This is a genomic window from Ruegeria sp. BG7 (genome assembly GCF_056535685.1).
On sequence record NZ_JBQFIU010000001.1, the window covers coordinates 110,033 to 338,411 of the forward strand.

General features: G+C 56.3%; 216 protein-coding genes and 6 tRNA genes (2 of these 222 cut by a window edge). 93 read left to right on the top strand and 129 right to left on the bottom strand.

Annotated features, from left to right (window positions below; translation table 11 throughout):
• On the top strand, positions 1-256 hold the 3' end of the coding sequence (locus ACR3EH_RS00605; RefSeq protein ID WP_171183214.1) for an acyl-CoA thioesterase. Its footprint begins 614 nt before the window's first position; only the last 256 of its 870 coding nucleotides appear in the window; its start codon lies off the left edge, out of view; its stop codon occupies positions 254-256.
• On the opposite strand, the gene ACR3EH_RS00610 is transcribed toward ACR3EH_RS00605, so the two are convergent.
• The 11 genes from ACR3EH_RS00610 to ACR3EH_RS00660 form a co-directional block, all read right to left on the bottom strand.
• Positions 253-1,020 carry an SDR family oxidoreductase gene (locus ACR3EH_RS00610; protein ID WP_171183212.1) on the bottom strand — a complete coding sequence of 256 codons (768 nt, stop codon included), beginning with the start codon at positions 1,018-1,020 and terminating at the stop codon, positions 253-255. The two genes, ACR3EH_RS00605 and ACR3EH_RS00610, sit on opposite strands and share 4 nt — an antisense overlap.
• A gap of 238 nt (positions 1,021-1,258) precedes the next feature.
• Positions 1,259-1,948 (bottom strand): phosphate regulon transcriptional regulator PhoB, encoded by a 690-nt coding sequence (phoB, locus tag ACR3EH_RS00615; RefSeq protein WP_171090046.1) that lies wholly within the window; start codon positions 1,946-1,948, stop codon positions 1,259-1,261.
• 12 nt (positions 1,949-1,960) lie between these two features.
• Positions 1,961-2,662, bottom strand: a complete 702-nt coding sequence (gene phoU, locus ACR3EH_RS00620; RefSeq protein WP_171183636.1) for a phosphate signaling complex protein PhoU — start codon at positions 2,660-2,662, stop codon at positions 1,961-1,963.
• A gap of 25 nt (positions 2,663-2,687) precedes the next feature.
• A complete protein-coding gene (gene pstB / locus ACR3EH_RS00625) occupies positions 2,688-3,485 on the bottom strand; it encodes a phosphate ABC transporter ATP-binding protein PstB (protein ID WP_171090042.1) in 798 nt (265 codons plus the stop codon).
• Positions 3,486-3,497: 12 nt separating this feature from the next.
• The gene (gene pstA, locus ACR3EH_RS00630; protein WP_171646943.1) at positions 3,498-4,829 is read right to left on the bottom strand and encodes a phosphate ABC transporter permease PstA; all 1,332 of its coding nucleotides are present in this window, start codon (positions 4,827-4,829) and stop codon (positions 3,498-3,500) included.
• On the bottom strand, positions 4,826-6,298 hold the full coding sequence (pstC, locus tag ACR3EH_RS00635) for a phosphate ABC transporter permease subunit PstC (RefSeq protein WP_171183209.1): 1,473 nt from the start codon (positions 6,296-6,298) through the stop codon (positions 4,826-4,828). The genes pstA and pstC overlap by 4 nt, the downstream gene beginning before the upstream one ends.
• A 93-nt stretch (positions 6,299-6,391) precedes the next feature.
• Positions 6,392-7,432, bottom strand: coding sequence for a substrate-binding domain-containing protein (locus ACR3EH_RS00640; RefSeq protein WP_171090036.1), 1,041 nt, complete (start codon positions 7,430-7,432; stop codon positions 6,392-6,394).
• Between the two features lie 193 nt (positions 7,433-7,625).
• Entirely contained in the window at positions 7,626-8,672 is a 1,047-nt protein-coding gene (locus tag ACR3EH_RS00645; RefSeq protein WP_171183207.1) for a sensor histidine kinase, read from the bottom strand.
• Positions 8,673-8,700: 28 nt separating this feature from the next.
• Positions 8,701-9,225 (bottom strand): gamma carbonic anhydrase family protein, encoded by a 525-nt coding sequence (locus ACR3EH_RS00650; protein WP_171183206.1) that lies wholly within the window; start codon positions 9,223-9,225, stop codon positions 8,701-8,703.
• Positions 9,222-9,863, bottom strand: coding sequence for a guanylate kinase (gmk, locus tag ACR3EH_RS00655; RefSeq protein ID WP_171090030.1), 642 nt, complete (start codon positions 9,861-9,863; stop codon positions 9,222-9,224). Before gmk ends, ACR3EH_RS00650 begins: the two co-directional genes overlap by 4 nt.
• Before the next feature lie 17 nt (positions 9,864-9,880).
• A complete protein-coding gene (locus ACR3EH_RS00660; protein ID WP_171646942.1) occupies positions 9,881-10,771 on the bottom strand; it encodes a YicC/YloC family endoribonuclease in 891 nt (296 codons plus the stop codon).
• Positions 10,772-11,015: 244 nt separating this feature from the next.
• On the opposite strand from ACR3EH_RS00660, the gene ACR3EH_RS00665 reads away from it, so the two are divergent.
• Positions 11,016-11,690: a PAS domain-containing protein gene (locus tag ACR3EH_RS00665; protein WP_171646941.1), complete on the top strand. Its 675-nt coding sequence runs from the start codon at positions 11,016-11,018 to the stop codon at positions 11,688-11,690.
• 61 nt (positions 11,691-11,751) lie between these two features.
• Here the strand turns inward: ACR3EH_RS00665 and ACR3EH_RS00670 are convergent, their stop codons facing one another.
• A complete protein-coding gene (locus ACR3EH_RS00670) occupies positions 11,752-13,122 on the bottom strand; it encodes a class II 3-deoxy-7-phosphoheptulonate synthase (protein WP_171183200.1) in 1,371 nt (456 codons plus the stop codon).
• A gap of 169 nt (positions 13,123-13,291) precedes the next feature.
• Here ACR3EH_RS00670 and ACR3EH_RS00675 point away from each other — a divergent pair, with 169 nt between their 5' ends.
• The gene (locus ACR3EH_RS00675; RefSeq protein ID WP_171105248.1) at positions 13,292-14,296 is read left to right on the top strand and encodes a GlxA family transcriptional regulator; all 1,005 of its coding nucleotides are present in this window, start codon (positions 13,292-13,294) and stop codon (positions 14,294-14,296) included.
• Positions 14,297-14,298: 2 nt separating this feature from the next.
• Here ACR3EH_RS00675 and ACR3EH_RS00680 read toward each other — a convergent pair whose 3' ends face one another.
• The gene (locus ACR3EH_RS00680) at positions 14,299-15,393 is read right to left on the bottom strand and encodes a PQQ-dependent sugar dehydrogenase (protein WP_171675559.1); all 1,095 of its coding nucleotides are present in this window, start codon (positions 15,391-15,393) and stop codon (positions 14,299-14,301) included.
• A 155-nt stretch (positions 15,394-15,548) separates the two neighbouring features.
• On the opposite strand from ACR3EH_RS00680, the gene ACR3EH_RS00685 reads away from it, so the two are divergent.
• From ACR3EH_RS00685 to ACR3EH_RS00715, 7 genes are all read left to right on the top strand, one after another.
• Entirely contained in the window at positions 15,549-16,730 is a 1,182-nt protein-coding gene (locus tag ACR3EH_RS00685) for an ABC transporter substrate-binding protein (protein WP_171090017.1), read from the top strand.
• A 106-nt stretch (positions 16,731-16,836) separates the two neighbouring features.
• The gene (locus tag ACR3EH_RS00690; protein WP_171174031.1) at positions 16,837-17,625 is read left to right on the top strand and encodes an ABC transporter ATP-binding protein; all 789 of its coding nucleotides are present in this window, start codon (positions 16,837-16,839) and stop codon (positions 17,623-17,625) included.
• Entirely contained in the window at positions 17,622-18,455 is an 834-nt protein-coding gene (locus tag ACR3EH_RS00695; RefSeq protein WP_171090013.1) for an ABC transporter ATP-binding protein, read from the top strand. The genes ACR3EH_RS00690 and ACR3EH_RS00695 overlap by 4 nt, the downstream gene beginning before the upstream one ends.
• 2 nt (positions 18,456-18,457) lie before the next feature.
• Positions 18,458-18,841: a hypothetical protein gene (locus ACR3EH_RS00700; RefSeq protein ID WP_171183196.1), complete on the top strand. Its 384-nt coding sequence runs from the start codon at positions 18,458-18,460 to the stop codon at positions 18,839-18,841.
• The gene (locus tag ACR3EH_RS00705; RefSeq protein ID WP_171183195.1) at positions 18,841-19,851 is read left to right on the top strand and encodes a branched-chain amino acid ABC transporter permease; all 1,011 of its coding nucleotides are present in this window, start codon (positions 18,841-18,843) and stop codon (positions 19,849-19,851) included. Before ACR3EH_RS00700 ends, ACR3EH_RS00705 begins: the two co-directional genes overlap by 1 nt.
• Positions 19,848-21,161 (top strand): branched-chain amino acid ABC transporter permease, encoded by a 1,314-nt coding sequence (locus ACR3EH_RS00710; RefSeq protein WP_171183193.1) that lies wholly within the window; start codon positions 19,848-19,850, stop codon positions 21,159-21,161. Before ACR3EH_RS00705 ends, ACR3EH_RS00710 begins: the two co-directional genes overlap by 4 nt.
• 180 nt (positions 21,162-21,341) lie before the next feature.
• On the top strand, positions 21,342-21,596 hold the full coding sequence (locus ACR3EH_RS00715) for a hypothetical protein (RefSeq protein ID WP_171183191.1): 255 nt from the start codon (positions 21,342-21,344) through the stop codon (positions 21,594-21,596).
• Between the two features lie 32 nt (positions 21,597-21,628).
• On the opposite strand, the gene ACR3EH_RS00720 is transcribed toward ACR3EH_RS00715, so the two are convergent.
• Positions 21,629-23,176: a helicase HerA-like domain-containing protein gene (locus ACR3EH_RS00720; protein WP_171183189.1), complete on the bottom strand. Its 1,548-nt coding sequence runs from the start codon at positions 23,174-23,176 to the stop codon at positions 21,629-21,631.
• A 450-nt stretch (positions 23,177-23,626) separates the two neighbouring features.
• Here ACR3EH_RS00720 and ACR3EH_RS00725 point away from each other — a divergent pair, with 450 nt between their 5' ends.
• Entirely contained in the window at positions 23,627-24,235 is a 609-nt protein-coding gene (locus ACR3EH_RS00725) for an invasion associated locus B family protein (protein ID WP_171090001.1), read from the top strand.
• Between the two features lie 63 nt (positions 24,236-24,298).
• On the opposite strand, the gene ACR3EH_RS00730 is transcribed toward ACR3EH_RS00725, so the two are convergent.
• Genes ACR3EH_RS00730 through ACR3EH_RS00745 form a run of 4 tightly spaced genes read right to left on the bottom strand, consistent with a single transcriptional unit; the run spans position 24,299 to position 28,540 of the window.
• Complete coding sequence (locus ACR3EH_RS00730; RefSeq protein WP_171183187.1) at positions 24,299-25,507, bottom strand: beta-ketoacyl-[acyl-carrier-protein] synthase family protein; 1,209 nt, start codon at positions 25,505-25,507, stop codon at positions 24,299-24,301.
• Positions 25,508-25,516: 9 nt separating this feature from the next.
• Complete coding sequence (locus ACR3EH_RS00735; RefSeq protein WP_171089997.1) at positions 25,517-25,774, bottom strand: acyl carrier protein; 258 nt, start codon at positions 25,772-25,774, stop codon at positions 25,517-25,519.
• Positions 25,775-25,806: 32 nt separating this feature from the next.
• Positions 25,807-26,898, bottom strand: coding sequence for a UDP-3-O-(3-hydroxymyristoyl)glucosamine N-acyltransferase (lpxD, locus tag ACR3EH_RS00740; RefSeq protein WP_171183185.1), 1,092 nt, complete (start codon positions 26,896-26,898; stop codon positions 25,807-25,809).
• Positions 26,899-26,932: 34 nt separating this feature from the next.
• Positions 26,933-28,540, bottom strand: coding sequence for a L,D-transpeptidase family protein (locus ACR3EH_RS00745; RefSeq protein ID WP_171675557.1), 1,608 nt, complete (start codon positions 28,538-28,540; stop codon positions 26,933-26,935).
• Positions 28,541-28,895: 355 nt separating this feature from the next.
• Here ACR3EH_RS00745 and mepK point away from each other — a divergent pair, with 355 nt between their 5' ends.
• The gene (gene mepK, locus ACR3EH_RS00750) at positions 28,896-29,465 is read left to right on the top strand and encodes a peptidoglycan L,D-endopeptidase MepK (RefSeq protein ID WP_171675555.1); all 570 of its coding nucleotides are present in this window, start codon (positions 28,896-28,898) and stop codon (positions 29,463-29,465) included.
• Positions 29,466-29,529: 64 nt separating this feature from the next.
• On the opposite strand, the gene ACR3EH_RS00755 is transcribed toward mepK, so the two are convergent.
• The 11 genes from ACR3EH_RS00755 to iscR all read right to left on the bottom strand — a co-directional run bounded on the left by ACR3EH_RS00755 (position 29,530) and on the right by iscR (position 38,413).
• Complete coding sequence (locus ACR3EH_RS00755) at positions 29,530-29,862, bottom strand: hypothetical protein (protein WP_171183181.1); 333 nt, start codon at positions 29,860-29,862, stop codon at positions 29,530-29,532.
• Between the two features lie 168 nt (positions 29,863-30,030).
• Positions 30,031-30,107: transfer RNA gene (locus tag ACR3EH_RS00760), tRNA-Arg, on the bottom strand.
• Positions 30,108-30,184: 77 nt separating this feature from the next.
• Positions 30,185-31,405 carry a cysteine desulfurase gene (locus ACR3EH_RS00765; RefSeq protein ID WP_171675553.1) on the bottom strand — a complete coding sequence of 407 codons (1,221 nt, stop codon included), beginning with the start codon at positions 31,403-31,405 and terminating at the stop codon, positions 30,185-30,187.
• An 11-nt stretch (positions 31,406-31,416) separates the two neighbouring features.
• Positions 31,417-31,983, bottom strand: a complete 567-nt coding sequence (locus ACR3EH_RS00770; protein ID WP_171183178.1) for a YIP1 family protein — start codon at positions 31,981-31,983, stop codon at positions 31,417-31,419.
• Positions 31,980-32,465: a YIP1 family protein gene (locus ACR3EH_RS00775; RefSeq protein WP_171089983.1), complete on the bottom strand. Its 486-nt coding sequence runs from the start codon at positions 32,463-32,465 to the stop codon at positions 31,980-31,982. The genes ACR3EH_RS00770 and ACR3EH_RS00775 overlap by 4 nt, the downstream gene beginning before the upstream one ends.
• Positions 32,465-33,745 (bottom strand): Fe-S cluster assembly protein SufD, encoded by a 1,281-nt coding sequence (gene sufD / locus ACR3EH_RS00780; protein ID WP_171183177.1) that lies wholly within the window; start codon positions 33,743-33,745, stop codon positions 32,465-32,467. Before sufD ends, ACR3EH_RS00775 begins: the two co-directional genes overlap by 1 nt.
• Complete coding sequence (sufC, locus tag ACR3EH_RS00785) at positions 33,745-34,500, bottom strand: Fe-S cluster assembly ATPase SufC (RefSeq protein WP_171089980.1); 756 nt, start codon at positions 34,498-34,500, stop codon at positions 33,745-33,747. Before sufC ends, sufD begins: the two co-directional genes overlap by 1 nt.
• Before the next feature lie 47 nt (positions 34,501-34,547).
• Positions 34,548-35,318 (bottom strand): FkbM family methyltransferase, encoded by a 771-nt coding sequence (locus tag ACR3EH_RS00790; protein WP_171183174.1) that lies wholly within the window; start codon positions 35,316-35,318, stop codon positions 34,548-34,550.
• Positions 35,319-35,320: 2 nt separating this feature from the next.
• The gene (sufB, locus tag ACR3EH_RS00795) at positions 35,321-36,841 is read right to left on the bottom strand and encodes a Fe-S cluster assembly protein SufB (RefSeq protein ID WP_171089979.1); all 1,521 of its coding nucleotides are present in this window, start codon (positions 36,839-36,841) and stop codon (positions 35,321-35,323) included.
• Positions 36,842-36,859: 18 nt separating this feature from the next.
• On the bottom strand, positions 36,860-37,903 hold the full coding sequence (locus ACR3EH_RS00800) for a cysteine desulfurase family protein (RefSeq protein WP_171183171.1): 1,044 nt from the start codon (positions 37,901-37,903) through the stop codon (positions 36,860-36,862).
• A gap of 51 nt (positions 37,904-37,954) precedes the next feature.
• Complete coding sequence (iscR, locus tag ACR3EH_RS00805; RefSeq protein WP_171089975.1) at positions 37,955-38,413, bottom strand: Fe-S cluster assembly transcriptional regulator IscR; 459 nt, start codon at positions 38,411-38,413, stop codon at positions 37,955-37,957.
• A gap of 179 nt (positions 38,414-38,592) precedes the next feature.
• Between iscR and ACR3EH_RS00810 the strand changes: the two genes are divergently transcribed.
• The 6 genes from ACR3EH_RS00810 (at position 38,593) to ACR3EH_RS00835 (ending at position 44,135) form a co-directional block, all read left to right on the top strand.
• Positions 38,593-39,246 carry an alpha/beta hydrolase gene (locus ACR3EH_RS00810; RefSeq protein ID WP_170324952.1) on the top strand — a complete coding sequence of 218 codons (654 nt, stop codon included), beginning with the start codon at positions 38,593-38,595 and terminating at the stop codon, positions 39,244-39,246.
• Complete coding sequence (locus ACR3EH_RS00815) at positions 39,246-39,491, top strand: hypothetical protein (RefSeq protein ID WP_171089973.1); 246 nt, start codon at positions 39,246-39,248, stop codon at positions 39,489-39,491. The genes ACR3EH_RS00810 and ACR3EH_RS00815 overlap by 1 nt, the downstream gene beginning before the upstream one ends.
• A complete protein-coding gene (locus tag ACR3EH_RS00820; protein ID WP_171183169.1) occupies positions 39,488-40,657 on the top strand; it encodes an HD domain-containing protein in 1,170 nt (389 codons plus the stop codon). Before ACR3EH_RS00815 ends, ACR3EH_RS00820 begins: the two co-directional genes overlap by 4 nt.
• A gap of 363 nt (positions 40,658-41,020) precedes the next feature.
• On the top strand, positions 41,021-41,356 hold the full coding sequence (locus tag ACR3EH_RS00825; RefSeq protein ID WP_171183167.1) for a DMT family transporter: 336 nt from the start codon (positions 41,021-41,023) through the stop codon (positions 41,354-41,356).
• A gap of 76 nt (positions 41,357-41,432) precedes the next feature.
• Positions 41,433-43,250 carry a translational GTPase TypA gene (gene typA, locus ACR3EH_RS00830; RefSeq protein ID WP_171183165.1) on the top strand — a complete coding sequence of 606 codons (1,818 nt, stop codon included), beginning with the start codon at positions 41,433-41,435 and terminating at the stop codon, positions 43,248-43,250.
• Between the two features lie 465 nt (positions 43,251-43,715).
• Positions 43,716-44,135: a hypothetical protein gene (locus ACR3EH_RS00835; RefSeq protein WP_171675551.1), complete on the top strand. Its 420-nt coding sequence runs from the start codon at positions 43,716-43,718 to the stop codon at positions 44,133-44,135.
• Positions 44,136-44,297: 162 nt separating this feature from the next.
• On the opposite strand, the gene ACR3EH_RS00840 is transcribed toward ACR3EH_RS00835, so the two are convergent.
• The 4 genes from ACR3EH_RS00840 to recA form a co-directional block, all read right to left on the bottom strand.
• Positions 44,298-44,921 (bottom strand): transglutaminase-like cysteine peptidase, encoded by a 624-nt coding sequence (locus tag ACR3EH_RS00840; RefSeq protein WP_253746394.1) that lies wholly within the window; start codon positions 44,919-44,921, stop codon positions 44,298-44,300.
• Positions 44,922-45,265: 344 nt separating this feature from the next.
• The gene (locus ACR3EH_RS00845) at positions 45,266-45,553 is read right to left on the bottom strand and encodes a DUF1330 domain-containing protein (RefSeq protein ID WP_171089965.1); all 288 of its coding nucleotides are present in this window, start codon (positions 45,551-45,553) and stop codon (positions 45,266-45,268) included.
• A 1-nt stretch (position 45,554) separates the two neighbouring features.
• Positions 45,555-48,227, bottom strand: a complete 2,673-nt coding sequence (gene alaS, locus ACR3EH_RS00850; RefSeq protein ID WP_171675549.1) for an alanine--tRNA ligase — start codon at positions 48,225-48,227, stop codon at positions 45,555-45,557.
• 177 nt (positions 48,228-48,404) lie between these two features.
• Positions 48,405-49,472: a recombinase RecA gene (gene recA, locus ACR3EH_RS00855; RefSeq protein WP_171183159.1), complete on the bottom strand. Its 1,068-nt coding sequence runs from the start codon at positions 49,470-49,472 to the stop codon at positions 48,405-48,407.
• A gap of 192 nt (positions 49,473-49,664) precedes the next feature.
• On the opposite strand from recA, the gene ACR3EH_RS00860 reads away from it, so the two are divergent.
• Positions 49,665-50,258 (top strand): sulfotransferase family 2 domain-containing protein, encoded by a 594-nt coding sequence (locus ACR3EH_RS00860; protein WP_171646934.1) that lies wholly within the window; start codon positions 49,665-49,667, stop codon positions 50,256-50,258.
• Here ACR3EH_RS00860 and ACR3EH_RS00865 read toward each other — a convergent pair whose 3' ends face one another.
• The 3 genes from ACR3EH_RS00865 to guaB all read right to left on the bottom strand — a co-directional run bounded on the left by ACR3EH_RS00865 (position 50,259) and on the right by guaB (position 55,341).
• Positions 50,259-52,550, bottom strand: coding sequence for an ATP-binding protein (locus ACR3EH_RS00865; protein ID WP_171646933.1), 2,292 nt, complete (start codon positions 52,548-52,550; stop codon positions 50,259-50,261). It lies immediately after the preceding gene.
• A 110-nt stretch (positions 52,551-52,660) separates the two neighbouring features.
• Positions 52,661-53,818 (bottom strand): RsmB/NOP family class I SAM-dependent RNA methyltransferase, encoded by a 1,158-nt coding sequence (locus ACR3EH_RS00870; RefSeq protein ID WP_171646932.1) that lies wholly within the window; start codon positions 53,816-53,818, stop codon positions 52,661-52,663.
• Positions 53,819-53,892: 74 nt separating this feature from the next.
• Positions 53,893-55,341, bottom strand: coding sequence for an IMP dehydrogenase (gene guaB / locus ACR3EH_RS00875; RefSeq protein WP_171183152.1), 1,449 nt, complete (start codon positions 55,339-55,341; stop codon positions 53,893-53,895).
• Between the two features lie 206 nt (positions 55,342-55,547).
• On the opposite strand from guaB, the gene ACR3EH_RS00880 reads away from it, so the two are divergent.
• On the top strand, positions 55,548-57,596 hold the full coding sequence (locus tag ACR3EH_RS00880; RefSeq protein ID WP_171183631.1) for an ASKHA domain-containing protein: 2,049 nt from the start codon (positions 55,548-55,550) through the stop codon (positions 57,594-57,596).
• A gap of 81 nt (positions 57,597-57,677) precedes the next feature.
• On the opposite strand, the gene ACR3EH_RS00885 is transcribed toward ACR3EH_RS00880, so the two are convergent.
• From ACR3EH_RS00885 to ACR3EH_RS00920, 8 genes are all read right to left on the bottom strand, one after another.
• Positions 57,678-58,091, bottom strand: a complete 414-nt coding sequence (locus ACR3EH_RS00885; protein ID WP_171646931.1) for a universal stress protein — start codon at positions 58,089-58,091, stop codon at positions 57,678-57,680.
• A gap of 23 nt (positions 58,092-58,114) precedes the next feature.
• Complete coding sequence (locus ACR3EH_RS00890; protein ID WP_171183148.1) at positions 58,115-59,095, bottom strand: zinc-dependent alcohol dehydrogenase; 981 nt, start codon at positions 59,093-59,095, stop codon at positions 58,115-58,117.
• Complete coding sequence (locus tag ACR3EH_RS00895) at positions 59,092-59,853, bottom strand: SDR family NAD(P)-dependent oxidoreductase (RefSeq protein WP_171183146.1); 762 nt, start codon at positions 59,851-59,853, stop codon at positions 59,092-59,094. Before ACR3EH_RS00895 ends, ACR3EH_RS00890 begins: the two co-directional genes overlap by 4 nt.
• Entirely contained in the window at positions 59,846-61,153 is a 1,308-nt protein-coding gene (gene hisD / locus ACR3EH_RS00900) for a histidinol dehydrogenase (protein WP_171183144.1), read from the bottom strand. Before hisD ends, ACR3EH_RS00895 begins: the two co-directional genes overlap by 8 nt.
• 12 nt (positions 61,154-61,165) lie before the next feature.
• The gene (locus ACR3EH_RS00905; protein WP_171089942.1) at positions 61,166-62,494 is read right to left on the bottom strand and encodes a TRAP transporter large permease; all 1,329 of its coding nucleotides are present in this window, start codon (positions 62,492-62,494) and stop codon (positions 61,166-61,168) included.
• Positions 62,495-62,505: 11 nt separating this feature from the next.
• Positions 62,506-63,018 carry a TRAP transporter small permease gene (locus tag ACR3EH_RS00910; RefSeq protein ID WP_171089940.1) on the bottom strand — a complete coding sequence of 171 codons (513 nt, stop codon included), beginning with the start codon at positions 63,016-63,018 and terminating at the stop codon, positions 62,506-62,508.
• 111 nt (positions 63,019-63,129) lie between these two features.
• Positions 63,130-64,275, bottom strand: a complete 1,146-nt coding sequence (locus ACR3EH_RS00915) for a TRAP transporter substrate-binding protein (RefSeq protein WP_171183142.1) — start codon at positions 64,273-64,275, stop codon at positions 63,130-63,132.
• 23 nt (positions 64,276-64,298) lie between these two features.
• Complete coding sequence (locus ACR3EH_RS00920) at positions 64,299-64,484, bottom strand: hypothetical protein (RefSeq protein WP_050602530.1); 186 nt, start codon at positions 64,482-64,484, stop codon at positions 64,299-64,301.
• A gap of 135 nt (positions 64,485-64,619) precedes the next feature.
• Here ACR3EH_RS00920 and ACR3EH_RS00925 point away from each other — a divergent pair, with 135 nt between their 5' ends.
• Positions 64,620-65,642, top strand: coding sequence for a LacI family DNA-binding transcriptional regulator (locus tag ACR3EH_RS00925; protein ID WP_171183139.1), 1,023 nt, complete (start codon positions 64,620-64,622; stop codon positions 65,640-65,642).
• 26 nt (positions 65,643-65,668) lie between these two features.
• Here the strand turns inward: ACR3EH_RS00925 and ACR3EH_RS00930 are convergent.
• The 6 genes from ACR3EH_RS00930 to ACR3EH_RS00955 form a co-directional block, all read right to left on the bottom strand.
• Positions 65,669-65,742 (bottom strand) — tRNA-Gly (locus tag ACR3EH_RS00930).
• Positions 65,743-65,812: 70 nt separating this feature from the next.
• A complete protein-coding gene (locus ACR3EH_RS00935; RefSeq protein WP_171183109.1) occupies positions 65,813-66,640 on the bottom strand; it encodes a polyphosphate kinase 2 family protein in 828 nt (275 codons plus the stop codon).
• A gap of 121 nt (positions 66,641-66,761) precedes the next feature.
• The gene (locus tag ACR3EH_RS00940) at positions 66,762-67,823 is read right to left on the bottom strand and encodes a methyltetrahydrofolate cobalamin methyltransferase (protein WP_171089932.1); all 1,062 of its coding nucleotides are present in this window, start codon (positions 67,821-67,823) and stop codon (positions 66,762-66,764) included.
• 9 nt (positions 67,824-67,832) lie between these two features.
• Positions 67,833-68,759: a methylenetetrahydrofolate reductase gene (locus ACR3EH_RS00945; protein WP_171646930.1), complete on the bottom strand. Its 927-nt coding sequence runs from the start codon at positions 68,757-68,759 to the stop codon at positions 67,833-67,835.
• A gap of 24 nt (positions 68,760-68,783) precedes the next feature.
• Entirely contained in the window at positions 68,784-69,080 is a 297-nt protein-coding gene (locus ACR3EH_RS00950) for a virulence factor (protein WP_171089927.1), read from the bottom strand.
• A 246-nt stretch (positions 69,081-69,326) separates the two neighbouring features.
• Positions 69,327-71,213: a PhoX family protein gene (locus ACR3EH_RS00955; protein WP_171183106.1), complete on the bottom strand. Its 1,887-nt coding sequence runs from the start codon at positions 71,211-71,213 to the stop codon at positions 69,327-69,329.
• Positions 71,214-71,394: 181 nt separating this feature from the next.
• On the opposite strand from ACR3EH_RS00955, the gene ACR3EH_RS00960 reads away from it, so the two are divergent.
• Together ACR3EH_RS00960 and ACR3EH_RS00965 are read left to right on the top strand one after the other, a co-directional pair.
• A complete protein-coding gene (locus ACR3EH_RS00960; protein WP_171183104.1) occupies positions 71,395-72,507 on the top strand; it encodes a Ppx/GppA phosphatase family protein in 1,113 nt (370 codons plus the stop codon).
• Entirely contained in the window at positions 72,507-73,229 is a 723-nt protein-coding gene (locus ACR3EH_RS00965; RefSeq protein WP_171183101.1) for an RlmE family RNA methyltransferase, read from the top strand. Before ACR3EH_RS00960 ends, ACR3EH_RS00965 begins: the two co-directional genes overlap by 1 nt.
• On the opposite strand, the gene ACR3EH_RS00970 is transcribed toward ACR3EH_RS00965, so the two are convergent.
• The 3 genes from ACR3EH_RS00970 to ACR3EH_RS00980 all read right to left on the bottom strand — a co-directional run bounded on the left by ACR3EH_RS00970 (position 73,226) and on the right by ACR3EH_RS00980 (position 76,263).
• Positions 73,226-73,417: a hypothetical protein gene (locus ACR3EH_RS00970; RefSeq protein WP_171183099.1), complete on the bottom strand. Its 192-nt coding sequence runs from the start codon at positions 73,415-73,417 to the stop codon at positions 73,226-73,228. The genes ACR3EH_RS00965 and ACR3EH_RS00970 overlap by 4 nt on opposite strands.
• Positions 73,418-73,504: 87 nt before the next feature.
• Positions 73,505-75,400 carry a cytochrome c3 family protein gene (locus ACR3EH_RS00975; protein ID WP_171646929.1) on the bottom strand — a complete coding sequence of 632 codons (1,896 nt, stop codon included), beginning with the start codon at positions 75,398-75,400 and terminating at the stop codon, positions 73,505-73,507.
• Positions 75,397-76,263, bottom strand: a complete 867-nt coding sequence (locus ACR3EH_RS00980) for a YihY/virulence factor BrkB family protein (protein WP_171183096.1) — start codon at positions 76,261-76,263, stop codon at positions 75,397-75,399. The genes ACR3EH_RS00975 and ACR3EH_RS00980 overlap by 4 nt, the downstream gene beginning before the upstream one ends.
• Positions 76,264-76,433: 170 nt before the next feature.
• Between ACR3EH_RS00980 and ACR3EH_RS00985 the strand changes: the two genes are divergently transcribed.
• The 8 genes from ACR3EH_RS00985 (at position 76,434) to ACR3EH_RS01020 (ending at position 84,870) form a co-directional block, all read left to right on the top strand.
• Positions 76,434-77,519, top strand: coding sequence for an AI-2E family transporter (locus ACR3EH_RS00985; protein WP_171183094.1), 1,086 nt, complete (start codon positions 76,434-76,436; stop codon positions 77,517-77,519).
• A gap of 3 nt (positions 77,520-77,522) precedes the next feature.
• Complete coding sequence (locus ACR3EH_RS00990) at positions 77,523-78,635, top strand: acetoin utilization protein AcuC (protein WP_171675547.1); 1,113 nt, start codon at positions 77,523-77,525, stop codon at positions 78,633-78,635.
• A gap of 117 nt (positions 78,636-78,752) precedes the next feature.
• A complete protein-coding gene (locus ACR3EH_RS00995) occupies positions 78,753-79,730 on the top strand; it encodes an AAA family ATPase (protein ID WP_171183091.1) in 978 nt (325 codons plus the stop codon).
• 17 nt (positions 79,731-79,747) lie between these two features.
• Entirely contained in the window at positions 79,748-80,695 is a 948-nt protein-coding gene (locus tag ACR3EH_RS01000; protein WP_171183089.1) for a DUF58 domain-containing protein, read from the top strand.
• Positions 80,692-81,165 (top strand): DUF4381 domain-containing protein, encoded by a 474-nt coding sequence (locus ACR3EH_RS01005; RefSeq protein WP_171183087.1) that lies wholly within the window; start codon positions 80,692-80,694, stop codon positions 81,163-81,165. The genes ACR3EH_RS01000 and ACR3EH_RS01005 overlap by 4 nt, the downstream gene beginning before the upstream one ends.
• The gene (locus ACR3EH_RS01010; RefSeq protein WP_171675545.1) at positions 81,165-82,148 is read left to right on the top strand and encodes a vWA domain-containing protein; all 984 of its coding nucleotides are present in this window, start codon (positions 81,165-81,167) and stop codon (positions 82,146-82,148) included. The genes ACR3EH_RS01005 and ACR3EH_RS01010 overlap by 1 nt, the downstream gene beginning before the upstream one ends.
• 113 nt (positions 82,149-82,261) lie before the next feature.
• Positions 82,262-83,650, top strand: a complete 1,389-nt coding sequence (locus tag ACR3EH_RS01015) for a VWA domain-containing protein (protein ID WP_253762017.1) — start codon at positions 82,262-82,264, stop codon at positions 83,648-83,650.
• Positions 83,647-84,870, top strand: coding sequence for a BatD family protein (locus tag ACR3EH_RS01020; RefSeq protein ID WP_171183082.1), 1,224 nt, complete (start codon positions 83,647-83,649; stop codon positions 84,868-84,870). Before ACR3EH_RS01015 ends, ACR3EH_RS01020 begins: the two co-directional genes overlap by 4 nt.
• A gap of 2 nt (positions 84,871-84,872) precedes the next feature.
• On the opposite strand, the gene ACR3EH_RS01025 is transcribed toward ACR3EH_RS01020, so the two are convergent.
• Positions 84,873-85,553 (bottom strand): Crp/Fnr family transcriptional regulator, encoded by a 681-nt coding sequence (locus tag ACR3EH_RS01025; RefSeq protein ID WP_171183081.1) that lies wholly within the window; start codon positions 85,551-85,553, stop codon positions 84,873-84,875.
• 199 nt (positions 85,554-85,752) lie between these two features.
• On the opposite strand from ACR3EH_RS01025, the gene ACR3EH_RS01030 reads away from it, so the two are divergent.
• The 3 genes from ACR3EH_RS01030 to cls all read left to right on the top strand — a co-directional run bounded on the left by ACR3EH_RS01030 (position 85,753) and on the right by cls (position 89,846).
• Positions 85,753-87,363 (top strand): arylsulfatase, encoded by a 1,611-nt coding sequence (locus tag ACR3EH_RS01030; protein ID WP_171183079.1) that lies wholly within the window; start codon positions 85,753-85,755, stop codon positions 87,361-87,363.
• Between the two features lie 73 nt (positions 87,364-87,436).
• Positions 87,437-88,411, top strand: a complete 975-nt coding sequence (locus ACR3EH_RS01035; RefSeq protein ID WP_171183077.1) for an HAD family hydrolase — start codon at positions 87,437-87,439, stop codon at positions 88,409-88,411.
• Between the two features lie 22 nt (positions 88,412-88,433).
• On the top strand, positions 88,434-89,846 hold the full coding sequence (cls, locus tag ACR3EH_RS01040) for a cardiolipin synthase (protein WP_171646917.1): 1,413 nt from the start codon (positions 88,434-88,436) through the stop codon (positions 89,844-89,846).
• Here cls and ACR3EH_RS01045 read toward each other — a convergent pair.
• Positions 89,843-90,277, bottom strand: a complete 435-nt coding sequence (locus ACR3EH_RS01045) for an ion channel (protein WP_171183073.1) — start codon at positions 90,275-90,277, stop codon at positions 89,843-89,845. The two genes, cls and ACR3EH_RS01045, sit on opposite strands and share 4 nt — an antisense overlap.
• Positions 90,278-90,450: 173 nt before the next feature.
• On the opposite strand from ACR3EH_RS01045, the gene ACR3EH_RS01050 reads away from it, so the two are divergent.
• Genes ACR3EH_RS01050 through ACR3EH_RS01060 form a run of 3 tightly spaced genes read left to right on the top strand, consistent with a single transcriptional unit; the run spans position 90,451 to position 94,539 of the window.
• On the top strand, positions 90,451-91,098 hold the full coding sequence (locus ACR3EH_RS01050) for an ABC transporter ATP-binding protein (RefSeq protein ID WP_171183071.1): 648 nt from the start codon (positions 90,451-90,453) through the stop codon (positions 91,096-91,098).
• A complete protein-coding gene (locus ACR3EH_RS01055) occupies positions 91,095-93,509 on the top strand; it encodes an ABC transporter permease (protein WP_171646914.1) in 2,415 nt (804 codons plus the stop codon). The genes ACR3EH_RS01050 and ACR3EH_RS01055 overlap by 4 nt, the downstream gene beginning before the upstream one ends.
• Entirely contained in the window at positions 93,499-94,539 is a 1,041-nt protein-coding gene (locus ACR3EH_RS01060; protein ID WP_171646911.1) for a lipocalin-like domain-containing protein, read from the top strand. Before ACR3EH_RS01055 ends, ACR3EH_RS01060 begins: the two co-directional genes overlap by 11 nt.
• Before the next feature lie 14 nt (positions 94,540-94,553).
• Here ACR3EH_RS01060 and ACR3EH_RS01065 read toward each other — a convergent pair whose 3' ends face one another.
• The 3 genes from ACR3EH_RS01065 to ACR3EH_RS01075 all read right to left on the bottom strand — a co-directional run bounded on the left by ACR3EH_RS01065 (position 94,554) and on the right by ACR3EH_RS01075 (position 98,658).
• The gene (locus tag ACR3EH_RS01065; RefSeq protein ID WP_171183065.1) at positions 94,554-94,985 is read right to left on the bottom strand and encodes a universal stress protein; all 432 of its coding nucleotides are present in this window, start codon (positions 94,983-94,985) and stop codon (positions 94,554-94,556) included.
• A complete protein-coding gene (locus ACR3EH_RS01070) occupies positions 94,982-97,591 on the bottom strand; it encodes a TRAP transporter permease (protein WP_171183062.1) in 2,610 nt (869 codons plus the stop codon). The genes ACR3EH_RS01065 and ACR3EH_RS01070 overlap by 4 nt, the downstream gene beginning before the upstream one ends.
• A gap of 98 nt (positions 97,592-97,689) precedes the next feature.
• A complete protein-coding gene (locus tag ACR3EH_RS01075; protein ID WP_171089876.1) occupies positions 97,690-98,658 on the bottom strand; it encodes a TAXI family TRAP transporter solute-binding subunit in 969 nt (322 codons plus the stop codon).
• A gap of 397 nt (positions 98,659-99,055) precedes the next feature.
• Between ACR3EH_RS01075 and ACR3EH_RS01080 the strand changes: the two genes are divergently transcribed.
• On the top strand, positions 99,056-99,403 hold the full coding sequence (locus ACR3EH_RS01080; RefSeq protein ID WP_171183061.1) for a hypothetical protein: 348 nt from the start codon (positions 99,056-99,058) through the stop codon (positions 99,401-99,403).
• Between the two features lie 160 nt (positions 99,404-99,563).
• On the opposite strand, the gene ACR3EH_RS01085 is transcribed toward ACR3EH_RS01080, so the two are convergent.
• From ACR3EH_RS01085 to ACR3EH_RS01100, 4 genes are all read right to left on the bottom strand, one after another.
• On the bottom strand, positions 99,564-100,445 hold the full coding sequence (locus tag ACR3EH_RS01085; RefSeq protein ID WP_171183059.1) for a fructose bisphosphate aldolase: 882 nt from the start codon (positions 100,443-100,445) through the stop codon (positions 99,564-99,566).
• Positions 100,446-100,518: 73 nt separating this feature from the next.
• Positions 100,519-101,868 (bottom strand): cytochrome P450, encoded by a 1,350-nt coding sequence (locus ACR3EH_RS01090; RefSeq protein ID WP_171183057.1) that lies wholly within the window; start codon positions 101,866-101,868, stop codon positions 100,519-100,521.
• Positions 101,865-103,079, bottom strand: coding sequence for a hypothetical protein (locus ACR3EH_RS01095; protein ID WP_171183054.1), 1,215 nt, complete (start codon positions 103,077-103,079; stop codon positions 101,865-101,867). The genes ACR3EH_RS01090 and ACR3EH_RS01095 overlap by 4 nt, the downstream gene beginning before the upstream one ends.
• Positions 103,080-103,141: 62 nt before the next feature.
• Positions 103,142-103,894 carry a cytochrome c biogenesis CcdA family protein gene (locus ACR3EH_RS01100; RefSeq protein ID WP_171089861.1) on the bottom strand — a complete coding sequence of 251 codons (753 nt, stop codon included), beginning with the start codon at positions 103,892-103,894 and terminating at the stop codon, positions 103,142-103,144.
• Between the two features lie 106 nt (positions 103,895-104,000).
• Between ACR3EH_RS01100 and ACR3EH_RS01105 the strand changes: the two genes are divergently transcribed.
• Positions 104,001-104,234, top strand: a complete 234-nt coding sequence (locus ACR3EH_RS01105) for a sulfurtransferase TusA family protein (RefSeq protein ID WP_171089859.1) — start codon at positions 104,001-104,003, stop codon at positions 104,232-104,234.
• Positions 104,235-104,282: 48 nt separating this feature from the next.
• On the opposite strand, the gene ACR3EH_RS01110 is transcribed toward ACR3EH_RS01105, so the two are convergent.
• The 7 genes from ACR3EH_RS01110 to purC form a co-directional block, all read right to left on the bottom strand.
• Positions 104,283-107,189, bottom strand: coding sequence for an Rne/Rng family ribonuclease (locus ACR3EH_RS01110; protein ID WP_171675543.1), 2,907 nt, complete (start codon positions 107,187-107,189; stop codon positions 104,283-104,285).
• A gap of 497 nt (positions 107,190-107,686) precedes the next feature.
• A complete protein-coding gene (locus tag ACR3EH_RS01115) occupies positions 107,687-109,021 on the bottom strand; it encodes a sigma-54-dependent transcriptional regulator (protein ID WP_171183050.1) in 1,335 nt (444 codons plus the stop codon).
• A gap of 12 nt (positions 109,022-109,033) precedes the next feature.
• The gene (locus ACR3EH_RS01120) at positions 109,034-110,779 is read right to left on the bottom strand and encodes a sensor histidine kinase (RefSeq protein ID WP_171183049.1); all 1,746 of its coding nucleotides are present in this window, start codon (positions 110,777-110,779) and stop codon (positions 109,034-109,036) included.
• Positions 110,780-110,848: 69 nt separating this feature from the next.
• A complete protein-coding gene (purQ, locus tag ACR3EH_RS01125) occupies positions 110,849-111,517 on the bottom strand; it encodes a phosphoribosylformylglycinamidine synthase subunit PurQ (RefSeq protein ID WP_171183047.1) in 669 nt (222 codons plus the stop codon).
• An 11-nt stretch (positions 111,518-111,528) separates the two neighbouring features.
• Entirely contained in the window at positions 111,529-112,572 is a 1,044-nt protein-coding gene (locus ACR3EH_RS01130) for a zinc-dependent alcohol dehydrogenase family protein (RefSeq protein WP_171183045.1), read from the bottom strand.
• 4 nt (positions 112,573-112,576) lie between these two features.
• Positions 112,577-112,807: a phosphoribosylformylglycinamidine synthase subunit PurS gene (gene purS / locus ACR3EH_RS01135; protein WP_117872765.1), complete on the bottom strand. Its 231-nt coding sequence runs from the start codon at positions 112,805-112,807 to the stop codon at positions 112,577-112,579.
• Between the two features lie 237 nt (positions 112,808-113,044).
• Positions 113,045-113,800: a phosphoribosylaminoimidazolesuccinocarboxamide synthase gene (gene purC / locus ACR3EH_RS01140; RefSeq protein WP_171089849.1), complete on the bottom strand. Its 756-nt coding sequence runs from the start codon at positions 113,798-113,800 to the stop codon at positions 113,045-113,047.
• A 187-nt stretch (positions 113,801-113,987) separates the two neighbouring features.
• On the opposite strand from purC, the gene ACR3EH_RS01145 reads away from it, so the two are divergent.
• Together ACR3EH_RS01145 and bmt are read left to right on the top strand one after the other, a co-directional pair.
• Positions 113,988-114,305, top strand: coding sequence for a DUF1476 domain-containing protein (locus ACR3EH_RS01145; RefSeq protein ID WP_171089847.1), 318 nt, complete (start codon positions 113,988-113,990; stop codon positions 114,303-114,305).
• Positions 114,306-114,426: 121 nt separating this feature from the next.
• The gene (bmt, locus tag ACR3EH_RS01150; RefSeq protein WP_171183043.1) at positions 114,427-115,440 is read left to right on the top strand and encodes a betaine--homocysteine S-methyltransferase; all 1,014 of its coding nucleotides are present in this window, start codon (positions 114,427-114,429) and stop codon (positions 115,438-115,440) included.
• A 6-nt stretch (positions 115,441-115,446) separates the two neighbouring features.
• Here bmt and ACR3EH_RS01155 read toward each other — a convergent pair whose 3' ends face one another.
• The 10 genes from ACR3EH_RS01155 to ACR3EH_RS01200 all read right to left on the bottom strand — a co-directional run bounded on the left by ACR3EH_RS01155 (position 115,447) and on the right by ACR3EH_RS01200 (position 126,892).
• On the bottom strand, positions 115,447-116,223 hold the full coding sequence (locus ACR3EH_RS01155; RefSeq protein WP_171089843.1) for an enoyl-CoA hydratase-related protein: 777 nt from the start codon (positions 116,221-116,223) through the stop codon (positions 115,447-115,449).
• 75 nt (positions 116,224-116,298) lie between these two features.
• The gene (locus ACR3EH_RS01160; RefSeq protein ID WP_171183042.1) at positions 116,299-116,754 is read right to left on the bottom strand and encodes a cytochrome c-type biogenesis protein; all 456 of its coding nucleotides are present in this window, start codon (positions 116,752-116,754) and stop codon (positions 116,299-116,301) included.
• On the bottom strand, positions 116,751-118,715 hold the full coding sequence (locus tag ACR3EH_RS01165; RefSeq protein ID WP_171183040.1) for a heme lyase CcmF/NrfE family subunit: 1,965 nt from the start codon (positions 118,713-118,715) through the stop codon (positions 116,751-116,753). The genes ACR3EH_RS01160 and ACR3EH_RS01165 overlap by 4 nt, the downstream gene beginning before the upstream one ends.
• Before the next feature lie 75 nt (positions 118,716-118,790).
• Positions 118,791-119,369, bottom strand: coding sequence for a holin family protein (locus tag ACR3EH_RS01170; protein ID WP_171183039.1), 579 nt, complete (start codon positions 119,367-119,369; stop codon positions 118,791-118,793).
• Complete coding sequence (locus ACR3EH_RS01175; RefSeq protein ID WP_171183629.1) at positions 119,360-119,971, bottom strand: holin-associated N-acetylmuramidase; 612 nt, start codon at positions 119,969-119,971, stop codon at positions 119,360-119,362. The genes ACR3EH_RS01170 and ACR3EH_RS01175 overlap by 10 nt, the downstream gene beginning before the upstream one ends.
• 149 nt (positions 119,972-120,120) lie before the next feature.
• Positions 120,121-120,567: a cytochrome c maturation protein CcmE gene (gene ccmE / locus ACR3EH_RS01180; protein ID WP_171183037.1), complete on the bottom strand. Its 447-nt coding sequence runs from the start codon at positions 120,565-120,567 to the stop codon at positions 120,121-120,123.
• Positions 120,568-120,574: 7 nt separating this feature from the next.
• Positions 120,575-121,603, bottom strand: a complete 1,029-nt coding sequence (argC, locus tag ACR3EH_RS01185) for an N-acetyl-gamma-glutamyl-phosphate reductase (RefSeq protein ID WP_171089832.1) — start codon at positions 121,601-121,603, stop codon at positions 120,575-120,577.
• A 94-nt stretch (positions 121,604-121,697) separates the two neighbouring features.
• Positions 121,698-122,507 (bottom strand): glutamate racemase, encoded by an 810-nt coding sequence (locus ACR3EH_RS01190; RefSeq protein ID WP_171183034.1) that lies wholly within the window; start codon positions 122,505-122,507, stop codon positions 121,698-121,700.
• Between the two features lie 8 nt (positions 122,508-122,515).
• Positions 122,516-123,394, bottom strand: coding sequence for a lysophospholipid acyltransferase family protein (locus ACR3EH_RS01195; RefSeq protein WP_171183032.1), 879 nt, complete (start codon positions 123,392-123,394; stop codon positions 122,516-122,518).
• Between the two features lie 78 nt (positions 123,395-123,472).
• The gene (locus ACR3EH_RS01200; protein ID WP_171183031.1) at positions 123,473-126,892 is read right to left on the bottom strand and encodes an indolepyruvate ferredoxin oxidoreductase family protein; all 3,420 of its coding nucleotides are present in this window, start codon (positions 126,890-126,892) and stop codon (positions 123,473-123,475) included.
• A gap of 169 nt (positions 126,893-127,061) precedes the next feature.
• On the opposite strand from ACR3EH_RS01200, the gene ACR3EH_RS01205 reads away from it, so the two are divergent.
• From ACR3EH_RS01205 to grxD, 5 genes are all read left to right on the top strand, one after another.
• The gene (locus ACR3EH_RS01205; protein WP_171089824.1) at positions 127,062-127,970 is read left to right on the top strand and encodes a LysR family transcriptional regulator; all 909 of its coding nucleotides are present in this window, start codon (positions 127,062-127,064) and stop codon (positions 127,968-127,970) included.
• A 281-nt stretch (positions 127,971-128,251) separates the two neighbouring features.
• Entirely contained in the window at positions 128,252-130,507 is a 2,256-nt protein-coding gene (locus ACR3EH_RS01210; RefSeq protein ID WP_171646895.1) for a mechanosensitive ion channel family protein, read from the top strand.
• 179 nt (positions 130,508-130,686) lie between these two features.
• A complete protein-coding gene (gene purL / locus ACR3EH_RS01215; RefSeq protein ID WP_171089819.1) occupies positions 130,687-132,846 on the top strand; it encodes a phosphoribosylformylglycinamidine synthase subunit PurL in 2,160 nt (719 codons plus the stop codon).
• A gap of 145 nt (positions 132,847-132,991) precedes the next feature.
• The gene (locus ACR3EH_RS01220) at positions 132,992-133,228 is read left to right on the top strand and encodes a BolA/IbaG family iron-sulfur metabolism protein (RefSeq protein ID WP_039530494.1); all 237 of its coding nucleotides are present in this window, start codon (positions 132,992-132,994) and stop codon (positions 133,226-133,228) included.
• A 249-nt stretch (positions 133,229-133,477) separates the two neighbouring features.
• Positions 133,478-133,840 carry a Grx4 family monothiol glutaredoxin gene (gene grxD / locus ACR3EH_RS01225; protein WP_171089818.1) on the top strand — a complete coding sequence of 121 codons (363 nt, stop codon included), beginning with the start codon at positions 133,478-133,480 and terminating at the stop codon, positions 133,838-133,840.
• 6 nt (positions 133,841-133,846) lie between these two features.
• Here grxD and ACR3EH_RS01230 read toward each other — a convergent pair whose 3' ends face one another.
• Genes ACR3EH_RS01230 through ACR3EH_RS01240 form a run of 3 tightly spaced genes read right to left on the bottom strand, consistent with a single transcriptional unit; the run spans position 133,847 to position 135,440 of the window.
• Complete coding sequence (locus ACR3EH_RS01230) at positions 133,847-134,194, bottom strand: MliC family protein (RefSeq protein WP_171675541.1); 348 nt, start codon at positions 134,192-134,194, stop codon at positions 133,847-133,849.
• Positions 134,194-134,586, bottom strand: a complete 393-nt coding sequence (locus tag ACR3EH_RS01235) for a cell division protein ZapA (protein WP_171089813.1) — start codon at positions 134,584-134,586, stop codon at positions 134,194-134,196. The genes ACR3EH_RS01230 and ACR3EH_RS01235 overlap by 1 nt, the downstream gene beginning before the upstream one ends.
• Positions 134,586-135,440, bottom strand: coding sequence for a hypothetical protein (locus tag ACR3EH_RS01240; protein ID WP_171183024.1), 855 nt, complete (start codon positions 135,438-135,440; stop codon positions 134,586-134,588). The genes ACR3EH_RS01235 and ACR3EH_RS01240 overlap by 1 nt, the downstream gene beginning before the upstream one ends.
• Positions 135,441-135,677: 237 nt before the next feature.
• Here ACR3EH_RS01240 and tkt point away from each other — a divergent pair, with 237 nt between their 5' ends.
• Complete coding sequence (tkt, locus tag ACR3EH_RS01245) at positions 135,678-137,699, top strand: transketolase (RefSeq protein WP_171183022.1); 2,022 nt, start codon at positions 135,678-135,680, stop codon at positions 137,697-137,699.
• 49 nt (positions 137,700-137,748) lie between these two features.
• Here the strand turns inward: tkt and ACR3EH_RS01250 are convergent, their stop codons facing one another.
• Positions 137,749-138,549: a thioesterase family protein gene (locus tag ACR3EH_RS01250; RefSeq protein ID WP_171183021.1), complete on the bottom strand. Its 801-nt coding sequence runs from the start codon at positions 138,547-138,549 to the stop codon at positions 137,749-137,751.
• Positions 138,550-138,638: 89 nt separating this feature from the next.
• Positions 138,639-139,610, bottom strand: coding sequence for a DUF808 domain-containing protein (locus tag ACR3EH_RS01255; protein ID WP_171089805.1), 972 nt, complete (start codon positions 139,608-139,610; stop codon positions 138,639-138,641).
• A gap of 181 nt (positions 139,611-139,791) precedes the next feature.
• On the opposite strand from ACR3EH_RS01255, the gene gap (ACR3EH_RS01260) reads away from it, so the two are divergent.
• The 3 genes from gap (ACR3EH_RS01260) to gap (ACR3EH_RS01270) all read left to right on the top strand — a co-directional run bounded on the left by gap (ACR3EH_RS01260) (position 139,792) and on the right by gap (ACR3EH_RS01270) (position 142,095).
• The gene (gap, locus tag ACR3EH_RS01260) at positions 139,792-140,793 is read left to right on the top strand and encodes a type I glyceraldehyde-3-phosphate dehydrogenase (RefSeq protein WP_171089803.1); all 1,002 of its coding nucleotides are present in this window, start codon (positions 139,792-139,794) and stop codon (positions 140,791-140,793) included.
• A gap of 71 nt (positions 140,794-140,864) precedes the next feature.
• A complete protein-coding gene (locus tag ACR3EH_RS01265; RefSeq protein ID WP_171089800.1) occupies positions 140,865-141,008 on the top strand; it encodes a hypothetical protein in 144 nt (47 codons plus the stop codon).
• 82 nt (positions 141,009-141,090) lie between these two features.
• Positions 141,091-142,095, top strand: a complete 1,005-nt coding sequence (gap, locus tag ACR3EH_RS01270; protein ID WP_171183019.1) for a type I glyceraldehyde-3-phosphate dehydrogenase — start codon at positions 141,091-141,093, stop codon at positions 142,093-142,095.
• On the opposite strand, the gene coaD is transcribed toward gap (ACR3EH_RS01270), so the two are convergent.
• The 3 genes from coaD to ACR3EH_RS01285 form a co-directional block, all read right to left on the bottom strand.
• Positions 142,087-142,578 carry a pantetheine-phosphate adenylyltransferase gene (coaD, locus tag ACR3EH_RS01275; RefSeq protein ID WP_171183017.1) on the bottom strand — a complete coding sequence of 164 codons (492 nt, stop codon included), beginning with the start codon at positions 142,576-142,578 and terminating at the stop codon, positions 142,087-142,089. The genes gap (ACR3EH_RS01270) and coaD overlap by 9 nt on opposite strands.
• 85 nt (positions 142,579-142,663) lie before the next feature.
• Positions 142,664-143,101: a CBS domain-containing protein gene (locus ACR3EH_RS01280; protein WP_171089793.1), complete on the bottom strand. Its 438-nt coding sequence runs from the start codon at positions 143,099-143,101 to the stop codon at positions 142,664-142,666.
• Between the two features lie 61 nt (positions 143,102-143,162).
• The gene (locus ACR3EH_RS01285; protein WP_171183016.1) at positions 143,163-144,065 is read right to left on the bottom strand and encodes a LysR family transcriptional regulator; all 903 of its coding nucleotides are present in this window, start codon (positions 144,063-144,065) and stop codon (positions 143,163-143,165) included.
• 104 nt (positions 144,066-144,169) lie between these two features.
• Here ACR3EH_RS01285 and ACR3EH_RS01290 point away from each other — a divergent pair, with 104 nt between their 5' ends.
• Positions 144,170-145,669, top strand: a complete 1,500-nt coding sequence (locus ACR3EH_RS01290; protein WP_171183014.1) for a CoA-acylating methylmalonate-semialdehyde dehydrogenase — start codon at positions 144,170-144,172, stop codon at positions 145,667-145,669.
• 204 nt (positions 145,670-145,873) lie between these two features.
• Positions 145,874-146,458 carry a L,D-transpeptidase gene (locus tag ACR3EH_RS01295; protein ID WP_171089788.1) on the top strand — a complete coding sequence of 195 codons (585 nt, stop codon included), beginning with the start codon at positions 145,874-145,876 and terminating at the stop codon, positions 146,456-146,458.
• A gap of 66 nt (positions 146,459-146,524) precedes the next feature.
• On the opposite strand, the gene ACR3EH_RS01300 is transcribed toward ACR3EH_RS01295, so the two are convergent.
• Positions 146,525-147,001: a fasciclin domain-containing protein gene (locus ACR3EH_RS01300; protein ID WP_171105223.1), complete on the bottom strand. Its 477-nt coding sequence runs from the start codon at positions 146,999-147,001 to the stop codon at positions 146,525-146,527.
• Between the two features lie 71 nt (positions 147,002-147,072).
• Positions 147,073-147,924 carry a class I SAM-dependent methyltransferase gene (locus ACR3EH_RS01305; protein ID WP_171675539.1) on the bottom strand — a complete coding sequence of 284 codons (852 nt, stop codon included), beginning with the start codon at positions 147,922-147,924 and terminating at the stop codon, positions 147,073-147,075.
• A 137-nt stretch (positions 147,925-148,061) separates the two neighbouring features.
• Between ACR3EH_RS01305 and ACR3EH_RS01310 the strand changes: the two genes are divergently transcribed.
• From ACR3EH_RS01310 to ACR3EH_RS01330, 5 genes are all read left to right on the top strand, one after another.
• Positions 148,062-149,177: a carboxylate-amine ligase gene (locus tag ACR3EH_RS01310; protein WP_171183627.1), complete on the top strand. Its 1,116-nt coding sequence runs from the start codon at positions 148,062-148,064 to the stop codon at positions 149,175-149,177.
• 102 nt (positions 149,178-149,279) lie between these two features.
• Positions 149,280-150,422, top strand: a complete 1,143-nt coding sequence (locus ACR3EH_RS01315; protein WP_171183010.1) for an acyl-CoA dehydrogenase family protein — start codon at positions 149,280-149,282, stop codon at positions 150,420-150,422.
• A gap of 7 nt (positions 150,423-150,429) precedes the next feature.
• Positions 150,430-151,470, top strand: coding sequence for an enoyl-CoA hydratase/isomerase family protein (locus tag ACR3EH_RS01320; RefSeq protein ID WP_171183008.1), 1,041 nt, complete (start codon positions 150,430-150,432; stop codon positions 151,468-151,470).
• Positions 151,471-151,473: 3 nt separating this feature from the next.
• Positions 151,474-152,349 carry a 3-hydroxyisobutyrate dehydrogenase gene (gene mmsB / locus ACR3EH_RS01325; protein ID WP_171183006.1) on the top strand — a complete coding sequence of 292 codons (876 nt, stop codon included), beginning with the start codon at positions 151,474-151,476 and terminating at the stop codon, positions 152,347-152,349.
• 102 nt (positions 152,350-152,451) lie between these two features.
• On the top strand, positions 152,452-152,775 hold the full coding sequence (locus ACR3EH_RS01330) for a hypothetical protein (protein WP_171183004.1): 324 nt from the start codon (positions 152,452-152,454) through the stop codon (positions 152,773-152,775).
• A gap of 16 nt (positions 152,776-152,791) precedes the next feature.
• Here the strand turns inward: ACR3EH_RS01330 and uvrA are convergent, their stop codons facing one another.
• From uvrA to ACR3EH_RS01345, 3 genes are all read right to left on the bottom strand, one after another.
• Positions 152,792-155,650 (bottom strand): excinuclease ABC subunit UvrA, encoded by a 2,859-nt coding sequence (gene uvrA / locus ACR3EH_RS01335; protein ID WP_171183003.1) that lies wholly within the window; start codon positions 155,648-155,650, stop codon positions 152,792-152,794.
• Between the two features lie 178 nt (positions 155,651-155,828).
• A tRNA-Asp gene (locus tag ACR3EH_RS01340) sits at positions 155,829-155,905 on the bottom strand.
• A gap of 45 nt (positions 155,906-155,950) precedes the next feature.
• Positions 155,951-156,027: transfer RNA gene (locus ACR3EH_RS01345), tRNA-Asp, on the bottom strand.
• Between the two features lie 180 nt (positions 156,028-156,207).
• On the opposite strand from ACR3EH_RS01345, the gene ACR3EH_RS01350 reads away from it, so the two are divergent.
• A tRNA-Val gene (locus tag ACR3EH_RS01350) sits at positions 156,208-156,282 on the top strand.
• 63 nt (positions 156,283-156,345) lie between these two features.
• On the top strand, positions 156,346-157,980 hold the full coding sequence (locus ACR3EH_RS01355) for an APC family permease (protein WP_371810724.1): 1,635 nt from the start codon (positions 156,346-156,348) through the stop codon (positions 157,978-157,980).
• A 48-nt stretch (positions 157,981-158,028) separates the two neighbouring features.
• On the opposite strand, the gene lon is transcribed toward ACR3EH_RS01355, so the two are convergent.
• From lon to ACR3EH_RS01375, 4 genes are all read right to left on the bottom strand, one after another.
• Positions 158,029-160,437, bottom strand: a complete 2,409-nt coding sequence (lon, locus tag ACR3EH_RS01360) for an endopeptidase La (protein WP_171089769.1) — start codon at positions 160,435-160,437, stop codon at positions 158,029-158,031.
• A 223-nt stretch (positions 160,438-160,660) separates the two neighbouring features.
• Positions 160,661-161,068, bottom strand: a complete 408-nt coding sequence (locus ACR3EH_RS01365; protein WP_171675537.1) for a DUF6636 domain-containing protein — start codon at positions 161,066-161,068, stop codon at positions 160,661-160,663.
• Positions 161,069-161,161: 93 nt separating this feature from the next.
• Positions 161,162-162,292 carry a tRNA guanosine(34) transglycosylase Tgt gene (gene tgt / locus ACR3EH_RS01370; RefSeq protein WP_171182997.1) on the bottom strand — a complete coding sequence of 377 codons (1,131 nt, stop codon included), beginning with the start codon at positions 162,290-162,292 and terminating at the stop codon, positions 161,162-161,164.
• A gap of 63 nt (positions 162,293-162,355) precedes the next feature.
• Positions 162,356-163,267 (bottom strand): nucleoside hydrolase, encoded by a 912-nt coding sequence (locus ACR3EH_RS01375; RefSeq protein ID WP_171182995.1) that lies wholly within the window; start codon positions 163,265-163,267, stop codon positions 162,356-162,358.
• Positions 163,268-163,442: 175 nt separating this feature from the next.
• On the opposite strand from ACR3EH_RS01375, the gene ACR3EH_RS01380 reads away from it, so the two are divergent.
• The 3 genes from ACR3EH_RS01380 to ACR3EH_RS01390 all read left to right on the top strand — a co-directional run bounded on the left by ACR3EH_RS01380 (position 163,443) and on the right by ACR3EH_RS01390 (position 165,068).
• Positions 163,443-164,333: an SPFH domain-containing protein gene (locus ACR3EH_RS01380; protein ID WP_171089763.1), complete on the top strand. Its 891-nt coding sequence runs from the start codon at positions 163,443-163,445 to the stop codon at positions 164,331-164,333.
• Complete coding sequence (locus ACR3EH_RS01385) at positions 164,333-164,611, top strand: NfeD family protein (protein ID WP_171089761.1); 279 nt, start codon at positions 164,333-164,335, stop codon at positions 164,609-164,611. Before ACR3EH_RS01380 ends, ACR3EH_RS01385 begins: the two co-directional genes overlap by 1 nt.
• 94 nt (positions 164,612-164,705) lie before the next feature.
• A complete protein-coding gene (locus ACR3EH_RS01390; RefSeq protein ID WP_171174302.1) occupies positions 164,706-165,068 on the top strand; it encodes an SUF system Fe-S cluster assembly protein in 363 nt (120 codons plus the stop codon).
• A 40-nt stretch (positions 165,069-165,108) separates the two neighbouring features.
• Here the strand turns inward: ACR3EH_RS01390 and ACR3EH_RS01395 are convergent, their stop codons facing one another.
• The gene (locus ACR3EH_RS01395) at positions 165,109-165,450 is read right to left on the bottom strand and encodes a hypothetical protein (protein ID WP_171675535.1); all 342 of its coding nucleotides are present in this window, start codon (positions 165,448-165,450) and stop codon (positions 165,109-165,111) included.
• A 216-nt stretch (positions 165,451-165,666) separates the two neighbouring features.
• Here ACR3EH_RS01395 and ACR3EH_RS01400 point away from each other — a divergent pair, with 216 nt between their 5' ends.
• Both ACR3EH_RS01400 and tpiA read left to right on the top strand, forming a co-directional pair.
• Positions 165,667-166,032, top strand: coding sequence for a HesB/IscA family protein (locus ACR3EH_RS01400; RefSeq protein ID WP_171089755.1), 366 nt, complete (start codon positions 165,667-165,669; stop codon positions 166,030-166,032).
• A 110-nt stretch (positions 166,033-166,142) separates the two neighbouring features.
• Positions 166,143-166,892: a triose-phosphate isomerase gene (gene tpiA / locus ACR3EH_RS01405; RefSeq protein ID WP_171182992.1), complete on the top strand. Its 750-nt coding sequence runs from the start codon at positions 166,143-166,145 to the stop codon at positions 166,890-166,892.
• Positions 166,893-166,901: 9 nt separating this feature from the next.
• Here the strand turns inward: tpiA and ACR3EH_RS01410 are convergent, their stop codons facing one another.
• The 7 genes from ACR3EH_RS01410 to ACR3EH_RS01440 form a co-directional block, all read right to left on the bottom strand.
• Positions 166,902-167,348, bottom strand: coding sequence for a nucleoside deaminase (locus tag ACR3EH_RS01410; protein ID WP_171182990.1), 447 nt, complete (start codon positions 167,346-167,348; stop codon positions 166,902-166,904).
• Between the two features lie 65 nt (positions 167,349-167,413).
• Positions 167,414-167,725, bottom strand: a complete 312-nt coding sequence (locus ACR3EH_RS01415) for a DMT family transporter (RefSeq protein WP_171182988.1) — start codon at positions 167,723-167,725, stop codon at positions 167,414-167,416.
• A 151-nt stretch (positions 167,726-167,876) separates the two neighbouring features.
• Complete coding sequence (locus ACR3EH_RS01420) at positions 167,877-169,253, bottom strand: TRAP transporter large permease (protein WP_171182986.1); 1,377 nt, start codon at positions 169,251-169,253, stop codon at positions 167,877-167,879.
• On the bottom strand, positions 169,253-169,930 hold the full coding sequence (locus ACR3EH_RS01425) for a TRAP transporter small permease (RefSeq protein ID WP_171089745.1): 678 nt from the start codon (positions 169,928-169,930) through the stop codon (positions 169,253-169,255). The genes ACR3EH_RS01420 and ACR3EH_RS01425 overlap by 1 nt, the downstream gene beginning before the upstream one ends.
• 116 nt (positions 169,931-170,046) lie before the next feature.
• Positions 170,047-171,048, bottom strand: a complete 1,002-nt coding sequence (locus ACR3EH_RS01430) for a DctP family TRAP transporter solute-binding subunit (protein WP_171089743.1) — start codon at positions 171,046-171,048, stop codon at positions 170,047-170,049.
• A 292-nt stretch (positions 171,049-171,340) separates the two neighbouring features.
• Positions 171,341-172,570, bottom strand: a complete 1,230-nt coding sequence (locus ACR3EH_RS01435) for a sigma-54-dependent transcriptional regulator (RefSeq protein ID WP_171182984.1) — start codon at positions 172,568-172,570, stop codon at positions 171,341-171,343.
• Positions 172,567-174,348 carry a sensor histidine kinase gene (locus ACR3EH_RS01440; protein WP_171182983.1) on the bottom strand — a complete coding sequence of 594 codons (1,782 nt, stop codon included), beginning with the start codon at positions 174,346-174,348 and terminating at the stop codon, positions 172,567-172,569. Before ACR3EH_RS01440 ends, ACR3EH_RS01435 begins: the two co-directional genes overlap by 4 nt.
• Here ACR3EH_RS01440 and ACR3EH_RS01445 point away from each other — a divergent pair.
• A complete protein-coding gene (locus ACR3EH_RS01445) occupies positions 174,347-175,528 on the top strand; it encodes a cytochrome P450 (protein WP_171646884.1) in 1,182 nt (393 codons plus the stop codon). The genes ACR3EH_RS01440 and ACR3EH_RS01445 overlap by 2 nt on opposite strands.
• A 34-nt stretch (positions 175,529-175,562) precedes the next feature.
• Here ACR3EH_RS01445 and ACR3EH_RS01450 read toward each other — a convergent pair whose 3' ends face one another.
• Positions 175,563-176,045 (bottom strand): Lrp/AsnC family transcriptional regulator, encoded by a 483-nt coding sequence (locus tag ACR3EH_RS01450; protein WP_171089735.1) that lies wholly within the window; start codon positions 176,043-176,045, stop codon positions 175,563-175,565.
• Positions 176,046-176,189: 144 nt separating this feature from the next.
• Between ACR3EH_RS01450 and cobA the strand changes: the two genes are divergently transcribed.
• The 7 genes from cobA to infC all read left to right on the top strand — a co-directional run bounded on the left by cobA (position 176,190) and on the right by infC (position 181,812).
• Positions 176,190-176,966: a uroporphyrinogen-III C-methyltransferase gene (gene cobA / locus ACR3EH_RS01455; RefSeq protein WP_171182979.1), complete on the top strand. Its 777-nt coding sequence runs from the start codon at positions 176,190-176,192 to the stop codon at positions 176,964-176,966.
• Positions 176,966-177,280, top strand: coding sequence for a DUF2849 domain-containing protein (locus ACR3EH_RS01460; protein WP_171182977.1), 315 nt, complete (start codon positions 176,966-176,968; stop codon positions 177,278-177,280). Before cobA ends, ACR3EH_RS01460 begins: the two co-directional genes overlap by 1 nt.
• A 66-nt stretch (positions 177,281-177,346) precedes the next feature.
• A complete protein-coding gene (locus ACR3EH_RS01465; RefSeq protein WP_171182975.1) occupies positions 177,347-179,011 on the top strand; it encodes a nitrite/sulfite reductase in 1,665 nt (554 codons plus the stop codon).
• Complete coding sequence (locus tag ACR3EH_RS01470; protein WP_171675533.1) at positions 179,001-179,762, top strand: phosphoadenylyl-sulfate reductase; 762 nt, start codon at positions 179,001-179,003, stop codon at positions 179,760-179,762. Before ACR3EH_RS01465 ends, ACR3EH_RS01470 begins: the two co-directional genes overlap by 11 nt.
• Positions 179,759-180,166: a DUF934 domain-containing protein gene (locus tag ACR3EH_RS01475; RefSeq protein WP_171182971.1), complete on the top strand. Its 408-nt coding sequence runs from the start codon at positions 179,759-179,761 to the stop codon at positions 180,164-180,166. The genes ACR3EH_RS01470 and ACR3EH_RS01475 overlap by 4 nt, the downstream gene beginning before the upstream one ends.
• 106 nt (positions 180,167-180,272) lie before the next feature.
• A complete protein-coding gene (locus tag ACR3EH_RS01480; protein WP_171182969.1) occupies positions 180,273-181,106 on the top strand; it encodes a ferredoxin--NADP reductase in 834 nt (277 codons plus the stop codon).
• A gap of 244 nt (positions 181,107-181,350) precedes the next feature.
• Positions 181,351-181,812, top strand: coding sequence for a translation initiation factor IF-3 (gene infC / locus ACR3EH_RS01485; RefSeq protein ID WP_475198545.1), 462 nt, complete (start codon positions 181,351-181,353; stop codon positions 181,810-181,812).
• A gap of 68 nt (positions 181,813-181,880) precedes the next feature.
• Here infC and ACR3EH_RS01490 read toward each other — a convergent pair whose 3' ends face one another.
• Together ACR3EH_RS01490 and ACR3EH_RS01495 are read right to left on the bottom strand one after the other, a co-directional pair.
• The gene (locus tag ACR3EH_RS01490; protein WP_171182968.1) at positions 181,881-183,197 is read right to left on the bottom strand and encodes an aspartate aminotransferase family protein; all 1,317 of its coding nucleotides are present in this window, start codon (positions 183,195-183,197) and stop codon (positions 181,881-181,883) included.
• Entirely contained in the window at positions 183,194-183,967 is a 774-nt protein-coding gene (locus ACR3EH_RS01495) for a beta-keto acid cleavage family enzyme (RefSeq protein ID WP_171646880.1), read from the bottom strand. The genes ACR3EH_RS01490 and ACR3EH_RS01495 overlap by 4 nt, the downstream gene beginning before the upstream one ends.
• Before the next feature lie 104 nt (positions 183,968-184,071).
• On the opposite strand from ACR3EH_RS01495, the gene ACR3EH_RS01500 reads away from it, so the two are divergent.
• Entirely contained in the window at positions 184,072-184,956 is an 885-nt protein-coding gene (locus ACR3EH_RS01500; RefSeq protein ID WP_253758526.1) for a MurR/RpiR family transcriptional regulator, read from the top strand.
• Positions 184,957-184,994: 38 nt separating this feature from the next.
• Here ACR3EH_RS01500 and ACR3EH_RS01505 read toward each other — a convergent pair whose 3' ends face one another.
• A complete protein-coding gene (locus ACR3EH_RS01505) occupies positions 184,995-185,996 on the bottom strand; it encodes a molybdopterin-binding protein (protein ID WP_171182962.1) in 1,002 nt (333 codons plus the stop codon).
• Positions 185,993-186,961, bottom strand: a complete 969-nt coding sequence (locus ACR3EH_RS01510; protein WP_171646878.1) for an XdhC family protein — start codon at positions 186,959-186,961, stop codon at positions 185,993-185,995. The genes ACR3EH_RS01505 and ACR3EH_RS01510 overlap by 4 nt, the downstream gene beginning before the upstream one ends.
• A 228-nt stretch (positions 186,962-187,189) precedes the next feature.
• Between ACR3EH_RS01510 and ACR3EH_RS01515 the strand changes: the two genes are divergently transcribed.
• Complete coding sequence (locus ACR3EH_RS01515; RefSeq protein WP_171089709.1) at positions 187,190-187,690, top strand: hypothetical protein; 501 nt, start codon at positions 187,190-187,192, stop codon at positions 187,688-187,690.
• Between the two features lie 4 nt (positions 187,691-187,694).
• Here the strand turns inward: ACR3EH_RS01515 and ACR3EH_RS01520 are convergent, their stop codons facing one another.
• Together ACR3EH_RS01520 and ACR3EH_RS01525 are read right to left on the bottom strand one after the other, a co-directional pair.
• Positions 187,695-188,954: a vWA domain-containing protein gene (locus ACR3EH_RS01520; RefSeq protein ID WP_171646876.1), complete on the bottom strand. Its 1,260-nt coding sequence runs from the start codon at positions 188,952-188,954 to the stop codon at positions 187,695-187,697.
• Positions 188,955-189,012: 58 nt separating this feature from the next.
• Positions 189,013-189,921: an AAA family ATPase gene (locus tag ACR3EH_RS01525; protein ID WP_171182956.1), complete on the bottom strand. Its 909-nt coding sequence runs from the start codon at positions 189,919-189,921 to the stop codon at positions 189,013-189,015.
• 160 nt (positions 189,922-190,081) lie between these two features.
• Between ACR3EH_RS01525 and pyrC the strand changes: the two genes are divergently transcribed.
• Positions 190,082-191,119: a dihydroorotase gene (pyrC, locus tag ACR3EH_RS01530; protein ID WP_171182954.1), complete on the top strand. Its 1,038-nt coding sequence runs from the start codon at positions 190,082-190,084 to the stop codon at positions 191,117-191,119.
• On the opposite strand, the gene ACR3EH_RS01535 is transcribed toward pyrC, so the two are convergent.
• Together ACR3EH_RS01535 and ACR3EH_RS01540 are read right to left on the bottom strand one after the other, a co-directional pair.
• A complete protein-coding gene (locus tag ACR3EH_RS01535; RefSeq protein WP_171182952.1) occupies positions 191,116-192,408 on the bottom strand; it encodes an MmgE/PrpD family protein in 1,293 nt (430 codons plus the stop codon). The two genes, pyrC and ACR3EH_RS01535, sit on opposite strands and share 4 nt — an antisense overlap.
• Before the next feature lie 37 nt (positions 192,409-192,445).
• Positions 192,446-192,892 carry a type II toxin-antitoxin system RatA family toxin gene (locus ACR3EH_RS01540; protein WP_171183625.1) on the bottom strand — a complete coding sequence of 149 codons (447 nt, stop codon included), beginning with the start codon at positions 192,890-192,892 and terminating at the stop codon, positions 192,446-192,448.
• Positions 192,893-192,964: 72 nt separating this feature from the next.
• On the opposite strand from ACR3EH_RS01540, the gene hpt reads away from it, so the two are divergent.
• On the top strand, positions 192,965-193,507 hold the full coding sequence (gene hpt / locus ACR3EH_RS01545; RefSeq protein ID WP_171089696.1) for a hypoxanthine phosphoribosyltransferase: 543 nt from the start codon (positions 192,965-192,967) through the stop codon (positions 193,505-193,507).
• A 120-nt stretch (positions 193,508-193,627) separates the two neighbouring features.
• Entirely contained in the window at positions 193,628-193,984 is a 357-nt protein-coding gene (locus tag ACR3EH_RS01550) for a hypothetical protein (RefSeq protein WP_171675531.1), read from the top strand.
• A 6-nt stretch (positions 193,985-193,990) separates the two neighbouring features.
• On the opposite strand, the gene ACR3EH_RS01555 is transcribed toward ACR3EH_RS01550, so the two are convergent.
• Entirely contained in the window at positions 193,991-195,148 is a 1,158-nt protein-coding gene (locus tag ACR3EH_RS01555) for an amidohydrolase (RefSeq protein ID WP_171182949.1), read from the bottom strand.
• Positions 195,145-196,095: a lipoyl synthase gene (gene lipA / locus ACR3EH_RS01560; protein ID WP_171675529.1), complete on the bottom strand. Its 951-nt coding sequence runs from the start codon at positions 196,093-196,095 to the stop codon at positions 195,145-195,147. Before lipA ends, ACR3EH_RS01555 begins: the two co-directional genes overlap by 4 nt.
• A gap of 259 nt (positions 196,096-196,354) precedes the next feature.
• On the opposite strand from lipA, the gene ACR3EH_RS01565 reads away from it, so the two are divergent.
• Complete coding sequence (locus ACR3EH_RS01565) at positions 196,355-196,903, top strand: peroxiredoxin (protein ID WP_171182945.1); 549 nt, start codon at positions 196,355-196,357, stop codon at positions 196,901-196,903.
• Between the two features lie 61 nt (positions 196,904-196,964).
• Here the strand turns inward: ACR3EH_RS01565 and ACR3EH_RS01570 are convergent, their stop codons facing one another.
• Positions 196,965-198,047 (bottom strand): DUF6456 domain-containing protein, encoded by a 1,083-nt coding sequence (locus tag ACR3EH_RS01570; protein WP_171675605.1) that lies wholly within the window; start codon positions 198,045-198,047, stop codon positions 196,965-196,967.
• Between the two features lie 240 nt (positions 198,048-198,287).
• Between ACR3EH_RS01570 and ACR3EH_RS01575 the strand changes: the two genes are divergently transcribed.
• Positions 198,288-198,587, top strand: a complete 300-nt coding sequence (locus ACR3EH_RS01575) for a DUF6477 family protein (protein WP_171182943.1) — start codon at positions 198,288-198,290, stop codon at positions 198,585-198,587.
• Here the strand turns inward: ACR3EH_RS01575 and ACR3EH_RS01580 are convergent, their stop codons facing one another.
• A complete protein-coding gene (locus ACR3EH_RS01580) occupies positions 198,588-200,132 on the bottom strand; it encodes a trimethylamine methyltransferase family protein (protein ID WP_171182941.1) in 1,545 nt (514 codons plus the stop codon).
• A gap of 137 nt (positions 200,133-200,269) precedes the next feature.
• Positions 200,270-200,965, bottom strand: coding sequence for an MgtC/SapB family protein (locus tag ACR3EH_RS01585; protein WP_171089683.1), 696 nt, complete (start codon positions 200,963-200,965; stop codon positions 200,270-200,272).
• Positions 200,966-201,124: 159 nt separating this feature from the next.
• Here ACR3EH_RS01585 and guaA point away from each other — a divergent pair, with 159 nt between their 5' ends.
• The 9 genes from guaA to ACR3EH_RS01630 all read left to right on the top strand — a co-directional run bounded on the left by guaA (position 201,125) and on the right by ACR3EH_RS01630 (position 210,542).
• The gene (guaA, locus tag ACR3EH_RS01590) at positions 201,125-202,684 is read left to right on the top strand and encodes a glutamine-hydrolyzing GMP synthase (protein WP_171182939.1); all 1,560 of its coding nucleotides are present in this window, start codon (positions 201,125-201,127) and stop codon (positions 202,682-202,684) included.
• A 208-nt stretch (positions 202,685-202,892) separates the two neighbouring features.
• Entirely contained in the window at positions 202,893-203,798 is a 906-nt protein-coding gene (locus ACR3EH_RS01595) for a DMT family transporter (RefSeq protein WP_171182936.1), read from the top strand.
• A gap of 127 nt (positions 203,799-203,925) precedes the next feature.
• Entirely contained in the window at positions 203,926-205,089 is a 1,164-nt protein-coding gene (locus ACR3EH_RS01600; protein WP_171182934.1) for an OmpP1/FadL family transporter, read from the top strand.
• A 100-nt stretch (positions 205,090-205,189) separates the two neighbouring features.
• The gene (locus ACR3EH_RS01605; protein WP_171182932.1) at positions 205,190-206,086 is read left to right on the top strand and encodes a DMT family transporter; all 897 of its coding nucleotides are present in this window, start codon (positions 205,190-205,192) and stop codon (positions 206,084-206,086) included.
• Positions 206,087-206,134: 48 nt separating this feature from the next.
• Positions 206,135-207,007 (top strand): ATPase, encoded by an 873-nt coding sequence (locus ACR3EH_RS01610; RefSeq protein WP_171182930.1) that lies wholly within the window; start codon positions 206,135-206,137, stop codon positions 207,005-207,007.
• Positions 207,008-207,043: 36 nt separating this feature from the next.
• Positions 207,044-207,961: a homoserine O-acetyltransferase MetA gene (metA, locus tag ACR3EH_RS01615; protein WP_171182928.1), complete on the top strand. Its 918-nt coding sequence runs from the start codon at positions 207,044-207,046 to the stop codon at positions 207,959-207,961.
• Positions 207,951-208,904, top strand: coding sequence for an alpha/beta fold hydrolase (locus ACR3EH_RS01620; protein ID WP_171182926.1), 954 nt, complete (start codon positions 207,951-207,953; stop codon positions 208,902-208,904). The genes metA and ACR3EH_RS01620 overlap by 11 nt, the downstream gene beginning before the upstream one ends.
• Before the next feature lie 49 nt (positions 208,905-208,953).
• Positions 208,954-209,823, top strand: coding sequence for a polyphosphate kinase 2 (gene ppk2, locus ACR3EH_RS01625; protein ID WP_171182924.1), 870 nt, complete (start codon positions 208,954-208,956; stop codon positions 209,821-209,823).
• A 104-nt stretch (positions 209,824-209,927) separates the two neighbouring features.
• Positions 209,928-210,542 (top strand): TetR/AcrR family transcriptional regulator, encoded by a 615-nt coding sequence (locus ACR3EH_RS01630; RefSeq protein ID WP_171089665.1) that lies wholly within the window; start codon positions 209,928-209,930, stop codon positions 210,540-210,542.
• Between the two features lie 6 nt (positions 210,543-210,548).
• On the opposite strand, the gene ACR3EH_RS01635 is transcribed toward ACR3EH_RS01630, so the two are convergent.
• The 11 genes from ACR3EH_RS01635 to pyrH form a co-directional block, all read right to left on the bottom strand.
• Positions 210,549-211,607 carry an adenylate/guanylate cyclase domain-containing protein gene (locus ACR3EH_RS01635; protein WP_171646858.1) on the bottom strand — a complete coding sequence of 353 codons (1,059 nt, stop codon included), beginning with the start codon at positions 211,605-211,607 and terminating at the stop codon, positions 210,549-210,551.
• Positions 211,604-211,972, bottom strand: a complete 369-nt coding sequence (locus ACR3EH_RS01640) for a group I truncated hemoglobin (protein WP_171089661.1) — start codon at positions 211,970-211,972, stop codon at positions 211,604-211,606. Before ACR3EH_RS01640 ends, ACR3EH_RS01635 begins: the two co-directional genes overlap by 4 nt.
• A 306-nt stretch (positions 211,973-212,278) precedes the next feature.
• A tRNA-Ser gene (locus ACR3EH_RS01645) sits at positions 212,279-212,368 on the bottom strand.
• 146 nt (positions 212,369-212,514) lie between these two features.
• Positions 212,515-214,941, bottom strand: coding sequence for a DUF3772 domain-containing protein (locus ACR3EH_RS01650; protein WP_171182920.1), 2,427 nt, complete (start codon positions 214,939-214,941; stop codon positions 212,515-212,517).
• Positions 214,941-215,975, bottom strand: a complete 1,035-nt coding sequence (locus ACR3EH_RS01655; RefSeq protein WP_171182918.1) for a cysteine synthase A — start codon at positions 215,973-215,975, stop codon at positions 214,941-214,943. Before ACR3EH_RS01655 ends, ACR3EH_RS01650 begins: the two co-directional genes overlap by 1 nt.
• 68 nt (positions 215,976-216,043) lie before the next feature.
• Complete coding sequence (locus ACR3EH_RS01660; protein ID WP_171182916.1) at positions 216,044-217,159, bottom strand: NUDIX domain-containing protein; 1,116 nt, start codon at positions 217,157-217,159, stop codon at positions 216,044-216,046.
• A 27-nt stretch (positions 217,160-217,186) separates the two neighbouring features.
• The gene (locus ACR3EH_RS01665; protein ID WP_171182914.1) at positions 217,187-217,627 is read right to left on the bottom strand and encodes a TrgA family protein; all 441 of its coding nucleotides are present in this window, start codon (positions 217,625-217,627) and stop codon (positions 217,187-217,189) included.
• A 15-nt stretch (positions 217,628-217,642) separates the two neighbouring features.
• A complete protein-coding gene (locus ACR3EH_RS01670) occupies positions 217,643-218,851 on the bottom strand; it encodes an SAM-dependent methyltransferase (RefSeq protein WP_171675527.1) in 1,209 nt (402 codons plus the stop codon).
• Between the two features lie 69 nt (positions 218,852-218,920).
• Positions 218,921-220,345 (bottom strand): cryptochrome/photolyase family protein, encoded by a 1,425-nt coding sequence (locus ACR3EH_RS01675; protein ID WP_171675525.1) that lies wholly within the window; start codon positions 220,343-220,345, stop codon positions 218,921-218,923.
• 48 nt (positions 220,346-220,393) lie between these two features.
• Entirely contained in the window at positions 220,394-221,620 is a 1,227-nt protein-coding gene (locus tag ACR3EH_RS01680) for an aminotransferase class V-fold PLP-dependent enzyme (protein ID WP_171182909.1), read from the bottom strand.
• A 249-nt stretch (positions 221,621-221,869) separates the two neighbouring features.
• Positions 221,870-222,622, bottom strand: coding sequence for a UMP kinase (pyrH, locus tag ACR3EH_RS01685; protein ID WP_171089645.1), 753 nt, complete (start codon positions 222,620-222,622; stop codon positions 221,870-221,872).
• A 97-nt stretch (positions 222,623-222,719) separates the two neighbouring features.
• On the opposite strand from pyrH, the gene miaA reads away from it, so the two are divergent.
• The 5 genes from miaA to ACR3EH_RS01710 form a co-directional block, all read left to right on the top strand.
• Positions 222,720-223,625: a tRNA (adenosine(37)-N6)-dimethylallyltransferase MiaA gene (gene miaA / locus ACR3EH_RS01690; protein WP_171646856.1), complete on the top strand. Its 906-nt coding sequence runs from the start codon at positions 222,720-222,722 to the stop codon at positions 223,623-223,625.
• 330 nt (positions 223,626-223,955) lie between these two features.
• The gene (locus ACR3EH_RS01695; protein WP_171182906.1) at positions 223,956-225,626 is read left to right on the top strand and encodes an ABC transporter substrate-binding protein; all 1,671 of its coding nucleotides are present in this window, start codon (positions 223,956-223,958) and stop codon (positions 225,624-225,626) included.
• Positions 225,627-225,762: 136 nt separating this feature from the next.
• Positions 225,763-226,809, top strand: a complete 1,047-nt coding sequence (locus tag ACR3EH_RS01700; RefSeq protein ID WP_171089639.1) for an ABC transporter permease — start codon at positions 225,763-225,765, stop codon at positions 226,807-226,809.
• Between the two features lie 13 nt (positions 226,810-226,822).
• A complete protein-coding gene (locus tag ACR3EH_RS01705; RefSeq protein WP_171668101.1) occupies positions 226,823-228,286 on the top strand; it encodes an ABC transporter permease in 1,464 nt (487 codons plus the stop codon).
• A gap of 91 nt (positions 228,287-228,377) precedes the next feature.
• Positions 228,378-228,379: a 2-nt sliver of a dipeptide ABC transporter ATP-binding protein gene (locus ACR3EH_RS01710; RefSeq protein WP_171089636.1), read on the top strand. The gene runs 2,086 nt beyond the window's last position; a 2-nt sliver of its 2,088-nt coding sequence is all that appears in the window; the start codon is cut by the window's right edge — 2 of its three bases fall inside, at positions 228,378-228,379; its stop codon lies beyond the right edge, outside the window.

Consider the following 228,379-nt stretch of genomic DNA (forward strand, 5'->3'; position numbering starts at 1 on the left):
GAACCTCATGTCTTCAGGCTTGCGCCCCCATGGCCTGAGCTGGTTTAGCGGCGAATTCAATGGCGCGAGTCTTGACCACACGCTTTGGTTCCATGCACCTGTTCAGTTTCAGAATTGGCACCTCTATGTGATGGACTCGCCTTGGACAGGGCAGGGACGTAGCTTTAATCGAGGCTCAATCTACTCTGAAGATGGGACTTTGGTGGCATCTGTCGCTCAGGAAGGGTTGATGCGCAAGGCTCATCCCAAACGCTAAGATTGGCTATTAAACTTCTGATGTAACTTAGACATTCCGGATAGCCACCTGTCATAGTCCGCAGTTTTGAGCTGCATGTAATCCAGAACTTGTGGATGCGGCAGTACAAGAAACTGTTCGGCTTGTATGGCTTTGACGCAGGCTTCGGCAACGTCAGTCGGTTCCAGCATTCCGTCGATGGACGCCACCGAGACTTCATGTCCTTCGGTCATCTTCGAACGGACCGCTTGCGGGCACAAAACCGAGACTTTTAAACCTTGTGATCCGTATGTCAGCGCAAGCCATTCGGCAAATCCAACAGCTGCGTGTTTACTGACAGCGTATGGAGCCGCGCCTGGTTGATTTAGCAAACCGGCAGCCGAGGCGGTCGTCAGTATATATCCGCCGCCGCGCGCAATCATACGGGGAACCAGATGTCGCGCTGTCCAAACATGTGACATCACATTGATTTTCCAGATGCGGTCCCAGTCTTCATCCGCAGTTTCGATTCCACCTAGCGTCAAAATTCCGGCATTTGCGCAGAACAAATCGATTGGGCCGACAGTGTCTTCGGTAAAGTCGATCAACGCCTTGATTTGGTCCTCGCTGGAAACATCACAGGGAAACGCATGTCCATTTAACTGAGCTGCCAGAGATTGTGCACCGTCTTGGTTGATGTCCGAACACACAACACGCGCGCCTTCATGCGCAAACCGTTCGGCCAATCCACGACCAATGCCATGCGCGGCACCTGTTACAACAACTGTTTTATCTTTGAAGTTCATTTACGTTCCTGAACGCTTAAAGCCAGTACAGAAACAGTGTACGTGTGCGTAACGTTAGACAAGCTACTTCTGTTATATTACCATAATACCAATTACACGATATATTGATCTTATCTGAGGAACCACAACTGAGTGTTTCAACTAACAGGTTTATAACGGTAAAACACAGTGCACGTGGAATTTCATACGACGTGCTTTGGATAACTTTAATTCGGAAAACTTCAGTTCTGCCCCAACTTCAGCCGAGTGCGTATCCAGCGCCGCGTACCGTGCGAACGGGATCTTCTCCACCGTGTTGCGTCAAGGCTTTGCGCAAACGTCCAATGTGAACATCAACCGTTCTTGTGTCGACATAGATGTCGCGGCCCCAGACACGGTCCAGAAGTTGCTCACGGCTCCAGACCCTGCCCGGCTTTTCCATGAAGGTGCTGAGCAGCCGGAACTCGGTTGGACCAAGTTTCAGAGGCTTGCTGTCGCGGCTCACTTTGTGCGTCTCAGAATCCAGAACGATATCGTCGAACTCCAGCCGAATGCCAACGGTAGCTGGACGAACCCGGCGAAGTTGTGTGCGAACGCGCGCCATCAGTTCGACAACAGAATAAGGTTTGACCACATAGTCATCCGCACCGGTTTCCAAACCACGCACCTTGTCGACTTCTTCAGTGCGCGCCGACAGCATGATGATCGGAATTGAACGCGTCTCGGGCCGGCTTTTTAGGCGGCGGCAAACTTCGATGCCGCTGAGGTTCGGCATCATCCAATCCAGAACGATGATGTCGGGGCAATCTTCATCCACCAGCAACATGGCCTCGTCGCCGCTGGCGGCTTTCGAGACGCGAAACCCTTCTGCTTCGAGGTTGTAGGCCAGCACTTCGCGTTGGGCCAGTTCATCCTCAACCACCAGAACTGTCGGTTGATCTGCGGACATTTCGGTCGTCTCCTACACGGTTTGCGACGTGGTGTCGGCCTTGGGTCGAGCCTCGGTTGGGCGTTCCCCGGTAACCAGATAGACCACTTGCTCGGCAATCGAAGTGACGTGATCGCCCATGCGCTCGATATTTTTTGCGATGAAATGCAGGTGCATACAGGAGGAGATATTGCGCGGATCCTCGGCCATGAAGGTCAGGAACTCACGGAACAGCCCATTGTACATCTGATCCACTTCTTCATCGCGATTGATGACATCAGTCGCCAGTTCTGCGTCACGCTGAATATAGGCGTCCAGCGCATCGCGCAGCATCCGTTCGACCTCGCGCGCCATACGACGCAGGGCTGCAGCACTTCCGTTGATCTCGCCCGCATCGACCAGCACCGTGGTACGTTTGGCGATGTTCTTGGCATAATCACCGATCCGCTCAAGATTGCCCGAGACTTTCAGGACAGACAGAACCAACCGCAAGTCGCTGGCTGTGGGCGCACGTAGTGCGATCAGGCGCGCGGTTTCCTCGTCGATGATATCTTCCAGCGCATCGATGGCTTTGTCGCCCTGTCGCACTTCTTGCGCCAGTTCCACATCGCGGGTCTCTAGCGAGCGCGCGGCGCTCATGATGGCGGCTTCGACAAGGCCGCCCATCTTCATGATATGCGCTTGGATCGCCTCGAGATCGCGATCGAATACGGATGCAATATGTTGTTCGCTCAAATCGGACATTTCTGAATACCTGTGCTCAGCCGATGCGGCCGGTGATGTAGCTTTCCGTGCGCGGATCTACGGGGTTGGTGAAGATCTGGCCGGTTTCCCCGAACTCGACCAGGTTTCCCAGATGGAAGAAGGCAGTTTTCTGGCTGACACGTGCGGCCTGCTGCATCGAGTGGGTCACAATCACCACCGAATAGCGCGAGCGCAGCTCGTCAATCAGTTCTTCAACTTGCGCGGTTGCAATCGGGTCCAAGGCGGAACACGGTTCGTCCATCAGCAGAACTTCCGGTTCAGTCGCCACGGCACGGGCGATGCAAAGACGCTGTTGCTGACCACCTGACAGACCTGTGCCAGGCGCATCCAGACGGTCCTTGACCTCATCCCAGATAGCGCCACGACGCAGGGATTTTTCAACGATTTCATCCAGTTCTGCCTTGTTCTTTGCAAGGCCGTGAATGCGTGGGCCATAGGCCACGTTGTCATAGATCGACTTGGGGAACGGGTTCGGCTTTTGGAACACCATTCCCACCTTGGCGCGCAACTGAACCGGGTCGACGCGCTTGTCATAGATGTCTTCGCCATCCAGTAGGATATCGCCTTCGACCCGGCAGATGTCGATGGTGTCGTTCATCCGGTTCAGACAGCGCAGAAACGTGGATTTGCCGCAGCCCGACGGGCCGATAAAGGCGGTCACAGTCTTGTCTTCAATCGCAACATCCACGTCTTTGATGGCGTGAGTGTCGCCGTAATAGACCTGAACCTTTTTGGCGTTGATCTTGATGTCTTTGGAGTCCACGGCTCTCTCCACTCGTGTCATGTCGTTCATTGTTGCCCCCTCTTACCAGCGGCGTTCAAAGCGGCGGCGCAGGATGATTGCGATGATATTCATGGTCAGCAGGAACATCAAAAGGATGATAATGCCGCCCCAGGCTTTCTCGTAAAACCCAACATCGGCGCGCGCGGCCCAGGTGTAGATCTGCGCTGGCATGGCCGAGTTCGGCTCGGTAAAGCCAGCGACGAAGCCATCGGGATATCCGCGCGCCACAAAGCCCACCATGCCGATCAGAAGCAATGGTGCGGTCTCGCCCAGGGCTTGCGCCAGACCAATGATGGTGCCGGTCAGAATACCCGGTGCGGCCAGCGGCAGAACGTGGTGGAACACGGCCTGCATTTTCGAGGCCCCTACCCCCAACGCTGCGTCACGGATCGACGGGGGAACCGCCTTCAGCGAAGCGCGGGTCGAGATGATGATTGTCGGCAACGTCATCAGGGTCAGCACCAGACCACCGACCAAGGGCGCCGATTGCGGCAGGTGCATAAACTGGATGAACACGGCCAGACCCAGAATACCGAACACAATCGACGGAACGGCTGCGAGGTTAGAGATATTCACCTCAATCAGGTCCGTAAATCGGTTCTGCGGTGCGAATTCCTCAAGGTAAATCGAAGCCGCGACACCGATGGGCAATGACAGCGCCAAAACCACCAGCATCATGAAGAACGAACCAACAACCGAAGCGCCGATGCCCGCCCCTCCGGGGTTGTCCACGCCCGAGTCTGCACCTGTAATGAAGGGCCAGTTAAATGCCTGTTTGATGATACCTGCCTCTTTCAGGGCATCGACCAGATCAAGGTCGCTGAGTTGCAGGAAGCGGCTGTCTTGCAGGGTGTCACGCGAAACGCGACCCTTGAAGTATCCGTCAACCCGGCTTGAGGCGGCCAGATCGAACTGTACCGGTTCCCCCAGTTTTTCTGGGTTGTCCGCGTAAAAGGTGCGGATCGTGCCACCCACTTTACCCAAAAGACGCTCAATCGCGTCCTGATCGAAATCGACGGTGACACCGCTTTCGGTCAACTGATCGTTCAGCGCACCGATAAACAGGTCGGAATAGGCTTTGGTCTTGAAAAGAGTGCCTTCCGCTTCGTCGCGTTGTGCCGGCGACAGAGTGAACTCGACGCTCACGACGGTACGCTGAAAGGCCGGGATGCCCTGCGACAGGATCGAAGCGAACAGCACGATCAAAAAGAAAAGCCCTGTCGCGATTGCAACGATGCCGTAGGCGCGGAAACGCTTCTCTGCATTCGCACGCTTCTTTGTCCGTGGGTCCGTGGCCATCAACGAAGTCGCGTGACGGCCTGCGTTCGGGGTGTCCATGCTTGCGTCGGTCATTCGTACTGCTCCCGATACTTACGCACGATGTAGAGGGCAAAAACGTTGAGCCCCAGCGTGAGGATGAAAAGGGTCATGCCAAGGGCAAAGGCGACAAGCGCCTCGGGCGAGGCGAAGTCCGCGTCACCAGTCAACTGGCTGACGATTTTGGCGGTGACGGTTGTCATCGCTTCAAAAGGATTGAGGCTTAGCCGGGCGGCGGCCCCTGCCCCCAAAACCACAATCATGGTTTCACCGATCGCCCGCGATGCCGCCAGCAGGATCGCACCCACGATACCGGGCAATGCGGCTGGCAGAACAACTTGGCGAATGGTCTCGGATTGGGTCGCACCCAAACCGTAGGACCCGTCGCGCATCGCCTGAGGTACCGCGTTGATGATGTCGTCAGACAGAGACGAAACAAATGGGATCAGCATGATGCCCATGACAATACCAGCGGTCATTACGGCTGTACCTGCCTTCATCCAGCCCAAACCGTTATCGCCGAACACGTCCAGCAAAAGCGGGCCGACAGTCAGCAGGGCAAACAGACCGTAAACGATGGTCGGGATTCCGGCCAGAACCTCAAGCAGCGGCTTAGCGACAGAGCGTACGCGGGATGAGGCGTATTCGCTGAGGTAAATCGCGGCAAACAGTCCGATGGGCACAGCCACCAGCAGAGCCACCAACGAGATATAGAACGTGCCCCACAGCAGAGGGATGATCCCCAGATCCGATGCGCCGCCGCGGCCCGAGAAGCTGGGCGCCCAGGTTGTACCAAAGAAGAAGTCAGACGCGGGATAGAGCTTGAAAAACTCCCACGTGTTGAAGACCAGCGACAGAACAATTCCGATGGTCGTCAGAATTGCGATAGAAGCCGCAGCCAGAAGCAGAAAGCGGACCCCCTGCTCGACCACGTTGCGGGCACGGTAGTCGGAATGTGTCTGAAACCAGCTGATTGCGGCTCCAATCAGAGCCACCAGAATGACCGCACCCGTCATGATCGCGTAACCGGTGGAATTCATGGCGCGGTAGCTTTGTGCAGCCCGCAGAACCGGTTGAGTGATCTCGGACGTCACCACCTGCCCGGCATCTTTCAGGCGCTGCGTCACGTCGGTTACGTCCGCGCGCGCGTTGCGGGCCTGATCTTCCGACAGCACGCCGGCGGCCACAGCGTTGTTCAGCCCGTCCGCCGTGCGGCGTACTTCAGCCATAACCAGGCTCAGTGACGAGCCTTCTTTGACGGAAGTCTCCGGGATCATTTCGGAAACCTGAGACGACACGTATAGCGGCTGGGCCAGCAGCCAAATGATCAGCAGACCAAAGGCGGGTACAATCGCTTTAAGGGCTACATTTGCGCCGTAGTAAGTTGGCAGCGAGTGCAGGTTCCTGCTGTCTCCGCCTGCGCTTTGCAAGGCGCGTGCGCGTCCTGACACATAACCGACTGCGGCGATCGCAAGCACGATCAGAAAGAGCCATAGTATCGGCATGACACCCCCGTAAGGTCTTGGCTGGGAATTTCGGAAAACACAGTTGGGGGCGGCATAAGCTGCCGCCCCCGGTCATTCAAGCCAAAGGCGGGATTAGCTGCCCGAACCCATGGTAACTTCGTTTGCGATGGCGTCCTGGGTCTTGGCCAGCTCAGGATCTGCAACCAGGCCATAGTTGGCCAGAGGGCCGGAACCGCCTGCGATTTCGTCAGCAGTAAAGAACTGTGCGTATTCTTTCAGGCCAGGGATCACGCCGATATGCGCTTTCTTGACGTAGAAGAACAGCGGACGCGACACAGGGTATTCACCCGACGCGATGGTCTCGGTCGACGGTGCGATACCGCCCATGGTGGCCACTTTCAGCTTGTCGGTGTTGTTCTCATAGAACGCCAGACCAAACACGCCGATGCCGTTGGGGTTGGTGTCGATGCGCGCCAGAGTTTCTGTGTAGTCACCGTCGATGTCGACCGACTTACCGTCGGTGCGGACGTCCAGGCATGCGTCTTCGGCGTCATCTTCGCTCATGCCGCCTGCAACCATGGCTTCCATGGCGCCAGTGGCTTCGCAGCCTTCCAGCAGAACCTTGTCTTCGAACACTTCACGGGTGCCGTGCTTGGTGCCCGGGATGAACATTGCGATTTCAACGTCCGGCAGATCGGCATTGAATTCGGCCCAGCTGTTGAAGCTGTTGTCGACCAGCGCGCCGTCTTTCATGACTTTCGAACCGATGGCGTTGTAGATGTCGGCAGGCTCAAATGCAGTGAAGGCAGGGCCCGACTGCTGGCTTGCAAAGACGATACCGTCATAGCCGATGCGGACTTCCATGATGTCGGTCACGCCGTTTTCGGCACAGGCTTTGATTTCTTTTTCGCGGATTTTACGCGATGCGTTTGCAACGTCGATGGTGTTTTCGCCAACACCCTCACAGAAACGCTTCAGACCGGCCGAAGAGCCGCCGGATTCTACAACCGGGGTCGGGAAGTCGGTGTTTTCACCGAACAGTTCAGCAACAATCGAAGCATAAGGCAGAACGGTCGACGAACCGGCAACCTGTACGTTGTCACGGGCAGCAGCAGTGGTTGCCGAGACGGCAGCAATCGCCAGCGCAGAAGCCGACAGTTTGACAAAGGACATTTCAGTCTCCCTGAAAAGGTATGTTTGATCACCCCCATGATGATCCTGCGCGAACCCCTAGGCCGCGTGCGTAAGCCTTTTGTGACAAGTGTGTAACGGTTTTATGACAACCTGCGTTTTGTAACGCTTTACTTGTCGTAAAGTGACCCGGCTTTGCAAACGTAAGCTGCGCGAGGTTCAGCCCGACGAGGGGCTAACGTGGTAAAATCACCGTAAAAACAGAGCCTTTACCCAGCTCGCTTTCAACACGCAGCCGGCCCCGGTGCCGGTTGACGATATGTTTGACGATGGCAAGCCCAAGTCCGGTTCCGCCCAATTGTCGGGATCTGTGGCTGTCTGCGCGATAGAATCGCTCGGTCAATCGTGGAAGGTGAATCGGATCAATACCGGGGCCCCGGTCGATGACTTGTACGCGCACTGACGGGCCCCGCATCGCTGTGTCCCGGTCCATAGACAAAACGCGAACCAAAACATTTCCGCCGCTGCCGCCATATTTTATGCCGTTCTCGATCAGGTTGGTGAAAACCTGACGCAGCTGGTCACTGTCGCCGGTCACTGAGACCGGACCGTCCTGAGCCTCAAGCGTCAGGTCTACGCCTGCATCCTCGGCAAGCGGACGAACCGAATTCAGAATGGATTGTAGCAACCCGGTAAGTTCTAGTTGCTCACTGGGTCGCACGCGTTCTTCGCTTTCGACGCGGTTGAGCGACAACAAATCACCGACCAAACGGTTCATCCGGTTGGCTTCATCTGTCATGATCTGGAGAAACCTGTCGCGTGCGCCGGGATCATCACGCGCCGGTCCGCGCAGGGTTTCGATAAAGCCCATCAACGCAGTCAGTGGAGTACGCAGCTCGTGACTGACATTGGCCACGAAATCCCGACGCATTTGACTGGCATGTTCCAGATGAGTGATGTCCTGAAACGTGGCCAGGATGGCACCGCCGGACACAGCACCAATCCCGTTCATATAGCGGCACTCAACTTCGAATGTCGTGTCCTGCGCGCCGTCATTGGACAGGTGACGCGTCTTTTTCGTGCTCTTGGACTGAAGGCTTTGTTCGATGGCTTCCAATACCTGAGGTTGCCGCAGGATCGTGGCGAAATGCCGACCGACTATATTCAGGCCAAGCAGGGTCGTTGCATCGGTATTGGCGGCTATTATCCGTTCTGTCTGATCCACCATCAGCGCAGGCATCGGAATAGCTCGGACAAATTCGTCTAACAGGTCGGTGGACATAACTTACATCTCAATTGGCCCGGACGCCTTACGAGACGGGTTTTAAAGTTTTGCGAAACTTGCGCATGTTTTCCTGATAATGCAGCGCGCTGAGCGTGATGCGTTGCGCCGCCGCCTCGTCCAATTGACGCACGACTTTGCCCGGCGCACCCATGACCAGCGAATTATCTGGAATTTCCTTGCCCTCGGTGATCAGGGCCCCTGCCCCAATCAGGCAATTCCGCCCGATCTTGGCACCGTTCAGAACAATTGCGCCCATGCCGATCAAAGAGTTGTCGCCAATGGTGCACCCATGCAGCATCACCTTGTGCCCGATCGTGCAATTTGCACCGATGGTCAAAGGAAAGCCCGCATCGATATGCATGACGCAGTTTTCCTGAACATTGCTGCCTGCGCCGACACGGATTTCCTCGTGATCGGCGCGGATCGTGCAGCCAAACCAAACCGAGGCACCCTGCTCTAACACCACTTTGCCGATCAGGTTGGCATCAGGTGCGACCCATGTGTCTTCGTGAATCTCGGGCGTATGATCCCCCAGCGCGTAAATGGTCATGACAGGCCCTCGAACTCATTTTGCAGTTTACGCACATGCTGTTGCAGCTTTGGTTGCTGGATGCGGCGCATTCGCTCGGCGCTGACAATGGTCTTAAGCTTTTCTTCGGTTGCCTCAAGATCGTCATTGATCAGGACATAGTCGTAATAGCCCCAGTGGCTGATCTCATCCCAGCTTTTGAGCATCCGCTTGCCAATCACATCATCGCTGTCCTGACCACGTGTCTCAAGACGGCGGCGCAGTTCGGGGATCGACGGTGGCAGAATAAAGATCGACAGGGCATGTTTGCCGAGGTCAGAGTTTCTGATCTGCACCTCACCTTGCCAGTCCACGTCAAACAGAACGTCCTTGCCGGTGTTGATCGAATTGCGCACGGGTTCTGCCGGTGAACCGTAGAAGTTTCCGAAAACATGGGCGTGCTCCAGCATCTGCCCTTCGGCAACCTGCTGCTTGAACTCGTCCTCTGACAGAAAGAAATACTCGCGCCCATGTTCTTCACCGGGGCGCGGTGCGCGGGTCGTGGCCGAGATCGAAAATTCCAGATCCGTATCCCAGGCCATCAACCGTTTGGCCAATGTGGATTTGCCCGCCCCGGACGGAGAAGACAGGATGATTAAAAGGCCGCGGCGATCCGCCATGTCAGTTGTTCCCATACTCATTCTACGTTCTGCACTTGCTCGCGCATTTGATCTATTACCGCCTTAAGCTCAAGTCCAACCGCCGTCAGGTCCGAGCTTTGGGCCTTTGAACACAGCGTGTTGGCCTCACGGTTGAACTCCTGCATCAGAAAATCCAGTTTGCGGCCCACGGCACCGTTCTGCCCCAACAGATCGCGCGCGGCTGTAACATGTGCCGCCAACCTGTCGATCTCTTCCGTGATATCGGCTTTGACGGCGATCATAGCGAGTTCTTGTGCTACGCGCTCGGGATCCGCACCCTGAGAATTGTCCAGAACCCGTGCCAGGTTTTCCCGTAGGGCTTCTGCCATCTTGTCCTTGCGCTTTTCCGCCAGCTCAGCTGCCTTCGCGGTCAAAGTGGCGACCTGATCCAGTTGCGTGTTCAGGACAGTAGTCAATGCGTCGCCTTCAGCCCGGCGCATGTCGAGGAAGGCGCTTACGAGCGTGTCAAATTCCGCAGCAAGATGCGCAACCAATGGGCCTGGATCATCTGAGTCCGAACCTGCATCCAGCATCCCCTTTAAGGCCAACAGGTCTGATGCCCGCGTTGGTGCCAAAGAAATTCCGCGCGACGACGCCATCTGCTCTGTCTGCTCAAGCGCGGTTAGGGCCGCAGTCATGGCGGTTTCATTCAGGACTAGGTCCGGGGCCGAGTCTTCGCGGCTCAGACGCATCGACAGAGTAACATTTCCGCGGCTGAGGGATTTGGACAGTTTTGCCCTCAATGCGGCTTCTAAACCTGTCAACCAATCCGGCACGCGCAGGCGCATATCAAGGCCCTTGCCGTTAACGCTGCGCAGTTCCCACGTCCAGCTATGTGGCCCGTGCTGCCCCTTTCCCGAGGCAAACCCGGTCATGGATCTGATCATTCCTGCCCTTTCTTGCGGTTCTGCAACCTCAAACATCTGCTGCACCTAATGCTATAGGCCGGTGCAGAGCAAGTATTTGCTGACGTGGCAATTGTTTGGTGCGGGTTAACCATTCGTTAAAGAATTGCTCCAAAATTGAATTAACCCGAGTCAAACTGCCCAAAGCAATGGGTTGCAGGCCGCGGATGCTCCCGATGTGTTGCATTTTAGGAAAATGGCGTCCTTTTGGCGCAAGGGTAAGAAGATGAAAACCTTTTTCGGGATTGGTTCCGGGTCAGAATTTGGAAAGATCGTCGCAATGGATCGCTTTGACAATGGGCGCAGCCTTTCGCCGATCCGCCAGGCCGAGGCGTATTGGACCGCGTTGCTGGGCGGTGACAGCGTTCCCATGCGCTCTCAGATCGATCCGCGCGGTTTGGAAAAAATCCTGGAATACACGTTTATACTAGAGCGCATCGCGCCCGGTCTTGCCCGGTTTCGTCTGGCCGGTAGCCATTTGAACGCGCTTGCGGGGATGGAAGTGCGGGGCATGCCCTTGACCGCGTTCTTCCAGCCCGACGATCGCGCGGGGGTCAAGGATGCGCTTGAGCAGGTGTTTGCTGCGCCCGCTGCAGCAGAGTTGGGGCTGATCTCGGGCGGAATAATGGGTCGCGCACGGATGCAGGCTCGAATGATTTTGCTGCCGTTGAAAAGTGATCTTGGCGATGTCAGCCGCGTTTTGGGTGTGATGGTCGCTGACGGAACTATTGGTAAAACACCTCGACGGTTCTCAATCTCGGACACGCGGGTCAAGCCCGTTGCTGATTTTCAGACCCCAAGCCCTGTCGCACCACAACCTGTTCAAGGGTTCGCGGAAGACGAAGGCGAATTCAAACGCCCTGCCAATCACTTGCGATTGGTGGTGTCACGCGACGACTGACGTTTCACAAAACGAAAAACAGCGGACCAATGGCCCGCTGTTTCAATTGATTTACGACCGTTTAGCTGGCGGCGCGTTTGCTGCCGTTACGGCGTAGGTTTGTCAGTTCTTCGGCCACTAGGAAGGCCAGTTCCAGCGACTGGGACGCGTTCAGACGCGGATCGCAGGCGGTGTGGTAGCGATCCGACAGATCTTCTTCGGTCACCGCGCGCACGCCGCCGGTGCATTCGGTTACATCCAGACCAGTCATCTCGAAATGCACGCCACCGGGGATGGTGCCTTCGGCCTGATGTACGCCAAAGAAGTCACGCACCTCGCGCAGGACAGAATCGAACGGACGGGTCTTGTAACCCGTGGCCGACTTGATCGTGTTGCCGTGCATCGGGTCGCAGACCCAGGTAACCTTGGCCCCTTCTTCCTTCACGGCTTTGACCAGACGCGGCAGGTGCTCACCTGCTTTACCCGCACCAAAGCGCGCGATCAGGGTCAGGCGACCTTCTTCGTTTTCGGGGTTCAGTTTGGACATCAGAACCTTGAGATCTTCGGCAGTCGTCGTCGGGCCGCATTTCAGGCCGATTGGGTTCAGAACGCCACGGCAGAATTCCACATGAGCACCGTCCGGCTGACGCGTGCGGTCGCCGATCCAGATCATGTGGCCAGACCCTGCCAGCCAGTTGCCCGAGGTCGAATCCAGACGCGTCAGCGCCTCTTCATACTCCAGCAGCAGCCCTTCGTGGCTGGTGTAGAATTCGACGGTCGAGAACTCGTGTGTGGTGTCCGCCGTGATCCCGGCCGCTTCCATGAAGTCGATGGTGTCCTGAATGCGATCGGCAATCTCGGAATACTTCTGCACGTCCTGTTCATCGGTGAACCCAAGGGTCCAAGAATGAACCATGCTCATATCTGCGAAACCACCGGTCGAAAATGCCCGCAGCAGGTTCAGAGTGGCAGCAGCCTGTGTATAGGCTTGCAGCATTTTCTGAGGATTCGGGATGCGCGCTTCGGGCGTGAAGGCCAGTTCGTTGATGATGTCACCACGATAGCTGGGCAGTTCCACACCATCCAACACCTCGGTTGGTGCACTGCGCGGCTTGGCAAACTGCCCCGCCATACGGCCAACTTTGACCACCGGCACTTTTGCGCCATAGGTCAGAACCATTGCCATCTGCAGCATCACCTTAAAGGTGTCACGGATCGCATCCGCGCTGAATTGTTCAAAGCTTTCAGCACAATCCCCGCCTTGCAGCAGGAAGGCCTCGCCGCGACCGGCGGCACCCAGGTGTTGTTTGAGACGCCGCGCCTCACCGGCAAAGACCAGCGGGGGATACTGTGAAAGCTGAGCCTCGACTTTGGCCAGAGCGGCCGCGTCGGTATAGTCTGGCATCTGAACCCGGGGCTTGTTGCGCCAGTTCGTTTTTTGCCATTCGGTCATAGCTTTGATCTCCGCTGAAGTGTTCAGGTGGCCTCTATACAAAAAGCTTTGAAGAGTGACCATATCCCATTTGCGCCTCTTGACGGCGCAAACAAGCTTTGATCATGGTGAGTTCTAAATCTGTCGCTGGATACGGCCGTATTCAGCGCCGAAGTAAGGACAACCCGCCATGCAAGTGCAACGCCAGGCAGTCACAGTGGAAGACGCTGAGGCCATCCCGCGCCATTATGTTTTTGTTCTTCTGGACAAGTTCTCGTTGCTGTCTTTTGCCTCGGCCCTTGATAGTTTGCGGATCGCAAACCGTATGGCGAACCAGGAATTGTATACTTGGACGCTGTCGGGCGAAGGCGGTGAAACCGTTACATGCTCAGCGGGAACCGAGTTCAAGCTGGATACGGATCTGGAAGAACTGCAACGCGATGATGTGGTTCTGATTTGCGGTGGCGTGGACGTTCAGACAGCGACCACCAAACGCGTTCTGAACTGGCTTCGGCGCGAAGCGCGCCGAGGGCTGCGAATCGGTGGGCTGTGCACCGCAGCCTACACGTTGGCCAAAGCCGGTTTGCTCGACAACAAGAAGGCAACGATTCATTGGGAAAACTCGGACAGCTTTGTCGAAGAGTTTGACGAGGTCGAGCTGACGAAATCGGTGTTCCAGATTGACGGTAGCCGCATGACAACGGCGGGCGGAACATCTTCGATCGATTTGATGCTGAAACTGATTGCGGATGATTTTGGGGAAGATTTGGCAAATGCGGTGGCGGACCAGATGATCTATTCGTCGATCCGGACGGATCAGGACACGCAGCGCCTTTCGACACCGACCCGGATTGGTGTGCGCCATCCCAAACTCAGCCAGGTTATCCTGATGATGGAAAAGAATATCGAAGAACCGATTTCACCTTCGATTCTGGCCAAGGATGTAGGAATGTCGACCAGACAGCTGGAGCGTCTTTTCCGCCGTTACCTTAGCCGTTCGCCAAAGCGCTATTATATGGAGCTTCGACTGCACAAAGCACGGAACCTTTTGATGCAGACGGACATGAGTGTGATCAACGTAGCGCTTGCCTGCGGGTTTGCCTCGCCCAGCCATTTCTCAAAGTGCTACCGCGCGCATTACAACACCACGCCCTACCGTGAGCGTGGGGCGCAAAGCGGTCGGTTGTCAGTTTAACCCTAGGGTGCCATTCGGTACACGGCACCCTTCCCAACCGAAATGAACCAGATCGATCCATCCGGGGCCTCGACGATATCGCGCACGCGCTCGGTCTCGGGACCCTTGATTTGCTCGACTTCGCGCAGCGGATTACCTGCAAGTCGGGCGATATAATCGAACTTCAACGAGCCAACAAAAATGTCGCCCTTCCATTGCGGCAAGAGTTTACCGGAATAGACCAGCAGACCAGAGGGTGCGATGGATGGGTCCCAAAACAGTTTCGGCTGTTCCAATCCGGCCTTCGCGGTGCCCTCGCCAATCTTTTGACCTGAATAATGCGTGCCGTAAGAAATGACGGGCCAGCCGTAGTTTCGGCCTGCGCGCGGTTGATTAACTTCATCCCCGCCACGTGCCCCATGTTCTGAAACCCATAGCCGCCCCCGCGCATCCAGCGCGGCCCCCTGAGGGTTGCGATGCCCAAAAGACCAGATTTCGGGTTTGACGTTCGATTGCCCGACGAATGGGTTATCAGCTGGGATAGATCCGTTCCGATTGATCCGAATGACCGAACCCATCGGAGATGACCTGTCCTGTGCGCTGTCAGGCTCTCCACGATCGCCGATCGTTACAAACAACGTTCCGTCCCGTGCCTCAACAACGCGGCTGCCAAAATGCCTGCCACCTGATCCGCCGGGCGTGGCTTCGTAGATCACGCGCACATTGGTCAGGCGTTTTCCGTTCTCGGATAAGCGAGCCACAGCGACCGCCGTTCCAGCCCCTTGGTTTTGAGGTTTTGAGAAGGTCAGAAAGACCTCGCGACTTTGCGCGAAATCGCGGGGGATCGTCACGTCGAGCAGTCCGCCCTGCCCTGTGGCAGCGACTTTGGGAACACCGCGCACCGTGTTGGTCTTGCCGTTCCGGACGAACAGCAAATCACCGTCCCGCTCGGTTACCAGGAACGTCCCGTCCGGTAGGATGCCCACCGCCCAAGGTGTATCCAGGCCACCGACCATTTTGGTCACTTCAATGTTCCCGGCGGATGTCGGCAGGGTCTGTGCCGTAGCTGAAACAGCGCTGAGCGAGAGAAACAGAATCATCATAAAGACACGAAACATGCTGGTCCCTTTCGGTGACGGTCACAGAAGAATTTCTAGCAAAACAGTTAGTTTCCCGATCAGCAAAAACACGTTTGCGTTAGGACTTTTCTTTTTCGGGCAGCTTGCCTAGGGTCAGGGCCAGAACAAAGTTGTTCATAACAGGGAGTAACCGTATGAAAAAGCTGCTTACTGCAACTGCAGCAACTGCACTTCTGGCCGGCGCGGCCATGGCAGACGATGTGAAACTGGGTATTCTGATCGGCTTTACCGGCCCGATTGAATCTCTCGCACCAGCAATGGGGTCCGGTGCCGAGTTGGCAATTGCCGAGGTCAACGAGTCCGGCAAGTTCATGGATGGCGCCACCGTCTCCGGTATGCGTGCCGACACGGGTTGTATCGACAACGGCCTTTCCACCTCGAACGGTGAACGCATGATCGCGGACGGTGTTGCCGGTATCATTGGCGGCGATTGCTCGGGCGTGACCGGTGCGATTTTGCAGAACGTTGCAATTCCAAACGGCATGGTCATGATTTCGCCTTCGGCAACATCTCCGGGCCTGTCGACAATGGAAGACAATGGTCTGTTCTTCCGCACCGCCCCGTCGGATGCGCGTGAAGGCCAGGTGATGGCAGACATCCTCAAAGATCGCGGCATCGAATCCATCGCCCTGACCTATACCAACAATGACTATGGCAAGGGTCTGGCGGATGCGATCCAGTCGTCGTTCGAGGCCGCAGGTGGCGAAGTGACCATCGTGGCCGCGCATGAAGACGGCAAGGCGGACTATTCCGCTGAAGTTGGCGCACTGGCGTCGGCAGGTGGCGACATTCTGGTTGTCGCAGGCTATCTGGACCAAGGTGGTCTTGGCATCATCCAATCGGCGCTGGACAGCGGTGCATATGACACATTCGGTCTGCCGGGCGGCATGATCGGTGACTCGCTGCCGGCCAATGTCGGCCCCGACCTGAACGGTTCTTTCGGTCAGATCGCGGGTGCGGGTGGCGAAGGTCCTGAAAAGTACTTTGCTCTGGCCGAAGCTGCCGGTTTTGACGGCTCTTCGCCGTACTCGCCGGAATCCTATGACGCTGCTGCGCTGTTCATGTTCGCCATGCAGGCTGCGGGATCGACCAATCCGGCCGATTACGCAGGCAAGGTCATGGAAGTTGCCAACGCACCGGGTGAAAAGATTTATCCGGGTGAGCTGGCCAAGGGGCTGGAGCTTTTGGCCAACGGTCAGGACATCGACTATGTCGGTGCGTCTGGTGTTGAGCTGATCGGCCCCGGTGAAAGTGCCGGTTCCTATCGCGAGATCGAAGTGACCGACGGCGAAAACAAGACCGTAAACTTCCGTTGATCAAACGTAAAATACCATAAAAACAAGCAGCCCGGGCCTTGTGTCCGGGCTGTTTCAATGACAAAAGGCTGCACCTCGCGACGCGAGGCAAAGGCAAGGGGATAACATGATCGTCGTCGAAGACGTGCACAAGCATTTCGGCGGATTTCACGCGGTGGACGGGGCATCGCTGGAAATCCAAAAAGGGTCGATCACCGGCCTGATCGGGCCGAACGGTGCAGGAAAAACCACTCTGTTCAATGTGATCGCGGGCGTTCTGCCACCTACCAGCGGCAAGGTGTTCATGGATGGTGAGGATATCACCGGCCTGCCCCCGCATGAGCTGTTTCACAAGGGATTGCTGCGCACCTTCCAGATCGCGCACGAGTTTTCCTCGATGAGCTGCCGTGAAAACCTAATGATGGTGCCCGGTGCGCAATCGGGTGAATCGCTGTGGAACACCTGGTTTGGCCGCAAGCGCATCGCGGATGAAGAACGCGCGCTGCGGGCCAAGGCCGATGAGGTGCTTGAGTTTCTGACCATCGAACACCTGGCCGACCACAAGGCGGGTCAGGTCTCGGGCGGGCAGAAAAAGCTGCTGGAACTTGGCCGCACCATGATGGTCGACGCCAAGATCGTGTTTCTCGACGAGGTCGGTGCCGGTGTGAACCGTACCCTGCTGATGACCATTGCCGACACCATCCTGCGCCTGAACAAGGAACGCGGCTACACCTTCGTAGTCATCGAGCACGACATGGATTTCATCGGCAAGATCTGTGACCCGGTCATCTGTATGGCCGAGGGCAAGGTTCTGGCCGAGGGCACTCTGGACGAGATCAAAGCGAATGAGCATGTGATCGAGGCTTATCTGGGCACCGGCCTGAAGAACAAAGACAAGCTGGAGGCAGGCGCGTGAGCGACAATCCTTACCACGACGACAAAGGGAACAAGGACGCCTCGATCACCAACACGCACGGCGTTGGCACGATGACGCCTGCGCATCCCAAAAGTGGTGAAGCGCAATACGTTGGTGGCGGCGGCCCCTTCCTGATTGGCGACACGATGACCGGCGGCTATGGCAAGGGGCCGGACATTCTGCATGATTGCACCATTGCGGTCGACAAGGGTGAGATCGCGGTGATCGTTGGCCCCAACGGCGCGGGCAAGTCCACCGCGATGAAAGCCGTTTTCGGCATGCTGGACGTACGTGCCGGTTCGGTTCGGCTGGACGGCGAAGACATCACCAAGCTGTCACCGCAGGACCGCGTGATCAAAGGCATGGGCTTTGTGCCGCAGACCTCGAACATCTTCACGTCCATGACGGTGGAAGAGAACCTGGAAATGGGCGCCTTCATCCGACGTGACGATATCACCGAGACGATGGAGCAGGTCTATGACCTCTTCCCCATCCTGCGCGACAAGCGCAATCAGGCCGCCGGAGAGCTGTCAGGCGGTCAACGCCAACAGGTCGCCGTGGGCCGCGCGTTGATGACTCAGCCCAAGGTTCTGATGCTGGACGAACCCACTGCCGGTGTGTCTCCCATCGTGATGGATGAGCTGTTTGATCGGATTATCGAGGTTTCGCGTACTGGCTTGCCGATCCTGATGGTCGAACAGAACGCCCGTCAGGCACTGGAGATCGCGGACAAGGGATATGTGCTGGTTCAGGGGCGGAATGCCTATACCGGCACAGGCAAAGAACTGCTGGCCGATCCTGAGGTTCGTAAGAGTTTCTTGGGGGGGTGAGGATGAAAGTTTTGGCCCTCATGGCAGTTCTTTCTGCCAATACCGGTGCGGCCACCGCACAAGACGTCACGAGATGTAAGCTGGAATACACGTGTGTTAATGTAGATGCATGTCAGACAACCAAAACGGGTCTCGGAGTTGATTTCGACTTTGTAACCTTGCCAGACAACCAGCTTCGTTTTGACCTTGGAGATGACAGTTTGCCGTTGCTAAAGGTCCAGCAAGTGACCGATGACTTGATGACCGCACATGGCTGGGATTCTGATCGATCAGCATCTTACACCTTCAGCTTGTTCGCTGATGGGATTGTCGCGTACACGACCCACGTCTTTGTAGGCAAAGGTATAAGCCTGACCGGCCTTGGCCGCTGCGAGGTAAATAGCTAATGGACTTCCTTAACGCCCTTGTGGCGCTCTCCAACTTCGTCCTTGTTCCCGCAATCGCCTATGGCAGCCAGTTGGCGCTGGGGGCTTTGGGGGTGACGCTGATCTATGGCATCCTGCGGTTTTCGAACTTTGCCCACGGCGATACGATGGCTTTTGGCGCAATGATCGCTGTTCTGGTCACGTGGGGCCTGCAAGCTGCCGGGGTCAGTTTCGGGCCGCTGCCAACCGCTCTGCTGGCCCTGCCCTTTGCCATTCTGGGCTGTATCATTCTGGTGCTGATCACCGACCGGCTGGTTTACAGGTTCTACCGGGAACAAAAGGCCAAACCGGTGATCCTTGTGATCGTCTCGATGGGCGTGATGTTCATCATGAACGGCATCGTGCGCTTTATCATCGGGCCGGATGATCAAAGGTTCTCGGACGGTGCGCGGTTCATTATCTCGGCGCGCGACTTCAAAGCATTGACCGGGCTGCGCGAGGGATTGGCGATCAAAACCTCGCAAGGCATCACCGTGATCGTGGCGGTTGTCGCAGTGGCGTTGCTGTTCTGGTTCCTCAACAAAACCCGCACCGGCAAGTCCATGCGTGCTTATTCGGATAATGAAGATCTGGCGCTGCTGTCCGGCATCAACCCCGAGCGTGTGGTGATGATCACATGGATCATCGTCGCCGCACTGGCGACCACGGCTGGGGTTCTTTACGGTCTCGACAAGAGCTTTAAGCCGTTCGTCTATTTCCAACTTCTGCTGCCAATCTTTGCGTCGGCCATTGTGGGCGGGCTTGGCAATCCGCTGGGTGCCATCGCAGGTGGGTTCATCATCGCGTTTTCCGAGGTGACCATCACCTATGCGTGGAAAAAGGTGCTGACCTATCTGGCTCCGGAAAGTCTGGAACCCTCAGGCTTGGTCCAGTTCCTGTCCACCGACTACAAATTCGCCGTCAGCTTCGTGATCCTGCTGATCGTGCTTCTGTTTAAGCCCACGGGCCTGTTCAAGGGGAAAGCGGTATGACGGAGTCTGTCAAAAACACGCTGCTTTTTGCTGTTGTCGCCAGTTTGATCCTGCTGACAGGTTTCACTCAAAGCTGGAATACCGCCATTCTGATCCTGAACATGGGGTTGATCTCGGCCATCATGGCGATTGGGGTCAACCTGCAATGGGGCTTTGCGGGCCTGTTCAACGTAGGTGTGATGGGCTTCGTCGCGCTTGGCGGTCTGGCCGTGGTGCTGGTGTCAACACCGCCTACGCCGGGGGCCTGGGTTGCGGGCGGTTACGGGATTGTATTGTCACTGCTGTTGGGGGCTGCGACCGTTGTTGCCGCTGTTCTGGTGGCGACCAAGATGCGGAAAGGTCGGGCTCAGACCCTGACCATCATCGCAGTTCTGGTTGTAGGGTTCTTCATTTACCGCGCTGTGTTTGACCCTAATGTTGCTGCAGTCGAAGCTATCGACCCAGCGATTGCAGGTAATATCGGCGGTCTGAACCTCCCGGTTCTGCTGGCCTGGCCCGCCGGTGGATTGCTTGCGGCGGGCGCTGCCTGGCTGATCGGTAAAACGGCTTTGGGTCTGCGGTCGGATTATCTAGCGATTGCCACGCTGGGTATTGCCGAGATCATCATTGCCGTCATGAAGAACGAAGACTGGCTGGCCCGGGGCGTTAAAAATGTCTACGGCATTCCGCGCCCGTCCCCTGTTGTCGGTTACGAAGTTGAACTGCAACAAGATCCGGCGTTTCTGGCGCGCGCGGAATGGTTCGGGCTTGATCCGGTCACAGCCTCTACCCTTTCGGTCAAACTTGGTTATTCGCTGTTGTTCTTGATCGTCCTGCTGGCGTTGCTGTGGATGGCCCAGATGGCATTGAAAAGCCCGTGGGGCCGCATGATGCGCGCGATCCGTGACAATGAGGTCGCGGCCGAGGCGATGGGCAAAGACGTGACCCGCCGCCACTTGCAGATCTTTGTTCTGGGGTCGGCCATCTGCGGGATCGCGGGGGCTATGATGACCACGCTGGACGGTCAGCTGACACCAAGCGCCTACCAGCCCTTACGTTTTACCTTTCTGGTCTGGGTGATGGTGATCGTTGGCGGTTCGGGCAACAATTTCGGGTCCGTTCTTGGAGCATTTCTGATCTGGTTCCTGTGGGTTCAGGTGGAGCCAATCGGCCTGTGGCTGATGAACCTGATCACATCGGGCATGCCGGATGGCAGTTGGCTAAAAGCGCATCTGATCGAAAGCGCTGCCCATATGCGCCTGTTCACTATGGGTCTTATCCTGTTGATTGTTCTCAGATTTAGCCCAAGGGGCCTGATACCTGAGAAATAGGGTCAAACGATAACCAATTCGTGAAACCGCGCCTCCAAAGGGCGCGGTTTCTTGATTCTAAAGCGGTTTCTGAATACACGAACCCACCGCAGTGTTTTTCTTTTGCGGTCTGTTGCTGGCACTCACACCCGCCCAAGCCGATCTGAAACGATCATTCAAACGTGTTGATAAGAGTAAAAAATGAAAGCACCACGCTTCGGAACTGTTTTCCTGCTTTCGGTTGTTGCCGTTACAACAGCCGCCTGTATTCCCAGACCAGAAGATCTTGAGACAGCACCTGTCAAGGTTCAGACCCCCGAGGGCGTTGTGACCTGTCAGTTGTACCGTCAGGACCGGGTCACATGGGATCGCGCCATCGATTTCCCTGCAACCAAAATGTCAGTCCCACAGGCAGATGCCTATTGCCGCCAGGAAGGTCAGCGCCGATTGAAATAATTACGTCGGCGCCCTTCATGGGCGCCGCGCCGCTATCTGTTTTTGAACAGACCGCCCAGAATACCGCGCACAATGCGACGCCCGGTTGTTCCCTTCAGCTCTTTGATCACAGCGTCTGTCATTGCGGTTGCGAACGTGTCTTTTCTGCGCTGCACACGTGAAGACGACCGCCGGACCCGACTGCCAGAATATCTGCGAGCTGCGGAAAACTCGCGTTCCATTGGCGATTGAGCTTCCAGCACATCATCCAATTCCGCTTGCTCCGCAGCTTTTGCTGCCGCCTCGGCCCGCGTCTGCAGAATCTCAAAGGCAGATTTGCGATCTATACCCTTGTCATATTTTCCTGCCATCGGGGACGTCGCCAAAATCGCTTTGCGATCACCGCCAGAAATCGGCCCCAGCTGAGATCCCGGAGGACGAATCAAGGTGCGTTCGACAATGCCGGGAACCCCTTTCTTTTGAAGCATCGAGGTCACGGCCTCACCAACGCCAACTTCTCGGATCGCAGCTTCGGTGTCGAAAGCCGGGTTCTCTCGGTACGTTTCAGCGGCCATGCGCAGGTTCTTACGGTCGCGCGCTGTAAAGGCCCGTAAGGCGTGTTGGACGCGATTGCCCAATTGGCCCAGAATGTCTTCGGGAATATCCGCGGGGTTTTGAGTGATGAAATAGACCCCAACGCCTTTTGATCGGATCAGTCGCGCCACCTGTTCAACCTTGTCCACCAAAACCTTTGGGGCGTCGTCGAACAGCAGGTGCGCTTCGTCGAAGAAAAAGACCAGCTTTGGTTTCTCGGGGTCGCCAACTTCGGGCAGTTCTTCGAACAACTCACTCAACAGCCAGAGCAGGAAGGTGGCATAGAGCCGGGGTGAGGCCATTAACTTGTCCGACGCGAGGATGTTCACCATCCCCTGCCCGTTTTCGTCAACACGCATCAGATCAGCCAGATCCAGCGCCGGTTCGCCAAACAATTTGGTGCCACCCTGATTTTCAAGCACCAGCAATCGTCTTTGAATTGCGCCGATCGAAGAGGTCGACACGTTGCCATAGCGCAGGGACAGCTGCGCGCGATTTTCTCCGATCCAGACCAGCAATGCCTGAAGGTCTTTCAGATCCAGCAGCGGCATCCCTTCTTCGTCAGCCACCCGGAAGGCGATGTTCAGAATGCCTTCCTGCGCTTCGCTCAGTTCCAGTAAGCGCGACAACAGAAGCGGCCCCATCTCTGTAACGGTTGTGCGCACCGGGTGGCCTTGTTCACCAAAAAGATCCCAGAACGTCACGGGGCAAGCAGCATAGTTGAACGTCGAAAACCCGATACGTTCAACGCGGTCCATAAAGGCCTGATGCAGTTTGTGCGACGCGCTGCCAGCCACGGCCAGACCGGACAGGTCGCCTTTTACGTCGGACAGAAACACCGGGACGCCCGCTTGTGAAAACCCTTCGGCAAGTATCTGCAGTGTCACGGTTTTACCCGTTCCTGTCGCACCTGCGATCAATCCGTGGCGATTTGCAAAGTTCAACGCCAATTCCTGCGGTGTGCCATACCCTTCACCACCGCCGCCCAAAAAAATAGTCTTGCCCATTAACACTGCCTTATAGCTCACCGATCCGTGACCAGCATACAAAGTTAACCTTTGACTGCGATAGTCCTTTTGCCTTGCGGTGGTTTTTTGATCTCGCGGGGCAGACTTCCTCCCTGTCGACTGGCCGTGCCTTCGGGCACGGCTTTTTTTGCCTGCGCCAACACATGTTCAAGTGCTGAGGGTTGGATTAAAATTTCAGGATAGCTGTTGACCCACCGGCACCGCTCTCGTAGGGTTTGCGCATAAATAAGTCGGCCAGTCCGACGGGGAGAACCTTTTGAGGAAGGGAGCTGATAAAACGGCTCCCTTTTTCTATGTGTGGAAGGGCCTTTTCTAAAGCGTCGGGCAAGAATCTGTTCACGTTCCTCCGGGCTGCTCTGTTAGTGCCTGACACCGGTTCGGAAGAATGCTAAACGAGGCCAAAAGCTCAATCATCAAATCGAGGCATTCATGATCAAGAAACTTCTCTCCGCGAATGTACTGGCAGCCGCCTTTGTAAGCAGCGCGGCATTTGCCCAGGAAACCACTGACGACACACAAGCGCAGACAGAGGTACCCCAGACCCAAGCTACACAGGAATTGGATCTGGGTGAAAGCGGCCCCCGCGTTGGCGACCAATACGTCAAAGAAGAAAGCGGTGACTGGAACATCACGTGCTTAAAGACCGAAGGAGACAATGATCCTTGCCTGCTGCGTCAAATTCTGTCTGGTGCCGAGGGACAACCGGTTGCGGAAATCTCAGTCAACAAACTGCCCGAAGGTGCTACAGCCGTTGCTGCCGCCAGCCTGATTGTACCGCTTGAGACATTGCTGCAGGCCCAAATCGCCATATCCATCGATGGTGCACCCAGCAAAAGGTACAACTATCATCACTGCAACCCCGTGGGCTGCGTGGCGCAGTTGGGCTTTACCCAAGGCGACATCGACGCAATGAAGGGGGGCAGCACGGCCACTATTTCTATGGTGTCCATCCTAGCCCCCAATCAGCTCTTGCAAATCGAAATGTCGCTGGCCGGTTTCACCAGTGGTTACGACAAGCTGGACGTCTTGCAAAACTAAGTGCACGCCACAAAAAGGCCGCCCGTTCCGTGGCGGCCTTTTCTATTTGAGCGTCGTTTTTTCTTAAACTCGCTTCAGCGCCAAGACAGCATTCAGCCCGCCAAAGGCAAACGCATTGCTCAGGGCCACGTCAACTTTCGCTTCACGGGCGACATTCGGCACCACATCCAGCGCACATTCCGGGTCCGGCTCTTCATATCCGATGGTTGGTGCAATCACCCCGTCCCGCAGGGCCATGATACAAGCCAGCAATTCCACAGCTCCGGTCCCACCGATCAGGTGGCCGTGCATGGATTTTGTAGACGATATCATCAGATCATCTGCATGCGGTCCAAATACACCTGCAACGGCTGCGCACTCGGTTTTGTCATTGGCTGCCGTGCCTGTGCCGTGGGCGTTGATATAACAGACATCGCTGGCGTTCAGCCTGGCATCAGACAGAGCGCCCGCCATGGCCCGCGCGGCCCCCTGTTTACTGGGCATCACAATGTCGGCCGCATCCGAAGACATCGCAAAGCCGACAACTTCACACAGAACTTCAGCCCCGCGTGCGCGCGCATGTTCGTATTCTTCGAACACAAATATGCCAGCCCCTTCGCCCTGAACCATTCCGTTGCGGTTGGCGCTGAACGGGCGGCACGCGTCCTTGGACATCACGCGCAAGCCTTCCCACGCTTTGATCCCGCCGAAACACAACATGGATTCTGACCCGCCTGTGATCATCGCCGGAGCCGCCCCGCTGCGCACCATCTGAAAGGCTTGTGCCATGGCGTGATTGGAAGAGGCACAAGCGGTCGAGACGGTAAAGCTGGGCCCTTTGAGGTTATGCTCCATCGACACGTGGCTCGCCGCGGCATTGTTCATCAGTTTGGGAACAACAAACGGGTGCACACGGTTCTTACCATCCTCGTAGACCGAACGATAATTGTCATCCCAGGTCGAAACACCGCCACCTGCGGTTCCAAGCACGACGCCTGATCTGGCCGCCAATTCACCGTGAAACTCGATGCCTGACTGTTCAATAGCCTCTTTGGCAGCCGTCAGGGTGAACTGAGTGAACCGGTCGTACAAGGACATCTGTTGACGATTAAACCGCCCTTCCGCTTCGAACCCCCGGACCTGACCGCCGATCTTGATGGCCAGACGATCGACATCGCGAAATTCCAGTTCCGAGATGCCACAACGACCTTCGCGCATGGCCTCCAAAGTGTCAGGAACCGAATGGCCCAGTGAGTTGATCGTACCTGCGCCGGTAATAACAACACGTTTCATGAGAGCAGGTCAGACCTTTTCCGACACAAGCTGTTCGATCCCGGCAATGATGGCGGCCACATTGGAGATATCGAAATCATTGGCTTCAGGTTCGTTGGCATTGAACGGAACCGAAATGTCGAACTCTTCTTCGATTGCAAAGATGCTTTCTACCAGACCCAGGCTGTCGATACCCAAGTCCTCAAGCGTGCTTTCGGGCGTCACATCCGATGGCTCCAGCACGGCCTGCTCTGCAATGATTGCGATGACGCGGTCGCTGATGCTCATGTCGGTCCCCTGACTTTCGTTCTGAGGATGATTTAATCGCTCGGCGACTGTTTGAAAACAGCCTTTTTAAGTGCCTCAACGTCGCGGGCCATGCGCGGTAAACGGCGTTGGGCTTTGTAGATGTCCGTATGAGTATCCATTTTGATGCCCGGATAACCCATTATGACGCGGCCTGCCGGAACGTTGGACAGAATTTTTGTGCCTCCACCGGCAATCACACCGTCACCAATAAAGATGTTATCAACAACGCCAGTCTGACCACCCAGAACAACGTTACTGCCGATCTCGACAGATCCCGACACGCCGGTCTGACCACACAAAAGGCAATCGCGTCCCACACGCGTGTTGTGCCCCACATGTACCAGATTATCCAGTTTCGAGCCGTCTCCGATCCGGGTATTGCGGATCGTGCCGTTGTCGACGGTGCAGTTGGATCCAACCTCGACGTCATCGCCTATCTCGACCGCTCCCAAAGAGTGGATGCGAAGCCAGCTTTGTGCTTTGGCGTCACCTTGATCACCCATAGTCTTGCGGGCGTTCTCAGCGCCAGAGACTTCGGGGGTGACAAAGCTAAAGCCATCGCCTCCGATCCGGGCGCCTGGTTGCGCGACAAAGCGGTCTCCGATTTGCGCGCGGGCACCGATACTGACCATCTCGCGCAGCAACGCACGCTCTCCCAGCGTGGCATCGATGCCGATCGTGCAATGCGCGCCAATCACAGATCCCGCCCCGATCCGGGCGCGGGCACCGACAACTGTAAGAGGCCCGATAGAGACGTCTGCAGCAATCTCTGCCGTCGGATCAATCACGGCCGACGGGTGAATTCCCGGCTCTACCCCTTGTCCACGATCCAGCATGGCAGTGATGCCCGCCATGGCCATACGAGGACGTTTGACAAAGATCGCCGCACGCAGCCCCATAGCCTGCCAATCCGCGCCCTCCCACAAAACTGCAGCGCGCGCCTCTCCAACTGAAAGCGCGTCAGCATATTTCGGAGACATCGCCATCGCCAGATCTGTCGGACCAGCATCACTGGGTTCGGCAGCCCGCACAATCGTCAGGCCTGTATCGCCCTGGCATTCTGCGCTCAGAGCGTCGGCGATTTGTTGAACGGTAAACTGCATGACGGGTTTCCTTTTGGCAGGATTTGCCCCGTGCTTACCCCTGAACGTCCGACAGGGCTACCCCTGCCTTTTGAAGTGCGTCCCAAATCTTGGCATCGCGGTTATAGACGTCGCGGCGATACTGCACCTCGCCCTTCGGCCCGATATAGGCGGTGCGATAGATCAGATGCACTGGCACATGCTGGTCCAGTTCAACTTTGGTTTCCTTGCCGGTCTTGAGAACACGGTGAAAGAACGCCTTGGGGTCTTCCTCTTGTTTTGCCAGCAGCGCATAGGCGAATTCGAAAGGTTGCGCCAAACGTATACACCCGTGCGAGAACGCCCGCACCTCACGTGCGAACAGGTTTTTCTGTGGTGTATCATGCAGATAGATGTTGTACTTGTTGGGGAACATGAACTTCACCAAACCCAGCGCATTGCTTTTGCTGGGGGGCTGGCGCATCGCAAACGGGAAGTTTCGCGCCGTGAACTGAGTGAAATCCACAGCCCCACGATTAACCTGCCGCCCGCTGCGGTCAGTGATTTGAATATGCCCCACGGCGTTAGGATTGGACTGCAGTTTAGGCAGGTATTCCTTGGTGATGATCGAGCGCGGCACATACCAGCTGGGGTTGATCACCATATGCTCCATCACATCCGAAAACTCGGGGCTGCGGCGATCATGTGTGTTCTTGCCAATCACCGCGCGGGTTTCAAACGTAACCTGCCCGTCATCGACGATCTTGGCCGAGAAATCAGCCTGATTCACCAGAATATGACGCGCACCACGCTCTCGCGGCAGCCAGCGCTCCCTTTCCAGCGCGACATAGACTGCCTTTAGGCGGTCCGAGGCCGGACGGTTCAACTCGGTAATTGTGCCTTGGCCAGCGACACCGTCAGGTTCCAGCCCATGCGCCGTTTGAAAAGCCTGAACGCCAGCCAGCAGCGCATCGTCAAAAGACGGGCTGGCCGACGGTCTCATGTACCCCATTGCCACAAGACGATTGCGCAGTTTGACGACATTCGGCCCGGTGTCACCATACTCTAGTTTCGCGACCGGTACCGTCGCCCCCCAACCACCTTGATCCACCAAAGCTTGCAACAGCAGCTTTTGTTTCATCAGCGCGCGGTACTGTGGGGTTTGCGGCGACAGTTGTTCCAGATATTGCGCGCCTTGCTCCGCCAACCCTGACAAATGCTCGGCTGCACTTCGGTGCTCCACTCCCCGAACCAGTCCGTCGTCTACACGCCCAGGTTCAAGTGTGCCGGAATACAGCGCATCAGCGTATTCTACATACACCCGGCTGAGTTCGGCCTCGACCGCGCCAAGGTCACGAACAGACCGGGCCTGTTCCATCTGATCAATCAATGCCGAGACGGCAGCATCTGCATGGGGCAAACCGTGAAGATGTGCGTTGGACAATGCTTCAATCAACGCGGTCCTGCGTTGCATATGCTCAGGGGTTTCACCTACCCAAATTGGAGCGAACCCGTTCGTCCGGTAAAACTCGGCAATTGTCGATGCCTGCGGCGTGTGTTCCGCAATCGCCATTTGAAACGCTGTTTTCGGTTCGGGCGCAGACGCTGTGTTCGCAAAACCAGCGGTTGCTGCAAAACAAGCGGTGACAAGGATACTGGTACTGGTGCGGAAAACAGAAAGCATTACGGGGCCTTGAATATTCAAAAGATTGAACTTGGGATATGTGCGTCAGGCAACTATGGATTTGCCATCGATTACTTGTCTATTCACAAATCCCTTACCAAATCGCTTCTGATGATGTCTGATGCGTGTTTGCATCGGCCGGTTGGCAAAAACCTCACAGCTGCACAAATTCTAAGTGACACTGTGTCATTTGCGCAAAAAACTGCCGAAATTTCCCCCTTGAAAAGGTGAATCCGAAACACTTCTTGGCCGCTGATTCCGATTGTGTCATAAAAACCGCATCTGGGATGGGAAAAAATTAATACCGCGCGCGTAACATCGTGCGCAGGCAGGAACAGTACGGGACGAACCAAAAATGACCAAGAGCAGTTCCTCGGGCATGACCCGGCGTGCCCTATTGGGTGCATTTGCAGCTACCGCAGTTGCGGCAGCCCCCACATATTCCAATGCAGCAGGCTTTTTGCGCGGTGGCGGCGCTATTCGTCGCATTCGTATGTATTCCGGTCGCACGGGCGAACGGTTGGATATGATTTATTGGGTCGATGGTAAGTATATCAAAGACGCTGTCAAAGAAGTGAACCATTTCATGCGCGATTGGCGCACGGATCAGGTTAAATCCATTGATTTGCGCACGATTGATATCATGGCGGCATCACACAACCTTCTGGATGTGAATGAACCGTATATGTTGCTGTCCGGTTATCGTTCTCCTCAGACCAACGCGATGTTGCGTTCAAGGTCGCGTCGCGTTGCGCGCAAGTCGCTTCATATGGAAGGTCAGGCTGCTGACCTGCGTCTGGCGTCTCGCTCAGTCTCGCAGATGGCCAAAGCCGCGATGTCGTGCCGTGCAGGTGGCGTCGGCCAGTATTATGGATCGAACTTCGTTCACATGGATTGCGGAGTTGTCCGTTCTTGGCGCGGTTAAAACGCAAACCAAAACGGGTCTCGCATATCTGAAACGCTTGTAGCAGGAATACTGGTTTCACCTGCTATATCCCTGCATCTCCTCCTCCACCGCCTGCGTCACCACCTCCGGAGTCGCTGGTTGATGGAGCTTCGGCAGTCGAGCTGCCAGTCTCACGCGTCTTTTCTTTGTCGACATCCGATTCAACATTAGACGCAGATACATTGCTGCTCTCGGCTTCATCGTCGCTGTCTGAATCGTCGTCGGTCAGCTTGCCAAGGATGAATGCTAGCACGACACCGACTATAACCCAGCTTGCAACGCTGGGGAGTGAATAGCCCGAAATAACAGTACAGCCCAAAACCGCAACTATTACGACCACAACGATAAACATTTTTTTTGAAGAGATGACTTGCACGTTCTTTCCTCCATCAAAGGTGACGCGAACCAACCCCATCGGGAAAGTGTATCGCAAAACGTGCCGCTAGAAAAATTTACGCTTAAATGAGAGCGCCTGTGGTCGTTCTTAAAACCTGGCGAAACCGAAATTTGGTTCCATGAAAATGGTTCAGAACATGTAAGAAAATGGCGCACCTGAGAGGATTCGAACCTCTGGCCTCTGCCTTCGGAGGGCAGCGCTCTATCCAGCTGAGCTACAGGTGCCTTGGTCGTTAGCTAACCTTGATCCGGTTTGGGTGCAACTGGAAATCGTGCTTGTCGCACCCAGTTTCAGATCAAAGTCAGGCGAAAAGATCATGTGCCAATTCAAGGGCATCGATCAGAATGTCGACCTCTTCCGTGGTGTTATAAAGACCAAAGCTGGCGCGGCATGTTGCTGTCACGCCAAGATGGTCCATCAGCGGCCCGGCACAGTGATGGCCTGCGCGAACAGCCACGCCTTTTTTGTCCAAGATGGTAGACACATCATGCGCATGGCCTGCTCCGTCCAGTGTAAAACTGAAAATGGCCGCCTTGTCGGGACGTGTGCCCTGAACCTGCAACCAGTTGAGACCGTTCAAGCGTTGCTTGGCATAGTCGCGCAGGCTTGATTCATGGGCCGCGATGTTCGCCATACCCAGATCCATCATATAATCCAGTGCCACACCCAATCCGATCGTCTGAACGATACCGGGTGTACCGGCCTCGAACTTCATTGGCGGGTCGTTGTAGATGACCTGTTCCTTGCTGACCTCTTTGATCATGTCACCGCCGCCGATAAAGGGGCGCATTTCGGCCATACGTTCGGATTTGATGTAAATCGCGCCTGACCCGGACGGGCCATACAGCTTGTGACCGGTGATCGCGTAAAAATCACAGCCGATCTCTTCCACATTCACCGGCATATGGACCGCGCCCTGGCTGCCGTCCACCAGAACCGGAACACCTTTGGCATGGGCACCTTCGGTGATGGCTTTGACATCTACGACCGTACCCAGCACATTCGAACACTGGGTTACGGCAACCAGCTTGGTCTTTGGGCCAATCGCATCAATCACGGCCTGAGGGTCCAGCCCGCCGTCAGAATCCACATCCACCCATTTAAGAACAACGCCCTGCCGTTCGCGCAGAAAATGCCAGGGTACGATATTGGCGTGATGCTCCATGACGCTCAGAACGATCTCGTCCCCGGCTTCAAGTCGCGGCATTGCCCAGCCGTAAGCAACAAGGTTGATCCCTTCGGTCGTGCCCGAGTTCAGGACGATTTCGTCCTCATTCGAAGCACCAAGAAAGCGGGCAATGGTGCCGCGCACGGATTCGTACTTCTCGGTTGCAAGGTTGGACAGGTAATGCAAGCCGCGATGGACGTTCGAATATTCCTCGGCATAAGCACGCGTCACAGCGTCAATAACGACCTGCGGTTTTTGAGCCGAGGCGCCATTGTCCAGATAGGTCAAAGGCTTGCCATTGACCCGACGCGACAGGATCGGAAAGTCAGAGCGGATTTTCTGTACATCGTACATAGGCGTGTTTCCTAGACGGGTCCGGTTGGATTGAACATCAGAACAATGGGAAGGGCGACAATAGCGGCCAAAAGAATTACGGCAAATGCCTTGCCAAGCGAGCCGAATTGATGCGCCTCATTCAGAAAATGCAGCGTTATGTAAAGGCTCCATCCCAAGGTCGCCAGCAGCAAGAGAAGCGTTAGAGCAGGCAAAGCCACGCTGGCAAGAACCATGGCCAGCAACGCGCCGCTTTGCAAAAAACTCAGCCAGATCATCAGGATCAACAAGCCGGAAAGCGTTGCACTGCCGCCAAGAACCCGTCCGACCAAAAGAAAGGCGACAACGCTCAGAAGCATCGCACCAGCGGATCGGATTAGAATGAACGGGATGCTTTCGGCCTCGGCGTTCACTGGGGCTTCGGGCGCCATAAAGATCAGGTCCGTGCTGAGTTGGATTAGGCAGTTAAAAACCACCACCAGAAAAAAGCTCAGCCAGACCGCTTCCCGCCCCAGATTCAATGCTAATATCTGACGGGCTGCTTCGGCAGGTTTCTTGAGCGTCAGAACCACCAGTGGGCCCAATTGTGGAATAGTCATTCAGCCGACCTTTGCACTTGTCTGAGACCGGATAACCAGAACCACACAAAAACAGCAACCCAGAGGATGCCCACAATTGACAAAGCAGGTCCGGGTCCGATGAACCCAGCCACCAGACCATTCAGCAAAACCAGCGGAGCGGACGAAAGCAGCGCCCAGAACAAGGCCAGCCTTGCCCCATAGGCCGAGCCCTTGCCGCCAACCAATCGCGCGGCCCAGTGCGAGACCAAAGCCAGAGTGTAGAAGAACAACGGCAAAATGAACACGGTGCCCAGCAGCGCACCGCCCAGCAGCATGTTCAGCTCAACACCTTCCAGATGCGCCTGGCGCGCGAGGCCGGGCATCTGCGCAATAAACGCGACGATGCAAAAGCCCATCACAAACACCAATGCCCGGTCTTCGCGTGGCCCCAAATCCAGAAGCCGGCGCACAACACGCCCCGGCCCCCGGTAAGTTGCCAAAATGTCTGACGAAAGAGCCATCAGCTGCGGCGGGCGAGCCACCCCTCCAGACGGCTGACAATCGCTTCGGCCAACGCGCTGTCTTCGATTTCGTCCACCGCTTCGGCCAGGAATGCAAGTGTCAGCATATTGGTCGCGTCCTTGGTCGGAACCCCGCGCGAGCGCAGATAGAACAGTGCGGTTTCGTCAATCGCGCCCGAAGTCGAGCCATGCGAACACGCCACATCGTCGGCGTAAATCTCAAGCTCGGGCTTGGCAAGGAACTGGCTGTCGTCATCCAGAAGCAGCGATTGGCTGATCTGGTAGCCGTCAGTTTTCTGGGCCCCTTCCTTTACAAGGATTTTGCCTTGAAACACACCAGTTGCTCCGTTGCGCAGAACCTTCTTGAACACCTGACGGCTTTCGCAATTCACTGCGTCATGGGTGATGAAGACCGTGTCGTCGTGATGAAAATCGCCATCTCCAACGCAGGCACCGGCCACATGGGCCACAGCGTCATCACCTGTCAGTTCAACGACTTGTTCGTTGCGGGTCAGGACGCCGTTTACGGTCAGCGTGAATGACTTATAGACCGATTCCGTTCCAAGACGGGTGAACATATGGGTCGCGGCGCGACGTTCATGGTCCCTGCCCTGCGCACGGACGTGGTGCAACGTACCGTTGTCCGCAATGTCGATCTCCATGCACTTGTTAAAGCGCGAAGCTGCTGGACCGGTTTCCAGAATGGTGGCCTCGGCCCCGCTTTCCACACGAACCACGTGATGCAGGATCGCGTCTGACGTCGGCGACGCATGGCGATAGATCAGGTTGATCGGTTTAGACGGTTTGCCTGTCACATGGATGGCAACACCATCCGACGCAAAAGCTGTGTTCAAAGCAGCCAACGGACGCTGAACCGGAGATTGGCCGCGGGCTTCCAAAACGCCATACAGATCTTTGGCCCAATGGATGTCTTTGCAGCAAATGTCTTCGAGGCGATCGATGCTTACGCCTTCCATCGACAGATCGTCCGACTCTTCGGCACTGAACACACCATCCACGAAGACGATGTTGAGCCGATCAAATTCACTGAACACCAGAGGCTCATCATCGGCAAACACTGCAGCGGGGATCGCGTCGGGCGCGACAAGTGTGTCGGGCTGAGTGTATTTCCAGTATTCATCGCGCCGCCCCGGAAGACCGATTTCCAGAACACGTGCCAAAGCGTCTTCACGCGCGGCACGGGTGCAGCCAGCGTCGGGCATCGTCAGCGCAGACAGCCGCGCCTCGGTTGCGGATTGTTTGACTTCGGGCAAGGCCATCAGTTCACCTCGGCAAGAATGTCGGCATAACCGTTGTTTTCAACCTCAAGCGCCAGATCCGGGCCACCGGTTTTGACGATGCGGCCATCGGCCATGATGTGCACGACATCCGGTTTGATGTGATCCAGCAAGCGCTGGTAGTGCGTGATCACCAGGAAACCACGGCCTTCATCGCGCAAGGCGTTCACACCTTCGGCCACCAGTTTCATCGCATCCACGTCAAGGCCCGAGTCGGTCTCGTCCATGATGCACATCTTGGGTTCCAGCATAGCCATCTGCAGGATCTCGTTGCGCTTTTTCTCACCGCCCGAGAAGCCCACATTGACCGGGCGCTTCAGCATATCAGCGTCGATCTTCAGGGTTTTCGCCTTTGCGCGTACTTCTTTCAGGAAGTCGGCTGCCGACAGTTCTTCTTCTCCGCGTGCCTTGCGTTGCGCATTCACAGCGGTCCGCAGGAAAGTCATGTTGCCAACGCCGGGGATCTCAACGGGATACTGGAACGCCAGGAATACACCTGCTGCGGCACGCTCTTCCGGTTCCATTTCCAACAGGTCTTCGCCGTCCAGGGTGGCCGAACCTTCGGTGACTTCATATCCATCACGACCAGACAAAACATAGCTGAGCGTCGATTTTCCCGACCCGTTAGGACCCATAATCGCATGTACCTTGCCGGCTTCAACCGTCAGGTCCACACCTTTGAGAATTTGCTTGTCTTCTTCTTCAAGCTGAACGTGCAGGTTCTTGATTTCCAGCATTTTTTCCTCGGCTCTTATCTCTATTCGCGCGTCATCTTGCGCGGGTGTCAATTCGATTTGAACGTTTCGGCTTTTTCGGCCGGAACGATCAGGAAGTTTTCATTGTCGCGGTCTTGCCCAAAGCTCCGAAGAGTTTCGTAGTTTTGCTCTGACATCCATTTCTGAAAGAACGCGCGGTTTTTGTGATCGACCTCGACAAATATGATGGGGCGCGTTGCGGCCACCGTGCGGGACAACCCGGCCAACACGTCCAGTTCCATACCCTCAACGTCGATCTTGATCAGATCCGGTGACATACCTTCCAACAGCGTATCCCCGGCCTCTACCCGCAGATTTCCAGATCCCGGTGTCAATTGCGTGCCGCCTAGATTGCCCGCCTCTGGCTTGAGATCAAAGCCAGAAGCAGCCTCGCGCCCTGCTCCTACACCCAGTCTCGAGCTGTCAACAACGTCTTCCAGGCTGTTAAGCTTGATGTTGCGTTTCAAGATGGCGATAGCGTCTGGGTTAACTTCGATTACGCGGACGATCTTGGTTGCGCAAACGCGCCCCCAATACACCGCATGGTTACCGATATTTGCTCCAATATCAGCGATTTGCGCGTTTTTCGGCAGGTAACGCGATATGTCTTGGAGCAGGCCCAGCTCGTACACGTCACCCCAAAAATGGCGTCCTTGGATCACGTCACGTGGATTGGACACTTCAAACAGCAGAAATTGACCGCCGGCATCGCAATACCGCACGAAAGGGCCACATAGGCTGACAAATACTTTGGCAACCGTGCGGTCAACAAACCGTTTGATCTTGGAACGCGGGCGCATAGTTAGCCGACGCTCCCCTCAAGCGAGATTGCCACCAGTTGTTGCGCTTCCATGGCAAATTCCATCGGCAGCGCTTGCAGTACGTCCTTGCAGAACCCGTTCACAACCAGCGCCACGGCCTCTTCCTCGTCCATGCCGCGCTGACGGCAGTAGAACAGTTGATCGTCATCCACTTTAGATGTCGTCGCCTCGTGCTCAACACGGGACGAATTGTTCTTGACCTCGATATACGGAACCGTATGTGCCCCGCATTTGTCTCCGATCAACAGAGAGTCACACTGCGTATAGTTCCGGCTGTCTTTGGCTTTCGGATGCATCGAAACCAGACCACGATAAGTGTTCTGCGCCTTACCTGCGCTGATGCCTTTGGACACGATGCGGGATTTGGTGTTTTTGCCCAGATGAACCATCTTGGTGCCGGTATCGGCCTGCTGATAGTTGTTGGCAATCGCAATCGAGTAGAACTCGCCCTGACTTTCGTTGCCGCGCAGGATGCAGGACGGGTACTTCCAGGTTACGGCCGAGCCGGTTTCTACCTGCGTCCACATCACTTTGGACCGATCACCTCGGCAATCGGCGCGTTTGGTCACAAAGTTATAGATGCCGCCCTTGCCGTTCTCATCCCCAGGGAACCAGTTCTGAACGGTCGAATACTTCACCTCGGCGTCTTCTTCGACGATGATCTCGACAACAGCCGCGTGCAGCTGGGCCGTATCACGCTGAGGTGCGGTGCAGCCTTCCAGATAAGAGACGTACGAGCCCTTGTCGGCGATGATCAGCGTGCGTTCGAACTGGCCGGTGTTTTCGGCGTTGATGCGGAAATAGGTGCTCAGCTCCATTGGGCAACGAACACCCGGCGGGATGTACACAAACGACCCGTCCGAGAAGACGGCTGAGTTCAGCGTCGCATAGAAGTTGTCCGAAACAGGAACAACAGTGCCAAGGTATTTCTTGACCAGTTCAGGGTGTTCTTTGATCGCTTCTGAAATCGAACAGAAGATCACGCCAGCCTTTTTCAACTCGGCTTGAAAGGTTGTACCCACGGAAACCGAGTCGAACACAGCGTCCACAGCAACTTTACGGCCTTCGGCTGGTGCATCTTCAGCGCCCTCTACTCCAGCCAGAATCATCTGTTCTTTCAGTGGGATACCCAGCTTCTCGTAGGTAGCAAGCAGCTTGGGATCGACCTCATCCAGCGACTTTGGCTTTTCTTCCATCGATTTCGGACGCGCATAGTAATACTGGTCCTGGAAATCGATTTCAGGGTAGTTGACCATCGCCCATTTGGGCTCTTCCATCTTGGTCCAGCGTTCAAATGCGGCCAGACGCCATTCGGTCATCCATTCCGGCTCATCATTCTTATCCGAGATCAGACGGACGATATCCGGGTTCACGCCTTTTGGCGCGTACTCCATCTCAATGTCCGTGTCCCAGCCGTACTTATAGGTGCCGACCTCGCGTACCGCATCCACGGTTTCCTGATCGACACCCTCTTTCACCTGGGTCTGGTCCAAAGCGGCCATAACTTACCCTCCGTCAGATCACGCAGCCCGCGCGCGATGCTTTTTCTCTTTCTCAAGCCACGTTTCGGCGAAACGCAGCACATCTTCTTTCGTTGTCCGAGGGCCCAGCGAAACGCGAATTGCGCTGCTGGCTGTCACCTCGTCGTATCCCATTGCGGTGAGCACCGCGCTGGCACGAACCTTGCCGCTGGAACAGGCAGAGCCCGCACTGACCGCAAAACCCGACAGATCCATCTGCATGACCTGGGTCTCACCTTTCCAACCGGGGGCGGCAAAACACAGGGTGTTGGGCAGGCGTTGCCGCCCTTTCCCGACAAAAATAGGTGATTTTACAGCAGCCTCAAGAGCGTTTTCTAGAATATTTCTAAATTCTTCAACCTGCTCCCAAACACCACTGGCCAGGTCCCGTGCTGCCGCCTCAGCTGCGGCACCGAAACCCACGATTCCAATGACATTTTCCGTTCCAGATCGACGACCCATTTCCTGACCACCGCCCTTGATCTGAGCTGGCAGATCAGTTCCGCGTTTCATAACAACCGCGCCAACACCCTTGGGGCCGCCCAGTTTATGCGCCGACACCAGGGCCATCTGGGCATACATCCAGTTGAACGCAATCGGAAGCTTCCCAAAGGCCTGTGTGGCATCTGTCACGGCCAATCCGGGCGGCAAGGACTGAACGATTCCGGTCTCGGAATTTGCCAGTTGAAGGGTCGAGGCTTCGGGTTCTGTTACCAATACCTCGCCAGCTTCAGAAACGCAGAGGTCTTCTTTGATCCAAGCCCTTACGGCATCATGTTCGACTGCGGCACCATGCAGGTGACGCCCAGCCAAAGTAAGAGATGCGCCTTCGGTGGAGCCAGAGGTGAAAACGATGTCCGCGCCATCCGCACCAAAGGCGGCTGCAACCTGTGCCCGTGCTCGTTCGACAAGTGCCTTTGCGGCACGGCCCTCGGCATGGACAGAAGACGGATTTCCGCAGACTTCCATCGCGGCAATCATCGCCTCTCGTGCCTCAGGGCGCAGAGGTGTCGTTGCGTTATGATCCAGATAAACACGATTCATGGATGCATCTTTTTGCCAACAAATTTCATATGCCTGTGTCGCCTCTTTGGATTACTCGTCCACCACCGAGAACAAGCTCGGCACTGCGGGGCATGGGGCCAAGTCGTTTTTAATTACGTCAGACAGGCGCGTCTGATGCAAAAACACATAGACATGCGCACTTAGACTTTCCCAAAGACGGTTGGTCAGCGATTGCGCGCGGCTGCCGGAAGACGCACCCGAAGCTCCGGCCCCTTTTTGCAAGGCATCAACAGTCTCATCCACGGCGGCCAGAATTTCGACCACGCGAATTTCAGACGCCGGGCGCGCAAGGCGATATCCGCCACCCGGTCCGCGCACCGATGAAACCAGCTCGGCCCGGCGCAGCTTTACAAAAAGCTGCTCCAGATACGGTAGCGACACATCTTGGCGTTCTGAGATTTCTCCAAGCGTCACAAGCCGGTCGCTTGGTTGCAGCGCAATATCCGCCAAGGCAACCATCGCGTATCGCCCTTTGGTCGACAGCTTCATCTTTTGCCCCCTCTTTGCAGGAATTGCGCGAAATCATTGACGGCGACGCTGCCAGTGCGTATCTCCGACTGACAGCGCTGACGCGCAGTGAAATGTAATTAGAACCGTTCTAAGGTGTCCGACGATTATCGTCAAGTATATCCGGGCACCCGCACGAAAAAGACAGGACCAAAGCACACATGCCCGAGGTGATTTTTCCCGGACCCGAAGGCCGCCTGGAAGGCCGCTACCACCCGCAAAAGGAAAAAGACGCACCGATCGCAATCGTGCTTCACCCGCATCCTCAATTTGGCGGGACCATGAACAACAAGGTGGTCTATAACCTGCACTATGCCTTCTACAACATGGGCTTCACCGTGTTGCGCTTTAACTTCCGCGGCGTTGGCCGCAGTCAGGGCGAGTATGATCAGGGTGTAGGTGAGCTGAGCGATGCGGCTTCGGCACTGGATTATCTGCAATCCATGAACAACAATTCGAAACACTGCTGGGTTGCAGGGTTTTCATTTGGGGCATGGATCGGAATGCAGTTGCTGATGCGCCGGCCTGAAATCACCGGGTTCATCAGCGTGTCGCCACCGGCCAATATGTACGACTTTTCATTCCTGGCGCCCTGCCCCTCATCCGGCCTGATCATCAACGGATCCGCCGACCGTGTGGCTCCTCCGGCAGACACCACGTCACTGGTGAATAAACTACATGAGCAAAAGGGCATCACGATCACTCATAACGAGGTTGAAGGCGCAGATCACTTCTTCCAGGATCGCCACATGGACACGTTGATTACCGATGTCAGCGACTATGTGAAACGCCGCCTGACTGAGAACACCCGCTGATGTCCGACACCATCACAACTCTTGCGGCCAAACTGGCCGAAGATACGATGAAGGTTATGGACGAAACCGGGGAAGACCGTTTCTTTGTCGAAGTCGGCGAAGTGCTGGGGGCGGCCTCGCAGTCTTTGGAAGAGGCATTTCTGACCGAAATCCGCGTGCGCCTGGCCGAGCGTAAGGCCAGACAGTTTGTCATCAGACGTCTGGCTGCACACCGCTCCAAACAAAAAGCGATAGAAAAGCAATGAATGATCGTTTGTCGGCCCAGATCGAGTTTCTGAAACGGGCCGACATGTTGAAGACGGTCGAGCGCGCAAACGTCCTGCTCGACCAGTCCCGACCCGAAAACTCTGCCGAACACAGCTGGCATCTGGCATTGTGGGCCATGGTGATGGCCCCTCTGGCCGGGCCAGATGTGTCGATTGATCGGGTTATCCGAATGTTGCTGTTGCATGATTTGGTTGAGATCGTCGTAGGCGACCATCCAATCCATTTGGAAACCGACTGGGATGAGCTGGCGAACGCAGAACAAAATGCAGCGTCACATCTGTTTGGTCTGCTACCGGAAGATCAGGCGCAGTTCTTTTTGTCCTTGTGGCAAGAGTTCGAAGCAGACCAGACACCAGATGCGCAGTTTGCAAAAGTTCTGGATCGCTGCCAGCCGCTGTTTCAGGTGCTGTGCGCGTCTGATCCCAGGCCAGACCATGTGGATATCGCCCGTGCCAATCTGGATGGGGGCCGAGCGGCCTATCTGTCGCAGGTCTTTCCACTGGCCTTCCGCCACGCAAGCGACCTGCTGAACAGGTCTGCGCCTCAGGACAATGCCTTTACAAGGCGGCTCGACTTTCTGACCGAAGCAGATCAGTTGAAATCGGTGATACGCGCCTCGCGCCTAATGGCTTCGGATCGGTTAGAGAACTCGGCAGAGCATTCCTGGCATATCATGCTTTACGCCTGGGTTTTGTCAGAACACGCGCACTCCGAAATTCGTGTGGATCGGGTGCTTCAGATGCTTCTTCTGCACGATATCGTCGAAATCGATGCCGGAGATCACCCTATTCACGGTCAGGTCAACCACGCCGAGCAGGAGGCAAAGGAACAAGCGGCAGCTCAAAGGTTGTTTGGTCTTTTGCCAGATGCGCAGCAGGTATTTTTCGCGGACTTGTGGCGGGAGTTTGAAGCTTGCGAGAGTGCAGACGCTCGATTTGCAAAATCAGTCGACCGGTTTCAGACACCGATTGCCAACCTGGAAAACGGTGGCGGTTCATGGATCGAATACAACGTAACTTTTGCCCAACTCGAAGCACGTGTGGGACCGGCGATCAGAAATGGGGCACCAGATCTTTGGAAATGGCTGCACCCCATGCTCGTCGGATTTTTCGATAACCGCGAAACTACGCTACTGGACGCGTGACAGAAAAAAAGGAGCCCAAAGGCTCCTTTTTCCCTTTCAAGTTCCGAGTGGCTTTAAAACACACGACTACTATCGAACTGTTGAACCACAATGGCTGCCTCATTTTCGACGGACCCCCCGTCAGCAAGCCACCCAACTGCCACTATCAGACCAGAAACCAAAATGACCGACTTTGCGAATGTCGTCATCGAACAATACTCTTTAACAAATCATAAAATATGAGCCAAACCTTACACTTATTCTAACCTGAGAATAGTCAGGTATACCTGACCTAACGGAAATTTTAGTTTGAGACTTGTCTTGCTTATCGCGCGTGTTCCGTGTTCAAGGCGCACAAACCCTATAGCTCTGCGAGAGACCATAATGCCTCAAGCCTATCTGTTTCTGTTACTCGCCGTGATGGCGGAAACCATCGGCACAACCGCATTGCAGGCCAGCCAGCAATTCACCCGGTTTTGGCCGTCCGTTCTTGTTATTTTGGGGTACGGGGTCGCCTTCTATCTTCTGGCGCTGACCCTCAAAACCATGCCTGTGGGCATCGTTTATGCAATTTGGTCTGGGCTGGGAATCTTTCTGATCGCGATCATCGGGTTCTTGGTGTTTGGTCAAAAGCTGGACTGGCCTGCGGTGCTTGGGCTGAGCATGATTCTGGCTGGAATTCTGATCATTCACCTGTTTTCGAAGACTGCAGGCCACTGATCCACGGTTAGGGCTGGTATATTTTGCCGCGCCGCGTTATGCGCGCGGCAACTTCCCGTTCAAAGGCTGACCTCTCATGGACCTGCGCAATATCGCAATCATCGCTCACGTGGACCACGGTAAAACGACCCTGGTGGATGAGCTGCTCAAACAATCCGGTGCGTTCCGGGAAAATCAGGCTGTGGCGGAACGTGCCATGGACAGCAATGATCTGGAACGTGAACGCGGCATTACCATTCTGGCCAAAGCCACCTCGGTCGAATGGAAAGACACCCGCATTAACATCGTCGACACCCCCGGCCACGCCGATTTCGGTGGCGAGGTTGAGCGGATCCTCAGCATGGTTGACGGTGTTGTCTTGCTGGTCGACGCCGCAGAAGGTCCTATGCCGCAGACCAAGTTTGTGACCTCCAAAGCGTTGGCACTTGGCTTGCGTCCAATCGTGGTTCTGAACAAGGTCGACAAACCCGATGCTGAACCTGATCGTGCGCTGGACGAGTGTTTTGATCTGTTCGCCAACCTTGGGGCTGATGATGATCAGCTGGATTTCCCAGCTATGTACGCCTCAGGCCGTTCTGGTTGGGCGGACATGGAGCTGGACGGCCCTCGCAAGGACCTAAGCGCCCTGTTCGATCTGATCGTCGATCACGTCCCTGCCCCCAAGCAGACCGGCCACAAGGAAGAGCCCTTCCGCATGTTGGCCACCACGCTCGGCAGCGATCCGTTTATCGGTCGTATTCTGACGGGTCGCGTGGAAAGCGGCACATTGAAAGCAGGCGATAGCCTGAAAGCGCTCAGCCGTGATGGCACGCTGATCGAGAACTTCCGCGCCTCGAAAATCCTGGCGTTCCGTGGCCTGGCGCAACAACCCATCGATGTCGCCGAAGCCGGGGACATTGTGACCATCGCTGGAATGAGCAAGGCTACTGTGGCAGATTCCCTGGTCTCGCCACAGGTTGAAGAGGCCCTGCCCGCGCAGCCCATCGACCCGCCAACCATCACCGTGACTTTCGGCATCAACGATTCTCCCCTGGCGGGTCGCGACGGCAAAAAGGTTCAGTCCCGCGTCATCCGAGATCGCCTGATGAAAGAAGCCGAATCGAACGTTGCGATCCGCATCACCGACACCCCTGGCGGCGAAGCTTTCGAAGTCGCTGGCCGTGGCGAATTGCAGATGGGTGTTCTGATCGAGAACATGCGCCGCGAAGGTTTCGAGCTCAGCATCTCCCGACCGCAGGTTCTGTTCCGCGAGGAAAACGGTCAACGGTTGGAGCCCGTGGAAGAAGTCACCATCGACGTGGATGACGAATATTCTGGCGCAGTGATCGAGAAGATTACCGGCGCGCGTAAAGGCGAGTTGGTCGAGATGCGCCCGGCTGGCGCTGGCAAGACCCGCATCATCGCTCACGTCCCTTCACGTGGCCTGATCGGCTATCATGGTGAGTTCTTGACGGATACACGCGGCACTGGTGTTCTGAACCGCGTGTTCCACGACTGGGCGCCTCACAAAGGCCAGATCCCCGGCCGTCGCGCGGGCGTTTTGATCTCGATGGAGAACGGACAAGCCGTTGCTTATGCGCTGTGGAACCTGGAAGAGCGCGGCCGCATGTTTGTCGGTCCGCAAACCGATGTCTATCAGGGCATGGTGATCGGAGAGCATTCACGCGACAACGATCTGGAGGTCAATCCGCTGAAAGGCAAGAAACTGACCAACGTGCGTGCAAGTGGTTCAGACGATGCGGTTCGTCTTACACCCCACGTTCAGTTCTCGTTGGAAGAGGCCATTGCCTATATCGACGACGACGAACTTGTCGAAGTGACACCTAACGCAGTTCGTCTGCGCAAGCGTTATCTGGACCCACATGAACGCAAGCGGATGGCAAAATCGGCCTGAACAACCTGCACTTGTGACCGGTTCAATGGGAAACAATGGCATAACTGTGGCATTTTTGCTTCCACTTGATCAAAAAACGATTTTCGAAAGGCCGGGCATAACGCCCGGCTTTTTCTTGAAAAGATAGAATATTCTTCCAGGGGTTGTATTAATTTTGAACCTTTCGCCCTGCCCACATCTTGCGATTAAGTCGAACAAAAGGTGTAAATGTGCCCGAAGTGTGACGTCGTTCACTCACACAAAAGTTTAAATGGTGCATAGAGATGCACGTGTAAGGTACCGAGTTCCGAGGAGTTAATGATGGTTTTTCGTTCCCTTAAGTTACCAGTCTTTTTTGCCGTAACGGCAGTTTTCGTTTTGCCTGTGACCGATGCGTTTGCAAGCGGAACGTGTACCGTGAAAACAGCCCGTCAATCCGCGGGGTCGCCGTCAGTCTTGTGCGAATGTGATGCTGTGACCACTGGAATGTTGCGGTATATTCAGCGCCGTGCGGACTTCGATGAGATCGTGGCCCGTCTGGGCGCCGAATGCTCTCCGCTTGCGGATCTGCTGACAGACCTTCCAACGGCATCAGTTGGATCGTCGGACACACGAGCGGGCGATGGACCGGCAAATGAAGGCTCCGGAACCGACGGCTTTGGCGGATTTGGTGACACACCCGACAGTGATGGCCCACAAGGTGATCCCGGTCCGCAGGGTAATCCTGGTCCACAAGGTGATCCAGGCCCACAAAGTGATCCCGGTCCGCAAAACGATCCCGACCCACAAGGTGACCCTGATCCACAAGGAGATCCCGATCCACAGGGCGATCCGGATCCGCAGGACGATCCCGAACCACACGATCCGGATTATGATTATCCGGGTGACGGAATTGGTCTTCGGTAAATCAGACGAAATAAAGTACTTTCAAAGGTCGCCGCAACACTCGGCGACCTTTCTTAAGTGAAGTTATTGTTTAACGGATTTCGATCATTTGAAACCAATTTAACTATAGACGCTGTTGCCAAAGGCCGACCAGCTTCCATGTCGGTTCCTGTAAAATTAGCTCTAACTCTTACCGTAGACACCAACCCATCTTTGCGGTTGGTTAGGATCCTGCATGCGGAGAAAAAGATACCGCGTTGCTTTCCAAGGTTTGATGCGATTGGTCAAATTGTCCAAAACTAAATCACCGTTGGCCGAACGGTATATAAGGACCGCATGAGGGGTTCGGCGTGTATCCAGAACGGTGGCAATCAGCAATTTGTTCGGATCCACCCCCGCATTTATCAAATCCCGCTTCTTGAGCAGTGCAAAGTCTTCGCAATCGCCACCTCTGGTCGTTGGCAATGCCCACAACTCTCTTGTTTTGTACTGAGACTGATCAGTAACTTCTCGGGTCGAGGCGTTCACACGTCGGTTCACCTGCTTCACAATCTGCATTTCCAACTGACTGGAAAGTGCCGCCGATCGTTTTGCTGTGCACGCCCACCGATACTGGCTGCAAAGATTTCTTGCCCCGCTTGGTGGAGGCGAGGACGCGACGGCGGGAATAAAGCGACCTTCAGATGCTTGGGCATCTGTTGTCCCAAAAGGCGATGCAAGGAACATGGCGCTTAGACCAACAGCACATACAGCAGAGGTCAAAGCCTTTGCAAGCCGGTGGTTGGTTGATTTGATCACTGATGTCATGCCCATTCCCCGAGACAGTATCGTTACAACGACTGCCGATACCCAAGGACCATATTCCACTTTTTGAAACTATCCTTTAACGATCCTCAGTCGCAATCATTGAGAACGTGCAAATGAAAAAGGGCGAAAATTCGTTCCATAATTTGACAATTTCGAGCAGGAATTGTCAAAGGGCCGCCATAGTTTAGCAGAGCCATCAACGAGAATGCGTAAAGAATTCTCCATAAGAAATTGTAATATCAACAAAAAAAAGCAGCCTGCCAAAGCAGGCTGTTTTTCTGACACGCGCGTCATGTGTAAGCTGAAAACCGCAGAACTCAGCCAAACGGTCTACGGGAACACACCTATTCGGTGATTTCCACCACAACCAACTCTCTTTCGCTGGCATTGCGGGCGTGATTCAGCGCCTGCTGATACTCATCGGAATTGTAGCATTCGACTGCTGATTCTAACGAAGGGAACCGGGCAACCACATTGCGCGGACGCTCCTTGCCTTCCAACTGAACGTATCGCGCGGCCCGAGCGATAAACTCACCACCATGTTTGGCAATGGCTGGACCGGCCAGCTCGGCGTACTTCCCATAAGCCTCGGCATCCGTGACCGTGACATGTGCAATCCAGAGTGCAGCCATCTTATCCTCCCAATACCTGCTCTGCGGCTTTGATCGCGGCATCTGCGTTCGAAGCGTCTTTGCCGCCGCCCTGGGCCATATCAGGTCGGCCTCCGCCGCCCTTGCCACCCAGCTCAACAACCGCTGCCTTGACCAGATCCACCGCCGAAACGGTTCCGGTCAGGTCGTCGGTCACACCGGCTGCGACCGCAGCCTTACCGCCCGTATCTGCGATGAGCAGTACGGCACCTGTTCCTAGACGGGCTTTATGTTCGTCGATCAGCGCCGGAAGGTCTTTACCCGACACACCGCTCAGGGCTTGTGCCAGGAACTTGACGCCGTTGACTTCGCGCGCTTCGCTTCCGCCACCCTGCCCGGCGCCACCTGCCATTGCCAAATCGCGACGCAGCTGAGCGACTTCGTTTTGCAACGATTTGCGTTCATCCAGCAGGCTCTTTACCCGCGCGACAACGTCGTCCGGTTGCGCTTTCAGTTCCAGTGCAACCTGCGCAAGTCGGTGATCCTGAGCCGAAAGGTAACGGTTCGCCTCATCCCCGGTCAACGCCTCGATCCGGCGCACACCGGCGCTGCTGGCGCTGTCGCCCAGTACCACAAACGTGCCGATATCCCCTGTCTGGCGCACATGCGTACCGCCGCACAGTTCGATCGACCAAGTTTCGCCATCCTGTCCCTTGCCAGTTGGCGCCTTACCCATCGAGACAACACGCACTTCGTCGCCGTATTTCTCGCCAAACAACGCTTGGGCTCCAAGCTCACGCGCATCGTCAGGGGTCATAATCCGGGTTTCAACGGTCGAGTTCTGGCGAATGAAGCTGTTCACCTCGCGCTCGACCTTTTGGATTTCCTCAAGGCTCAGCGCTTTGGAATGGCTGAAATCAAACCGCAGACGATCTGCTGCATTCAGCGAGCCACGCTGCGCCACGTGATCCCCCAATGCTTCCCGCAGTGCTTCGTGTAGCAGGTGCGTGGCCGAATGGTTGGCGCGAATGGCAGTACGGCGGGCGTGATCCACCTCAAGCTCGACCGCGTCGCCTTTGGACAGCTTGCCGTTTTCGACCGTTACCTTATGTGCATAGACTTTGCCGTCGGCGAGTTTCCGGGTGTCCTCCACCCGGCTGAGGTCATCGCGGTCTTCGACTCGGCGCAGTTCACCCGTATCGCCAATCTGACCACCGGCCTCGCCATAAAACGGGGTCTGGTTCACGACAACCCAACCGCTGCCCCCTGCTTCGATGGCATCGACCAAAGCGCCATCTACGACCAGCGCGGCAACTTGCGCTTCGGCCTTCTCTGTCTCATACCCAAGGAAATCCGTCGCACCGGCTGAGTCCAGCACGTCAAACCACACCGCCTGATCCGCAGCTTCGCCAGACCCGGCCCAGGCCGCCCGCGCCTTGGCTTTCTGTTCGGCCATTGCAGAATCAAACCCGTCGGTATCGACGGCACGACCCTTCTCGCGCAGCGCATCCTGCGTCAGGTCCAATGGGAAACCATAGGTGTCATAGAGTTTGAAAGCCGCCGCCCCTTGTAAAGGCGCGCCTTCGGCTAGCCCTGCAACCTCGTCATCCAACAGCTTCAAACCGCGATCCAGTGTTTGCTTGAACTTGGTTTCCTCAAGCAACAGCGTCTCTTCGATTAAGGGCTGGGCCTGGGTCAACTCCGAGTAATGCCCTCCCATGAGCTGCACCAACGACGGCACGAGGCGATGCATGACAGGATCCTTGGCCCCCAACAGGTGCGCATGGCGCATGGCGCGGCGCATGATCCGGCGCAGAACATAACCGCGCCCATCATTGCTGGGCATGACCCCATCGGCAATCAGGAACGAGGTGGAACGAAGGTGGTCAGCAATCACGCGGTGATGCACATTCTGGTCACCATAGGGATCCACGCCGGTCGCATCTGCAGACGCCTCGATCAGAGTTTTGAACAGGTCAGTGTCATAGTTGTCATGGCTGCCCTGCAGCAATGCGCCGATCCGTTCCAGTCCCATACCAGTGTCGATGGACTGCATGTCCAGTTCGACCATCGAGCCGTCTTCGAACTGCTCGTTTTGCATGAAGACGACGTTCCAGATTTCGATAAAACGGTCGCCATCTTCTTCGGCCGATCCCGGAGGGCCACCCCAGATGTGATCGCCATGGTCATAGAAGATCTCGGTGCATGGTCCGCAGGGTCCGGTCGGGCCCATCTGCCAGAAATTATCATTGGTCGCGATCCGGATGATGCGATCTTCGGGCACGCCAACCTTTTTCCAGATCTCAAACGCCTCGTCATCGGTGTGATAGACCGTGGTCAACAGGCGGTTCTTGTCGATGCCGAATTCCTTGGTAATCAGGTTCCAAGCGAACGGGATAGCGTCATGCTTAAAGTAATCCCCGAATGAAAAGTTGCCCAACATCTCGAAAAACGTGTGGTGACGCGCGGTATAGCCCACATTGTCGAGGTCGTTATGTTTGCCACCGGCCCGTACACATTTCTGTGCCGTCGTGGCACGTGTATAGTCGCGGGTTTCCAGACCGGTGAACAGGTTCTTGAACTGAACCATGCCCGAGTTCACGAACATCAGCGTTGGGTCGTTACGCGGCACCAGCGGGCTGGATGCCACAACCTCATGCCCCTGTTTTTCAAAGTAGTTCAGAAAGGTCGATCGGATGTCGTTCAGGGTTGGCATAGGGCTCTCTCGGCGCACATAAATCTTGGTCACCGCAGGTTTATCCCTCTGTCAGAAAAGTGTCCACAGCAGAGGTGCGCCAGAATGCAGCAAGGCGGCCCGATGGACCGCCTTGTTTCGTTCTTGCCTACTTTCGTTTGGAAATAACCGGACTTCCAGTTTTCCAATCAGCGATCGTCACGCTTCAAGGATATCATCATCCTCGACAGCACCCGGTGGCATATCGAAATCCAGCCCATGTGCAGCGCGGATCTTGTCTTCAATGTCCAAGGCGATCCGGCTGTTGTCACGCAAATATTGCTTGGCGTTCTCACGCCCCTGCCCGATCCGTTCGTCGCCATAGCTGAACCAAGACCCCGATTTCTCGACCACGCCAGCTTTAACACCCAGATCCAGTAGCTCACCCATTTTCGAGATACCTTCGCCGTACATGATGTCGAATTCGACCTGCTTGAACGGAGGAGCAACTTTGTTCTTCACGACCTTGACGCGTGTTTGGTTGCCGACAACCTCGTCCCGGTCCTTGATCGCACCGATGCGGCGGATATCTAGACGCACAGAGCTGTAGAACTTCAACGCGTTACCACCGGTGGTGGTTTCCGGGCTGCCGAACATCACACCGATTTTCATCCGAATCTGGTTGATAAAGATCACCATACAATTCGAACGGCTGATCGAACCGGTCAGTTTCCGCATTGCCTGACTCATCAGACGGGCCTGAACGCCAACATTGCTGTCGCCCATGTCGCCTTCAAGCTCGGATTTCGGTGTCAGCGCCGCCACCGAGTCGACAACGACCATGTTGACCGCACCCGACCGCACCAGCGTATCGGTGATTTCCAGAGCTTGTTCACCCGTGTCCGGCTGCGAAATCAGCAGCTCATCCAAATCAACGCCCAGTTTGCGGGCATATTGCGGGTCCAACGCGTGCTCAGCATCAACAAAGGCACAAACACCACCGCGTTTTTGTTGTTCGGCAATACAATGCAGTGTCAGCGTCGTTTTACCCGAACTTTCCGGGCCGTAGATTTCAACAATCCGCCCCATCGGCAGGCCGCCGATTCCCAGCGCGATGTCCAAACCCAGCGAGCCGGTTGAGCTTGCTTCGATATCCTGCGTGGCACCTTCGCCCAGCTTCATGATCGAGCCTTTACCGAATTGCCGTTCGATCTGGGCCAGTGCGCTGTCGAGCGCCTTTTGCTTGTCTGCGTTTTTCTTGTCGCTCATTGTCAGAAGATCCGCCATTGTCCTGTCGCCTTCCCTTTTGTCACACCCTTGATCGGGCGGCAATCGCTGCTTTGTTCGCCTCTTGTTCCTTATGGGACCAAAAAGAGAACATTTCAACTAAAACTTACAGAACTCACTCTTCTGCAATTGTGTTAAAGAGTCGTTTACGACAATCTGTGCAAGCAATCAGGACAAGGCGGAACGCGGTACATGCTTGTTTTCTTTGAAGAACGTCTGGCTTTTCTTGCCGTTCCCAAGACTGGCAGCACGGCTTATCATACGGCCTTGCGTGATCGAGCTGATCTTGTGGTCACTCATCCACCAGAACTGAAACACGCGCCGGTGCGCCGGTTTGACCGCTTTTTTCAAAACATGTTTTTGAAAATGTACGACACGGAAATGGAAATCATGGCTGTTGTACGTGAACCCATCGACTGGCTGGGCAGTTGGTATCGGTTTCGCAGTCGCGAAGACCTGATTGGTCACCCTCATTCCACCCGCGACATGAGTTTTGACAAGTTTGTGCAAGCCTATATGCAAAACCAACGCCCTGAGTTTGCCGATGTTGGAAGCCAAAGTCAGTTTTTCCGCACCCGAAGCAATGGGCGTGGAGCGACACATGTCTTCAAATATGAAAACCAGACTGGGATTTTGGACTTTTTGCAAACGCGGCTGAACATGGACATCGTCTTGCCACGTGAAAACGTGTCACCTGCAGGAGATCTGAGCCTTTCGCCGAGTACTGAACGACAATTCCGCAATTCACATGCAGCGGAGTTTGCCATTCATAACGCGGCGCTTTGATCAGTTCATTTGCTGAAAAACAGCCTCGGTCAACTGATTGAGTGAGAAAGGTTTGGGCAAGAACGTTGAGTTTGAAATGCCCGGCCCGGACTCGCCGAATGCGCCCTCGGTATATCCTGATACAAAGACAACGCGCGCGTCCGGGCGCGTTTCCCGCGCTTTGCGGACCCAGGTAGGCCCGTCCATTCCCGGCATGACCACATCCGTCACAAAGACATCCACGTTCAACGACGCGTCCTCGAGAAGTTTCAGCGCCTCTTCGGCCGAATCCGCTTCGAGAACGGTATAACCTTTCAATCGCAGCGCGCGGGTGGCAAAGGCGCGAACCGGTGCCTCGTCTTCGACCAGCAGCACCACCCCTTCGCCTTGCCGTGCGCTTTGCGCGTCAGGTTTTGCCGGGTTTGTGATCTCGGTTTTTTCATCAGTCGCGCACACCGGCAAAAAGACTGTGAACTCTGTACCGCGCCCGACAACACTATCGACGAAGATGAACCCGCCTGTTTGTTTCACAATGCCATAGACGGTCGAAAGACCAAGTCCAGTACCCTCACCTGTTCGTTTTGTTGTATAAAACGGCTCAAAAACCTTTTGCAGCTTGTCGGCTGGAATACCTGTCCCGCTGTCCACCACCTTGACCGTGACGTATTCGCCAGGTTGAACTGTCGCCCGATCTCGGCTGAACGGTTGGGACAATCGCATAACTTCGGTTTCGATACGAATCTCTCCGCCGTCAGGCATTGCGTCTCGGGCGTTGACGACAAGGTTCATCAGAACCTGTTCCAATTGTCGTTTGTCTGCCCGCACCGGTTTGAGAACCGGGTCATGACTGAGCGTCAATTGCACCTTTTCACCCACCAAACGGTTTAGCAGGTGAATAAGGTCCGAAATCGTGTCGCGCAGATCCAACACTTCGGGTCTGAGCGTTTGTTTTCGCGAGAACGCCAGAAGCTGACTGACCAGGGCCGCGGCACGGTTGGCGTTTTGGTTGATCTGAACAAGATCCCCAAAATCCGGATCGTTCTGGTCGTGCCGCAACAACAACAAATCGCAGTGACCGGAAATCGCTGTTAGCAGATTGTTGAAATCATGCGCGACGCCTCCGGCCAATTGCCCCACGGCTTGCATTTTCTGACCCTGAACAAATTGCGCCTCCAGCGTTTTCAGCTCAGTCGCGTCGTTCAGGACTGCAATCAGCCCCACCTTGCCGTCGATGACAACTTTGCTCAATGTGACTTGAACAAAAATTTCTTTGTCGTCTCGGCTAAGCTGCAGAAACTCTGACCGAGGTACATCATCTTCCGAAGCGACCCCTGCAAGCCAATCCCGAAGCGGAACCCGCAGCCCTCGCATGATGTCGTCGATACAGGTTCCCTTTAGGCTGTCTTTCCCCAACAACTTTATCGCCAGCCTGTTCGTGTCGAGGATTGTGCCGTCCGACGAAAGGGTCAGGATTGGAATCGGAAGATCCTCGAAAGACGCACCGGCACCTTGTGTTGTGGACGTGCCGACAGGGATCAGGCCCAAATGTTGTTTCGACCCCGTGGTCGACAAATTAGCGACGGCGGCTGAGACCAGACCGTCACGGGCGTTCACCAAATTTGTGGCCCCAATTACCGGTGCACCGTCAAGAAAGACGTCCTGAACACGTTTCACGTCAGAACCAAGCATCTTTTCGGCAGCGGAATTGGCATGCTGGATTTCGCCTTTATGCCCAACGGAAAGAACCGGGATGGCCAAGTCACGGCTGTTTGCCCCCTCGCCCTCTTCAAAGCGCCAACAAAACAACTCGGTGTCCAGCCGAGACACGGTGAGGGATAACATGTTCGCGCTGTTGGGAAACTCATCATAGGCACGGCCATGCGATTGTGCCTGAGATTGCAACCGAAGCAAAACGGCCTGAGGGTTCGAAAAGGTCGATCGCAAGCATAAACTCAGGGACTTACCAGTTTCGGCCCCAAACCGTTTTTGTGCGTGTATGTTCGCGACCAGAATATCGCCAAACCTGTCGGCCACCAGAAAGGGGGCAACCTCCAGTTCCGCAAATGCCCTCATCAGGGCTGCACTGCGCTGTGCGGATCGGATGGCCAATCGCCCCTTTATCGTGACGCAAAGCACCGCAAATAAAAGGGAAACACCGGCCACTGTAAGGCCAGAACTCCACTCCGGCGGCAACAGACCTGTGATTGGCGCTAAGGCGATCAAAAGAGCCAAGCTCAGAAGCGATCCTACGCGCGTCGCTGAAGGCAGTTGGGTGTAAGAGAGGTCGCGTACAGAAAATGCAGTGTCAGACATAAACGGCTCAAACGCAAAAAGGTGTCGGAAGTAACATCCAAAATGGTTAATGCCCGCTTAACTAAAGAATGCGGGAAATTATCTACCTTAGGTTGTTATTTGCCGGAGCCTTATCTCGTCAAGTGTGCCGTGAAAAACCCGTCTGACCCGTGTGCGACTTGCCATGATTTGCGAAATGTCTCGGCCCATTCCGGGTTTCGCGCCAAAAAGGAATCAACGATTGAGCCGTTTTCGTCAGTCAGAACCGAGCAGGTCGCATAGGCGAACACACCGCCCTTTCGAACTAAAGCGGTCGTATTCTGTAAAATTCCGGATTGGATTTGCGTGAGATCTTGCAAGCGCTCTTCGGTCAAAGCCCACTTTCCCGCAGGTGCGCGCCGCCACGACCCGCTTCCAGAACACGGAGCATCCGCAAGTACGATGTCAAAGGGCTTTTGTGCGTCTAGATCCTTTGACGTCAGAATCTTCACGCGGGCCCCGGCGCGTTTTGCGCGCGCAGGAAGATCCCGCATCCGGGCTGCATTCACGTCATGGGCAAAGACTTCAACACCTTTAAACGCAGCCAAGGCCAGCGATTTGCCACCGCCCCCTGCGCAGTAGTCAAGGACACGCATGCCCGGCTGAAGCTCTAGCGCCGAAACAACCGCCTGACTGGCAGCGTCCTGCAATTCGACCAACCCGTCCTGATAGGCGCGGCCCTGTGCAATCTTACGCGCGCCTTCGGTCACTTCCAAAGCTGTCGTGCAAAACGCGTGAGGTTGTGCAATAACACCGTCGGCCTGCAGTGCGGCTATCGCAGACGCCGCATCAGCTTTGAGCAAGTTCACCCTTAAATGCACCGGAGCGCGTGATTGCAGCGCCTCGGCCACGGCCGGAGTCTCAGATCCCAACGAAGCCGAAAACCGGGGCCAAAGCCATTCGGGAATATCAAATCGTTCGGCGTCTGACCGAAAGGCCCGTGAGGTCTCTGACGGCTGCACGGGATCAGGCGCATGTCTGTCGCCTGTGAATATGGCTGCTGTGTCCCCACCTTGCGCCCGGATCGCTCCGATCATCAATCCGCGTCCGCTGTGGCTGCTGCCAAGCGCTGCAAAGGATCGCTGGCAGCGCAGTGCATCAAACACATGATCCCGTACCGCTGCGCGATCTTTTGATCCTGCAAAGCGGCTGCGACGTGCCCATCCGGTCAACGCCTTTTCAACGGGCGCTCCGGTCAAAATCTCGTCCAAGATTTCAATCGCGGCCTGAACACGAGCTGCCGGGGTCATGTCGACCTCCCTAAGGTGTGGGTGAACGCAAAACGGCGCCCGTGTCTGGGCGCCGCATGCAACAGGTCAGCAGATCACATCACCCGGTAATTGGGGCTTTCGCGGGTGATCTGAACGTCATGCACGTGGCTTTCCTTCAGACCGGCACCGGTGATTTTAACAAAGCTGCAATTTTTGCGCATCTCTTCAACGGTCGCACATCCAGTATAGCCCATTGCGGCACGCAGGCCGCCCACAAGCTGGTGGATCACAGCACTGGCGGAGCCTTTGTAAGGTACCTGCCCTTCGATACCTTCAGGCACCAGCTTGTCATTGGCAGCGTCCTTCTGGAAATACCGGTCCGCCGATCCACGCGCCATGGCACCCAGGCTTCCCATCCCGCGATAGGATTTGAACGAGCGGCCCTGATACAGGATCACTTCGCCCGGGCTTTCATCGGTGCCTGCGATCATCGAACCGACCATGGCACAAGAGGCACCTGCAGCAATCGCCTTGGCAAAATCGCCCGAGAATTTGATGCCTCCGTCAGCGATGACGGGCACGTCACCTGCGGCTGCCGAACAATCACTGATCGCGGTCAGCTGCGGTACGCCAACGCCCGCCACCATTCGCGTGGTGCAGATCGACCCCGGACCGATACCAACCTTGATGGCGTCAGCCCCCGCATCAATCAATGCTTTGGTCGCTTCACCCGTGGCCACGTTTCCTGCGATGATCTGAACTTCATTGGATAGCGTCTTAACGCGCTTTACCGCGTCCAACACGCCTTGCGAATGGCCATGAGCAGTGTCGACCACAATGATGTCCACACCCGAATCCACCAGTTGTTCCGAGCGCTCAAACCCTGCGTCCCCGACCGACGTGGCGGCAGCCACGCGCAGACGGCCCAGCCGATCTTTGCAAGCTGTAGGGTTCAAGACGGCTTGTTCAGTGTCTTTCAAAGTTAAAAGCCCGGTCAGTTTCCCCTGAGCGTCTACCACAAGCAGCTTTTCGATGCGTCGGGCCCGCATCAGGCTTTTGGCTTCTTCCAGATCTGCGGGTTCTTGCAGCATGGCCAGATTGTCAGCCGTCATCATCGCCTTGATCGGAGTATCGTCCGAAGTGGCAAACCGCATATCCCGGTTTGTCACGATGCCCACAACGCGGCCTTCCGCATCCACGACAGGGAAACCGGTGAAGTTGTAGCGTTCCACCAGGGCCTGTGCATCTGCCAGCGTCTGGTCCGCGCGCAACGTGACAGGGTTATAAACGATACCCGATTCAAACCGCTTGACCCGGCGCACTTCGCGGGCTTGCTCTTCGACCGAAAGGTTCTTGTGAATGACCCCGATGCCACCGGCTTGAGCCATTGCAATCGCCATGCGCGCCTCGGTCACGGTGTCCATGGCCGAGCTCAGCAGCGGTATGTTCATGGTGATTTCACGCGTCACGCGTGTGGTGGTATCTGCTGTCGCCGGAAGCACTGAAGATGCGCCCGGAACCAGAAGAACGTCGTCAAAGGTGAGTGCCTCACGAATCTGCATCTGAAAACCCCATGCAAAAGCCCGTTTGACGGCGACCCTATCGCATGGATTGAACCAAAGGGAAAGCCCCCCAAAGCAACTCAGGGCAATGGCGGTACAGAAAACGCCGCAAGCTGAGCAAATCGTGCCGCTGATAGCCCTTTCCCTTTGCGCTCAACATCATATCTTGCGCCCAATACGCGCGAATATGAAAAGGTATGTCTCTGATGACCACCGACCCACTTGTCGTCTTTACGCCCTCTGGCAAACGCGGACACTTCCCTGTTGGAACTCCGATTCTAACTGCGGCCCGTCAGTTGGGCGTCGATCTGGATTCGGTCTGCGGCGGGCGTGGAATCTGCTCCAAATGTCAGATCACACCCAGCTACGGCGAGTTTCCCAAGCACGGCGTCACCGTATCCGAAAACGCGCTGAGCGAATGGAACGCGGTTGAACAGCGCTATGACGACAAGCGAGGCTTGAAACCGGGCCGTCGTCTGGGATGTCAGGCGTCCGTGCAAGGTGATGTCGTGATCGATGTCCCACCCGAAAGCCAGGTGCACCGTCAGGTCGTGCGTAAGGCGGCCGCGGCCCGCGCCATCACCATGGACCCGGCCACCCGCCTGTACTTCGTGGTCGTCGAAGAACCCGACATGCATTCGCCCACGGGCGATCTTGAGCGTCTGGAACGCGCCCTGCGCGAGCAGTGGAAGATCGAAGCTGTCACAGCCGATCTGTCGCTTTTGTCCAAGCTGCAGCCGGTTCTGCGCAAGGGCAAGTGGGAGGCCACGGTGGCCGTTCACAAGGGCCACAACGACAGCGTTGCCCGCATTGTCGAAATCTGGCCGGGCCTGCATGAAGGCGGGCTTTATGGCTTGGCAATCGACCTCGGCTCGACCACCATCGCAGCCCACCTGACCGACCTGGAAACGGGTGAGGTCAAGGCGTCCTCGGGTCTGATGAACCCGCAAATTCGCTTTGGCGAAGATCTGATGAGCCGCGTTTCATATTCAATGATGAATCCGGGTGGTGATCAGGAAATGACCAAAGCCGTGCGCGAGGCGATCAACGATCTGACCACCTCAATTGCCGAAGAGGCCAAGATCGACGCCGCACTGATCGTGGAAACCGTATTTGTTTGTAACCCGGTCATGCACCACTTGCTGTTGGGTCTGGATCCGGTTGAGCTGGGGCAAGCGCCTTTTGCGCTGGCCACATCGGAAAGCATGTCCCTGCCCGCGCGCGAGATGGATCTGACGACCATGAACCCGCGCGCACAGATCTACATCCTTCCTTGCATTGCGGGCCATGTGGGCGCGGACTGCGCAGCCGTGGCGCTGTCGGAGGAACCGGGCAAATCCGAAGATCTGGTCTTGATCGTGGACGTAGGCACCAACGCGGAAATCCTGTTGGGCAACACCAGCCGCGTTCTAGCCTGTTCTTCGCCAACCGGACCTGCGTTTGAGGGTGCTCAGATCAGCTCGGGGCAGCGCGCGGCCCCCGGCGCAATCGAGCGGATTGAGATCGACCCTGTTACCAAAGAACCACGTTTCCGCGTGATCGGGTCCGAAAAGTGGTCGGATGAGGACGGGTTTGACCAAGATATAGCAACCACTGGCATCACAGGCATCTGTGGTTCCGGCATCATCGAGGCCGTTGCTGAAATGCGTATCGCCGGCTTGCTGGATGAAAGCGGATTGATTGGTTCGGCCGAGCAGACCGGTACAGCACGCTGTGTCCCCGAAGGACGAACCCATGCCTATCTGATCCACGACGCCAGCGCCGAAGGTGGCCCGCGCATCACCGTCACCCAAGGCGACATTCGCGCCATCCAGCTGGCAAAATCGGCGCTTTATGCCGGTGCGCGCCTGTTGATGGATGAGATGGATGTCGACCGTGTCGATCGTGTGGTTCTGGCCGGTGCGTTCGGGGCGCATATCTCGACCAAGCATGCGATGGTTCTGGGGATGATCCCGGATGCGCCGCTGGACAAGGTCACTAGCGCGGGCAACGCCGCAGGAACCGGTGCACGTATTGCACTGTGCAATATCGCAGCACGGACTGAGATTGAACGCGTCGTACGCGAGATCACGAAAATTGAAACCGCTATCGAACCAAAGTTCCAGGATCACTTCGTCGCGGCCAACGCGATTCCACACAAAACTGATCCATTCCCGGAACTGGCGCAGGTTGTCACGTTGCCCCACCCAAGCTTCAACACAGGCGGTGCCGACGCCGAAGCCGGTGGCGGCCGTCGCCGTCGGCGTCGCGGATAATCATACATTGGAACGACCGGCACTTGGTTGCCGGTCGTTCCTTGCAGAAACTCCAAGTTCAATGGCCGTCAATGCCAGGAATCAAGTCAGACCGCGGTGCACATGCACGGCGCACGGCGCGTGACGAACAACGCGCGAAGCTGTCGATCCCAGGAAATAGTCGCTCAACCCCGGTTGGTGAGAACCAATGACGATACAATCGATGCTCCTGCTTGTGGCATAATCAATGATCGTCCGGGCAGTGTGGCCTTTGACGATTTCGGGTGTCACACCTTCAAGGCCCTCAACCTTTTCCAACAGTTTCAGTCGCGCACGGTCAAACCCTTCTGCGACAACGGATTTATCCAGGTAGGCACTGACAGATCCCTGTGGCATTTCGTAAACGTGCAATGCGATTATGTCGGCCCCGTTTTCCGACAATGCGCGTGCAACTTCCAGCGTGTGCTGCGATATGCCGTGATCCAATGCCATAGGGACAAGAACTTTTTTATACATCGAGGCCTCCAAATCTGGCGGGACTATGCCCAGGGTCTCAGGATAATCTTAGGGGCTGCCACAGCACCAGAGCGGATATCGCGAAATGCCTGCGCCCCTTCAGCCAGGGCGCGTTCCTCGGCCCAGTCCAACGCGCCCAGCCGTCCGTCAAAGATCGCTTCCGCCGTCTCGCGGAAGTCTTGAGCGGTATACGTGTATGTCCCGATAAAGGTTATTTCCTGCAACGTCATGCGGCGCACGTCCAGACCGCCGGTGTCTTCGCCAAGACCTACATGCGCGATCACGCCGCCGGGGTCCGCGACGGCTGATGCGACGGATCGTGTTGCCGCATAACCCACAGCGTCGATAACGAGCGGGAAGTTTCCAATCGCAGCGTCCCCGATTTTAAAGTCCTCAACCTGCTGCAGAAAAGTCCGGCGTAAGGCGTTGGGTTCTGCAATTGTGACATCTTCGACCTCCATCGCACGCAAGGCCAATGCGGCGGCAAGCCCGATCGCGCCGCCGCCAATGACCAGAGCGCGACGGGGCATCGCCGGGTGCAACGCTTCCAGCGCCAACCGCGCTGCATGCCAACTGACAGCCAGTGGTTCGGCCAACGCGGCCTTCGCAAACGAGATATGATCCGGTACGACAACCAGATTTCTGTCCGGCATCGAGACAAACTGGGCAAAGGCCCCTTCGCGTGGTGGCATTGAAATGATCTGACGATCCGGGCACAGATTTTCACGACCTGCTACGCAGGCTGGACATTGACCGCAGCTCACCAGCGGATTGATCGTCACGCGATCTCCTGCGCGAAGACCTTCGACAATCACCCCGGCGGCCTCATGCCCAAGGATCAAAGGGGCCGGTCGCCGCGCATCATGGCCGAGATACGCGTGCATGTCTGATCCACAGATGCCTACGGCTTCAATTCGGATCAGGTGTTCAGATGCAGCGGGCACTGCATTCGGCACATCGCCGAACTCCATCTGTTCCACACCTTTGTAAACCAGTGCTTTCATTTGGCTGTGAACCCCCCATCCACCATCAAAACCTGTCCGGTCACATAGTCCGAGGCCCGTGAACACAGGAAAAGAATCGGGCCGTCGATATCCTGCATCCGACCATTGCGCCCAATGCAGGTTTGCACCGCATTTCGCTCCGCACGATCTGGGTCATCAAACACGGCCTGCGTCAGCTCCGTGGGAAAGAACCCTGGTCCGATGGCATTTGCTGTAATGCCAAAGGGCGACCATGCCTCGGCCATCGCGCGGGTCAATTGCCCGATCCCCGCCTTCGTTGCGCCATAGGCGATACCACCGGGAAACGCGCGCGTTGTTTGCAGCGAAGCAAAATTGACAATGCGCCCCCACCCCTTGTCTTTCATCGCAGGCACCATGGCCTGACTTAGAAAAAACGGTGCGCTGAGGTTCACTGCCAGCGTGGCGTCCCACCCTTCTGGTGTCACATCATCGGCGGCCTCACGCGTGTTTAGCCCAGCCGCATGAACCAGAATGTCGGGCGCGCCGAACTTGGCGCTGACGGCTTCCGCCACGCGAACAATTCCGTCACGATCAGCAACGTCGGCTTCCACTGAAGCGGACCGAGATCCAATCTCGGCTTGCATCTGCGCCAACGCATCTTGGCGCCGCGCCACGCCAACAACCTGCGCACCTGCGGCTGCAAGCGCGCGTGCCACTTGCCGCCCCAGCCCCGAACTTGCGCCGGTGACACAAGCCACCTTACCCGTCAGGTCAAACAAAGCGCGCGGATCATCCATCAGCGGTCAGATCAAACTGCTCATCCGGGAAATACTTGGCCAAACGCACATCTGCGGCGCGTGCATGTCCTTCCATCCCTTCCAGCCGCGAAATCCGCGCAGTTGCAACGGCAATGGGCTTGGACCCCTCCCGCGTTGCCCGCTGCCAGGTCACGATCTTCATGTATTTGTGGACGCTCAGACCGCCGGTATAACTGGCCGCGCCAGAGGTCGGCAGTACGTGATTGGTTCCCGTGGCTTTGTCGCCGTAGGATACAGTGGTTTCCTCACCCAAAAACAGCGAACCATAACAAGTCAGCCGGTCCAACCACCAATCCAGATCCTCGGCCTGCACGGTCAGATGTTCGGGGGCGTATTCATCGGAACACGCAGCCATGTCTTCGCGATTATCGCAGACGATGACTTCGGCATAGTCCCTCCACGCGGCTGCAGCGTTTTCCTTGTTCAAATCAGGCAAGTCGTCGATCAACTGCGGCACCAGCTCCATGACTTTCTGAGCCAACGCACGATCATCCGTCACCAGCCAAACCGGAGAGTTATACCCGTGTTCGGCCTGACTGACCAAGTCGGTGGCAACCACATGTGCATCTGCGCTGCTATCGGCCAGGATCAGGGAGTCAGTTGGTCCCGCAATCATATCGATACCGACCTTGCCGTAGAGAATGCGCTTGGCCTCGGCCACGAACTGGTTGCCAGGCCCAACAAGGATGTTTGCACGCGGCAAACCAAACAGGCCGTAGGTCATCGCCGCCACACCCTGCACACCGCCCATCGCCAGAATGCTGTCCGCTCCGCAGATATGGGCCGCATAAACAATCGCAGGCGCAACCCCTTCGCCCGGACGAGGTGGAGAGCACGCTGTGATGTGGCGGCATCCGGCGACCTTGGCTGTGGTCACAGTCATGATCGCACTGGCGATATGGCTGTAGCGTCCACCGGGCACATAGCACCCTGCCGCATCGACGGGGATGGCCTTTTGCCCTGCGACAACACCGGGCACAATCTCGGTCTGAACGTCCGACACGGTGGCCTTTTGCGTTTCGGCAAAGCGACGCACATTGTCATGAGCAAAGCGGATATCAGCCTTCAACTTTTCGGGCACCAGCGCAATGGCCGCGTCGATCTCGTCCTGAGTCATCAGGACATTTCCCTCGAACTTGTCGAACTTGGCGGCGTATTCCAGGGCCTTAGCGTCACCTCCTGCCTCGATATCAGACAGGATTGTCTTGACCGTATCATGCACCTCGGTCGCATGAGACTGCGCCGTAAGGGTCGCCTTTTTCAGATAGTCACGGGGCATGTTCAAAAGGTCCTATTGGTAGATTTCAGGAAGCAAGGTGGTCGAGACAGCTGGTACGTAGGCGATCAGCAGCACCACGATCAGCATGGTCAATACGAAGGGCACAGCTCGGGCGGCAATCTTCAGAATCGACTCGCCGGTAATGCCAGATACAACGAACAGGTTCAGACCAAGCGGTGGTGTGATGAAACCAACACCCAGCGCAGTGATCATCATGATGCAGAACTGGATTTCGTTCATGCCAATGTTGTCTGCCAGCGGTTTCAGGATCGGTGCAAGAATCACGATGTTAGGCGTCGTCTCCATCACGCAGCCTGCCGCGATCAAGATGCCGATCATCAACAGGATCAGCAGATAAGGATCATCCGTCAGCGACGTCACCGAGGTCACAAAGCCCTGAGGGACACCCATAATCGCCAGCGCTTCGGCCAGCGGCGCAGAAAAAGCGATGATGGGCAGGATCACCCCGTTCACTTTCGCCGAACTGACCAGCATCGACGGGAAGTCTGCCAGCGTCAGTGTGCGCAGGATGAAGCCCATGATGATGGTGACGACAACAGCGGTCGCACCGGCTTCGGTCGGCGTCAAGCGACCCGAGAAGATGCCGTAGAAGATGATGCCCGGAACGATAAAGGCGTACCAGCCGGATTTGAGCGCCTTGCCCAGGTTGGACAGCCACTCACCCATAGTCATCATCCCGCCGCCCTCATAGGCATAAAGGCGATTCATGATGATGTTGGTGATCAGGATCGATACCAGAATGGCCAGTCCGGGGATCAGAGCGGCCAGAAACAGCGTCGAAGCTGAAATACCCAGCACAAGCCCGATGATGATATAGGCAATCGACGGCGGGATCAGAATGCCGGTACAGGCCCCGGCGGCTACCAGCGCACAGGCATAGGGGCGCGGATACCCGCTTTCAACCAGACGGTTGATGGTCATCCGACCCACAGCAGCAGCGCCCGCCGCGTCCGAGCCCGAGATCGCCGCAAACATGCCACAGACAAGCACGGTGGCCGACCCAAAGCCGCCTTTGGCAAAGCAGGTCAGCGCTTCGGCCACGTCCAGAAACTTGCGCGATAACCCTGTGCGAACCAGAACGTCCCCGGTCAGAATGAACAGGGGCACAGCGGTCAACGCAAAGGCATCGATACCGGTGAAAAGGCTTTCGCCCACCAAGCTTAGCGGCAAGTCGCCGGACATGATCAGCATGACGATAGCTGCCGACCCAATGGCGGCCCAAACGGGCACAGCCATGGCGATCAAAGCAACGAACAGGATCACGGGGACATAAAAATCCCACCCAAGTTCAACGGTTTGATTGAGGGAATTCCAAAGCATTCAATTTCTCCTCAGTCAAACAGCTTGTCGCCTTCGAAGACGGGGGTGCCGTCTCGCAGACATTTCAGATCACGCATCAGGGATTGGATCAGCCGCCAGATCATCAGCGCAAATCCAGTGGGTACAGCCATCAGGAACCAGACTTTGGAAACCCGCAACCCATCTGTTACCGAGCCGAACTTGGCCGAGACATGAACCGCCTCGTAAGACCAATAGAGCGCGATAACGGCCACGACGAACATCACCAGATCGCCGAAGATATAAAGCAACGCCTTGGGGCGCGGCCCAAGGTAATGCATGATGACGTCAATTCGGATATGCGCACGTTCCTTGACCGCAGCGGCGGCCCCGATCCAGGCGAGGTAGATGAAGGAATAGCGCACGATCTCTTCGCCCCAGATCGACGAGTAAGCGAAGATCTCACGCCGCAGCACTTCGATCGCCATGGTGATCACCAGCATCACGTAGAACACCAGCAACAGCCAACGCTCTGCGTTTCGGTCAATGTTTTGAAGAACGGTCATCTGATCCTCCGGCGATAGGACAGCCAGACCCGCGCCTACCGTGGCGGGCCGATTACAGCCTGACTGTAGAAAATAAACGTGGACGCCTGGATGGCGTCCACGCATAGCGCCTTAGGCGTCGTGAACGTAGTATTTGCCCTGCGTTCCGGCAGCTTCGACCAGCTTTTCAAAGTTTTCCATCGACCCGGCCAGTTCGGTCTTGAACGGATCCCAGTCGGCGTTCTGATAGCCGCCCGCATCCTGCCATTCGGCCAGTTGGTCTTCACTGAGCGAATGGAATTGGACGCCTGCCTTGTTCAGCTCGGCCATAGCGTATGCACGTGCCGACGGAACCTTGGACAAGTTCTGGTGCGCGGTCATTTCAGACCCCCACATGATGCCTTCTTGAACGTCAGCGGGCATCGAGTTGAACCACTCGAGGTTACAGGAATAAACTTGGCTGTCCGGAACCGCTTGTGTGAAGGTCACGTGGCTCAGTATGTCCTTGAAGCCGAAGACAAACAGCGCGCCAACCGAAGGATCAAGCGCATCTGCGACACCTTGTTTGATGGCCGAAGGTGTCTCACCCCAGGCAACAGGGGTCGGGTTGGCGCCAACCATACGGTAATATTGCTGGAGCATCTTCGAGCCGGGAACACGGAACTTGATTCCACTCATGTCGCCCGGCGTGATGACTGCATTGCCACCCTGACGAACCGCAACAACACGGGGATCGATGTTCACATAGAATAGCGCCTTGAAGCCCGCAGCTTCGACCTTGGGATGAACCTCATTCTTCCACGTGTCAGAATGGACAAGGTTGGTGAAACGCTGGTTCGAACCGCACAGATACGGCATGTTGATCAGATCAACGGTCGACGCAAATGGCGCGAAGTTCGACAGCGAATGCTGCGCCGCCTGAATGGTGCCGCCTTGCACTTTCTGCACAAGGGATCCACCGGCACCCAGCTGCCCACCCGGAGCCAGTTTGACATAGACTTTACCATTGGTGGCGTTCTGGATGTTTTCTTTAAGATCCAGCTGCATGATCGGATAGCTACGCGATGCCCCCAAAACATACGCCGTCGCGATGGTCATCACATGATCGGCCGCCTTTTCCCGCTCGCTTTCTTCCTTGGCGGTCTGCGCTGCGGCTTCAGACGACCACAACACCCCGCCTGCTCCGGCGACCAAAGCAGCCGTGAACGCACCACTTGCGCTCAGCTTTAGGAAATTGCGACGTTCGGCTGACGCCAGTTCGGTCTTGTCGTTGTTCATGAATTGCCCTCCCAAGCAAAAGTTCAGCTGCCGTCTGTTGCGTCGCGGTCAGCCTCCTTTTTCAGAATTGCGACAACGAACAAGATCGACGCCGCGAACAGAACCAACATCTCTCCTACGTCCCCAAGAAACGCACTGTTCGCATAGGCACCCAAGGCGACGTTGGCGAAATAGATCGCAAAAACGACGGCTGATGCAGCAACAAACATTTCAGGGCTCCCTACAGAATCGGCTCTCAAATTCATTTGTAAGCGCTTACATGATAAATGCAAGCGCTTACATCTCCACTTTCAAAGTCCTTAAAAAACGCATAACTTAGGGCAAACGGAATTATGAGTTTGAAAATGTCAAAACATAGATCCGCTCCGACGTTGGATGACGTCGCCAAGGCTGCGGGTGTTTCAACTGCCACGGTATCGCGGTGCCTGAACAATCCGCAGCAGGTCGTCGAAGCGACGCGGAGGCGTGTTTTATCTGCGGTCGACGCTTTGGGATATACCCCGAACTTTGCTGCGCGTGTGATGGCGGCGAAACGATCTTTTACGATCGGAGCAATCATTCCAACGATGGAAAACGCCATTTTTGCGCGGGGTTTGCAAGCTTTTCAGGAGGAAATTCACAAACGCGGATACACGCTGCTGGTATCCAGCTCTGCCTACAAACCCGAAGTTGAACAAGAACAGATCCGAACCCTTGTGGCCCGTGGCGCGGATGCGCTTTTGCTGATTGGCCATGATCGCGATGAACGAATTTATGACTATCTGGAACGTCAAAGGGTGCCAGCTTTGGTTGCCTGGTCGTTCAGTCCGAACAACCGCACGCCATCAGTTGGATTCGACAACCGGCAAGCCATGAAAACCCTGGCTCAGCAGGTCATTGGACTGGGTCATACACGTCTTGCAACGATTTCGGGCTTTAGCAAGGGAAACGATCGCGCTCGGCTGAGAATTGAAGGAATCCAGGATGCGATGACTGAAAACGGTCTGGCGACCGATGATCTGATCGTTGCGGAAACTACTTATGAAATCGAAAACGGGGCCGAGGCTTTTAGGGACCTCATGTCTCACGCGCGCGTGCCTACAGCAGTTCTTTGTGGCAACGACGTTCTGGCCGTAGGGGCCATGCGACAAGCCCAAGAGATGGGGCTGCGTGTACCTGACGATGTCTCGATCACTGGGTTTGACGACATCGAACTGGCCCGTATCGTTTCCCCCGCCCTTACGACAGTTCACGTCCCCCATCGCGAGATGGGTCAAAAAGCGGCGCTGGAGTTGATTCACATGATCGAAACAAACGCGCCCGGTCGTTCTGAGGAACTGTCTACAAGACTGATATGCCGCGCGTCCTTACAGGCAGCAACAGGATAAGCGAGGCGAAAATTTTTCCGGAAGTTTGGAGCGGGTAGCGGGAATCGAACCCGCGCGTTCAGCTTGGGAAGCTGACAGGCTACCATTACATCATACCCGCCGCGCCCTTTGAGTTACCACCAGTGCGGACAGAGGTTCAACCCGGCACGGGACAGATCAGGCGTAAATTATCACTCAGTCCGGGCGCGCAGGCTGTCGATCAACGATTGGTCAACGTCCAGCGCTTCTCCGGCGGCTTCCAAAGTTCGTTTGTCCAAGTGCTGCGGGTTCATGTCAACGCCATCAGAAAACGCATCAACAATGGCTTGCATCGCCTTGATACGCGCATGTTTCTTGTTGTTCGCAGGAATGACGTGCCAAGGGGCCAACTGGGTCGAGGTACGCGCCAGCATTTCGTCAACAGCGACCTCGGCAACATCCCATTTCTCACGATTTCGGAAGTCTTCATAGGTCAGCTTCCAGCGCTTCAAAGGGTTTGTCAGCCTTTCGGTAAACCGGCGCATCTGTTCATCCTGCGAGATATGAAAGAACAGTTTGACGATCCGCGTGCCGTCATCAACAAGCATCCTCTCGAAATCGTTGATTTCCTGATAGGCAGCGCGCCAGCGTTCTTCCGGCGTCAGTTTTTCAATCCGTTCGACCAGAACCCGACCGTACCAGCTGCGGTCAAAAGCCGAGATCGCACCCGCAGGCGGTAATCGTTCCCAAAACCGCAAGAGATAGTGCCGGTTGAGGTAGTAGTTTCGCGGGGCTCCGATGGGCCAAACCTTGAAACTGCGCGGGTCCAGCGCTTGGCTGATCCGGCGAATAGTTCCCCCTTTTCCTGCAGCATCCCATCCTTCAAAGACCAAAACACCCTTGAGGCCATGAAACAGATACGCTTGTTGAATTCTGGCAAGCTTGGCTTGTAAATCGATCAGCTGATCAAAATAATCCTTCTTATTGAGACGCTTAGTCAGGTCTGCATCCGAAAGTTTCGGGGGATGATGTTTGCTCATGGTGCCACCTGATCTTTGTGCGAATGATCCGGGTATTGTGAAACCTTCTGCGCAATCGACATTGATCAGAGTCAAAAAGGCCGGGCACTGGGCCCGGCCTTTGGTGTCAGATTAGATCCGTTCAGGCGCGACGGCGACGGCCACCACCGCGACGGCCACCGGCCGCACCTGCAGCACCGGCTTCGTCAGGCGCTTTGTTGAACCGGATCCACTCGCCGCCATGCGGGTCGTTATTGGTCAGCAGGTTGGCGGCGCGAATGGCCTCCATCTCTTTACCAGCGCGCGGCTTGGTCGAACCCAAACCGAACATCTGTACAAACGCTTCGTCATCCATGCCTTCAGGCAGAATGATGCCAGCTGCGGCTACGGCTTCTTTCTTCTCGGCGATCTTTTTCTGTGTCACCGGCAACGCGACCGGGTTCATGATGGCCGAGGTCATACCAGCGCCCATTGCCATCGGCAGGAAAGCGTTGTTGATGCCGTGACGGTTCGGCAGACCAAACGAGATGTTCGAGGCACCGCAGGTGGTGTTCACGCCGAGCTCTTCGCGCAGACGGCGGACCAGAGCAAACACCTGTTGACCGGCAGTCGCCATCGCACCAATCGGCATGACCAGCGGGTCTACGACGATGTCATGTGCCGGGATGCCGAAGTCAGCGGCACGCTCAACGATTTTCTTGGCAACGTCAAAGCGCACATCGGGATCTTCTGAGATACCGGTGTCGTCGTTCGAGATTGCCACAACCGGCACGTTGTACTTTTTGACCAGCGGCAGAACCAGTTCCAGCCGCTCTTCTTCGCCGGTGACCGAGTTCAGCAGCGGGCGGCCTTCTGCGGCCTCAAGGCCGGCTTCCAGAGCGCCCGGAACCGACGAGTCGATGCACAACGGAACTTCAACCAGACCCTGCACCAGTTCGACGATCTTGCGCATCAGCGGCGGCTCGGTCTCGTTTGGGTTGGGGTTCGAGTTGTAGACAACGCCTGCGTTGATATCCAGAACGGTTGCACCAGCCATCACCTGCGCCAGCGCGTCTTTCTCAACGGTCGAGAAATCGCCCGCTTCCAGCTCGGCCGCCAGTTTCTTGCGGCCGGTTGGGTTGATCCGCTCACCGATCACACAGAACGGTTCGTCAAAGCCCAGAACGGCGGTTTTTGTTTTTGATTCTACGACTGTACGGGTCATGTCCGTTCCTTAGGAGTTTACAGGCTTTGCCGAAGCGCCGCCGTTATTGATCGCCCAGTTGGCGTTGGTCTTGATTCCACCCAGCGGGAAGAAGTGCACGTTGGTGATATTGAAATCCGGGTTGGCTGCTTTGTGCTCCGCCAGTTCGGTGATCACGTCGGTCGGCTCATACGGCAGCAGCAGCTTGGACACGTCCATGGCGCGTTTCTGCAGAACTTTCAGCGACGGGCCAACGCCACACGCAATGGCAAACTTGATCAGCGTTTGCAGCTTGGCTGGACCCGCGATGCCGATATGGATCGGCAGATCGATACCAGCTTCTTTCAGGCTGTCAGCCCATGCGATGATCGGTTTGGCGTCAAAGGCAAACTGTGTCGCCAAAGCCATTTCCGCATCGGTGGTTTCTGAGAACTTTTGCTTCCAACGCAGCGCGTCGTCCACATTCTTGGTCGAACCGTCAGGGTCGATATCCTTGTTTCCTTCCGGGTGACCGGCAACGTGCAAGCGCTTGAAGCCCGCCTTGTCGAACAGACCAGTCTCCAACAATTGCATCGAGCTGTCGAAATCACCATGCGGGTTGGCAACGCCACCGGCCAGCAGCAACGCCTGATCAACGCCCGCTTCACCCTGGTACATGGAAATCCAGTTTTCCAGAGTCGCCGCGTCTTTGATGATCCGCGCCGGGAAATGCGGCATCACCGGATAGCCTTCGGCCGCGATGCGCTTGGCGGTCTTGACCATGTCCTCGATCGGGGTGCCCTCGATATGAGCGATATAGACGCGCGTGCCTTCGGGCAGAAGCGCGCGGAAATCGTCGACCTTTTCAGCGGTACGCGGCATTACCTCGATCGAATAGCCTTGCAAAAAGGCTTCGACGGTTGGGTTCACAGGGCCGGTTTCGACCGCATCACGTTTTTTGAAGTTCAGCAAAGCCATTTCGGCCTCCCTTAAAATCTGGGCTTACGCCCAACCGTCATTGGCGATCAGCGCTTTGATGCGGTCCTGATCGTATTCTGTTTCCAGACGCACCGCCTCGGTCTCGGCAATCTCGGCGGGATCGCCATCTACTGCAAAGGGTGCGGCTTTGCGCCATTCGGCCAGGTAAGCATCACTGTCCTTGGCGTTCACCTTCATGGCAGCCCGGTCGATGGCTTGCTCGAACCGTTCTTCCAACTGCCGCTTTGCGCCACGACGGCCTTTGCCGACGATGACCTGAGCGGGAATGTCGCGCCAGTACACGATTGTGACGTCAGGCATTGCTGTGATTCCTCCTAACCCGATGGGCCGGTTCTAAACTTCAAACTTAGCTTTGGTCGGTCGGTTTTCGACACACGACGCTTTTCCAGCGACCTTTTTGCCAAAGCTAGCCAAGGGCGCTTTTACACAAACAAACCACAGACGCGCATATCATAATTCTCAACGTCACTATGAAAGCGCTGCATAAAACGCAAAAACCCCAGACGGAGTTATCCGTCCAGGGCGGTATTTCAAAGGTCAGTCGGTTTAGCCGACCAGACCACCATCTTCGCGTGTCACCGCGATGATCGCCGAACGCGGTACTGCATCACCGCCTTCGGGCCAGTGACTGTTGCCGTCCTCGCCTGGGTGCTGGATGCCCACGAACATGGTGCGGCGATCCGGTGACCAGCTGAGGCCGGTGATCTCACACTCATTCGGGCCGACAAGGAAACGGCGGATTTCACCGGTGACCGGGTCACCTGCCAGCATCTGGTTGTTGCCCTGCCCTTCGAAGTCGCCTTCATTGCCATAGTTGCCGTCGGTCTGGATCCACAGCAGGCCATTGCTGTCGAATTTCAGACCGTCGGGCGAGTTGAACATGTTGTCGGCATTAACGTTGTCAGACCCACCGTAGGCATCCTGATGCACGCTGGGGTTGCCCGCCAGCACATACAGATCCCAAGCAAAGCCCGAAGCGGTATGATCACCACCTTCAGGACGCCAGCGCACGATCTGGCCATAGTTGTTGGCCTCACGCGGGTTCGGACCGTTGACCGAGGTGTCATCACCACCGGCATTCGGTTTGACGCCTCGGTTCTTGTTGTTGGTCAGACAGCAGTAAACCTCGGCCACGTTCGGGTTAGCAGCAACCCACTCCGGGCGGTCCATGGTGGTCGCGCCTACGGCAGAACCGGCCTGACGGGTGTGGATGCTGATTTCAGCTTGCGAAGCCAAACCAGTTGTCTCAGGCGTCAGATCCAGCCATTCGCCCGTGCCGTCGTCATTGAACTTGGCAACAGACAAGGTGCCGTTTTCCAGCAAGGCGTTGGTGTCAACGCCAGCGGCGTAAACGCCATCCGAAACAAAGCGATACAGGAACTCGCCACGTTCATCGTCGCCCATGTACACAACAACACGACCGTCATTGTTCACCACCGACTCGGCGTTTTCGTGCTTGAAACGGCCAAGGGCGGTCAGCTTGCGCGGGGTCGAGGTTGGATCGGTCGGGTCGATCTCGACCACATAGCCGGCGCGGTTTGGTTCGTTGGGGTTTTTCGACACGTCGAACCGATCATCGATCTTGGCCCAGCCATAGCCCCAATCTTTCGACGAGACGCCATAGCGTTTGAGCTCCGCACTAACCTCGTGGTTTTCGTCTTCTGTCGAGAAGTAGCCATTAAAGTTTTCTTCACAGGCCAGGTAGGTGCCCCAAGGGGTCATACCGTTGCCGCAGTTGTTCCAGGTCCCTTTCGAGGTTGTGCCCGTCGGGTCCGCGGCGGTTTTCATCAGGTCATGAGCGGCCGCAGGGCCGGTGATCGTCATATCGGTCTGCGGTGTAATACGACGGTTGTACGGGCTGTCCTTGACGATGCCCCATGTGCCGCCTGTGTTGGCAATCTCGACCACAGTCACGCCATGCGCCATCATACCCTTGGCAACATCGTCGTCCGAGGCCGCCTTGGCGTCGGGGTTGTTGCCCCAAAGGATGTCACGGTTGGTATATTCATTATTCACGACCAGCAGCACGTGGCCATCATGGAAGAACACGTCCTGACCGTCGGTGTTGTCGCCAAATGCACGCTCTTGGCTGGCAGCGGTGCCACGGGTCGCGTGATCGAACTCGGGCGCGTCAGACCACAACGGGTCGCCCCAACGCACCATAACCTCGGCTTTGTAGCCCGGAGGTACAATCACGTCGTCTGCAGTGGATACAGGGATCGCCTCGAACGAGAACCGGTCAGCTGCCGCACGTGCGCCCGAAGGAATCAGCGCACCACCAACGGCTGTGAAACTGCCCATCGCAAGAACACCGCCCAGGAATCCGCGACGTGACAAGGCGCGCTCGACCACTCGGTCAAATTCACATTCTTCAGGACGTGGGTTTACGACCTCATCATATTCATCGAAGGAAAGGGTGCGTTCGTCTTTCATGGCAATCTCCGTATCTGGCTGAAAGCTGGTAGAGAATCCCGTATCGGGGATCCCGCGTGGGGATCGCATTCCAGTATGAACGCTGTGTGACACTCACGTTAATTTCAAAATTGAAATCACTTGCGCGTCGGCGATCCCCCGCCTAGGGTCAAATTAACTCGAAAATCGGAGGGCGTGACGAATGGCGCCCAAGCGTCCCAAAGGTGCGGGCGCGTTCCCGAAGGCGGTTGAAAGCCCCGCGCCGGCAAGACCCGATCCAGATGCGCTCTATGCAGCGCTGGATCTGGGAACAAATAGTTGCCGCATGTTGATTGCCCAACCCAAGGGGAGCGGGTTCCATGTGGTCGACAGCTTCTCCAAATCCGTGCAACTGGGCTCGGGTTTGGAACGCACCGGACGGCTGTCGCGGGCGTCTATGTCGCGTACCGTGCAAGCGCTTCGGATCTGTCAGCAAAAGTTGAAGCGCAACAAGGTCAAACGCATGCGTTTGATTGCAACAGAAGCGTGCCGTCGCGCCAAGAATTCGCGTGAGTTCATCCGGCAGGTAAAGCGCGAGACCGGGCTTACTTTGGAAATTATCCAGCCCGAGGAAGAAGCGCGTCTGGCGGTGATCTCCTGCGCGCCGCTGGTTTCGACGAAGACCGAACAACTGTTGGTCGTCGACATCGGTGGCGGTTCGACCGAACTGGTATGGATCGACATCTCGTCCGTTCCGCGCCGTGATCGTCCGGCTGCAATTATGCGCTTGCACAACGGGTTCCACACCGCCGACAGCCCTTTTCCGGCTGCAAAAGTCGTGGATTGGATCAGTGTTCCCCTTGGCGTGGCCACGTTGCGCGACCAATTCCACGACGTGGAAGATGATGCCGCCCGCTTCGCCCTTATGAGCTGGTTTTTTGAAGAAAATCTGGCCGATTTTGCGCCCTACAAAGACGAACAAACCCGCGAAGGGTTTCAGATCGTTGGAACGAGCGGCACGGTGACAACCGTTGCGGCCTCGCATCTGGGGCTCAAGCGCTATGACCGGACCAAAGTGGACGGTCTGCGCATGACCAGCGATCAGATTGACAAAGTCATACGCGGGTATTTAGAACTCGGCCCTCACGGGCGACGCCGGGATCCTCGGATTGGGGACGACAGGCAGGCCCTGATCATGTCCGGCTCGGCCATTTTGCAGGCATTGCTACGCTGTTGGCCCACTGATCGCCTTTCCGTGGCGGATCGTGGGCTGCGCGAGGGTCTGCTTTATGCACAGATGAGCGCGGACGGAGTATTAGAAGACGGACCGTTCTGATGGCGAAGACACCGACTGGTAAAAACAACTCGGGCCGCGGGCAGCGCGACCTGAAGGTCAAGGTTAAAACCGCGCGCGGGCGCAAGCTCAGCTCGACCCGGTGGCTTGAACGACAGTTGAACGACCCGTATGTCAAACGCGCTCAGGCCGAAGGGTATCGCGGGCGCGCGGCTTTTAAGATACTGGAACTGGACGATAAATTCAGGTTTCTCGTACCGGGTGCGCGCGTCGTGGATTTGGGCTGTGCACCCGGAGGCTGGCTGCAAGTCGCGGTCAAACGCGTAAACGCGCTGGGCGAGAAAAGCGGTAAACGGATCGGGACCGTTTTGGGCGTCGACCTGCAAGAGGTCGAACCCGTTGCTGGAGCAACCGCCCATGTTCTGGATTTCATGGAAGACGACGCCGACGTAAAGGTCAAAGAATGGCTTGGCGGTAAAGCCGACGTTGTGATGTCAGACATGGCCGCTGCGTCTTCGGGTCACAAACAGACGGACCATTTGCGCATCATGGCCCTGTGCGAAACGGCGGCTTACTTTGCGTTTGATGTGTTGGAAGAAGGTGGCACCTTCGTAGCCAAGGTTCTGGCCGGAGGCGCCGAAGGCGATTTGCAAAAGCTGTTGAAACAGAAATTCCAGAAAGTCGCCAACGTGAAACCGCCCGCTTCACGCTCGGACAGTTCCGAAAAATTTGTTGTGGCAACAGGGTTTCGCGTCCGAGATTAATCCTCGAGACGAATACGATCTTCGGTCAGGCACTGCGCACGGAAAGAGGCGTTTGCCATGCCCTGCAACATCAACGCTTCTCCATGTGACACGTATACTGGTGCGCGTCCGCGCAGCTCTTCTATGCGTTGGGCAAGTGAAACCGAACTGACACCCACAGTTGGTCGCTTTTTCGCATCATTGGACATGTTTCACCTCTGAACAGCACACTCATCCCGTCCGTAACGTGAAATTTTGCCCTGAAAATGGAGCAATTCGGGCGGGGATGTGCCGGATCAGGGACCAAGCTGTTGCGACAATTGTTGCAGGTTCGGGTCGTTTGGTAGCAGGTCCAGCGCCTCACGCAGCACAGCGCGCGCGGCGTCGGGACCGCGATTGATATGCGCCAGTTGCACCAACATGGGCCACGCTTCGCCCCTTTGCGGGTCCAAAGTTACGACTTCGCGAAACGCCTGCTCGGCTGCTGGCGCGTTGCGCAGTGTCAAAGCCATACCTCCTAGAACAAGATGGGTTTCCGGGAAATCCAATCGGTTCGCGATCGCCTGCTGCCACTCTGACATGCCCTGCCCGGCCAGCGATTGTTGCTGAGGTGACAGAGCTTGCGGTGGTATCGTCAGGAACTCTTTCGCGGCAGCAATACGTACATTGCGCAACGGGTCTGACAACAAAGGCTCCAAACGCTGCACCTGCTCAACTGGGTTGGCCTGACGCTGCAGAGCAGCTGCATTGGCGCGGATCAAGGGGTCATCCTCTTGCAGCAATGACGAAGTCGCCGCGGCCAAGTCCGGGGAAGCGAAGGGTTGCAGCAAGTAGGCCGCTGTTGCCCGCACGATTCCGGCATTGGATGGGTCCATCGCGACGGCCAGCAAACCTTCGGGCGTGTCCAACCTGCCTTCAGCAGCGGCATTGAAATCCGTCCCAAAATGCGGACCGCGGTGAGTGGCATCCGGGAACCACCCTTCGATCTGATTGGTCGCCCAGTCCTGATCCCGATCTTCATGACAGTCGGTACAGGCATCGACGCCCAGCCCGAGATCAGGCCGTGGGATGCGGAAGCTGTGATCGCGGCGCCCATCGACGCCCATATAAACCCTTTCGATCATATGGCAGCTTTTGCACTGCGCGCCGTCACTGTTTTCAGGATGATGATGATGCGCGGGCGTATCGTATTCTTTTGCTGTAAGCGTCGGAAAGTTCGGGTTCCCTGCCGGAGAATGACACTGAGTGCAAACACCGTTTCCTTCCGCTTTCAGTTCAGCGCTGTGGGGTTCATGGCAGTTCATGCACCCAACGCCTTGCGCGTACATCTTGGATTGCAGGAACGAACCGTAGACATACACCTCATCCAATATCTGCCCGTCCGGGTGGTACGATCCGGGGCGCAACAGGGCCAGGTTATAGGCGTCGTGATAGGGCGTGCCGGGCATAGGGTTGCCATCGCCATGCGCCTCGCGCCGGGAATGGCACCCGGCACATTGCTGGATTTCCGCCTCGGTTTGTCCCTTGCCCCAATTCATCAGAAATCCTGCTGGTCCCAGGTCTTCGGAAATGTCCCGACCATTCACCCAATCGATATGCGCGGATCCCGGACCATGACAGGCCTCACACCCCACGCCGATTTCAACCTGTTGCGACGTATAGGATCGGGTTTCAGCGGAATAGTTCTTTTCAAACCCAGTGGCGTGGCACTCGGCGCAGCGACCGTTCCAATTTTTGTAAGGGCCAGTCCAATGCAACCCGTCATCCGGCGGCAAATCCTGATCGGGATAGAGATGAAACCACTCCTTGCGTTCCGTATCCCAGACCACGTCAAAGCTTTGTAAACGCCCCGGTTCGGTTTCAAACAGGTACTGCTGCAACGGCTCGATCCCGACGACAGAATGCACGTCATAGTCTGTTGCTACACCGTCCTTTTCGGTGACGCGGGCCGTATGACTGTCTGCGTCTTTTCCGAACTCGACTGTCATCCCATCAAGGTCAAATCGGGTTCCGTCAAAATCTGCAACCAGCGCGCCGTCATCCACTTTTGTCCAGGCCAGCGCATGGTGAGAGGTTGCCCAGGCTTCAGCTTCTTGCTGGTGGCAGTCGATACATTGATCTGAGCCTACATAGTCTTGGGCCTGCGCCCCACCTGCCAGCAGCAAGCAGAAAGTAAGAACAAAGGACCTCATGCCTTATCTCCGTCTGCTGCGTTGTTCAGGTCCATCAAAGCGCCGTTATATTCTGCACCAAGGATCAGCATCGCCGAACACAGATACAAAAAGATCAAAGCGGCCATCGCACCAGCCAGCCCCGCATAGGTGGCGCTGTAGGTGGCGAATTGGCTGATGTAGATCGAAAACGCCCATCCACCTGCCGTCCATAATGCCAAAGTCAGCACTACTCCGGGCAGAATTTGCGAAAGCTTATGCCGACGGGTCGGCAGGATGAGATGGGCCAGAAGAACCGTGCCAGCTGGCACCCCCACCGTGAATGTCCAGCGCAGGCGATCGACCGAAAACCATTGCGTTACGGCTACGTCAGTGTGCTCAGCCACCAGATTGGTGTAAACCGGCAAAATCACTTCTACCGCGGCGATGACCAGAATAGCTGCACCCCCAAGTATAACCAGCACCAGACACAGCAGCCGGGTTTTCCAAAACGGCCAACTGTCCTGATCGTGATAGGCTTGGTTCATGGCGGCGCGCACTGCTGCCACGCCGTTCGACGCAAAGTAGATCGCCAGTAGACCACCCAACGTAATGACACCCGTTCCCGACCCGGCCAAAACCGCGCGCAGTTCAGCCACTATTGGATCGGCGACATCCTTGGGCCACGCGCCGAAAATCAACTCGATCAACTCATCGGTCACATAGCCCTGCGAAAGTGAACCGGCCAAAGCAACGGTGAACAGCACAAATGGAAAGAGTGCCATCATCAGCGACATGGCGACATGGCTGCTCATGACGGGTCCATTTTTTCTGCCGAACCGGCGTAGCGCCAGCCACAGGGCCTGAACCAGTCGGCCGAATAGAGGATTCGCAGGTTTGGTCATCCTTCAACCCTAACCCACCGGAAAAAAACACAGAACCCGTCATCGGTATCAAATCGAAAAATGCGGTCAATCGCGTTGGTGAACGCATTGCATCCGACCTATTGGGCGTGCAGGATTACGCAGCGCAATACCGCGAAAGCGCAGGCATCGTCGAACGAACAGGAAGGCAAATGACCCCGGATCGCAAAGAGAGTTACGTTCGGCCCAGGCTACGCCTGTCAGTAGTGCGCGACACATGTATCGTCGCGACTCTAATTGTTGTGGGTCTCTATGCCGGGGCGACGTTTTTGATTCCGCTGGCCATGGCGCTGCTGATCAACGTTCTGATCCTCGCGCTCAGTGACCGGGTTTCGGCATTAACACGCGCGCCGGTCTGGCTGGCAAATATTGCCGGCGTTACCGTGGTTTTGGCCGGCTTGTTCATGATCATGTACATCCTGGGAAGCCAGGCCACACAGTTTGCGCGGTCGATCAGCACATATGAAAATCAGTTCGACGGCGCGGTGGAACGCATCACAGGACTGGTTGGAAATGACGTAACCAGGTTCATTCGGGACAATCTGGTCAATATTGACATGAATTTCATCGGTCGCCTGCTTCTAGGCAGCGCCACATCATTGCTGAACCAGTTCTTTCTCATCAGCCTCTACGTCGCCTTTCTGATGGCTGAACGTCTGGCCTTTCGCAAAAAGATCCAACTCGCCGCCGGAGATCCGAAGACCGGAGCTGAGTTTGCGACCATGCTGGATGCAATCTCGGTCAGCCTGCAGCGCTATGTTGGTGTTAAAACGCTGATCAGCCTGATTACCGCAGGCATCAGCTATACCGTGTTTCGCGCTTTAGGGCTGGAATACGCGGAAACCTGGGCGGTTTTGACCTTTGCGCTGAATTTCATCCCTTCCATTGGGTCAATCATCGCCGTGTTCTTTCCCGCCATGATCGCGTTGGTTCAGTTCGAAACCATCGGGCCGTTTTTGGTCATTGTTTTTGGCTGTGGGACACTGCAGTTTTTGATCGGCAATTTTCTGGACCCCGCCATGCTGGGACGCTCGCTAAACATGTCGACATTTCTGGTTATTCTGGCCCTGACATTCTGGACAACTGTTTGGGGGCTTATCGGTGCATTCCTGAGCGTTCCGATGACAGTGTGTATCCTGATTGTCTTTAGCCATATTCCTGCGTTGCGCCCGGTTGCCATCATGATGTCCCTGGATGGCAGATTGGGCGAGGATGATCGTCAGGCCCCTGCACGTTAAACCATGCAGAGCCCCATTTTCATCGGTTCGGAAATTTATCGCAACTCGACTTACGGATCGAAGCATCCGCTGGCCATTCCAAGGGTTTCAACAGTCATTGACCTTTGCCGTGCGCTGGGCTGGTTGACACCCAAAAACTATCGCGTCAGCCCCTGCGCCAAACCCAGCGCGTTAGAGACGTTTCATGCCCCGGATTACATCGCCGCACTGCAAAAGGCGGAACAGGAACAGTACGTGTCGGACCAAACGCGTGAACGTTACGCGCTGGGCACTTTGTCGAACCCTGTATTTCCCGAAATGTACCGACGCCCTGCCACGGCTGCAGGCGGGTCCATGCTTGCAGCGGAACTCATCCGAGACGGCGGTATCGTTTTTAACCCGGCGGGCGGAACACATCATGGGCTGGCAGATCGGGCCAACGGGTTTTGTTACCTCAATGATCCGGTCCTGGCGATCCAGACCCTGTTGAATGCGGGGCTCGACCGTGTGGTCTATGTCGACATTGATGCCCATCACTGTGACGGGGTTGAGGTTGCGTTTCATGGATCAACAAACCTGCGTATGATTTCCATGCACGAAGCGCGGCGATGGCCTTTTACCGGTAATCTAGACGATGACGCAGGCGGGGCCGCTTTCAACCTTCCGGTTGCCCGAGGCCTGAACGACAATGAATTCAGCGCGATCCTGGACGAACTGATCCTTCCTGCCACGGCAGCCTTCAAGCCGCAGGCCATCATCCTGCAATGCGGTGCGGATGCCGTGACCGAGGATCCTTTGTCGCGTTTGACCTTGTCCAACTCTTCGCACTGGAACGCGGTCGCCGCGCTGAAGGAACTCGCACCCCGATTTCTGGTGCTGGGCGGTGGCGGCTATAATCCGTGGTCCGTCGGGCGGTTGTGGACCGGAGTGTGGGCCACTCTGAACGGGTTCGATATTCCCGATAGACTAGACACGGACACCCAAACCATTCTGCGCGCGTTGATCTGGAACCGGTCGGTAGGCCGGAACCCACCCTCACACTGGTTGGACGAGCTGCGGGACATTCCTAATTTCGGGCCGATCCAAGATGAACTGAAACAGGACTTGCGCCGATTAGCCGCGCGGATTTCGTGGTAGATCGTCTGAATGAACATTGCTAACATACGGGCGTCACGACAGATTTTCTGCTCTCAGCCTTTTTTTTGAACAACCACGTTGCTAACGCCGAATGTGGACGCCGATTGGACCCGCTAAATGAATGCACTTAATCAGATAAATGATCTCAAGGCCCGCATGGGGCAATCCATCATCGGACAAACAGACGTAATCGACCGCTTGTTGATCGGGATGTTGGCCAACGGCAATTTGCTGATCGAAGGACTGCCCGGTTTGGCCAAAACCCGCGCGGTAAAGGCGATGGCCCGCAATCTGGACGCAAGTTTCAGCCGCATCCAGTTCACGCCCGACCTTTTGCCCTCGGACGTCACTGGTACTGAGGTCTTTCAGCAAACCGAAGAAGGCGGAAACTTCCGGTTCGAGCCTGGCCCGATCTTTGCCAATATCGTTCTTGCAGACGAGATCAACCGCGCACCCGCCAAGGTTCAGGCAGCGCTGCTTGAGGCAATGGAAGAGCGGCAGGTAACCGTCTCAGGTACCACACATAAAATGGAACCGTTGTTCATCGTGATGGCAACGCAGAACCCGATCGAACAAGAGGGTACCTACCCCTTGCCGGAGGCGCAGATGGACCGGTTCCTGATGCATGTCCAAATCACTTACCCCCCGGTCGAAGACGAAGTTGAAGTAATCCGACTAGTACGCAGAGAAGAGATTGCCGCAGGCCAAGGCGGGGCTAAGGATGCGCCGACGACGATCCCTCAGGACGCCGTATTTGCTGCGCGCGCCGAGATCGGGCAGATCCACGTTTCTGATGCGATGGACCGTTACATGGCCGATCTGGTGCAAGCCACTCGGACCCCCGGTGCGCTGAGCGAGGAATTGGCCAGTTGGATAGACATCGGCGCTAGCCCGCGCGCTTCGCTGGCACTGGACAAATGCGGACGCGCCCATGCCTGGATGAACCAGCGTGATTATGTAGACCCAGCCGACGTACGCGCCATCGCCCATGACGTATTCCGACATCGCATCACCCTAAGCTTCGAGGCGCAAGGCAGCGCGAAATCCGCCGATGATGTGATATCGGAAATCCTGCAGCTTGTTGCGCTGCCCTGATAGCTAAGGAACGCCGCGTGTCCCAGACCGCCGCATATCCCGACGACCCGCGCATCCATGTGGATTCGGACCACCTGCTACGGTTGGGGCCAAAGTCGCGCGCGATCAGCCTTTTGCCGCGTCAACCCGCCCGTTCTATCCTCAACGGACGGCACGCTTCGCGCTTGCGCGGGCGCGGTTTGAACTTTGAAGAGCTGCGCAACTATCTGCCCGGCGATGACATTCGCACCATCGATTGGAAAGTCACGGCTCGCACAGGAAAGCCGCACGTTAGGGTTTATACCGAAGAACGCGACCGCCCGGCCCTTTTGCTGGTCGACCAGCGCGTTTCGATGTTTTTTGGTACACAAGTGTATGTGAAGTCCGTGATCGCGGCCGAGGCTGCGGCGATTTCCGCCCACAGAGTGTTGGGCCAAGGCGACCGGGTCGGAGGGCTCGTCTTCGGCGACACTGATCTGGCGGAACATCGCCCGCAACGGCGACCTGCCGCGCTAACGCGTTTTTTGTCATCACTGGGCGCGCTGAACAGTAGTTTGCGCGCCTCGCAGCGCGACGATGCGACCGTGACTTTGAACGCCGTGCTGAAACAGGCCGCCCGCATTGCGCATACCAACACACTGATTTGCGTCTTTTCGGATTTCGACGGGTTGGACGACAGTTCCGAGATTTTGGTGCGTGAACTTTCCGCTTCTAGTGATTTAATTTTATTCAATATTTCAGACCCAAGCTCTCGCGAGTTGGTTCCCAACCTCAGGCTGACTGTTTCGGATGGAGACAACCAGATCGAATTGAACAGCGCGGACACAGGTTTGTCGGACCGTATCCGTCATGCGATGGAAGATCGGCTGTCTCAGTTGCAAACTTGGTCACGCCGCTATGGCTTCCCCATCGTGCCATTGACGACGGCGGAACCAACCCTCGACCAACTGCTGAGGCTATTTGGCCATGCCGGAGGCCGCAGATGAGTGTAGACGTCGAAGGCAAATCACTGGTCGATCTGCTGGACATGCTCGAGCCCGCTCCTGCACCGGACCCGGTTTCCATGGTGCCGCAAACTTGGGGATGGCTCGCTCTTGCCGCTCTTGTTGCAGGGCTGATCGCTTTTGGTTTTCATGCGTATTTTCGCCATCGACGGATGAATGCCTATCGGCGCGAGGCGCTGACTGAACTGGCGGTGGCAAAAGACAATCCCGCGAAGATCGCCGAGATCATGCGCCGCACAGCACTTGTTGCCTTTCCACGTAGTCAGGTTGCTTCCCTTCATGGAGACGAGTGGGTCAGATTTCTGACGCAAACTTCTGACCATACGCATTTTTCTGATGTAGAGGCTCGCGTTCTTACGGCGGCGCCCTACACCACCATGCCCGCCAGTCCCGAACTGACGAAGCTAGCACAGCAATGGATCAGGTCCCACAAACGCGAAAGGAATGCGTAATGTTTTCTTTTGCCGCGCCTTGGGTGTTCGTCCTGCTTCCGCTTCCCGCTTTGGTGTACTGGCTTGCCCCGCCTCACCGCGAGAAAAGCAGCTCGATCCGCATTCCTTTCTTCCGCCATGTTGCAAAGGCCGCTGGGGTCGAGCCCCGATCAGGGTCTGTCATCCCGCGCCGTGCGGCCTTTCAGACGGGAACCGTCGTTGTGATCTGGTGCCTTCTGATTGTTGCGATGGCCCGGCCTGAAAAGTTGGGAGAACCGGTCGTTGTTGAAAAGTCAGCTCAAGACGTGGTTCTGGCTTTGGACATCTCGGGTTCAATGGACCAGAGGGATTTCACCTCGTCAAACGGCGCGCCAACTCAACGCCTTGCTGCGGTCAAGGACGTATTGCGCCAGTTTATTGCGGAGCGACAAGGCGACCGGATGGCCTTGATCATCTTTGGCACCCGCGCCTTTGTGCAAGCCCCGTTTACCGAAGACCTCAATAGTTTGAACGGCTTTCTGGACCAAACTCAAGTAGGTATGGCCGGTCCGAACACTGCCCTTGGAGATGCCATCGGACTGGGTATCCGCACGTTTGAATCCAGCGCGGTTGACCAACGTCTGATGATCGTCCTGAGCGACGGCGCTGACACCTCAAGCCGCATGACACCGGTCAATGCGGCGGCTATCGCGGCGGAAAAAGGCGTTGTCATCTATACGGTCGGCGTAGGCGACCCAAACGCGTCGGGCGAGGATCGGGTCGACCTGGATGCGCTAAAGGATATCGCAGACAGAACAGGTGGAGCGTATTTCTTTGCCGATGATCAGGATGCGCTGACCGAAACATACGCCCGCATTGATGAGCTCAATCCAAGAATTGTGGAAACGCAAAGCTACCGACCACGTGAAAGCCTTGCGCACTATCCACTTGGACTGGTCGTACTGTTGATGCTGATGACATTGGCTGTCCAGCACGTCGCCCAAAAGCGCAGAGGTGCGGCATGATTGGCGTTTTTGCAGATTTCCATTTTTTTCGAGTGGTTTGGCTCCTGCTCCTCATACCGATTGCAGCACTGTGGTGGTTGATCCGCCCCAAGCCAAAAACCCGTGCTCAAGCAATGTCCGGTATTGCACCGCACCTTGCCGCTGCGCTTGAGTTGGGGGCTGACAATGCGAGACGCCTCTATCCAATTGACGTAGCGATGATTGCGGCGATTTTGGTCACACTGGCTGCTGCGGGGCCAACATGGTCACGGGCACCCAACCCGCTGGTTGCGGACACCGCTCCGTTGGTGATCGCCCTGAAGGTGACCGACAGCATGGAAGAACCAGACTTGGCCCCGTCTCGTCTGGATCGCGCCAAGTTCAAAGTCACCGATCTGATCAATGCGCGCGTGGGTGCCCGAACTGCCTTGATCGCATATGCCGGCACCCCGCATCGTGTCGCACCTTTGACCGAAGACGCCAATATCCTGCGCCCGCTGCTGGAGGGCCTCACCCCCGCCGTTATGCCTAAACAGGGGGATGCAGCCGCTAATGCGCTGACGCTGGCCGAGACGATCCTGAACGATAGCGAAACGCCCGGCGCTGTCCTGTTCGTGTTGGACGACCTCGACCCCTCGCAACTGTCGGATTTCGAGACCGCCACCGTGCCAGTGTTCTTTCTGACAATGCTGCCAAATGGTCAAAGCATCACGCAACTCGACGGCTTGAAAGGGACAACTGTGGTTCCGTTCTCAAGCGATGATCGGGATATCAACCGCTTACAACGTCACATTCAATCAGCATACACAGCCGCACTGGATGATGATGACCGCCTAGACTGGCAAGACAAAGGATGGTTGCTGGCCTGGCCAGCCGCCTTTCTGTCATTGCTTTGGTTTCGCAGAGGTTGGGTGATCCGGTCGCTACTGCTCACCTTTTGCATTTGGTCCCCGTCTGGCCCGGCTTATGCCGATGGCTGGCGGGATTGGTTCTTGACCCCGGACCAACAGGGCCAAATCGCGATGAACCAAAAGCGCTATGCTGAAGCGACCGAGTTGTTTCAGGACCCGTATCAGGAAGGCTATGCACGCCTAAAGGCCGGGCAATACCCTGAAGCTGCTGCGATTTTTGCCGAGCTGGATACGCCCGAAGCCGCGTTTTCCGAAGGTATGGCGCGCATACGAAACCGCGAGTATCGTCCGGCCATCGCGTCCTTTGAAGTCGCATTGGAACGCCGGCCGGATTGGCCAGAAGCTCAGCATAACCTCGAGGTCTCGAAAGCGATCCTCGACTATGTTGAAACTACGCGCGAACAGTCTGATACAGGTGAAGAAGCCGGGATCGGGGCTGATGACACGGTCTTTGACAACGACGCAGGGCGTGGTGAACAGACGACAATTCAGGCTCCGAAAGACGGATCGCAGGCCATGTCCGCTGATCAATGGATCAGCACGATTGATACCGACATGCAGGACTTTCTTCGCAACCGGTTCCTGTTAGAAAATCAGGAGCAGAAGCAATGAGATACCTCGCCCTTCTTATGCTTCTAATTCCGACTGAACTGTTCGCCCAGACCGGCGTCCAGCCACAGGTGACCGCCGAAACACCTACGGAACCCGTTATCGTTGGGCAACCCGCAATTGTGCGCATCAAGGTGCTAGTGCCAACATTCATGCCCTCGCCTCCGGTGTTCCCGTCGCTTGAGCAAGAGAACCTGTTGATGCGCCTGCCGGAACGTGCTTCGGGACCAGTGAGTGAAACCGTCGAAGGTGAAACCTGGTCCGGCGTTCAACGCAGTTATCGCCTCTATCCTCTGAGCGCCGGAGAAATTGCGTTTGGTGCGCAGGACGTCGTAGTCACCTTTGCCGACCCCGAAACAAATGCGCCGGTTCAGGTCAGCGTGCCCTTGCCGGACTTGACCTTAAACGCCGTGGTCCCAGAGGGCGCACGCGACTTGGATCCGCTTATCATCGCAACCGGTCTTACGGTAGATCAGCAGATCGACGGGGACCCAAATATGGAGAATGGTGGATCAATCACGCGCCGCCTGACCGCCAAGATCTCTGGAACAACGCCGTTTCTGGTGCCCGAATTGATCCCCGGCAACCCGGACCCGCTGCTGCGAGCCTATCCTAAAGAGCCACGCTTCACTGAAAATGAGGACCGGGGCGTTCTGTCCGGGCAGCGTGTGGACGAGGTCGTCTACCTTGCGCAGGACGGCGGCCAGACGCAGCTGCCTCCGATCTCGATTCGCTGGTACAATCTGGACAGCAACCAGGTCGAAACCATCGACATTGCCCCGGTCGACTTGACACTGGCCCGACCGCAATGGCAACCGCCGGACGCGGAAACCATACTAAGGTTCGCAGTTTGGTTGGTGGCTTTTGCGCTGTTCTTATGGCTTACCATCCGATTCCTGCGCCCGCGTGTCGACCGATTGCGCCAGCTTCGGCGGGATGCGTTCCTGGCTTCGCCCGACTATGCGTTGGGTGAACTCAAGAATTCACTGCAAGATCATGATATTGCGGCGGCTTACACAGCTTTGGAAATGTGGAAGTCCCGCAGCGGCATGGCCAGTCAAACCACCAGTTTGGACCAGCACCTCGCCCAGATTGGAGCCGCCAGATACTCGGCGCACCCCGACACCAAGACCGAGGATTGGGCCGCGGCGTTGTCGGCGCTCGCGTCACTGAAGCAATCCGCGCAATCGCCAGCGAACCCGTTGCCGCCGCTCAACCCCTGAGCTCAGCACTGACATGAGGCAATCAACTGCCGTCGGTCCTTCAGGCGCACACGCCCATACCCAAGCTCGATCAGCCCCAAATCCGCGAGACGATGCAAGTTGCGATGTAACGTCGGTTGGGAAACGGCCACCATTGCTGCCAGTTCATCCTGGGATATCACGATCCACCCATCGGATTTCGCGGTCCCCTCGTCCAAGTGCAACAGACGCAGAACAAGACGCTTTTCCGTTCCTGTCACGGCAAGATTGGCCATAATACGCAAAGCAGTTTGCATGTTTTCATGCGACAAGGCGTAAAAATCACGGATGTAGTCGGGATTATCGTCGACCAGCCTGTCCAACCGCGACGACGGGAAAAACAGCGTTCGCGTGGTTTGAGTGGCAATGACGCTCACCAGCCTGTTGGCGTCGGCAAACAGGGCCAGATCACCGATCCAGAACCCACCACCTTGCCTGTGCACTACGAATTCCTGACCGTCGTCAGCAGGAGCCGTGATCTGAACCGCGCCATCCAGGACCGCATAAACCCCATTGGCCAAATCCCCGTACAGGTAAAGCGCTTCGTCCGCCGTGAAGTTTTTTTCTGTCCCGCAGGCCAGCAGGTCCGCCTGAAACCGCGCCCCACGCGCACCAAACCAGCCACGGCCCAACAATCGCTTTCTATCACGCGGATTATCAAACATTAGTATTCTTCAATCTCATCATATGATAGGTTCCAAGACATTGTCATAGCCTAAGGTAAGGCTATTCGATTCTCGACGTAATGCGAATTTTTCCTTTCGGGAATCAATACCTTGTTGGCCGATCTGATAAAATAATGATCGCCTTCAATTACTTTTACTTCAACGGGTCATTAAGACCCGGTCAGTTCAGGAGCAAACTATGTCACCACCTCGTTCGATTACAGAAAGTTGGCGCAGCACGATACGCAAAGTCGCGGTAGCTTCGGTCGCTGTTGCACTGGCCCTGCCCGCGTGGGCGCAGGATCAAAAGCCCAACATCCTGGTTATCTGGGGTGACGATATCGGTCAGTCCAACATCTCGGCCTACACGATGGGCCTGATGGGCTACCAGACGCCGAACATCGACCGCGTTGCGAAAGAAGGCATGATCTTCACAGATTATTACGGCGAGCAGTCCTGCACCGCCGGTCGGTCGTCGTACATCATGGGTCAGTCGGTGTTCCGCACAGGTCTGTCGAAAGTTGGTTTGCCCGGTGCTGATCTGGGTATGCAAGTTGAAGATCCAACAATTGCGGGCCTGCTGAAGGACCACGGTTACGTAACCGGTCAGTTCGGTAAGAACCACCTTGGTGACAAAGATGAACATCTGCCGACAAACCATGGTTTTGATGAGTTTTTCGGGAACTTGTATCACCTGAATGCGGAAGAAGAGCCGGAAAACGAAGACTATCCCGGCGATCAGGTTCTGGCCGATGGCCGCACGTTCCGTGAAGCGTATGGTCCGCGTGGCGTGATCAAGTCCAAGGCGGACGGCACGATCGAGGACACTGGTCCGCTGACCCGCAAGCGCATGGAAACGGTGGATGATGAAACTGTTGCTGCCGCAATCGACTTCATCAAGCGTGCGCATGAACAGGGACAACCCTTCTATGTCTGGTGGAACGGAACGCGCATGCACTTCCGCACCCATGTCAAAGATGAAATGCGCCAACAGGCCAACGAAATCTTTGGTGGCGTTGCCGACGAGTACACAGCCGGCATGATCGAGCACGACATGCATGTTGGACAATTGCTTGATCTGTTGGACGAACTTGGCATTGCCGACAATACCATCGTTCACTACTCGACCGATAACGGCCCGCACATGAACACATGGCCGGATGCCGCGGCCACACCGTTTTGGGGTGAGAAAAACACAAACTGGGAAGGCGGCTGGCGCGTTCCTTCAATGGTCCGTTGGCCCGGTCAGATCGAAGCCGGATCGGTTACGAACGAGATCGTGCACCATATGGACTGGCTGCCGACCTATCTGGCGGTTGCTGGCGATCCCGACATCAAGGAAAAGCTGAAAGCAGGTTATAGCTCGTCCGGCATGGGGCGTGACTACAAAGTGCATCTGGATGGCTACAACATCCTGCCCCTGTTGACCGGTGAGACGACTGAAAGCCCGCGCGCCGAGATCTTCTATTTCTCGGATGACGGCGACCTGACAGCGCTGCGCTACGACGACTGGAAGCTGATCTTCCTTGAGCAGAAAGCTTGGGCAACGCTGCGCGCATGGATCGAACCCTGGACCGAGTTGCGCATCCCGCTGATCGTGAACCTGCGTCGTGACCCGTATGAGCGCGCTTATCGCACGTCCAACACCTATTATGACTGGCTGCTGGATCGCGCGTATTTCCTGGTACCGGCACAGCAATATGTGGGCAATTTCCTCGCAACCTTCGAGGAATTCCCACCGCGCCAGAAAGCCGCAAGCTTCAACCTGGATCAGGTTATGGAAAAGCTCGCGACACCGACAAACAACTAAGTCGCGTGTAAATCCAAACCGGGCCGCCACTTCAATGGCGGCCCTTTTTATCTTGAAATTAAACGAGCAATTCATGCGACACTTAGTTCTCAGCGCAGTTCTTGCCTACGCCCCGCTATCACTGCTTGCCGACCCGCTGCCCAGTTGGACCAACAGTCATGCCAAAGACCAGATTGTGGCCTTTGTCGACGGCGTGACCAGCCAAAACAGTCCCAACTATGTGACCCCATCGGACCGAATAGCTGTCTTCGACAATGATGGAACGCTTTGGGCGGAACAGCCCGTTTATTTCCAGTTCATATTTGCCATGGACCGCCTTGCAGAAATGGCAGAACAAGATCCGTCGATCCTGACAACACCCGTATTGGAAGCCGCCGCCAAAGGAGATTTGGCAACGGTATTAGAGGGTGGTCATGACGCGTTGATTGAAGTCGTGAACACCACGCATTCCGGTGACAGCGTTGCAGAGTTCCAGGCTGCTGTGGCCGATTGGTTGGCGACAGAGCGTCATCCCTATACCGATCTTCCTTACGATCAAATGACCTATCAACCGATGGTCGAACTGTTGCGCTATTTGCGGGATGAAGGGTTCACCACATACATTGTCTCGGGCGGTGGCCTGCATTTCATGCGTGTGTTCGCCGAAGAAGCCTATGGCATTCCGCCCAATCAGATTTTGGGAACCTATGGCAACACCAGCTATGAGGTGATTGATGGCACGCCAACGATCGTCAAGGCGCCGGGTATCGCGTTCATTGATGACAAAGAAGGCAAACCCATCAACATCGAACGCACAATCGGCAAGCGCCCGATTCTGGCCGGCGGAAACTCGGACGGTGATTTTGCGATGATGCAGTGGGTCACCGCCGGTGACGGTCCCAGATTGGGCGTACTGATTCATCACACGGATGCTGACCGCGAATGGGCCTATGACCGCGAAAGCGCCATTGGAAAGCTGGCAGACGGGCTGGACAAAGGCCCCGACATGGGTTGGGTCATTGTGGATATGGCGCAGGATTGGACTCGGGTCTACACTGGGGCGAACTGACCCATCCCGGAGCCTTAACCTTATGTGGACATTGCTTGTTTCTGCCGTCGTCTTTGCCCTCTATGCGACGGCAGCAGTGTTCGTCGTCCGCGCGGCGCAAACAGCGCGGACCCCTCAAGGCGCCGTAGGCTGGGTTGTGTTTTTGGTCTCGGCCCCTTTTTTCGCAGTGCCCGCCTACCTGTTTCTGGGCCACCATCGCTTTCGCGGATACCGCATCGCACGTCAGGAAAGCGAACGCGTTGTCGAAGGCATCAAAACCTTCGCCGACTTTTCAAAACCCGATCCCGCGCGCATGTCGATTAACCCGCGTCCGTTCGAAGTTTTGGCGCATTTGCCGGTCTCACGCGGGAACGGGGCCGAGCTACTAATCGATGGACAGGCCACATTTGACGCAATCTTCGACGCCATCGATGCGGCCAAAAGCTATATCCTGATACAATTCTACATCGTGCGCGCTGACGCGTTGGGCCTGCAGCTGCAGGAAAAGCTGATTGCTGCGGCCAAGCGAGGGGTGCGCGTCCGTTTCATGGCCGACGCGGTGGGCAGTTACGGCCTCCCCTCGGATTATCTCGAAACACTTCAGGAGGCCGGGATTGACGTGGCTAATCCGAAGGATCAGCGCGGCCCCAATTTCCGATTTCAACTCAACTATCGAAACCACCGCAAAACCGTTGTCATCGATGGGGAAACCGGGTTCATAGGCGGTCACAACGTTGGCGTGGAATACCTGGGGCAGGACAAGCATTTCGGTCATTGGCGCGACACGCACCTAAAGATGACCGGCCATATCGTGCGCCAATTGCAGTTGATTTTCACCGAAGACTGGCACTGGGCTCGGGACGAAGATCTGATCGACGAGTTGGATTGGGCGGGCTCCGAAGCCGAGCAAGACATGAACGCCTTGTTGGTTGCCACCGGTCCCGGTGACGAAACGGAAACCGGTGCGATGATGTTCTTTGCCGCCATTGCTGCAGCTAAGGAAAGGCTCTGGATTGCTTCACCTTATTTTGTACCGGATATCGACGTGATGACCGCTCTGCAACACGCGGCAATGCGCGGGGTGGATGTGCGCATTCTGGTGCCCGATATGATCGACCACCGCCTGCCCTGGCTGGCCGCATTCGCCTATTTTGACGAAGCTCGTGACTGCGGCGCGCGTATTTTTCGCTATACCGACGGCTTCATGCATCAAAAGGCTTTTGTGGTCGATGACACGCTGGCAGCGGTAGGCACCACCAATCTGGACAACCGCTCTTTCCGACTGAATTTCGAGGCGATGGCCCTGTTCTTTGATGTCAGGGCCGCGAACCGGGTCGCAGAGATGCTGCAAGCAGATTTCGAGAACAGTTATGAACTGACGCGCGCTCTGGCCCAGCAACCTGTTCATATCCGCTTTGGGTCCCCTCTGGCGCGGTTGTTTGCTCCGATCCTTTAGGAAAAGAACTTTTCCTGAAAGACCCGTGTCATCATTGCAACCAGGTAAGCCGTCGACAGACCAAAGGCCAACAGTCCAGCGACCGACGCGAAAGAGCCAAAGATACGCAACCCTTCACCCAGCACGATGTCGCCGTAGCCCAATGTCGTGAATGTCACCAATGAAAAATATATGGCCGTATTCCAATCCGGCAGCACCTCAAGCAGCACCCAAACTATGGCCCAAATCCAGACCTGTATCGTGTGCGTTGCGACGATGAACGCCAAAGATACTGCTATGGGCGCAGCGGTTCCGATATACACACCTTTGTCCGCCCATTTTTTGTCCCATTTGATAATCGTGACGGTGCACCAGGTCAGCAACAGGATTTCGATCACAAAGCAGAGCCCCAGAAAGGTACTGCCCCAAATGATCTGATGCAGCAACGTCATGTTTTTCATCCTGATTTACGGCAGTGGATCGTCAGGGCAGAATGACCTTTTGAGTTACAAGGCACAACCCCGGCCAATACCAAGTTCACCTGCGGCGAATGGAACCGGGTGATGGTCTGTACTGGACAGTTTGGATTTCCGCCGCAAATTCTTGGAAGAAAAGAAGGCAGATCATGTTGTTGACCATCGACCGTGTCCAGAAATCCTATCCCGGCGGGCGTCCGGTGCTGCGCGATGTATCTCTGGTTCTGGATCAGGGGCAAACTTTGGCCCTGACCGGTGAAAGCGGCAGCGGCAAAAGTACCCTGCTGAACCTTGTCGCAGCCCTGGACAGCTTTGACGGGGGCGAGATCACATTAGGGGATACACGTCTGTCCACGCTGGATGATGCAGGGCGGGCGGCGCTGCGCCGGAACCATGTGTCGCTGGTGTTTCAACAATTCAATTTGATCCCGTCCCTGACGGTTGCACAGAACCTGTCTTTTCATGCGCGCCTTGCCGGTGTCGAAGATACTGCTTGGAACAGCCATTTGGCGGAACGACTGGGCCTGTCAGACTTGCAGGACCGTTACCCCGAGAACCTGTCGGGCGGTCAGCAACAAAGGGTTGCCATTGGCCGCGCCATGGCAGCGCGTCCCAAGCTGCTGCTGGCTGATGAACCGACCGGCAATCTGGACGAAACCGCCAGCGCAACCGTACTGGACCTGATGTTGTCACTTGTCGCCGACACCAAAGCGGCACTGTTGCTGGTGACGCATTCCCAACAAATCGCCGCGCGACTGGACCGTCAAGTCACGCTGAGCGGCGGGCGGATTCAATGACATGGCCCGTCATTCAGGCCCTGATGTCCCATTGGCGGGTGCATCGGTTACAACTGGCGACCTTGCTGGTCGGCATCGCTTTGGCCACCGGTTTGTGGTCGGCTGTACAAGCCATCAACGCCGAAGCGCGTGCAAGCTATGCGCGGGCCAACGCTCAATTGGCCATCGGCCAATTTGACGAGCTTCGAGACCCGTCGGGACCGATTTCAGTCTCTCGTTATGTCGACCTGCGCCGTGCAGGCTGGCAGGTTGCAGCCGTTCTGGAAGGCCCATACCGTATCGGCGGACGAACCTTGCGCCTAATGGGCGTGGATATGGTTGCCTACCCTGCCCTGCCTGCCGTGACTGAAGCGGAACAGAGCGCAGCTCCGCCTGAGCCTGTGGACATGTTGACCTCTCCGGGCCGCATTCTTGTATCACCCGAATTAGAGGTGCTGCTGCGTGGTCAAGACAGCCTGCCCCCCATTCTGACCACCTCAGCCCTGCCTTCGGACGTTATTCTGACTGACATCGGCGTGGCCGAGGGCCTGTTGAACCAAACAGGCGTCATCTCGCGGCTTGTCGTGCTGCCGAACCAACCGCGCGACCTGCCCCCTCTCAATCAGGTCGCACCTGAACTGGACCGCATCAGCCCCTCAGCGCAAGTCGATACCGCTCAGTTGACCGACAGCTTTCATTTGAACTTGTCGGCGTTTGGACTTCTGTCCTTTGCCGTTGGGCTGTTCATCGTCAATGGCACCGTTGGTCTGGCCTTTGCCCAGCGACGCGGCATGATCCGCACCTTGCGTGCTTTAGGCGTGTCCATGCGTCGGCTGGTTTGGCTGGTACTGACCGAATTAACCCTGTTGGCCCTGATCGGAGGCAGTCTTGGATTGCTGTTGGGCTTCTTTCTGGCCGGAGCGTTGCTGCCTGATGTCGCCGCAACTTTGCGTGGGCTCTATGGCGCGCCTGTGACCGGACAACTGACGCTGCAACCTCAGTGGGTTGTCGCTGGAATCGCTATGGCAGTTTTCGGAACCCTGCTGGCCAGCGGTCACGCGTTGTGGCGCTTGTCCAACATGCCTTTGCTCGAAGGACCGGGCGTGCAGGCGTGGCAGAGCAATTCCCGCGCGCGCCACATCGTCGGAGCAATGGGTCTGATCCTGATTGTCGGAGGATCGCTGGCCTATGTCAGCATTGGAGGGCTTGTTGCAGGTTTCACCTTATTGGCCGGATTGCTGACAGGTGCGGCCTTGCTGTTGCCATCGCTTCTGGCCATGGCTCTGTCTGTACTGGCACGTACGGCGCGTGGTCCTGTTGCGCAATGGGTCTGGGCAGACCTACGGGCGCAATTGCCTGGCCTGTCTTTGGCCCTGATGGCGCTGTTACTGGCCTTGGCGGCAAATATTGGCGTGGGAACAATGGTTTCCAGCTTCAGGTTAACCTTTGTCGGCTGGCTGGATCAACGGCTGACGGCCGAGTTGTACGTGACTGCGCGTGACGAAGATCAGGCACGCGAGATGACCATTTGGCTGCGCCCTCAGGTCGATGCCATTTTGCCGATCCGCAGCGTAGAACTGCCCCATGAAACCGGCCCGTTATTCTTATACGGCGTGGTGGATGATCCCGTGTACCGGCAGTACTGGCCGTTGATTGCCTCAACCGCCACTGTTTGGGATGATGTGATGGCCGGAGACGCCGTGCTTATCAACGAACAACTGGCGCGACGCGCGTCTTTATGGCCCGGTGCCCAGCTACAACTTGCCCAGAACCACGTTTTGCCGATCGCAGGGGTCTATTCCGACTATGGCAATCCAACGGGTCAAGCCATCGTTTCAATGGCGCAACTGGATCGTATCGCACCGGGGGCCGAGATGCGGAGGTTTGGTATCCGCATGCCACCGGAAGACGCGACTGCAATGGCACAAACCCTGCGCGCCCAATTTGACCTGCCGCCGCTGTCTGTGGTTCAGCAAGCGGCCATGAAGGCGCAATCACTGGCGATCTTTGAGAAGACCTTTGTTGTGACATCTGCGCTGAACGTTCTGACCCTTGGCGTGGCGGGATTCGCCATCCTGACCAGCCTGTTGACGCTGTGGACACAACGCCTGCCGCAAATCGCCCCTGTTTGGGCGCTGGGGCTGAACCTGGTGCAACTGGCACGGCTGGAGCTCTTGCGAAGCGTGTTGCTGGCTGCACTGACGGCAGTCCTTGCGTTGCCGCTGGGACTGATCCTGGCATGGGTTCTGCTGGCAGTGATCAACGTACAGGCCTTCGGTTGGCGGCTTCCCATGTTCGTCTTCCCATGGGACTGGCTGTGGCTATTTTTGTTGACGCTTGTGGCGGCCATAATTGCAGCAGCCCTGCCCGCGTTGCGGATGCTGCGCCTGCCCCCTGCCGACTTGCTGAGAGTGTTCGCCAATGAACGTTAAAACCCTATTGCTCTGCTTGCTCATCACTTGTCCACTGCCGCTTTGGGCACAGGGCTATGCAGGTTTGGGCGGATCAGCCGAGGGCTTTGATGTACCGAAAGAAGGGTATGCGTTCGATTTCCCCAAGGATCATGGCCCCCATCCGGCTTACCGGATCGAATGGTGGTATCTGACGGCCAACCTCAAGGGTGAAGATGGGCGCGACTATGGTGTTCAGTGGACCCTGTTCCGATCTGCTCTGAAGCCCTTTGAAACCGCCGGTTGGCAAAGCCCGCAAATCTGGATGGGTCACGCGGCGACAACAACGCCTGACACGCATTACTTCGCTGAGCGTCTTTCGCGTGGCGGGATTGGTCAGGCAGGCGTAACCGCTGAACCCTTTGAGGCGTGGATCGACGAATGGCGCATGGCCGGTCCTGATTTCGACACCCTTACCCTGACGGCCAACGGAGAGGATTTCAGCTATGATCTGTCGCTGACCGCTCAGGGGCCATTGGTGTTTCACGGCGATGCAGGGTATTCGGTCAAATCTGCGGATGGTCAGGCCAGCTATTATTACTCGCAGCCTTTTTACGCGGTTGAAGGTGTTCTTCGACTGCCAGACGGCGATGTGCACGTCACAGGCCAGGGTTGGTTGGACCGTGAATGGTCGTCGCAGCCGCTTGCTGCGGATCAAAGTGGATGGGATTGGTTTTCCCTCAGCTTCGAGGGCGGCGACAAGATGATGGCTTTTCGATTGCGTGGGGGGCGCGGCGACTTTACCTCGGCCACTTGGATCAATGCCGACGGCAGTACCGAGGCTATCCCTAACGGAACCGTCCAAATGACGCCGCTGGCCACGGACCAAGTCGCAGGGCGCGAGGTTCCAACACACTGGCGCGTTGCCTTACCGGATCGGGGTGTTGAAGTTGACGTTTCTGCCATCACACCCGAAGCATGGATGGGAACCCGCTTTGAGTATTGGGAAGGACCTGTCACCGTAACCGGAAGCCATGAAGGCATCGGATACCTTGAGATGACAGGGTATTGATCCCTGAAGTCTGTTCAGCGCACGACGTAAACAGAAACCGAAGAATGTCGCACAACACGTGATGCGTTGGGACCCAGCAGGTAATCCTTGAAATCCGGCTTGTGCGCACCGATTACGATCAAATCGGACCCGGCGCCTTCAGCAGTTTTCAGGATTTCCTGATAGGCCGTTCCTGTCGCCACAACATGGCGGATAGTTTCATTTCTCTCTGACCCCAGTGCTTTGACACACAGCGATGTCAGAGTGGCCTGCGCCTCTTCAAAAGCCTTGTCGTGGAAGTCGGCCTCAAAGAACCCTGACACCCAACTTTCACCAAAATCCGGCAGCACGGTCACAACATCCAGCTGCGCCCCTTCCAGGTCCGCCAGAGCGGCCGCCTTTTGCAGAACCGGCACATCAATCTCACCATTGCTGATATCAATGGCGCATAGAACTGAACGTGTCATGCAAGCACCTCTCGTCTGGCGGCCCGGCCGCGTTGCAAAAGCGCGATGAGGCCAAGAAGAACCATCGCAGGGATATAGACCAACTGCTTGGGTGGCTGACTGGACGGCAAGCTGACCGAGGTCAGGCTTACGGCCTCATCCCCGTAATAATCGAAGATATCCAGATCGCCTGAAAGCGGTGTTCCTGGGAACGGTTCGTCCAGTTTAACAACGCCGTCTTCAGGGATCAGGATTAGCCCCAACGCCTCGACCCGCGCTGCGCCGCCGTCTTCCGAACCCACCGTGGCCACCACAGTTGTATCAGTCATTTCAAGCGTGTCGAAGTCTGGCCCGGACACAACAAGCCGCATCTCTGTTCCGGGTGGAACCTGACCGATTGTCTCTTCGAACGCAGCAGGTTCAACCGATTGGAACGGAGGCGAAATGCGGTCCATAAAGAAGTCCGGCCTGAACAAGGCAAAGGCCACAAAGATCAGCGCGATGCTTTCATAGATCCGGCTGTGGGTCAGGAAGTACCCCATTGTACCGGCAGTAAAGACCAGAATGGCTATGGTGGCGAATATGGCGACGATTATGCCTTCGACCCATGTCACATCGATCAACAACAGGTCGGTGTTGAAGATGAACACAAACGGCAACGCCACAGTGCGCAGGCTGTAGAAGAACGCCGTGAAACCGGTCTTGATCGCATCACCACCCGAGACAGCAGCGGCCGCGAAACTGGCCAGACCCACAGGCGGTGTCACGTCCGCCATAATACCGAAGTAAAAGACAAACAGGTGGACAGCGATCAGCGGCACGATCAGCCCGCTTTGCGCGCCCAGTTCGACAACCACACCAGCCATCAACGAGCTGACGACGATATAGTTCGCCGTGGTCGGCAGGCCCATACCTAGGATCAGGCTGAGGATACCGACCATGATCAGCATCAGGATCAGGTTGCCACCCGAGAGGAACTCGACCAGATCGGCCATCACCTGTCCTACACCGGTCAGCGTCACCGTACCCACGATCACGCCCGCCGTGGCTGTGGCCAAAGCGATCCCGATCATGTTCCGCGCGCCGTCGATCAGGCCCTGCCACAGGTCGGCCACACCGTCGATAAAGCGGTTGTACACATCGCTTTCGCCGCGGAAGACCGCCTTGAGCGGTTTTTGCGTCAGCAGGATCACGAACAGTAACGCGGTTGCCCAAAAGGCTGACAAACCAGGAGATTTCTGTTCGATCATCAGGAAATAGACAAGCACAATAATCGGCAGCAGATAGTGCAGACCTGCCTTGTAGATGTCTGCAATGACCGGCAGCGTGACCTCTTTGGCGTTTGGATCGTCGGGCTCAAGATCCGGCACCTGAGCGGCCAGATAAAGCAACACGACATAGATGGCGCAAACGATCAGGCTAAGGATCAATCCAGCCGCCGAAGGTGCCCAACTTGTCACCGCATCCACCGGGAATTGCGAGCTATAGCACAGACCGGCAAATACCACGAAGAAAGACAACATCCCAACAACGGTCCGCGCCAAATGCACATCCCGGTCGCCCAGGGTTGGCATGTTCCGCTTAACCGCTTCAAGATGGACGATATAGACCAGCGCGATGTAGGAAATCGCAGCAGGCAAGAAGGCGTGGGTGATGACCTCGACATATGAGATGCCCACATATTCCACCATCAGGAAGGCCGCAGCGCCCATAACCGGTGGCATGATCTGGCCATTTACCGAAGACGCAACCTCGACCGAGCCAGCTTGTTCGCTGGAAAAGCCCACCCGTTTCATCAACGGAATGGTGAAGGTGCCGGTGGTTACAACGTTGGCAATCGACGAACCCGAGATCAGCCCGGTCGCGGCAGAGCCCACAACGGCAGCCTTCGCAGGGCCGCCACGCAGATGGCCAAGCGCCCCGAAGGCCATTTTGATGAAATAGTTCCCTGCCCCGGCCTTATCCAACAAGGCGCCAAACAGAACGAACAGGAAGACGAATTTCGTGGAAACGCCAAGAGCGATGCCAAACACACCTTCTGACGTGATCCACATATGGCTCATGGCCTTTTTCAGGCTCGCGCCTTTCCAGCGGATAACTTCGGGCACCCATTCGGATGAACCGAAGAAGACATAAGCCAAAAAGATCGTCGCGATGATCGCCATGGCCGGGCCAAGCGCGCGGCGCGCGGCCTCGAACAACAGTAGCAGGCCGCCCAATGCGATCCACTTGTCCGTGTCATCGGCAAGCCCGCCCGCATTGACGATCTTGTCGTAGAAGAAATACCCATAAAGCGCGACAAACGCGCCCAGAATACCCATGATCCAGTCCTGAATCGGGATATAGTTCCGAGGGCTGGACTTCAGCGCCGGATAAGCCGCAAAGGCCAGAAACATCGCAAAAGCCAGATGGAACTGGCGCGAGTTGTTCACAACGCTTCCGGGAAGGACATAGTTCGAGATTGGCGAGGCCAGAACAACCTGAAAAATCGACCAGATTGCAGCCACGATGGCCAGAAAAATCCCGACGTTGCCGACCGGGTTGCGCCCGCCGGCGTCGGAAGACGCAACCAGATCCTGAAGCTCTTCTTCAGATAGCGGGCGATTGGATTGTGTGTCGGAACTCATAAAATGTCTCCCCGTCACGGCCTTTTCCGGCCTTTTGGAACCCCGTTTTACACGGGTTGTGTGCAGGGCGCCCGAAGGCACCCTGCGTCAGGTCTGGCTTACTGAATCCAGCCTTTTTCTTTGTAGTACTTTTCAGCACCCGGATGCAGCGGTGCCGACAGGCCGTCCGCGATCATCTCTTCGGGCTTCAGGTTGGCAAATGCAGGGTGCAGCTTTTTGAAGTCATCGAAGTTCTCGAAGACCGAGCTGACAACCGCATAGACCGCATCTTCCGATACGTCTGCTGACGTCACAAAGGTTGCGCCCACACCAAAGGTCGACGTGTCGCCATCAGATCCACGGTACATGCCACCGGGAATGGTTGCGGTGCGGTAGAACGAGTTGTCGTTGACCAGTTTGTCCACGGCTTCGCCGCTGACATTCACCAGAACCGAGTCACATGCGGTGGTGGCTTCCTGAATCGAACCCGAAGGGTGACCGACGGTGTAAACCATCGCATCGATCTGGTTGTCGCACAGTGCAGCCGACTGTTCAGCCGCCTTCAGTTCGGTCGCCAGTTCGAAATCGCCCGTGGTCCAGCCCATTTCACCCAGCAGAACCTCCATGGTGCCGCGCTGACCGGAACCGGGGTTGCCGATGTTGACGCGCTTGCCTTTCAGGTCCTCAAAATTGGTGATGCCGGAATCGGCGCGGGCCACAACGGTGAACGGCTCGGGGTGAACCGAGAAAACGGCGCGCAGGTTTTCGAACGGGCCAGCCTCTTCGAACTTCGAGGTGCCGTTATAGGCATGGTACTGCCAGTCTGACTGTGCCACACCAAACTCCAGTTCGCCTTCGCGAATGGTGTTGATGTTGTAGACCGAACCACCGGTCGATTCGACCGAGCAGCGCACGCCATGTTCCTTGCGGCCTTTGTTCACCAGACGGCAGATCGCGCCTCCTGTCGGGTAATACACGCCGGTTACGCCACCGGTGCCGATTGTGATGAACTCTTCCGCATACGCGGCTGGTGCCATCATGGCCGCCGTCACAAACGCGCCAAGGCTCAGTTTGCTGCTGTTTTTCATGTTTTAACTCCCAATTTTTTATCTGGCAGTTGGAACCCAAGTGGGTCGACCTGCTCAGGGAAGCGTGCCGATAATACAATCCGGCCCGTCCCGCAACAGGTACAACTCTTTGAATTTTCCAATTTCTCCCAACCCTTGTGAGGTTTCATTCAGAGACGCTGATTGTCAAGGCCGCCGCCCGGTCTGACCGCCTCAAACCGCATATATGAGCTTGAATTGCGAAGTTTCCCCATCAGCGCAATGCGCGCTGACCCGGTATTTCCAACGACACTTAAAGTTCAAACATACGCCTCATTCCTGGCGCAAATGGAAGGCACCTGCTCGTTAGGTTCGGATGTAATGATTGCCCATATTGCCGGACCCAGCGAACAGAAAACCCCCAACTTTGGACTTCAAAATGGCAAAGAAATACCTCTGCGTGCTCGCGGTTGCGGCTGCGGCAGCAACCCCTGCTTTGGCAAATAACGCTCTGAAACAAGATGATTTTTCAGTTGAATGTGTGTCAGATGTGGACGGCAGCAACGTAACTTTGAAACGGTCAGGCGGTTCGGACAAAGGCTATCTTTCCACAGGCGACCTTGAAGGCGAAGCCGCAATTTATCCTGTCGGAGAATCAATGACGTTTCTGTTGATGCAGGACGGAAAGGTCGTCACGTTTGTCGTGAACTATGACAGCTTGAAATACGACATGATGGTCAAAGGCGCGGTTCAAAAATTTGACCGGGGCACGTGTCCGGTATCCTGAGGAGCCCGACACGGGATAGCTTCCGCCAAATGGTGCTATTTCGGCGTTAAAACTGAACGCTCAGCTTTGCGGAATTTTGAAATCGAATACCTGATTTAAGCCGAGTGGTCAGAAAAAAGAAGCGGCGCATACACGCCGCTTCTTTTGTTTTATCAGTGGCTTAAGCAGAAGCTTCAAAAATCTTTTCAATGTTGCTGCCCAGGGCGGCATTGAACTCGGCATCAGATTGCTGTTTCGACAGACCTTCGGTCAGCGCACGCGAAAACGACGCGATCATCTTGCCGTTCTGGCCCAGCAAATCACACGCCTGCTCGGTCGAATACCCACCTGACAAGGCAACCACGCGCACCACGCGCGGGTGATCAGCCACTTCATCATAAAGGTTTGCCGCGCTCGGGATTGTCAGTTTCAGCATGATGTCCTGCCCCTCGGCCAACTGATCCAGGTTTTTCAGGATTTCAGCCTTCAGGATGTCTTCCGCCTCGGCCTTGGTTTCCGAGTTGATGTTAACTTCGGGCTCGACAATCGGAACCATGCCTGCGGCAACGACCTCGCGGGCTACATCGAACTGCTGCGCCACAACGGCAGCGATGCCTTCGGCGTTGGCTTCATGAATCACCGAACGTTCCTTGGTGCCAAACACACCCTCTGCCTTGGCCAGCGTTTCGGCCAGACCCGGGATCGGTTTCATCATCTGGACGCCATTCGCGGTCTCTTCCAGACCTTTGTCGATTTTCAGGAACGGAACGATGCCTTTGACCGACCATAGGTAATCCGCAACCTTGCGGCCGTCGATTTCTTCACCCAGCGTGCGTTCGAACAGGATTGCACCGATCACTTTATCCTTGGTGAAGTCGTCCGCCAGAATGATCCGCGCGCGCATGTTCTGGATTTCGCCAAACATCTCTTCTTCCGAGGCGTAATCCGATGCGTCCACCCCATACAGCGCCAGCGCCTTGGGGGTCGATCCACCACTTTGATCCAGTGCGGCGATAAAGCCTGCTCCGTTGGACATCTGTACGCGCTGTTCTGCTTTGGACATAATGATTTCCCGTTCAAGAATGATTCCGATTTCATTCCTCGCATACAGCACGGTGATGGACGATGGTAGTTTGTTAGCGCTCAACCAACCTCAACCATATCCCGTCCTTGGACCGAACGGTCAGATGCGCCACCGGAACCGGCGTTTTTCCAGGGATTGTTTCGAATTTGAATTGGCGCAACAGCATCGACAGGATCAAGGGCCCTTCAACCATCGCAAATCCCGCCCCCGTGCACACTCTTGGTCCGGCAGAGAACGGAATGTAGGCATTGCGTTGACATGTTTTGCCGTTCTCTGTCTTCCAGCGCGAGGGATCGAACCCGTCGGGATTGTCCCAAAGCCGTTCTTGCCGATGCAGGTGCCACGGGCTGACTACAATTTGTGAACCCTTCGGAACCTCTCGATCGCGAAACTGTTCAGGACATTGCGTTTCCCGAACCATCATTGGCACCGGTGGATAAAGTCGCAACGCCTCGCGAAATACATCTCGGGCGACGTTCAGCCTGGACATGGTCGTAAAGGACGGGTCCGGATTTGCCTGCGCCTCTTCCGCGACCTTCTTTTGCCAGTCGGGGTACAGCGCCAGCAGATAAAGCGTCCAGGCCAGAGCCGAGGCGCTGGTTTCATGGCCCGCCAGAAAGAAGATCGCGACCTGATCAATCATCTCGTCGGTTTCAAAACACTTCCCCGTGGCAGGATCGGGTGTTGTCATGATTTTTGTGGCCAGATCGTTTGGTGCCGTCCCATCAGCAATGGCCGAAGCGCGATCCGCTGTAAGTTTCTGGATCAAACGCCTGATATCATGCGCATTCCGCCGCGTGTCGCCGGCATGTAGACGAGGAACCCAACGTGGCAGAGGCAAAAAAGCCGCAAGGTTCAAAAGCGGTTGCCGCCTTTGATAGGAGTGGAATTTCTGGAATACTTCAGCTGCGATTTCATGTTCGATAGGCACCGAAAACAGTGTTCTGAAAATGACATCTGCGGCGACATGGCTGGTGATTTCTTCAACTTCAACCTCGGTTCCAACACTGGAGCACAGCCGATCCGCGCAGGCTTGTGACGCGTCTCGCATCGCCGGAAACGTGTCTTTTAACCGCCCGCCTTCGAACGCTGGATCAATGATACGACGTTGTCGCTTCCACACCTCACCGTTTGTCAGAAATACAGACTCACCCAAAAGCGGCCGCAAACCTTCGCTGATCCGGTTAGACTTCGGGAAATCTTCAGGCCTCTTTTTCAAAACCAGATCAACCAGTTCTGGCTGATTGACCATGTAAGATCTAAAGAACGGCGTTCGAAATTCCGCCATCCATGCGCGATAGAGCCGTTGGGGCTGCGCCGAAAGCAGGTCTTTCCGAAACAGTCTCAGATACTGCCACAGCGAAACTTTGTCTGGGCGTGGGGTCGGTTTTGGCGGGATCATGCGTGAACCGTAGTGTATTTTGAAACGGGCTGATCAATACGTGACGGTGAAGGCGCGCGCCCGGCAAATCGTGCAGCCAAGGTTTGGGGGCCCGCGGTGATCCGAAAATAATCGTATGCACCCGGACGGTCAAAGGCGCAGAGATACTGAAAATGCAGCTTGAAGAACCGCCAGCGATCCGCCTTCCAGCGCTCAGGAGACAGTGTTTGAGTAAACGCTGCCGACAAAACCAGTGGCCATTTCTTGTCAGGGCTACCCACACCGCTGACCGCAACCGGGTCGCATAGTGCAAAGGCGCAGCCATCGCCGGGGGCGGTAAAATCGACCCATGCCACAGTGGGTTGCTTGGATAGAAACTGCAAATCCGCGCGTAAACGGTGTGCGTTTGGCAGGAACGAAACCATGGGAACCACCTGCCCCAAAGTCAGAAACGACAAAACCGGTCCTTGGTCACGCACATTACAATTGCGGATCAGATCGGCCAGCACCGACACACCCAGATGCGCGCCCGAGCTGTGACCGATCACCAAAACCTCGTCCACCTCTTCAGTCAAAGCGTCTTTGATCAGGTCTTGGAATGTGTCCAATCGCGCCTGCAACTGCGGCGGAGTTTCCCCCTTTAACTGCGCGGAATATGCGTAGTCATGCATCAGGTAATAGACAAACAGCCGGTTGTCGATTGTGCGAAACCAACGCAACACCGCATAAGCCAGAACACCCGCCGGAACCAAAGCCCACAGCCCAACAATTGGGACAAGCAGTTTCGCCGTCGCCCACGCAACCAGCAGCGCGATCAGCAATTGTAAAAGCAACATACCAACCGGATATAGCGCAGCAATCACCGGCCCTTTTCTCAGCCCCATCAACCGACGCAGAGTACCCGTCGAGATGTAGGTCCAAGCGGTTCGCGCCAGTTGCAGATAGGTGGACAGGATCGATCCCGTCATGCTGTCCCGCACGATGTCCGACCAGACCAGCACATCGACATCCGTGTGCACCCGTTCACCATCCTGAAGCGATGTGACATGCCAGCCAAAGACGTCAGCTCGCGGCTTGGCTGACACGGAAATCTCATAGCCGGAAATCTCAGCCTGGGCCTGTGACTCAGACCGATACAGCTCCCGGTATCGTCTGGGCGGAAACGGATCATAACCGGGAATGTAAAACACCCGACGTTTGCGCACCTGAGGCTGATTTGTCTGACTGCACATGCCCTTACCTTCTGCCGTTCAGGTTAACGCAGGCTTGAGGTCAAGGTAAGGGGGTCAGCGGTTCATCCAAAATTTGCCAATGCCGGGAAGGTTTCCAGCAACCACCAGCTGAACCGTGTGAACAGACCGGTGATCAGCATGATGCCCACGAACAACAGCAATCCACCCATGACCTTTTCGATCGTACCCATGTAAGGCTTGATGCGGTTCATGACGGTCATCGATCGGTTCAGGAACATAGCCGCCAGAAGGAATGGAATACCCAGCCCCGCCGCGTAGACGCCCAGCAATACCGTACCACGCGCCACTGATGCCTCATTCGCCGCCAGCGAAAGGATCGCACCCAACTGAGGCCCAATGCAGGGCGTCCAGCCAAAGGCAAACGCCAAACCCAGAATATACGCCCCAAAAACCGAGCCACCGGAATCACCGGTATCGATCCGCGCTTCGCGGTCCAGAAACGGGATGCGGAATACGTTCAGGAAGTGAAGACCAAACACGATCACCACCGCACCCGAAAGCTTGGCAAAAAGCACCTGATTCTGAAGAACAAACGCCCCGAAGGCAGACGCGGTAAAGCCCAAAAGCAGAAAGACGGTCGACAGACCCATCACAAAGAACAATGCCGACATCGTTGCCTTGCGCCGCGCACGGGCCTCGTCCTGCATCTCGTTGATTGTGACGCCGCTCATATACGCCAGATAAGGCGGCACGATGGGCAGCACGCATGGTGACAGAAAGCTGATCAAGCCACCCAACAGCGCGACAAACATGGCGGGCAACAGTCCCGCGTCTATGATTTCAATTCCGAACATGCCTCTGCACATAAGTGATGAATGTCGATCCGTCACGGGGCCATTCAGTCACATCCTCGTGGTTGGAATCTGGACAATATTTCAACTTGGTCCTATCCCGAAATGCATGACCGATATAACAGATACATTGGACGCCCTTGGGCTTTTGTGTCCTCTACCCGTCCTCAAAGCCCGCAAACGGCTTAAATCCTTGCCTGCAGGGGCCGTACTGCGGGTGCTGGCCGATGATCCGGCGGCCATCGTCGATGTTCCACATTTTTGCTCCGAAGCCGGACATACGCTGCTGTCTCAGGAACTTGACGGGGCGCATCAGGTTTATCTGATCCAAAAAGCCGTCTAAAAATCCTTCGGATTACTAAAAAGGCGGGCTCCTCAGCCCGCCTTTTCATTACTTGCCCAGCGACCACCACCCGCGTCGCTTCGGCTTGGCGGGGCCTGGTTCCGGTTCTTCCGCGACTGTTTCCAGCACAGGCTCAGGTGTCTCTTCCACAGGGGCTTCTACTGCGGGCTCAACCTCATCAGCAGTGACCTCTTCAACCGCTTGCGCCGCAAGTTCTTCCACAACACCAGACGTCTCTTCTGCTGGCGCGTCCTCGACACTGGCCTCTTCGGCGTTCACCGGTTCCTCTGGTGCAACCTCAACAGTCTCAGCTTCCACCTCAACAGTTTCGCCTTGTTCCTGAGCCACCTCGGGCACCTCGGCCTCAGGGTTTTCTGCAGCGTCCTCGGCCACAGGCGCCTCAGCTACGGTCTCAGCTTCAACTCCTTCAGTTGCTTCAGCCTGTTCAACCGTTTCCTCGGCCGCAACGTCCTTTTTCCGGCGACGCGGAGCACGTTTACGCTTGGGCTTGGCAGGCTTTTCTTCCTCTGCCGCTTCCGCTTCTACGACGTCAGCCGCACCTTCTTCATCGGCGGCATCACCAGAAGCGTTCTCCTGCGCCTCTCCTTCGGAGCTTTCGTTGGATTGCTCTGCGGCATCACCATTGCCCCCACCCTTCTTGCGCCGACGACGGCGACGTTTGCGCTTGGGCTTGGCATCATCTTCGGTTGGGGTGGTTTCCTCCTCAACCTCTTCCTCGTCAGACGAGTCCACCATGTCCATCAGAGACGCATCCACAGAAACGACAGGCGCAGTGGCTTCAGGCACAATCCGGCTGGCGGTTTTAAATTTCTCCATCGAGAAATCGGGGCTCACCAAGTGGATGTCGCCTTCGATCCGCACAGACAGGCCATACCGGGCTTCGATCTGAGCAATGTGCTCACGCTTCTGGTTCATCAAGAAGTTGGCAATGCCGACTGGGCAACGCACCAAAACTTCACGCGAACGACGGCGTGTGCCTTCCTCTTCGATCTGACGCAGAATCGACAGGGCCATGTTGTCGTCCGAACGGATCAGACCTGTGCCGTGACATGCCGGACAAGGCTGAGTCGTGGCCTCGATCATTCCGGGTCGCAGTCGCTGGCGGCTCATTTCCAACAAACCGAAGCCGGAAATCCGGCCCACCTGAATGCGCGCGCGGTCAGTTTTCAGCTTGTCCTTCAGACGCTTTTCAACCGCTGCATTATTCTTGCGCTCGTCCATATCGATGAAATCGATGACGATCAGACCGGCCAAATCCCGAAGACGCAGCTGGCGCGCCACCTCTTCGGCGGCCTCCAGGTTTGTCTTCAGCGCGGTCTCTTCGATCGAGCCTTCTTTGGTCGCGCGCCCCGAGTTTACATCGATAGCAACCAGAGCTTCGGTCACGCCGATCACGATATAACCACCGGATTTCAGCTGAACCGTCGGGTTGAACATGCCCGCCAGATAGCTTTCCACCTGATAGCGCGCGAACAAAGGCAGGGCATCTTCGTACCGTTTCACGTTCTTGGCGTGGGACGGCATGATCATTTTCATGAAGTCCTTGGCGATGCGATAACCGCCTTCGCCTTCAACAAGAACCTCATCAATGTCTCGATTGTAAAGATCGCGGATCGACCGTTTGATCAGGTCGCCTTCCTCATAGATCTTTGCAGGCGCAATCGACTCCAGCGTGAGCGCGCGGATCTGTTCCCACAAACGCTGCAGGTATTCATAGTCGCGCTTGATCTCGGACTTGGTGCGTTTGGCACCCGCAGTGCGGATGATCAGACCCGCCCCGGTCGGCACATCGATGTCCGCGGCGATTTCTTTCAATTTCTTACGGTCGGCGGCGTTGGTGATTTTGCGGCTGATACCGCCACCGCGCGCGGTGTTCGGCATCAATACACAATAGCGACCGGCCAAAGACAGATAGGTTGTCAGCGCAGCACCCTTGTTGCCGCGCTCTTCCTTGACCACCTGCACCAGCAGGACCTGACGAACCTTGATGACTTCCTGAATCTTGTAACGACGCGGGCGCGGTTTGCGTGGCGGACGGATGTCTTCGCTGTCATCTTCGTCAGCTACAGATTCAATCGAGTCGTCTTTCGACGAGGCATCGGCGCTCTTGCCTTCAGCATCCTCGTCTTCCGCACCCTGATCGCCGTCTGCATCTGCAGCAGCTTCACCCGAGGTCTCAACATCGTCAGAAGCAACCGCCTCCGTCCCTGCCTCATTTGCCGATGCGCTATCAGCTTCTGCGCTTACTTCTGTCTCATCGCTTGAGGCCTCACCAGCGTCTTTACTGACTTCACCTGTGTCGTCGCCGGCTTCTTCGGGCGATGCAGACGTGTCTTCCACCTCAGAAGCAGATTCTTCTGCCGCGTTATCTGACGCAGTTTCTGCCGAAGTCGCATCGCTGTCTTCCGGCTCTTCTACCGGTGTTTCAGCCACGATCTCCATCGGAGAGGTTCCCTCGGGCACCTCTGCATCTGCATCTTCGCCATCGGCCAAATCGATGGTTTCCATACCGGTTGGCTCGGTCGAAACCTCCATTGTCTCAACCGGATCGTCCGACTTCACATCTGCCGCCTTGGAACGCGACCGAGACCGCCGCTTTTTGGGCTTGGCTTCTTCGGCTTCGTCACGCGCCTTCATCGCCTCGGCATAAGCGCGCTCTTCCTCCATCAACGCCTCACGGTCGGCGACGGGGATCTGATAGTAGTCCGGATGAATTTCCGAAAAGGCCAGGAATCCGTGACGGTTCCCACCATAGTCGACAAACGCCGCCTGCAGCGACGGCTCAACCCGTGTTACTTTTGCAAGGTAGATGTTGCCAGCAAGCTGGCGTTTGTTTTCGGATTCAAAATCGAACTCCTCGACCTTGTTTCCGTCGACCACCACGACGCGGGTTTCCTCCGCGTGGGTGGCATCGATAAGCATTTTCTTAGCCATGTTTCCTTAGTGCACCGCGCCAAACGCGTTGTCCTGACCTGTCCAGGCGGACAGGCGCTTTTGGGGAGGTGTCTTGTCAGGGCGATATCAGACGGCGCGCGGCAGGGTCTGGCGCTGTAGCCCCCTGCCCGGTCTCTCAATCGTTGCGCGCGCGTCATCGCGGTTCTTCTCCGACAGGCGCAGTTTCTGCAGCCCGCCCATTTATTCCTTTCACCCGACGTATCGGGCTCAGGTACTCCACTGCCCGCAATCGGGGCACAATCGGTCTGCTTCGCAGCGAAATTAACGTGCAGCAAAGCAGCGAAACTCAAAGATTCGGGACTTAAGAGCGCTAAAAAGGCCCGGCCCGTCCGAACACAATAAAAGCAGTCCTGTGGAAAAGACAATGGGCAAACTGCATCAAGACCGCCGACGCAGCGCGGGATCTCTTCATCTGGCCTAAAATACCTCGGGGGAGTCGCCAAAGGCGACGGGGGCAGAGCCCCCATTCGCAACGGTTAAAGATAGTCCGACCGCTGAAGTCCGTATTTGGCCATCTTCTCGTTCAACGTCCGGCGCGGCAGGCACAATTCGTCCATGACCGACGCGATCGACCCCTTGTGGCGGCGCATTGTATTGTCGATCAGCATCCGCTCGAACGCTTCGACATATTCCTTCAACGGCTTGCCTTCGGTGGTCATCACCGGCTGCATCTCTTCATGGTCGGACATCAACAATGACGCAATCGTTCCTGATCCACGGCGTGATTGTAGCACGGCACGCTCGGCAATATTGATCAGTTGACGCACATTGCCTGGCCACGGGGCCTGCAACAATTGCGCCGCTTCCTGCGCACTGACCTGAGGGGCATCGCAGCCATATTCCTCTGCAAATTGCTCGCTGAGGCGCGTGAAGAGGGTAAGAATGTCCTCACCCCGCTGACGAAGTGGCGGCATGGTGATCCGCAATGCCGCCAACCGATAGAACAGGTCGGGGCGCAGAACGTCTTCGGATGTCTTCCCCGCTTCCTGCAGGTTCGAAATCGCAACAATCCGCGTTTCAGCAGGGGTGCCCTGCTCGTTCATCACGCTCAGCAGTTTGGCCTGCAACGTATCGCTCAGCGCCTCAACATCTTCCAGCACCAGTGTCCCGCCGCGTGCTTCTTCGATGGCCGGCAGTTGCGCATCCTCGGGCATCATCGGGCCAAAAAGGCGCTTGGCCAGCGCGTCTTCCTCCAACGCGGCGCAGGACACCAGAACAAACTTCTTGCCTGCGCGGCTGCCCACCGCATGCAGCGCATGCGCCACCAGCGTCTTGCCGGTTCCCGTCTCGCCGTCGATCAATACATGACCATCGGCTTGCCCAAGATCCAGAATATCCTCACGCAGCCTTTCCATAACCGGGCTGGCACCGATCAGCTTGTTCATGATCTGCGTGCCACCCGACAGCTCACGCCGCAGCGCCCGGTTGTCCAGTGTCAGACGGCGTGCATTGCTGGCGCGTTTGGCCAGTTCGGACATGCGATCAGGGTTAAACGGCTTTTCAAGGAAATCGAACGCACCAACGCGCATCGCCTCAACCGCCATCGGAACGTCGCCATGCCCCGTGATCATTATGACTGGCAGGGTGCTGTCGGCCCCCATCAGCTTTCTCAAAAGCTGAATTCCATCCATCCCCGGCATCTTGATGTCCGAAATCACAATCCCCGGATAATCCGGTCCCAGAACCTTGAGCGCATCTTCCGCGCTGGCAAAGGTTTCAGTGTCGTATCCGGACAAAGCAAGCCACTGGCTGATCGACTGGCGCATGTCCTGTTCGTCATCCACAATGGCAATTTTCATGGCCTGTGCCATAGTCATTCCTCGTTATTCCGCGGCCTCAAGGCCGTCGCTTCCCAGTGCTGGCAACTGCATTTCAAACACCGCGCCACCATATTGGCCGTTGCGCGCAGTCAGCCGTCCCCCATGGTCGTTCACGATCCCCGACGAGATGGCAAGCCCCAGTCCAACCCCGTCGCCAGGCTGTTTGGTAGTATAGAACGGCTCGAACAGGTTCTCGATATCCTCGATACCGTGCCCGTTGTCCCGCACGGTCAGAACCGCCATGTCGCCCGCCGCCAGGATGATTTCCACATCCGGCTCTGCTACCGATTTGGTGGCATCCAGCGCGTTTCGCAAGAGGTTGACCATCACCTGCTCGATCCGCATCCGGTCCCCCATCACCATGACAGGTTCTTCCGGCAGGATCTGAGTGATCTTCACATGACGCTGACGCAGTTGCGGCTCCATCATGGACAAGGCCGAGGCCAGCGCTTCACCAAGGTTTACAGGCGAAAACGCATCCGCCCCTTTGCGGGCATAAGACTTGAGCTGGCGCGTGATCGCACCCATCCGCTCGATCAGACCGTCGATGCGTCCAAAGCTGGCAAGCGCCTCTTCCGGTCGGTTGCGCCGCAACAACAGACGCGCCCCGGCGAGATATGTTTTCATTGCAGCCAGAGGTTGATTAAGCTCGTGACTTACCGCAGCCGACATCTCGCCCAAGGCGGCCAATTTCGAACTTTGCGCAAGGGTCTGTTCCGCCAAATCCAGCGTCTTTTCAACCCGTTCCCGCTCAGCAATTTCCCGCTGTAGCCGTGCGTTCAATGCGCGAAGCTCTGCCGACTCGCGCTGAAACAGCGCCATGCGAAGGGTCGCCCGACGGCTGAGCGCATAAAACGTCAGCGCCAGAAGAATCGCAAATCCCATGATTTCCAGAGCAAGCACGCTGTTAACCTTTTCGCGGATCGACTCAAAGGTGGTGAACGACGTCATTTGCCAACCCCGGAACGGGATGCGTGTTTCCATGCGCATCACGGCCTCGCCTTGCAGGTAGGCATCCGGTGGCAAAGCCGTCCAATCGGTTGTAGCCCGAATAGCGCGTTGAATTGCACCCTGCGGCGGTTGCCGCAGCATCGCCGTGCTCTCTTCCAACCCACGCCAGCGGGGCTCGGTAGACAGGATAATGGTTCCGGTACTGTCGGTGACCATCACCGCGTCCGAAATACCGGCCCAGGCGCGTTCGAATTTCTGAAGGTCGACCTCGACAACGATGACCCCCAAAATTTCCGATCCGTTTTCCAGTCGCCGGGAATAGACGAAGCTGTATCCGCCGGAGTCCCTGGGAATGACCGAAAAGATCGTGGCATTAGACCGGATGGCATCCACATAATAAGCTGTATTTCTGTGCCCTTCACCCAGCTTGTTCCGATCCGTTGCGGCAACGGTTCGACCATCGCTGTCCAAAAGCATCAGCGAGGCCGCGCCAATTTCTTCAACGAAGGAAATCAGGCGCTGGGTCGACAACGTATAATCACTGGATTGCAGCGCTGAAATCAGGGTCGGGTCTCGTGCCAGCAACTGTGGCACGATCGAGTTTCGACGCAACTCACTCAGCAGGTTACCGGAATACAGGGCCAGTCGCAGCTCTGCCCGGTTTCGCGTTGATTCCGTGAACCTGTCGGTCAACAGGCTATTGGTAATCCAAACCGTGGTAATAGTTGCAAGCAGCAAAACAAGAACGGCAACGCGCAAACGCCAGCCCAGCGGAGCACCGCGAAGCGGTTTCAACATATTTGACCAAGCTGATCGCACGTCCGAGTTCATGGCCAGACGTTACGCGCGGGCGCGCGCGACCTCAAGTCACGCTGCTTCAAACACGCCTGACAATGCGCGGAACAGCGCCACTCCGTCCGTGCCACCATGCCCTTCATCTGCCGCACGCTCGGGATGAGGCATCATCCCCATTACTCGGCGGTTTTCGGACAGGATGCCAGCGATGTCGCCGACCGAGCCATTGGGATTCTCGGTATAGGTGAACGCGATGCGATCCTGATCCTTTAGGGCCGCAAGTGTTTCGTCATCCGCGAAGTAGTTGCCGTCATGGTGCGCGATTGGGATACCGATCACGTCGCCTGCATTATAGCCCCCGGTAAACACGCTGTCGCTTGTTTCGACCTTCAAGCCCACTGTTTTGCAGATGTATTTCAGACCGGCATTGCGCAGCAACGCGCCAGGCAGGATGCCGGTTTCCGTCAAAACCTGAAACCCGTTGCAGATACCCACGGCATAGCCGCCGCGTTCGGTATGCTCGACCACCGCCTTACAGATCGGAGATTTGGCGGCGATGGCACCGCAGCGCAGATAGTCTCCATAGGAAAAGCCACCCGGTACGCCCACGATATCAACACCGTCGGGCAAGGCCGCGTCTTTGTGCCAAACCATATCAACCTTGAAACCGGCCTGCTCAAAGGCGACGGCGAGGTCTCGGTCACAGTTGGATCCGGGGAATACGATTACGGCTGCGCGCATGGCGGGCCCTCCTACGAGACAAAATCTGTAACCACTGCAACGCCCGGAGGGGTTGGGTGGTCAAAGGCGGCAAGCTCAGCACTCACCTGGTTAAGAGTTATTTTGCGCGTGACCAGCGGGCTCAGGTCAATCCTGCCCCCTGCGATCAGCGACAACAAAGACGGATAGCGCCAGCTTGGCATGCCCCGCGTTCCGAAAATAGAAAGCTGGCCGGAATAAAGCACGTCCATCGGCAAAGCCATCTGCGTGTGATCCCCGGCCGGCATGCCGATCTGCACCATGCGGCCCATTTTGCGCAGCGACCGCATCGCCGACACAGTTGTGACTTCGATGCCCAAAGCCTCGATGGCAACATGCGCGCCGCCGCCAGTGATGTCTTTTACTGCCTGCGGCGCATCACATGTTGTGGCATTGACAACCGCATCAGCCCCCAAAGACTGTGCATAGCTCAGCTTGTCATCCGCAATGTCGACCACGACGACCCTTGCGCCAAGGGCCTTGCCTAAAAGCAGCGTGGAAATCCCAACACCGCCGCCGCCGAAGACAGCAATCCATTCCCCACCCTGAACCTGCGCCCGTCCGACCAAAGCCTGCCAGGCCGTTGTCACACGACACCCCAAGGCTGCAGCAACTTCGGGCGCAATGCTATCGGGCAATGTTGTGAGGTTCGCATCCGCATGGGCCACAGCGATATATTCCGCAAAAGCACCATCACAGGTGAACCCAGGAACAATCTGGTCGTTACAGATTGTCTGGTGCCCCTGCGCGCAGTCTGCGCAATGTCCGCAAGCCAGAATGAACGGCGCGATGACCTTGTCGCCCACCCGCCAGCGGGTGACCCGAGAACCGACCGCGACAACCTCACCACAATATTCATGACCGGGTGTCATCGGAAGGATTACGTCCGGGTCCGCGCCTGACCATGCATGCCAATCGGATCGGCACACGCCACACGCCAAAACCCGAACCACAACACCATCTTCGGCGGGTTCGGGATCGGGCACGGTCGCAACCTCAAGCGGTTGACGGTAGGTGATCAGACGCGCGGCCCGCATTCGATCAGACCAGTTCGATCTCGTAGCGTTCGATGACGGTGTTGGCCAACAGCTTTTCGCACATTTCGGTCACATCTGCCTCGGTCGCGCCATCGGCCAGTTCAAGATCAATCACTTTGCCCTGACGGACACCTTCGACCTGATCAAAGCCCATTGCGCCCAATGCGTGCCGAACTGCTTCGCCCTGCGGGTCCAGCACCCCGTTCTTGAGCATCACATGAACCCGTGCTTTCATTTTGGCAACTCCACCTTCGGGCCGCTATCCATGGCCCATTTCGTTGCGCGGGGGATAGCGTGCCTGACCGTTTTCGACAACCCTGTTTCCCAAGCAGTTTGCCGCAGTTGTCATCACGCAAAGCAACTCTTTTGGTTGATAATCAACAGATGAACCTGTCGAGACCGCAAAAACCAAAAATGCGCCGCGATTTTTGCCGCGGCGCAGTTTAGTTGAAACAAAAGTTCCCAGAACGGGTCAGTTGATCAGTGTCGGCTTGGTGACATTGGTATTCGGTAGCACACCCAAACGGCGCGCAACTTCTGAATACGCATCGGTCAGATTGCCCAGGTCACGACGGAACACGTCTTTGTCCAGCTTCTGACCGGTTTCGATGTCCCAAAGGCGGCAGCTGTCAGGGCTGATTTCGTCAGCCACGATCAAACGCTGATAATCCCCTTCGAAAATGCGTCCGATTTCGATCTTGAAGTCCACAAGGCGGATACCAACCGCCAGCATCACACCGCTCATGAAGTCGTTCACGCGCAGCGCTAGGCTGAGGATATCGTCCATGTCCTGCTGGCTGGCCCAGCCAAAGGCAGCGATATGTTCTTCGGTGACCAGAGGATCACCCAGCGCATCGTCTTTATAGCAATATTCAACGATCGGGCGCGGCAGCTGTGTCCCTTCGGCTATGCCCAGACGTTTAGACATCGATCCGGCGGCATAGTTTCGAACGATCACTTCCAACGGAACGATTTCGCAATTACGCACCAGTTGTTCGCGCATGTTCAGGCGGCGAATAAAGTGGTTCGGAATACCGATCTGGGTCAGGCCGTTCATGAAGAACTCGGACAGGCGATTGTTCAACACGCCTTTGCCGTCAATCACATCCTTCTTTTCAGCGTTGAATGCTGTGGCGTCATCCTTGAAATACTGCACGATCGTGCCCGGTTCGGGGCCTTCATACAAAATCTTGGCTTTGCCTTCGTAGATTTTCTTGCGACGCGCCATAAGCGACCTTTCCAGTCTGAGCAAAGGGAATGAGTCCCCTCTCGTTGGCGTCCTCATAGTGCAAGCACTCTTTTCCCGCAAGTTCATGTACCCGAGAGGCTTTGACGCAGCGCAAATACCTTGCGCCCGGGACGTCGTATGGTCATATCATCAGGAAAGAAGATGTAACCCAAGAGGTCCTCACCCAATGACCACGTTCGACGAACGCGAAAACGCCTTTGAAGCCAAGTTTGCCCATGATGAAGAAATGCAGTTCAAGGCACAGGCCCGCTGCAACAAACTGCTGGGCCTGTGGGCGGCAGAAAAGCTGGGCAAATCCGGCGCAGAAGCCGAAGAATATGCCAAGACCGTAGTAGTCGCCGACTTCGAAGAAGCCGGACACGAAGACGTTGTCCGCAAAGTCGCCGGTGATCTGGGTGATTTGTCTTCGGCCGAAGAAATCCGCGCCAAGATGGCCGAGATTCTGCCCGAAGCCAAAGCTCAGGTCATGAGCGAGGCCGACTAAGTTTTTCTTACACAGCTCATGATCTTCATGAGTTTTATGAATTTGATTTGACGCCCCTGTCATGTGACATGGGGCGTCTCTATTTTTAACGGCGTTTTGCGCCTTTTTCTGGAATAACCCAATGACAAACGCGCTGAGCAAGCTTCTGGAAACCAAAGATGCCATTTTGGCTGATGGTGCGACCGGAACAAATCTGTTCAACATGGGCTTGCAGTCTGGTGACGCGCCCGAACTTTGGAACGTGGACGCCCCCGACAAGATCCGGGCGCTGTATCAGGGTTCGGTGGATGCGGGCAGTGACCTGTTTCTGACCAACACCTTTGGCGGTACGTCCGCACGGCTCAAGCTGCACGAAGCTCAGAATCGCGTGGGCGAGCTAAACCGCATCGGTGCTGAACTCGGACGCGAGGTGGCAGACAAGGCCGGGCGTCCCGTCGTGGTTGCAGGATCTGTTGGACCAACTGGTGAAATCATGGAACCGGTCGGCAGCCTGACGCATTCCGACGCGGTGGAAATGTTCCACGAACAAGCAGCAGCGCTGAAAGAAGGCGGTGTTGATGTGCTCTGGGTGGAAACCATCAGCGCCCCTGAGGAGTTCCGAGCCGCGGCCGAAGCATTTGCACTGGCTGACATGCCGTGGTGTGGCACGATGAGCTTTGATACCGCTGGGCGCACAATGATGGGTGTGACCTCGGCCGATTTGGCGCAAATAGTCGAAACGCTGTCCAACCCACCCATCGCCTTTGGTGCAAACTGTGGAACCGGCGCATCAGACATTTTGCGCACAATTCTGGGCTTTGCAGCGCAAGGCACAGAGCGTCCTCTGATCTCCAAGGGTAACGCGGGCATTCCGAAATACGTGGATGGTCACATCCATTATGACGGCACGCCCGAACTTATGGGCCAGTATGCAGCTATGGCACGCGATGCCGGCGCGACAATCATTGGCGGTTGCTGCGGAACAATGCCAGATCACCTGCGCAAGATGCGTGAAGCTTTGGATACCACCTCGCGCGGCGAACGCCCGACTTTGGATCAGATCACTGATGCGTTAGGTCCGTTTACATCGGCCTCTGATGGAACGGGCGACGAGGCTGTCCCTGAACGCCGCACGCGCCGCCGCCGCCGCGCCTGAAGTGAATTAGCGCCCTTCGAATTTCGGAGGGCGTTTTCCCATGAAAGCCACCACACCTTCGGCGAAATCGCGCGAGCGACCACATTCGCCCTGCAGATGCGCTTCGGTCGCAAGCTGCTGAGGTAGTGTATTTTCATAAGTTCCACGAATGGCCTGTTTGATCGCGCCGTAGGCTGCTGTCGGACCATTGGCCAGATATTCTGCCCGTTTCCGCCAATGCGCTGCGAAATTGTCATCAGGTACAGATTCCCAGATCAAGCCCCAGTCATCCGCTTGTTGCGCGCTGATCTTGTCGGCGAACAACGCCGCACCCATCGCCTTGGCCAGCCCCATCTGGCGCGGCATGAACCAGGTTCCTCCGGCATCCGGTAACAAACCGATCCGCGCAAAGGCTTGCAGGAAATAGGCGCTTTCAGTTGCGATCACAACATCCGCGCAAAGGGCGAGGTTCGCCCCTGCCCCGGCCGCAGCACCGTTTACAGCCGCAATTGTGGGAACCGGACAGCTGTGGATCGTTTCCAGCATTGGTTCGTATTCGTCGCGCAAAGACCGCTCCAGATCAATCTTGCCGGTTGAAGAGGCATCGCCCAGATCCTGCCCGGAACAAAAAGCGGGACCAGCGCCGGTGATCACGATGCACCGGGCTCGGGTTGCCGCGTCTTTCATTGCATGGGTAATTTCAGCGCGCATCTGAGTTGTCAGAGCGTTCATTTTGTCAGGTCTGTTCAAGGTCAGAACCGCCAGACCGTCCGTAATGTCCAGAACAACTGTTTCGTAATGCATGAAAACCCTCCCGTCGCGCCAAGCGTTTTCGAACACTTACTGGCCCAAACAAGAAGGTAAAGGCAGAACCAAACGTCAGTCTTCAAGAATTCGGCGCAGACGCTCCTTTTCGTCTTCACTCAGCGCCGTGCTTTCAACTGACGCATGAGCTTTGGCACGGGTGCGTAGAAAGTTCAGCCCAACCCCAGCCGCAATCAACAGCATGATAGGGCCAGCGAGCCAAAGGAACAGGTTCGAGCCGCTGGTGGTCGGCTTAAGCAGAACGTATTCACCGTAGCGATCCACGATAAACGCGATGGCCTGTTCGTCGGTATCACCTGCAACCAGACGTTCCCGCAGCAACAAACGCAAATCACGCGCCAGATCGGCGTTGCTTTCGTCGATGCTTTCGTTCCGACAAACAAGGCAACGCAATCCGGTGCTGAGATCGCGAGCCCGTTGTTCCAGCACAGGATCATCCAAAACCTCGTCCGGCTGCACCGAGAACACGGGTGTCGCCAGCATCATCAGGATCAGTACAAGGCGTTTCATTCTGCGGGTACTCCGCCAACCGGTGTTTTTCGCGCCCCTGCAGCCACCCGGAACCGCCTGTCACACAAGCTGAGGATACCGCCAAGCGACATCAGGATGCAGCCAGCCCAGATCCAGTTCGCGAACGGTTTGATATAGGTGCGCATGACCCAGCCCCCATCTGCCTGTTGATCACCGATCACAACGTAAAGATCACCCAGGAAACGGTAATCAATCGCGGCCTCGGTCGTGGGCATGCGGGCAACCGGATAGTCCCGCTTTTCAGGGTGAAGTGTCCCAATCGGCCGTCCATTCTTTTCAACCAGAACATCAGCCGTGGTCGAGAAATAGTTCGGCCCTTCAACCAATCGCACGTCTTGCAGTGTCAGGGTAAACTGCCCTACCTCAAAGGGCTGATTGGGTTGCGCGACGCGGATATCTTCGGCCTCCCAAGCGGTCAGACCAGCCACGGCAAAGATGGTGACGCCCAGACCCGTATGCGCGACCGCTTTACCCCAATCTGCACCCGGCAGGCGGAACAGGCGTTTCAGGCTGCCGTTGCGGCCCGTGCGGCTCCACAAATCTATGGCGGCACCAAACGTAATCCATGCCCCAAGGAACAGACCCACCGGCCCCAACGCGCTGCGTCCAGTCTGCATCGCCCAAACCAGCAACGCAATCGCCAGCGCCAGCCCAAAGGCGTAACGCAGAGACCAAGCCGTCTTTCCAATCCTTCCACGTTTCCAAGGAAGCATCGAACCGATCGGCAGGATCAGCCCGAGTAGCACCATAAACGGAGAGAATGCAGCGTTGAAGAAAGGCGCTCCGACCGAAAGCTTCCGGTCGAACATCATCTCGGCCACCATGGGCCACATGGTGCCCACAAAAACAACGAAGCAACTGACGGCCAGCAAAACGTTGTTCGCCACCAAAGCGCTTTCGCGGCTGACCATGCCAAAGACGCCCTTGGCCTCCATCGCTTGGGCACGCGCGGCAAACAATGTCAGCGCCCCACCAATGAAGAACACCAGGATCATCAGGATAAACACGCCGCGCTCGGGATCGGTGGCGAAGGCATGAACCGAAGTCAGAAGACCCGAACGCACAATGAACGTGCCGATCAGTGAAAATCCGAACGCGATAATCGCCAGCAGAATAGTCCAGCTTTTCAGCGCTTCGCGCTTCTCCACAACGATGGCAGAGTGCAGCAAAGCGGCTGCCAGAAGCCAGGGCATGAACGACGCATTCTCGACTGGATCCCAGAACCAGAACCCGCCCCAGCCCAATTCGTAATAAGCCCACCACGACCCCAGCGCGATACCAATGGTCAAAAAGACCCAGGCGGCCAATGTCCAGGGCCGTACCCAACGCCCCCATGCTGCATCGACACGCCCTTCGATCAGGGCTGCGATGGCAAAGCTGAACGCCATGCTCAGCCCGACATAGCCGAGGTACAGAAAGGGCGGATGAAACGCCAAACCCGGGTCTTGCAACAGCGGATTCAGGTCGCGCCCGTCAAACGGCGCAATTGCAAGTCGGTCAAACGGGTTCGACGTGAACAGGATAAAGGCAAAAAACGCTACCGCTATAGACGATTGCACCGCCAGCACGCGGGCCTTGAGCGTCGGCGGCAACCCACCTCCAAAGAACGCGGCCAATGCGCCAAACAAGGTGACAATCAACACCCACAGCAACATGGATCCTTCGTGGTTCCCCCATGTGCCACTGATCTTGTAGATCATCGGCTTGGCCGAATGGCTGTTCTCAACCACGATCCTCAGGGAAAAATCCGACACGACAAAAGCCCAGATCAACGCACCGAAGGAAAATGCCGTCAGCAGGAACTGAACGATGGCCGAGGGTTCGGCAAATGCCATCCATCCGGCCCAACGTTTAGAAGCCCCGATCAAGGGCACGACACTTTGCACGATGGCGACAAAGAAGGCGAGGATAAGGGCGAAGTGGCCGAGTTCTGTAATCATGCCCCGGAATATACTCCGGGGCCAATCCGGGGGCCAATAACTTTCGCCCGATCCGGGGGCACATAGTGTCGCGGGTCACGCCCTGCGATGCTTGCGCCAATCATCCAGCGCCGGGTTGGCATCGGGGTGCGTAATATCCTGCGACAAAGCGGAACCTGATCCGGGACCTGCAGCGCCCGGACTATCGCTGCGCAGTTCGCGCAGCTGCTCGAGATTGTTCAGAACAGCAGGCAATTGCAGCATGGTCGCACTGATATCCTTCTGAAACTCTTGCGTTTTCAACTGATGCCGCGCCCCAAAATAGAAGGACACGATGACACCCAACAACCACCACATGGGCTCTGGCACCAAGGCCATGCCCTGCATCCTTGCAGCAAACCACAACGGGTCCACCATGGCGGCCACAAACAAACCCAATGTTCCCAAGGCCAAAGCCGGGCGCGGCAACCGGTTTACCCCATCCATGAATCGGTCAAATGATCCTTTTTGCGCAGTTTGAAACTCGCCTCCAAACTGCAACATGGCCTGCGCTTGCGCCTCAGCACCTCTCTGCGCACTTGCTTCAGTGTTCTCACGGTAAATCTCAACGGTTTCCCGAACCGCGTTCCGCCCGTTCCCGAACAAAAGCGCCAAAACACCCGAGATCAACCCCATGCCGCAACCCTTCCCTGAAACTCGGCGTCAGAAAGATGGTATCGCTCTGACAAAAACTCTTCTGCGCGTTTGATCCAGCCACCTTTGCCCCCCGACCGGCTGCGCGCATATTTCCTCGAGGCCGGTCGCCGATCAGCAAGGCGAAAATAGTAGTTCCGCCGCGCCACCCCGTAGGCATCCCGCAAAGCAATTGGCTCCGGTTGCGCTGCTTTTTCGCAAGCTGCTGCGGTCTTGGCACCAATTACTCCATCCACCGCCACGTTGAATCCCATGTCCCGCAACAACCGCTGCAGGATCTTTATCGCCTGCGCCCCGGCGTTCACATACATGTCAAAGACCGAAGCCTGCAGTAGATCAGGCAACCGCGAGATGCCTGGCTTCACAAAGTACTGACGTACGAATATCTCGACCGCCTGCCGCTGGGTCAATCCATGCACATCACGTCGGTCAACCACATCGTCGCCATTCAAATCCAATCCCAAACGCCGCATGGTGTGAATGGTTACGCCATATTTTGTGGCCCCACCGGGATCGTCCGGATCATCCACAAACCCGCCTTCCCGCGCCACGATCTCTTTCGCGATCTGCCGAACCGTTTGCATCATCTTCCCCAACTCGTTGATCAGAGCAACGGTCCTGCAAACAACTTACAACACGGTAATTGCAAAGGGCGCTGCCCGCCTATTGCGCGCAACGCCCCGCTTCTTCTGTTCAAAAATACCTCTGCCAGAGGCACGCAGCGCAGCTGCGTTCAGCTTCCCTCCGCCTCTTTATAAACGCCTTGCTCTTTCAGCGCGTCCATAACCTCTTTCGGCATGTAGGTTTCATCATGTTTGGCAAGGATTTCAGTCGCTTCGAACACGCCGTTCACATAACTTCCGGTGCCAACCATACCCTGATTCTCGGTAAACAGATCCGGCAGGACACCTGTAAACGAAACCTGGACACTCTCGCCCCCATCTGTAACCACAAAATGCACGGTTTCACCCTGCCCACGAATGATCGAGCCTTCTTCCACCAGCCCGCCAATGCGGAAAACCTCGGTCGGTTTCGGCGGCTCGGCAATCACCTCGCTGGGTGAACGGAAAAAGTTGATGCCATCCTGCAAGGCCCACCCAATCAAAGCCGTCGATGCCACCAAGGCAACGACCGCTACCAGAATGACTTGTACTCGACGACGTTTTTTGAGCGTTTTCATACCGTCCTCACGGGAATAGAGGGGCCATCATCAGGCCCAAAGTTTCATCCTCACCTAACATCAGGTTGGCGTTCTGCAAGGCTTGGCCACTGCTACCTTTTGTCAGGTTATCCAGCGCGGCAATCACGATTGCGCGACGTTCGATTCTGTCCGCGACCACTCCGATATGACAGAAGTTCGACCCTCTGACGTGATGGGTCGAAGGTGCCTCTCCCATAGGCAGCATCTGGATAAAGGGCTCGTCTGCATAAGTCTTTGCCAGCGTTTCATAGACGCTTTGCGGATCACCCTTTACATAGGTCGTTGCCAGAATTCCCCGGTTTGCCGGTATCAGATGCGGCGTGAACTGTACATGCACAGTGCGACCTGCAAGCTTCGAGAATTCCTGATCAAATTCGCCCAGATGCCGGTGCGTGCCACCGACTGCGTAAGCATTGGCACCTTCACTAAGCTCAGCGTGCAGCAAGTTTTCCTTCAGCGACCGGCCAGCGCCCGACACGGCGCATTTCAGATCCAGCACAATATCATCCAGATCAATGACACCGGCAGAGATCAACGGACGCAGCACATACTGCCCTGTCGCCGCGTTGCAGCCTGTACCAGCGACCAAGCGCGCTGACCTGATTTCATCCCGATAGAACTCGGTTAGACCATAAACGGCTTCTTCCTGCTGTTCCAAAGCGCTGTGCGGGTTGCCATACCACTTCTCATACTCATCCGGGTCCTGCAGCCGGAAATCCGCTGACAAATCAATGATCTTCAAGTCTTTCGGCAGGTCCCGGATCACCTCTTGGCTAGTTTTGTGCGGCAAAGCGCAGAAACACAGATCAACATTGGAGAAATCGATCTCGGAAATCTTGCACAGATCCGGCAAGTCCATGTGCCGCAGATGCGGAAACACCTGCGCCATGCTCATGCCCGCCTTCCGTTCGGCAGCCAAAGCAACAATGTCCATGTTCGGGTGCTCGGCGATCAGCCGCACCAGTTCAGCGCCGGTGTACCCAGAAGCGCCCAGAATTGCGATTTTGTGGGTCATGTCAGACCTCTTCTTTGCATGTGTCACATATCACGACCGCCGATGTGACGGTCTTTGAATTAGAAAATTCGGGGAAGTGCGTCCTTGACCTAAATCAGGCCGCCTCGAACGAGATTTGTCGTCGGAGGAATTGCGTTGCACGATCACTGACAAAACCCGGCTTGCCCGTGGTCAGGTAGCCACCTGCGCCATCACCCAACATATTGGGGTGGCGTTGCAGATAATCGGCCAGGCTTTCGGCCACCAGATCCCCTTGGCTAAAGACCTGAACATCTGAACCCAAGGCGGCCTGAAAGGTCTCGGCCATCAACGGATAGTGTGTGCAGCCTAAAATCGCGGCCTGCGGCTCGGGCATTTTTCGTTTCAAAGCATCCACATGGCTACGAACCAGAGCCTCCGCCAGGATCATGTCGCCATCTTCAATAGCATCGACCACGCCGCCACAGGCCTGCGCCTCGACATCCACACCGATTGCGCGGAATGCCAGTTCCCGTTGAAAGGCCCGGCTGGACACAGTGGCAGGCGTGGCGAACAACGCCACGTGCTTGACAGCCACTTCGCGTGGTGGAGAGTTGTCCCCCCATTGCCGCTCGGTCAGCGCTTCGATCAAGGGAACAAAGACGCCCAGCACCCGCTTGCCGTCGGGCACGCCTTCTTCCTGCATCCGGCGCAAGGCGGCAGCGCTTGCGGTGTTGCAGGCCAGAATCACCAGATTGCACCCGCGATCCCACAGTGCGTGCACGGCCTTACGGGTCAGCTGATAAATATCCTCGGCATCACGCACACCGTAAGGTGCATGTGCACTGTCCGCAAAATACAGGAAATCCACGTCGGGCAGCCGTTGCTGCGCGGCGTTCAGGACGGTCAGACCGCCCAAACCGGAATCAAAGATACCTACTGCCATTTGCCCCTTCAGGCGCGATGCCGTTCCTCAAATTCATAGCCGTAGTCATATGACTCCAACGGCTCTGGAGACAGCTCATACGTGGCTTTGCGCAGGAAATCCATCATCTTGCGCGTATCCTTACCCAATGGATCCAGAACGTCGCGCCCTATAGGCTCTCCGATCACCACTTTGACAGGCGTATCCACGCGCTTTTTGAATTCTTTGATCAGCAAGCCCATGCGCAGCGTGTTGTGCAAATGGCTTGCGATCTGGAACAGGCGCGACGTGTGCCCATCAAAGAAAACCGGCACCACGGTGGCATTGGACTTTGCCACCATCCGAGCGGTAAAGCCGCGCCAACCCGGATCCATAGGATGGGCAAACGGCTTGACGCCGGTGCTGACCGTGCCTCCGGGGAAAATACCAATCGCCCCGCCCTCGCCCAGATAGTTGAGAGCCGTTTTGCGCGTCTCCAAATTCAGCTTCATCGCTTCCTTCGTTTCATCAAACGAAATAGGCAGAATGATGCGGTTCAGATCCTCGGCCTTGCGGAACACCCGATGCGCCAAAATGCGGAAATCTCCGCGTGTCTCCGACAGAATGTGCCCCATCATTAGGCCATCCAGAATGCCATAGGGATGATTGGCAATCAGGATCAGGGGGCCATCTGCCGGAATGTTCGCAAGAGATCCGCCCACAACATCCAATGTCAGACCATAGCGTTCGACCATAACGGCCCAAAAGTCGCGCCCGTTGGCAACGTCTTTCTCGTATCCATCCGCGCGTTTGATCAGGCGCATTCGACCCGTGGTATTCTCCATAAGTTTGATGACCATTCGCCCGCCTTTGGTTTCAGCGGAATGGGCATAAGAGATGTCACGAACAGCATGACGACGAGAAGGCATTTGGGTCTCCGGTTTGTTGCCTGCAAAATAAGTGCAAGTAACAATTTTGCCTAGCCATCGTGACAGGGTTGTGACGAGTTACTCCGCCGCAGCCTTCAACTCAGGCCCACCGCTTCGGATCGATGCCAGCAACTCCTCGCGCCGCTTGGCTGCTTTGGCCTCGTTTTCCTGCAAAACAGGTCCGAAACCACGGATATCCAGCGGCAGTCGAGCCAACGCAGAGATCGCATCACGCGTGTCCTGCGACAATAAAGGCAGCACTTCGCGCATGTCTTTTTCGTACTGCCGGATCAAAGCACGCTCCATCTTGCGTTCGGACGAATATCCGAAAACATCGAACGGCGTGCCGCGCAGGGCCTTCAACTTGGTCAGCAGCTTCAACGGACCCATGACAGATTCGCTGAATGCGCGCTTCTTGGGCCTGCCGTTACTGCCCGATCCTCCGAAAATCGGCGGTGCCAAATGGAAGGTCATCTTAAAATCGCCATCAAACTCGGCCGCCGCCTTTTCCCGACTGGTCAGCAGAAGGCGCGCAACCTCGTATTCATCCTTGTATGACAGAAGCTTGTGATAGCCCTTTGCGACTGCTTCGCGCACCTCAGCGTCCTCAACGCTGTCAACCAACTTACGATACCGTTTCGCCAACCGGGCGCTTTGGTATTCGGTCAGGTGCTGCGCACGGAACTCGATGATCTGGTCCAGCGTTTTGGGCATCTCGGCCACGGTTGGGGACAGTATGGACTGTACCTCATCCGGATGCAGCACCGCCCAACGACCGATGTCAAACGCACGCTTGTTTCGTTCGACCGCCGTTCCGTTCAACTCGATGGCGTCAAAGATCGCCTGATGGCTAACCGGCAACAACCCTCGCTGCCATGTCGCGCCAAAGATCATCATGTTGGAGTAGATCGAATCCCCCATCACGGCACGCGCCAGATCGGTCGCGTCAAAAAGCGAGACATCTTCTTTCAGCCGCGCCTGCAAGGCCAGCTCCAGCTGATCGGCTGGAATGCGAAACTCCGTATTGCGTGTGAAGTCGCCAGTGACCGTTTCATGGCTGTTCACGACTGCACCAGTACGTCCTGTGCGCGTCAGGCCCAAGGTCTTCGCCCCGGCGGAAACCACCAAATCGCCGCCGATCAGCGCGTGGGCTTCACCGGTGGCAACGCGGATCGCGCTGATATCTTCGGGGCGGTTGGCCAGACGGCAGTGGATATGAACCGCGCCACCTTTCTGTGCCAAGCCCGCCATTTCCATCATGCCCGCGCCTTTGCCATCGATCTGCGCGGCCTGAGCAAGAATTGCACCAAGGGTGACGACGCCTGTACCACCAACACCCGTGATTACCACGTTATGCGTTCCCTTGATCGCGGGAAGCTCCGGCATCGGCAAATCCGGCAGATCGATCTCGGTCGTTGCCTCTTTACGGATTTTCGCGCCCTCAAGCGTCACGAACGAGGGACAGAACCCGTTCAGGCAGGAAAAGTCCTTGTTGCAGCTTGACTGATCAATGGCTCGCTTACGGCCCAGTTCAGTTTGTTTCGGCACGATCGATACGCAGTTCGACTGCACCCCACAATCGCCACAGCCTTCGCAAACATCGGTGTTGATGAACACACGTTTGTCCGGGTCCGGGAATGTGCCTCGCTTGCGACGGCGACGTTTTTCAGCCGCGCAGGTCTGAACGTAGACAATGACCGAGACGCCTTCGATCTCGCGGAATTTCTCCTGCACCTGCATAAGATCCGCGCGCTCATATGTCTGAACGCTTGCAGGCAGCGCCTTGAAGTTTACGTCTTCCTTTTCGTCATAGACCAAAGCGACCTCGCGGACGCCCATCGCCTTGACCTCGGCAACGATCCTTTCTGCAGTCAGGTCGCCTTCGTTGTCCTGCCCGCCGGTCATGGCGACCGCGTCGTTGAACAGGATTTTGAAGGTGATGTTCGTTCCTGCAGACAACGCCGCCCGGATCGCCTGAACGCCCGAATGGTTATAAGTGCCGTCGCCCAGGTTCTGGAACACGTGATTGGTGGTCGAAAACGGAGCTTCACCAATCCAGTTCGCGCCTTCTCCGCCCATTTGGGTGAAACCTGTCGTCTCGCGGTCCATCCACTGAACCATATAGTGACAGCCGATACCGGCATAGGCGCGGCTGCCATCGGGCACTTTGGTGGAACTGTTGTGCGGGCAGCCCGAACAAAAATACGGAAGTCGTGTCGCGATTTCCTGCGCGTTGTCGGCCCGGCGAGCTTCGGACAAGGATGCAAGCCCGGCGTTGATGCCTTCAGTTTCGCGCCCCTCTTCGATCAGGATTTCACCCAGTTTTTCGGCGATCATGATCGGATCAAGCGCGCCACGCGTGGGGAATAGTTCTTCCCGGTGCAGCGTCCCCGCCCCACCTTTGTACCAGCCATAAACTCTGCGGCCGCGCCGGTCGTCAAAGATGGCCTCCTTGACCTGAACTTCGATCAGCTTGCGCTTTTCCTCGACGATCACAATCAAGTCCAGCCCTTCGGCCCAGTCATGGAACCCGGCCATATCCAGCGGGAAGGTCTGCCCAACTTTGTAAGTGGTGATCCCCAGCCGTTCAGCTTCGGACTCGTCGATATTCAAAAGCGACAGAGCATGGGATAGGTCCAACCAATTCTTGCCCGCTGCGACGAATCCGATCTTGGCCCCCGGCTTGCCCCACATCCGCTTGTCGAGCTTATTGGCATGGGAAAACGTTTCGGCCGCGAACCTCTTGTAGTCGATGACACGCGTTTCCTGCAGATGCGGGGTATCGCCCAAACGAATATTCAACCCGCCGTCCGGCATGTCGAACTCGGGCAAAACAACCTGCATTCGGTCAGGGCTACCGTCCACAACCGATGTGACCTCGATCGTGTCTTTCATCGTTTTCAAGCCAACCCAAACGCCAGCAAAACGACTAAGAGCAAAGCCGTATATGCCGTAGTCCAGAATTTCCTGAACGCCAGCGGGGCTGACAATCGGCATATACATATCGACCAGAGACCATTCTGACTGGTGCAGAACGGTCGAGCTTTCGCCGGTGTGATCATCGCCCATGGCCATAAGGACGCCGCCGTGCTTGGCCGTACCGGCCATGTTCGCGTGACGCATAACGTCACCGGATCGATCAACCCCTGGACCTTTGCCGTACCAAAGTCCGAAAACCCCGTCGAACTTGCCGTCGCCCCGCAACCCTGCTTGCTGACTGCCCCACAGGGCGGTCGCGGCGAGATCTTCGTTTAAGCCGAACTGAAACGTCACATCGTTTTCGGCCAGCGGCTTTTGAGCGCGCATCATTTGCTGATCAACCGCGCCAAGGGGTGACCCCCGATACCCGGTTACAAGACCCGCCGTATTCAGGCCCGCCTGCCGATCTCTGGCTTTTTGCATCAGCATCAACCGAACAAGCGCCTGAGTTCCGTTCAACAGAACGGGATTTTTCTCAAGATCGAACCGGTCGTTCAATGTTATCTGTGGCTGACTCATCAGACGTCTCCCCTCGTCAGATCAGTGTGCTTTATTTCGGTGCATTTTAGGTCATAATTTCTGACCTGCATAGGATTTATCCACTGATAAGTAACGATTTCGCCCTTTGAATGTGGAACTTGTCACCTCTTTCATATAGGCGTTCAAATGGATAACGAAAGTTGCGGCGATGGATTGGGACAAGCTTAGAATATTTCACGCGGTAGCCGATGCAGGCAGCCTCACCCATGCGGGTGACAAGCTCAATCTGTCTCAATCTGCCGTGAGCCGGCAGATCCGTGCCCTGGAAGAATCGCTGGATTCTACCCTTTTCCACCGTCACGCCCGAGGGCTGATTCTCACCGAACAGGGTGAATTGCTGTTCGATGCCACGTCAGCCATGTCAAAACGTCTTGATGCAGCAGCCGCGCGTATTCGGGACAGTGAGGAAGAGGTTTTTGGCGTCCTGCGGGTCACAACGACCTTTGGTTTCGGCACACTCTGGCTGGCCCCGCGCCTGCCAAAATTGTACGAGGAGTATCCCGACCTCAATATCGATCTGATGCTGGAAGAGAGGGTTCTGGACCTGCCCATGCGCGAGGCAGATGTTGCCATTCGAATGAAAGAGCCCAGCCAGGCCGATCTGGTTCGCAAGCGCCTGATGACAGTGCAAATGATGCTGTACGCGACTCAGGACTATATCGAGACCCATGGCGGAATGCTGAAATCGCTTGAGGAAATCAAAGATCACCGCTTGATCTGCCAGACCCCTGCGGCACCGCAGGTCGGTGCAAGTGCCGCCATGGTACGTCACCTGATGACTTATAATCCCGGCTCATTGCTGACCGTGAACAACTATTTCGGTGTCCTGCAAGGGGTTCTGCACAATTTGGGCATTGGCGTTCTGCCGGACTATGTGACCCAGGACTTTCCGCATCTGGTCCCTGTCTTGTCTGACATCGAAACCGCTGATGTTCCTGTTTATCTGGCCTATCCCGAAGAACTCAGACATTCCAAACGCGTTGGTGCGTTCCGAGATTTTGTTCAGGACGAGATCATTGCACAGCGCAAGCAACTGAAACAGATGGGAAAACTCTAGCTATGCGCTCATAGCATATCGGACATGAGGTCTTTACAGAGTTAAATTCCTTGAACGTTCACAAACTGACCCCTAAATGAGCACTCGAAGGTGGTGATGCTGAAACGCTCATCATCTTCATACCTCCCTGTTGGACTACGGCCGAGCTTATAGCTCGGCCTTTTTTTTGCGCCGTCGCAATTTCCCCGTTTCATAACGCGAAATCTTCTGGGAAACCGGCTCAATTTTTCATATGATACGGAAAAACAACCAAAAATCTCGTGATCGAGGGCAACAAATCCATGCTTAATCCACTCCGCCTCTGTTTGGCGCTGGTTTCCGTTTTCTTTCTTTCTTTACCAGCTTTTGCACAGGACACCGCCTCGTCCGGTTCGGCATCCTCAGTTTCTATCCCTGAAAATCTGACCCCAGAACAAGTTGACGACCTGGTCGCACGCATGTCTGACGATCAGGTGCGCGCCATCCTGCTTGAACGTCTGGATGCCGTCGCCAAGAAACAAGCCGAAGAAAAAGAGAAACAGGAAGATCCTCTGACCGAGATCAATGAGATCTGGGCCGAAATGGTTTCATCCTGGACTCATGTTATGACGACGATGCCAAATATCGTCACAGCCCAGATAACTGCGTTCAGCAATTTTTCTGGTACATTTGGAACAACCGGGGTCTTTACCCTACTGGGGCTTATCCTTTCGGTCCTGGTAGTTGGGTATATCGCTGAAAAGCTGTTCGGCCTGTTCACCCGCCGTTGGCACAAAACAACCGAGGTGGCGGACGAAGCGGATCTTTGGGGCGCCGCGCGCTACCTTTTCAGCCGCTTTTGCCGAGAAATTGCCGGGTTGATCGTTTTCTACGTCGTCATACGCGCAGTTGGTCGCGGTCTACTGACACCTGAACAGATCACTTATGCTGCTCCATTTGTCTTCTACCTGATCTGGGTTCCGCGCCTGGGCGCGGCGGTTTCTCGGTTCGTGCTGGCCCCGCAGAAACCACAGTATCGGTTGGTCAATATCAACGACCACTGGGCAAAATACCTTCATCGCAACCTGATCGGACTTTTGGTCCTGATTGGCTTTACGTTGTTCATCCTGCGCTTCAACGCGCTGAACGGCGTTTCGGGTGACGAGACACGGATCGGGTTCTGGCTCAACGCGGCTATCCATATCTATATCGGTTGGATCGCCTGGACCGCCCGCGAAGGGTTGTCGCAGATGATGCTGGGAACAGACCCCGATTACACCAAGTTCGACGAGGAAGTGGCCCGGTACTACCCCTACTTCGCAATCGGGGTTTCGGTGGTCATTTGGCTGCTGGTCGAGTTTCTGGTTGCCCAGCGAAATCCCGCAACGCTCAGACTGCTTGTCGGCGGCGCGCATTTCGCGACGATGTTCTGGTTGCTGATCGCGCCCGCGCTCGACACGCTCATCCGCGGGTTGGTGCGTCACTTGCAACCTCCGATGTCTGGTGAAGGCCCGCTGGCCGAACGGGCCTACAGATCTGCCAAGCGCAGCTATATCCGTATCGGGCGCGTTGTGGCTGGTCTGTTTGTGGTCTTCATGATTGCAAGGGCTTGGCAGCTGGATCTACGCAATGTCGCCTCGGCCGGAGTCAGCGCCGAAGTGGGTGGCGCCGTGATCGAGTTCCTGCTGATCATCGCTGTCGGTTATATTCTGAACGAGTTCGTGTCGCTCTACATCAACAGGCGTCTGGCGCGTGAACAAACAGCGGCAGAAGCGCTGGATGAAGAAGCCGGCGGCGAAGGTGGCGGCGCTGGTGGATCGCGTCTGGCAACAGTGCTGCCGCTTCTACGGATCACCGCTCAGATCACCATTGCGGTCATCTTCGGCCTTTTGGCTTTGGGCGCTTTGGGCATCAACATCACGCCTCTGCTGGCGGGTGCCGGTGTTCTGGGTCTGGCCATCGGTTTTGGCGCGCAGAAACTTGTTGCCGACATTGTTGGCGGTATTTTCTTCCTGATCGACGACGCCTTCCGCGTGGGTGAGTATGTGGATGTTGGAGGCACGATGGGCACGGTCGAGAAAATCTCGATCCGGTCGATGCAACTGCGTCACCACCGCGGTCCCGTTCACACCATTCCCTATGGTGAGATTCAGAAACTGACCAATTTCAGCCGCGACTGGGTGATCATGAAGCTGAAGTTCACCGTGCCGTTCGACACTGACCCCAACAAGGTCAAGAAGATCTTCAAAAAGATCGGTGCCGAGATGATGGAGGACGAAACCCACAAGGATGGTTTCCTTCAGCCCTTCAAATCTCAGGGTGTCTTCGACTTTGACGATGTCGGCATGATCATCCGGGGCAAGTTCATGGCAAAGCCCGGCAAGCAGTTCACCCTGCGCAAAGAGATCTTCAACCGCGTCAAGGCCGCCTTCAAGGAAAACGGCATCGACTTTGCCCGCCGCGAGGTGCGCGTTGCGATCCCGGGTCTGGACGAGGCCGAGAACCTGTCCCCCGAGCAGAAGGCGGCTGTAGGTGCCGCAGCTGCGGCCGAGCTCAACAAAGATCAAGGTTCAGCGTAACCCGCACCGGTTACGCCAGAGATTTGCGCTTACTATTGAGCGCCTTTTACGGAACCGACCCTACTGTCGGTTCCGTTTTTCTTTGAAAGACGCACCCTGCGCCGTCTTGACCCTTTCCACACGCGCCCGCTTGCCCTAAAAGGCGCGCAATCTCGGCCCATTTGGACACAGGACAGAAGATGCAAGAGCCCGCCATCACACCCGATCTGATTGCTGCACATGGGCTCAAGCCCGAGGAATACGACATGATCCTCGAGATCATTGGGCGTGAACCGACCTTTACCGAACTGGGTATCTTCTCGGCCATGTGGAACGAGCATTGTTCCTACAAGTCGTCCAAGAAATGGCTGCGCACCCTGCCTACTTCAGGCCCTCAGGTGATCTGTGGCCCGGGTGAAAACGCTGGTGTAGTCGACATAGGCGACGGTCAGGCCGTGGTTTTCAAGATGGAAAGCCACAACCACCCGTCTTATATCGAACCTTACCAAGGTGCCGCGACCGGTGTCGGAGGTATCCTGCGCGACGTATTCACCATGGGCGCGCGTCCCATCGCCTCGATGAACGCTCTGTCCTTTGGTGAACCTGGCCACCACAAAACCCGCCAGCTGGTGAATGGCGTGGTCGAAGGCATTGGCGGTTATGGCAACTGCTTCGGCGTGCCATGCGTGGGCGGTGAAGTCCGTTTCCACCCGGCCTATAACGGCAACTGCCTTGTGAACGCATTCGCGGCAGGTCTGGCCGACAGCGACAAGATTTTCTACTCGGCCGCCTCCGGCGTGGGCATGCCGGTCGTTTATTTGGGCGCAAAAACCGGCCGTGACGGCGTCGGCGGTGCGACCATGGCGTCTGCCGAGTTTGACGACACCATCGAAGAAAAACGCCCCACCGTGCAGGTCGGCGACCCCTTCACGGAAAAGCGCCTGATGGAAGCGACGCTGGAACTGATGCAGACCGGTGCCGTGATCTCAATCCAGGATATGGGTGCCGCTGGCCTGACCTGCTCCGCTGTTGAAATGGGCGACAAGGGTGGCTTGGGCGTACGTCTTGATCTGGAAAACGTGCCTCAGCGTGAAGAGAATATGACAGCCTATGAGATGATGCTGTCGGAATCTCAGGAACGCATGCTGATGGTTCTCAAGCCCGAACTTGAGGCTGAGGCCCGCGCCGTGTTCGAGAAATGGGATCTGGACTTTGCCATAGTCGGTGAGACCATTGCCGAAGACCGCTTTCTGATCATGCACAATGGCGCGGTGAAAGCCGATCTGGTTCTGTCCAAACTGTCTTCGACCGCGCCGGAATATGACCGTCCATGGGAACCGACGCCCGAGGCCGAAGAACTGGCCGAAGTCCCTCAGATCGACCCTATTGACGGGCTGCGCGCCCTGCTCTCTTCGCCCAACTACGCGGGCAAGCAGTGGGTGTACGAACAATACGACACCATGGTCATGGCGGACAGCGCCCGCACACCGGGTCTGGGCGCAGGCATGGTGCGCGTCCATGGAACCGACAAGGTGCTGGCCTTCACCAGTGACGTGACCCCACGCTATGTGCGCGCCAACCCGGTTGAAGGCGGCAAACAAGCTGTGGCCGAAGCCTATCGCAACCTGACCGCTGTTGGGGCCAAACCGCTGGCCACCACCGATAACCTGAACTTCGGCAACCCTGAAAAACCCGAGATCATGGGCCAGTTTGTTGGCGCCATTCAGGGCATCGGTGCTGCCGTCGGCGCGTTGGATATGCCTATCGTTTCGGGCAACGTGTCGCTGTACAACGAGACCGACGGTCAAGCGATCCTTCCAACACCGACCATCGGTGCGGTTGGCCTGTTGTCCCATTCGGACGAGATCATCGGCAACGAGGTTCGCGAAGGCCACGTCGCGCTGATCATTGGTGAAACCAAAGGCCATCTTGGTCAATCCGCCCTGCTTGCAGAAGTGTTCAACCGAGAAGACGGCGATGCGCCGCATGTCGATCTGGATGCTGAAAAGCGCAACGGTGACTTCATTCGCGCCAACCGCGAGATGGTCAAAGCGTGTACCGACCTTGGCGATGGCGGTCTTGCACTGGCCGCCTTTGAATTGGCCGAAGCGGCTGGCGTTGGTGTTCACCTGGACGAGGCCCCGACCGAATTCCTGTTTGGCGAAGATCAGGCCCGCTATCTGGTCGCCTGCAACTTCGACCAGGCCGAGGCACTGATGATTGCTGCCGGTCAGGCCGGTGTTCCGCTGGTCTCGGTTGGGCGCTTCACCGGTGATAGCGTGAAAGTCGGTGGCTCCGAGGCTCCGCTTGCCGAGCTGACGGACACCTTCCGCACCAGCTTTGCCGCGGCTGTGGCCTAAAATACAGGCTTCAGCTCGTCTCAAACGCGGAAATCCTATGCGTCTAACCGCGCGTAGGATTTGCTGAGTTTGTCGACACGTGCCATCTTGCACGCCCCGCCCCATCGCTCTACATCTTGGGAAAGACTTTCAGGAGTGAACCTACATGCCGATGAGCGCCCACGAGATTGAAACCCTGCTGCGCGAGAGCTTTCCCAACGCGGAAATTCAGGTTGGCGGCAGCGATGGCGTGCACATGTCCGCCATGGTCGTGGACGAAAGCTTTCGCGGCAAGAACCGCGTTCAACAGCAACGCGCTGTCTACGCGGCCCTGAAAGGCAAAATGGACGGCCCGGATGGAGAACTGCACGCGCTGGCGCTGACCACCAAAGTGCCGGAGTGATATGGAGCACGCGATCGTTATTTTGATTGCGGTTTCCGTCTTTGTCGTGCTCATCGCACTGATAGCGTTGAACCATTCAAAGACTGGGCGCAATACAAACCGAGGATCGTCACCTGGACGTGGAAACCACCTTCTCCACTCATCTTACTCATCACATGACGGTGCAATTGGCTCGGCGCAGACCCATATCCCCAAAGACCCACAAAACTACGCCAAAGCAATAATGCCGAAGAGCAAAGGAAACGCGAAATGACCGATGTGAAGACCCAGATCGATGAAACCGTCAAAGCCAATGACGTGGTGCTGTATATGAAAGGCACCAAAGAGATGCCCCAGTGCGGCTTCTCATCCCGTGTGGCGGGCGTACTGAACTACATGGGCGTCGACTATGCCGACGTGAACGTTCTGGCAGACGAAGAAATCCGTCAGGGTATCAAGGATTATTCGGATTGGCCGACCGTGCCGCAGCTTTATGTCAAAGGCGAATTCGTTGGCGGTTGCGACATCATCACTGAAATGACCTTGTCGGGTGAACTGGACACACTGTTTGACGAAAACGGTGTCGGCTACAACAAAGATGCAGCCGACAAAATTCGTGAAGCAAACGCTTAAGCCAAATTACCGGCTGGAACAGTCCTGATAGATCGTCTGCTCATTGGCGGCGCCTGCCGCCAAATAGCTGATCGACGCGTTCCAGCCTTTAGAGCGCAGGATATAAGTGCCCTCATCGCCGGTGGATTCGTACCGGATGCCTGATCCGCTTTCCACCTGGCGCATTGCGACCAGAGTATTATCCACCATTGTTGCCGCCGCACCCGAACCATCTGGCGCGTTGAAGTAAGTCACAGGCAAAGGTATGCTGTTCTCGCAGGTGAATGTGACGGACAATATGTCAATCTCTGCCATTGCAGATGTTGCAGGCAAAGCCAGCGCAGCAGCGAACAGCGCGTTTCGCAACAAAGTCATTATGCTTTCTTCTCCTCGACGACAGCTGCAAGGGCTTCCGCCCGTGCTGCCAGCTCCGCCAGTGTGTCAGTGACAGAGGGTGGAACCACCGCCACTTCGACCCGCTCCGGCTCTGGTGGCGGAGCGTTCCTGAGGCCCTGAAGTTCAGCCTCAGCCTCGGCCAGCTTGGCCTCAAGCGATTTCACCTTGTCTTCTGTCGCCGCTGTTTTGTCAGCCAGCATGAGACCCGCCATCAGAAGCATCCGGGATTCAGGCATCCTGCCGATCTGATCGGACAAAACCTGGGCTTCATCATCCAGCATCTTGGCTGCGGAATGCAGAAAAGGTTCTTCTCCGTCCCGGCACGAAACGTCAAAGCCGCGACCGCCGATATTAATGGTCACTTCAGGCATTACTCTACCTCACCTTCTACAAGTTTCGCCTGCGACAGCAGAGGTTCCAGCCGCGCCAGAACAGCCTGCGCTTCAGCCGCGTCCGAGGCTTGCGCCGCGCGCGTGGCCTCTAGTTCGGCGACTGTTGCGCGGTTCAAGAGTTCCGCGTCTGTCAAACCCTCAGTGGCCGCTGCACGCAATTCGTCAACGGCGCTGCGCAATTGTTCATTCGCTTTGCGCATGCGCTGCAAATCGTCATCCAGACGAGACATTGCTGCCCCATGACTGGCCCGTTCAGCACGCAACATTTCCAGTTCAGCGCTCAGATCATCGACACGCACGGTATCTTCCAACTCGGTCTTTAGGCGGTTGTTTTCCGCCTCAACCGCCTTGGCCTGATCCAGCATTCCGCGCAGCTGTTCCAGTTCCGCCTTTAACGGCTCAGGATCTTCCAATGTGTCCAACTCTGCCCGCATCTTTTCGTTTTCGGCTTTTAGTGAGTCCAGCTCCGCGCTGTTGTCCAACGCTGCCTTAGCCTCGGCCAGCTCGGCACGTGCCGCTTCCACCGAAGTGATCTTGGCACGGGCTTCCTCTAGCTCGGCGCGCAGTGCGTCGGTTTCAGCGCTGTCAGACGGGGCAGCGCGTAGCTCTTCAAGATCGGCGCGCAAGCCATCAACTTGCTGTTCATGCTGTTGTTTCAGAGATTTCAGCCGTTCCTGAAGCTGCGCGTTGGCGACGCGTTCGTCCTCAAGTGCAGTTTGAAGCCCCTCGTCCGGTGCAATATCCCGGGGTGCAGCGCCCAATGCATCGACACCCGCGCCGATGCGGTCCATCGCAGCAATAATGCGGTGCTGTAAGTCTTCTATCTGGCTCATGCCCCTGTCACCTCTTTATCAAGGTTCATTCTGTTTCGATGCGATCCGAATCAAAACCGAATCCCGCCTGAGGACAGTCTAGCGGAATGCGACAGAAAATACCCACTGTTTGCTTTCAACCACTTGAGCCCCGCTCTTCATGCATCCCACCCCGATTCACCCCGGTTCCGCTTGCACTTTGGGTATTGAATGGTATTGAGCGCGCAATCTGCTTCAAAACCCAAAGGAACAACGCCCGTGGACCTGACTGCGCTGCGCAATGCCAACCCCGAACACTGGGACAAAGCTGCGGCCATCCGCACCCTGACCCTTGATGCCGTCGCTGCCGCCAATTCCGGCCATTCCGGTATGCCCATGGGCATGGCCGATGTCGCGACCGTACTGTTCGAAAAGCACCTGAAATTCGACGCATCAAACCCAAGCTGGCCCGACCGCGACCGGTTCATCCTGTCGGCTGGTCACGGCTCGATGCTGGTTTACTCGCTGCTGTATCTCACCGGCCACGCAGACGTGACACTGGAAGAGATCAAGAACTTCCGTCAGTTGGGCGCAAAAACGGCAGGCCACCCTGAAAACTTCCTGGTCGACGGTATCGAGACCACCACCGGCCCGCTGGGTCAGGGCATTTCGAACGCTGTGGGCTTTGCCATGGCCGAAGAAATCCAGCGCGCGCATTACGGCAAGAAGGTTGTTGATCACTACACCTACGTCATCGCGGGCGACGGCTGCCTGATGGAAGGCGTCAGCCAAGAAGCGATCACCCTGGCCGGTCGTCATGAACTGAGCAAACTGATCGTCTTCTGGGACAACAACAACATCACCATCGACGGCACCGTCGATATTGCCGACCGCACCGATCAGGTGCGCCGCTTCGCAGCCTCGGGCTGGCATGTGATCGAGATCGATGGCCATGATCCAAAAGCCATTGATGCGGCCATTATTGACGCGAAGAAATCCAGCAAACCGACCATGATCGCATGTGAAAGCCACATCGCGCTGGGTCATGCAGCACAGGATACGTCAAAAGGCCACGGCGCGCTGACCGATCAGGATCAGTTGAAAGCAGCCAAAGAAGCCTATGACTGGCCTCATGACGCGTTCGAAGTGCCTGCAAACGTGAAATCCGCATGGGAAGCCATTGGCGCACGTGGTGCTGCAGAACGAGCAGCCTGGGAAGAGCGTTTCGCACAACTTTCCGAACGCAAGCAGGCCGAGTTCAATCGTGCCTACGCGTTTGAAGCCCCTAAAAAGCTGGCTGGCGCCATTCGTTCTTTCAAAAAGCAAGTTTCGGAAGATCAACCAAAGCTGGCTACCCGCGCTTCGTCGGAAAAAGTTCTGAACGTCGTTAACCCGATCATGACCGAAACCGTTGGCGGTTCGGCTGACCTGACCGGCTCGAACAACACCAAATCGATCGATATGGGTGTGTTCCTGCCGGAAAACCGCAAAGGGCGCTACATCCACTACGGTATTCGCGAACACGGCATGGCCGCTGCGATGAACGGCATGGCACTGCATGGTGGCATCCGCCCCTATGGCGGCACGTTCATGGCCTTCACCGACTATGCCCGCCCGTCCATGCGTTTGGCGGCCCTGATGAAAATCCCGTCGGTCTTCGTGATGACCCATGACTCGATCGGTCTGGGCGAAGACGGCCCGACCCACCAGCCGGTCGAGCATCTGGCCATCTCACGCGCAACGCCGAACACCTATGTGTTCCGCCCCGCTGACACGGTTGAAACGGCTGAAGCGTGGGAACTGGCGCTGACCTTCAAGGACAGCCCCTCGGTTCTGTCGCTGACCCGCCAAGGTGTGCCGACAGTGCGCACCCAGCACAAGACCAAGAACCTTGTTGCACAAGGTGCTTATGTTCTGGCCGAAGCCGAGGGCAAGCGTCAGGCCATCCTGATCGCCACCGGGTCCGAAGTGTCGCTGGCCATGGAAGCCAAAGCGATGCTCGAGGCCGAAGGCATCGGCACCCGCGTCGTCTCGATGCCCTGTATGGAGCTGTTCGCGCAACAGGACGAAGCCTATCGCAAGCGCGTTCTGCCCGCTGGCCCCGTCCGTGTTGGCATCGAAGCCGCTGTTCGCGCAGGTGGCTGGGACCGTTGGTTGTTGGGCGAGCGTGGCCGCGAAGCCAAGGCCGGCTTCATCGGCATGTCGAGCTTTGGCGCATCAGCCCCGGCAGGCGAGCTTTACAAGCACTTCGGTATCACCGCAGAAGCGACCGTAGCCAAGGTCAAAGAACTGTTGGGTTAATCCCAGCACTTCAGTTAAGAAAGCCCCGGTTTTTGCCGGGGCTTTTTTGTTAGACGAAAATAATAACTGACTGCATCCCGTCCACAATCAGATCACCGTCAGTATTCCACACACGCATGACTTGCGAGCTGTAGCCATCTTGCCCAGCTGTCAGTTGATGTTCCAACAGGAACCACCCTTCACGCGTCTCAATTTCTTCTGACAACACATTGAAAATCCAGTTCATCGAAGAATTTGGGCCGGGTTTCTTGAGGGTCGGATAGATCGCAGGCGGCGGCAGATCCGCGACCGAGATCAACCCTTCCAACCGGCTCCACATCCGCGGATCTCTGTGACGCGCCCAAAGGCGCAAGTACCCTTTCTCTACTCCTGAAAACGGCAAAGCACCGTCAACAAGTCTGACATCGAAATTCTCAAGAAACGGAATGGGTGGTCGGGGTAAACCCGGCGGGAAATAGGGGCCGGTTTCTTCTGGTTTCGGGGCTGGTTGCGCAGGATGATCAAACGCGACGTGGCTGTCCTGAGGGACACCAAACGAAAACGTACCCAGCGCCGCGACCTTCCCTTCGATTTCGGCTCGAACGTTGATGATCGTCACGTTACGGCCCTGCCGCAGAATTTCGGTGCCAATCGTTGGCGGGGTGCCGATCGGGGCCGTGAAATTGATCAATGCGGACCGCAACGGCGGTAACCCGTCGTGCCGTTCGAAGATGGTAGCCAGCATCAGCGCAGAGGAAAACCCACCAAAAGTCGTGCGGCCCTGCATCCAGTTCGCCGGGACCGGAAACTTTAGCCGGTTGTCGATTGTCTCTCGCGCCTCAAGAACATCGACCAATGAATAAGCGGACATAAGGAAACCAGTTCTGTTGCACCTTCGGCGACACTAACCTTTTGGCGGCATGTCGCCATTGCAACCTAACGTCACTTGTCGGCAAGGGTTCAATGCTTTGCTTCAGAACCAGAGAACATACCCAGCGCTGGTCCGATAACCTTGGTCGCTATCGGGATTAACACCAGCCCCCATGCCAAACCGAAAATGCCATCCATTGTAGCTTTCGAAATCCACTCAACCGCCCCAACCCATTGTTCAGACGCCGAATGTCCAATGGCATATGCCCAATCGTGGATGTGATGACCCAACCAGCCAAAGCCCAGAACCTCCATCCCGTGGATGACGATCGATCCCCCCACCCACAACATCGCCGCAGTTCCGACAATAGACAGGGTTTTCATTACGCCGGGCATTGCCTTGACCAACCCTCGGCCCAGACCGCGACCGATAGGTGTCGGCGCGTTGTTCGCCAGATAAAGCCCGACATCATCCATTTTCACGATCAGCGCGACGGACCCATAAACTGCGACCGTTACCCCGATCCCGACCACGGCGAGCGTCGCGGCCTGCATCCACAGGTTAGGCGCTTCGATCGCTGCCAAAGCAATGGTCATGATCTCAGCTGACAGGATAAAGTCCGTCTTGATCGCGCCTTTTACCTTTTGTTCCTCCAAATGACCGGGGTCACGAACGTCCATGTCTTGTTCGATGGCGTGGCTGCCATGGGGGAACAGGACGTGAAATATCTTCTCGGCCCCCTCAAAACAAAGATATGACCCTCCAATCATAAGTAACGGGGTGATCAGCCAAGGCGCGAAATTGGCAAGCAACAGTGCCACCGGCAGCAACAGGATGATCTTGTTGAAAATCGACCCTCGCGCAATACGCCAAATGATCGGCAACTCGCGCGCAGGCGCAAACCCCTGAACATATTTCGGTGTGACCGCCGCGTCGTCGATGATCACCCCGGCAGTCTTGGCCCCGGCCTTACCAGCCGCGGCAACTACGTCGTCGACCGAAGCCGCCGCCACTTTGGCAATTCCCGCCACATCATCCAAAAGGGCCAACAGTCCGCTCATCGCGTGTCCTTTCCTGTCACCTGCCGCACCCGGACCCTACCTGATCTCTCAGCTAGCGCAAGCGTTAGCGCAATCGGCGCAGGTTTGCGCTAACACCTTAAAAATATGCCGTTTTTGCCCTTTTGAGATTCCCATTTCGCCGCTATATGGCCCACAAAGCAAGCGCATCTGGAGACGTCACATGACCATCAAGGTCGGTATCAATGGTTTTGGCCGCATTGGCCGCTGCACCCTGTCGCACATCGCCGCTTCGGGGCGCAACGACATCGAAGTGATAAAAGTCAACGCCACCGGCCCGTTGGAAACCTCGGCGCATCTGCTGAAATATGACAGTATCCACGGACGTTTCCCCCGCGAGGTTTCCATCGAAGGCAACACCATGGATCTGGGCCGCGGTCCGATGCAGATGTTCTCGACCTACGACATGGCCGAGCTGGACTGGGAAGGCTGCGACGTCGTTCTGGAATGCACCGGCAAGTTTAACGACGGCACCAAGGCGAAAACCCACCTTGAGCGTGGCGCTGGCAAGGTTCTGTTGTCCGCCCCTGGCAAGAATGTCGACAAGACCATCGTCTTCGGCGTGAACCACAACACGCTGACCGCAAACGATAACATGGTTTCAAATGGCTCCTGCACCACCAACTGCCTGGCCCCGCTGGCCAAGGTTCTGGACGAAGGTATCGGCATCGAAAACGGCATCATGACCACGATCCACGCCTATACTGGCGATCAGCCGACCCTGGATCGTCGCCACAGCGACCTTTACCGCGCCCGCGCCGCAGCTATGTCGATGATCCCGACCTCGACCGGAGCCGCCAAGGCGTTGGGCGAAGTTCTGCCAAACCTGAAAGGCCGTCTGGACGGGTCCGCGATCCGCGTCCCTACCCCGAATGTCTCGGCTGTTGACCTGACCTTCCGTGCCGCGCGCGATGTAACCGTCGAGGAAGTCAACGCTATCGTCGAAGAAGCCGCCAAAGGCCCGATGCAGCGCGTACTCGGTTTTGAACCCGCACCGCTGGTCTCGACCGATTTCAACCACACCGAAGAAAGCTCGATCTTCGCACCGGATCAGACCCGCGTTGTCGACAATCGCCTGGTCCGTGTTCTGGCCTGGTATGACAACGAATGGGGCTTCTCGGTTCGCATGGCCGATGTGGCCGTTGCGATGGGCCGTCTTAACTGACCCTTCGGACTTCGCTTGTACCTTAATGCCCGCTCAGGTTATCTGAGCGGGCATTTTTGTTCAGGACGGCCATGACCAATCAAATCGCCATCTGGCTCGGCATACTTCTGCTTGGGGGCGTGATGCTGGACATGACGCTGTATAGCGGCGACCACCTGCTGTTCCTTGCCAAGAAGCTCTACGAATTTCTGGACTGGCTTGCTTTCTGGCGCTGACCGAGGTTTTTCTTGACTCTTTCGTTGATCTGGAGTTGTTAGCGCTAACTAATCTGACAGAGAAATTTCGACGGAGCGGACCATGACCCTGAAACTTGCGATCAACGGATTTGGACGGATTGGGCGCGGCGTTCTGCGCGCGGTGATGGAAAGTGGCCGCACAGACGTTAAGATTGTGGCGATCAACGATTTGGGCAAGCCGGACATGAACGCGCATTTGTTTGAGTTCGACAGTGTGCATGGTCGCTATGCCAACCCGGTTACACTCAGCGATGCAGGTTTGGATGTGGGTCGTGGTCCGATCCGTCTGACCAGCGAACGCAACCCCGAAGACCTGCCGTGGTCGGATATTGATGTCGTTCTCGAATGCACCGGTGTGTTCCGCACCCGAGAGGCCGCTGAGCGTCACTTCAAGAACGGCTCGAAAAAGGTTCTGATCTCGGCCCCGGCCCGCGGTGATGGCAACGTCAAGACCGTCGTGTTTGGTGTGAACGATCACGAACTGACCGCCGAAGACTTGGTCGTATCGAACGCATCCTGCACCACCAACTGCCTGTCTCCGGTTGCCGCAGCCTTGGATGCTGGGCTTGGCATCAAGCACGGTAATATGACCACTGTTCATGCATATACGGCCAGCCAGCCGGTACATGACTTGGTCGGAAAGGACCCTTACCTCTCACGCGCCGCTGCGTTGTCGATGATCCCCACCACAACCGGCGCGGCCGCTGCTGTTGGACTGGTTCTGCCGCAACTACAAGGCAAACTGACGGGTCAGGCGATCCGTGTCCCGACCCCGAACGTTTCGGTCGTTGATCTGGTGGCCGAGGTTTCCCGCCCAACCACCGAAGAGGAAGTGAATCAGCTGTTTATTGATGCCGCCGCCAAAATCCCCGGCGTGTTGGCGGCAGAAAGCCGTCCATTGGTTTCCATTGATTTCAACCACGATCCGCACAGCTCGACCGTGTCGCTGGCCGAAACCAAAGTCACCGACGGCACACTTGTTCGCGTACTGGCCTGGTACGACAATGAATGGGGCTTCTCGAACCGGATGCTGGATACAGCCGCCGCAATGGGCGCCCTAGCCTAACCGATCTTTCAGCGCGGTGTTGACGCGGGGCGTGACGAATTTCGACACGTCCCCATCTAACCGGGCGATTTCTTTGACCAGCTTCGAGGCAATTGCCTGATGGCGCGCTTCTGCCATCAGAAAGACAGTCTCGATTGAATCGTCCAATGCACGGTTCATTCCAACCATCTGAAATTCATACTCAAAGTCGGCAACAGCGCGCAATCCACGCACAATGATCTGCGCACCGACATCCCGCGCACAATCGATCAGCAGGTTTTCAAATGGGTGGGCGACAATCTCGGTCCCGGTCTGTTCAGAGAGCTGGGCACATTCGGCTTCAATCATGGCCACACGCTCTTCCAACGAGAATAAAGGCCCTTTATCCCGGTTGATGGCAACACCAATCACCAGCTTGTCGACCAAAGCTGCCGCCCGACGAATGATATCGATGTGGCCCATTGTGATGGGATCAAAGGTTCCAGGATACAATCCAACCCGCATCGCGCCCTCCTGCGCAACAAAATTTCTGCGCAAGCAAACATAACTTTGCTGCAGGTGCAAGTGATTGCTGTGGCAACCCTTGCTGTCAGTGCCCCATTATCATGCCTTCCAAAGCATCTTTTTCCATGGCCAGTTCTGCCAGCTGTGCCTTTACGACATCGCCGAGTGTGACAATGCCGACCAGCTTGCCATCTTCCACCACCGGCATATGGCGGAACCGTCCTTCGGTCATGCGGGACATGATGTCTTCGACCGTCGCTTGACGCGTCGTCGTGACAAGATCTTGCGTCATATAGGACTGGACCGGCTGGTTCAGGCAACCACTGCCACTGGCCGCCAGTTCCCGAACGATGTCACGTTCCGACAGGATGCCAGATGCCGTTTCACCGCCGTCTTCGGAAATGATGACCGTCCCGATCCGCTTCTCCGCAAGAATCTTCGAGGCCTCCGAGACCGTCGCCGTTGGCGCAACCGTCACAACGCCGTCTGTCGCCTTGGACTTCAGGATGGCCTGTACAAGCATGAAGAATACCTCCGGAAATAATGACACTTATTCCAAAGCGTTGCGCGATTGTGGCGACCTGTCAAGCGTCGGCCTCTGCTTCCAAACGAAGCACTTCCTCGCGAATGCCGCGTGTCAGGGCATCAGCAAAGCGGTTCAACCGTTCGTTGCGCTGATCTCCTTCATGCCGAACAAGATAGAAACTGCGCGTCAAACTCACTTGATCCGTCAGGATTTTCCGCAGATCGGAGTGAAACGGCAGCGTGAAATCATGGGCCACACAAACCCCGGTTCCCAGCGTGACCTGTCGCAATTGGACCGAGACCGAGTTCGATGCAAGCGCGACACGGTCAATGCCTATGTCATTCAGGTAATCCAGCTCTCGGTCAAAGATCATGTCGGGGATGTAGCCGATCAACCTTTGCCCTTTCAGATCCGCCACAGATTGGATCGGACCATGCTTTTGAAGATAGTCGTCCGTGGCAACCATGTGCAATTTATAGTCGCTGATCTTTTTCACACGCAATTGGCCGGCTGTCGGCGCGCTCACTGTCACGGCCATATCCGCCTCGCGCCGAGACAGGTTAATCACCCGAGGCAGCGCAAGTATCTGAATGTCCAGATCAGGGTTCGCGTCGCTGATTTTTGCGCAGACCTGCGGCAACAGGTAATTGGCACTGCCATCCGGCGCGCCGATCCTGATCTGCCCGCTCAGCGATTTCGTTGACCCGGCCACCGCCCCGGCCGCTGCGCGCATCGCCTCTTCGGCGTGCAGCCCATGTTCCAAAAGTCGTTGTCCCGCCGACGTCAGAACATAACCCTGCTGTGATTTGGTGAACAAAGTGGACTCCAACGTGGATTCGAGCCGGGCCACGCGACGCCCTACAGTGGCGGGATCAATCTTCAGTATGCGGCCAGCGGATGACAGGCTTTCTTCCCGTGCCACGGCCAGAAAGATCCGCATATCGTCCCAGTTCGGTGTCATTCACAAACTCTTTGCATTTTTGCAAAACTCTTTTGGGACATTGCCTCTGTTCGCGGGATTTCTGCAAGTCTATTCTGCGCGCAAACCTATCGGAGGAGCTCTTGATGCAAGACTTGACCCATTTTTTAAACGGCGAAATGGTTGCCGGAACATCCGGTCGTTTCGACGACGTTTACAACCCGGCAACCGGCGAAGTTCAGTACAAATGCCCAATGGCCAGCGCTGCAGAAACCACCGCAGCTATTGAAGCGGCGGCAGCGGCCCAGCCCGCATGGGGCGCGACCAACCCGCAAAAGCGTGCGCGTGTCATGATGGCCATGGTTGGCCTGATGAACCGCGACATGGACAAGTTGGCAGAAGCGCTAAGCCGCGAGCATGGTAAAACCATCCCCGATGCCAAAGGCGACTTGCAGCGTGGTCTGGAAGTCATTGAATACTGCATCGGTGCGCCTCAGATGCTGAAAGGTGAATTCACTGACAGCGCAGGCCCCGGTATCGACATGTACTCGATGCGTCAGCCTCTGGGCGTTGTTGGTTCGATCATGCCGTTCAACTTCCCTGCCATGATGCCGCTGTGGCACGTAGGCCCGGCGCTTGCGTGTGGCAACGCGGTGGTTCTGAAACCGTCCGAGCGTGACCCGTCTGTTCCGCTGATGCTGGCTGAACTCTTCATCGAAGCTGGTCTGCCCAAGGGTGTGTTCCAGGTCGTGAACGGCGACAAAGAAGCTGTTGACACGATCCTCGACAGCGAAATCATTCAGGGCGTCAGCTTTGTGGGTTCGACGCCGATTGCGCAATATATCTACAGCCGCGCAACCGCCAACGGCAAACGCGCCCAGTGCTTCGGCGGCGCCAAGAACCACATGATCGTCATGCCCGACGCTGACTTGGATCAGGCAGCCGATGCGTTGGTCGGCGCCGGATTTGGCGCAGCCGGCGAACGCTGCATGGCAATCTCAGTCGCGGTTCCCGTTGGTGAAGAAACCGCTGACAAATTGATCGAAAAACTGATCCCGCGTGTCGAAAAGTTGAAAGTTGGTCCTTACACTGCTGGTGATGATGTTGACATGGGCCCGGTTGTGACCGGAGCCGCCAAAGAACGTATCCTGGGTCTAATCAACTCGGGCGTAGAGCAAGGCGCAAAGCTGGTAGTCGACAACCGCGATTTCAGCCTGCAGGGTTACGAAGACGGCTTCTTTGTTGGCCCGCATCTGTTCGACCACGTCACCCCGGACATGAATATCTACAAACAAGAGATCTTTGGCCCGGTCCTGTCCACCGTGCGTGCCGGTTCGTATGAAGAGGCTCTGAAATTGGCGATGGACCATGAATATGGCAACGGCACCGCAATCTTCACCCGTGACGGTGACACCGCGCGTGATTTTGCAAGCCGGATCAATATCGGCATGGTCGGTATCAACGTGCCGATCCCTGTTCCGCTGGCCTATCATACCTTTGGTGGCTGGAAGAAATCGATGTTTGGTGACTTGAACCAGCACGGCCCTGACAGCTTCAAATTCTATACCCGCACCAAGACCGTCACGTCCCGTTGGCCGTCGGGCATCAAGGAAGGTGGCGAGTTCAACTTCAAAGCCATGGACTGATCTGAACGTCCATTGAGTTTTCAAACCCGGCCCGATTGCGGGCCGGGTTTTTGCATCTTTCCGCCGATAAACCGCTCTGCGTTCTCGCCATCACAAGAAATTCAGACATGGCCCACTGGAAAAATGCCTCGAAGACAAATATTTTGTCCGCCAAGTGTGTACCGAGCAATAAAATTATCGGAGGCAGTTTTGTCACATTCCCGTATGACCCGTCGTTCCGCCCTGTTGGGCGCAGCATCATTGGTGGCAACCCCTGCCCTTGTTCGGGCACAAAGCACCGATGCTTTCCCAGAAACGGAAGATGCCATCAGCACGCAATTGCCGGTACGCCGCAACGTGTCTTCCTTCTCGCAACAGAACTGGCAGGATCACTTTGATGAGCTTGGTGTGGGCTGCCTGTTGGCCGATATCACCAGCCGCGCTGTGCACTACTGGAGCCCGGACGGAACTTACAAGCTTTACCCAAGTTCGGTCCCGATGAGTGAAGAGCTCACCAAACGCGGTTACACAAAAGTCGTACGCAAAACCGAATTCCCAAGCTGGACACCAACGGCGTCCATGCGTGAGCGCGATCCCTCGTTGCCTGTACGGATGGAAGGTGGCGACCCTGGCAATCCATTGGGCACTCGCGCTATGTATCTGGGCTGGCCAGCTTATCTGGTCCACGGAACCCATGACACGCGCAAGATTGGCCGGCAGAGCTCGTCTGGATGTATCGGACTCTACAATCAGCACGTGGAAGAGCTGTATCCGCTGGTTCAGATTGGGACACAGGTGCGTCTGGTCTGATTTGCTAGTCGTAAAAAGCAAAAGCCCCGGTCAATCGCCGGGGCTTTGTTGTTTTTGAACCGTGGTTTATTCCGGCAGGATAACTGCGTCGACCACGTGAATCACGCCGTTGCTTGCCTCAATATCGGCCTGCACAACCTTGGCATCATTCACTTTTACACCGTTTTTGGCGTTAACACTCAGCCGGTCACCCTGAACGGTCAGAACCTTGGCGCGCTTGCCAGCAATGTCGCCAGACATCACTTTGGCCGGCACAACGTGATAAGTCAGGATCGATACAAGCTGATCTTTGTTCTCGGGCAGCAGCAGGGATTCCACCGTACCCTCGGGCAAAGCGGCGAACGCCTCGTCAGTTGGGGCAAAAACGGTGAATGGGCCATCGCCCTTCAACGTGTCAACCAGACCAGCGGCCTGAACGGCAGCAACCAAAGTGTTGAACGATCCGGCGGCAACGGCCGTGTCGACAATATCAGCGGCCTGCGCCTTAAGCGGCATGGCAAATGCAAGTGCGGCGGCTGCGCCCATGAATGTGCGACGGAACATAGCTGTCTTCTCCTCTCCAGCGTGTTATGGAAAGGGGTACGGACCTTTTGCCGCAGCGGATCACTCTGAAATCATTTTTCTTTGAGTTGCACCCAGATGCTCTGTGCTCGTCCTTCAGTCAGAAACGGTAAGGCGGCAACGGCATCCGGGCGTTCCTGTTGAAGGTAATACCCCGGCCAAAGCATTGAATACGCACCAGATTGCAGCAACGCGTGCAACATGTACTGCTCTCCCCAACCGGGGCAATCATAGAAGAAACGTTTGGGATATTCGTAGGGTAAAAAAACATCGTGCACATGAATGACCACGCCGGGTTTCAACGCCGGAATGATGCGGCAGAACAGATGGGCGACGTCATTGCTCATCCGTACAACGTGGCTTGAATCGATGAACAGAACGTCTCCGGCTTCAAGCTCGGCAAAAAGCGACGGGTCAACTTCTTCAAGACGTTTTTGTTCGAAGTGGTCCACGACATGCGCAATGTCGGCCCGCGGGTATGGGTCAATGGCAGTGATCCTGGTGTCCAACCCGCCGTCAATAATCGCTTGCCTAGTCACGCGGGTTGAGTTCCCGCACCCCACCTCGATCACGCGCTTGGGCTGAAAGCGGCGGATCATCAGATACAACGCATCTGCATCCGGGCTGTCGTAGTAGCCATTGCCTGTGCGATAGCCAGTCTGATTGCGCGCCGGGTCTTTCAACGCCTGCAGATCCGCCTTGTGACGATCATATTCCGCCACCAGTTGTTCGACATCGAAACCTTCCATACCCGGAGATAATGCGTAGGCCGGGCGTGTCAGCCCTCCGGCAGCTTCAAAAGCCTCAAGCCGCGCGCGTTCATCCTGTTCGGTAACCTTGTCGATCAGCCTCACCCCCAACTCGTCCAGAGCGGCGTTAATCTTTGGGAATTTTCTGGGTTTCACGGCGATGGCTCCACGGTTTGTGCTGATCCGTTCCTTACAATTGCCGCCCGTACCAGTGCAAGGACAAGCCGGGCAAACCCTTGGCAAAAGGCAAATTTCCGTATTCACTGGATCGCACGACAGACAAAGGGGTCGCCATGCAGCAGGAATTCACACTGGGCATTGAAGAAGAGTACCTTCTTGTGGATCGCGACAGCCTGCAATTGTCCGAAGCGCCCGAAGCGCTGATGGAGGCCTGTCAAAACGATTTCGAAGGTCAGGTGAGCCCCGAGTTCCTGCAATGTCAGATTGAAGTCGGAACGCGCCCGCACACAACCATCGCCTCGGCGCGGGAAGACCTCAAACGCCTGAGATCTTGCGTGTCAAAACGGGCTGCTGACTACAATCTGTCCCCCATCGCTGTGTCCTGTCACCCCTTTGCCAACTGGAAGGATCAACACCACACCCGTAAGGAACGGTATGACGCGCTGCAACACGCGTTAGGAGGCGTGGCGCGTCGCATGTTGATCTGCGGGATGCATGTGCATGTGGGGGTCGAAGACCCTGCCCTGCGCGCCGATCTGATGCCGCAGCTGTCTTACTTTTTGCCGCATCTTCTGGCCCTATCCACATCGTCTCCCTTTTGGAGCGGCGAGGATACCGGCCTATCCTCATACCGCTTGACCGTGTTCGACAACCTGCCCCGAACCGGCCTGCCCCCAGTTTTTGGCAGTTGGGCCGAGTATGAGCGCACCACAGGTATACTTGTCGAACTGGGCGTAATCGAGGACACGACCAAAATCTGGTGGGACCTGCGCCCGTCGCATCGCTTCCCCACGCTCGAAACCCGGATCATGGATGTACAGCCCCGACTGGAACACACGCTGTCCTTGGCGGCCCTCGTTCAGGCACTGACCCGAATGCTGTGCCGACTAAAAGACCGTAACTTGCGCTGGCGGCAATATGATCGCTTCCTGATCGGAGAAAACCGCTGGCGCGCGCAAAGATATGGCGTGGGCGAAGGGCTGATTGACTTTGGCGACCGCTCAGTCAAACCGATGTCCGAACTGATTGGCGACCTGATGGGGTTGTTGGCCGAAGATACCGAAGCGCTTGGCACGATGACCGAACTGGCGCGTCTACGGCAGATTGCTGAAAACGGCACCTCAGCCACCCGTCAACGCCGGGTTCACGCCGAGGCTGTCGCGCGCGGAGACGACCCCGGGCAAGCCGTCGTGCGTCACCTGATCGAGGAATTTCACGCGGATCTCTAGGCTGCTCCGCCCTCTTCGCGACCCATTGTTGAGCCTGCAAAATTTCTGTAAGAATTCGGAAATAAACAACCGTTCAATTCATTGCCGACGGGAGGGAACGCCATGGATTTCGCACTCAGCGAGGAACAGACAGCCATTTTCGACATGGCCTACGCGTTTGGGCAGGAAAATATCGCACCCTTTGCGCGGCAGTGGGAATCCGATGGCACCATTCCAAAAACCTTGTGGCCACAGATCGGCGAGCTTGGCTTTGGGGCTTTGTATGTATCCGAGGACAGCGGCGGTTCGAACCTGACCCGCCTGGATGCCACCTTGGTATTCGAGGCGTTGTCGATGGCCTGCCCTTCGGTCGCAGCGTTCCTGTCGATCCACAACATGTGTGCCAAGATGTTGGACAACTTCGCGGATGATGACCTGAAGGCACGTATCATGCCCGATGTTCTCAGCCTCAATACGGTGCTGAGCTATTGCCTAACCGAACCCGGTTCCGGCTCTGATGCGGCGGCCTTGAAGACACGCGCTGAGCGTACGAACGAAGGCTATACGTTGAACGGCACCAAGGCGTTCATCTCAGGCGGCGGATATTCCGACGCCTATGTCTGCATGGTGCGTACCGGCCAAGATGGCCCCAAGGGCATTTCCACCGTTTATATTGAGGACGGCACACCCGGACTTAGTTTTGGAGCACTGGAGGAGAAAATGGGCTGGAAAAGTCAGCCCACCGCGCAGGTGCAGTTCGACGATTGCAAAATCCCGGCTGGCAACCTTGTCGGCACCGAAGGCGACGGGTTCAAATATGCTATGATGGGCCTCGACGGCGGGCGACTGAACATTGCGGCCTGTTCGCTTGGTGCCGCTCAGGCCGGTTTGGATATGACGTTGCAATACATGTCTGAACGCAAGGCGTTTGGGCAATCCATTGATCAGTTTCAGGCCCTTCAGTTCCGACTGGCGGATATGGAGATTGAATTGCAAGCAGCACGGACCTTTCTGCGTCAAGCTGCTTGGAAACTAGATAACGGCGCGCCCGACGCCACGAAATTCTGCGCCATGGCCAAGAAGTTCGTAACCGAAACTGGATCGAAAGTGGTAGATCAGTGCCTGCAACTGCATGGTGGTTACGGATATCTTGCCGATTACGGCATCGAAAAGCTTGTGCGCGATCTTCGAGTTCATCAGATACTGGAAGGCACGAATGAGATCATGCGCTTGATCGTATCACGCCAGATGCTTGCCAACCGCTGAGGCCCCAATGTCAGACATCGAAATCCGCACCACAGGACGTGCCGGACGCATCACCCTGACCCGTCCACATGCTCTGAACGCACTGAGTTACGAGATGTGCATGGCGATCGACACGGCGATGCGCAACTGGCGCGAAGACGATGCCGTTGACCTGATTATTCTGGACGCCGAAGGGGAAAAAGCCTTCTGCGCGGGCGGTGACATTGCCGAGCTTTATGACACCGGCACCAAGGGCGATTACGCCTACGGACAGACATTCTGGCGCGACGAATACCGCCTGAATGCGATGATCTTTGAATACCCCAAGCCGGTCGTCAGCTTTCTTCAGGGCTTTACCATGGGCGGCGGTGTCGGCATTGGGTGCCACGGAAGCCACCGCGTTGTCGGGGAAAGTTCAAAGATCTCCATGCCCGAATGCTCGATTGGCCTGGTGCCGGATGTGGGCGGATCGCTGATGCTGGCGCTCGCCCCCGGTCGGTTGGGCGAGTTTTTGGGAACGACTGGGTTCCGAATGGGCCCTGCGGATGCAATTCTGGCAGGGTTCGCGGACCATTACATCCCTCAATCACACTGGTCCGATTTGATTGAGATGCTTGAGGCCTCTGGCGACGCAGGGCTGATTTCGCAACATGCCGAAACACCACCCGCCGGAGAACTGGCCGGGTTGCAGGCCGACATTGATCAGTATTTCTCGGGCGAAACATTAGGCGACATCGTGACAAGCCTGCGCAACAGTGAGCAGGCGTTTTCACAGAAAACCCTGTCGACGCTGGGAAAAAACGCCCCCCTTTCCACGGCTTGTACGGTTGAAATGCTGCACCGTCTGCGCGGCCCCGCTTTGTCCATACGACGCGCCCTGGAGTTGGAATACCGTTTCACCCACCGGTCGATGGAACATGGTGACTTTCTAGAAGGTATTCGCGCGCAAATCATCGATAAAGACCGCAGCCCGAACTGGCAGTTTCCCGATATGAACGTCCCTTTGACGGCCGTTTCGAAAATGCTTCAACCACTGGGCGCGGATACCCTGACTTTTGAGGAGGACTAAAAGATGCAAATCGGTTTCATTGGGCTGGGAAATATGGGCGCGCCCATGGCGGCCAACCTGGCAAAGGCCGGGCATCAGGTTCTGGGGTTTGATACCGCAGGCGTCAATGTAGAGGGTGTCACCCACGTCGAAACGGCGTCTGACGCGGTCGTGGGTGCTGATGCGGTCATCACCATGCTGCCAAACGGTGCTATTCTAAGGGCCGTTGCGGATCAGGTCATTCCTGCCATGTCGAAAGGGGCTGTGTTAATCGACTGCTCGACAGTTGACGTGGACAGCGCGCGTGCGGTTGCGGATCAGGCTATGGGAGCCGGACTTTTGTCCGTGGATGCGCCAGTTTCCGGCGGTATCGGCGGTGCGGCGGCAGGTACGCTGACGTTCATGGCCGGCGGATCGGAAGACGCATTCTCAAAAGCTGCCCCCCTGTTCGAGATCATGGGGCAAAAAGCGGTTCACTGCGGCGAATCCGGGGCCGGACAAGCCGCCAAGATCTGCAACAACATGATCCTTGGCGTCACCATGATTGCCACCTGCGAGGCTTTTGCACTGGCAGACAAACTGGGACTGGACCGTCAAAAGATGTTCGACGTGGTCAGCACGTCGTCAGGCTATAGCTGGACGATGAACGCCTATTGCCCCGCCCCCGGCGTTGGCCCGCAAAGCCCTGCTGACAATGACTACACGCCTGGATTCGCTGCCGAGCTCATGCTGAAAGACCTCCGTCTCAGCCAGCAAGCAGCAGACAGCGCTGATGCGGATACACCGATGGGTCAAATCGCGACTGCCCTGTACGAACAATTTGTTGAAAATGAAGACGGATTGGGCCGGGATTTCAGCGCGATGCTACCACGTTTTGAAAAACGTGGGCGCGAAGAGTAACGTCGGCGGCCTTTTGCCCAGCCGTTTGACAGACAGGCGGCAGGAGGCCATCTAACCGTCATGTTCCAAGGCGTCTTCAGCCTGTTCGCAAAGGAAAGCGGCATGACACAATCCCTGGTGACAATTGCGATGCTTGCGGTCATGGCGCTTGCCCCAGTTACAGCCATGGCCAAAAACAAAAACGGACATTGCCCACCGGGTTTAGCCAAGAAATCTGTTCCTTGCGTGCCTCCTGGGCAGGCAAAAAAGATTTATAGAAACGGTGATTTCATCCGAAACGATTATCGTTGGGTCGACAATCCCTATCGCTATGGGCTGAACCGAAACTATTCCTACATCCGCGCTGGCGACTATGTGTACCGGGTCGATCCCGATACACGTAAAGTGCTGAACCTGATCGGTGCGGTCGCCGATATTCTGAACTGAGCTGGCGTCGCTGCAGCTATTCTGCCGCGACGCGCGCGTTGTCCAACATCGATTTCAGATAGCGACCGGTATGACTGCGCTCGACCATTGCGACATCTTCGGGTGTGCCTACGGCAACAATCTCACCACCGCCATCGCCACCTTCGGGACCAATGTCGATGATATGATCCGCAGTTTTCACCACGTCCAGATTGTGCTCGATCACAACAACCGTGTTCCCCTGATCGACCAGTTCATGCAGCACTTCCAACAATTTGCGCACATCTTCGAAATGCAGACCCGTGGTCGGTTCATCCAGGATATAAAGCGTCCGTCCGGTTGACCGTTTCGACAATTCTTTGGACAGCTTCACGCGTTGCGCTTCGCCACCAGACAGCGTGGTGGCTTGTTGCCCAACCTTGATATAGCCGAGCCCAACGCGGGCCAAAGCATCCATCTTATCGCGGATCGACGGCACGGCCTTGAAGAACTCCTGCGCGTCTTCCACGGTCATATCAAGCACGTCCGCGATGGATTTGCCCTTGAACTTGATTTCAAGCGTCTCGCGGTTGTAGCGCGCGCCTTTGCAAGTCTCACAAGTCACGTAGACATCGGGTAGAAAGTGCATTTCGATCTTGATGACACCGTCACCCTGACATGCCTCGCACCGACCGCCCTTAACGTTGAAACTGAACCGGCCCGGCTTGTATCCCCGCGCTTTCGCCTCGGGCAGTCCAGCAAACCAGTCGCGGATCGGGGTGAAAGCCCCGGTGTAAGTGGCTGGATTCGAACGCGGAGTCCGTCCAATCGGCCGCTGATCAATGTCGATGACCTTGTCCAGATGCTCAAGCCCCTTGATCGTCTCACACGGCGCTGGAGTTTGTCGCGCACCATTCAGGCGCATCGATGCGGTTTTGAACAGTGTCTCAATGGTCAGCGTAGACTTGCCGCCACCAGACACCCCAGTGACACACACAAACTTGCCCAAAGGAAACTCGGCCGTGACATTCTTGAGGTTGTTACCAGTGGCTTTCACCACAGTCACTTTCTGCTTTTTGCCCGCGCGCCGTTCGGCCGGAACCGCGATTTCACGCGTCCCCGCCAGATATTGCCCGGTGATCGAGGCCGCATCACCCGTGATGTCCGCAGGTGTACCATGACTGACGACCTGCCCCCCGTGAACACCCGCTCCGGGGCCAATGTCGAACACATAGTCGGCCTCGCGGATGGCCTCCTCATCATGTTCGACAACAATCACTGTGTTGCCCTGATCCCGAAGGTTCTTGAGTGTCCCCAACAACCGGTCATTGTCGCGCTGGTGAAGACCAATTGACGGCTCGTCCAACACATAAAGAACCCCAGTCAGACCCGAGCCGATTTGGCTGGCCAAACGAATACGCTGGCTTTCACCACCAGACAGCGTTCCACTTGAACGTGACAGCGTAAGGTATTCCAAACCAACGTTATTCAAAAACCCAAGGCGTTCGCGAATCTCTTTTAGAATAGCGCGTGCGATTTCATTTTTCTGGGCGCTCAGATGGTTCGGCGCGTCCTCAATCCAGGCCAGAGCTTCCCGGATTGACATCTGCACCACCTGCCCGACATGCAGACCCGCGATCTTGACCGCCAGAGCCTCGGGCCGCAGGCGATAACCCTCACACGTGCCGCATGGGCGGTTGTTCTGGTACCGTTCAAATTCCTCGCGAATCCAAGCGCTGTCCGTTTCACGATAGCGGCGCTCCATATTCGGGATCACGCCTTCGAAACTGCGCGTCACCTGATAAACGCGTCCGCCTTCGTCATAGCGGAATTGGATCTCTTCATCGCCAGAGCCGCGCAGGAAAACCTGCTGCACCTTCTGGGGCAGGTCTTTCCACGGCGTGTTCTTGTCGAACTCATAATGACGTGCGATGGCTTCGATGGTCTGAAGGAAATACGGAGACTTACCCTTGCGCCACGGCGCCAAGGCCCCGTCATAGAGTTTCAGCGACTGATCAGGCACCACAAGTCGCTCGTCAAAGAACAACTCGACCCCCAACCCATCGCAATCGGGGCAAGCCCCAAATGGCGCGTTGAAGGAAAACAGACGCGGTTCGATCTCGGGGATGGTAAACCCGCTGACCGGGCAGGCAAAGTTCTCGCTAAAGGTGATCCGCTCCGGATCGCCCTCATGCGGGGCCGTTTCCAGAATCGCAATACCGTCTGCCAGATCCAAGGCTGTGCGCAGGCTGTCGGCCAAACGGGTCTCCATACCCTCTCGCACAACCAGTCGGTCCACCACCACGTCGATGTCGTGGCGGAATTTCTTGTCCAGTGTCGGCGGTTCATCCAGTTCATAGAACTCACCATCGACCTTAACGCGCTGGAACCCTTGTTTGCGCAGTTCCTGGAACTCTTTTTTGTACTCACCTTTGCGGTCGCGCACGATGGGGGCCAGCAGGTAACCTCGCGTGCCCTCCTCCATGGTCATGATCCGATCTACCATGTCCTGTACCTGCTGCGCCTCGATCGGCTGTCCGGTTACAGGGCTATAGGGTGTTCCGGCGCGTGCAAACAGCAGGCGCAAATAGTCGTAGATTTCCGTAACCGTCCCAACAGTTGAACGCGGGTTCTTGGACGTTGTTTTCTGTTCGATGGAAATCGCCGGGCTCAGGCCGCTGATGTGATCCACATCGGGCTTTTCCATCATATCGAGGAATTGACGCGCATAAGCTGACAGGCTTTCGACATAGCGCCGCTGCCCTTCGGCATAGATGGTATCAAACGCCAGAGAGGACTTGCCCGAACCAGACAAACCGGTGATCACCACCAGCTGATCCCGCGGGATATCAACGTCGATGCTTTTGAGGTTATGCTCGCGCGCGCCGCGCACCTCGATATTCTTCAGCTCAGCCATTTCCGGCCCCCAACAAATACGTCCCTCAGAAATAGGCGAGCAGAGCTGAGTCTCCAACAGAAAAGTTAGAACAAACTGTGAACAGACGGATTATTGCCGACACTTCCTGACATCATGCACAGCTACAATGCGCCAAGCGATCTGTTTCAGTGACGCAGGATGTTTTTTGAAGGGAAAATGGCGCGGTTGACGGGGCTCGAACCCGCGACCCCCGGCGTGACAGGCCGGTACTCTAACCAACTGAGCTACAACCGCGCATCTATTTTCGTGGCCTTTACCCTGGACCAAGGAGTGCAGCGATGGCGCGGTTGACGGGGCTCGAACCCGCGACCCCCGGCGTGACAGGCCGGTACTCTAACCAACTGAGCTACAACCGCCCGCTGCACGTTCATTGCTGAACGTTGGGGTGTATTATGGCTACGCTCGGGCAGCGTCAAGCGGCGTTTTGAAGTTTTTTGTCAGAATCCAGATTTTTGTTTGCCCGCCGTTTTTTGCACGCAGAACAAAGCCAAATCCACTTGCAGCCGAACCACAGGACAGATATCAACGCGTCCCATGGGTGATTAGCTCAGTGGTAGAGCGCTTCGTTCACATCGAAGATGTCAGGAGTTCAAATCTCTTATCACCCACCATTCCCGATCTAAGATTACGCTTGAAATTGAAAGGCTTGCCAGCTCGCGACCTGGATGACTATCGTGCACTATCGGCCAAGCCTTGTGCCGACAGCAACGTCAGAGGTCATCATGGCAGAGCTTAAGCGGGACATTGGCCTGATCGGACTGACCTTCATTTCGGTTGGAGGAATCATCGGTTCGGGCTGGTTGTTCGGCCCCCTTCTGGCGGTTCAGCACGCCGGGCCTGCGGCCATCCTCTCTTGGCTGATCGGTGCGGCTGCGATGTTCATCTTGGCAATTACATTCGCGGAAATTTCGGCCATGCTGCCCATCCCCGGCGGAATTGCCCGGGTCCCGCAGTTTTCGCACGGCAATATCGTTTCGATGGCCATGGGGTGGACGGCATGGATTGGCTATAACACCACTGCCCCCATTGAGGTGGAGGCGATGCTGAAATACCTCGCGCCTTACGCCCCCTGGCTGCACGCTGCCGATACGGGCGATCTAACAGGAGCCGGAGTTTTTGTAGCCCTTGTCTTCATGCTGCTTTTCGTTGCGGTCAACGCGCTTGGGGTCAAGTTCTTCACACATGTAAATGCGGCGCTGACCTGGGCAAAGATAGCTATTCCAGTGGTCCTGTCCGCATTGCTGATTGCCAGCCGTTTCAATGCCGAAAATTTCACACAACCGGACGGCTTTGCACCATATGGGTCGCAGGGAATCATGGCTGCCGTTTCGACCGGAGGCGTCATTTTCTCGTTCATAGGTTTCCGACATGTCGTTGATATGGCGGGTGAAGTGCGCAATCCAAAGTTCGCCATCCCCGCAGCATTGGTCCTGTCGATTATCATGTGCGCCGCAATCTATCTTGGCCTCCAGGTAGCTTTCATCGGCGCGCTGGATCCATCACTGCTAACCAATGGTTGGGCACAGTTGAATTTTGGCGGCGAAGGCCCGTTAGACGCTGTAATCATGTCGGTTGGATTGGTCTGGTTCATCAGCCTGTTGAACGTCGGATCAGTCGTTGGCCCCTTTGGCAACGGATTGGTCGCGACCGGGTCGAATGCCCGTATTGCCCTTGCCCTGTCCCAAAACGGTTTTCTGCCAAAACGTTTGCAAAACCTGTCTTCGTTTGGGGTTCCGGTATGGGCCTTGGCGTTGAATTTTTTGATCGGGACCCTGTTCCTTTTGACCGTTCCCTTTACCACCGTCATTGCCCTGAACGGCGCCGCTATTGTTTTGTCATTCGCAGTTGGCCCAATCGCCGTGGTTTGCCTAAGGGATCTTCTTCCCGACCAACCCCGTTCGATCCGCATTCCAGCGGTACGTCTGGTCGCGTTGACCGCCTTCGCAATTGCAACACTAATAGTGTATTGGAGCGGTTGGGACACCGTCTGGCGCCTTGGGATCGCGCTGATCGTCGGAAAAATTCTGCTGCTTATCCGGTTCCGAGGGCGCCTTGATGAAATGGACCTGACCGAAGCCGTTTGGTTGATGCCTTATTTTGCCGGACTCGGGTTAATCTCATTCCTGGGTCAATTCGGAACCGGGGCTTTGAAACAGATCCCGTTTGGGTGGGATATTCTGCTTTGCGTCGTGTTTTCCGCCATCATCTTCGCGCTGGCCATACGTTCAGCGCTGTCGGATGAAAAATTCATGAAATACATAGCGGAAGAAGAAATACTTGATCCAAAACAGCCTGTAATCGGACTATAAAAAAGGCAGAGCACCGCTCTGCCTTTCCCCGTTTTTTGTATACGCAGCCTAGTGCGCTGTAGCAGATGCATCCGCGGATTTGGTTGAAGCAGCAGCCGCAGCTGCAGCTTCCTCTGCCGCTTCGTCCCACTCAATCGGCTCGGGTGTACGCACCAGCGCCTGTTCGAGAACTTCCGAGACATGTTTGACAGGAATGATCTCCAACCCTTCCTTCACATTGTCCGGGATATCCGCCAGATCCTTTTCGTTCTCTTCCGGGATCAGGACTGTCTTGATACCCCCGCGCAGGGCCGCCAGCAGTTTTTCTTTCAAACCACCAATCGGCATTGCGTTCCCGCGCAGTGAAACCTCACCAGTCATCGCGATATCTTTGCGCACTGGAATGCCAGTCAGCACTGAAACAATCGACGTCACCATCGCAAGACCAGCCGACGGACCATCCTTGGGCGTCGCCCCATCCGGCACGTGGACGTGAATGTCGATCTTGTCGAACTGTGGCGGCTTCACCCCGATCTTGGGCGAGATGGACCGCACATAAGACGAAGCCGCATCGATAGACTCCTTCATCACATCGCCCAGCTTACCCGTGGTTTTCATCCGCCCTTTGCCCGGCAGTTTCAGCGCCTCGATGTGCAGCAGATCGCCGCCAACCGAGGTCCAGGCCAAACCTGTTACAACACCGATCTGATCATCCTGCTCGGCCAGCCCATACCGGAACTTGGGCACACCCAAAAACTCATCCAGATTTTCCGGCGTAACTTCAACGGTTTCCGCCTCTTTCTTGATGATCTTGGTCAGCGATTTCCGCGCCACTTTGGCGATTTCACGTTCAAGGTTCCGAACGCCCGCCTCACGGGTGTAGGTGCGGATGATCGATTGCAGCGCCTCATCTGTCAGTTCAAATTCCTTGGCCTTCAGGCCATGATTTTTGACCTGCTTGCTGATCAGGTGCTGTTTTGCGATCTCGCTCTTTTCCTCTTCGGTGTAACCGGCCAGCGGGATGATCTCCATCCGGTCCAGCAGAGGCCCAGGCATGTTATAGCTGTTCGACGTGGTCAGGAACATCACGTTGGACAGGTCATATTCGACCTCCAAATAGTGGTCCATGAACGTGCTGTTCTGTTCCGGGTCCAACACTTCCAACATCGCCGAGGCCGGATCGCCACGGAAGTCCTGACCCATCTTATCGATCTCGTCGAGCAGAATGAGCGGGTTCGTGGTTTTCGCCTTTTTCAGCGCCTGAATGATCTTGCCGGGCATCGAGCCGATATAGGTCCGACGGTGACCCCGAATCTCGGATTCGTCGCGCACACCACCCAGCGAGATGCGAATGAATTCGCGCCCCGTGGCTTTTGCAACTGACTTACCCAACGAGGTCTTACCCACGCCCGGAGGGCCAACAAGGCACAGGATCGGGCCTTTCAGCTTTTTTGAACGCTGCTGAACCGCGAGGTACTCAACAATACGCTCTTTGACTTTCTCAAGCCCATAGTGATCTGCATCCAGAATGTCCTGCGCACGACCCAGATCCTTTTTGACGCGGGATTTGGTGCCCCACGGCAGCGACAGGATCCAATCCAGATAGTTGCGTACGACTGTGGCCTCAGCCGACATCGGGCTCATGTTGCGCAGCTTTTTCAGCTCGCCCTCGGCCTTTTCGCGCGCCTCTTTCGACAGCTTGGTCTCGGCGATTTTCTCTTCCAGTTCGGCAACTTCGTTGCTGCCGTCCTCGCCATCGCCAAGCTCCTTCTGAATGGCTTTCATCTGCTCATTCAGATAATATTCGCGCTGCGTCTTCTCCATCTGGGATTTGACGCGGGTTTTGATCTTTTTCTCGACCTGCAGAACCGACATCTCGCCCTGCATCAGGCCATAGACCTTCTCAAGCCGCTCACTGACGCTGAGGGTTTCCAGAAGTTCCTGCTTTTGCTCAACTTCAATGCCCAAATGACCTGACACAAGGTCAGCCAACTTGGCGGGCTCGGTGGTTTCACCCACGGCCGCCAGCGCCTCTTCGGGGATGTTCTTGCGCACTTTGGCATAGCGCTCGAACTCATCCGCGACAGTGCGCAGCAGGGCTTCGGTTGTTGTTACATCACCGGGAATTTCGGTCAAATATTCGGCACGGGCTTCGAAAAACTGTTCGTTTTCAAGAAACTCGGTAATCTGCACACGTGCCTGCCCTTCGACCAGCACCTTCACGGTGCCATCGGGCAATTTCAGCAGTTGCAGAACATTGGCCAAAACGCCCGAGCGATAGATACCGTCTACGTCGGGATCATCGACACCGGGATCGATCTGGCTGGACAAAAGAATTTGCTTGTCATCCTGCATTACCTCTTCCAGCGCGCGGACCGACTTATCACGGCCTACAAAAAGAGGCACAATCATATGCGGGAACACCACAATATCGCGCAGCGGCAGGACGGGGTATGAGGAATTCAGAGGCTCTTGCATGCTCTATCCTTATCGTTGGCAAGACGGCGCTTGTCCCTCATCGAGGCAACATTTGGCCGTCTCCTGTCTTGGACGATAAAGGTGGGGCCTCATCGCCCTTTTTCAACCTTACCGCCGTGTATCGTGTTTCAGCATGAACCGAGGTTTTCGGGACTGCAAGACGTCCAAGGAACATATCCACCGAAATTAACACGACATGCATAGGCAACATGCACTTCAAAGGTCAGAACACCCGCTGCACTGCGCGAGACAAGAAAAACCCGTGACCGTCTTGGTTGCGACATTCCAGACCTTTTGTCGAAGAGCTGCAGGTGAATCCTCCTAACTGACCAGTGACCCCATATTCCGCACGATCATAGCCATCTTTGTTACGATTCAGCGGCTGGCACAACAACTCTACCGGGCCGGTGTCGAACATCAGAAAATCATGCCCCCAGTCCGATTGACAATTCGCGGGGCGCTGCATCGCAGGAGGGCCGGATTTTTCTATGATAGTACATTGAATATCCGAGGACGACGCGCTTTCCCCGACCGAGCACTGAATGTTTTCTGATGGGGTTTCAAAAGTCCAGACATCTGACATGGCTGGCGTCGCGCAGAAAATTGCTGCGCCGAGAACAAGGCGAAACATGAAAAACTCTCCGGGGTCATTAACTAAAATGGCATTGCTTGAAGTGGCCCCAGAATACCAGGAAACCAAGCAATAGTCACCCGAAGGGAAAGGTTACAAGGGTTCAATATCGCCTTGCGCACGCTGCGCGTGAAACTCGGCCTGCCAGACGTCAAAGGTTCCCGCAGCAATCGCATCGCGCATGCCCTGCATGATCTCTTGGAAGTAATGCAGGTTGTGCCAGGTCAGCAACATGCCCGAGATCATCTCGTTTGCCCGAAATACATGGTGCAAATAGGCGCGCGAATAGTTCGAACAGGCGGGACATGTGCAGTTCTCATCCAGCGGGCGTGGGTCATCCGCATGGCGCGCGTTCTTGATGTTGACCACGCCGCGACGAGTGAACACTTGCCCCGTGCGACCCGAACGCGACGGCAACACACAGTCCATCATGTCGATCCCACGCGCGACGGCGCCAACGATATCGTCGGGCTTGCCGACACCCATCAAATAACGTGGCTTGTCTTCAGGCAGAAAGTCGGGGGCGTAGTCCAGACAGCCAAACATGGCCTCCTGCCCCTCACCCACGGCCAGCCCGCCTACTGCATAGCCTTCGAACCCAATGGATCTAAGTGCTTCGGCGCTTTCTTCACGCAAGTCCTGCTCCAGACCACCTTGCATGATGCCAAAAAGGGCGTGACCCGGACGATCCCCAAACGCGTCACGCGACCGTTCGGCCCAACGCATCGACAACCGCATGGACTCGGCGATGCGATCCCGGTCGGCGGGCAGCGCGGGGCATTCGTCAAAACACATCACAATGTCCGAGCCCAACAAGCGCTGAATCTCCATTGACCGCTCGGGTGTCAGTTCGTGTTTTGATCCGTCGATATGAGATTTAAAGGTCACGCCCTTTTCGGTCAGCTTGCGCAGCCCTGCCAAGGACATGACCTGAAACCCGCCCGAGTCGGTCAGAATGGGGCGGTCCCAGTTCATGAACTTGTGCAACCCGCCCAAACGATCAATCCGTTCCGCTGTTGGACGCAGCATCAGGTGATAGGTGTTGCCCAGCAGAATATCCGCCCCGGTGGCACGCACACTTTCGGGCATCATTGCTTTGACCGTCGCGGCTGTGCCCACAGGCATAAAGGCCGGCGTCCGCACCTCTCCGCGCGGCGTGCTGATCACACCCGTGCGTGCCTTGCCGTCTGTCGCCTTAAGCTCAAATGAGAATTTCTGCGTCATGTCATCGCCTCGGATCGCCGAACCGGGCAGGCTTTGCCCGATCCGTTCCGTCTTTGCAACCCGTCAGGGCAGCGAGGACACGCGGTCGGTGAAAAGACGAACAACACCTGCCCCGTCCACATCGCGACACACCCGGATCGCAGGTCGTTCAGGATCTGGCTGTGTCGCCCCCATTTGATCGCCTTCAGTGACAACCCGCAGCCCGGTTTCAACCATGTCGAACATAGGTTGATGGGAACACGCGATCACAGCTGTTGAGTCGTGCAGGCCGCAGCCTTCCAGCCCCCCGATCTCTTTGTAGAACTTCAGATAGAACCGAGAGATATCGCGCAGAAACGCCCCCATATCGGGTGACTTTTGCGCCAATGCTTCGAAGTCCGCCGTTTCGTACAGCGTCTTCAGGGTCACGTCCAATCCGACCAGAACAGTGTTGGGCGGTGCGGAAAAGACCTCTTCAGCGGCAAGAGCGTCGTGATAGATATTGGCTTCGGCGTGCCGGGTGATGTTGCCCGGGCAATAGACCGCGCCCCCCATGATCACCAGTTCGCGCAGGTTGCCTGCAAATTCCGGGTCCAGGCGCATCGCGTTTGCAATATTGGTCAAGGGACCCACGGCGCAGACCACCAGTTCGCCCTTGTGGGCTCGGGCCATCTCAACCAGAAACGCGGCTGCTGGCAATGCGTGGTTCTCTCCAATCTCCGGGATTTCGGTCAAATCACCAAAACCTTCGCGGCCGTGAACGTGCTCTGACGGGGCGTGTGTGTCCGCCCCAATCGGCACCGCAGCTCCTTCGGCCACATGCAAGTCCAACCCCAGCTTGTGAAGTAAAAACCGCGCGTTGCGGCTGGATTGGTGAACATACGTGTTTCCAAACACCGTGGTAAGACCGATCAGGTCAATTTCCGGTGCGGCGGCGGCATAAGCAATGGCCATGGCATCGTCGATGCCGGGATCAGTGTCGATAATCAGTTTCATCCCCGCCCGATACCGCAAACGCTGTTGGATGCAAAGCCGCCACAGCGGCAAATTTCCAGACCACTTTCGTACGTTCAGGCATTTGCATACCGGCCCGTTCCACTCATACCAGAGTTGAAATTGGGCGACTCAATCCCAATATGTATACCATAGTACACAAAACTAAGAGGACAGAATGATCGAAGATCAAATCATCGGATTGATTTCGTCAAACATTGTTTTGCTACTGGCCGCTGTGCTGGTGATTGTTGTTATTCTCAAAGGCATCAAGATTGTGCCGCAGTCTGAGAAATACGTGGTTGAGCGGTTCGGCCGCCTGCATTCGGTGCTTGGCCCCGGCATCAACTTCATCGTTCCGTTTCTGGATGTTGCACGCCACAAAATCTCGATCCTCGAGCGCCAGTTGCCCAATGCGACACAAGACGCAATCACCAAGGACAACGTTTTGGTGCAGATTGATACCTCGGTCTTCTACCGTATTCTCGAGCCGGAAAAGACGGTTTACCGCATCCGGGACGTAGACGGCGCGATTGCAACCACTGTAGCCGGGATCGTGCGCGCCGAAATCGGCAAGATGGATCTGGACGAGGTACAATCGAACCGCGCGCAGTTGATCACACGCATTCAGGAAAGCGTCGAAACCGCCGTTGACGATTGGGGTATCGAAGTCACCCGCGCTGAAATTTTGGATGTGAATCTGGATCAGGCCACGCGTGATGCCATGCTGCAGCAGTTGAACGCGGAACGTGCCCGCCGCGCGCAAGTGACCGAGGCCGAGGGTCAGAAACGCGCCGTGGAGCTGCACGCTGATGCCGAACTTTATGCCGCTGAACAAACCGCCAAGGCCCGCCGCATTCAGGCCGAAGCCGAAGCCTATGCTACGGGCGTGGTCGCCAAGGCCATTCAGGACAACGGGATCGAGGCCGCGCAATATCAGGTTGCTTTGAAACAGGTTGAAGCCCTTAATGCTTTGGGCAACGGTTCTGGCAAGCAAACCATAGTTGTGCCCGCAAACGCGCTTGAAGCATTTGGAGATGCGTTCAAAATGCTGAAGGGAGGAAAATGATGGCTGATCCCTTTTGGCTGACCTGGTGGATCTGGCTGGCCGCAGCGCTGGCGCTGGGGATTCTCGAGATTGTTCTGCCAGGGTTTATCTTTCTTGGCTTCGCCATTGGCGCAGCGATTACGGGTCTTGTTCTCGTGATTCCGGGCCTGACAATGTCACTGCATGTCCTCGCGCTGGTCTTTGCAGTGCTGTCGTTGATCGCATGGCTTGTCTTGCGCAAACTCTTTGCGCTGCCGCATGGTCAGGTCAAAACCTTCAAGCATGATATTAATGACTGAATCGCGATGGCGCTCGTCTGAGCGCCACGCCACCACTGGACGCTGTTGCGGCTATTCCCTATATAATCAGTCAGGCAACTGACCCGAGGCAAAGATGACTCACCCGAGCGAACAGTTTGAAGGCACCCCGCTGATTGCGCCGTCAACAATTGAACACCCACTGTACGACGCCGTGGTCGAAGCGTGCCGCACAGTCTACGACCCGGAAATCCCGGTCAACATCTATGACCTCGGCTTGATCTACACGATTGATATTACTGCGGATAACGCAGTTAAGGTGATCATGACCCTGACCGCGCCCGGCTGTCCCGTCGCCGGTGACATGCCCGGCTGGATCGTGGAAGCAATCGAACCGGTCGCGGGCGTCAAAGAAGTTGACGTTGAACTGACCTGGGAACCGCCCTGGGGCATGGAGATGATGTCAGACGAAGCGCGACTGGAACTGGGCTTTATGTAAACCTAAAGCCCTGCGCTTTGCCTGTTTGCCCGAATGCATATCAATTTAGATTGCAGGTTTCTTTGATTTCTGCCGCCCGGTCGCTCAGCGCTTTGACATAGTCGCCAGACAGCATTTGCAAGTGTTTTTGCTCGGTTCCCGTGACCAGACCCAGCAAAGCCCCAGCAGGAGTCAGCGAGGCAACGCTTTCCAATTGCTTGTCTTCGGCATGTTTCTTTTCGGCTTCAATCGCGCGCAGATCGCCCTCGGCTGTTGCACAGTTGACCGGATGCCTTTCAGCGTCCGTGGCGGCTGATGCATCCCCGGATGGGAAACCGGCAACCGCCAGAGCAAAGATCGATCCTTGCAGAACAGGTTTAGAAACGCTCAATAACTTATTCATAACAATATCCTTTCCATCCCAAAATGTTCTCTCCCAACACTGCAATCTGCGTGTTCAGACACAGCTAAACCCGCTTTCTGGCGCAATGCAAGGTTGCAGGGCGTCAACCTTGCATCGCAATATGAGCGTTCTTGCGTAAATCTTTAACCCGGTCGATCTTGAGCCTGCGACCATTGAGCCCTAAATTGAGTAGGACGCGCGACAACGGAGACTTACATGTTCGGCATCCCCGGCAAACAGGCTGTGACCATGACGCCTAAAGCCGCAGAGCAGATCACCCGCCTGATGAATTCAGGCGGTCACGCTGGCCTGCGCATTGGCGTCAAGAAAGGCGGCTGTGCAGGCATGGAATATACCATGGAATATGTGGATCAGGCAGATCCGCATGACGAGGTTGTCGAACAAGATGGTGCACGGGTGATGATCGCACCGATGGCGCAAATGTTCCTGTTCGGAACCGAGATCGACTACGAAGTGTCGCTGCTGGAATCAGGGTTCAAGTTCAAGAACCCGAATGTTGTTGATTCCTGTGGCTGCGGTGAATCGATCAAGTTCGACGAAACCATCGCTCAGCAAAGCTAAATCATCGATCGAGGCACCATTCCCTGTCAGGTCTGCAAGCGGAATTGTAAGATTGCGCAGACAATGCTATCCGCATCCTTAAATCATCGAATGATCAGGGAGATACGGGTATGCGGCGGAAGCTGGCGGCTGGAAACTGGAAGATGAACGGAACCGGCTCAGCGCTGAGTGAACTTGAAACGCTGTCACAAAACCATCCCGAAGCCTCAGTCGATATTCTGATCTGCCCTCCCGCCACCTTGCTCAGCCGTGCCACCGATACTGTGGCGGGCTCAGCGATAACTGTTGGTGGGCAGGATTGTCACGCGGAACATTCCGGGGCGCATACGGGCGACATCAGCGCAGATATGCTGCTGGATGCCGGTGCGACTTCGGTCATTCTGGGCCATTCAGAACGGCGCGTGGATCACGGAGAGCATGACGAGGATGTACGCGCCAAAGCCCGCGCGGCGATGGACGCGGGCCTAAAAGCGGTCATTTGCGTCGGTGAAAGTCTGGAACAGCGTGAGGCGGCCAACACGCTCGATATTATTGGCGGGCAGATGTCCGGGTCGATCCCGGATCAGTCCACCGGCGAAAACCTGATCGTCGCATACGAGCCGATCTGGGCGATCGGCACTGGAAAGGTCCCCACCTTGGAAGAGATCGGCGAGGTTCACGACTTCATGCGCGCCCGGCTGGAACGTCGTTTTGGCGAAGGCGTGGGCCGGTCAGTGCGACTGCTTTACGGCGGGTCCGTCAAACCCAGCAATGCGGCCGATATCTTTGCGGTCTCGAATGTGGATGGCGCTTTGGTCGGTGGGGCCAGTCTGAAGGCTACGGATTTCTCGGGCATTATTCAGGCGCTGGAAAGCATCTGACCCCAGTCGTTATTCGGCAATATCCTCGGCCCAAAGCTCGGGCTTTTCTTCGATAAACCGTCGCATCAACGCGATGCAGTCGGGGTCATCGGCAATTACCACTTCGACCCCGCGCTCGCGCAGGAAGTCTTCGTTGCCTCCGAAGTTCTGCGTGTCACCAATCACGACGCGCGGAATACCGAATTGAACGATGGTGCCCGAACACATCATGCAGGGCGACAGCGACGTGTAAAGCACCGTGTCGCGATAGGATTTCTGCCGCCCGGCCTTGCGTAACGCGTCCATCTCGCCATGTGCAATCGGATCACCGCCCTGAACTCTCTGATTCCGTCCGCGCGCCACAACCTCGCCCCCACGGGCCAGGACCGAACCGATGGGACAGCCGCCCTCATCATACCCGACTTTCGCCTCATCAAAGGCGATGCGCAGCAGGCGGCTGTCGGTCTCGGTCAACATAGGGATGATCCTTGGTTGGGGCGTGTACCGGCAGCCTGCCCAATGGCGCCCCGACCGTCAACGGATCAGGCCAGCTTCATGGTGATAATTCCGGCAATGATCAGCAGCGCCGCCAGAATGCGTAGCGGCGTTACCGCCTCGCCCAGCAGGGTAACCCCAACCAAAAAAGCCCCTACTGCGCCGATGCCAACCCAGATCGTATAGGCAGTGCTCAGCGGCAGCTCGCGCATCGCCAGCGCCAACAAACCGAAAGACCCGATCATGGACACTCCCATAATCGCGGTCGGCAAAAGCCGAGTGAACCCGGCGGATTGCTTCATCGCACCCGCCCAGACAACTTCAAGAATTCCGGCAATAAGCAGCATGATCCATGCCATGAGATGACCTCTTGTCAAAGCGGGTCGTCCCGCATGATCTACCCGTGTTGGGGAGGTCGTCCTCTGCCCTTCAGATAAGCACCCGCGCGGGTGTTTCAAGGCACGAAAAGGCCGGGCAGTCGCAACCGCCCGGCGATACGGGTCAGGCCCGCTAGTTGGTGATGATTTCCGGCCCCATGAAGGTGTTGGGCAGGAAGGTCGATATCCACGGTATGTACGTCACCATGATCAGGAAGACGAACAGGACCGCCAGGAACGGCAGCGCCGCCTTCACAACACTCATCATCGGCATCCCGGCCACGCCAGAGGTCACGAACAGGTTCAACCCGACCGGAGGAGTAATCATCCCGATCTCCATGTTCACTACCATGATGATGCCCAGGTGGATAGGATCGATACCCAGTTCGATGGCGATCGGGAACACCAGCGGGGCCACGATGACCAGCAGACCCGAGGGTTCCATGAACTGACCGCCGATCAGCAAGATCACGTTGACCACGATCAGGAAAGTGACCGGCCCAAGACCCGCTGACAGCATGGCACTTGCGATATGCTGGGGCACCTGCTCATCCGTCAGCACGTGTTTCAGGATCAGCGCGTTGGCAATGACGAACAGCAGCGTGACCGTCAGCTTTCCCGCCTCGAACAGCGTGTGCTTCGTGTCCGGGTGGAAGAAAGCCGTCACCAGCGCATATGGCTTCTTCAGCAATGACAGGTTGGATTGACCTTCTTCTGTGCTGAGCGGCCCCATGTCTTTGTAAACAAAGCTGGCGATCAAGAACGCGTAGACAGCGGCAACAGCAGCGGCTTCGGTCGGGGTAAAGATACCACCGTAGATACCGCCTAGAATGATGACGATCAGAAACAGACCCCAACCGGCCTCGCGAGCCGAGATAAAGACCTCTCCCCAGCCTTTCCATTCACCTTTGGGCAGGTTCTTGACCTTGGCCATGACGTAAATGGTGATCATCAGCATCAGGCCCGCCATCAGGCCCGGAATGACACCCGCCAGGAACATGCGCCCAACCGAAACCTCGACGGCAGCGGCGTACACAACCATCACGATGGATGGTGGGATCAGGATGCCAAGTGTACCCGCGTTACAGATCACACCAGCAGCAAATTCCTTGGAATAGCCCACCTGCCGCATCCCGGCGATGACGATCGAACCGATGGCCACAACGGTTGCCGGGGACGAACCCGAAAGTGCGGCAAACAGCATACAGGCAAACACGCCTGCAATCGCCAGACCACCGGGCAAGTGCCCAACACAGGCAATCGAGAACCGGATGATCCGCCGCGCCACGCCGCCCGTTGTCATGAAGGACGAGGCCAGAATGAAGAACGGGATCGCAAGAAGGGTAAAGTGCCCCTCGAACGCCTCGAACAAAGTTCCCGCGACCGAGGCCAAAGAACTGTCGGAATAGATCAGCAGGAACAAGGTCGAGCTGAGGCCAAGCGCAACCGCAATCGGAACACCGATCAGCAGCAGGCCGATGACCATCGAGAAGAGAAGAATGACGTCCATCAGTTATGCTCTCCTTGCTGAGCGCGGACTTCTTCGATCTCGTCCTCGACTTCGTGGCTGGCGACAAGGCGATCCGTCTCACCACGCCAAATTTGAACGGCGACCTGCGCAAAACGGATGACCAGCAGCAACATCGACAAAGGCAGGATGAAATACGGGACAACCTTGGGCAGTTTTTCGTAGTACTCGCCATAGTTGATCAGGTCCTCAAGGAACCTCAAAGGCGCGACCATCGGAATGTCGTCGACCTCATAAAAACTCTGGCTGCGGGCGTCGAAATTGAACCCGGTCGGGAACCAGCGCCCGGATGTGGGCGGCAAATCGGCAAAGACGGCCCAATAGTCGTAGGCCCCTTTCAGCATCAGCAAAGAAAACACCAGGCAGCAGCCCACTGCAATCAGCGCCAGAATGCGTCGTGGCGCTGGCGACAGCATGTTCAGAATAGCGTCCACACCCAAATGCGCATGTTTCTTCACCGCATAAGACGCACCCAGCAGCACCAGCCAGCCAAAGGTGAACACCGTCAGTTCAAGCGCCCAGAGGATATTGGAATTAAATACAAACCGCGCAATCACGTTGGCAAAGGTTACGACCGTCATCAGGCCCAACAGCAACGCAATCAGGGTTTCTTCGATATGGTCGACCAGCCCGCCTTGGCCGGATTTCGCACCAGACATCTATCTGTCCCCGCATTTTTTGATGATGAGAGAGTGTGTGTGGGCGGGCTTTGTCAGCCCGCCCGGCCTACGCGTCGAATACTCCCCAGTCCCCGGACGCGTGGCCTCGATCCGGTTTAGAAACCGGCGTTGATGGCCTGTGCCGCGTCGATCTTGTCCTGACCAACGTCACCTGCGAACTGATCCCAGACAGGCTTCATTGCATCAACCCACGCCTGACGCTGTTCAGGTGTCAGCTCACGAATGATACCACCCGCGTCAGTGATCGAGGCTTTGGCCGCTTCGTTCACTGCAAAGGCTTCTTTGTTCCGGGTCTCGGTCACTTCGGCCAGAATGGTTGTGAACTGATCACGCACTTCCGGGTCCAGGCTGTCCAGCCAGTCAACCGAGGTCACAACCAGATAGTCGATGATACCGTGGTTGGTCTCGGTGATGCCGTCCTGAACTTCGAAGAACTTCTTGCCATAGATGTTTGACCAGGTGTTCTCCTGCCCGTCCACAACACCCTGCTGCAGCGCACCGTAAACTTCCGAGAACGCCATTTTCTGTGGGCTGCCACCGATCGCTTCCATCTGCGCAACCAACACGTCCGAGGACTGCACGCGGAACTTCAGGCCGTTTGCGTCTGACGGATCTTCCAGCGGCTTGTTGGCCGACATCTGCTTCATGCCATTGTGCCAGAAGGCCAGACCCTGCAGGCCACGGCGCTGCATGCTGTCTTTCATTGCCTGACCATCGGCCGACGCCTGGAATGCGTCTACGGCATCAATGTTTTTGAACATGAACGGCAGGTCGAACAAGCGGAACTGCTTGGTGAATTTCTCGAACTTGGACAAGGACGGCGCGGCCAGTTGAACGTCGCCTTGCAGCATCGCCTCAAGCACCTTGTCGTCATTGTAGAGGGTCGAGTTCGGATAGACCTCCATGCACATCACGCCGTTCATCTCGTCATTGACGCGCTGTTCCAGCAGCGAGGCCGCGATGCCTTTGGGGTGTTTATCGGTGTTCGTCACATGCGCGAACTTCACAACAATCTCACCGTCGTCACATGCCGCCATCCCCGCAGTTGCGGTGACCGTCAGCGCCAGAGCCGTTGCGGCTGTTGTCAAAATCTTCATCTGTTTTCCTCCCAGACTTTCTAGAAACAAGCGTTCAGCGCCGGGTTGGCGCCGTATGGCGTGCAGTGAACCGACTCAGCCGCAACCACACAACATTTCCGTCTGACAGTCAGATGAGGGCATTTATTCATGTAATTTCATTGTGTTACATCAAACCAAACACAACGCCAAGAATCACCTTTTCTTCGACGTGCGAAAATCCGCACACATGAAAATGCCACTTGTGCGGATTTCCGCACAATTTCCGAATCATCCATGCGAATCAATATGGAGGTTGCGTTTGTCGGCTGAATTACCTGCGGTAATCCTCTGGCCGGATTTGGTAGCGCGCCAGCTTGTCATAAAAGGTCTTTCGCGGAAGCTTCAGCGCCTTTGCCGCATCAGACGCTTTTCCATTGTGCCGCCCCAACGCCGCGATCAGCAACGATCGTTCAACACGCGCCATTTGTTCACTGAGGCCCAGATCTGTGGCCTGTGCGACCTCTTCCGGCATCCCCAGAACAAAGCGCATCGCGGCGGACATGAGCGACCGCGCGTTCCCGGGCCAATCGTTGGCCATCAACGCTGCCAGATGTTCCGATGAGATTTCAGGAACCGGGATCCCTGCCTGCTCAGCTGCCTGAGCCACGTAGTGACGAAAGATAACGGGAATATCGTCTGGCCGCTCTGCCAAAGATGGAATCCGAACGCGCATCACGTCCAGCCGATAGAAAAGATCGGCATTGAAACGGCCTTCGGCACTTAAGGCAGACAGATCAGCGGTGGTGCCAGCAATGATCCGACCACCCGGCCCTTGTTCGATCAGTTCAAGCGCCGCAAATTGCGTGGCCTGCGGCATGGCCGAAACCTCGTCAAGAAACAGCGACCCACCCGCTGCATCCTCACAACTGCGGGCCAGATCTTCGGGGCTGAGCGTCGAGGCCGGTCTTTTCACAAACGGTCCCTGCCCCACAGATGACATCAGGTGCACAACCTCGGCCACTTTTGAGATGCCACTGCCAGGAGGGCCAGTCACCAGAACTTCGGCCTGTGTGAGTGCAACGGCGCGAACCCTTTCGCGCAACGCCTCGGCCTGCGGCGAAAGGCCAAACAGCAATCGTGCGGCCGGGTCACCGCGTTCCAGTTCGGATCTCATTGCCCTCTGCTCGATGACTTCGGCTCGGGCTGCGAATGCACGCTCCAGCACATCCAGCAGATCGGACGCGGCACAGGGTTTTTCCAGAAAATCGAACGCGCCCTTACCCATTGCATCAACAGCCATGGGAATATCCCCTTCACCGGTCAGAAGAATGACGGGAAGATCGGGATCGACCTCTCTTGCGTAGGTCAACAGATGAAACCCATCCCGACCCGGCATTCGGATGTCCGAAATGATGACACCGGGAAAGTCCGCTCGGATATGATCCTTGGCCGCGACAAAAGAGCCTGCCGTAGTCGGTTGAACATCCGCCAGTTCAAGCGTTTGTGCCAAAGCCTCACGTACGGCTGCATCATCGTCGACCAAAAGAACTTTTCGGGTCATGCCGCCTCGTCTTCCCGATAGTATTCCAAATCTACAGTAAACATCGCGCCAGTGGGCGCGTTGGTCCCGCGAATGTTTCCACCGAAACTCTGAACCAGCCCGTATGAAATCGAAAGCCCCAGCCCCATTCCTTCGGACGAACCTACGGCCTTGGTGGTGTAGAACGGCTCAAACAGCTTTTCCGTGTTTTCGATGCCGGGGCCTATGTCACGTACAGTGACCGAAAGCCTCTCGCCATTATTGATCACAATTTGAATGAGGCGTTCATCCTGCTGGCTCATCGCATCTGCGGCGTTGTTGATCAGGTTCACAAAGACCTGCACAAGCCTTACCTCACCACCCCAAGCGTAAACAGGCGCGTTTGGCGGTTGCCAATCCATGGCCACGTTTTCCGTGTTCAGCCTGGCTTCGGTCAGTTCAACGGCCGTATTCAGAACCTGCACCAAATCCACGCGCCCCATCGGTTCGCTTTCGTTGCGGGCAAAGGCCCTCAGGTTCTTGATGATCCGCGCCATACGCGCAGCCATCTCAGAAATGCGGCCCAAGTTCTCGCCCGCTTTCTCGGGTTTTCCACGTTCCACGAACGCTGTGCCATTATCAGCAAACTGCTGGATCGCCATCAGGGGCTGGTTCAGCTCGTGGCTGATCCCTGCTGACATCTGCCCAAGCGCGCTGAGCTTTCCGGCCTGAACCAAGTCCGCCTGTGCGCGCCGCAGCGCCGCTTCGGCTTCCTGTCGTTCCGCGACCTCTTTTTGCAAGCTGTCGTTTGCAACCGTCAGGTCGAGGGTCCGTTTGGCGACTCGACTTTCCAGAACCGCATTGGCTTCTGCCAGCGTCCGCCGCCGTTCCATCGCAAGAAAAAGCATTGCACCAAATGCCAAACAGATTGCTGCGACTGCGGCTGCCTGAAGTCGCGCAAGTTGCAGGGCTGGGGCCACGTCCACCAATACCTCGGCAGTCATATCGATGACCGGCAATTCGAGGGTAAGGTGCAAAGCATCGCGCGGAAGATAGCGCCCCCAGTTCAATTTCCACAGCTCATGCCCACCGACGCGCGTCGAAGCAAAGTCGACCGCCGCGCCGTTGGGCGGTGTTAGTCCTGCCTCTCCTTCCTCGCGAGACCAAAACAGCAGGTCCGACCTGTTCGAGATGAACACAACACCTTCTGCATCAACAAAGAAAACCGCCTCGGTACTGCCACGCCACGTCTGCTCTACATCCTGAACATCGGCAACAACCATCAGTACACCTGTGATCTGACCAAATGGGCCGAAAGCAGGCGCAGCGTAAGAGTAGATCCGATCATCTCCGACAGGCGTAACCTCATGCGCACTGCCCAAGGCCCCCTGCATTGCACGACGGAAAGCGGGGTGTTCGGCCATGTCGGGCTGAGACACAGGCTGCGCTGAAACCAATACCTGCCCTTTTTGGTCCAGGTACATCATGTTGACTGCCGCTGTCTTGTCGGCAACGTCCAGCAACATTGCCTGAGCTTGTCGCTTGTCGGCTTGTTGATCTAATTCTTGCAGAATCGGATGGGTCGCCATCAGCACTGCAAGCTCTTGATACACTTGCATTTGCGTGCTCAGCCGGTCGGCCGCCAGTTCAAGATCAGCTTCGGCCTTTTCACTCAGTTGAGACAGCGCCTGACGGTAGCCATAAGACCAGACGAATCCGGACAGTACCCCGACGGCAATCAGAAAACCGGCTATGAACCAAACCCTGTGCATGTACAGGGTCTTGCATTCAACGCGGCGCGTGGCAAGTGTGCGTCGCATGAAGTCGCTCTCACAATCCCCGACAGAACCTGGTTTCGTCCAGAACCCCTATCCGTTTTACGACACAGCCCGACAAGCCGGAGATCTGTTCTATTGGACCGATTACAGCATGGTTGCCGCTGTGTCCTGCCAGGCCGTCCGCACCTTGCTGAAGGATCGCCGGTTCGGGCGCGAAGTTCCGCCCGAGCACGCAACACAAGGCCCTGCACATCTGGCCCCATGGTTGTCGGTCGAAGCCCATTCGCTGCTTGAAGCCGAGCCACCACGGCACACGCGTCTGCGGGCGTTGGTCATGCGGGCCTTCACGTCACGGGCGATTTCCGCACTGCAGCCTTCGATTGAAACCCTTTGTCATGATCTGATCCGGGATTTCCCACAAGAGCCGTTTGACCTTTTGCATGCCTATTGCACTCAGGTCCCCGTGATTACGATCTGTCGTCTGCTGGGAGTACCCGAAGACATGGCACCGGACTTGCTGCGCTGGTCGCACGACATGGTGGCAATGTACCAAGCCAATCGAACGCGGGACACCGAAGACAAGGCAGCACAATCGGCGCAGGAATTCACAACGTTTCTGGAAGACTACATCGACCAGAAGCGGCGTGACCCGCGTGACGATCTGATCACACGATTGATCGCTGCAGAAGAGGAAGGCGAGAAACTTTCCCGAGAGGAGTTGGTCGCGACCTGTATTCTGCTGTTGAATGCCGGTCATGAAGCGACGGTGCATTCCCTGGGGAATGGGGTCAAAACCTTACTGGAAACGCAAACAGACCCAAGCGTCTTACGACCAGACAAGATTGACTCAACCATCGAAGAAATCCTGCGTTATGACCCGCCCCTGCATATGTTTACGCGCTATGCCTACGAGGATGTCGATATTTTTGGGCATAGATTCAAACGCGGCGATCAGGTTGCTTTGTTGCTGGGGGCCGCGAACCACGACCCCGCTGTCTGGCAAGAACCGAACACTTTCCGCCCCACGCGGTCTATCGATGTGAACACCAGCTTTGGTGGCGGGATCCACTTCTGCGTTGGTGCACCTTTGGCACGGTTGGAAATGCGTATCGCGCTTCCAATCCTGTTCGATGCCTGTCCAGACCTACGGCTGGCCGCGCCCCCGACTTATTCGGACAGTTATCATTTCCATGGCTTGGAGCAGGTTCTGGTACAAATCTGAAGTCGCGTTTCCACCTTGCTGTCAGCCCGCACTGCTACGCCTTATCAACCAATGCGTTCAACGGCAGCATTGTGGTGGATTTGATTTCTTCCATCGACAAAAGCGCCGTGACGTTGTGCACCCGCACCTCTGAAATCAGTGATTGATAAAAAACGTCATAGGCGCGTGCATTCTTGACCCTGACTTTGAGGATATAGTCGATGTCGCCAGCCAGCCTGTGTGCCTCTTGCACTTCGGGGTGATCGCGCAACGCTTTCAGAAACTTGCGCTGCCATTCGGCCTCGTGCTCGGACGTACGAATCAAGACGAAGAATGTCGCCTCGAATCCAAGCGCTTCGGCGTCCAGCAAAACTGTCTGCTGACCAATGATACCGGCCCCTTTGAGCTTACGGATGCGATTCCAAACCGGCGTCTTGGAACTGCCTACACGGGCCGCGATTTCATCCAGCGACTGACCCGCATCGCGTTGCAGCTCGGCCAGAATTTTCCGATCCGTTTCGTCTATTCGAACCGACATTCCAGTTTTCCTTCCAATTCGAGGTTTTCGTTCCAATTCTCAACAATAATGGAACATGTGTTCTTATTTAACCGCCCATATGGCACTTTAGCGGGAATATTTCCTATATTGGAGGCCAAGTCAAACCACACCCGAGACGATCCAATGCAGGACATGCTCACAATCAGATCCAAAGGACACGTCGACTTTGTCGGCGCCGGTCCCGGTGATCCCGAATTGCTAACGCTCAAAGCGCTCACCGCGTTTGAGCAGGCTGATATCGTACTGCATGACCGCCTGATCAGCGCACCTGTGCTGGATTTGGCCGGCCAAACCGCAGAACTGGTTGATGTCGGCAAAGCCGGGTTTGGGCCGTCCTGGAAGCAAAGCGATATTGATGCGCTTCTGGTGGACTATGCCCAAAAGGGCAAGCGCGTGGTGCGCCTCAAGTCAGGGGACCCAACCGTGTTTGGTCGTCTGGATGAAGAAATCGAAGCGGTCGAGGCCGCTGGCATTGACTGGCAAATCATCCCCGGCATTACAGCTGCATCTGCGGCTGTTGCAAGCATTGGGCAAAGCCTGACCCGTCGGGGCCGCAACTCTTCCGTGCGGTTTCTGACCGGGCACGACATGAAGGGCTTCGCCGATCACGACTGGGCCGCGCTGGCCCGCGCAGGATCGGTTGCTGCGATTTACATGGGGAAGAAATCGGCCCGGTTCATCCAAGGGCGTCTGATCATGCACGGTGCGGATCGTGCAACTCCGATCACGCTGGTCGAAAACGCCTCGCGCCCGAACCAACGCATTCTGGCCACCACATTGGACAAACTGCCAACTGATCTGGCCGCCGCTGAATTGGACGGCCCTGCCCTGACCTTCTATGGCCTTGCCCCGCGCGAAGCGGCGCAGGCCGTGACTGAATTCAATAAGGAGCTTGCCTGATGGCCCGCGCTTTTACCCCCAAAGTCGTCACCGCAAATGATCTGCTGGAAGGTGATGTGATTTATCAAACCGAAGACGACCGCTGGTCGCGCGATCTTTCCGATGCGGAACTGATCACCGATGAAGCGCATGCCCAGGTGCGTCTGCTGGATGCCGAGCGTCAGGCGAACAAGATTGTGGGTGCCTATCTGGCTGACGCCGTTGCTGGTGAACACGGCCCTGAGCCCACCCATTTTCGGGAAGACTTCCGCCGGACTGGTCCGTCCAACTATGCCCACGGCAAACAGGAATCTTCCTCGCAGCCCCGGGCCTGACCTCAGGCCCTCTCTCTCCCCTTCTATGGCCCCAAGGTTCGGGGCTGCAACCAAGGACAGCTAGACATGTATCGCTACTCCGAGTTTGACACAGCTTTTTTGGCAGAGCGCAACAAGCAGTTCCGCGCGCAGGTCGAGCGTCGTATCGACGGCTCACTGACTGAGGATGAGTTCAAACCCCTGCGCCTGATGAACGGCCTGTATCTGCAGCTGCATGCTTACATGCTGCGGGTCGCCATTCCGTACGGCACCCTGTCCAGCGCGCAGATGCGCCAGCTGGCCTTGCTGGCCGAAAAGTGGGACAAAGGCTATGGCCATTTCACCACCCGTCAGAACATTCAGTACAACTGGCCCAAGCTGAACGACGTGCCAGATATGCTGGACGCGCTGGCCGAGGTTGGCATGCACGCCATTCAGACCTCGGGCAACACCATCCGCAACGTGACAGCAGATCACTTTGCCGGTGCCGCCGCGGATGAGATCGCTGACCCGCGCCCTTACGCAGAACTGCTGCGCCAGTGGTCGACCGACCACCCGGAGTTCCAGTTCATGCCGCGTAAATTTAAGATCGCCATCACCGGCAGCGAAAACGACCGCGCCGTGATCAAAGCACACGACATCGGCCTGCAACTGGTTGAGCGTGATGGTGTTCTGGGCGCGCGCGTGATCGTGGGCGGCGGACTGGGCCGGACCCCAATGATCGGCAAGGAACTTTCCGAATTCGTCGCGTTTGACGACCTGCTGGCCTACCTCGAAGCCACCGTTTCGGTTTGGAACCAGATCGGCCGCCGCGACAACAAATACAAGGCGCGCATCAAGATCACCGTGCATGAGCACGGTATCGATGCCATCCGCGCCAAGGTCAACGAGCGTTTCCTGCAGGTTCGCCCGCAGTTCAAAGGTGCCGACATGGCGCTGCTGGAAGAAATCAAGGGCCACTTTGCTGCCCCTGCCTTCCGCGAAGGTTCGGTTGCGTCGTTCGAAAGCGCCTACACCAACGATCCGGTTTTCCGTTCGTGGGTCGACACCAATATCGCACCGCACAAAAACGCGGACCACGCGATCGTTACGATCTCGATCAAGAAACATGGCGCGACGCCGGGCGATGCGACTGCCGAGCAGATGCGCGTGATGGCCGATCTGGCCAAAGAGTTCGCCTATGACGAGCTGCGCATCAGCCACGAGCAGAATGTGATCCTGCCGCATGTCCACAAGTCGGACCTGCCTGCGATCCATGCAAAGCTGAAAGAGTACGAACTGGCGACCGCCAATATCGGCCTGATCAGCGACATCATTGCCTGCCCCGGCATGGACTACTGCGCGCTGGCAACGGCCCGCTCGATCCCCGTGGCGCAGGAAATCGCAACGCGTTTCGAAGACCTGAAGCTGGAGCATGATATTGGCCACCTGAAGATCAAGATCTCGGGCTGCATCAATGCATGTGGCCACCACCATGTGGGCCACATCGGCATCCTGGGCCTGGATCGTGCAGGCGTCGAGAATTACCAGATCACTCTGGGTGGCGACGCGACTGAAACCGCTGCAGTCGGCGACCGCACAGGCCCAGGATTTGCCTATGATGAAATCGTGCCGGCAGTGGAACGCATCGTCGACACATACCTGACCCAGCGGGAGAGCGCTGAAGAAACCTTCCTGGAGACCTACCGCCGCGTCGGTATGGCTCCGTTCAAGGCCGCTCTCTACCCCGAGGCTCAGGCGAATGCCGCTTGACCTGATCCAGACGGAACTGGGCAAAGATCGCTGCGAGCTGACCGAAAAAGTCGAAACGCTGAACGCCCGGTTCCGACACCACAGTGCGCATGACGTCATGCACGGCGCGCTGGAGGAAATTGACAAATTGGCTTTGGTCTCAAGCTTTGGGGCTGAGTCGGTTGTGTTGCTGCACATGGCCGCGGTGGTCGACAAGATGACCCCGGTGCTGTTCGTAGACACGCAGATGCTGTTCACCGAAACGCTGGAGTACCAGCAGGAGGTCAGCGAGCGTCTGGGCCTGAAGAATGTCCAAATCATTCGTACAGATGATGAGGATGTTCAGCGTGACGACCCTTATGGTGCGTTACGTCTGCGGGATACGGATGCGTGCTGCAACCTGCGCAAGACTTTCCCGCTGCAAAAGGCTCTGACGGGCTATTGCGGCTGGATCACCGGGCGCAAACGGTTTCAGTCGGGCACTCGCGCCGCGCTTGACTTCTTTGAGGTCGAGGACGGCACGGGCCGGATCAAGGTTAACCCGCTGGCCCATTGGGCGCGCGAAGACGTGCGCGCCTACATGGAAGAAAACAACCTGCCCCGGCATCCGCTGGTGGCCAAAGGATACCCTTCGATCGGCTGTGCGCCCTGCACCTCGCCGGTCAAAGAGGGCGAAGACCCCCGCGCCGGGCGCTGGCGCGACCAGAACAAGGAAGAATGCGGCATCCATTTTGTCGATGGCAAGATGATGCGCGCCGGAGAGAAAACATGAACGTAATCGTAACGGATGAGGGCTTTTCGCCCGATGACTGGACCGACGGCTTTGTCACTCTGGACGATGCCGCCAATGATGTGGTCGCGCTGGACGTCGCTTCGGACACCGACCCGAATGAATTGATAGACCGTTTGGGCAGTGCCAAGATGGTGCGCGTCGATTTCCCGTCCTCAGCGGATGGACGCGGCTTTACCATTGCACGCGTCCTGCGCCTGAAAGGCTACACAGGCCGCCTGCGCGCCAAAGGCAACGTGCTGGCGGACCAATACGCCATGGCCCGCCGCTGCGGTTTCGATGAGGTCGAAATTGATCACGCCCTTGCGGATCGTCAGCCCGAAGATCAGTGGTTGGCGCGTTCCAAATGGCAAGACAACAACTATCAGGCCCGCTTGCGCGGCTGACACCGCCATCGCCAGCTTGTGATGTAAGGGGGCAATCTGTCCCCTTTTCCTGACTTGGATCAAAGATTAAACGGAGATGTCGGTTTAGCTGACCGGCAGTGAAATGATGACAGAGATGAAATCCGTGAGTGAAGCAACCGCCGTTAAGGCCCCCGTTCTGCCAGATGCCCAGACTGTCACCGAGGTGACGCACTGGACTGATAGCCTGTTCTCGTTCAAGGTCTCGCGCCCGGCCTCGCTGCGCTTTCGTTCGGGTGAGTTTGTGATGATCGGCCTTTTGGGTGATAACGGCAAACCGTTGCTGCGCGCCTATTCGATTGCTTCGCCGTCCTGGGACGAAGAGTTGGAGTTCTATTCGATCAAGGTTCAGAACGGCCCGCTGACTTCGAAACTGCAACACATCAAGCCCGGCGATCAGATCATCCTGCGCCCCAAGCCGGTTGGTACGCTGGTGCATGACGCCCTGCTGCCCGGCAAACGCCTGTGGTTCTTTGCCACCGGCACCGGCTTTGCACCTTTTGCCTCGCTGCTGCGTGAACCGCAGACCTATGAGGATTATGACGAGGTCATCATCACCCACACCTGCCGCGAAGTTGCTGAACTGGAGTATGGCCGTCAGCTGATCGAAAACATCCGTCAGGACGAACTGCTGGCTGAGCTGATGGGCGAAGGGTTTGCGGACAAAATCCGCTACTACCCGACCACTACCCGGGAAGACAGCCCCAAAATGGGCCGTATCACCACCCTGCTTCAGGACGGCACCGTGTTTGAAGATCTGGGCATCGAAGGCGGCATCAAGCCTGAAACCGACCGCGCGATGGTTTGTGGATCGTTGGCCTTCAACCTGGATATCAAGGAAATCCTCGAAGGGTTCGGCCTGCGCGAAGGTGCAAATTCCGACCCGAAGGAATTCGTGATCGAAAAAGCCTTTGTTGGGTAATTCCAATTTGCGTTCGGGGCTTTCCGGCTCTGAACGCGAAGAATGCCCGATAAAACAAGTTTTTTCACATCATCCTGTATTTATGCCGCTTGAAGTGCGGCGCAGCCCGGTTTAAATTCCGGGCTCGAAATTCTGCAATTATCAAAGGAATGAACCCATAGCTCGCAGACCTCACAACGCGCCGCCTCAACGAGAAACCGGCCCGCGCGTCAATGACAGAATCCGTGCCCCCGAAATTCGCCTGATTGGTGCCGAAGGTGAAAATGTCGGGGTGGTTCATCCCGCCAAAGCCATGCAACTTGCGGCCGATGCCGGCCTTGACCTTGTCGAGATCTCGCCCAATGCGAACCCGCCGGTCTGCAAGATCATGGATTTCGGCAAATACAAATACGAACAGCAAAAACGCGAAAGCGAAGCCCGCAAGAAGCAAAAAGTCATCGAGGTGAAAGAGGTCAAATTCCGGCCCAACACCGATACCCATGACTACGACGTCAAGATGAAGAACGTCGTCAAGTTTCTTGAGAAAGGTGACAAGGTCAAAGTCACGCTACGGTTCCGCGGACGTGAAATGGCGCACCAGAATCTGGGGCGCGAATTGTTGGAGCGTGTGGCCGAGGACATCAAGGAAATCGGCAAGGTTGAAAACATGCCGAAGATGGAAGGCCGTCAGATGATCATGATGATCGGCCCGCTTCCCCAGAAATAAGCCAAACACAGGCTGCAAGATCACAGGCTCTCGCTGGATTGGCGAGAGCCTTTTGGTTTCTACAACTGTTAGATGACCGCGTTCAAAGCCCGCCGCAATTTGCCGACAAGTTCGTCAATCTGCGCGTCTTCGATGATGAACGGAGGTGCCAGTAGAATGTGATCCCCGTTTCGCCCATCCCGTGTCCCCGCCATGGGGTAACAGATCAAGCCTTCAGCCATTGCAGCCTTTTTCACCTTTCCGGCGATGCCCAGGGACGGATCGAACGGAGCTTTGGTACCCCGATCCGACACAAGTTCGATCCCGCGGAAGAGGCCCCGCCCGCGCAGATCGCCAACATTTGCGTGCTGTCCAAACGCTGCCTCAAGGGCCGAATGCACTTTGTCTCCCATGACCCCGGCGCGGGCTGGCAAGTCTCGGTCCGTCAGCTCACGGACCACCGCGAGCGCAGCGGCTGTGGCAACCGGGTGACCGATATAGGTGTGCCCATGTTGGAAAAACCCTGACCCATCCCGAATAGCATCATAGATCGCACCAGTGCACAGCATGGCTCCGATCGGTTGATATCCGGCCCCTAAGCCTTTGGCGATGCACAGTATATCAGGCTCGATGCCGTCATGATCGCAGGCAAACAGGTGACCTGTACGCCCCATGCCACACATTACCTCATCCAGGATCAACAGCACCCCGTATTGGTCGCAGATTTCTCGGATACGTTTGAAATACCCTTCAACCGCCGGAACCGCGCCGAGCGTTGCACCAACCACCGGTTCCGCCATGAACGCCATGACAGTCTCGGGGCCCAGGCGCAGGATTTCGACCTCTAGCTCGTTGGCAACGCGCTGACCATAGTCAAAGCTGCTTTCGCCCTCGGGTTTTTCGGCATATTCATAACAGGCCGAAATATGGGTCATCTCGATCAGCATGGGCGCGAACTGAGCACGCCTCCAGGCGTTGCCCCCGGCAGACAAAGCGCCCAGCGTGTTGCCGTGGTAGCTTTGTTTTCGCGCGATGACATGCCGACGCTCGGGCTGACCGATTTCAAGGAAATACTGACGTGCCAGTTTGATCGCCGCCTCGGTTGCCTCAGACCCGCCCGATACGAAATAGACCCTGTCCAAATCGCCCGGCGCATGCTGGATCAACAGATCCGCCAGCGCCTCAGCCGGTTCAGAGGTCATGAAACCGCTGTGGGCAAAGGCGATCTGTTCCACCTGTTCTTGAACCGCGCGGATCACTGCAGGGTTGGAATGCCCCAGGCAAGACACGGCCGCGTCACCGCAGTCCAGATACCGCTTGCCTTGCGCGTCGATCAGATAGCACCCATCCCCACCTGCTGCGATGGGCAGATCCGATTTGGTGTGGCGCGGGAATACGTGACTCATGTTCTGGCCTTTCCAAGCAGTTCAACCAAAGCCGCGACCGAAGCCGCATTATCCGCCCACGGCGTGCCATCCGGCCCCGTCAGGCTATTTTCAAATCCAACGCGCACATCACCCCCGCGCCGCGCTGCTTCGGCCAGACAGGCGTGTTCTTGTGTGCCAAACGCGCAGACCATCCAATGGTTTTGACAGTTCGGGAAGGCATCCAGATCTGCCGGTACAGATTGCTGACCGTCGCTATAGCGTCCCAGAACAAACAGCCGGTCCGTCTGATCCTTACGGACAATGTCATCCTGCTGCCACTGGTCCAACAGCCGAGCGTCTTCCGCATCGTACAGAATATGCTGCACCCGCGTTCCCTGATCAGCGCAGAGCGCATAGACACGCGGTGCAAGGTTGGGGTCGCGCGCAATCTCTCGTACCGAAATCGAGGCCCAGTCTGGACGCACCTGCTCCAAGCAGGCCAGCTGCGCGGGAACGTCAAATATCCCTGCCGCTTCGGTTGTGATTTGAACATCCAATCCCGGCGCGATGCGGCGCAATTCGGCGATCGTTTCCAGATATGATCCAGCGTCCAGCGAGTGCTGACCCTTCGCGTCCCGTACATGAACATGAATGCCCTGCGCCCCTGTAAGGTGGCAGGCCCGCGCAGTTTTGACGATCTGATCTATCGTGACCGGCAGGGCAGGATGATCTGCTGCAGTTCGCCGCGCGCCATTGGGCGCGACTAGAATATAGAGGGTTTTGTTGTCGTCGGCAGGGATGGGATTCATCTGTTCTTTCCTTGTACAAGGGTGCACCTAGACCCCACTCCATTCGTTTTCAATTTACCCCATAGAAAACATATGTTTTTATTTTAGCCATGACCCCTACCCTGATGGCACTCACGGATCAGTTAAGGCGCGAGATCGATCAGATGCCTGCGCAAATGCAGGTCGCGGCGAAGTATGTTGTCGATCATCCTGGCGACTTTGGGCTGAACCCGATCCGCGAAACCGCCGACAGGATCGGCATCAGTTCAAACGTGTTAGTACGGCTTGCACAGCGCATGGGCTTTGACAGCTTCGATGCTTTTCGCCAACCGTTTCGCCGCGCCTTGACAACGGACAGCGAAGACCGGCTGGGGCAAGGCTGGTTAGAAGCTTCGGCGGGGCAAGACCCGTTTCATCTGGCGCAAGTCAAATTCGCTCAGAACGAGATGAATGTTGTTTCGCGATCCCTGCGCCTGATGGATCCGCATCTGACGCAACACGCCATCGGGCACATGGTTTCCGCGCGGCGCTGTTACGTTACCGCGACCCGGTCCAGCCACGCCCTGGCCTATTACTTTCACTACGCAGGCCGCATGGCCCATCCCGGATTGCAACTGGTGCCCCGCCACATGGGGTCAGCTATCGACGATTTAGTCGAGGCCACAGATGAAGATTGTTTGTTTGCCATCACCGTCCATCCCTATTCCGCCGACACAATCCAGTCGATGCGATTTGCTCGTGACAGGTCCATGCGCATCGTGTTGCTGTCGGACAGCGAGGTGATCGCACCCGGGGTTGAACCGGATGTGGTTCTGCCTGTCAGCACCCGGACATTGCACCCATTCTCAAGCTTTTCCGGCGCGATGGCCGTGTTGGAATGTTTGCTCGGGCATCTTTTTGAGGCCAGCGGCAAAGAGGCCCGGGACCGCGTGGAACAGTATCAAAAAGCAAGGGAAGACACGGGCGCCTATTGGCGGCCCGGTGTTTTGCCAAAGCTCAGGAAGCCCTAACAACCTGGCTGCGTCGCGGCCCGCGCGCAGCTATTCGGCTAGGTTTTCCGTTTAGCACGGGGCTGCGGTCTGGTCGGGATTTCCTTTAGAAGCCCGCCAACCCCCATCGCTGCAATGTCTGCACCCCTAGTCTCAATTCCACACGCGATTCTGGATAGAACCCAATCGGCACCGTTCAACGCCGGAGAGCGCGCGCAACCGGGCAATCCAATCACCGGGCGATCTTGCAAGGCGCCCAAAAACAAGAGGTTTCCCGGATCCACCGGCATTCCAAAGCGATCCACCTGCCCGCCAGCCAGACGCACAGCCGACGGTGCTACATCTTCAGTGTCCGACGTCGCAGACCCTGTCAGGATCATCAGCACATCCCCATCGCTTTGCGAGACTGCTTCGGCCAGAGCTTCGACCCGGTGCGGAACGATCTGCACATCACACAGGTTCATATCCAGCAACTCGACCCGCCCTCGAATGGCGGCAATCCCTTTCTCATTTGATGGTCCGCCCGGAATGTCCGTCACGATCAGCCCGGCTGTTTGGTGAACCGGACGCGCCAAACGTATTGCGCCCTGTGCCAAACCGGCGGCGCGTTGGACATCCTCTGCCGGCACAGCGTAAGAGATGACCTTGATGGTCGCCACCATACCACCTGGTCCCATTTGCTGATGCTGGGGCACCGTGGCCACTGTGATCATCGGATTGACTTGGTTGAACCGCTCAAGCGCAGCGACATCCAAAACGGCCACCCCCGGTCCATCGGCCAAAAGGTTGACCCGCCCGGTAAACGCCTCGGTCACGCGCAGGTTGGCTGCGGCAGCATCAGGCGCAAGGGCTGCCGCCAAGTTACGTGCGGCCTCGTCCTCATGGCAGTCACCGGTATCAAGCTGTGCGACAATGACTTCGCTTAGACCAGCTTGCGTCAACTGCACGATATGTTCGGGCTGCAATGCCAGTCCCTTTCGCAGCTTGCGCCCACCTGCAGTGACCGAATGCGCCAGAATGGCCCCTTCGGCCTGCGCTACGGGAACCGGGCCAAACCTCATGCTTTGCCCCGCAAGACCGCTGTCATCTGAGCAAGAATAGCAACGGCGATTTCTGCAGGTCCCGCAGCACCAATATCCAATCCGATCGGGCCGTGAATTCTGGAAATCTGTTCCTCAGTGAACCCTGCAGCTTTCATGCGATCCACCCGTTTGGCATGGGTGCGCGTCGAGCCCAGAGCGCCGATATAAAATACACCTGCATCAAGTGCCGCTTGCAGCGCCGGGTCGTCCAGCTTGGGATCATGGGTCAGCAAGACAATGGCGGTCCGCGCGTCCAGCCCCAGCTTGGCCACCGCTTCGTCCGGCCAATCAGTCAGGATCGTTTCCCCCGGAAATCGCGCGCTGGATGCAAAGGCATCGCGCGGATCGATGATGGCCGGATCATAGCCCGCAATGCGCGCCATCGGTACAAGTGCCTGTGCGATATGGACGGCACCCACAACGATCAGCCGCAAAGGTGGGTTGTGAACCGCCACAAAGGTTTCGCCGTCCTCCTCAAAACCGGACCGATCCATACGCAGCCGTTCCGCATAAACGTTGCGGCGCAAAGCCCTGTGCCCGGTGTTTGTATTCACTTCATACGCCACCGGCTCGCGTGCGGCACGGGCTGCGACCAATTCTGCCAGCATGGGCTCGGGCAGGACCTTTCCAATGGGTTCGACCAGAACACGGATCGTACCGCCGCAGGCCAGACCAACGGCAAAGGCATCCTCGTCGCTGACGCCAAATTCCAAAAGCCGGGCTTCGCCCTCGTCCAAGGCTTCAAGCGCTTCAACGATCACCGCACCTTCTACACAGCCGCCGGAAACCGAGCCTTCAATCCGCCCGTCGCCGCCGATCACCAGTTGAGACCCTACGCGTCTCGGCGCGCTGCCCCAGGTTTCGACAACGGTCGCCAAGGCCGCGCCCCGCCCGCTGCGGTGCCAGCCCAAAGCCGTTTCCGGGCTGTTGTCGAATCGCTCCATCAAACCCTCCAGATGTCACCCGTTTCCAACATAGGCAGGATTGACGCGAAGAAAAGCGCGGCAGTCTAGCCAAAAGGTCTATGTCTGTTCTTTTTCAGCGCTATCAATGGCTGAACCACATTCAACAAATCATAGGATTGATTGTTAGGTGTCAGAGCTCTAGCTTGCACATGCAACCGGTATTGTACCGGACTGCGTATCCAAAATTTATATATCGGAGACAAGCAGTTGAAACGTTTTTTGACACTGGGTGCCGCAGTAGGTCTTTTGGCCTCGACGGCGGCGTGGGCTGACACATTCCAACGGTATGGAGAAGTCGAGGGCTGGAAAGTCTTCATCGACAATGAACGGAAATCCTGCCTGATCGAGGCCGTGGATGATGCGGAAAACGTCGTGCAGATGGGTCTGACCGAAGATCGCAGCGTCGGTTATGTCGGTGTGTTCACCAAAGCTGACACCGATATCAAACGGGGCGAGACGCAAGAGGTTGCCATCCTGATTGGTGACAACATCTACTTGGGTGAAGCCACAGGTATGAAAGGCAACATCACCAAGGGTTATTCAGGCGGTTACATTCTGTCGGACAATCCTCAATTCGCGGACGATCTGGCCAAGAAAAAGGTCATGATCGTGTTCCCCGAGACAGCGTATGCCTTCACTGTTGATCTGACCGGCACATACAAAGCTATGGAAATGGCGCGTAAGTGCAACGACGAGCAGCTGTCGTAGTCGACTAACTGGAAAGCGCGGCCATCAGCCGGGCTTTCTGACCCTGGTCGTCGGGTTTTGAAATCACGTCGGCCAGGTCTTCGAGTGAGGCAATGGAATGCCCTGCCCGGAAACTGTCCACATGCGGCAGCATGGTCGCCACGCCTTGCGCTTTTGGGGCGAACCCGTCCCAGCGCAGCAACGGATTCAGCCAGATCAGCCGTTTTGAAGACAGGTGCAGGCGCTCGATCTCTTTTTGCAGAACCTTAGGATCGCCCCGCTCCAACCCATCGGTAATGAGCAAGACAACCGCCCCCTGCCCCATGACGCGGCGCGACCAGTCACGGTTGAATTGGTGAAGGCACTCTCCTATACGCGTGCCGCCTTCCCAATCCTGCGCCTCGGCCCCGGCGGCGGCAAGCGCTGCATCCACATCCCGTTGACGTAAATGTCGGGTGATGTTGGTCAGGCGGGTGCCGAAAGTGAAAGCATGAACTTTGGCCCAGCCTGCACCTTTGGCGTTCGATACCGTATGCAGGAAATGCAGGATAATCCGACTGTATTGGCTCATCGATCCTGAGATATCACACAATGCCACAAGGTTGGGCCAGCGTGGCTTGGGCCGTAGCCTGTAGATATCGTGCAGCTCTCCGCCTTGCCGCATAGCCCCGCGCAAGGTGCGCGCCCGGTCTATTCGGTGCCCAAGATGGCTCGCCTGCCCCCGGCGCGACTCGATGGGTTTGACCGGCAGAGTCATCCGCGCCAAGACGCGTTTGGCTTGCGCTATTTCAGCGGTGCTCATCTGTTCAAAATCCAGATTGCGCAGTCGTTCCTCGGATGACGCCGTCTGAGTGGCGTCTATCTCGATTTCAGTTTCGCCTTCGTCTTGCGCGGCAGGTTCAGGCATATCCCGTTCGACGCCGTCCAACAGTGCCTCGGCCGCCCGTTTTTCACCCGCGTCCGCTTTACGCTCTTCCTGCACGCCGCGAATGGCGGGCAGCATCATGGCCATCATGTGTTCCATGTATCGTGGATCACGCCAATACATTCGGAAGACTTGCGCGAACACCGTTCGATGTTCCGGGCGGTTCACAAAACAGGCGTGCAGAGTCCAGTAAAAGTCCCGTTTCTTAGTAAACCCAGCCGCCTGCACGGCGTTGATGGCATCAATCACGCGCCCTGGGCCAATTGGCAAACCCGCCTTTCTGAGGGCACGGGCGAAGTGCGTGATATTCTGCGCCAGCTTTGGATTGTCCGGTATGTCCAGAGGGAGTTGTTCTGCCATCAGCATCCATGGGGGCTCTGCCCCCATACCCCCGGAGTATTTGTGAAAAGATGAAGCATCAGGCCGGTTCGAGGGTCGCCTTGGCCTCGTCCAGAATGCGTTTCGCCTCGGACCCTTGCAGTTTCTGGATGTCGTCCTGGTATTTCAGGATTGCGCCCAGAGTGTCGCCGATCACCTCTGGGCTGAGGTTCATCACATCCAGCGCCAGCAAGCATTTGGCCCAGTCAATGGTCTCAGCCACACCGGGTTTCTTGAACAGGTCCTCGGTGCGTAGTCGTTGAACAAAGGCCACGACCTCACGGCTGAGCGCATCAGCCGCTTCAGGTGCACGGGCGTGCAGGATTTCGATTTCGCGCTCGAAATCGGGATAGTCGACCCAATGATAAAGGCAGCGGCGTTTGAGGGCGTCATGCACCTCGCGCGTGCGGTTTGACGTGACAATGACAACGGGCGGCACGGGCGCTTTGACGGTGCCGAGTTCCGGGATCGTGACCTGAAAATCGCTGAGGGCCTCAAGCAGGAAGGCTTCGAAAGGTTCGTCGGTGCGGTCCAGCTCGTCGATCAGCAGAACCGGCGCGCCATATTCATCAGGCCGCATCGCTTGCAACAAGGGGCGTTCGATCAGGTATTCGTCTGAGAACAATTCCGCCTGAAGCGCGCTTCGGTCCGCCCCGCCCGACGCCTCAGCCGTACGGATCGCCACCATCTGCGCCGGAAAGTTCCATTCGTAAACGGCGGAGGACGCATCCAGACCTTCGTAGCATTGCAGACGGATAAGACGGCGATTTAACCCCGCAGCCAGCGCTTTGGCGATCTCGGTTTTACCAACGCCCGCTTCGCCCTCAAGAAACAACGGTCGGCCCAGTTTCAACGACAGAAAAACAACAGTCGCAAGGGCGCGTCCGCAGACATAGCCCTGGGCTCCCAACATCTGCTGCACGGCATCAATTGAATTTGGTTGCGTCATGAACCCTCTCTCCTTAGCGGACAAACAGGTCATGCACCGACCTGCGCGTCAAGACCTCGCGCCAAGACACAGCTACGACGTTCCGGTTGGTTGACAAGTTTTTTTGCCAAGGCGCGCGGTCGCGGTTGGTCTTTTTCAACAGCTATGCTAGCGGAAAGCCATGACCGATACCCTCACGATCCGCCGCCCCGACGACTGGCATCTGCATCTGCGCGATGGCGCCATGCTGCAGGCCGTTCTGCCCGAAACCGCGCGCCATTTTGGCCGTGCGATCATCATGCCCAATCTGGTGCCTCCGGTTGTCACCGGCGCGCACGCTGCGGCTTATCGCGACCGCATCATGGCCGCGCTGCCCGACGATATGACGTTTGAGCCGTTGATGACACTTTATCTGACCGAGGATACGGACCCGGACGATCTGGCGGCTGCCCATGCAAGCGGTTTGGTCAAGGCCGTGAAGCTGTACCCCGCAGGGGCTACGACCAACTCGCATTCGGGCGTGAGGAACTTTGACAACGTGCGTCCTGTGCTGGAGCGTATGGCCGAGATTGGCTTGCCCCTGTGTGTGCACGGTGAAGTCACCGACGCGGAGATCGACATTTTTGACCGTGAGGCAGTGTTCATCGACCGTGTACTGGACCCGATCCGAAAGGCCACTCCGGGTCTGCGCGTGGTGATGGAGCATATCACCACCCGAGACGGTGTTCAGTATGTCAAAGCCAATGAGGCAAATCTGGGCGCAACAATCACGGCGCATCACCTGATCATCAACCGCAACCACATTCTGGTTGGCGGGATCAAACCGCATTATTACTGCCTGCCCGTCGCCAAACGTGAAGAGCATCGGTTGGAGTTGTTGAAAGCCGCCACCTCGGGCGATCCGCGGTATTTCCTTGGCACCGACAGCGCTCCGCATACGGATGACAACAAGGAAATGGCCTGTGGTTGCGCGGGATGCTTCACGGCAACCAACACTATGTCCCTGGTGGCCGAGATGTTCGACCGCGAAAGTGCATTGGACAAGCTGGAAGGCTTTGTGTCGCTGAATGGTCCCGCTTTCTATCGAATGCCCGTGAACGAGGACACCATCACGCTGACCAAGGGCGAGCCGGTCGAATACCCCGACAAGATCGAAACCGGAGACGGACCCGTCACCGTTTTCGACCCCGGCTTTCCGTTGCATTGGCGCGTGGTTTAACCTGTCAGTTTGACAGCCAGATCGCGGGCGCGACCTCCGGTGCGCAGCATTGACCAGATCGCGTCCGCCTTATCCGTGCCGATCAACTTGGCCGCTTTGGCGCGGACACGGTCCTCGCGGTCAGACAGTGACATTGGGGTCAGCAGATCATGCGTTGCCTCACGACGAATACCGTCGCGGCGCAGCAAGGCCAAATGCGCCTGTGTCTCTGACAAGCTTTCATCTGCTTCAACAGTGATGCGGTCGCGCAAGGACGTAATGCGTGGGTCAGCGCAAACCTTATCCGTATAACTGCCGGGCAAGGCGGTATCATATCCCAGGGCCTGCATCGCGATGACAGTGCGGTATGAGAATTTAGCCCCTAACCCGCTTGCAGGTGTCAGCTGATTGCACACACTCATCCAACGCGGATGGGTTTTGATCTTGATCTCGGCCACTTCAGGCTCGGCGATGTCCAGTTCCCGCGCCGCTTCGAGCGCGGCGTGCAAGCCGTGACAACAGGCATGGAACTTGTGACTGACGCTTTCGAACAACCATTCATCGCCCAAACCGTCCAGCGCGCTTAAATCAGACACGCCCTGATGGGTTGCACCAAAGCCAAACGGGCCTTCGAGCGCATCGGCATTGGCCTGAAACCCGTGCTGCACCAGCAAGGCTGTTTCGACACCGGCTGACGCCGCAAGGCCCGCGTTATATGGCTTGCCCATCGTCCCGAACTGCGCCTTCAGTCCGGCTGCACGGGTGGCGGTCAGACCCAAAACGGATCGCATCTGGTTTATATCGAAGCCCAACAATCGCCCTGCGGCGACGGCGGCCCCAAATGCGCCGGACGTGGCTGTCTGGTGAAACCCGACCTGATAGTGCCCCCGACCCAACCACAGGCCAACACGAATTGAGGTTTCCATCCCAATCAAAGCGGCTTCGAGCAAGTCGACCAGAATACGATCATCCCACTCGGCCACAGCAAGCGCCGCCGGAAGGATGGCAACAGACGGATGCCCGATATGGGCAAAATGCGTGTCGTCATAATCCAGCGCATGAGACACGGTGCCATTCACCAACGCGGCTCCGCGCAATGGCGCTTCGCCTCCGCCAAATAGATGGGCCTGTGCCTGACCACCCTCGTCCAGAACCATCTTGCGAATGATGGATGAGACAGGTTCGTTCGCACCCGCTCGACCAACCGCAACCCAGTCCAGCACGGACAGAGACGTCACAATCCGCGCCTGAGATGTTGTTGAAATCGGTCCCGCCGCAAACGCGGCCAATGATGAAGTGAAATCCGTCATGGGCGCAGTCTAGCGAGCGCAATTGCCGCGTAAAGACCTAGCCGTAGAGTTCTTGGGCCCGCGCCTCGAACGCACGTACGATCCTTTGCATGGCTTCGTTGAACACGACGCCAATGATCCCTTGCAGAATCGCGTTCTTGAACTCGAAATCCACGTGGAACGAGATATTGCAGCCTCCATCCGGCGCATCCTCGAATTGCCAGTCGGACTTCATGTATTTGAAGGGGCCATCCAGATACTCGGTATCGATCTTCTTCTGGTCTGCAAATAGAGTCACCCGGCTGCCAAAACGTTCGCGGAACACTTTGAACGAGATGACCAGATCAGCTTCCATCACCTGCGCCTCGCCCACAGCATATGTCTTGCGGATCCGAGCTGCAGCGCACCACGGTAGAAACTGCGGATACTTGGCCACGTCCGCCACCAGATCATACATCTGCTGGGCCGTGTATGGCAGGTGGCGAGTTTCCGAATGGATAGGCATGACGTCCGGTATTTGCAGGTGACAATGGCGCGTCATGTCGTATGTTGCGCGCCAAAGATCAAGGGGGCAACGATGACTGACCGCGCATATGTGATAGATGAGATGATCTCGGCCAAGGCCATCGCTGCCAGAATTGAAGAGCTCTGTCGCGAAATCACAGCAGAATTCGGCAACACCGACAAGCTGGTTGTCGTGGGCTTGTTGCGCGGCAGTTTTGTTTTTATCGCCGATCTGGTCCGCGAATTGGATTTGCCGATCGAAGTGGATTTCCTTGAGGCGTCATCATACGGCGACGCCATGGAAAGCAGTCGGGAAGTTCGTATTCTCAAGGACTTGCGCGGCGCAATTGAAGGGCGTGATGTGCTGGTCGTTGAAGATATTGTGGATACAGGTCACACGCTGAATCATGTCACCAAACTTCTTCAAAGCCGCAAACCCGCGCGCCTAAAATCCATTGCCCTGCTCGACAAGCCCAGTCGTCGTGAAGTGGATTTCCGCTCAGACTGGATCGGGTTTGAGATCCCGGACGAATTTGTGGTCGGTTACGGCATCGACTACGCGCAGCGAAACAGAAACCTGCCCTTTATCGGCAAGGTCCGGTTTACGGGCGAATAAGTTGGCCTTCACTCACTGCTTTTTGGGTAGGTTGCCAACCAACCATTCTGCTATCTGAATATAAATAGACATAAGCTCATATTTTCCTCTAAAGTTCTTTAAAACAATGGAGGTCTGTTGATGAAGCGTATTGTCGCGACAGTTGGTGTTGTTATGGCGATCGAGGCCCTAGCCAGTGCAGGCGCTGCAAAGGACAACAAAGGCAAAGGGCAAGGGGCCAACAAAAACAAGTTGGAAAAAGCCATCAAGTCAAACGGCAAGGCGGTTCCACCCGGCCAAATCAAAAGATATACGCGCGGCCAAAAGTTGCCGGATGACTTGCGATTTGACTACATTGACGATCTCGACAATTGGAAGCTCAAGCCACTGGGCCCGGGTCAAAGATATATTCGGGTGGACGACGAGATTTTGTCGATATCGGACGACACAAAGACAGTCATAGAAGCTGTTGGAATTGTTAGTGATCTCGCCAACTGAATGAATTCAAACTGACGATCGCCTTCCAAGAGTGGCATCAATAGCGTTAAGGAAGATCCCAACACCTACGGGTATCAACGCATCTGGAAAATCATAGTCCGGATTGTGCAGTTGGGGATGATCCCGACCCGATCCCAACCAGAACATGGCGGCATTTGCGCACTTGCCAAACTGCCCGAAATCCTCGGAAAATCGCTGCGGCTGATCGACCAACCGGCATTTAATTCCCTGATCAACACAGGATCGCTTCAGAATTGAGACGGTTTCCGGGTGATTGACGCAAGCTTCGAAGACCTCATCGTAAGAAATCTCCACCGAAAGTCCCTCGTCCTGCGCCGTCTTGTGGACCATCGCTTCGGCTTCGTCGATCAGGCGCGTCATCCGTCGGTCCGAGACTGTACGCAGCGTCACCCACAATTCAGCTCGTCCGGGGGCAACACCCACAGTGCGCTCGCCCAGATTGGCGTGCGTGACGGTGGTTAAGGCGTAGTCGTCGTTCAAGTCGCCACCCGCCCCTAAATCAGCCAAGGCTGGCATTAGTTTGGCCAAGGCACCCGCTGGTGACACGCCATCTTGAGGCGCCGCCGCGTGCGAGGTCTTACCCGTCAGCACAACCTGCATACCGCGCGAGGCACAGTTTGCCGGACCGGTGCAGAGTTCGACCGCTCCAAGCTCCAACCCCGGCAAGTTGTGCAAGGACAATACGATATCCGGAGAAATCCCGGCAAATTGGGGATCTGCCCGGAACGCGACCGCGCCTTGCCCTGTCTCTTCGGCAGGCTGGAAAATCAAAACGACGCGACCGGAATTTGGACGTTTGTGACCCAAGGCGTCAGCGACACCCAGAACCATTGTCATGTGGCCGTCATGGCCGCAGAGATGCCCTTTGCAATCTGTTTGCGAGACATAAGGCAGATCAGCCACTTCCTGGATCGGAAGGCCATCCAACTCGCACCGAATGGCTAGAGTTGGACCCGGTTGCCCGCTTTCAAAAACACCGGCAACTCCATGTCCCCCGATGCCCGTCAGAACGCGATCTGCTCCGGCTTCGCGCAACAAATCAGCGACGCGCGCCGCAGTTTGCACTTCCTGCCCCGAAAGTTCCGGGTTCTGGTGCAATTCGCGGCGCAGGCGGGTCAGCCGTGCGACAAGATCCGGGGTCACGCTTGCTGCAGCTTTTCTTGACGCGCCGCCCTCAGACGGGCGAAATCGTCGCCTGCGTGGTAAGACGACCGGGTCAATGGTGTTGCCGACACCATCAGGAAGCCTTTTCCATAGGCCGCCTTTTCGTAAGAGGCGAATTCTTCCGGCGTGACGAAGCGATCCACACCATGGTGCTTTGGAGTCGGTTGCAGGTACTGACCAATGGTCAAAAAGTCGATATCCGCGGCGCGCATGTCATCCATGACCTGACGCACTTGCTGCTCGTCTTCGCCCAATCCAACCATGATGCCGGATTTGGTGAAAATCGACGGGTCCAGCTCTTTCACACGTTGCAGCAAACGCAGCGAGTGAAAATACCGCGCGCCGGGACGGACCTCGAGGTATAAACCCGGCACGGTTTCCAGATTGTGGTTGAACACATCGGGTTTCGCCTGAACCACAACCTCCAACACCTCAGGCTCACATTTCAGGAAGTCAGGTGTCAGAATTTCGATCGTGGTCTTCGGGGAACGGTGGCGCACTGCGCGAATGGTCTGCGCGAAATGCTCTGCTCCACCATCATTCAGGTCGTCGCGGTCCACCGATGTAATAACAACGTGGTTCAGGCCCAGCTTTTCAACCGCATGTGCCACGCGACCCGGTTCAAACGCATCCAACTCGTCAGGGCGCCCGGTGGCGATGTTGCAAAAGGTACAGCCGCGGGTACAGATCTCACCCATGATCATCATTGTGGCGTGACCCTGGCTCCAGCATTCGCCAACATTGGGGCAACCCGCTTCTTCACAAACCGTTACCAGATTGTTGTCACGCATGATCTTGCGGGTGTCCGCATAGCCCTTGCCACCCGGTGCCTTGACCCTGATCCAGTTCGGCTTTTTGGGTTGCGCGTTATCCGGGCGATGCGCTTTTTCCGGATGGCGTTGTTCTGGGATCTTGAGATCTCGCACGGCTGATATCCTGACTTTGGGTCAACTTTGTGTACCTATAACATAAACAAGTCGCCATTGTTACACCAGCGACGCATAGCCGCTATGCGCGTATTTTCCGCAAGCAAAATGATTTAAGGCTAAACTATATTTTTACCTTTTGTTTTCAAAGCTCAAAGGCAAGAAAAAACTTCGCAAGCGCAGAACTTCTTCGATTGAAGGTATTTTGGAACTGTTTTAAGTCCCGCTCAGATCACATCTTACTCACAGGAGCTTGAGCATGAAAACCGGAGCGAAACTGCCCGACGTGACCTTCCACACACGTGTCCGGGACGAGGCTGTTGAAGGCCCAAACCCGTTCCGTTGGGAAGACAAGACAACCGCCGATTACTTCGCTGGCAAGCGCGTAATCCTGTTCTCATTGCCCGGTGCGTTCACGCCGACCTGCTCGACCTACCAACTGCCGGGTTTCGAGAAAGGCTTTGCCGATTTTACCGCCCAAGGGATCGACGAGATTTACTGCATGTCCGTCAACGACAGCTTTGTGATGAACAAGTGGGCGCAGGATCAAAGCTTGAAAAACGTCAAAGTCATCCCTGACGGTTCGGCAGAGTTCACGCGCAAGATGGGTATGCTGGTCGACAAAGACAATCTGGGTTTCGGCATGCGTTCGTGGCGCTACGCCGCCATCGTCAATGATGGCGTGGTCGAAGCTTGGTTCGAAGAGCCCGGCCTGATGGATAACTGCCCCGAAGATCCCTATGGCGTATCTTCGCCGGAAAATCTGATGACACATCTTCAGGCAGCGGCAGAACCGGAATTGGCCTGATCACTGGCTTAAGGCATGAAAAAGGCCCGTTTTGCGCGGGCCTTTTTGTCTCTGGTGACTCTCAACCGATCATGCGGTCACGTTCAGCCTGATCCTTGTAATGTTGTTTGAGCCTCTGCAATGCAATGCGTAGGACAATCTTGCCGGACCGGGCCGACCACCCCATGCGCTTTTCCGCCAGTTCCAGCCCTTCGAGATAACAGCAACAGCGCAGCGCAACATCACTCAGACCCGGACCCAGATCTGACAGTGCGCGCGCAACTCTATCCCTTGCATCAGAAAACCCCCTGCCCCCATGCGCATCACTGTCGTAGGTGCCGCGACCATCCGCGGTCAGGAAATGATCCCAGTTCTGTGAAACCTGCGGACCAATTTGCGCCAGTTCGAAGGCTTCGCGCAAACGCTCTCCGGCCTTCACGAGTGTTTCATCCAGAAATGGTTTTCCGTCCCGATCGCGGCAACGTGCCAAAGCGGTCAATGGACTTTCCGTGGCGCTATATCGAATACGACTAATGCTTTGAGCAAGCCCACCTGGCGGCTTTGCGTGAAACCCACTTGGCGCTTCGGCAAAGCCAGGCTCTGTCCCGGCCCGGGCTTGGTTTTTGGCCTGAGCGATCAAACGGCTCAATGCCGTTCGTCCCGCTGACGAGATCCGACACCGCGAGATACGCCCGGGATTGTCGCAGGAAATCCAGCCTTTGAGCGCCAAGGCCTGTGCAATCTTGCAATCGACCACTGCAGTTCTGGTTGCAGCGCTGTCACCTGTGTCGCGGACAACAACGGCCTTGTCCATCTCCTCGGCCACCGCAAGCACGGATCCGGTTTCGCTCAGGCGACGCAGAATACGCAAAGCTTCGCGCTCAAACTCTTGCTCTTCAGCAGCCTCATCCTGAGAGGCAAATGATCTGTTACCCGTGCCGGAAACAGAAAAGTGCGTTTCAGCAAGCGATTGCAGTGCCGCATCAACCAGAGGATCATCGCGACGCATTTCGATACGTCGAATTTGCCTTAGGATGGTTGACGCATGGCATCCAGCTGACCGCGCTATTTCGCGGATCGAGCGGCAGGTTTCGGTATGGGCAAGGTATCTTTGCGCCCCCTCTGGAACCCATGCCGGAATGGTGAAAGCCATGTTGTTTTCCATCATTATTTGCCCTCATCGACAAAACAAACTGCTACTTTTCGCCCTCGGAATGCGGGTTAACCAATTCTAACTAGAGGTCCATTCGTTACTCGTTCGTTAACCGTACGAGGCACAAACCAGATTTGATTCAAAAAGATAAACAGTCGTGAAACCATCGTTCGGCGAGACTGATGCAAAGGCAACACCCGCTTAGGTTGTGCACCAAGGGATCCCGGAAATCTTAAGGTAAAGGGACAAAATATGCAGGACCTGATGACGATGATCGCAACCCTTCGCCGCCCTCGTATGCTGGCGCGGACGGCCAAGTTCGGGGCCAGAGATTACAATCGGGACAGGCACTTGCAGCGCATTCTGGGATACGGGTCGCTACCCGGATCCGGACAGGCCCTACTGCGATTGATGGAGATGGAGAAAGAAGTAAACGAACAGCGCAAAGAAGAAGATGCGGCCTATTCCCTGGTGCGGCATCTGGATCTGCTTATCGCGCTGTTGGGTGAGGCGCAGTTGTATCAAGCCAACCGCGCCTCAGCTTTTCAGTGATCAGGTGAACGCATCCGGCATGGAAGCCTTTTTCTCGGCGATATAGGCTTCCAGCGCTGCGGCGGTATCCGGATCCATATGCGGTTGCTGGTAGTTTGCCAGTAAATGCTCGACCCGCGCGGACGCCAATGCGCGCGTGTCACGTGCACCCTCTTCCTGCCAGGTCTCGTAGGGCTTGTAGTCTAGCAGATCAGACTTCCAGAAGGATTCCTTGAAGTTTGCCTGCGTGTGCGCACAGCCAAGATAGTGGCCACCCGGCCCCACTTCGCGAATTGCGTCCATGGCCTGCGCGTTGTCATCGTACGCGACACCCTTGGCCAATGAATGCAGAATACCCAACTGGTCTGCATCCATGACGAACTTTTCGAAATCGGCAACAAGGCCACCCTCAAGCCAGCCACAGGAATGCAGCATGAAGTTCACACCGGACAACAGGCCCATGTTCAGCGAGTTTGCTGTCTCGTAAGCCGCCTGCGCGTCTGGCAATTTTGAACCACAGAAGGAACCAGCTGAACGATAAGGCAAGTTCAGGCGCCGTGCCAACTGACCCGCACCATAGGTGATGTGTGCTGCTTCAGGCGTACCAAAGGTGGGTGCGCCCGAATTCATGTCGATCGAGGTCACGAATGCACCAAAGATCGCTGGCGCGCCGGGGCGGATGATCTGGCTATAGGCCACACCAGCCAAAACTTCGGCCAAAACCTGCGTCAGGGTGCCTGCAACCGAAACCGGAGCCATCGCGCCGCCCACGATAAAGGGCGAGATGATGCAAGCCTGGTTGTTGCGCGCATAAACCTCCAGCGCGCCCATCATCACATCGTCAAACGTCATCGGCGAGTTGATGTTGGTCAGTGAGGTCATCACTGTATTTTCCTGTACGAACTCCTTGCCGAACAGGATCTCGCACATCTCGACCGAGTCCTGCGCCCGGCTGGGATCTGTCACCGAGCCCATGAAAGGCTTGTCTGACAAGGTCATATGCGCCTTCAGCATGTCCAGGTGGCGTTTGTTCACCGGAATGTCGGTTGGTTCGCACACCGTGCCGCCCGAATGGTGCAACCACTTGGACATATAGGCCAGTTTCACGAACTTGTTGAAGTCGTCCATGGTCGCATAGCGACGGCCGCCTTGCGCATCACGCACAAAAGGAGGGCCGTAAACAGGTGCCAGAACCATGTTGCGGCCACCGATGACCACCGATTTCTCGGGGTTGCGGGCGTGCTGCGTGAACTCGCTGGGGGCGGTTTTGATCAGCTCGCGCGCAAGACCGCGTGGGATGCGAACACGCTCGCCGTCGATATCTGCACCAGCATCGCGCCAGCGTTCAAGCGCGGCGGGGTTGTCGACGAAGTTGACGCCGATTTCTTCCAACACGGTTTCCGCGTTGTTCTCGATGATTTCAAGCGCCTCTTCATTGAGGATCTCAAAATTCGGAATGTTCCGTTCAATGTATTTCGCGGTCTCGATACGGACTGCGGTACGCTCGGCACGGCGGGCGGCGCCACCGCCACCTCTTGCCCTGCGTCGGGTGTTTGCCTCTGCCATGAGAAAATCCCGTCTGGTTGGTTAGATTGGAGCTTTTGATACAGGTTTACCAGAACTCAGGCATCGGGATTGCGGCGCTCTGGGGGAAAAAGCGACATTGGCACCCTGCCGAGCAGCAAACACCTCCTCAAAGTTAATCAGGCCTCTGAAACACTATCCCACTCAATGCTTTCGATACTCGGCTCCAGCATCAACGGCGCGACCACCTTGTGCTGCAGCTCTTCGGGGTGATCCTCCATCGAAACAAGAACCGCTATGGTCTGCGAACCGTCAGCACTGTCCCCTTTCTCGAACCCAACGATGCGAATGTCATTTTGGGCCAGCGCCTTGAGAACCGCGACGCGCGCATCGGCCTGCGTCTCTTCCTTGCATTGCAAAAGAATCTTGAATTCCTGCGTCAGCGGAACGCCGGCGCGCGTTGTCCGTTTGAGCCATTTGACAAGGGGCCTAAGGCCAAGGTTCACAAAAATGACGAAGCCAGTCATCATCAAGGCGAATAACCAAGCCCCCGTCCCCGCCATCATTCCAACAGCGGCCGAACACCACAAGGTTGCCGCCGTGTTCAGCCCGTGGATCGTGAATCCGTGGCGGAAAATGATTCCGGCCCCTAAAAAGCCAATGCCCGACACGACCTGTGCGGCCACACGGGTTGGGCTGACTTCGTCCGGAAAAAGAGCAGAAAACACAACAAAGGCCGCGGCGCTCAGGGCCACAAGCGCATTTGTCCGCAAACCGGCCATTCTCTGCCGGACTTGCCGTTCGGACCCTATTAGTGCCCCGCAAAACAACGCAAGCGCCAGATTCAGCGCGGCAATTTCTATCGAAATCGGCAATTCATGATCCTTATCCAGACGAATCCAGACTTGGATCCTTTCAGGTTGTCATATTTTTGTTACAAAACTTTTACAATTGGGTTTTTGTGGAGGCCCGAAAATCCAAAGGAATTGGACGTCGCCCTTGCGAAATCACCGGGCTTGCCCTAAGGCGCAGACATGACCCAGACATCCCACGACCGCCTTCTGATCATCGACTTCGGTAGCCAGGTAACGCAGCTTATTGCCCGCCGCCTGCGTGAGCTGAATGTTTATTGTGAAATCCACCCTTACCAGAATGTCACGATGGATTTTGTGCGGGAAATGTCCCCCCGTGCCGTGATCTTCTCGGGTGGCCCTGACAGCGTGACGCGCGAGGGTTCGCCCCGTGCTCCGCAAGAGATATTCGATTATGGCGTTCCAATTCTTGGCATCTGCTATGGCCAACAAGTGATGATGCATCAACTGGGCGGCAAGGTGGAAAGTGGTCACGGCACTGCCGAGTTCGGTCGGGCCTTTGTCACCCCTGAAAACAAGTTGGATATTCTTGACGGCTGGTTCGCTGATGGGGATGAGCAGGTCTGGATGAGCCACGGCGACCACGTCAGTGAGATCGCACCCGGCTTTGAGGTCTTTGGCACCTCGCCCAACGCGCCTTACGCGATCACGGCGGACCCTGCGCGCCACTTCTATGCAGTGCAGTTCCACCCCGAAGTGCATCACACTCCCAAGGGCGCGAAGCTATACGAAAACTTCGTCAAACTGGCGGGCTTCAAGGGCGACTGGACCATGGGCGCCTATCGCGAAGAGATGATCCGCAAGATTCGCGAGCAGGTCGGCGACAAAAAGGTAATCTGTGGTTTGTCCGGTGGTGTCGACAGCTCGGTTGCTGCGATTCTGATTCACGAGGCAATCGGAGACCAGCTGACCTGTGTCTTTGTCGATCACGGTCTACTGCGAAAGAACGAAGCCGAAGAGGTCGTGGGCATGTTCCGCGACAACTACAACATTCAGTTGATCCATGCGGACGAATCCGAGCTGTTCTTGGGCGAGCTCGAAGGTCAAAGCGATCCGGAAACCAAGCGCAAGATCATCGGCAAGCTGTTCATCGACGTGTTCCAGAAACATGCCGACACCATCGAAGGGGCCGAGTTCCTGGCTCAGGGCACGCTTTATCCTGACGTGATCGAGTCGGTGTCCTTCTCGGGCGGTCCGTCAGTGACGATCAAGTCGCACCACAATGTGGGTGGCCTGCCCGAGAAGATGGGGCTGAAGCTGGTCGAACCGCTTCGTGAGCTGTTCAAGGACGAAGTACGCGCACTGGGCCGAGAACTCGGCCTTCCGCAGAGTTTCATTGGCCGCCACCCCTTCCCCGGACCGGGTCTGGCCATTCGCTGCCCCGGTGAAATCACCCGCGAAAAGCTGGAGATCCTGCGCGAAGCCGATGCCGTCTATATCGACCAGATTCGCAAGCACGGCTTGTATGATGAAATCTGGCAGGCGTTTGTCGCCATCTTGCCCGTGCGCACCGTGGGCGTCATGGGCGATGGCCGTACCTACGACTATGCCTGCGCGCTGCGGGCTGTCACTTCGGTTGATGGTATGACCGCAGATTATTATCCCTTCAGCCACGAGTTCCTTGGTGAAACCGCGACGCGGATCATCAACGAGGTTAAGGGCATCAACCGCTGTACCTATGATATTACCTCAAAACCGCCGGGCACGATTGAGTGGGAATGATAGGCGAACACTGCACTGAAACAGGAAGTTGAACGCGCGGAATGTTGTGCGCGTTCAACCCGTTTCCACAGTAATTCACTGTTACCTTCTTGCATCCCTTCATTCTTCGGCGTTTGATTGGCTAAACACATTTAACTGTCTTTTCTAATGCCTGGCTTTGCACTCCATCGCATGTTTGGCCTCGCGACTAATTCTGGATGCGTTAGTAATGAGCCACGGGCAAAGTCACGTCTTTAAGGCTGCACTATGGATGACGGGTGCCATCGCCTCGTTTTCATCCATGGCCGTTGCCGGACGAGAGTTAAGCTTCACCCACGACACGTTCGAGATCATGATGTATCGCAGCATCGTCGGGTTTCTTGTTGTGGCTCTTATCCTTACAATCACGCAAAACTGGGCGCAGGTTTCAACGAAACGCCTGGGGCTGCACGCGATACGAAACACACTGCATTTCACCGGACAGAACCTTTGGTTCTACGCCGTAGCAGTTGCGCCGTTGGCACAAGTCTTTGCCCTTGAGTTCACGCAACCACTCTGGGTCATACTGTTATCCCCTTTGTTCCTGAAGGAACGTCTGACCCCACTTAAGATAGTCGCAGCGCTTATTGGGTTTGCAGGCGTTCTGATTGTCACTCGCCCCGGGTCTGCCCCGCTAAGCCCAGGTCTTGTTACCGCGGCGCTTTCTGCTGTTTTCTTCGCGTTTACAACAATTACCACCAAGAAACTCACCCGGTTTGCAAGTATTGGATGCATCGTCTTCTGGCTGACGGCCATGCAGGCTGTCCTGGGTGCCGCAGCGGCCGGATTCGATGGTCAGATTTCACTGCCAAACACAAACACTGCTCCCTATCTGGTTCTTGTTGGTTTGGCCGGATTGCTGGCGCATTTCTGTATCACCAATGCACTGGCCATTGCCCCGGCCACTGTCGTGGTTCCCTTCGACTTTGCCCGTCTTCCCACGATCGCAGTGGTCGGGATGATCCTGTATCACGAGCCCATAGACCATTGGGTCATGATCGGCGCTGTGGTCATTTTCTCTGGCATCTTCTTAAACATCTGGTCCGAAAATCGTAGCAATTTGGCAACAACTCCAAACATGAGTCGCACCAAGTAACGCTCCGTCACCAGTTGACCTTAAAGTAACCAAAAAGAAAGTATCGTGCGGAATAAAACGGGCAGGCGATCATTTCACTCACAACAGTCGCCAACATAACCCGCAGGAGACCCATAGGGAGGACAGAATGAAAAAAACGCTACTTACAACCTGCGCGCTGTGCGTTGGGGCAGCAACTGCCCATGCAGGTGGCCTTGACCGAAGCGGTCAGGGGATCAATTTGATTTTCGAAGAAGGTTCAGTTGTTCAGTTCCGTCTTGGTTACACTGACCCGAGTGTGACCGGCACTATGCCCGCGTTGGCGGGTCCAAATATCGGCCAGCCTCAGGACTCTGGCGAAGTGGCAAATGATTTCTTCACGCCGCACCTGGGCTACAAGGCAGCCCTGACCGAAAAACTCGATTTTGCAATCATGTATGACCAGCCGTTTGGTGCTGACATCCAGTATGCAGCCAGCTATCCGCTGTCGATAAACCCAATTCCAGGCGGTCGGTCTGACGTTCTGAGGGCGACAGCGGACACCGACGCGATCACTGCGTTGCTGCGCTATAAATTCGACGGAGGCTTTAGCGCAATCGGCGGTATTCGCGCGCAGCGCGTTGAAGCATCAGTCACCGTACCACTTGCCGCGGGTTATAACGTAGACACAAACGCCGACACAGCATTTGGATACGTTATCGGTGTAGCCTGGGAAAAGCCTGAGATCGCGGCCCGTGTGTCTCTGACCTACAACTCGAAGATCAGCCACGATCTCTCGCAGACCGAATCTCTGAACCCACCGCCAATTCCCCCAATTCCACCGGGAACGGTTGCGACGTTCAACACAAACAGCGAAATTGAAACGCCCCAATCCATCAATCTGGACTTCCAGACAGGTGTTGCCCCGAAAACCTTGCTGTTCGGATCGGTTCGTTGGGTCGACTGGCCACAGTTGGTCTACAACCCGCCAAACTATCCACCGACCAGCAACCTTGTTGACTATGACGATGCCACCTTCACCTACTCACTGGGATTGGGCTACCAGTTCTCGGAAGAGTTCTCCGGCGCTGTTACTCTTGGCTACGAGTCGTCTCAAGGTACCCCGGTTTCAAACCTCGGCCCGACCGACGGTTTCTGGAGCATCGGCGTAGGTGGCACCTACTCGCTTGAAAATGCACAGATTTCTGGCGGCATTCGCTATACGGATATTGGCGACGCAACAGCAGACGGCGCTGGCCCCGGTGCGCGCGCAACATTCACGGGCAACAGCGCCTGGAGTGTTGGTTTCCAGATCACCTACGCTCTGAACTGATCGCCACCATCTTAGAACATGTCAAAGCCCCGCTGTTTCAGCGGGGCTTTTTCGCAAGAACCGGGTCGCAGTTTCACCTTCCGAATGAGACAGTGACGCCATGAATGCACAAAAACACCTTTCGCCCCGCGCGTGGGCCGAGCTTTTGCTACTTGGCATCATCTGGGGCGCGTCCTTTGTCTCGATCCGGATCGCGCTGGACACCATTCCGGTCATGACGTCCGTGCTTCATCGCACGTTCTGGGCCATGCTGGTGCTTTGGCTGGTGGTCTGGGCTCAAGGGCACGAACTTCCACGTGCTCCAAGGGTTTTGGGTGCCTTTCTGGTCATGGGACTGCTCAACAACGTGATCCCTTTCAGTCTGATGGCTTGGGGGCAGCTTTACATCGACACCGGCCTGACCGCGATCCTGAACGCCTCGACCGCCGTGTTTGGGGTTCTGGTTGCTGCTTTATTTTTTCGCGATGAACGACTGACAAGCTCCCGACTGATTGGCGTTTGTCTGGGCTTCGTCGGCGTCACGATTGCAATTGGCGTACAAAACTTCACAGGGTTCAGCCTGCAAAGCACGGCCCAGCTTGCTGTTCTGGCTGGAACAGTGTCATACGCTTTCGCTGCCGCATGGGCCCGATACGCACTGTCCGACCTTCCCCCCATCGTTGCCGCAGCAGGCATGTTGACCGGATCGACCATCTTGGTACTGCCACTGACCCTAATAACGGATGGTTTGCCGAGTCTTGCGCTGCCAGCAATCACCTGGGCGGCCATTGGCTATTACGCAATTGTTGCAACCGCCGGGGCGTACCTTTTGTACTACCGTGTTCTGGCCATGGCTGGCAGCGGCAACCTGATGTTGGTAACGCTGGTGATTCCCCCGGTCGCCATCGTATTGGGGGCGTTACTGCGCGGCGAAGCGCTGTCACCCAACGCCTATTTTGGCTTTGCTATTCTTGCCGCAGGTCTTTTGGTTCTCAATCGCTCTGGCCGTCGTGATTGACGCCGCCCTTTGCCCGATTTAGCAAAGGCAAAAAAGGGACAGCGCATAATGATCTACTCCTCAGCCGAAGACTGGCGCACCGCACGCCGTAAGAAAGTGCTGTTCTTTGGCATGTCCGGCCTGGGCAAGACGTATGTCTCGAATATCCTCAGGGATTCGGGGAACTGGTTCCACTACTCGATCGATTACCGGATCGGCACGCGTTACATGGGTGAATACATCACCGACAACGCCAAGGCCGAGGCTATGAAGGTTCCGTTCCTGCGCGACCTGCTGTTGTCGGACTCGATCTATATCGGCTCGAATATCTCGTTTGAAAACCTGACCCCTGTTGCCGCCTATCTAGGCAAACCGGGCAATCCGGCGCTTGGCGGGTTGGAAATGCCAGAGTACCGCCGCCGGCAGGAGCAGTTTCGTCTGGCCGAGATTCATGCCCTTTTGGATACTGAATATTTCATCGACCGCGCCGAGCGTTTGTATCAATACCCTCACTTTATCTGTGATACGGGTGGTTCGATCTGTGAATGGGTCGACCCGGAGGATCCCAAAGATCAGATCTTGTCAGAACTGTCGCGCCAAACCCTGATGATCTGGTTGCAAGGGGATGAAGGTCATACAGCCGAATTGGTGCGCAGGTTCGATAAAGCACCGAAACCAATGTCTTACCAGGCAGATTTCCTGACCCGCACATGGGCCGAGTATCTGGATCAAAAAGGGTGTGCCGAATCTGATGTGGACCCTGACGATTTCGTTCGCTGGACCTATGCGCAGGCTCTGGCGCACCGCCAACCGCGCTATGAGGCGATGGCCAAGAACTGGGGTGTGACGATTGCAGCCGATGATATCGGCAAGATCCGCGACGCCGGTGATTTCGATGAGTTGATCGAATGCACCCTTGAGACCGAACCCAAGAACGCCTAACTAGCAGTTTTCCTTACTCTCTTCGAAGTCTGACAAATGCCCATCAAAATCCCATCTGATCTTCCTGCTTTTGACGTCCTGACCAAAGAGGGCGTCATGGTCATGGACGAAGATCAGGCCATGCGTCAGGATATCCGCCCGCTGCGCATTGGATTGCTGAATCTGATGCCCAAGAAAATCCAGACGGAAAACCAGTTCGCGCGCCTGATCGGTGCAACCCCCTTGCAGATCGACCTGTCCCTGATCCGCATGACCGAACACCGCACCAAAAATACTGCGGCCGAACATATGTCTGAGTTCTACCACCCATTTCAGGAGGTCAAGGACGAGAAATTCGACGGCCTGATCATCACGGGCGCGCCAATCGAGCATCTGGAATTTGGTGACGTTACTTATTGGGACGAGATCAGCGAAGTCTTCGAGTGGACGCAGACCAATGTTCATTCGACCTTTGGTGTCTGCTGGGGCGGAATGGCGATGATTAACCATTTCCACGGCGTGCGTAAACACATGCTGGACGCCAAGGCGTTTGGCTGTTTCCGTCACCGGAACCTGAACCCGGCCTCGCCGTTTTTACGCGGGTTCTCCGACGACTGTGTGATCCCTGTCAGCCGCTGGACAGAGATGAAACAGGGTGAAATCGACAGCGCCCCCGGTTTGAACACTCTATTGGGCAGCGACGATGTTGGGCCTTGCCTGGTCGAGGATCCTGAGCACCGCGCGCTCTATATCTTCAACCATTTCGAATATGACAGCGATACGCTGAAGCAGGAATATGACCGGGACGTAGCAAATGGCACACCAATCAACGTGCCGATCAACTATTACCCGGATGATGATCCATCAGAAACGCCACAAAACCGGTGGCGCAGCCATGCGCATCTGCTCTATGGCAACTGGATCAACGAAATCTACCAGTCCACGCCTTTCGATATGAGCAAAATTGGCAAGTAAAGCGTTCATACTCCTTGGCCTCATCGTACTGGGCCTGGCCGTGCTGACCGCTTGGCGCAGCGCCAAGAATGAGGCGATGGCAGAAGCGGCCTTTCCACCCGAAGGTCAGGTTCTTGATGTTGATGGCATCGCCGTACACGCCGTTGTGATGGGCGAAGGCCCGGATGTTGTGCTGATCCATGGCTCCAGCGGGAACACGCGCGATATGACCTTCGCACTGGCCCCCATTCTGGCCCAGAACTTTCGGGTTATCGTATTCGACCGCCCCGGCTTGGGGTATTCAGAAAGCTTCAACCCCGACGGCGAAACCATCATCGAGCAGGCAGATATCCTGCAACGGGCAGCAGCACAGCTGGGGGCCGACAAACCCATCGTAGCAGGCCAAAGCTATGGCGGGTCGGTCTCGCTTGCGTGGGCAGTAACGCGTCCTGAAAACATCTCGGCCCTGGTTCTGATCGCGCCTGCGGCCATCCCGTGGGAAACGCCCTTGGATGGCTTTAACCGGCTGGCATCAACCACCGCAGGTAATGCTCTGGTCCTGCCCCTGATCAGCTCTTTCGTGCCTGAATGGTACGTGACGCAAGCGTTGGACAAAGTATTTGCGCCACAGACCGCGCCTGAGGGGTACGCAGAGCACTTCGGCCCCGGCCTCACGATCCGGCGTGGATCAATGCACGCAAATGCCAAGCAACGCGCCAATCTGCTGGATGAGATTACCCGTCTGCAGCCCAGATATGGCGAAATTTCCGTGCCAACAGAAATCATTCACGGAACCGCTGACGACACGGTTGGTCTTGAATGGCATTCCGAACGCCTGATCGACCAAATCCCAGGGGCCGAGTTGATCGACTTGCCCGGCATCGGCCACATGCCGCAGGTGGTCGCCGCCCCCGAGGTCGCTGCCGCCATAGATCGTGCGGCCCAGCGTGCGGGTTTGCGTTAATCCGGGCTCTAATCCATAGTAAGATATGGATTTTATCGCGAGGTGACATATGGCCCGGTCCGAAAAAGGTTCTATCGAAAGATATTATCAAAAAGACGCCCCCAAGGCGGTACGGGAAGAAATCAAGAAATCGGGAAAAGGCGATATTCTAAACGCCACATACCCGTATCGCGAGAAAATGAAGACCAAGGACTATGATGCTCAGATGGAGCTTCTCCAGATCGAGTTGGTCAAGATGCAGTCCTGGGTGAAGGAAACAGGCCATAGGGTGGCGATCATCTTTGAAGGGCGCGACGCCGCTGGTAAAGGCGGCACAATCAAGCGGTTCCGTGAAAATCTGAACCCGCGCGGGGCTCGCAATGTGGCGCTTGCCAAGCCTTCGGATGCGGAACGCAGCCAATGGTATTTTCAACGCTATATCGCCCACCTGCCCGCCGCTGGCGAAATCGTTTTCTTTGACCGGAGCTGGTACAACCGGGGTGTCGTCGAGAATGTCTTCGGCTTTTGCACGCTGGAAGAGCGTGAGCGGTTCTTCCGTCAAGTACTACCGCTGGAAATGGGGTTGGTGAATGACGGGATCCATCTCTTCAAATTCTGGCTCAATGTCGGGCGTGCCGAGCAGTTGAACCGCTTTTTGGCGCGCGAGACGGACCCGCTCAAACAGTGGAAGCTTAGCCCGATTGATGTAGCCGGTCTGAACAAATGGGATGAGTATACGGAATCGATCTCGGAAACGCTGACCAGATCGCACACCGACGCCTGCCCTTGGACGATCGTGCGTTCAGACGACAAGAAGCGTGCGCGTCTTGCAGCCATCCGTACGGTCCTGCATGCGTTGGACTATGATGAGAAAGACAAGAAGAGCATCGGCAAGATTGATCCGCAGATTTGCGGTGGCCCGGATGTCTGGGATGCGTAACCCTACACTCCAACGAAGTGTTTTGACGGACAGGGTTGGACGGATCTGCGTGTTTGCTCTATCTCATTGTTTTCAAACACTGCATCAAGACAGCTGAGGCCGGAATGACGAAACGCGGGTATCACCACGGGAACCTGAAACAGGCTTTGGTCGAAGCCGCGTTGTCCCTGATTGAAGAAAAAGGGCCAACTGGTTTCACCCTGTCCGAAGCCGCAAAAACCGCCGGAGTAACCCCTGCCGCCGTCTATCGCCATTTTCAGGGACGTGAAGACCTGATTGCCGAGGCGGCGCGGCAAGGGTTCGAGATGTTCGCAGATCTGATGCAATATGCCTATGACAAGGGGCAGCCATCAGCGTTGGCAGCGTTCGAGGCAACCGGACGGGCTTATTTGGCCTTTGCCCGCAAGAACCCCGGCCACTATATCGCGATGTTCGAAAGCGGAATCTCTTTGAACCGCACGACCGAGCTTTCTTTGGCCGCCAATCGCGCCAAGTCGGTTCTGGAAAAAGCGGCGGCGGACCTGTCCCAACATATTCCGCCAGAAAAGCGCCCACCTGCATCGATGTTCAGTGCCCATATCTGGGCGATGAGCCACGGTGTTGTTGAGCTTTTTGCCCGCAACACTGGCGCAACCTCTCCATTTCCGCCAGAGGACTTATTGGAAAGTGGGATTGGCATTTACCTACGCGGTTTGGGCCTCATTCCTCAAGACGACTGAAACGGGTCACAGCAACCGGTTACCTTGTGGCATACTCAGACCCGAGGTCACATTAATCAGGTCCATCTCGCCCATTCCCTTGATGTCAACACAACCAAGGTCGGAAACCTGAAATTCGTCGATCAGGGCATACTTCATCTCTTCCGGTGCCACGATGTTCATTGGGTTGGCGAAGACTTGCAAGCGGGACGCTATGTTCACAGCCGGGCCAAAAACGTCATAGACATATTTCTGAATTCCAACGACCGATCCGACCGCAGCCCCCATCCCTAGGCCAATCCGGGCCTGCCATTTGTGCGGATGGCTTTCGTTCCGGCGCTCGAGATAACGGAGGAACCGCACGGCACAATGCGCAACAGCCGTGGCATGATCCGGGGTTGGGTCAGGCATGCCGGACACAGCAAGGTATGCGTCACCTATTGTCTTGATCCGCTCACACCCAAACTGTTCGACGATACGGTCAAAAGCCGTGAAAATATCGTTCAGCTCGCTCAGGGTTACGGTTGGGTCGGTCTTGGCTGCAAAATCTGTGAACCCTACAAAATCCAACATCACCACCGAAACCTGCTGATACAGCTGAGGTGTGACGACGCCAAATGTCTTGAATTCTTCATAGACGGCCCGTGGCATCAGGTTCAGCAACAGGCGTTCAACCCTTTCTTTTTCGCGCTCAAGTTCTCGGGTATTGCGCTCGACCATGGTGGAATAGCTGTCGATCATGCTTTCCAGCTCGCGAATGCGGGTGATGTTCTGGCATTCCACAATCAGCACCTGCTCCGACAACCCATTGGCCAGCGACACTGTCACCGCAAAGATCAACGTCCGGCGTTTTGGTTTGATCTGAAGCTCAACCGAGTACCTCAGGCCAGACTGTTTGACATCTTCCAGTTCTTTGGGGTCGAGATCCGGCAGAATATCTCCAAGCGTATTCCCTTCTTCCGGGGCCCCAAACCATTCCGCGAAAGGTCCATTGTGAAACACGAACTCCAGATCCGAGGCACGCACCACGGCGACACCAACACCAATGGCACGCAACAGTTGCTCATTGATTGCCAGTATGCTCATGCCGCAGTCCGGACGACGATGATGGACCGTTTGCCCTCAATTGCGGCGAGCGCTGTTTTGATATCCCCGTCCGACATGCCATGGGCGCTCAGCGCATCGCCGAACAGTTCCGCCATGACGTCAAATTCATCATGTGAGATGTTCAGATGCCGGTGAACAGCTTCAATTCTGTCGTCGTTGAATGATGCAGGTCCTCCGATTAGCGAAGACACAAACTTCGTCTGATGGTCAATCAAACGGGGCATATCAATGTCCTCGAAGTAATGGCCGATGTCGTCAGAATCCAATGCCATCTCATAGAAGGTCATCACGACGCGGCTGATTGTTTTGAAGCCGCCATACTTTTCATAAAGTGTCTGTGTCACACGAATACCCGCGCGTTACCGATCAATAACACCACAACTCTATATCAAATTGATATTTTTGTTAACGTTTATGATCAGTATGCTCCGACCGGAAAAGAGTTTTCAGGCAAGTCAATTGAAAACTGCCGCAGGTCTTTGCACCCGAATAACTTAAAACAGTGAAACGAGTAGATGAAGCCAACACACCCACCTGGTTTCAAAAGCTTCTCCTGCCCCTTCATCCTTCATGTGATTTTCAGTGGCGGCATCGGTGAATCAAACCGTTCTGCAACCGTGCACCAAAGATCATCACAGTTAGGAAGATTATGGCGGAGAGACAGGGATTCGAACCCTGGAGACGGTTTCCCGCCTACACACTTTCCAGGCGTGCGCCTTCGACCACTCGGCCACCTCTCCGTGCCGGCGATATGTGAACGAATGTGGTCAGATTTGCAAGGCCCCAATGCGGCGAAAAATCGGGAATGACCCAAATAAGTTGCCCTGCCCCCGTGCGGCTCTCACCCGGCCATTTCAGATCGTTTCAAGGACGTTGGATAACGCCGTTAAACGTCGTCACCAGCGTCTGGATCCAAATCAGCCTCTGTCAGGTCAGCGGGTTTTTGTGATGGGGCCTCGGGCTTGCTTTCCACGGGTTTGGCAGGGTCTCTCTGATCTTTGACATCCGCCTGCAAAGCTTCGGGATTGCGCAACCAGATGTCGCGCTGAGCAAACGGAATCTCGATACCCGCGTCCGAGAATCTGCGGTTGATCTCGTGGTTCATGTCGGACTTCACCGACAGCACCCAGTTTACGTCACGCAGGATTGCGCGGATCTCGAAATCAAGGGAATCCGCGCCAAAGCCCTGAAACACAACACTGGGCGCCGGGTTTGCCAAAACCATCGGATGGTTATTGGCGATCTCACCCAGAATGGTTTCGACCTGGCGCGTATCGGTACCGTAGGCGACACCAACGGGCACGATGACACGCCCAATTGTGTTGCCTCGGGTATAGTTCGTCACCACGCCGCTGATCAGATCCGAATTTGGAACGATCACATCTGTTCGGTCGAAGGTTTCGATCCGGGTCGAGCGGACCGAGATATCGCGCACGTAACCCATCATACCGTTCACATCAATCCAGTCCCCCTTGGAAATGGGGCGTTCCACCAAAAGGATGATGCCAGAGACAAAGTTGGACACGATGGTTTGTAGACCAAAGCCAATGCCGACCGACAAAGCACCGGCAACAATCGCAAGCGACGACAAGTCAAACCCGGCCACCATGATTGCCACAAGCGCAGCGAGAAATATGCCGACATAGCCCGAACCAGCCACAATCGCGTTTTGGCCACCCGGATCAATTTTGGTCTTCGGCAGAAGTGAATTGCGCAACCCGCTTTGCAGCAACCGAGTCAACGCGTAACCGATTGCGAAGACAGCTACAAAGGTCAGGAAGTTGGTTGGTGAAATCGTGACACCGCCAATGTCGAAACCAAGCAGTAAGCGTGACCACGCTTCCAACAGGTCGGTTTCACGCGCACCCCAATATATCGCCAGAATAGGCAGCGCAATTATGGCCAGTGCAAAACCGACGAGTACCGCAAAAAGAGACTCACGAGCCGCGTCCCCTTGCCCGGTAATCCAGCCGTAAACCTGGCTGATGAATCTTTGCAGGATGACCAACGCCCCGATGAGCACCAGGGTCTTCACAGCGGGGAACACGATTGCTTCGGCCGCATTGGTGTACCCAAAGATCGCCAGAATAGGAGACGCTATCCCCAATAGGAACAATGCCCGGCGCAAGAACTCGACCAATTGGCTGAAGCCTGCCGCTCGAGTTGATGCAGATTGGTCAGGCGGACCGTCCGTGGTGCGAATCTGGCGTATGCGCAGCAGCAACAAAGCTGTTGCGACAATGACCGGGAAACTGACAACGGCTCGGGTCGCATCCGAGATGTTTTCGATCCGTTCGAACAGCAGTGCCAATTCGTGCAAAATCAGCATCACGGCAAGCAGGTCGATGTACAGGCGCAGCTCTCTTATTTTTGCAGCGGACAGCCGTTTGAACCCCTGCGACGCGCCGATCACATATACCTGCCGACCAATCCAGTCGTAGAACAGGATTATCCCTGCCCAATACGGGATGTTTTGCAGCAGCAGGCTTCCCCTCAGTCCCGTAACACCAGTCAGGCTTATCGCAGTTACCGCGGCCAGAACCCCAATCCAAGGCAACAGAATGCGTAAAAGCGAAATGACGAAAGACCAAACCCCAGTGCCGGACCCGCCCCAAAGCCTTAAGTATTCCCCCCCACGTTCGGACCACTTTTTGCCAAAAATCAGCAGTACAGCTGAAAGGGCCAGCAGTACGAAAATTGCCAATCCGCGGTCACGGATTTGTTCGCGCACAACGTCTGAACGAAAGTTGGTGATCGTTTCATTTCCGAGGCTCTGGATTGCTTCTTTTACGTCCACCCATGCCGGACCCCAGTATGCGGGGTTTATCGGCGACGGACCTTGTTCAAAGAACTCCTTGGTCTGCCGCGTACGTAGGATCTGATCTATTTCGCTGATCAAACCGTTGGCACGGCTATATGCCTCCTCGGAAATAATCCGCGGCACGCGCAAGCTGTTTAGCTGTTTTTCCAGATGCGCCCGCAACGTTGCAATATCTTCCGGCTCGGTCGCGTCCCCTTCGGGCTTGGGACCAAGCGCGTTGATTTGACTGTCCAACGTGGAAATACGGTCGGTGTTGGCACTTCTCGCTCTGTTAAAGTCGTCCCTGTAACTATTAATTTCTGAACGTAAGTTTTCCAGAGCTGCGTCCGAGGCACGGTTCGCCTCGATCACATCTTCTGCACGGTCCGCCGTTTTCAACCATCCCTGATAATATTCGCTCTGCCGGTTACTCAGCTGCGCATCCGCGCCGCCTGCGAACCCAACTAGGCACAGAAAGAACAGGACAAGAAACAGGCGGACCTGCGCCAGCATCATACGTCCTCGAACACGCCCGGAATGCTTCGGGGGGCCTCGGTCATCCAATCCGGTACCGGCAGTTCCTTCTCGCGCAGGAATTCCGGGTTGAACAGCTTGGACTGATAGCGGGTTCCGTAGTCACACAGAATGGTAACGATGGTGTGGCCCGGCCCAAGATCCTTTGCCAGACGCACCGCTCCGGCCATGTTGATGGCGGTCGAGCCACCCATGACCAGCCCTTCCTCGCGCAGCAGATCGAAGATCAGCGGCAACGCCTCATTATCCGTCATCTGGTACGAGAAGTCCGGCTTGAAGCCCTCAAGGTTCTTGGTGATACGCACCTGACCGATGCCTTCAGCGATCGAGCTGCCTTCCATCGCGATTTCACCAGTGGTGTAGTATGAATAAAGCCCTGCCCCCATCGGATCGACCAGGCCAATTTTCACACCTTTGGGCTGCAACGCGTCGGCCACGCCAGCCAGAGTTCCGCCAGAGCCTACGGCGCAGACAAAACCATCGACCTTGCCGTCTGTTTGTTCCCAGATTTCAGGGCCGGTGGTTTCGACATGGGCCCGACGGTTGGCAACATTGTCGAACTGGTTTGCCCAAATCGCGCCATTCGGTTCGGTTTTTGCCAATTGCTCGGCCAAACGACGCGAATAATGCACGAAATTGTTGGGGTTGCGATAGGGCGCGGCTGGAACCTGAACCAACTGTGCACCCGCAAGGCGCAGCATGTCTTTCTTCTCTTCCGACTGGGTTTCCGGAATCACGATCACCGTCTTGAAACCCATGGACGCACCGACCAGAGCCAGACCGATCCCGGTGTTGCCCGCCGTTCCCTCGACAATCGTGCCGCCGGGCTTCAAATCGCCTCGGGCCACCGCATCACGGATGATGTACAGCGCCGCACGGTCCTTGACGGACTGGCCGGGATTCATGAACTCGGCCTTCCCGAGGATCTCACAACCGGTTTCTTCACTGATGCGCTTCAACCGGATCAGTGGTGTTTTCCCGACTGCGTCGGCAAGGTCTCGTGCAATGCGCATGGCGCCCTCTTGTCGTTTGGTATCAGTGAAGATTTACAGCCGCGCCGTCGCGACCACAAGCATGATAGTCATGCGCGCAGCCTGTCCCTGTGGCGCGCCAGCCAATAGGCCAGAGCCACAAGTTGTACGTCTTTGAAAACATGACGGTCCGTCATGTCTATGAACGTATCAAAAGGCAGTATCTGACTTCGAATATCTTCGCCTTCGGTATCAAGGCCGCCAGTTGTGGTGGTATGGGTCAAATCACCCAATCCGACATACAGATACATGAAACCGGTGGAAGACCCGCTAGACGAATATGCCCCGCCCGCGTACTCAAGCCGGTCAAACGTTACTCCGGCTTCTTCCATCGCTTCACGATGGGCTGCTTGTTCCGGTTCTTCGCCTGGATCTATCATCCCGGCCACGGCCTCCCACAGCCAGGGTTCGGGGTCGTTGATCAAAAAGGCCGGAGGTCTGAATTGTTCGACAACAAGTACAGTGTCGCGCACCGGATCGTAGGGCAGAACGGACACAGCACTGCCTTGCATCAGGCTGCCCCGATGCAGCACGGGGCCCATGGTGCCATCATGCTGCCGATGCTGAAGGTCAACCTCTTCCATCCCGAAATAGTTCACATAGGCACGATCGTGGCGATGCACGATAACGTCCTTTCTTGTATCTCTCAGATCGCCGGTGCGCCGTTTTCCGGCAAGAATCTTGGCCCACGCCCGGGTTTGGATGGCGCGAATATTGCCAGCCATGTCCTGAGACTCCAGCCGACCGAAATATGCCATCTCTTCTTCCGCAGCCAGAGCGGTGATCTCCCCCAACCGGTCCGCCCACCGTTGCAAAGACCAGGGGCCGTCCGGCTCCCAACTGCCCGGTGCAGGGAAAAAGACCTGTGCTTCCTGCTTGGTCCCGTCTTGCAGAACCACCTTTACGGGTGTCAGGTCATAATCAAACGCACCCTCATAAAAGGCCAACCGTGCCAGGTCTTCGGACGATAAATCTTGAACGAATACGCCTTGGGCGCTGTCACCCCCTGACGTTTGGATCATAGGAAAATCCTGACCCTGAACAGCCCAAACGGCATGATCAGGCAACATCGCCGTTTGAACTGAAATCTCTTGTAAAGAGCGGCCCAGAACACGTTCGAGCAACGGCAAATACCGCAACGTTCCATAGAAAAATAAGTCAGACAAACTCGAACTCTCAGATAATGTAATGCTTCAACGCCATTGGCGGTGGGCCTGTTCGGTAGCCAAACCGGCGACAACCGCCCCAATAGCAAACGTAATCAGGATTTCAGGCGTGATCAGCAGTTTGCCATAATCGACCCCGATTTTGAAAATAGCCAGAACCGCCTCGAAGGGACCGCCATACCTGTTGCGCATGGCAAGGCGGAACATCTCGTAACACCCCTGCACGAACAAGGCCCAAAACACCAGCGACGCGACACCCGTCAGGCCATTGTTGATCCCCGCTGTCCAACCTCGTCCGGCGCGCTTACCCATGATTGCCCAGCCACAGGCCGCGCCAAGCGCCATGTTCACATAGGTAAAGTAACCATAGTCCTTACCTTCTTCACCATTGTCGATGATCATCCCAGAGACAATGAAAGCCAGCACGACAAGGCAAAGAGCGGCGACAAGACGCGAGGCTGTGGGCATGTGACAGTCCGTTCATTAACTTGGTTTTGCTATGGTGATCTGTGTCACATCACAATTGCTTGTGTCAAAGGCCGCGCCACATGCGGTCAAATAATAATTCCACATGCGGCGAAAACGCTCATCAAAGCCCATCTCAGCAATTTGATCCCACTTGTCGTTGAACGTCTCGTACCAGCGGCGCAGTGTCAGGTCATAGCTTTTGCCAAACTCTTTCGAATTCACCACACTCAAGCCAGCCTGGTTGATCTGTTGTCGCAAGATCGACGGCGACGGAAGCATTCCGCCTGGAAAGATATATTTCTGAATGAAATCAACGCCATTCTTGTAGTAGTCCCAGCGATGATCACCCACGGTAATGATCTGCAACGTCGCTTGCGCACCGGGTTTTAGTCGCTCTCGTACCGTTTCGAAATAAACGGGCCAATATTTTTGACCGACGGCCTCGAACATCTCGATTGAAGCGATGCCGTCATATTGGCCCTGTTCGTCGCGGTAATCTTGCAGCTTGAATTCCACCAGATCTGATAATCCTGCCTTTTCAATACGTTCTTTGGCATACTTGAACTGTTCCTGGCTGATCGTCAAACATGTGACGCGTAGGCCACGTTCCTTGGCGGCGTATTCCGCAAACCCGCCCCAGCCGCAGCCGATTTCCAGTATGTGATCGCCCGGCTTCGCGCCCATCTCATTCACAAGGCTTGCATATTTCGCGGTTTGTGCCTTTTCCAAGCTTTCTTGCCCTGTTTCGAAGATCGCACTGGAATAGGTCATCGTCTCGTCTAGCCACAGGCCGTAGAAATCATTGCCCAGATCGTAGTGATACGAGATGTTTTTCTTTGCCTGCGCCCGGTTGTTGCGGTGCAGCCAAAATCTCAGCCGTTCATAGGCTTGTACCAGGAATTTTCCCGTAAACCCGTCATATACGGTTTCAGAGCCCAAATGCACGACATCCATGAAGGATCGCAGGTCAGGCGTGCTCCAGTGACCATCAAGATAGGCGTCGGAAAAGCCCAACTCTCCTTCGCGGATCAAACGCGCAAAGACGTCATCGTCATGGACGTCGACCTGAGCCACCGGCCCCGGCTTGGTGCCTTCGGCGCGAAATGTTCGGCCATCTGGCAACGTGATATCCAGACGCCCATGTTCCATATTGGTCAGCATCTTGAAGACTTGCGCGAAATATCTGGGCAGATCCTTCTGCCCTTCGGTTGTCGTCAGGATCATCCGCTCTCCCCTCTGCGGTATTGATGTTAGGCTAGGCCGCGATTCTGTTTCTGGCAAGTTTTCAATTCCTTAGTGGGATTTTCGGCTTTCATATGCGCTCAGCGCACGGGTTCGCCCCTCGGCCAAAGCAGCAATCGGTGCAGGGTAATCTGCGTCTGGGCGCAAACCCCAAGACAATGGAACAGCGTCAAAATACGAACGGGCCGTGTCACTCTGGCTTTTCTCGCCTTCAGCGATCCAGCGCTTCAGATAAGTTCCATCTGGGTCGAATTTCTCGGCCTGCGTCTGCGGGTTGAAAATACGAAAGAACGGTGCCGCGTCAGGGCCCGAGCCCGCTACCCATTGCCATCCCATCGCGTTGCAGGCCGGGTCCCAATCGATCAGGCAGTCATCGAACCACTGCATTCCAATTTTCCAGTGTGTCATCAAATGCTTGGTCAGGTAACTGGCGACAATCATCCGGGTTCGGTTGTGCATTCGGCCCGTGACATACATTTGCCGCAAGCCTGCGTCGACCACTGGGACACCGGTTCTTGCCTGCGTCCAGGCAACAACTTCGGGGTGGTTCGGATCTGTGTTCCACGGAAAACTGTCCCATTCCGGCTTCCAGTTGCCCGTGACCAACTGTGGCGTGTGGTACATCAGGTGATAGGCAAACTCGCGCCAAACAAGCTGGCGCAGGAAGGCATCTGTGCCTGATACGCCCATCAATGCGGCCTGCTGAACCCGATGCCAGACTGTACGCGGGCCTATCTCGCCTAGCGAGAGATATTCCGACAGATTGGATGTTCCGTCCATATCCAGCCGATCGCGGTGTTTGGAATACAGCGCAACACGGTCCAAAAACACGTTTAGGTGTTCGTGGGCAGCTTGCTCGCCGGGGTGTACATAGGGGCGAACGATCGACGCGCCCCTGTTCATGGCACGATCCAACTGCCACTTGTGCAGTTCTTCAGTTGACGGCCATTTTGCAGGAGCAAGCAATCCCGTCACAGAGGCGTCAGGCGCAGGTACATCTCGCCCTTGAACAGCGCGCCACATGGGCGTGTAGACACGAAACGGCTGGCCGGTTTTGGTCGCCACAGTCCAGGGTTCAAACAGCAAATGCCCGGCAAAGGATTTTGCCATGACACCCTGTTCCGTCAACACTGACTTGATCTTTTTGTCGCGCGCTATCGATGCGGGATCATAAGATCGGGACCAATAGACAGCGCCGGCACCTGTCTCTTGGATGAGAGCTTGCAATTGGGCCAGCGCGTCGCCGCGACGCAGGATCAATCGGCTGCCGAGACCGTCAAGGGATCTGGAAAACGCCTCCAACCCCAACCCCAAGCGCCACTTTGGGGCGGCCCCCAACTGTTCGACAAGGTCATCGTGAAGAAAGACCGGAACAACCGGGCGACCGCTTTCAGCCGCTGCGATTAAGGCTGGATGGTCCGACAGGCGCAAATCCCGTCGGAACCACATAATAATCGGAGTGTGCTCGTCTTTCATGTCCGCCCTGAGGTTTTCTTCGTACTACGAAGGCTCAGGGAAAGTGGATCATAAAACGCGTTCAAGTGCGTCTAAAAGCTGATCAATTTCCTGTTGCGAGGTATAGTGCGTGAAGCTCACCCGCAACACACCCTGCTCTGGCTCGACCCCCATGGCCTGCAACGCACGTACGGCATAAAAATCACCACCGCTCGCCATGACGCCGTATTGGGACAGTTCCTCGGCAACAGGGCCCGCAGGTCGGTTCAGGGACAACGCAACCGTCGGTGCGCGCCGGGTCGCATCGGATGTTCCGATCAGGCGCACTGCGTTGCGATCCTTGACCGCATCCAACACAGGTTGCAGCAAAGACACTTCGCGCATGCGCATTAGGTTATGCACAAACTCGCCTTGCGCGGCCGCATCACTGTCTGGCCCACCATGATGTGCATTTAGCAGTTCGACATAATCCGCCATGCCTGCACTGGCTGCGATCTGCGCGTGATCCGGACCTGCTGGGGTAAAGCGCTTGTGCAGAACATCACCGTTGAAATAATGCGCCTGATTGGGCAGCAACTCTCCTATCGTGCGGCGGATGACCATGCAGCCCTGATGCGGACCATAGGTTTTGTAGGCAGAAAACAAATAGATATCCGGCCCCAGATCACCAACATTCGGGAAACCATGCGGGGCGTAAGATACGCCGTCCACACATACAAATGCACCGGCGGCATGCGCAATGGCGGTGATTTCCGTTACTGGGTTGATCTCACCCACCACGTTTGAACAATGCGGGAAACAAACCAAACGAACCTTTTCGTCCAGCATGTTCTCTAAGTCCTGAGGGTTCAGCGAGCCGGTTTCAGGATCAATCTGCCATTCCCTTATCTCGATCCCTGCCTCGGCCAAACGCCGCCAAGGACCAGAGTTAGCCTCGTGATCCTGATTTGTTACGACAATAGCTTCGCCTGGCTTCATCCATTGCCGGAACGCCTGCGCCAGAACATAGGTGTTTTGCGTTGTCGATGGGCCAAAGCTCAGCTCGTCTGTGTCGACGCCCAGAATTGCAGCCATGCGGACGCGGGCCTCGTCCATTTCCGCACCGCCCAGACGGCTCGCCTCGTAAGGCGCATAGGGTTGGACTTTGCGTTGGGTGTAAAACCGCGTCAGCCTGTCGATCACCGGTTTACATGTGTATGACCCACCTGCGTTTTCAAAGAACGCCTGCCCTTGCAAGCTGGGTTCGGAAAAAGCCGGGAACTGCGCCCGCACGAAGTCAATATCCAGAGAGCTCATGCCTCATTGCTCCTTATTATTTCGCTTTTTGATCAATGAGATACCCGCACATGTTTCCGGGCGTCTCAGAAATCACGGCAGGTCTTCCAGCCCAGCCTGTAGTCGCACGTCAAAGTGGCGAACTACGGGGCAGCTCTTTCGTAAAAAGAGCACGGACACTTAGACAGTCGCATCCATGACCGTCAAGGCGCAGCATAAAAGAAAACCCCGGCACAGCGCCGGGGTTTTGTAAGCGGTTCAGCGTCCGGTTTAACCCTGAACTTTGGTATACGTCCCCTCGCCCGCCAGAATTCCGCGGAACCCGCCGGGTTCGTCCAGACCGAAGACAATCAGAGGCAGATTGTTGTCGCGCGCCAGCGCAATGGCCGAGGCATCCATAACGCGCAGACGCTTGGCCAGAACATCATCGTAGGTCACGGTGTCATACCGCACGGCGTCGGCGTGTTGTTTGGGGTCTTTGTCATAAACCCCATCAACACCGTTTTTACCCATAAAAATGGCCTCGCACGCCATTTCATTGGCGCGCAGAGTGGCTGCAGTGTCTGTGGTGAAATACGGGTTGCCGGTACCGGCAGCGAAAATGCAAACCCGCTTTTTCTCTAGGTGCCGTACCGCGCGGCGGCGGATATAGGGTTCACACACCTCATCCATGCGAATGGCCGAGATCACGCGGGTGAACACTCCGATTTCCTCTAGTGCCGACTGCATTCCCAGTGCGTTCATTACAGTGGCCAGCATACCCATATAGTCGGCTGTGGTCCGCTCCATTCCTTGCGCCGATCCGCTCAGCCCCCGGAAGATGTTGCCGCCGCCAATGACCATGCAGATCTCTACGCCCAGATCGTGAACCGACTTCACTTCTTGCGCGATACGCTGAACTGTTGGCGGGTGCAGACCGAATCCCTGATCTCCCATCAACGCCTCGCCCGAGATTTTCAGCATCACCCTGTTATACTTTGTTTTCGGGGATTCAGCGGTTTCTAACGAAGGGGAAAGGCTCATGTTGCGCTCCGGGCTGGCACGGGTTTAATTTCCGGCGCAAAATGAAGCAAAAGCTCCGCAGGTTCAATGCGGTTGGTGAGGATTGAGGCAACCGCACATGACCCAGCAATCAACAGCACAGTATTTTCAACACCTGCCTCCTGTTCCCGATGACAAACCGGTCCTGATTGCAGGTCCGACCGCTTCCGGAAAATCCGCCCTGGCGCTTGAGGTTGCCGAACGATTTGGTGGCGTGATCGTCAACGCGGATGCCAGCCAAGTGTATGATTGCTGGCGGGTTGTCTCGGCGCGCCCGTCAGAAGAAGAAGAAGCCCGCGCGCCGCATCGCCTGTATGGTCATGTTGCATACGATCAGGACTATTCGACCGGGCATTGGCTGCGGGAGGTAAAGCCCTTGCTGAACGGTGCGCAACGTCCGATCATTGTGGGCGGCACCGGTTTGTATTTCACCGCGCTGACCGAAGGCATGGCACAGATCCCTACCACCCCAGCAGAGATACGGGCTGAGGCAGACCAGATCTCACTGCCAGAGCTCATTACAGGGGTCGACGATGAAACACTGGCCGGTCTGGACGTACAGAACCGGGCGCGTGTGCAGCGCGCCTGGGAAGTGCAGCGCGCCACCGGACGCAGCCTGCTGTCCTGGCAGTCCGACACTCCGCCGCCGGTTCTGAACCTGAAAGACACAGTGCCGGTTGTATTAGACGTTGATAAGGCTTGGCTTTTGGCACGAATAGAACGCCGGTTTGATCAAATGCTAGAGCAAGGCGCTATTGAAGAGGTACGCGCAATGCTGGACCGGTTTGATCCCAACCTGCCAGCCTGCAAAGCAATCGGAGTACCAGAGCTCAGAGCCTATCTGAATGGCTCAATGACGCTCGATCAAGCCCGCGATCGCGCAACGATTGCGACACGGCAATTCGCTAAACGACAACGCACTTGGTTTCGGGCTCGCATGAAGGCATGGAATCACATCGACCCCTCAAAATTATACCAAACTTGACTCCTTTCTGGACTTGTCCGAAAAAGATCTCATAACAAATTGTTTTTGAATACTTTTTTCCCTGACCTTGCGCCATACATGGAAGCTGCACCGCACAAACCCAAAGCTCGCCGCAGTTGCGAAGCAAGGTGTTCAACATAGCGAGAATGTCGCTTTTGTACTCTCAATGACGAATTCGAACATTGACCTAGCCTGAATTCTGGTGCCGAATACCGCCATGGGGATGCTCAGAGACCAACAATCAGAACCCTTTAGTCTGGCGACAGGTAACAACCAAGTCGCGTAGAAGCATAATCAATCAACAAAATCTAATGTCACAGGGAGACATCTATGACGAATGACGTAACCACCAATGACAAGGTGCACTGGGCGGCCGAGATGCACGCACAGGAATACCGTGACGGCAAGCTGAGCCGTCGTGAGTTCCTGGCCCGCGCCACTGGTCTGGGCGTTACCGCAGCCGCCGCCTACGGCATGATCGGCATGGCAGCACCAGCTTACGCCGAAGGCGAAGATGCCAAGAAAGAAGGCGGTACCCTACGCGTTCAACAGGAAGTACGCGCGCTGAAAGATCCGCGCACTTATGACTGGTCGCAAATCGCCAACGTATCACGTGGAACGCTGGAATATCTGGTCGAGTACAACTCGGACGGTACATTCCGCGGCATGCTGCTGGAAGGCTGGGAAGTCAACGAAGACGCGACGGTTTACACTCTGAAGGTCCGTCCGGGCGTCAAGTGGAACAACGGCGACGACTTCACAGCGGACGACGTGGCTCGCAACGTCGCGCGCTGGTGTGACAAGAGCTCGGAAACCAACTCGATGGCTGGTCGTTTTGCGACACTGGTTGACGCGGACACAGGCCAGGCCGTTGAAGGTGGTATCGTGGTTGTTGACGCAAATACTGTCCAACTGAACCTGCCTGCATCGGACATCTCGTTGATCGCGGGTATGGCTGACTATCCGGCGGCCATCGTTCACAGCTCGTTCAACGAAACCGACCTACTGAACAATGTCGGCACGGGCCCATACCTGATGAGCGAGTTGGAAGTCGGCGTGAAAGCCGTACTAACACGCAACGAAAACCACACCTGGTGGGGTGAAGAGGTCTTTGGTCGTCCGGCGCTGGACAGCATCGAGTATATTGACTACGGCACCGACCCGTCTGCTTGGTTGGCGGCGCTGGAATCCGACGAAGTCGACATGCTGTATGAATCAGTCGGTGAATTCATCGACGTGATGGACGGTCTTGGCTATGTAAAGTCCGAGGTTGTCACGATGAACACCATCGTTATCCGCCCAAACCAGTTGGCAGAAGTCGACGGCAAACAGCCCTACGCTGACAAACGTGTGCGTCAGGCGTTGCAAATGGCCGTAGACAACGCTGTTTGCCTTGAGCTGGGTTTTGGTGGCCGTGGCTCGCCTGCCGAAAATCACCATGTCGGCCCGATCCACCCGGATTATTTCGAACTGCCACCGCAGAAAGTTGATCCGGAAGGTGCACGCAAGCTTATGGAAGAGGCCGGCATGGCCGATTTCGAGCACGAGCTGATCTCGATCGACGACGACTGGCGTCGGAATACAACCGACGCTGTCGCCGCTCAGCTGCGTGACGCAGGTATCAAGGTCAAGCGGACGGTTCTTCCGGGCAACACGTTCTGGAACGACTGGGCAAAGTACCCGTACAGTTCGACCAACTGGAACCACCGACCGCTGGGCGTTCAGATTTGGGCACTGGCCTATCGTTCTGGAGAGGCTTGGAACGAATTCGGATGGGCTAACCCAGAGTTCGACGCGCTGCTAACCGAAGCGCTGGCCATTGCGGATGCCGACAAACGGCGCGAAGTGGTCGCCAAGGGCGAAGCGATGATCCAAGAAGAAGGCGTAACAATCCAGCCTTACTGGCGGTCGCTCTATCGTCACATGAAGGACGGTCTGGTCGGTACCGACATGCACGTGTCGTTCGAGCACCATCACTATAAGTGGGGTTGGGCCGCGTAAAGCCAGCCTGCTTCTCACTAGGGGCGCCTGATCGGGCGCCCCTTTCCAGCCGCAGACGTTGCCGACACGGGGTCGGATGTCCGAGGCCAGAAAATGGTCCACTGATCTGCGGAACACCCGAACAACAGGGGCCAACATGGGACTCTTTATCCTCCGACGGTTCGGCGTGATGCTACTTACGGCATTATGTCTTACTTTCGTGGTCTTCTTTTTGACCAACCTCTACCCGAACCTTGAAAAGCTGGCCAAAACCCAAGGCAACCAGCGGATGTCAGACGAGCAAGTCGAAACTTGGCTGGACAATCGAGGCTACCTGCAACCCACACTGATCAAATACGGCCAGTGGCTTGGCGTGATGCCGGGCTTCACTAAAACACTGGACGACGGGACTTTTCTGGGCTCTTGCGTACGACCCGGTTCGACCGAGGAAAACACGCCCCGCTATTGTGGTGTTCTGCAGGGAAACTGGGGCTATTCCACGGTTTTCAAGGACGAGGTTGGTAAAATCGTCGGTGTGCGGCTTGGCAATACCGGCTACTTGATGTTCTGGGTTCTGGTTCTGATGGTACCTTCGGCGCTGCTTGTTGGTGTGCTGGCGGGGATGCGCGAAGGATCTGCCATGGATCGGTCGCTGTCGACCTTCTCGATCATCACGACCGCGACGCCTGAATATGTATCCGGCGTGATTTTCATCGCGATCTTCACCTCTTCGACTGTCGGCCTGAAATGGTTCAAGGGCACCGCGACGTCGGCAATGGAAAACCCGACATTCGAGAACTTCTTCCTGCCGGTTCTGACAATTTCGCTCTATGGGATGGGTTATATCGCCCGCATGACGCGCGCCTCGATGACCGAGGTGATGACCGCGCAATATATCCGAACCGCGCGCCTCAAGGGTGTGTCCTTCGGCAACATCGTCATGAAGCACGCGTTGCGTAATGCGCTGATCGCGCCTTTCACGGTCATCATGCTGCAGTTCCCGTGGCTGCTGAATGGTGTCGTGATCGTCGAGACCCTCTTCAACTACAAGGGCTTTGGCTGGGCGCTGGTTCAGGCGGCAGGCAACAATGACATCCAGCTGTTGCTGGCGATTTCTGTCGTGTCGGTTTTTGTGGTGCTGTTCACCCAGCTGATCTCGGATATCGGCTACGTTTACCTTAACCCGCGTATCCGCATTTCTTAAGGAGGGTGAGATTATGGAACCATTGACCTGGACCGGCTCTATCGCCTTCCTAAACCCATTGCTGATGATCGCACTGGCTGCACTGATTATCTCAATCGTAACGTGGATCGTTGCCAGCATCTTTCTGCCAGAGCAGCAAATAGTCGTAAATTCGGATGGGTCCGTCAGTTCAAGCGGCGGCATCCGTGGCCTGATTAACCTTGCGTTGCAGTACAGCTTCCTGGCCTGTGTCGGATTGGCGCTCGCTTATCTGGTGCTTGGTGTCCTTATGGGGACCGGCGCTGGAATAATCGGCGCGATTTCACAGCAGTTCCTGCCCGTTTGGGTGGCATTGATCATCATGTTTGCAATGTCCATCGCGTTTAAACGGCGGCTGGGACTGTATGGCAAACTTTACGACAGCCCAATCGGCATGATCGGCTTTGGCCTTGTGATGTTCTGGGTGTTCACCGGCATCTTCGGCGCACTGGACCTGATCGTTACACATGACCCGCTTGTTCAGCTGTCTGGCATGAAGAACAAGGTCCCCGGCACGCCTATTCCAAATCCTGAAGAAGGCCAGTTTGCCTGGTATCTTCTGGGCGGAGACAATCTGGCACGGGACGTATTCAGCCGCATGGTCAGCGGTGCCTGGATCGTGGTGCAGATTGCTCCACTGGCGACGATGTTTGCCTTTATGGTGGGTATCACTTTGGGTCTGCCTGCGGGATACTATGGTGGTCGCCTCGACACGTTCCTGTCGTTTCTGGCAAACCTGATCCTCGCTTTCCCGGTCATTCTGCTGTTCTACCTGTTGGTGACACCGGAAATCGTGGCGACAGGTGTGCCGAACTATATGGCAGCCGTGTTGTTCATCTTTCCAATCCTGTTCATCGGAGTATTGTTGAATTCGCGCTATTATACGCGCCCGAATTTCCGCACACCTCTGTTGATCGGGGTTCTGGGTGTAGCGATATGGTTGTACCTGTCACTGATCTCGACTGGCGGTTACATCATCAACACCGAGAGTTATCGAATTTGGGGCCTGCCCACCTATCTGGATCTGTTCGACATTCCAGGCGGTATTCTGGTGGTGTTCGTTTCGGTGGTCTTCGTGAACTCGCCCACGGTGTTCCGCATCGTGCGCGGTCTGGCACTGGACATCAAAACCCGTGATTACGTCGCGGCGGCGCAAACCCGTGGCGAAGGACCTTGGTACATCATGCTGTGGGAGATCCTGCCCAACGCGCGTGGTCCACTGATCGTCGATTTCTGTCTGCGTATCGGGTATACAACGATCCTTCTGGGAACTTTGGGTTTCTTCGGACTGGGCCTTCCACCTGAAAGCCCGGATTGGGGATCCACGATCAACGAGGGGCGCAAGCTTCTGTCGATCTACCTGCACCCTGCCCTTCCGCCTGCCTTTGCCCTGCTGTCGCTGGTTCTTGGTCTAAACCTGCTGGCTGACGGTCTGCGCGAAGAAAGTCTGAAGGACTGATGTGATTGAGGCCGGGGGCTCTGCCCCCGGACCCCCGAGGTATTTTTAGCCAGATGAAGGGGATCCCCGCATTTGGTGAGGAGTAAGCAAAAT

What these genes read in the sequence shown, in the direction of transcription:
- ACR3EH_RS01400 (WP_171089755.1), top strand. Translation starts at nt 165,667, where the DNA reads ATGTTCGGCATCCCCGGCAAACAGGCTGTGACCATGACGCCTAAAGCC.
- ACR3EH_RS01510 (WP_171646878.1), bottom strand. Translation starts at nt 186,961, where the DNA reads ATGGAGCGATTCGACAACAGCCCGGAAACGGCTTTGGGCTGGCACCGC.
- ACR3EH_RS01070 (WP_171183062.1), bottom strand. Translation starts at nt 97,591, where the DNA reads ATGAGTTCCGACACACAATCCAATCGCCCGCTATCTGAAGAAGAGCTT.
- ACR3EH_RS01290 (WP_171183014.1), top strand. Translation starts at nt 144,170, where the DNA reads ATGCAAGACTTGACCCATTTTTTAAACGGCGAAATGGTTGCCGGAACA.
- ACR3EH_RS01675 (WP_171675525.1), bottom strand. Translation starts at nt 220,345, where the DNA reads ATGAAAGACGAGCACACTCCGATTATTATGTGGTTCCGACGGGATTTG.
- ACR3EH_RS01540 (WP_171183625.1), bottom strand. Translation starts at nt 192,892, where the DNA reads ATGCCTATCCATTCGGAAACTCGCCACCTGCCATACACGGCCCAGCAG.
- tpiA (WP_171182992.1), top strand. Translation starts at nt 166,143, where the DNA reads ATGCGGCGGAAGCTGGCGGCTGGAAACTGGAAGATGAACGGAACCGGC.
- ACR3EH_RS01595 (WP_171182936.1), top strand. Translation starts at nt 202,893, where the DNA reads ATGAGCCACGGGCAAAGTCACGTCTTTAAGGCTGCACTATGGATGACG.
- ACR3EH_RS01010 (WP_171675545.1), top strand. Translation starts at nt 81,165, where the DNA reads ATGTTTTCTTTTGCCGCGCCTTGGGTGTTCGTCCTGCTTCCGCTTCCC.
- ACR3EH_RS00935 (WP_171183109.1), bottom strand. Translation starts at nt 66,640, where the DNA reads ATGAGCAAACATCATCCCCCGAAACTTTCGGATGCAGACCTGACTAAG.
- uvrA (WP_171183003.1), bottom strand. Translation starts at nt 155,650, where the DNA reads ATGGCTGAGCTGAAGAATATCGAGGTGCGCGGCGCGCGCGAGCATAAC.
- phoB (WP_171090046.1), bottom strand. Translation starts at nt 1,948, where the DNA reads ATGTCCGCAGATCAACCGACAGTTCTGGTGGTTGAGGATGAACTGGCC.
- ACR3EH_RS00960 (WP_171183104.1), top strand. Translation starts at nt 71,395, where the DNA reads ATGGCGCCCAAGCGTCCCAAAGGTGCGGGCGCGTTCCCGAAGGCGGTT.
- ACR3EH_RS00735 (WP_171089997.1), bottom strand. Translation starts at nt 25,774, where the DNA reads ATGAGCATCAGCGACCGCGTCATCGCAATCATTGCAGAGCAGGCCGTG.
- ACR3EH_RS00825 (WP_171183167.1), top strand. Translation starts at nt 41,021, where the DNA reads ATGCCTCAAGCCTATCTGTTTCTGTTACTCGCCGTGATGGCGGAAACC.
- ACR3EH_RS00975 (WP_171646929.1), bottom strand. Translation starts at nt 75,400, where the DNA reads ATGAGGTCCTTTGTTCTTACTTTCTGCTTGCTGCTGGCAGGTGGGGCG.
- grxD (WP_171089818.1), top strand. Translation starts at nt 133,478, where the DNA reads ATGACCGATGTGAAGACCCAGATCGATGAAACCGTCAAAGCCAATGAC.
- ACR3EH_RS01145 (WP_171089847.1), top strand. Translation starts at nt 113,988, where the DNA reads ATGACCACGTTCGACGAACGCGAAAACGCCTTTGAAGCCAAGTTTGCC.
- alaS (WP_171675549.1), bottom strand. Translation starts at nt 48,227, where the DNA reads ATGCCAACCCTGAACGACATCCGATCGACCTTTCTGAACTACTTTGAA.
- ACR3EH_RS01475 (WP_171182971.1), top strand. Translation starts at nt 179,759, where the DNA reads ATGAACGTAATCGTAACGGATGAGGGCTTTTCGCCCGATGACTGGACC.
- ACR3EH_RS01465 (WP_171182975.1), top strand. Translation starts at nt 177,347, where the DNA reads ATGTATCGCTACTCCGAGTTTGACACAGCTTTTTTGGCAGAGCGCAAC.
- ACR3EH_RS00710 (WP_171183193.1), top strand. Translation starts at nt 19,848, where the DNA reads ATGACGGAGTCTGTCAAAAACACGCTGCTTTTTGCTGTTGTCGCCAGT.
- ccmE (WP_171183037.1), bottom strand. Translation starts at nt 120,567, where the DNA reads ATGAAAACGCTCAAAAAACGTCGTCGAGTACAAGTCATTCTGGTAGCG.
- ACR3EH_RS01165 (WP_171183040.1), bottom strand. Translation starts at nt 118,715, where the DNA reads ATGATTACAGAACTCGGCCACTTCGCCCTTATCCTCGCCTTCTTTGTC.
- ACR3EH_RS01175 (WP_171183629.1), bottom strand. Translation starts at nt 119,971, where the DNA reads ATGCAAACGGTTCGGCAGATCGCGAAAGAGATCGTGGCGCGGGAAGGC.
- ACR3EH_RS01670 (WP_171675527.1), bottom strand. Translation starts at nt 218,851, where the DNA reads ATGATCCTGACGACAACCGAAGGGCAGAAGGATCTGCCCAGATATTTC.
- ACR3EH_RS01300 (WP_171105223.1), bottom strand. Translation starts at nt 147,001, where the DNA reads ATGTTCCGTCGCACATTCATGGGCGCAGCCGCCGCACTTGCATTTGCC.
- hisD (WP_171183144.1), bottom strand. Translation starts at nt 61,153, where the DNA reads ATGCCCCGTGACTATCTGAAAAAGGCGACCCTTACGGCGCAGTCTCAT.
- ACR3EH_RS01315 (WP_171183010.1), top strand. Translation starts at nt 149,280, where the DNA reads ATGGATTTCGCACTCAGCGAGGAACAGACAGCCATTTTCGACATGGCC.
- ACR3EH_RS01090 (WP_171183057.1), bottom strand. Translation starts at nt 101,868, where the DNA reads ATGATCCCGCCAAAACCGACCCCACGCCCAGACAAAGTTTCGCTGTGG.
- pstB (WP_171090042.1), bottom strand. Translation starts at nt 3,485, where the DNA reads ATGAACGACATGACACGAGTGGAGAGAGCCGTGGACTCCAAAGACATC.
- ACR3EH_RS00775 (WP_171089983.1), bottom strand. Translation starts at nt 32,465, where the DNA reads ATGGCTCTTTCGTCAGACATTTTGGCAACTTACCGGGGGCCGGGGCGT.
- ACR3EH_RS00770 (WP_171183178.1), bottom strand. Translation starts at nt 31,983, where the DNA reads ATGACTATTCCACAATTGGGCCCACTGGTGGTTCTGACGCTCAAGAAA.
- ACR3EH_RS01030 (WP_171183079.1), top strand. Translation starts at nt 85,753, where the DNA reads ATGTCACCACCTCGTTCGATTACAGAAAGTTGGCGCAGCACGATACGC.
- pstA (WP_171646943.1), bottom strand. Translation starts at nt 4,829, where the DNA reads ATGACCGACGCAAGCATGGACACCCCGAACGCAGGCCGTCACGCGACT.
- ACR3EH_RS01655 (WP_171182918.1), bottom strand. Translation starts at nt 215,975, where the DNA reads ATGCGCATTGCACGAGACCTTGCCGACGCAGTCGGGAAAACACCACTG.
- ACR3EH_RS01015 (WP_253762017.1), top strand. Translation starts at nt 82,262, where the DNA reads ATGTCCGGTATTGCACCGCACCTTGCCGCTGCGCTTGAGTTGGGGGCT.
- ACR3EH_RS01050 (WP_171183071.1), top strand. Translation starts at nt 90,451, where the DNA reads ATGTTGTTGACCATCGACCGTGTCCAGAAATCCTATCCCGGCGGGCGT.
- ACR3EH_RS01100 (WP_171089861.1), bottom strand. Translation starts at nt 103,894, where the DNA reads ATGTTCGGAATTGAAATCATAGACGCGGGACTGTTGCCCGCCATGTTT.
- gmk (WP_171090030.1), bottom strand. Translation starts at nt 9,863, where the DNA reads ATGGCGGATCGCCGCGGCCTTTTAATCATCCTGTCTTCTCCGTCCGGG.
- ACR3EH_RS00815 (WP_171089973.1), top strand. Translation starts at nt 39,246, where the DNA reads ATGTCCGACACCATCACAACTCTTGCGGCCAAACTGGCCGAAGATACG.
- purS (WP_117872765.1), bottom strand. Translation starts at nt 112,807, where the DNA reads ATGAAAGCACGGGTTCATGTGATGCTCAAGAACGGGGTGCTGGACCCG.
- ACR3EH_RS01025 (WP_171183081.1), bottom strand. Translation starts at nt 85,553, where the DNA reads ATGTTTGATAATCCGCGTGATAGAAAGCGATTGTTGGGCCGTGGCTGG.
- ACR3EH_RS00970 (WP_171183099.1), bottom strand. Translation starts at nt 73,417, where the DNA reads ATGTCCAATGATGCGAAAAAGCGACCAACTGTGGGTGTCAGTTCGGTT.
- ACR3EH_RS01120 (WP_171183049.1), bottom strand. Translation starts at nt 110,779, where the DNA reads ATGTTGAAACCGCTTCGCGGTGCTCCGCTGGGCTGGCGTTTGCGCGTT.
- ACR3EH_RS00610 (WP_171183212.1), bottom strand. Translation starts at nt 1,020, where the DNA reads ATGAACTTCAAAGATAAAACAGTTGTTGTAACAGGTGCCGCGCATGGC.
- ACR3EH_RS00940 (WP_171089932.1), bottom strand. Translation starts at nt 67,823, where the DNA reads ATGACCCGTACAGTCGTAGAATCAAAAACAAAAACCGCCGTTCTGGGC.
- tgt (WP_171182997.1), bottom strand. Translation starts at nt 162,292, where the DNA reads ATGACGCAGAAATTCTCATTTGAGCTTAAGGCGACAGACGGCAAGGCA.
- ACR3EH_RS01255 (WP_171089805.1), bottom strand. Translation starts at nt 139,610, where the DNA reads ATGAGCGGACTGTTGGCCCTTTTGGATGATGTGGCGGGAATTGCCAAA.
- ACR3EH_RS01445 (WP_171646884.1), top strand. Translation starts at nt 174,347, where the DNA reads ATGAAGTCGCTCTCACAATCCCCGACAGAACCTGGTTTCGTCCAGAAC.
- ACR3EH_RS01230 (WP_171675541.1), bottom strand. Translation starts at nt 134,194, where the DNA reads ATGACTTTGTTGCGAAACGCGCTGTTCGCTGCTGCGCTGGCTTTGCCT.
- ACR3EH_RS01635 (WP_171646858.1), bottom strand. Translation starts at nt 211,607, where the DNA reads ATGAGCATACTGGCAATCAATGAGCAACTGTTGCGTGCCATTGGTGTT.
- ACR3EH_RS01430 (WP_171089743.1), bottom strand. Translation starts at nt 171,048, where the DNA reads ATGAAGATTTTGACAACAGCCGCAACGGCTCTGGCGCTGACGGTCACC.
- ACR3EH_RS00765 (WP_171675553.1), bottom strand. Translation starts at nt 31,405, where the DNA reads ATGTACGATGTACAGAAAATCCGCTCTGACTTTCCGATCCTGTCGCGT.
- ACR3EH_RS00995 (WP_171183091.1), top strand. Translation starts at nt 78,753, where the DNA reads ATGAATGCACTTAATCAGATAAATGATCTCAAGGCCCGCATGGGGCAA.
- ACR3EH_RS01330 (WP_171183004.1), top strand. Translation starts at nt 152,452, where the DNA reads ATGACACAATCCCTGGTGACAATTGCGATGCTTGCGGTCATGGCGCTT.
- ACR3EH_RS00660 (WP_171646942.1), bottom strand. Translation starts at nt 10,771, where the DNA reads ATGATCAGATCCATGACCGGGTTTGCCTCGGGAAAGGGGCAGCACGGG.
- ACR3EH_RS01310 (WP_171183627.1), top strand. Translation starts at nt 148,062, where the DNA reads ATGCAGCAGGAATTCACACTGGGCATTGAAGAAGAGTACCTTCTTGTG.
- ACR3EH_RS00955 (WP_171183106.1), bottom strand. Translation starts at nt 71,213, where the DNA reads ATGAAAGACGAACGCACCCTTTCCTTCGATGAATATGATGAGGTCGTA.
- argC (WP_171089832.1), bottom strand. Translation starts at nt 121,603, where the DNA reads ATGACCCACAAAATCGCAATTCTGGGCGCTTCTGGGTACACCGGCGCT.
- ACR3EH_RS01265 (WP_171089800.1), top strand. Translation starts at nt 140,865, where the DNA reads ATGACCAATCAAATCGCCATCTGGCTCGGCATACTTCTGCTTGGGGGC.
- guaA (WP_171182939.1), top strand. Translation starts at nt 201,125, where the DNA reads ATGACCCAGACATCCCACGACCGCCTTCTGATCATCGACTTCGGTAGC.
- ACR3EH_RS01565 (WP_171182945.1), top strand. Translation starts at nt 196,355, where the DNA reads ATGAAAACCGGAGCGAAACTGCCCGACGTGACCTTCCACACACGTGTC.
- ACR3EH_RS00725 (WP_171090001.1), top strand. Translation starts at nt 23,627, where the DNA reads ATGATCAAGAAACTTCTCTCCGCGAATGTACTGGCAGCCGCCTTTGTA.
- ACR3EH_RS01630 (WP_171089665.1), top strand. Translation starts at nt 209,928, where the DNA reads ATGACGAAACGCGGGTATCACCACGGGAACCTGAAACAGGCTTTGGTC.
- sufB (WP_171089979.1), bottom strand. Translation starts at nt 36,841, where the DNA reads ATGGCCGCTTTGGACCAGACCCAGGTGAAAGAGGGTGTCGATCAGGAA.
- ACR3EH_RS01375 (WP_171182995.1), bottom strand. Translation starts at nt 163,267, where the DNA reads ATGAAACTGATTATCGACACTGATCCCGGCATCGACGATGCCATGGCC.
- mmsB (WP_171183006.1), top strand. Translation starts at nt 151,474, where the DNA reads ATGCAAATCGGTTTCATTGGGCTGGGAAATATGGGCGCGCCCATGGCG.
- ACR3EH_RS01160 (WP_171183042.1), bottom strand. Translation starts at nt 116,754, where the DNA reads ATGAAACGCCTTGTACTGATCCTGATGATGCTGGCGACACCCGTGTTC.
- guaB (WP_171183152.1), bottom strand. Translation starts at nt 55,341, where the DNA reads ATGCAGATTCGTGAGGCACTCACCTTTGACGACGTTCTTCTGGTTCCG.
- ACR3EH_RS01035 (WP_171183077.1), top strand. Translation starts at nt 87,437, where the DNA reads ATGCGACACTTAGTTCTCAGCGCAGTTCTTGCCTACGCCCCGCTATCA.
- ACR3EH_RS01520 (WP_171646876.1), bottom strand. Translation starts at nt 188,954, where the DNA reads ATGGCAGAACAACTCCCTCTGGACATACCGGACAATCCAAAGCTGGCG.
- ACR3EH_RS00820 (WP_171183169.1), top strand. Translation starts at nt 39,488, where the DNA reads ATGAATGATCGTTTGTCGGCCCAGATCGAGTTTCTGAAACGGGCCGAC.
- ACR3EH_RS01440 (WP_171182983.1), bottom strand. Translation starts at nt 174,348, where the DNA reads ATGCGACGCACACTTGCCACGCGCCGCGTTGAATGCAAGACCCTGTAC.
- ACR3EH_RS01680 (WP_171182909.1), bottom strand. Translation starts at nt 221,620, where the DNA reads ATGAGCTCTCTGGATATTGACTTCGTGCGGGCGCAGTTCCCGGCTTTT.
- ACR3EH_RS00895 (WP_171183146.1), bottom strand. Translation starts at nt 59,853, where the DNA reads ATGGATGATCCGCGCGCTTTGTTTGACCTGACGGGTAAGGTGGCTTGT.
- ACR3EH_RS01390 (WP_171174302.1), top strand. Translation starts at nt 164,706, where the DNA reads ATGACTCACCCGAGCGAACAGTTTGAAGGCACCCCGCTGATTGCGCCG.
- ACR3EH_RS01580 (WP_171182941.1), bottom strand. Translation starts at nt 200,132, where the DNA reads ATGGCAGAGGCAAACACCCGACGCAGGGCAAGAGGTGGCGGTGGCGCC.
- ACR3EH_RS01480 (WP_171182969.1), top strand. Translation starts at nt 180,273, where the DNA reads ATGACAGAGATGAAATCCGTGAGTGAAGCAACCGCCGTTAAGGCCCCC.
- ACR3EH_RS00720 (WP_171183189.1), bottom strand. Translation starts at nt 23,176, where the DNA reads ATGGGCAAGACTATTTTTTTGGGCGGCGGTGGTGAAGGGTATGGCACA.
- ACR3EH_RS00915 (WP_171183142.1), bottom strand. Translation starts at nt 64,275, where the DNA reads ATGAACAACGACAAGACCGAACTGGCGTCAGCCGAACGTCGCAATTTC.
- ACR3EH_RS00800 (WP_171183171.1), bottom strand. Translation starts at nt 37,903, where the DNA reads ATGAATCGTGTTTATCTGGATCATAACGCAACGACACCTCTGCGCCCT.
- ACR3EH_RS01250 (WP_171183021.1), bottom strand. Translation starts at nt 138,549, where the DNA reads ATGTCCGCTTATTCATTGGTCGATGTTCTTGAGGCGCGAGAGACAATC.
- ACR3EH_RS01705 (WP_171668101.1), top strand. Translation starts at nt 226,823, where the DNA reads ATGGAACCATTGACCTGGACCGGCTCTATCGCCTTCCTAAACCCATTG.
- ACR3EH_RS01420 (WP_171182986.1), bottom strand. Translation starts at nt 169,253, where the DNA reads ATGGACGTCATTCTTCTCTTCTCGATGGTCATCGGCCTGCTGCTGATC.
- ACR3EH_RS00885 (WP_171646931.1), bottom strand. Translation starts at nt 58,091, where the DNA reads ATGTATAAAAAAGTTCTTGTCCCTATGGCATTGGATCACGGCATATCG.
- ACR3EH_RS01295 (WP_171089788.1), top strand. Translation starts at nt 145,874, where the DNA reads ATGACCCGTCGTTCCGCCCTGTTGGGCGCAGCATCATTGGTGGCAACC.
- ACR3EH_RS00890 (WP_171183148.1), bottom strand. Translation starts at nt 59,095, where the DNA reads ATGAAAGCACTGGTTTACAAAGGTGTGGAACAGATGGAGTTCGGCGAT.
- miaA (WP_171646856.1), top strand. Translation starts at nt 222,720, where the DNA reads ATGACCCAGCAATCAACAGCACAGTATTTTCAACACCTGCCTCCTGTT.
- ACR3EH_RS01110 (WP_171675543.1), bottom strand. Translation starts at nt 107,189, where the DNA reads ATGGCTAAGAAAATGCTTATCGATGCCACCCACGCGGAGGAAACCCGC.
- ACR3EH_RS01385 (WP_171089761.1), top strand. Translation starts at nt 164,333, where the DNA reads ATGGCTGATCCCTTTTGGCTGACCTGGTGGATCTGGCTGGCCGCAGCG.
- purL (WP_171089819.1), top strand. Translation starts at nt 130,687, where the DNA reads ATGCAAGAGCCCGCCATCACACCCGATCTGATTGCTGCACATGGGCTC.
- ACR3EH_RS01450 (WP_171089735.1), bottom strand. Translation starts at nt 176,045, where the DNA reads ATGTCGGTTCGAATAGACGAAACGGATCGGAAAATTCTGGCCGAGCTG.
- pyrH (WP_171089645.1), bottom strand. Translation starts at nt 222,622, where the DNA reads ATGAGCCTTTCCCCTTCGTTAGAAACCGCTGAATCCCCGAAAACAAAG.
- ACR3EH_RS01285 (WP_171183016.1), bottom strand. Translation starts at nt 144,065, where the DNA reads ATGACACCGAACTGGGACGATATGCGGATCTTTCTGGCCGTGGCACGG.
- ACR3EH_RS01060 (WP_171646911.1), top strand. Translation starts at nt 93,499, where the DNA reads ATGAACGTTAAAACCCTATTGCTCTGCTTGCTCATCACTTGTCCACTG.
- ACR3EH_RS01320 (WP_171183008.1), top strand. Translation starts at nt 150,430, where the DNA reads ATGTCAGACATCGAAATCCGCACCACAGGACGTGCCGGACGCATCACC.
- iscR (WP_171089975.1), bottom strand. Translation starts at nt 38,413, where the DNA reads ATGAAGCTGTCGACCAAAGGGCGATACGCGATGGTTGCCTTGGCGGAT.
- pyrC (WP_171182954.1), top strand. Translation starts at nt 190,082, where the DNA reads ATGACCGATACCCTCACGATCCGCCGCCCCGACGACTGGCATCTGCAT.
- ACR3EH_RS01600 (WP_171182934.1), top strand. Translation starts at nt 203,926, where the DNA reads ATGAAAAAAACGCTACTTACAACCTGCGCGCTGTGCGTTGGGGCAGCA.
- ACR3EH_RS01130 (WP_171183045.1), bottom strand. Translation starts at nt 112,572, where the DNA reads ATGCGGGCCGCGCGTCTGATCACCTACCGTCAACCGCTTGAGGTTGCG.
- ACR3EH_RS01525 (WP_171182956.1), bottom strand. Translation starts at nt 189,921, where the DNA reads ATGACGCAACCAAATTCAATTGATGCCGTGCAGCAGATGTTGGGAGCC.
- ACR3EH_RS00865 (WP_171646933.1), bottom strand. Translation starts at nt 52,550, where the DNA reads ATGTCTGACACTGCATTTTCTGTACGCGACCTCTCTTACACCCAACTG.
- ACR3EH_RS00980 (WP_171183096.1), bottom strand. Translation starts at nt 76,263, where the DNA reads ATGACCAAACCTGCGAATCCTCTATTCGGCCGACTGGTTCAGGCCCTG.
- ACR3EH_RS01650 (WP_171182920.1), bottom strand. Translation starts at nt 214,941, where the DNA reads ATGCTGGCGCAGGTCCGCCTGTTTCTTGTCCTGTTCTTTCTGTGCCTA.
- ACR3EH_RS00715 (WP_171183191.1), top strand. Translation starts at nt 21,342, where the DNA reads ATGAAAGCACCACGCTTCGGAACTGTTTTCCTGCTTTCGGTTGTTGCC.
- ACR3EH_RS00835 (WP_171675551.1), top strand. Translation starts at nt 43,716, where the DNA reads ATGTTGCGGTATATTCAGCGCCGTGCGGACTTCGATGAGATCGTGGCC.
- ppk2 (WP_171182924.1), top strand. Translation starts at nt 208,954, where the DNA reads ATGGCCCGGTCCGAAAAAGGTTCTATCGAAAGATATTATCAAAAAGAC.
- ACR3EH_RS00945 (WP_171646930.1), bottom strand. Translation starts at nt 68,759, where the DNA reads ATGGCTTTGCTGAACTTCAAAAAACGTGATGCGGTCGAAACCGGCCCT.
- ACR3EH_RS01490 (WP_171182968.1), bottom strand. Translation starts at nt 183,197, where the DNA reads ATGAGTCACGTATTCCCGCGCCACACCAAATCGGATCTGCCCATCGCA.
- pstC (WP_171183209.1), bottom strand. Translation starts at nt 6,298, where the DNA reads ATGCCGATACTATGGCTCTTTCTGATCGTGCTTGCGATCGCCGCAGTC.
- ACR3EH_RS01535 (WP_171182952.1), bottom strand. Translation starts at nt 192,408, where the DNA reads ATGACGGATTTCACTTCATCATTGGCCGCGTTTGCGGCGGGACCGATT.
- ACR3EH_RS01190 (WP_171183034.1), bottom strand. Translation starts at nt 122,507, where the DNA reads ATGGCAGTAGGTATCTTTGATTCCGGTTTGGGCGGTCTGACCGTCCTG.
- ACR3EH_RS01085 (WP_171183059.1), bottom strand. Translation starts at nt 100,445, where the DNA reads ATGTCCAAAGCAGAACAGCGCGTACAGATGTCCAACGGAGCAGGCTTT.
- ACR3EH_RS01005 (WP_171183087.1), top strand. Translation starts at nt 80,692, where the DNA reads ATGAGTGTAGACGTCGAAGGCAAATCACTGGTCGATCTGCTGGACATG.
- ACR3EH_RS00685 (WP_171090017.1), top strand. Translation starts at nt 15,549, where the DNA reads ATGAAAAAGCTGCTTACTGCAACTGCAGCAACTGCACTTCTGGCCGGC.
- ACR3EH_RS01610 (WP_171182930.1), top strand. Translation starts at nt 206,135, where the DNA reads ATGATCTACTCCTCAGCCGAAGACTGGCGCACCGCACGCCGTAAGAAA.
- ACR3EH_RS01080 (WP_171183061.1), top strand. Translation starts at nt 99,056, where the DNA reads ATGGCAAAGAAATACCTCTGCGTGCTCGCGGTTGCGGCTGCGGCAGCA.
- ACR3EH_RS01415 (WP_171182988.1), bottom strand. Translation starts at nt 167,725, where the DNA reads ATGGCATGGATCATGCTGCTTATTGCCGGAATTCTTGAAGTTGTCTGG.
- ACR3EH_RS01220 (WP_039530494.1), top strand. Translation starts at nt 132,992, where the DNA reads ATGCCGATGAGCGCCCACGAGATTGAAACCCTGCTGCGCGAGAGCTTT.
- mepK (WP_171675555.1), top strand. Translation starts at nt 28,896, where the DNA reads ATGACCAAGAGCAGTTCCTCGGGCATGACCCGGCGTGCCCTATTGGGT.
- ACR3EH_RS00925 (WP_171183139.1), top strand. Translation starts at nt 64,620, where the DNA reads ATGTCAAAACATAGATCCGCTCCGACGTTGGATGACGTCGCCAAGGCT.
- ACR3EH_RS01155 (WP_171089843.1), bottom strand. Translation starts at nt 116,223, where the DNA reads ATGCATTACGAAACAGTTGTTCTGGACATTACGGACGGTCTGGCGGTT.
- ACR3EH_RS01205 (WP_171089824.1), top strand. Translation starts at nt 127,062, where the DNA reads ATGGATTGGGACAAGCTTAGAATATTTCACGCGGTAGCCGATGCAGGC.
- ACR3EH_RS00670 (WP_171183200.1), bottom strand. Translation starts at nt 13,122, where the DNA reads ATGACCGAATGGCAAAAAACGAACTGGCGCAACAAGCCCCGGGTTCAG.
- recA (WP_171183159.1), bottom strand. Translation starts at nt 49,472, where the DNA reads ATGGCGGATCTTCTGACAATGAGCGACAAGAAAAACGCAGACAAGCAA.
- ACR3EH_RS01505 (WP_171182962.1), bottom strand. Translation starts at nt 185,996, where the DNA reads ATGAGGTTTGGCCCGGTTCCCGTAGCGCAGGCCGAAGGGGCCATTCTG.
- purQ (WP_171183047.1), bottom strand. Translation starts at nt 111,517, where the DNA reads ATGCGCGCAGCCGTAATCGTATTCCCCGGATCCAACTGTGACCGAGAC.
- ACR3EH_RS01075 (WP_171089876.1), bottom strand. Translation starts at nt 98,658, where the DNA reads ATGAAAAACAGCAGCAAACTGAGCCTTGGCGCGTTTGTGACGGCGGCC.
- ACR3EH_RS01280 (WP_171089793.1), bottom strand. Translation starts at nt 143,101, where the DNA reads ATGCTTGTACAGGCCATCCTGAAGTCCAAGGCGACAGACGGCGTTGTG.
- cls (WP_171646917.1), top strand. Translation starts at nt 88,434, where the DNA reads ATGTGGACATTGCTTGTTTCTGCCGTCGTCTTTGCCCTCTATGCGACG.
- ACR3EH_RS00870 (WP_171646932.1), bottom strand. Translation starts at nt 53,818, where the DNA reads ATGACCCCGGCAGCTCGTGTTCAGGCCGCGATTGAAATCTTGGACGAG.
- ACR3EH_RS01425 (WP_171089745.1), bottom strand. Translation starts at nt 169,930, where the DNA reads ATGTCTGGTGCGAAATCCGGCCAAGGCGGGCTGGTCGACCATATCGAA.
- ACR3EH_RS01095 (WP_171183054.1), bottom strand. Translation starts at nt 103,079, where the DNA reads ATGTGCAGTCAGACAAATCAGCCTCAGGTGCGCAAACGTCGGGTGTTT.
- hpt (WP_171089696.1), top strand. Translation starts at nt 192,965, where the DNA reads ATGACTGACCGCGCATATGTGATAGATGAGATGATCTCGGCCAAGGCC.
- ACR3EH_RS00675 (WP_171105248.1), top strand. Translation starts at nt 13,292, where the DNA reads ATGCAAGTGCAACGCCAGGCAGTCACAGTGGAAGACGCTGAGGCCATC.
- ACR3EH_RS00840 (WP_253746394.1), bottom strand. Translation starts at nt 44,921, where the DNA reads ATGACATCAGTGATCAAATCAACCAACCACCGGCTTGCAAAGGCTTTG.
- ACR3EH_RS00640 (WP_171090036.1), bottom strand. Translation starts at nt 7,432, where the DNA reads ATGTCCTTTGTCAAACTGTCGGCTTCTGCGCTGGCGATTGCTGCCGTC.
- ACR3EH_RS01235 (WP_171089813.1), bottom strand. Translation starts at nt 134,586, where the DNA reads ATGCCTGAAGTGACCATTAATATCGGCGGTCGCGGCTTTGACGTTTCG.
- ACR3EH_RS01365 (WP_171675537.1), bottom strand. Translation starts at nt 161,068, where the DNA reads ATGTTTCGCCTTGTTCTCGGCGCAGCAATTTTCTGCGCGACGCCAGCC.
- cobA (WP_171182979.1), top strand. Translation starts at nt 176,190, where the DNA reads ATGCAGGACATGCTCACAATCAGATCCAAAGGACACGTCGACTTTGTC.
- metA (WP_171182928.1), top strand. Translation starts at nt 207,044, where the DNA reads ATGCCCATCAAAATCCCATCTGATCTTCCTGCTTTTGACGTCCTGACC.
- ACR3EH_RS01500 (WP_253758526.1), top strand. Translation starts at nt 184,072, where the DNA reads ATGGCACTCACGGATCAGTTAAGGCGCGAGATCGATCAGATGCCTGCG.
- ACR3EH_RS01575 (WP_171182943.1), top strand. Translation starts at nt 198,288, where the DNA reads ATGCAGGACCTGATGACGATGATCGCAACCCTTCGCCGCCCTCGTATG.
- ACR3EH_RS01115 (WP_171183050.1), bottom strand. Translation starts at nt 109,021, where the DNA reads ATGGCACAGGCCATGAAAATTGCCATTGTGGATGACGAACAGGACATG.
- ACR3EH_RS01700 (WP_171089639.1), top strand. Translation starts at nt 225,763, where the DNA reads ATGGGACTCTTTATCCTCCGACGGTTCGGCGTGATGCTACTTACGGCA.
- sufD (WP_171183177.1), bottom strand. Translation starts at nt 33,745, where the DNA reads ATGGCCTTGCCCGAAGTCAAACAATCCGCAACCGAGGCGCGGCTGTCT.
- ACR3EH_RS01210 (WP_171646895.1), top strand. Translation starts at nt 128,252, where the DNA reads ATGCTTAATCCACTCCGCCTCTGTTTGGCGCTGGTTTCCGTTTTCTTT.
- ACR3EH_RS00645 (WP_171183207.1), bottom strand. Translation starts at nt 8,672, where the DNA reads ATGTCCACCGACCTGTTAGACGAATTTGTCCGAGCTATTCCGATGCCT.
- coaD (WP_171183017.1), bottom strand. Translation starts at nt 142,578, where the DNA reads ATGCGGGTTGGATTGTATCCTGGAACCTTTGATCCCATCACAATGGGC.
- ACR3EH_RS00680 (WP_171675559.1), bottom strand. Translation starts at nt 15,393, where the DNA reads ATGTTTCGTGTCTTTATGATGATTCTGTTTCTCTCGCTCAGCGCTGTT.
- ACR3EH_RS00650 (WP_171183206.1), bottom strand. Translation starts at nt 9,225, where the DNA reads ATGACCATTTACGCGCTGGGGGATCATACGCCCGAGATTCACGAAGAC.
- ACR3EH_RS01065 (WP_171183065.1), bottom strand. Translation starts at nt 94,985, where the DNA reads ATGACACGTTCAGTTCTATGCGCCATTGATATCAGCAATGGTGAGATT.
- ACR3EH_RS01605 (WP_171182932.1), top strand. Translation starts at nt 205,190, where the DNA reads ATGAATGCACAAAAACACCTTTCGCCCCGCGCGTGGGCCGAGCTTTTG.
- ACR3EH_RS01055 (WP_171646914.1), top strand. Translation starts at nt 91,095, where the DNA reads ATGACATGGCCCGTCATTCAGGCCCTGATGTCCCATTGGCGGGTGCAT.
- ACR3EH_RS00745 (WP_171675557.1), bottom strand. Translation starts at nt 28,540, where the DNA reads ATGCTTTCTGTTTTCCGCACCAGTACCAGTATCCTTGTCACCGCTTGT.
- ACR3EH_RS01170 (WP_171183039.1), bottom strand. Translation starts at nt 119,369, where the DNA reads ATGGGGTTGATCTCGGGTGTTTTGGCGCTTTTGTTCGGGAACGGGCGG.
- ACR3EH_RS01195 (WP_171183032.1), bottom strand. Translation starts at nt 123,394, where the DNA reads ATGCCTTCTCGTCGTCATGCTGTTCGTGACATCTCTTATGCCCATTCC.
- typA (WP_171183165.1), top strand. Translation starts at nt 41,433, where the DNA reads ATGGACCTGCGCAATATCGCAATCATCGCTCACGTGGACCACGGTAAA.
- purC (WP_171089849.1), bottom strand. Translation starts at nt 113,800, where the DNA reads ATGGCGCGTCGCAAGAAAATCTACGAAGGCAAAGCCAAGATTTTGTAT.
- ACR3EH_RS01435 (WP_171182984.1), bottom strand. Translation starts at nt 172,570, where the DNA reads ATGACCCGAAAAGTTCTTTTGGTCGACGATGATGCAGCCGTACGTGAG.
- ACR3EH_RS01470 (WP_171675533.1), top strand. Translation starts at nt 179,001, where the DNA reads ATGCCGCTTGACCTGATCCAGACGGAACTGGGCAAAGATCGCTGCGAG.
- ACR3EH_RS00910 (WP_171089940.1), bottom strand. Translation starts at nt 63,018, where the DNA reads ATGACCGTTCTTCAAAACATTGACCGAAACGCAGAGCGTTGGCTGTTG.
- gap (WP_171183019.1), top strand. Translation starts at nt 141,091, where the DNA reads ATGACCCTGAAACTTGCGATCAACGGATTTGGACGGATTGGGCGCGGC.
- ACR3EH_RS01380 (WP_171089763.1), top strand. Translation starts at nt 163,443, where the DNA reads ATGATCGAAGATCAAATCATCGGATTGATTTCGTCAAACATTGTTTTG.
- ACR3EH_RS01410 (WP_171182990.1), bottom strand. Translation starts at nt 167,348, where the DNA reads ATGTTGACCGAGACCGACAGCCGCCTGCTGCGCATCGCCTTTGATGAG.
- ACR3EH_RS00920 (WP_050602530.1), bottom strand. Translation starts at nt 64,484, where the DNA reads ATGTTTGTTGCTGCATCAGCCGTCGTTTTTGCGATCTATTTCGCCAAC.
- ACR3EH_RS01550 (WP_171675531.1), top strand. Translation starts at nt 193,628, where the DNA reads ATGAAGCGTATTGTCGCGACAGTTGGTGTTGTTATGGCGATCGAGGCC.
- gap (WP_171089803.1), top strand. Translation starts at nt 139,792, where the DNA reads ATGACCATCAAGGTCGGTATCAATGGTTTTGGCCGCATTGGCCGCTGC.
- ACR3EH_RS01395 (WP_171675535.1), bottom strand. Translation starts at nt 165,450, where the DNA reads ATGAATAAGTTATTGAGCGTTTCTAAACCTGTTCTGCAAGGATCGATC.
- ACR3EH_RS00845 (WP_171089965.1), bottom strand. Translation starts at nt 45,553, where the DNA reads ATGGCTGCACTCTGGATTGCACATGTCACGGTCACGGATGCCGAGGCT.
- lon (WP_171089769.1), bottom strand. Translation starts at nt 160,437, where the DNA reads ATGCAAGAGCCTCTGAATTCCTCATACCCCGTCCTGCCGCTGCGCGAT.
- ACR3EH_RS01665 (WP_171182914.1), bottom strand. Translation starts at nt 217,627, where the DNA reads ATGCCCACAGCCTCGCGTCTTGTCGCCGCTCTTTGCCTTGTCGTGCTG.
- ACR3EH_RS00985 (WP_171183094.1), top strand. Translation starts at nt 76,434, where the DNA reads ATGACCCCGGATCGCAAAGAGAGTTACGTTCGGCCCAGGCTACGCCTG.
- ACR3EH_RS00790 (WP_171183174.1), bottom strand. Translation starts at nt 35,318, where the DNA reads ATGCGCCCGCGTTCCAAGATCAAACGGTTTGTTGACCGCACGGTTGCC.
- ACR3EH_RS01200 (WP_171183031.1), bottom strand. Translation starts at nt 126,892, where the DNA reads ATGAGTCAGCCACAGATAACATTGAACGACCGGTTCGATCTTGAGAAA.
- ACR3EH_RS00950 (WP_171089927.1), bottom strand. Translation starts at nt 69,080, where the DNA reads ATGCCTGACGTCACAATCGTGTACTGGCGCGACATTCCCGCTCAGGTC.
- ACR3EH_RS00860 (WP_171646934.1), top strand. Translation starts at nt 49,665, where the DNA reads ATGCTTGTTTTCTTTGAAGAACGTCTGGCTTTTCTTGCCGTTCCCAAG.
- ACR3EH_RS00665 (WP_171646941.1), top strand. Translation starts at nt 11,016, where the DNA reads ATGAAAACCTTTTTCGGGATTGGTTCCGGGTCAGAATTTGGAAAGATC.
- ACR3EH_RS00990 (WP_171675547.1), top strand. Translation starts at nt 77,523, where the DNA reads ATGCAGAGCCCCATTTTCATCGGTTCGGAAATTTATCGCAACTCGACT.
- ACR3EH_RS00880 (WP_171183631.1), top strand. Translation starts at nt 55,548, where the DNA reads ATGACCACCGACCCACTTGTCGTCTTTACGCCCTCTGGCAAACGCGGA.
- ACR3EH_RS00700 (WP_171183196.1), top strand. Translation starts at nt 18,458, where the DNA reads ATGAAAGTTTTGGCCCTCATGGCAGTTCTTTCTGCCAATACCGGTGCG.
- bmt (WP_171183043.1), top strand. Translation starts at nt 114,427, where the DNA reads ATGACAAACGCGCTGAGCAAGCTTCTGGAAACCAAAGATGCCATTTTG.
- ACR3EH_RS01570 (WP_171675605.1), bottom strand. Translation starts at nt 198,047, where the DNA reads ATGGAAAACAACATGGCTTTCACCATTCCGGCATGGGTTCCAGAGGGG.
- ACR3EH_RS01495 (WP_171646880.1), bottom strand. Translation starts at nt 183,967, where the DNA reads ATGAATCCCATCCCTGCCGACGACAACAAAACCCTCTATATTCTAGTC.
- ACR3EH_RS00730 (WP_171183187.1), bottom strand. Translation starts at nt 25,507, where the DNA reads ATGAAACGTGTTGTTATTACCGGCGCAGGTACGATCAACTCACTGGGC.
- ACR3EH_RS01240 (WP_171183024.1), bottom strand. Translation starts at nt 135,440, where the DNA reads ATGAGCCAGATAGAAGACTTACAGCACCGCATTATTGCTGCGATGGAC.
- ACR3EH_RS00810 (WP_170324952.1), top strand. Translation starts at nt 38,593, where the DNA reads ATGCCCGAGGTGATTTTTCCCGGACCCGAAGGCCGCCTGGAAGGCCGC.
- sufC (WP_171089980.1), bottom strand. Translation starts at nt 34,500, where the DNA reads ATGCTGGAAATCAAGAACCTGCACGTTCAGCTTGAAGAAGAAGACAAG.
- ACR3EH_RS00690 (WP_171174031.1), top strand. Translation starts at nt 16,837, where the DNA reads ATGATCGTCGTCGAAGACGTGCACAAGCATTTCGGCGGATTTCACGCG.
- ACR3EH_RS01045 (WP_171183073.1), bottom strand. Translation starts at nt 90,277, where the DNA reads ATGACGTTGCTGCATCAGATCATTTGGGGCAGTACCTTTCTGGGGCTC.
- ACR3EH_RS01695 (WP_171182906.1), top strand. Translation starts at nt 223,956, where the DNA reads ATGACGAATGACGTAACCACCAATGACAAGGTGCACTGGGCGGCCGAG.
- lpxD (WP_171183185.1), bottom strand. Translation starts at nt 26,898, where the DNA reads ATGCAGTTTACCGTTCAACAAATCGCCGACGCTCTGAGCGCAGAATGC.
- ACR3EH_RS00705 (WP_171183195.1), top strand. Translation starts at nt 18,841, where the DNA reads ATGGACTTCCTTAACGCCCTTGTGGCGCTCTCCAACTTCGTCCTTGTT.
- ACR3EH_RS01105 (WP_171089859.1), top strand. Translation starts at nt 104,001, where the DNA reads ATGACCGATATAACAGATACATTGGACGCCCTTGGGCTTTTGTGTCCT.
- ACR3EH_RS01460 (WP_171182977.1), top strand. Translation starts at nt 176,966, where the DNA reads ATGGCCCGCGCTTTTACCCCCAAAGTCGTCACCGCAAATGATCTGCTG.
- ACR3EH_RS01020 (WP_171183082.1), top strand. Translation starts at nt 83,647, where the DNA reads ATGAGATACCTCGCCCTTCTTATGCTTCTAATTCCGACTGAACTGTTC.
- ACR3EH_RS00905 (WP_171089942.1), bottom strand. Translation starts at nt 62,494, where the DNA reads ATGCTTTGGAATTCCCTCAATCAAACCGTTGAACTTGGGTGGGATTTT.
- ACR3EH_RS00965 (WP_171183101.1), top strand. Translation starts at nt 72,507, where the DNA reads ATGGCGAAGACACCGACTGGTAAAAACAACTCGGGCCGCGGGCAGCGC.